The following is a 230686-nucleotide window of genomic DNA, read 5'->3' as shown; positions in this document are numbered from 1 at the left end:
TCAAGATTCATTGATTTTAAAGATGGTAAAGCATTGCACGTTGACAATAAAGAGTGGCTTCGCGATGTAAAGTACCTTGACTTTATGAGAACTATAGGCGTTAACTTCAATGTTTCTAAGATGCTAGCTTATGATTGTTATAAGAACAGAATTTCTTCTGGTTTAACTTTCTTTGAAATGGGTTACATGTTAATGCAAGCTTATGATTTCTTAGAACTATATAGAAAATATGGCTGCGTACTTCAAGTTGGCGGTTCAGACCAATGGGCTAACATGCTTGAAGGAACTGAGCTATTAAATAAACTTGAAGGTAAACAAGCTTATGTAATGACTTTAAAGCTATTAACTAATGCTGATGGTGTTAAGATGGGTAAAACTGTTTCAGGCGCTGTTTGGCTAGATAGAGAAAAAACTACTCCTTACGAATTATTCCAATACTTTAGAAATGTTGATGACAGAGACGTTATTAAATTCTTAAAGCTATTAACTATGCTTCCTATGGAAGAAATAAATGAATTAGCAAAACTAAAAGATAACGAAATTAATAAAGCAAAAGAAATACTTGCATACGAGATCACTAAAGACGTTCACAGTAAAGAAGATGCAGACAAAGCCTTAGAAGCAAGCCGTGCATTATTCAGTGGATCAGCAGATTCAGAAAACATTCCAAGCACTACTATGGATAAAAAGTTATTTGAAGATGGAATTGGCTTATTAAACTTACTTAAAGAACTTAACTTAACAAAGTCAAACTCAGAAGCAAGACAGCTTATTAGTCAAGGAGGTATACTTCTTAATGGCGAAAAAGAAAGTGATGCTTCAAAAGTAATTACACTAGATGACTTTAAAGATGGCGAACTTTTAATAAAGAAAGGTAAAAAAGTATTTCATAAGGTTATTTATTAAATATTAAATAATAAATATTAAATAAATAAATATAAAAAAATAGGGAGCTTCGGCTCCCTATTTTCATCTGTAAGCTAATTTATTTTATTTAAATTTATTATTTTGCCCCTAAAGATTCCATAAGTTTACTATAGATTTCGCTGTCATGATATGTTCCTTCATATAATTCTGCTGTGGCGCCTAATGCGTATATAGGAACTGGAACTGCAGTATGAGCAAATGTTGACCAGCCTATACCAGCTTTGTTATCAATTATATGTGTTAATGTCGCACTAAATGGATCATATCCACCATATAGTAAGTTTGTTTCTATAGATTTAGTTCTCTTATCTTTTTCTTTCATTGATTCAGTAAAAGCTGCTTTTAATTTGCCAAGTTCATAATCATTTAATACGAATAATTCATCTTCCTTCTTAGTGTCTTCATCTTTAACTATTAGACCAAATGATTCCTTAACTAATTTTAGAGCATCTTCAAACTTAAGATTTTTATTGTTTTTCTTTAATTCTTCAAATTTCTTGTCAAATTCAACATAACTTAATTTTTGTTTATCAAATATTTCAAAGTGTGTGTCATATCCAGTTCCTTGATAGCCAAGGCTTAATCCACCTGTTTCGTGATCGGCAGTAACTAGGATTAGTGTTTCGTCTGGATGTTTTTTATAAAATTCTATAGCTTCTTGAACTGCATCGTCAAGCGCAAGTACTTCGTGTATAGATGATAAAGCATCATTTGCATGACATGCCCAATCTATTTTACCAGCTTCAGCCATGATAAAAAAGCCCTTCTCATTATCTAGTACTTCTATTGCTTTTCTAACAGTATCTCTAAGAGTCATATCACCTTTCTTTTGATCAAGTGTATATGGCATAGCTCCCTCATCTTGAATTCTTTCTGTTACAGCAAATACTTTACCAGTATTTTTATTAATTTTTTCAAAATCTTTTTTTGTTTCAGTTACTGTATAGCCGTTTGCTTTTAAAATATCATAAAGATCTTTTTCTTTTTTCTTCTTATCATCACCAGTTCTATGAGCTAGTGATCCACCTGCAAAGTAGTCAAATCCGCTTGTAGCCATTTGTTTACCAATTTCGTAATATTGTTTTCTAGAAGTTACATTAGCATAAAATGCTGCTGGTGTTGCGTGATTTAAGGTAACAGTTGATATGATGCCAATCTTTTTACCTTGTTCTTTCATCTTTTCAGCAACAGTTGTAACATTATTTTGAAGATCACTTGTCTTACCTATAACACCTGAATGAGTCTTAGTTCCTGAGCTGATAGCTGTTGCAGTTGAAGCTGAGTCTGGGCAGAAGCTTGTAGAATCTTCTGTGTTAACAAGACCAACTGTTGGGAATTTATAAAACTCTAATGGCTTTATCTCTACTTTCTTTTTATCTCCAGTGTAGATTTGAGCAGCGTTAACTTGAGCTGCACCCATACCATCACCTATAAATAAAAATACGTACTTAGCCTTTTTGGTATTTTTGCTTTCAGCATAGCTTGTTTCGCTTAAAAATGAAAAACTAGATACGAATATAGCTAGTGCTAAAACTAATACAAAGAATTTAAAATTTTTTTTCATGAAATTCTCCCCTTTCTTTGTATTGATTATAGCTCTTATATGTTAAAAATAAATATAATAGATGTAAACTTTATGTAAAAAAACCTCTCTACTTAATTTAGTAGAGAGGTAAAATAATTTATTTATTATATAATTATTCGGTTAATTTTAAAAACTCATCAATTTCTTTCTTTATAGTTTCTAGTGATGAATCGAAGAATTCTTCTTTAGTAACGTCTATACCAACTGATTTGCAGCAATCTTTAATGCTCATCTTGCCTGTGTTTCTAAGAAGTGTATCATATTTTTCAATGAAAGCGTCTCCTTCTTTCTTGTATATGCTGTATAAGCCTCTTGCAAATAATAGACCAAAGCAATATGGGAAGTTATAGTATCCAAGTCCACTACTATAATAATGTGACTTGCATATCCACATACCTTTATTAAGCTTTTCTGGATCTAGTCCATCTTTAAACGCTTCTTTTTGTGCATTCATCATAATTTCATCGAAATCATCAGCGTCAAGTGCACCATCTTTTCTTCTTCTAAATACTTCATCTTCAAATAAAAATCTTGAATATATGTCAACAACTGTTTGAGCAGCACCAGAAATAATGTTTTCTAGTATAAATATCTTTTCGTCGTCGTTCTTAGCATCTTTTAGTGCAGCGTTATATGTTATTGTCTCTGCAAATATCGATGCTGTCTCAGCTATAGGCATAGTGTAGTCTTGATTAATAGGTTCTTCTTGGAAAATAACTCTTCCGTGATAAGCATGACCAAGCTCATGAGCAAAGGTTATCATTGAATCAAATGTACCACCAAAGTTTGCTAAAACTCTTGATTCTTTTATTGCTGAGCAGCTTGAGCAGAATGCTCCGCCAACCTTGCCTTCTCTTGGCTCTGTATCTAGCCAATTATTTTCAAAAGCGTGTTTAGCAAAATCGCCTAATTTATCTGAGAATGAATAATATTGCTTGATAACAAAGTCTTTTGCTTCATCAAATGTATAAGTGATACTTCCCTTGCCAACTGGAGCAAATGTTTCATAGTATGGAAGCTTATCATATCCAAGTAATTTTGCTTTTCTTTTGAAATATTTAACAAAATCAGGTAAATATTTTCTAACTGATGACCACATAGCATCAAGAATTTCTTTATCAAATCTTGAATCGATTAATGTTTTTGCTAATGGGCTTTCGTATCCTCTTAATTCACATTCATTAATAACTTCGCCCTTAATTGAGCTAAGTGACATCGCGATTGAATCTCTAATTTTGTCATAGCAATCTTCTTCTGCTATAAAACTTTTTCTTCTAAGTTCTTTATCGTCTTCATATTGCAAGTTTCTAATAGCTGGTAAATTTATTTCTTTTACTTCTCCATCAGAAAATTCTACCTTACTAGTAACTCTGCTTGTTAAATTTGAATGAAGTCTGTTCCATTCGTATGAACCTGTTTCTTTTATACGAGCAACAGCTATCTCTACATCGTCACTAAGCGAGTGCTTTGCATTATCACAGCCCTCATTTAAAATAAATCTATATTCTTTTAGAGCGTCCTCTTCATCTATAATCTTATTTATGTCATCAATACTCTTTAAAAATTTATCAAAACTTACTCCAAGTTCGATAAACTCTCTACGAACAGCGATAAGCTTAGATTTTTCAGCAAGTGCTTCTTTATTATTAACGTTTTCGCTTAAATTTAAGGATACGTATCCAAATAGCCTTGCAGCATAATTATCAATGATATTTGCCTTATCTACATATTTAATTAAAACTTTCTTCTTATCATCAAAATTTTCATTTATAAATAAGCTTAAATTCTTTATTTCTTTTAAAATATTGTCATAATCTTCTTTGTACTTAGGATCAGTAAATGATTTGTAGTATGCGGATAAATCCCACTTCATATTGTTCCTCCCCTTTCAAAAAAGAGGGTAGCAAATCGCTACCTTCTTTTAATAATTTTTATTTCCAACATTAATTCTGTTGATTGCCTTCTTAAGTGCAAGCTCTGCCTTGAATGTATCAGTATCTTTGTCTTCAAGTTTTTTACTTGCTCTGTCTTTAGCTCTCTCAGCTCTGTTGATATCTATCTCGTCTTCCCACTCGCAAGCGTCTGAAACAACAGTTATATTATTATTTCTCACGTCAATATAACCGCCAGCGCAGGCAGCAACTTTTCTTTCATCTCCATTTTTAATAACAAGTCTACCAATATCAAGTATTGTTACCAAGGGAGAGTGATTAAGAAGTATTCCTACGTCTCCTTCAATTGTTCTAGCGACAAGCATATCAATTTCGCCTTCGAAAAACAATTTATCAGGTGTAACAACCTTAAGATATAATCTAGTCATTATTTTGCCTCATACTCTCAGCTTTTTTAACAGCATCATCAATTGTTCCAACAAATAAGAATGCTGATTCAGGTAAATCATCATGTTTACCATCGAGAATTTCTTCAAAACCTCTGATAGTTTCAGCTATAGGAACGTATTGACCTTGAATTCCTGTGAATTGTTCAGCAACTGAGAACGGTTGTGACAAGAATCTTTGTATTCTTCTTGCTCTAGCAACAGTTAATTTATCATCTTCTGATAATTCATCCATACCAAGTATTGCGATGATATCTTGAAGCTCTTTATATCTTTGTAGTATTTCTTGAACACGTCTAGCAACTTCATAGTGTTTTTCTCCAACTACTTGTGGATCCAAAATTCTTGATGTTGAATCAAGTGGGTCTACAGCTGGATATATACCTAATTCTGAAATTGAACGTGATAGTACTGTTGTCGCGTCAAGATGTGTAAATGTTGTTGCTGGTGCAGGGTCTGTTAAGTCATCGGCAGGCACGTAAACAGCTTGTACTGATGTGATGGATCCATTCTTTGTAGATGTGATTCTCTCTTGTAATTGACCCATCTCAGTAGCAAGTGTTGGTTGATAACCTACTGCTGATGGCATTCTGCCAAGAAGTGCAGAAACTTCTGAACCTGCTTGAGTAAATCTGAATATATTGTCAATGAATAGCAAAACGTCTTGATGCTTTTCATCTCTAAAGTATTCAGCCATAGTTAATCCTGTTAGAGCAACTCTCATTCTTGCTCCAGGCGGTTCATTCATTTGACCGAATACTAAAGCAGTCTTGTTAATAACGCCAGACTCTTTCATTTCATAATAAAGGTCATTACCTTCTCTTGTTCTTTCTCCAACGCCTGCAAAAACTGAAAGTCCACCATGTTCCTTAGCAATATTGTTGATTAACTCTTGTATTAATACAGTCTTACCAACACCGGCACCACCGAATAGACCTATCTTACCTCCTCTAGCATAAGGCGCTATAAGGTCGATAACTTTTATACCAGTTTCAAAAATTTCTCTACTTGTAACTTGTTCATCATAGCTTGGTGCTTGTCTGTGTATTGGATCGTATCTATCATACTTAGCTTTAGCGTCTTCATCAATGTTTTCACCTAAAACGTTGAATAATCTACCTAAAGTTTTATCCCCAACAGGCACCTTTATTGGGCTTCCAGTATCTATAGCTTCAGCGCCTCTAACTAGTCCGTCAGTTGATGACATCGATATACATCTAACTATATCGTCACCTATGTGTTGACTTACCTCAGCTATAAGAGCTTTACCATTTAAATCAATTTTAATCGCGTTAAGAAGGTTTGGTAGAGAATTTTGTTTAAATCTTATATCAAGAACCGGTCCAATTATTTGTACAACTTTACCAATATTTTGATTTTCCATAATTTCACCCCTTCTAATTTAATGCATTTGCACCTGAGACTATCTCAGTAATTTCTTGTGTGATTTGAGCTTGTCTTGCTCTGTTAAATCTTAGTGACAAGCTCTCAAGCATATCGTTAGCATTATCAGTAGCATTCTTCATAGAATTTCTTCTTGATGCTTGCTCTGAAGCTGCTGATTCAATCATTGCTCCAAATATAGTTATGGATATATAATCTTTAACTAATCTGTTTAATACTTCTTCAGCAGATGGTTCATACTCAATAAGTCTGTTCTCCATATTACCGTCTTTTTCAATAGATTCGGCTGGCAATAGTTTAACCATACTAGGCACTAGGCTTAGTACTGTAGAAAAATGAGTATAAACTAATAGAACTTCATCAATTTCTTTTTTTCTATATAAATCATAACAGATGTTACCAATCTTAGCAGCATTGTTAAATGAAGGTTCTTCTGAAATATATGAAAATTCTTTTACTATGCCATCGTATCTTCTTTTAAAGTACTCTCTTGCTTCAACACCAACAAGTATAAACTTTGTTCCTACTTTATCATCGATATATGATTCAGCTTTTCTTATAACATTTATGTTATATCCGCCAGCTAAGCCTCTATCTGATGTTAAAACAATTATGAGTCTGTTTTTAACTTCTCTTCTTTCAAGCAAATCATACTTAACACCTTTAGTGTTTGCGAGTATTTCTCTAATACTTGATTCAACAGTGTTATAATATGGTCTTGTAAGCTCAAGCTTTTGTCTTGATTTACGAAGTTTTGAAGTAGATACTAATTCCATAGCTCTAGTAATTTGCTTTATATTAGATACACTTTTTATTCTTCTTTTAATTTCTTTACTTTGTTCAGCCATAATAAACCTCTAATTAAAAGTCTTTTTAAACTCTTCTATCTTTAGTTTTAGCTCTTCTTTTATTTCATCAGTTAATTCTTTTTTATCTAAAATCTTCTTAGCTGTACCACTAGAAGTGTTTTCCATGTACTCTAGAAAATCGTTTTCAAAAGCTTTAACTCTGTCTACAGGGATATCATCAAGATATCTGTTTGTGACAGCAAATAAAATCATAACCTCTTCTTCGACTTTTAAAGGTTTATATTGTGCTTGCTTAAGTATTTCCATGATTCTTTGACCATGATTTAGCTTGTCAGCAGTATCTTTATCAAGCTCAGATCCAAATTGAGCAAACGCTAACAATTCTCTGTATTGAGCAAGTTCTAGTTTAATACCGCTTGAAACCTTCTTCATAGCCTTGATTTGTGCAGCTCCACCAACACGTGATACTGATAGACCTGCGTTAACAGCTGGTCTTTGTCCTGAGAAGAATAATTGTCCTTCAAGGAAAATTTGTCCGTCAGTGATTGATATTACGTTAGTTGGTATATAAGCTGAAATGTCTCCAGCTTGTGTTTCTATGATAGGAAGAGCTGTTATTGATCCTCCGCCTAATTTATCAGAAAGTTTTGCTGATCTTTCAAGTAGTCTTGAATGTAGATAGAAAACGTCTCCTGGGTAAGCTTCACGTCCTGGTGGTCTTCTAAGTAGTAAAGACATTGAACGATATGCAACCGCATGTTTTGATAAGTCATCATAGATGATAAGTACATCTTTACCTGCGTACATAAATTCTTCAGCCATAGCTGTTCCAGCGTATGGAGCAATGTATTGTAATGGTGCAAGCTCACTTGCTGATGAACTTACTACTATAGTGTAGTCCATCGCACCATGCTCTTCTAGTACATTAACTAATTGAGCTACAGTTGAGTTCTTTTGACCAATAGCAACATATATACATATTACGTCTTGATCCTTTTGATTTATTATTGTATCTATGGCGATGGCAGTCTTACCTGTTTGTCTATCGCCTATGATTAACTCTCTTTGTCCCCTACCTATAGGGATGATGGAGTCAATAGTCTTAATACCAGTTTGTAGCGGTTCAGAAACAGACTTTCTGTCAATAATGCCTGGCGCATTAGCTTCGATAGGTCTGTACTTATTGCTTTCAATTTTACCTTTGCCATCGATAGCTTGTCCTAGTGAATTAACTACTCTACCAATAAGTGCTTCACCTACTGGAACTTCAACGATTCTACCAGTTCTTTTAACCGGGTCTCCTTCTTTTAAGTTCTTATCACTACCTAAAAGAACACAACCAATATTATCTTGTTCAAGGTTTAGTGCCATAGCGTAAACGCCGCCAGATAGTTCAAGTAGTTCACCAGCCATAGCATTGTCAAGTCCATAAACTCTAGCTATACCGTCTCCAACTTCAATAATAGATCCAACTTCAACCGTATCTAATTTTTTGTCATAATTTTTTATTAAATCTTTTATAACTGAGCTAATTTCTTCTGGTTTTAACCCCATTTAGATACTCACCTCACTATTATTTATTAATTCTTTTCTTAATTCGTTTAATTGACCTTTTAGTGTTGAGTCGATAAGTTTATCACCGATCTTAACAATTGCGCCGCCTATAATAGTATCATCTATAACATTTTTTAGCTTTACATGAGATTTTAAAGACGTAGTCAATTTTTCTTCATATTTACTAATTTCATCATCGCTTAGGATATTTTTAGTAATTATTGTTCCATTCAAAATATTATTATCAATATCATATAAATTATTAAATTCATCTATAATAGATGATATCATGTCAAATCTTTTAGCATCAATTAAAACATATAAAAAGTTCATTGTTAATTTGCTTAAGTTTTTTTCATAGATATCTTTAATTGCATTTTTCTTATCATTGTTTGATAACAATGGATGTTTAAATACTTCCATAAGCCTAGGATTTGAATCGATAGTTTCTTTTACTAAATTTAGCTCTTCATAAACTAATTTAAGACAATCATCTTCTTTAGATGCATCAAACATAGACTTTGCATATAAAGTAGTAGCTAGTTCTTCCATTGTTCTTTACCTACTTCTTCAATAGATTTTTCTATGATTTCTTTGTCTTTCTTTGTGCTAATATTTTCACCAATTAGTTTTTCAGCAGCTAAGATGGCAATATTAACCATATCGCCTTTCATTTCGTCCATTGCCATTGACTTTTTATTAGCAAGTTCTTTATCAGCTTTTTCCATAATTTTTCTTGACTCTTCTTTAGCATCGCTAACAGACTTATTAACGATATCGTCAGCTCTCTTCTTAGCTTGATCAACGATTTCGTTTGCTTCTTTTTTAGCTTCTTTTAATTTAAGCTCGTAGTCTCTTAGTGCTACTTGAGATTTCAAATTATTTTTCTCGCTATCTTCAACATTCTTCATTATATAGTCTTGTCTTTTATTTAATAAATCTTTTATAGGAAAATATAAAAATTTACGTAAAATAAAATACAATACGAGAGTGGCTGTAAGCTGAACAAGCATATTGACTAAGTTAAAGTCAACGCTTACATTTAAGCCTTCCATATAAACTATACTAAAGGTTTAACTAAGATAAGAATTAGGGCAATAACTAGTGAATAAATACCTGTTGTTTCGGCAACAGCTTGTCCTAAAATCATTGTTTGAATGATATCGCCTTTAGCTTCTGGTTGTCTACCAACTGCTTCAGCTCCCTTACTAGCTGCAATACCTTGACCAATACCAGGGCCTAAACCTGCTATCATTGCTATACCAGCTCCTAAAGCTGACATACCTAAAATAAAATCGTGACCTGAAATTCCTTGCATTTAAAATTTCTCCTTTCAAATTTAATTTTCTTCTTGTCCCATACCCATTGCAATGTAGATCATTGTTATCATTGCGAATATGAATGTTTGCAGTACACCTGAGAATACATCGAAGTAGATGTGAAACCATGGTGCAACTATTGGTGTAAGTAAATTACTTACAAAGCCTAGCGCAGCATATACAAGTGCCATGATTAATGAACCACTTACTATATTACCAAATAAACGGAATGAAAGTGATATTGGAAGAGCAATATCGCCTATGATGTTTATTGGGAATAGTATAAAGATTGGTTCAAAATAACCTTTTATGGAATCTTTTAAGCCGTTAACTTTTATCTTATTGTAATGTATCAAGACAAAAGTGATTAGCGCTAATGTGAGTGTAACATTAAGATCTGATGTTGGTGGTTTAAAACCAAATAATCCCATCAGATTCGCTGTCAATAAAAACATCATCAAGCTAAGAATGTATGGTGCAAAGCCTTCTCTGTTCTTGCCCATAGTCTGTTCGATTAGTGAATCAATTGAAGTGACTAAAATTTCTAAAACATTAACTAAGCCACTTGGTCTTGCTTTGTAATCTGTCTTTTTTATCTTACTATAGCAAATAAAGATAAATATGACTAAAGCAAAAACAGCTATAACTGAGTTGATAACACTAGGTGTTAGTGAATACATATTCTTACCTATCTGAAAGCTTATCGACAATTCCATCTTATTACCCCCTTCTTTTATATTCAAATCGATTGATTTGTGAATTTATTTACCTATGCCAAATAATTCAACTATGATTATTGAAAATTTGATCATGGTAAAACCGATTGCAGTAGTATAAAAATTAAAATTCGGATTTTTATATGCCGCATATAGTATTATACCATATAATAATAGTCTTAGATAATAATTATTTGAAGTAAATCTTTTACTAGCGTTGGCATCTTTTTCTACAGCCTTTATAGCATTTCTATACATAAGCCTGAAAAACAAGACACTTACAAGTGTTCCTAAGTACAAGCCTAATAGTAAATCCTTCTTGAATCCGAAAAAAATTACAATAATAAGGCTAGAAAGTATAGCTAAAATTATAGCTACTCTTATATACTTATACGTAAAATCTTTATCTTTTTTCATTTTTATCTATCTCAGACTCTTTATTGTCTTTCTTCTTAAAATAATATTTAACACTTCTGTAAAAATTATAAAAACCTGCCAATACTCCTATGATGATAAAAATTATAGAAAAAACTCCATTTGTCTTAAATAATTTGTCCAATCCATAGCCAACTAGATAGGAAATAACTATACTCGATACTATGTCTATGCCAATTTGACCAACTAAGGCTAAAGGTTTTAGTTTTTCTATCATAATTTCTCCTTATTCGTATGCTTTTAGTGCTCCAACCATGTCTGTGCCTTTTAACTTTTTATGAACTATGATCATAACCATGAATATAAATAAATAAGTTAAAACGGCTGAAACTATATAGTTATACCATTGGATATTCGATACTAACTGTATATTACTTGGTGTAATGTACTTAAGTATAAGATGTGTTAAACCAATACCACCTGCATATCCAAGCAAAATACCTAATGTTGATAAAAGTATCGTCTCTCTATAAATATAACTTGTTAGCTCTCTTGGGTAGAAGCCTAAAACTCTAAGTGTAGCTACCTCTCTAATTCTTTCAGATATGTTAACATTATTTAGATTATATAAAACTACAAAAGCAAGTGTAGCCGATGTTAATATAATCAATATAATTACATAATTTAGATTAGATAGCCAATCGTTTGCAACGCTTATGGTCTTGGATACATCAAAGACATACATAACGCTGTCAATTCTATTTAATTCTTTAATAAAAGTATCTTTCGCCTCTTTACTATCTGAGCTTAATTTTATTATATCTGAGTTATCTTCATATTTTTTATTAAATATTTTTTCATAATAATCTTTGCTCATGTAGGCATAGTGACCTAAATAGTTTTCATTTGTGTCTATAACCTTCATTGAGTAATATTTATTATAAGCATCTCTTAGCTCTATATCATCGCCAGGTTCTTTGTGAACTGATTCTAAAAGCTTTCTATTTATTACTATACCTTCTTTAGGTAGATCAATCTTTTTATTTTTATTTAATAAATGAACATAATTTTCAAATTTCTTTTCATCTTCGATAACCATGACAACTACATTTTGATCTGGCATATCAACTGTATCAGCTACCAAATTTTCAGTTCTAAGTGTCATTCTATCTTTGATATCTTCATTACCATCAATAAAATTTGTATATTCTTTTAGCTGATGCTTAGAAAAATCTTTATCATAGTTAACGATTAGATCATAATTAAATACGCGTCCATATTGTCTATCAATTACTTGAGCAACAGCTCCTTGTATAGCAAAGCCAAAGAACAATAAACTCATGCATCCAGCAACGCCAAGAAGTGTCATGAACATTCTTGACTTGTATCTAAATGTGTTTCTAAATGTAACCTTGTATAAAAAGCTTAGTCTCTTCCAGAAGAACGGGATTTTTTCTAAGAATATCTTTGATCCAGCCTTAGGAGCCTTAGGTCTCATTAATTCGCTTGAGTTTTGTTTTAAATATTTTGATAAAACAATACTAACTGGTACGACTATTGAGAAATATGATATAAAAGCACTTATCAATGGGAATGTCATATTAAAATATGGTATTGGTTTTTTAAGAGTAAATGATGCAGAATAAGTTCTAAACACCATCTTGGTTAAAATATTTTGTCCTAGTGCTATACCAATAATTACTCCAATAGTAGTCGCAACAAAACCATAAAATAAATATTTTTTATAAATATCAAAATTATTGTAGCCAAGTGCTTTGAATGTACCAATTTGTGTTCTTCTTTCTTCAGCCATACGCATAAGTGCTGTTAAAGCAACGATTGATGCGATTAGAAAGAAAAATGCTGGGAAAACTAAGGCAAGTATATCCATTCTATGACCTGAGTCGTAGAATAGTTGTAAACCTTCGATATTTTCTCTGTCTATTATATTAAATGTAGGTCTCTTCATGTTTTTAAGAACTCTTTTAGCTTCATCAAGGTCGCTCTTAGCGTCTTTTATCTTCTTATCAGCTTTAATTTTTTCAGAATCATATTTTTCTACGCCTTCATCATATTCTTTTTGTCCGTCTGAAATTTTCTTCTTAGCGTCTTTTAATTCTTTTAGACCTGACGCTTTTTTATCTTCAAATTCTTTAAGACCTGTATTGTATTTTTCTAGTCCGTCATTATACTTATCATAACCTTCATTTAATTTAATTATGCCTTCATCATATTTGGCTTTATTTTGTATATAAGTAATTTCGAGATTATCTATTGTTTCTTTTAGCTCATCTAATTGAGCTTTTGCTTTTTCAAGCTCTTCTTTGCCCTTCTTGAACTCTTCGGCCTTATCAGCAGGGATGCTAGATTGAGGTAATCCAGACATAGCTTCTAATGCCTTGTCCATCTCTTCTTTTTTAGCTGTATACTCAGCCATAGAGCTTTCATAAGTTTCTTTTAGTTCATCTAATTTAGATTTTAATTCATCTAATTTTATCTTTGCGTCGTCTAAATCAGCTTTATTTTTATCAAGTGTTTCTTTACTCTCATCTAAAGTCTTTTTATTGTCAGATAATGTTTTTTCAGCTTCACTAATGGAGTCATTATATTTCTTTTTGCCATCGTTGTATGATTTTTTTGCGTCAGCAAGTTTTACTTTAGCATCGTCAAGCTCTTTCTTAGCATCAGTAAGTTTTTTCTCAGCATCTGCTATCTTCTCATCAGCGTCATCAATTTTTTCTCTGATGTCAGCCTTAATACTTTCAAATTTTTCTATAGATCTTTCATTAAAGGCGCTTATTAAGCTTCTTCTGTTTTTACTAACAATGTCTTTATATTCTCTATCTGTTGTCTTTAAACCATCTAAGCCATTTAAAATGATTCTTGCTTTGCTCTCATCAGTATCATTAAAAGCATCTTTAAGTACATAAGCAAAAGAGTCGTAGTCACCTAAGCCTTTTTTGCTTGTGCCTTTCATGACAGTTGACATATTCTCAGCAGAAACAACTTTACCAACTACTTTAAATTTATAATTTTTTAGAATTTTTTTGCTTTCAAAATCAAATTTTGACTTTTTGCTATCAAATTCAATTACATCGCCTATATTAAAAGCGTTTTTTATAGGATAGGCATCAACAACTATCTCTTCATTATTTTCTGGCATTCTGCCCTCAATAAGTTTAGGCATAGAAATTTTTTCAGGAAGCGATTCAAGATTTATTATAGCTTCGCTGCCTTTTTCAAGTACGTCCTCACTATAAACATATTCAATGTCTTTAATATCAGCTTCAGACTTTATTATATCCTTATCCTTATCTTCTAGAGAAAATTGTGAATTTAAATAAATATCCGCAAGATTCGACTCGTCTATAAAAGTATCTGCTGTTTTTCTCATAAGGGGTCCAACAGATTTTAAACCAGTATAAACAAAAACGCCTAGAGTTATTAAAAGGACTATAGAAATGAATCTACCAGTAGAATTTTTTATCTCTCTAAATATATCTTTCCATAATGCTTTTTTCTTCATAAAATCACTACCATTCTATCTCATCTATAGATTGAATATTCTCATTCACATACATATTTCTTACTTTTGAGTCATTTATCTCTATAACTCTGTTGGCTATTGGAGTGATGGCTTTATTGTGAGTTATTATAACAACAGTATTGCCGTCTTCCAAGCTTCTTCTTTGTAATAATTTTAATATCTTTTTACCTGTATGATAATCTAGTGCACCAGTAGGCTCATCGCATAACAATAGTTTCGGATTTTTAGCAATAGCTCTTGCTATGGCAACTCTTTGTTGCTCACCGCCTGAAATTTGCGATGGGAAGTTATTTGCTCTATCCTCTAGACCAACATCTTTCAATACTTGCATTGGATCAATGGCATCCTTAACAATTTGGCTAGCTAATTCGACATTTTCAAGACAAGTTAAGTTTTGAACCAAGTTATAAAATTGAAATACAAAGCCTATATCATATCTTCTGTAAGTGGTAAGTTCTTTTTCGTTGTATTTTTGTATGTCTTTGCCATCAATTAAAATTTCGCCCTCGTCAGCTGTATCCATGCCTCCAATAATATTTAATAGAGTTGATTTACCAGCTCCTGATGGACCAACTATAACAACTAATTCGCCCTTATTGAATGAAAAATTGATGTCATTATTAGCAACAATAACGCTATCACCCATCTTATATCTCTTATACATGTGTTTTACATCTACAAACATTTTCTCACCACTACCTTAAATAATTATTTTGAAAGTGCCTCGTCAATAGCTTTAGCAGCTTTTTTACCAGCACCCATGGCTTCAATAACTGTAGCACTACCTGTTACTACGTCTCCGCCAGCATATACATAGTCACGAGAAGTTTTTTCTCCTTCATTAACTATGATGCCGCCTTTTTCGTTAAATTTAATTCCAGTACTTGTTTCTTTAATAAGTGGATTAGGTCTTGTTCCTAACGCCATAATTACAACATCAGCATCTATATCGAATTCTGAACCTTCAATCTTAACTGGCCTTTGTCTACCAGAGGCATCAGGTTCTCCTAGCTCCATCTTAATGCATCTTACTTTATTAACATCACCGTTTTCATCAGCCAAAATTTCTACTGGATTAGTTAAGAACATGAAGTTGATGCCCTCTTCTTTAGCATTTTCAATCTCTTCTCTACGAGCAGGCATGTCTTTATCCTCTCTTCTATAAACAACTGTAACATTTGAGCCAAAACGTCTAGCTGTTCTAGCTGCGTCCATCGCAACGTTACCTGCACCCACTACAACTGTGTTAACACCTACTCTTATAGGTGTAGCTGTATCTTCTAAATACGCCTTCATTAGATTTGTTCTAGTTAAATACTCGTTCGCAGAGAAAACTCCGTTATAGTTTTCACCTGGAATGTTCATAAATACTGGAAGTCCAGCTCCTGTGCCGATAAATACAGCGTCGTATTCATCTAATAATTCATCAACTGTTACTGTTCTTCCAACTATAGTATTTAGTTTAATCTTAACGCCTAAGGACTTAATATTTTCTATCTCTCTCTTAACAACTGCATCTTTAGGTAATCTAAACTCAGGAATTCCATAAGTTAATACTCCTCCTGCTTCATGAAGAGATTCCAGCATAGTTACATCATAGCCAAGTTTAGCTAAATCAGCTGAACAAGTGATTCCAGAAGGACCGCTACCAACTACAGCTACCTTTTTGCCATTATTTTTAGCAGTCTTTGTAAGCCTTACGCCATTTTTCAAAGCATAATCGCCAGCATATCTCTCTAGTTTACCTATAGCAATAGCTTCACCCTTTTTGCCAAGAATACAAGTCATTTCGCATTGGCTCTCTTGAGGACAAACTCTTCCACATACTGCTGGTAATGTAGTGTACTTAAATAACTCATCTACAGCTTCCTTTGGATTGTTATCAGCAAGTTTATGTATAAAGGCTGGTATATTAATATTTACCGGGCACATCTTGACGCATTGAGGATTTTTGCATTGAAGACATCTTTTTGCTTCTATAATGCATTCTTCCTCAGTGTAGCCATAGCATACCTCATTAAAATTATTGATTCTTTCATTAGGATCTTGATATTTTATTTCAGTTCTTTTAAATCTATCCATTATCTCAATCCTCCTATCAAATTACAGAAGTGTTTACCTTCTTTTTCTATCTTAGAATATTGTCTAGATCTTCTTAAGGCTTCGTTCCAATCAATCAAGTGACCGTCAAATTCAGGTCCATCAACACAAGCGAAGACAGTTTTGCCATCTACTGTCAATCTACATGCACCGCACATGCCGCTTCCATCAACCATAATTGTATTCATTGATACAATAGTTTTAATATTATGCTCCTTTGTCTTTAAACAAGCAAACTTCATCATTATCATAGGACCAACAACTATTGCATAAGTATATTTTTTGCCTTTATTTGTAATTAAATCTTCAAGACAATCTGTAATAAGTCCACTAAAGCCATAAGTACCGTCATCTGTTGCAACATAAACGTTCTTAGCAACTTTTTTCATCTCATCTTCAAGTATTATTAAGTCCTTATTTCTTGCAGCGATTATAACGTCTACATCAATACCGTGATCATGCATCCACTTAACTTGTGGATAAACAGCTGCAGTTCCTAAACCGCCTGCTAGGAATATGATTGATTCTTTTTTAAGATCTTCTAGTGGAATATTTATAAAATCACTAGGTCTACCAAGTGGACCAGAAACATCTTTTAGTGTGTCACCTACATTAAGCGCTCCAAGCTTTTGTGTAGTTGAACCAATCATTTGTACAGCTATCATAACTGTGCCTTCTTCTGGATTACTATCACAAATAGTAAGAGGTAACCTTTCTGACTTTTCGTCAATAATAATAATTAAAAATTGTCCAGGTTCTGCTTTTCTAGCAATATCTGGAGCTTTTATGTACATAAGAAATGTATTTAAAGCAATATCTTTTTTTTCAATAATTTCGTACACTTTAAATCCCTCCTAAAAATAAATTTAAGTACTTAAATATAAGTATATAATATCACAAAACAATTAAATTTTCAATATTTAAAAGCAAATAGGCCCATGTTTATGAGCCTAATTTTTTTAATATTTTATTTAGCTTTTTTACTTTTAATATATATATTCCTCTTGAAGTTTAAAAATAATATAAACAATAAAATCAATGCTTCAACCGCTATCATAACTTGAACAAAAAATTTATTTTGTTCAAAACTTCCTCCAAGCAGTCTAAAATAAGATAGTAATAATGGCATCATTAGTATTATTGCAAGTATGAGTTTATTTTCCATCTGTCTTTTATAATAATAAAGATTATCATCCTCGCCTAAAATTTCTTCAATGCTCTCAGCCACCTTTGGTTTCATAAGTACATAGATATGTGTTGCAAATAAGCTTGCCTTATAATTAATATCTTGTGAATTACTGTCAAATGTAGCAGCCATGAAAGAAAATAATGATATTTGAGAAGCACTTATTGGGTACTGAAAAATTTCTATATCATTTTTTCTGGCATAAGTTAAAAATGATCTAACATCTTTTTCAGGTCCTTTAAAATAATAAACTTTATATTCATATTTTGCTTCTGTTTTATCAAATTCAAAAAACGAACCCCTTAGGCTAGTTAATTTATAATTTTCCTCGCCTTGTTTATTAAGCCAATTTTCTAAGGAATATATTGGATCTAAAAATTTTTTAAACTTTTTCACTAAAGAACACCATCTTGATTACTATTGTTAAGAGCCATCTCAAGCACTATAAAGGCAAAACCAAATACTACTGCTGGTATTACCCAAGCAAAACCTTCTGATCCAAGAGGAATTCTGTCAAGAAAGCTTCTGATTTGCTCGAACTTACCAATATTTGCAATTGTATCTAATAAACTTGCCATGAAGGCACCAAGTGTAGCTCCTTTATATATTGCCTTATATTTAATCTTATGGTCAAATATATTTAATAAGATTATTACTATGGCAACTGGATATAAAACTGAAAGTATTGGGCCCGAGAATGTTATAATTGAGTCTACACCATTTGTTGCGACTATTGCGCTGAAAAGGCATGTAAATATAACTATGGACTTATATGTTAATTTACCATGAGTTAAGTCTGAGAAGAATTCTCCTGCTGTTGCAGTTAAGCCTATGGATGTAGTTAAACAAGCTAGTGCTACTGTTAATGCAAGGGCAATAGTTCCGTATTGACCCATGATCTTATCAACCATAAATATTAAATTAGCAACTCTATTTGGATTTTCTACATCTATATTAAGATATTCGCTGCCAGTTCCTCCGATATAAACTAGTCCGCCATAAACAAAAGCTAGGCAGCATGCAGCTATAATACCAGATATGACCGTCATCTTAAACATATCTTTTTGGCTTGTATAACCTCTTTTCTTAACACTGCTGATTACTATAGTCGCCATGATTATAGAGCCGATGGCATCCATTGTTTGATAACCTTCTTTAAAGCCGTTAACAAAATTAAGTGCGACACCTGTATTTTTTGGTGTGCCTATAGGCTTAACTATAGATGATACTATTATAGTAAATAATATAACTAGTAGTATTGGCGTAAGAATTGAACCAATCTTATCAACTACTTTTGATTGATTTAATGTAAAGAATAGCGTGATACCAAAGAAAATTATTGAAACAAGTATCGGGCTAATGTTTCCAAATAATGGTTGAATCGCTATTTCGTATGTAGTGGCACATGTTCTTGGTATAGCTAGTAGTGGTCCTATACATATCATTATTAATGAACCGAATAAAATCGAGAATGTTTTATTTACCTTTCCTGCAACGTCTTCAAGTCTTCCTCCTGCTTTTGCCGCAGCAACAACACCAAGTATTGGCAAGCCTATACCTGTCATCATAAATCCTATCATCGCTAAGTACCATTTATCTCCGGATATGGCTCCTAATGTTGGTGGAAAAATTAAATTTCCAGCACCTAAAAACATTGCGAATAATGCAAAACCTACTACCATAGTGTCAATGATTTGTTTTCTTTTCACGTTTATCCCTCCATTACCATAGATATTATACTATATCTCTTAAGTAAAGTAAATATATTTTTAGCATTTTGTAACGTTGTAAAGTATTATTGTTAGTGCTGTTAGGTGCATTCAAATAACAGTGCTAAAGCAAAATGAAAATTATTTATTTTAACTTTTTAATGTTTTGAAAGTTTGCACATAAAAATAACTCACAGCCAATGCCATGAGTTATTTTATAATTTATTTATTTATTCTACATCATTGGCATTCCGCCAGGCATGCCACCAGCCATTGGTGCATCGTCCTTAGGGATGTCTGCTACTGCTGCTTCAGTAGTTAGTATCATTGATGCTACTGATGCTGCGTTTTGAAGAGCTGATCTAGTTACCTTTGTTGGGTCAACTATACCTGATTTAATCATATCAACGTATTTGTTGTTAAGCGCGTCAAAACCAACGCCAGGTTTTTCGTTCATAACGTTTTCAACTACAACTGATCCTTCTAGACCTGCATTTTCAGCGATTTGTCTTACTGGTTCTTGAAGTGCTCTTAATATAATCTTAACGCCTGTCTTTTCGTCTCCTTCAAAGTCATCAACTATAGCTTCTAGTGCTTTGATTGAGTCTGCAAGTACAGTTCCACCTCCTGGTACTATACCTTCTTCAACAGCTGCTCTTGTAGCTGATAGAGCATCTTCTATTCTTAATTTTCTTTCTTTTAACTCAATTTCGCTAGCTGCACCAACTTGAACAACTGCTACGCCGCCAGTTAATTTAGCTAATCTTTCTTGAAGTTTTTCTCTATCGAAGTCTGAGTCAGATGCTTCGTATTGAGTCTTGATTTGTTTTACTCTTGCTTCGATTTCATCTTTGCTTCCTGCTCCGTTAACAATAACTGTAGTTTCTTTGTCAACTTTAACTTTTTGAGCAGTTCCTAGCATATCGATTGTAGCTTCTTTTAGATCATAACCAAGTTCTTCAGAAATAACTTTAGCTCCTGTTAATATAGCTATATCTTGTAGCATTTCTTTTCTTCTGTCGCCAAAGCCTGGTGCCTTAACTGCAACGCAGTTGAATGTACCTCTAAGCTTGTTAACAACAAGTGTTGCCATTGCATCGCCTTCAATGTCTTCAGCAATTATTAATAATGGTTTTGATTGTTTAACAATTTCTTCAAGTACAGGAAGTACTTCTTGTATATTAGTAATTTTCTTATCTGTGATTAAAATGTAAGGATTGTCAAGTTCAGCTACCATCTTATCTGTATCAGTTACCATGTAGCTTGAAACGTATCCTCTGTCAAATTGCATTCCTTCAACAACTTCAAGTGTTGTGCCCATAGATTTTGATTCTTCAACAGTTATAACGCCATCATTGCCAACTTTATCCATAGCATCTGCAATAAGCTTACCTATTTCCTTGTCTCCAGCTGAAATTGAAGCAACTTGAGCGATAGCATCAGATGATTCAACTTTTCTTGAATATGACTTGATGCTTTCAACAGTTTTTTCAACAGCTTTTCTGATACCATTTTGTAATATCATTGGGTTTGCACCAGCAGCGATATTCTTAAGTCCTTCTCTAATTATTGCTTGAGCAAGAAGTGTTGCTGTTGTAGTACCGTCACCTGCGATATCATTTGTCTTAGTAGCAACTTCTTTTAATAATTGTGCTCCCATGTTTTCAAATTTATCTTCAAGTTCTATTTCTTTAGCGATAGTAACACCATCATTTGTAATTAGTGGTGAGCCGAAAGATTTGTCAAGAACAACGTTTCTTCCTTTTGGTCCAAGTGTTACTTTTACAGTATTAGCAAGAATGTTAATACCTTCTTCCATTTTATGTCTTGCTTCTGCATTGAATTTTATTTCTTTTGCCATATTAATACCTCCTAGTCTTCAACTACTGCTACGATGTCAGCAAATTTTAGTACAGTATATTCTACTCCGTCGATTTTTGCGTTTGTTCCTGCATAAGTTGAGAATATAACCTTATCTCCTACTTTAATTTCTTTAGCTTTTTTCTCGTCATTTGTAATGTCAGCGCCTATAGCTATAACTTCAGCCATAACAGGTGCTTCCTTTGAAGCGCTTGGTAGTACTATGCCTGATTTAGTCTTTTCTTCTGCTTCTAGTTTTTTGATAACTATCCTATCGGATAATGGTCTTAATTTCATAATCTATTCCTCCTTAAATATATATCTATCATTTTCTTGTTAGCACTCGTCACTCTTGAGTGCTAACAATTATATTGTAGTCAATATATAGTAAATATACAAGATAATATAATTTAATTTAAATGCTTTTATTTAATATTTTTATTTATTATCTACGTTTTTCTCTTCTTTTTTCATCTTTTTGAAATTTTCTCTCATATAGTAGAAGAGATATTGCTGAGCATAACCTGATAAATCGCCAAATCTTCTTAAGCCATCTTCTTGTATAAGTTTTTTATTTCTCTCTTCTCCACCGTAGTAAAGCTCTTCCATGACCCTTTTTACCCAAACATCTACTGGGAATGAATCAGTTCTGCCTAAACCAAAGAGCAAAATGCATTGAAAAACTTTTTCGCCTATACCTGGCACTTCTAATAATGTCTTTCTAATATCATCTATACTTTTTTCTTTCAGCTCATCAAAATTAATTATACCCTCTTGAACCATCTTTGAAGCAATTACAATTCTTTCTGATCTAAATCCAGCTCTTGCGTACTCTTTTATGTCTTCAGGTTTAGCGTTAGAAAGTGCAAATGGAGTCGGAAAGGCATAGTACTCTTCATCATCAAAAGGATTATTTAGTCTTTCTCCATACATTTGTGAAAGTTTTTTTATTGTGTTTTTTATATTCTTTATTTGATTGTTAGCACTTATTATGAAGGATATATATGTTTCAAATGGATCTTGTTTAAGAATCCTCATGCCTCCCCCAAAACCTATAGCTTTACAAATCACTTCGTCGTTAATAGAAAGTTTTGCCTTTATCACATCATAATCAGTATTTAAGTCAAAATAGTTTAAAATTTCGTTTTTATCTGAAAAATCGCCCACTATCTCGATACCATCATCTATAGAACGTGCTTCTAAAACCATGTCCCTAAATATAAACCTATATGCCTCGTCATCTAGCTTTTTCCATCTGAATGCTTGGCCGCACTCAAATATATGAGAAGGGACAAAGCTAGTCTGTCCCTTTAATATTATCTTATTCATTATTTTTATTCTTCTTATCCTCTCTTAATGCTATAAACGCTTGCTTTAGTGTCATTCTGTTTCCGTATTGAAGTGTACCTAATCTGTATATGTCACAAGCTAATTTATAAATTAAATATGCTGATATTACAAGTATTGCAAATGATAGAGCTACCTCAGCGATTGATATATTTAGCATACCTGCCCTTATAAACATGACAAATGGTGATGTTAGTGGGAAGTATGATAAGAATGTAACAAAACTAGATTCCGATCCAGTAGTTAATGCAAATATAGCTCCAAAATAAGCAAGTACTATCAAAATAGTCGCCGATGATATTGATTGACTAACTTCTTCTATCTTATTAACTAGTGCTCCAAGTGTTGCAAATATAAACAAGTATAAGAAGAAGCCTGCTATCATAAACAAGATGAATGTTACAACCAATTGTATAGGTGCACTTGTAATGCTAAATATATCAGACCAGTATTCTTTATTAAATAAGTATCCTACAGCAAAACCTATAAATATAGCTGAAACTTGTAGTACAGCGCTAAATACTGTTGCTAAGACCTTACTTAGAATCAAATATCTAGGTTTAGTTGAAGTTATGAGTAGCTCCATAGTTCTGTCATTTTTTTCTTTAGCTACCGATGTTGCTGTTATTTGACCATAAGTTAATATAATCATATATAATAAGAATAACAAAATATATATAATAAAATAGTTTTGCTTAGAATCTTTTCCTAAGATGACTTCATTTATTTGATATTGATTAGCCTCTATTGATTTAAGCTTTGTATAATCAATTCCTTCTGATTCAATAAGTTTTTTATATCTGTATTCATTTAAAGCCCCATCTAAGCTATCGCCCATATCAGTAAGTTTAGAGTTTAATACAAATTTTTGAATTGAGTCAGCATCGATAATTGCCCCTCTATCAAGTTCTTTACTTAATACATCATCTTTTAGCTTTTCTTCATCAGTATATAAATGAACTTCATAATTACTTAAAAATGATTTTAATTCACTTTCATCAATACCATCATCATTTATGATTATTCCTAGCTTTTGAGTCTTATTAAATTCTTCAGTGATGGATTTGAATAAATTACCTTGAATAAGTCTTGGTGCAAAAGCTGCAAGCAAGGCTAAAGCAAAGAATATAGCAGTAGTGATTTTATATGATTTATTTTTTATAAGCTGTTTAAACTCAAATGAACTTATTAGTTTTATCTTATTTAGCATCGTTATCACCTACCGCTTCTATAAATATCTCTTCAAGACTTGGTTCGTATTTAGCTATAGCTCTAAAATTATCTTTATTTATAGCGTAATTAGCTAGTTCACTAGCTTTATCAGATGTTCTTACAATTATGTCATTGTCAGTAATCTTGACATTATCTTGTCCGACCATATCAAAAATATCTTGTAAATAATTTACAGCATCGTTGTAAAAACTTAATCTTAATCTTCCCTCGCCCATATTTTTCTTAATTTCCGTAAGATTACCAGTCAAAACATTGCTTCCATCTTTTATAAGAGCGATATTGTCACAAAAATTTTCAACATGGCTCATTTGATGAGATGAGAATATTAGTAAAGTACCGCTCGAAACAGCTTCTTTGATTAAATCAATAAGTATTTGTGAGTTAACTGGGTCAAGACCAGAAAATGGCTCATCAAGAATAATGATGTCTGGCTTATTAATAAATGTTTGTATGATTTGTATCTTTTGTTGATTACCCTTTGATAAGGTATCAAGATTTTTTGCCTTATATTCACTTAGCTTAACTTTTTCAAGCAGCTCAATAGCATTGTCATGGCTTTCTTTTTTAGAAAGTCCCTTTATTCTTCCAAAATAAATAAGCTGATCAAGTATAGCAGTTTTTGCGTACATACCTCTCTCTTCAGGCAAATATCCAAGTTTAATCTCTTTTCTATCAATTGGTGAGCCGTCAATCAGTATCTCTCCGCTATCAGCTTTAAAAACGTCCATAAGTATCCTTATGGTAGTTGTCTTACCAGCACCGTTCCTTCCTAAAAAAGCAGTTGAGCTACCGGAACTTGTCTCTAAGTTAATTCCGTGTAAAACTTCTTTTCCAGCGAAGGATTTTTTAATATCAATTAATTCTAGTTTCATTAATTATTCTCCTTTCTTGGTCTGCCCCTCTTTTTTGACTCTCTATATAGTCCTAATTTTTTATCATAAACAATATCTTTTGCTCTATTAACATAGTCATCACTTGTAAAAGTACCGTCATTTTTGCATTTAAGTAAATAGTTTAGTGTGAATAAGCTCTCGGATAAAGGTACATTCTCAACTATGATGTCCTTATCTAAATCAAGCACAGTCGGAGCAAAGTTCCATATCGCTTTTATACCAATTTTTTCATAAGTTCTGGCAACGTCCCTCGCACTATTACTAGTAACAGCAATTACACCTATATCAATATTATTGTTTTTAGCAAAATCTTCAAGCTCAGAAATATTTCTAACCTTGATACCATTAAAGCTAAGGCCAATCATATTTGGATTGCTATCAAATAGACCAATAAACTTAAAGCCGCTTGATTCAAACTCACGAGACTGTATTATCGCTTGACCAATGTTACCAACGCCAGTTAAGATTAAATTCTTTTTATAATCAAGACCTAGAACGCCTTTTAAGTCCATGTATATGGTCTCAACTTGATAACCATAACCTTGTCTGCCCTCAGCGCCGAAAGTGTTTAAATCAGCCCTGATTTGAGACGAAGTAAATTTAGTGTACGCTGATAGCTCACTCGAAGAGACCCTATGAACGCCCCTTGCGTATAGATCTTCAAAAATCACATAGTATATGGGTAATCTTTTAATTGCATTAATTGTAATATCACGAGCCATATGTCCACACCTTTCATTATTAGAACAAATATAGTATAACATATAGCGAATTTCTTAGCAATATTTTTTTCTTTTCTGTTATAATATAAACGAGGTGTTTTTATGACTATACTAGCGTGTAATAATATAAAAAAAGTTTTTATAGACAAATTAATTTTCGAAAACGTTTCTATTAATATAAATGAAGGCGAAAAAGTTGCCATTGTTGGTATGAATGGTACTGGCAAGTCAACTTTACTAAACATATTATCTGGTATGCTTAATTATGATGAAGGCGATATATTTATTTCTAAAGACACTAAGATTGCCTATCTTAAGCAAAATACAACTATCAGGAGCTCTCTAAGTATTTACGATGAGATGAAAAAGTCCATGAAGCACTTAACTGATCTTGAAGAGGAGCTTAGGAGTTTTGAGGATATCATTGCAAAGGACCCTAGTCAAGAGAATATGGATAGATACGCCTTTTTACTTGAAGACTTTGAAAAGAAAGGCGGATATACATACGATGCTGAGATAAAAAAGGTTTTAACTGGTCTTGGCTTTGGCGAAGATCAATTTGATCAAGCATTTAACTCTCTAAGCGGTGGACAAAAATCTAAGCTTATGCTTGCTAAGGCTCTTATACAAGAGTCTGACATACTTTTTTTGGATGAGCCGACTAACCATCTTGACATTGACTCAATGGAGTTTCTTCAAGACTACATCAATTCTTTTACAAAGACTGTAGTCATGGTCAGCCACGATAGATATTTTTTAAATGCTACTTGTAATAAGGTAATACTTATAAAGGATCACACTACTCATGAGTATAATATGGGCTATGAACAATATATCAAGCAAAGAAAGATAAATGAAGCGATTCAAGAGAAAGCTTATATCAATCAGCAAAAAGAAATTGAAAGACAAAAAGAAATTATCAGAAGATATAGGTCCTACGCTACTGAAAAGAGCATTATAAAGGCAAAATCGCGTGAAAAGATGCTTGCTAAGATTGAGCTATTAAGTGATGTTAATGATGATAGTGAGATTAATTTCAAGTTTAGAATGAAGGTAGAGTCTGGTAACGATGTTTTGTCTGTTGAAAATATAAATAAAAGCTTTGGCGATTTTAAGCTTTTAAACGATATAAACTTTAATATATATAAGCGTGAACACGTTGGCATCATCGGTGCTAATGGTATTGGTAAATCAACTTTATTTAAAATAATTCTTGGTGAAGAAAGTCATGACTCTGGCGAAATACGCTTTGGAACTAATGTCAATGTCGGCTACTTTGATCAAGAGCTAGAAAAGCTTGATGTGAATAAATCCATTGCCGAAGAGATATGGGATAGCTTCCCTCGCCTTACTTATTTTGAACTAAGAAAGGCTCTTGCAAAATTTTTATTTATTGATGACGATATATATAAGATGATAGATGAGCTATCTGGCGGAGAAAAAGCTAGAGTTTCTCTATGTAAAATAATGCTTTCTGATGTAAACTTCCTTGTTCTAGATGAACCAACAAATCACTTAGATATAGAGTCAAAAGAAGTTTTGGAAGAAGCGCTTAATTCTTATGAAGGAACATTGCTTGTAATTAGCCACGATAGATATTTTTTAAATAAAGTTGTAAATAAAATACTTGAACTTAAAGCTGATGGCATTCACGAATTTTTAGGTAATTATGATTATTATCTAGAAAAGAAAAAGCGTATGCGTGAAGAAGAAGCCTTTCTAGAAGAACCTGAAGAAATCACAAAGACTCAAGCAAAACTTAATAAAAAGCGAGAGAGAGAAGAAAAAGAAAGATTAAAAAAAGAAAAACAAGCTAAGGATGCTATCGAAAAAGAAATTTCTGAACTTGAAAAACATAAAAACGATATTCATAATGAGTTAGCAAACCCTGATATTTACGACGACATAGACAGAGTTAACGATTTGAATTTTAAGCTCACTGAGATTGATGAAAAACTTGACACCTTATACGAGGAGCTTATTTATATGGAGGAATAAGATGTTCGAGCTAAAAAATGTACAATTTAAAAATATTCTTAATATAGATAACTTAATTATTGATGATAGTGGGCTTACTATGATTATAGGGCCGAGCGGCAGCGGTAAATCAACTCTTCTTAAAATGCTTGATGATATAATTAGTCCTGATAGCGGCGAGATTTTATATAAAGGTGATAATATTAGCTCATATAAAGCGCATGAGCTAAGAAGAAAAATTATTATGCAATCGCAATTCCCTGCCATTTTTGAAGGAAATGTAAGAGATAATTTAAATATAGCGAGAAAATTCAGCGGATTATCCCCTCTTGATGACGAAAATCTAAAAGAACTGCTTAATATAGTTTTACTAGATAAAAAACTTGATGACGAGCCAAAAGATTTCTCTGGCGGAGAAAAAACAAGGCTTTCAATTGCAAGAGTTTTAGCGATGGATGCTGAAGTCTATCTATTTGATGAGCCAACATCGTCTCTTGATGATGAAACTGAATTTAATCTTATAAATAAAGTGATTCAATATCTAAAAGAAAAAAATAAAAAGATAGTTATGGTATCGCACTCAGAAAAACTATTTTCCCTTGCTGAGCAAGTTATAGAAATAAATAATAATACAGCATCTATCAAGGAGGCTTAGTATGTTAAGAGATATTTCAACAACGCAATTAATTTTATCCTTTGCCTTTATATTAGTTTTATTAATAATATCAAAGTTAAAAGGTTTGACAAATCAAGTCTTAATCATAGTTGCTTCGCTAAGAATGACAGTGCAGCTACTTATAACAGGCTATCTTCTTCAGTACATACTAAAGAGTGATAGTCCATGGATAACTCTATTGATACTGGTAATAATGGAAGCATTTGCAATATTTAATGTATATAAGAGAAGCAAGGTAAATAAAAATAAGCTTAAACAGATTGTTGCAATTTGTTTTGTCGGCTCGAGCCTTGTCTCAATTTTTTATTACATAATAATTGTACTTGCCGTTAAGCCTTGGTACGATCCGAGATACTTTATCACAATATGCGGAATGCTTATAGGTAATACCATGACTGGAATGAGCCTTGCTATCAATTCATATAAAAATGCACTTCATGATCAAAGAGATAAAATCGAAGCAGCGCTGATGCTTGGTGCTAAACCAAAAGATGCCGTTTCAAAAATTTCTAGAGAAGCCTTTAGTTCTGCCATACTACCAACGCTTAACTCAATGCTTGGCATGGGCATAGTACTATTGCCCGGTATGATGACAGGTCAGATACTATCAGGCACAGATCCGATGTCCGCTATACTTTATCAAATAACGATAATGATAGCCATAGTCGGAACTGTTGGTATAACTACAAGTATATTTACATCGCTTGCTTATAAAGCTTTTTTTAATAAAAGAGAGCAAATGTTATTTTAATATAAAAATAAACTCTACTAAAATTAGTAGAGTTTATTTATATACGAATCTATTACCGACTCTTTCTTCTTTTCACTAAATACGTTCTTCTCTCTCAAAATATCTATAAGCCACAAAGCTTTCGAATGAAATATCGCTTCTTTGTAATCACTTAAGACTATCTCATAAAGCTTACCATTTAAGAACTTTGAATTCGTTTTAACGTAGTATGCGTCAACATTCTCAAAGTCAACTAGCCTTAGTATGCTTATAGTTGTTAAATCTTTTTGATGGTACAAACTTAATCCAGTATTTTTGTATTCAACAAAATACTTTCTGTGTTTATTTGTATTTTTTATCTCATTTGCAAGCATTAAATAATACTTAGCAAGTGAATTGTAATATTGGTAGTTAAACATGCCCTTTTCAAATGAATCAATCTTAATAAAAGGTTTTATGTTTAAGCTAGTAATAAAATTAAAATTTTCTTTAAGAAATTCTTTCTTTGTCAAGTCACCGTTATTGAACTGTATAATCAAAGAATGTCTCTTCTCAAAAAACACCTCAAAAAGATTCTTCCTCTTTACATAAAGCATTAAATACCACTTTCTAATTATTTAACTTCTTCTACGTAGCTCCTTAAGTCACTATCTACATCTTCAGCTAAGTAGTCAACGTTGATAAGTATGTCTACATCATGCTTTTCAGAAATTTCTTCCAAATTCTTTACTAAGCATTTTAAATCTTCTTTCTTAATATCAATAATCTTATAAACACTGTCTATATAGATCTTTTCTAGGTCGAAGTCCATTGATAGCATGCCAAGCAAGAAGCCGTAGAACTTTTCAATAGTATTTATACTATAGTCGCTTAAGTTAATAAGTCTAACATTAGTATCTAAAGAAAATATATGTTCGTCCTCAACATCTAAGAACGTAATGTTGCCGTTACCTGACTTAATGTCATCGTTAGCACCATTGATTAACCACTTAGTTTTTCCTGCGCCTTTTGCTCCTAAGATTAATTTAACCATAAAAATCATCCTCCTTAAAATATTTACCTTGGTAATTTGATTTTCTTTTCATCTGTTCCAATATGGAATCTTTTATTCTCCACCAAGATTCGCCCCAGTTGCAATGAATAGTTCCCTCTTCATCAGATCTGCCGACCAATCTTTGTATAATTATATCATCTTTAATATGAGTTAAGAAAATTTCTACTCTGTCTACATAATCTTCTCTGTTCAATAGTTTAAACTCGCCAGCTTTATACATCTTGGCTATCTTAGTTCCTTCCATAATATATAAACTATGTAGTTTTACCTCGTCAGTCTTTGTCATGTTAATGAGTTTTGCATCATTGTAAATATCATCAAGACTATCCCACGGTAAATCAAGTATCAAGTGAGCTGCCTTCCTTATGCCATACTTAGATAATGTTTCACACGCGTCTATATAGTCCTTAGTTGTGTGACATCTATTTAATATCTTAAGCGTTTCATCGTTCGAGCTTTGTAAGCCTAGCTCAACTGTTATCTCAAGATTATACTCGTCCATAACATCTTTTAAAAATTTCATGTAATCATCAAAAATAAGATCTGGTCTCGTTGATATATTTATACCCACAACATCTTCTTCTATAGCGTTAATTATATTTTCCTTAAATTTATCTAGTGGCATATAAGTATTAGAAAAGTTTTGGAAATACGCTATGAACTTCGTTGCCTTATGATTTTTTGTGATATTTATCTTGTTTTGCTCAATCTGCTCTTTGACAGATAGTTTATTAGATAAATTCTCAAAGCTGCCGCCTTCTGCTGTACAAAAGATGCAGCCGCCATAAGCCTTTGAACCATCTCTATTCGGACAAGTTATATTTAGACTGATAGGTAATTTATAAACTTTAGTGTGAAATTTATTCCTTAAGTATTCTGAGTAGACTCTATAGAGTTTTTTCTCATCCTCAAAGCTAATAATATTACTCATCTACCTCATTTTTCTTGTAAAATTCTTCCATAAGTTCATCTACGATAGCGTCGTCAACTACTTCTAGTTCAACATCTACACCATTTTCATTTTCAATGTACTTATATGGATAAACATACTCTTCTTCCTCTTCCACATCTAGTGGAAATAAGAATATATAGTCGTCTCCTTTGTAATTAAATAGATCAAGTACAGCGCATTCAAGCTCTGTTCCGTCATCTAAAGTTATGATCATTGTGTCTTCACAGTCACAATCATCATGGTCATGTTCGTGGTCATGTCCACATCCGCAGCCTTCATCGTGGCAGCAGCAATCATGTTCATCGATAAAATCTTTATCTTTACTCATCTTTATCTCCTCTTTCTAAAATTTGTTCGGAAAAGTCTTCAAAATTAGATATATTTACCAATTCCAAACTTATATTTTTATTAATTTCATTTATATTTTCATCAGTTATAAAGGAAAGCTGAGGATTTTTCTTAAAATCATAAGAAATTTGATCAAGGTAGTAATTAATCAAAAACTCCTTCTCTTCCTTAGACATATCCTTATTTCTAACGCTTAAAGCAACTGATTCATAGAATTTATATCTTAAGAATATAATAAAACCTTCAAAATCTTCAACATTTGTTCCCTTTTCGATAATAAATATTATTCTAAAAAATAGGTTCCACTTAAAATCTGTATTAATAAGACTAAGTATCTCGTTACCTAAACTTTGTGTAAATGTATCATTAAATATAGGTTTTCTCTCAAACTCAATATAATTAGTTAGTGGTCCAAGATTTTCTTGTATATCAGATAGTCTTCCCACTAAATCAACAAATTCCTGAGATATATCTTTGTCTGATTTTTTTCTTGCCTTCATAAACAAGTATTCGCTTATCATGTCGCAAGAGTCTTTGTAATCGATTATATATCCTAAATCGCTCTTTACTTTAGATTTAAATATATCGTGAATAGTCTTAGATACAAGCTTTACAAGCTGTTTCTTCTTATTTACCTGTATAGTAGAGTCAGTCCTGTTCAAGTGATTGTAAACACTCATAAGCTGTCTATCAACCATAGTTAAGTTATCTTTTATAGTCGCCATGATGTCAATAAAGAAATCTTCTGTAAGAACATAGTTATAATTCTTATACAAGACTTTGTGGTCTATATCTCCCCAGAATACATTAACAAGTGATTTGATTTGAAGTTCAAAATGAATCTTCTTGCCATCATCATCAACATACTTACCGTCAATCTTGTAGATCTCAAAACCATTCTTTTGCAGTTGTGGCTGCTCTTCGGATAACTTTAGAAATATCTTTTTATTGATATGACTAGAGTAGTATCCTCTGTCCTCTTTATAATTGAATAAATTTAATAAATCTCTATATATCTTTTTTTCATCATCAATAAATCTACACTCAATTCTAACACCGATGATATCTGAGATATTTTCCATAAGATTCTCAGGCGTCTTATACATAGTGTAGAGATTGTTTCTAAGTATCTTCTCTCTAAGTGATGTAGCTTCCTTTACTCTGCCTCTTGCGGCAAGAAAGTGGTCCTTAGCACAGAAGGTATTAGCAAAAAAGTTTTCTAAAATCTCTAATATTTCTTCTAGTTTATCGTTATTCTTTTCTAGTAAATCTATAGTGTCATCTATAAAATCAAATAATTCAAGCCTCATCAGCTCTCATACCCTTTCATTAAACAAATATTTCTGGTTTGTATTTATCCTTTAAACTGTCTATAACTTTTTTAAATGCGTTCATTTGTTTAATTTGCATAACATGAGCACGCACTTCATCTTTAACTTCGTCAAATGATTTATTTTTTTCTTCATTAATCTTATTAAGCTTGATTATATGATATCCAAATTGAGTTTTAACTGGTTCAGAAATTTCTCCAATATTCATTGAGAAAACTTTATCGTCAAATTCCTTAACCATTTGTCCTCTATGGAATGTTCCTAAATCGCCGCCATTAGCCTTTGATGGACAAGCTGAGTGTTCTTTAGCAAGACTTGCAAAGTCTTCACCCTTGTCAATCTTAGCCTTGATATCTTTAGCCTTAGCTTCATCATCAACTAAGATGTGGCTTGCTGATCTTGATTCAGGCTCAGAAAATTCATCCTTAAATTCATTGTAATAGTTCTTAAGCTCTTCATCTGTTGCTTCATCGCATTCAAGAGCTTTTTTAAATGCCATATTAGTTAAGATATTTTCTTTAGCCTTGGCAATTTCTCTCTTATACTCTTCGCTCTCATCTAGCTTTTCATCAATAGCTTGATTATATAACATAGCTTGATTAACCATCTCTTCAACAAGTTTTTTAACTCCATCTTTTGATTGGAACTGCATAGTTAGTTGTGGTCCAAGCATATTTGCAAAGTTAACAACATCTTCTTTTTTAATTTCTTTGCCGCAAACTTTAGCGACAATCTCTTTATTTATTTCCAAAATATCCTCCTTAAATTATAATCTTCCACATCTTTATATTATCATATATATTGTTATTTTGCAAGACTATTTTTATTCTTGTAAATGTGTTATAATAGTTATGAGAGGTGATTTTATGAAGTATTTACTAGGTGGAGAAAATGAAAAAGTTTATTTACATTCAAAGATGTTAAATAGACATGGAATTATAGCTGGAGCCACTGGTACTGGCAAGACTATAACTCTAAAGGTAATTAGTGAAATGCTTAATAATGACGGCATAAATACATTTATTACTGATGTTAAGGGCGATATTATGAGTCTTGCTGAAAATGGCGAGAGAAACGACAAAATTAATGAAAGAATCGAAAAACTTGGCTTAGATGATTATCAAGTTGATAGCTTCCCTGTTGAAATTTTTGATATATATAAAAAAGGTGTTCCGCTTAGAGCATCTGTTACGGATATAGGTCCAGTACTTTTATCAAAAATGCTTGGTTTAAACGAAGTACAAAGCGGCGTCATTGATGTTATGTATAAAATCGCCGATGAGAATGGACTTAAGCTTATTGATTTTAAAGATTTGAAGATTATGCTTAAATATATGGCAGACTTCTCTAGTGATATTTCAAATAAATATGGCAATGTGGCTAAGCAAAGTATAAACGCTATACAAAGAACTCTTATTAGATTTGAAAATGAAGGCGCTATAGATTTCTTTGGCGAACCATCTTTTGATGTTGATGATTTACTTCTTAAAAATGGTGAGAAAGGTACAGCAAATATACTTAATTGTACTGAGCTTTACCTTAACTCAAAGATGTATCAATCAGTTGTAATATATCTACTTAGTCAAATATTTACAAGTCTTGATGAGGTTGGCGACCTTGATAAACCTAGATTAGTACTATTTTTAGATGAAGCTCATTTAATTTTTAAAGATTTAAATAAAAAGATGCTTGAAAATATCGTTACCATAATCAAGCTTATAAGATCTAAGGGTGTTGGCATCTTCTTCGTTACACAAAATCCTAAGGATATACCAGAAGAAGTTTTAAGTCAATTATCAAATAGAATTGAACATGCTTTAAGAGCCTACACTCCAAACGAAATTAAAAATGTTAAATACGCTGCAGATAGTTTTAGAAAGAATCCAAATTTTGACAGTGAAAAAGCTATATTAAATCTAAAAACTGGTGAAGCTTTAGTATCAACACTTAATGAAGATGGCGAACCAAGTATGGCTGAGATAACTCTTATAAGACCACCTATGTCAAAGATTGGTATGATAGACGAAGCTATATTTAATGATATAGTAAAAAATTCTGATTTTAACAAAAAATATAAAGAGCCGATAGACAGAGAATCTGCTTATGAAATACTTAGTGAAAGATACATTAAGATTAATGAAGAGATGGAAGCAGAAAAGACAGAAAAAGAAGCTCAAAAAGAATATAGAACAAAGCAAAATCAAAAGAAGAGAAATGAAGGCATCGCTGATAAGGTTATAAAGAGAGTTTTTAGTGCCTTTACTTATCAAATTGGTAGAACTGTTGCTAGAGATATAATGAATACTTTGAAGAAAAAATTATAATTGAAACAAAATTGTAGCCAGAGCATTTGCCCTGGCTTTTTCATGCATAAAATAAGACTAGAGCATCTGCCCTAGTCTTAATATTTATATTTTTTCAACAAATATCTTTATAGTTTTGTCGTTTAAGTCTGTATCTTCAATACCAAGTTTCTTGTACTCAATACTATCAGCAACAGTTTCTTTTAATATAAAGTCTTTAAACTTATCAAAAATTTCTTTTAAATCATCACTTGCTTCAACAGAAATTTTTATCTTATCAAGAACGTCAAAATCATTTTGCTTTCTTAATTGTTGTACCTTTGATATAAATTCTCTTAAATAACCTTCATCAAGAAGCTCTTTATTTAATTTAGTATCAAGTATGATGAATACACCATTTTCCATTTCAACGTTAAAGCCTTCTTTTGATTCGATTCTTACATCAACATAATCTTTCTTGATTTCAGTATCTTCTCCGTTTAGCTCAACATGTTGATCAGCGTGATCAAGTTTGTCTACAAAGTCCATGCTATTAACATTTAATAGATATTTTGTAAATTCTTTTATCTTTGCACCAAGTATTGAACCAGCAACTTTAAAGTTTGGCTTTAAGCTAAAGTTCATATACTTCTTCAAATTATGTTCGTAATAAACGTTCTTAACATTAAGTTCTTCTTTGATTAAGTCAGTTAAGTCCTTAAGGTCTTCTTTGTATTTACCGTCTATAACTATTTCGTTAAGAGGTATTCTTACTTTAATCTTGGCATTTTCTCTTGAAGATCTACCAAGTTTAACAAGTGTACGAACAAGATCCATCTTGAATATAAGTTTTTCATCGATTAAATCTTTATTTGCCTTTGGATAATAGTCTATGTGAACTGATTCCAAATCGCCAAGTCTTTGATAGAACTCTTCAGCTGTATATGGTGCAAATGGTGCTATGATTTTAGAAACGCCAAGAAGTATTTCATAAGTTGTTTGTAGCACTGCTTTTTTATCATCATCAAGCTCTGTAGCCCAGAATCTTCTTCTTGAACGTCTTATATACCAGTTAGATATATCTTCAACTACAAAGTCTTGTATCATTCTAACAACGTTTGTTAGCTCGAACTTATTCATCTCTTCTTCAATTCTTTCAAGAAGCTTGTTGTACTTAGCAAGTATCCACTTATCTATGTCGCTTCTCTTTTCATATGGCACATCTAAAGTTTTTGGATCAATGCCATCAGTTTGTAAATACATATAGAAGAAATTATATACATTTCTTAATGTGTTGAAGAATTTCGAGCTAATATCCTTTAGTCCATCAACGTCGACCTTCTTAGTTGTCCAAGCTGGTGAAACATATAATAGATACCATCTTACAGCATCTGCGCCATATTCTTCGAATAATTCGAATGGGTCAATAGTATTGCCCCTGCTCTTACTCATCTTTTTACCGTACTTATCAAGCACAAGGTTATTAACAAGGACGTTCTTATATGGTGACTTTCCTGTCATATATGTTGATATAGCAAGTAAGCTGTAGAACCAGCCTCTTGTTTGGTCTATACCTTCACAGATGAAATCTGCTGGGAACTTGTGATCGAAGTCTTCTGTGTGTTCGAATGGATAGTGCCATTGGCTAAATGGCATTGCGCCTGAATCGAACCAAACGTCGATAACATCTTTTTCTCTAGTCATCTTGCCATGGCAATGTGGGCACTCTAGATGAACATCGTCAACATATGGTCTGTGAAGCTCGATATTTTCATCGATATCTTCAATTGCTCTTTCTTTAAGCTCTTTTCTTGAGCCAACGCTTTCCATGTGGCCGCATTCTTCGCACTTCCAAATTGGTAGTGGTGTTCCCCAATATCTTGATCTAGATAAAGCCCAATCTTTTAGATTATCAAGCCAGTTACCAAATCTTTTTTCGCCAACATAGTCTGGATACCAGTTAACTGTTTTATTATTTTCAACAATTTTGTCTTTAAACTTAGTTACTTCTATATACCATGATGGTTTTGCGTAATATAGTAATGGTGTGTGGCATCTCCAGCAATGTGGATAATTATGTTCAATTTTTTGTTTTCTATATAATTTATTTTCTTTCTTTAACTCTTCAATGATCAATGGATCAGCATCCATAACCCACATACCCTTCCAAGGTGTATCAGTGTATTTACCTTCTTCATCAACTGGATTAAGAACTGGTAAATCATATCTTCTTGATGTATTGTAGTCGTCTTCACCAAAGGCAGGTGCTGTGTGAACTATACCAGTACCGTCTTCCATAGTAACATAGTCAGCTTCTGTTATATAGAAAGCTTTTTTATCACATGGTAAATATGGTAATAATTGTTCGTATTCTTCACCAACTAAGTCCGAGCCTTTCATTTCTGCTATGATATCATAGTTTTCAGCATCTTTTTCAAGAGCTTGTTTAAGAAGTGACTTAGCTAAGTAAAGTATCTCACCAGTTTCTTTATGTTTTATCTTAATATAATCAAAATCTTTATTAACTGTTAAACTTACATTTGAAGGTAGTGTCCACGGAGTTGTTGTCCATGCAAGATAATATTCATTATCAGTGACTTTCTTTTTAAACTTAACATAAGCTGATTCAGTTTTAATCATCTCATAGCCTTGAGCAACTTCGTGTGAAGCAAGTCCTGTACCGCATCTTGGGCAGTAAGGCATAATCTTATGGCCTTCGTATATAAGTCCATCTTTAAACATCTTATCAAGAATGTGCCAAGTTGATTCAATGTAATCATTGTCAAGAGTTATATATGGATGATCAAGATCAATTAGATAAGCCATCTTTTCAGTCATTTTTCTCCATAATGACTCATATTTAAATACTGATTCTTTACATTTTTCATTAAATTCTTTTACGCCATACTTTTCTATATCTTGTTTGTTATGAAGTCCTAATTGTTTTTCTGCTTCTATTTCTACTGGTAGTCCGTGTGTGTCCCAACCAGCTTTTCTGTTTACATAATAGCCTTGCATAACCTTATATCTGCAGACAGAGTCCTTTAAAGTTCTACCACTGACATGGTGAATACCAGGTTTACCATTAGCTGTTGGTGGTCCTTCAAAGAAAACATATCTATTGTCTTTATCTCTTTTTTCGTTAGTTAGTTTAAGCAAATCAATACTGTTCCAATATTCAGATATTTTGTGTTCTCTATCGGCTACGCGATCATTTGATAAAGCTTTTAAGTCCATAATTACCTCCTTGAAGCTTCGTATTTTGCTTCTATTTCTTTTCTAAGTTTATATACAAGCGTTGTCTCATCAAGTTCTACGCTATCATAATCAATACTTTCGCCTTTTTTTATATCTCTATTAAGGATTGCACCTTCGTTAATTACAGATATAGGCACTAAATTTTTATCTCTTGATTTTTCAAAGTCTATACAGCTTCCATAAAAAGTGTATCCTCCGATATAATCAAGTTTATCGCCCTTCTTCATATCTTTCTTGGCAATTGCTACTACATCTGAATAAGGTAAATCAGACATAGGCTTTATTGCCTCAAGCTTATCGAAGTGCGCTTTTAATACTGTGTTTATAGTCTCTATGCTAGTTAAGTGATATGGTCTATATAAAACATAGTTTGGTCCGTCACCCATCTTTAAAAATCTCATTAGGTGATCAATCTTTTTTAAATCGCTCTTTACTATGACGAAGACGCCTGGAGCAATACCATTGACATAGTCAACAATTCCGTACGAATTAAGCACGCCGCCTTCTGATTTAAGGCAAAGCTTCTTGTCAAGTGTTTTGATATCAGATTTAATCCCATGTCCGCCATCAACATCCACTCTAAATCCAGTTGCGTTACTCATAGTCGCCATCTCAACCATGGTCTTAGTGCCATCTACAAAGCTTGCAAGCATCTCTTTTTTAATGCCCTTCTGTTTTGCAGATTCACTTACTGTATCTGGATTAGCTTCTAAATCGACTTCATTATTCTTTCCCTTGCCAATGGCTAAGACATCAAAGCCCATAATTTTGGCTTCATTATAAAGCTCGAGAACCGTTCCTGGCTCATCTCCATCTATGCCTGTGTATATAAGTCCTTTTTCTTTAGCAATATTTGAAAGTATGGTTCCGACACAAACATCGCTCTCTAAGTTAAATGTAATTACATTTTTGCCATTCATAAGAGCATTGTAACTTATTTCTGTACCGACAATTGGCTCTCCTGTCGCATCAATTACATAATCAATGTGCTCTGATTTGTATAAAAGCTCTTTGTCTTCACAAATATAATATTTATTTAAATCTTTTATTTCATCAGCATTTGTAATTTTAATTATATCTTCTCTAGCAATACCCGCTGCAAGATAAGCATCAATCGCATCTTCGATGTGTCTTGATGATATTAGTAAAGGATTTAAAACTTTGCTTTGTATATATTGACTCACTAGCGCCTTGCCCATGAAGCCTGCTCCTAGTAAGGAAACATTTATCTTTTTACCTTTTTCTTTATATTCATAAAACTTTTTTTGATAATTTATCAAGCCTTACACCTCAATTTTATATCGTCATAAGCTGCCATAGCTGATAGCCAAGCAAAGCTTAGATTATAGCCACCGCATGGTCCATCAATATCAATAACTTCTCCAATAAAGTACAAGCCATTAATTTTCTTTAACTCCATAGTCTTAGCATTTATCTCTTTAGTAGCTACTCCGCCAAGGCTTATCTGACCAATGCCATAGCCCTTATTCTTTATAATATCTAATTCAAAATCTTTTAAAATATTTATTATTTTATGTAAATCCTTATCACTTAAGTTTTTTGCGTTAGTTTCTTTTACAAGTCCAAGTCTATCAAGCACAGGAATTATAAGTCTTTTGTGAATTAAGCCAATGAAAAAATCATCTAGACTTTTATATCCGATATCTTTTCTTCTATCGCTTAAAATTGAAAATAATTCATCTTCATTAAAAGTATAAAAAAAGTCTATACTAAATTTATATGCACTTTCTTTGCCACTAATATATCTGGATAATTGAAAGACTGTTGGACCGGATAGACCATATTTTGTGAATAAAACATCGTCCACATCATCTTTAATAATTTTACCTGCTTTTTTTAAGCTTAATTTTGCATTTACTCTAAGCCCGTCTAGGTGTTTTAAATATTTATAATCACATTCATAAGGCACTAGAGCTGGCTTTGTATCAATTACTGATATACCTAGCTCTTTTATTTGTTTATATAAATTTGCGTCCGAGCCAAATTTTGGCATAGCCGCTCCTCCACATGCAATTACAAGGCTCTTGGATTTATAAATATTTGCGTTTTGATCCTTAATTATAAATATATCACCATCTTTATGAAAACTTTTTACAAAGACATCAGTTTTTATATTGACATTGTTTCTTTCGTTTTCATATCTAAGCACATCAAGTACACTCGATGCTTGCAATGACATTGGATAAACTCTATCGTCTTCTATATAAGGATATATACCCATGACTTGGAATTTATTTTTTATAGCTTCATAACCATACTTTTCTATCATATATAAAGTAAAATCCTTATCATTGTATGGATTTTCATTAAGCTTAGTATTAGTGTAATTGCATCTGCCATTGCCAGTTGTTAGAAGCTTTTTGCCGACTCTATCGTTTCTCTCGAGCATAAGTATATTTAATTTATCCTTATTAAGAGCCCCAAAAAATAGTGCCGCTGCACCTGCTCCTATGACTATAGCATCATATATCAATTCTATCCACCACTTCTTTTAATATCTTTCCAAAGCCTTCATTAAACACAAGCTTTGCATATCTATCATAAGATGTTTTATCTTTATTTATAATTACTAGATTATCCGAATTAAAATATCTAATCAAGCCAGCTGCTGGATATACCTTAAGTGATGTTCCAGCGACTAAAAGTAAATCTGCCTTAGATATTTCATTTATAGCCTCAGCCATAACATTATTATCTAGAGCCTCTCCATATAAAACTACATCAGGCTTAATCAATGCACCGCACTCATCACAAGTACAAGCACCTTTTGAGTGCTTGATATACATTGCATCAAACTCTTTATGGCAATGTGTGCAATAAGATCTATTGATATTGCCATGAAGCTCAATAACTCTCTTACTGCCAGCATCTTGGTGAAGATTGTCTATGTTTTGAGTGATAACTGCTTTAAGTATACCCATCTCTTCAAGTCTTGCAAGCGCCTTGTGGCCTTCGTTCGGCTTAACATTTTCATAAATAACTTTATCCCTAACGAAGTCAAAAAATATATCTGGATGTGCATGATAAAATTTATTGCTTAAAACTACTTCTGGTTCATATCCTTCATAAAGTCTTTCTGTATAAAGTCCACCAGATCCTCTAAAGTCAGGTATACCGCTCTCTGTCGATACGCCTGCACCTCCAAAGAATACCATGTGCTTTGATTTTTTTACCTCTTCTACTAGAAGATCAATATCAAGCATCCCTCTTTACTCCGTTTAAAATTGCGTTTAATAAAATACCAACTATAGCTGCTAAGCTAAGACCATTAAGGCTGATATTAGCTGTTATTGGAAGCTCTATAGAAAAACCAAATAGTTCTTTAAATAAACCACCTGAGAAACCAATAAATAAAATCGAGCCCATAACTATTATATTTTTAATATTAAATTTAACATGATTATCTCTAATATTTCTAATTCCAATGAAACCTATCATTGAGAATAGCATTATAGATATACCACCCATAACTGCTTGTGGTATAGTTCTTAAGAAGCCTCCAAGTTTACCAACAAAACCTAAGATGATTGCAAATACTGCTGCAAGTCTTAATATTGATGGGTCATAATTCTTTGTAATCGCTAATACACCTGTGTTTTCGCCATAAGTTGTATTAGCTGGTCCGCCTATAAGTGAAGCGAATACTGTAGCTAAGCCATCGCCAAGTAAAGTTCTGTTAAGGCCTGGATCTTCTATAAAGTTTTGACCAACTACTGCTCCGTTAGTAGTTATGTCTCCTAAGTGTTCCATAAATACAGCGAATATTATAGGAACTATAATTATAATTGCTTCAATATCAAATAGTGGTAAAGTAAAGTTTGGCACTGCAAAATATTGAGCATTATTTATTGCTGTGAAGTCAACTAGTTTAAAAGCAACTGATAGTACATAGCCAAATATAACTGCAACGAGTATTGATATTTGCTTTAAGAAACCTTTTACTAGATATGGCCAAGCTACAGCAACGGCTAGAGTAAGTCCAGCTACTATATAAGATGTCTTTGCCATATTAAATGCTGTTGGTAATAGATTGAAGCCTATAACTATAATCATAGGTCCAATTACTTGTGGTGGTAGTATCTTTTGTATTTTTTCTATACCTATACCTCTGATAAAGAATGAAAATAATACATATACTAAACCAGCAACCAACATACCGCCTTGAGCGTATCTGAGATCGCCGTACTTTGATGCTACTTGCACTATAACTGGTATAAATGCAAAGGATGATCCTAAAAATACTGGAACTTTTTTCTTTGTGCAATAGTGAAATATAAGTGTACCGCAGCCAGCACTGAAAAGTGCAACTGATGGATCAAGTCCTGTAAGTATAGGAACTAAAACTGTAGCTCCAAACATAGCAATCAAGTGTTGTAAAGCTAAAATCGATTTCTTAATACTAAGAGATGCTTTCATCTTATGCCTCCAATTCTTTTAATTTTTCTGCTTGTTCGTGAGTTAGTAGAGCGTCTATCATCTCATCTAAATCCCCGTTCAAAAAGTCTTCCAATCTATATAAAGTTAAATTGATTCTATGATCAGTTACTCTTCCTTGTGGGAAGTTATATGTTCTAATTCTTTCAGATCTGTCTCCTGAACCTACTTGGCCCTTCTTAAGCTTTGCTAGTTCATCATTTTGTTCTTGTAGCATCTTGTCATATAGTCTTGATTTAAGAACCTTCATTGCTTTTTCTTTGTTCTTTAATTGTGATTTTTCATCCTGACAAGTAACAACAAGTCCTGTAGGTATATGTGTTAGTCTAACTGCCGAGTCTGTAGTGTTAACGCATTGACCGCCGTGTCCACTTGCTCTATAAACATCTGTCTTTATATCATTTTCATTGATTTCGATCTCAACGTCATCTGCTTCTGGCATAACAGCAACGGTTGCTGCTGATGTATGAATACGACCAGATGCTTCTGTTTCAGGCACTCTTTGAACTCTGTGTACACCTGATTCATGCTTTAGTCTTGAGTAAGCACCTTTACCAGTTATCATAAAGATAACTTCTTTAAAGCCGCCTATACCTGTTTCGTTTGTACTCATAATTTCAGTTCTATAGCCTCTCTTGTCAGCGTACATAGAATACATTCTAAATAAGTCACCAGCAAATAGAGCAGCCTCTTCACCGCCAATGCCGCCTCTTATTTCCATAATAACGTTTCTTTCATCGTTAGGGTCCTTCGGTATAAGCATTATCTTAAGGTCTTCTTCAGCCTTTTCAATATTTTCTTGTAAATTCTTTAAATCTTCCTTAGCAAGCTCCCTCATCTCGTCATCAAGGTTTTCGCCAAGCATCTCTTCTGTATCTTTAAGCTCACTTAAGTAAGTTTGATACTCTTTATATCTATCAACGATTGGCTTTAAGTCAGCGTATTCCTTCATAGTCTTTTGATACTCTTTCATGTCCTTCAAAAGATCTGGATCCATAACTTTTTCGCCAAGTTCTTTGTACTTGTCTTCAATAAAATTTAATTTTTCTAACATTTTCTCATCTCCTAAATGCAGGCAGAAACAAATCTATCAAAACCTTCAAGGTCTTTATAGATTTTAATATCTTTATATTTATACTTTTCTAATATTTCTTTTACAATATTTCCTTGATCGTATCCAATCTCAAAAAATATCATGCGTTTAATCTTTTCTCTAGCCTGTTTAATGATTTTTTCGTAGTATTCATACCCTAAATCGCCGCCAACTAAGGCAAGCTTTGGTTCTTTAGATAAATCCTTATCTAGTCCCATATATTCTTCACTTGAAATATATGGTGGATTTGATATAAGTATATCATAAGTTTCATTAATATTCTCAAATAAATCCGATAAAATGAAATTTATTGATAAATTATTTAATTTAGCATTTTCTTTTGCTAAATTTAGTGCATCTTTAGAAACATCTGAGCAAGCTACATGAATTAGAGGATTTTCTTCCTTAATAGCAAGAGCTATGGCTCCTGTTCCAGTGCACATATCTAATACACAATCGTCTGGCTTTATAAATCCATTAACAATGTCAATTAATTCTTCTGTGCAGAATCTTGGTATCAAGGCTCTTTCGTCAGTTTTTATAATAATATCTCTAAAATGCTTCTTGCCTATGATATAAGCCATGGGCGTGTCGTTTAGCCTCTTATTAAGAAGTTCAAAAAACTCTTCTTCGTTCATTTCAAAATCTTTGTTCAAAGTTAAAAATAGCTTATCTTTGCCACTTAGATGCTCTAAAAGCATATATATCTCGCCCATAGAATTAGGAATATTTTTCCCTGATGCTTCAATATCAGCTAAAGCTTTCCTTATAATATCTTTAACTACCAAGCGTCTAAACCTTCTTCACTAGGTATTACCTCTTTAACAGCAGCTATCGCTACTTCGACCATGCTATCATCTGGCTCTTTAACTGTAGCTATCTTTTGTAGCCAAAGTCCTGGTTTAGCAACCAATCTGCAAACGCCAACATTATCGTACCTACCTATGAATCTATTAATTTCATAAGATATAGCTGCAATAATTGGTAGAGCAATAATTCTTGACACTATCCTCATTAGTGGCGATGGCCATCCAAAGAACGATAGAACAATAATTGATACAAGCATAACCATAAATAAGAAGCTTGTTCCGCATCTTGGGTGATACTTATTCATCTTTTGAACATTTTCTACAGTTAAGTCAAGACCATTCTCATAAGCGAAGATAGTTTTGTGCTCAGCGCCGTGGTACATGAATACTCTCTTTAAATCTTTTTGATTCGATATTAAACTTATATATACTAAAAATATAGATATCCTTATCAAGCCTTCAACAAAGTTTAGTAAGAATATATTATTGATTTTATCCTTTAAGAAGTTAGCTATGAATGTTGGAATTACAACAAAAAGTGCTATAGCTATAAAAAAAGAAAAAACAAAAGTAAAAATATTAAACAAAGTATCTTTAAATTTACTAGTTTCTTTTTTATCCTCTTCATCGTCATAAAAAGAAGCAGAATAATAGAGTGCTTTAGTGCCTTCAGACATTGAGTCCACTAGCTTAGATATACCTCTTATGAAGGGTATTTTAAAGATGAGCTTATTATTTTTCTTGCTATCATCTTTAACACTTACTTCTATCTCGCCATTAGGTTTTCTGACTGCAACAGAAGTTTTTTCAGGTCCCTTCATAAGTATACCTTCGATTAAAGCTTGTCCACCTATACTTGTTTTAAAATTCTTTTTCATTTTTTCACCTGTATAATGAAAAATTAGCAGAAAAAAGTCTGCTAATTTTCGTCTTTTTTGTATCTCTTCTTGAATTTCTCTACACGGCCACCACGTTCAGTAAACTTTTGTTTACCTGTAAAGAATGGGTGACATTCAGAGCAAACTTCTACTTTTAACTCGTCTCTTGTTGATCCTGTAACGAATGTGTTGCCACATGCGCATGTAACAGTTACTTCTTTAAATTCTGGATGTATGTCCTTTTTCATTTTTTTCACCTCTCTTATCACATTAACCACTAGATTATATCATATAAGTGTCAATATTTCAAGTATTTTTTATAAATTTTTTATAAATTTTCTTTCAATACATATTGTATATTGCTTCATATCTATTTACTAAGACCAGCATCTCTCATTACTGCTTTTATAATCTTTTGATTTTCTAGATAGCCTGTCTTGTCCTCTTCACTCTCTTGAACAATAATATCAGGCATTGTTTGATCTAATTCATTAATTGAACCAGACTCAGTTAAACCCATATTGTTTGAAAATCTCAAAACAAATGCAGTATTAGGTAAAGCTACTTGCATTGGATCAAAACCAATACCGTCACCAGCAGTTCTGCTTCCAACTAAGGTAGCCAATTTAGTTTCTTTGCAAAATGATGCAAGCATCTCAGCTGAAGAATAAACTCCATTATCTACCAATAAATAAATCTTTCCTTTGTAGTGAATAGAGTCTTCACTCGGCTCTATTATAGAGTCAAAGGCTAAATATCCATCAAAATCTTTAAGAATATCTTTCACATCACGACTAAATGAAGACTTATCTAAAAATGTTTTTACGTCTTTATTAAAATTGAATTGTTCAAAGATTTTTTTATTTAATTCTCCTGACTTTATTAAAAGATAATTTTTTGTTTCATATTTTTTATCTATTATGTTAGGAAGTAAAAAATAAGCCCAATATCTGCTGTCACCACCGCCATTGCCTCTTATATCAATTATTAAGAAAGGATAATCTTTTATTTCATTCAGATAATTAATAACAATGTCTCTATCTTGATTGATGTATTCCATACCTATAAGTGAGCTAATTCTGATATAAGCAAGTTTATCTTTAATTATATTCTCAGTCATAAGATTTTTGGAATAAGTCTTATTTACTTCATCATCACTCTTAATATATTGATTAATTACATTCTCAATAACTTCATTATTAATATTGTACCTTCTTCTGACATCGTCTTTTTCATATATTTTAGCTATATCGTGTCTCCATGTATATTTCGGATTAGAATAATAAGAAATATAATATTCTAACCCCATATAACTTGGAACAAGTTGAGTATGTAAATTGTTAAGATCAGCCAAAATAGTGTTCATTCTACTAAAGAAGTCTGCATCATTTTTTGATTCTGCAATATATGCTTCATACTTCTCTTTATTACTTAGCCAATCAATACCATATAATTTTTTATTAACTTCAAAAAATGGATAATGCTCTTTCAAAATATTATACGCAAAATTAAAATCTTCTATGTAATCCTCTTTGCTTAAATTAAATTCTTTATGCTCCAAGTCTTTTAAATTAATTGCTCTTATGTCATTAGTCTTAGTGTTAATATAGAAATTGTAAGAAAAAATTGACACTATTACTAAAAGCATTATAAGACAAAATGATATGATAGCATTCTTTTTCATGATTTATATCCTCTTCCACGCAACTTATATCTATAATCATTATATCACATACTGATTAATAATCAACTTAGATCATAAAAAAAGACATAGTAATTTAAAATCATTATGTCTTTAGATATATATTATTTAATTAATTCTAATGAGTACTTTGTTGTTTCATAATTAAGCTTTGCTTGAAGTGCCTTCATCTTCTTAAGATTCTCTTCAAGTATCTCTTTTGCCTCTTCAAGTGAATGAAACTTAAGTATATTATTTCCATCTATCTCTTTATTTTCTTTCAAGTCGTCTAAATCATCTTTTATTTGAAAGCTCATTGCGAATAAACGTGAAAAGATTAAAACATTTTTCATTGTATCTTCATCCTTATCAGCTAATATGCATGGAACAAGAAAAGCTATATTAAAAAGTCTTCCTGTCTTATTAAGTATCATCGTTTTATAATCATCGTAAGTATATTCGCCTATATCGCCACTTTCCATGCGAATGTCTTCTGACTGGCCAAGTATCATGCCTTTAACGCCTGATGACCTATACATGTAGCTCATTGCTTTTAATATATTTTTATTATCATTGTCTCTAAGCTTGTGAGCTAAATACTCCATTGACAAGTTCAAAAGTGCATCACCACACAAAATTGCGTTTGCTTCGCCATATTTCTTATGAACTGTAAATTTACCGCGCCTATACTCATCGTTATCCATGGCTGGCAAATCATCATGAACTAAGGAATAATTGTGTATTAGCTCAAGTGCTACTGCAAAGGCGTTTATTAGTTTCTTATCAAGTTCTAGCTCTCTTCCAAGGCTATATAGAATAAATGGCCTAAGCCTCTTGCCTGCATCGTATGAAGCATATTCTATGGCCTCTGAGATGACGTCGTCATTAAGATAAGGCTTTAGCTCTATAGGAAGCTTCTTGTCAAAAGCTTCTTTGAATGTATTAATATTCATCATCGTCGTAGTCCAAATCGTCGTCGTGTGCTTCGCCAAAGTCTTTGAACGAGTCTATAGTCTCAAAGTCATTGTCTTCAACGTCATAATCAATCTCTTTTGATAGATTTAAGTCGTCTATCTCAATCTTTTTGATCTTCATCTTAGCTTCGCTTAATTTTTTATTCAATTCTTTATAAAGTTTAACTGCTTTTTCAAATTCATCTATGCTTTCATCTAAACTTAGTTCTTGACTTTGTAGTTTTTCAAGAATATCATCTAAGTTATCTAATGTTTTTTCATAATTTAATGTCATTATTTACCTCCAACACATGAGCTTTAATACTGCTATTGTACGACTTAATAAATATATCCGAACCTACTTTTATATCATTAGCATCTTTTATGGTTTTATTATCTAAATCACTTACTAAAAAATAACCTCTTCTTAAAGTCTTATAAATATCGTTAATTGTAAGCCTTAGCTTAAACTTTTGTAAATCCTCTGTCATTGCGCTTAGCTTGTTATTCATAGCTTGATTTATGTTGACAATTCTCTTCTCAACAGTGTTATTCGCTTCATCTATCCTTTTGCTAACTGATGAATAAATTAGCCTTGAAGCAAGCATATCAACTTTTTTCTCTTTTGAATAAATGTATTTATCCATCTCTTTTTTAATTAATATCATAAGATTATTTGTCTTTGAATAAAAATTGTCTATTAGAGTCTTGGTATTCAAGCTATTAATCAAATCTCTTTTGTTTTTTAAATTGCTTTCTTCACTTGAAATATAGTGATTCATTAAAAAACTTATCTGTATTATGCTTTGATGTAGTAAATCTGGTAGTTCATAGTAGTACTTTGATATAATTTCAGCTGCTTCTGATGGTGTTGCGCATCTTTTATCTGCGACAAGGTCTGCTATAAAACTATCTATCTGGTGGCCAACAGCTGTCATGACAGGAATTTTTGATGCGAATATCTTTCTTGCCATGCTCTCATCGTTAAAAACTGCTAGCTCTTCGTAACTGCCGCCTCCTCTTGCAATAAGAATGAGATCTACATCATTCTTTTGGTTGAAGTAATCCAGTCCGCTATTTATATTAGATACAGCCATGTCCCCTTGAACGAAGGAGTCATATAGAATTATGTCAATCATATTGGTCCTTCGTCTAAGCACTTTTACTATATCTCTAAAGCCAGCACTAGTTGATGAAGCGATGAGACCAAGCCTTCTTGGATACTTTGGTATTTCTTTTTTATGCTCTTCGTCAAATAGGCCTTCCTTTTCAAGCTTTTCAAGCGTTTTTCTAAACTCTCTTTTAAGTTTACCTATGCCAATCTCTTCCACGTAGTCAACATTGATCTGATAAGTGCTGTTTTGGTCGTAAGTCGAAATCTTTCCCTTGATAAAGACCTTCATGCCATTTTCAAGCGTAATCTCTTCTTCATTTTTATAATAATAGAAAGCGCACTTAATCTTAGAGCTCTCATCTTTAATCAAAAAATATAAGTGTCCCGAATTATTTTTCTTATAATCAGCTACTTCCCCTTCGACATATATCTCATGCAAAAGAAAATCATTTGCTAAAACGTCCTTTATGTAGTCGTTAAGGCCAGTTACAGTGAATTTATTCATTATAATAATTCCTTACGTAGTCGCCTAAAATTGCATTTATAAATTTATATGAGTTATCGTCTGAGAAATTTTTAGCTATTTCAACTATATCGTTAATAATAATTTGATAAGCAATATCTTGTTCTATAATAATTTCAAAGATGGCAAGCCTTAATAAGCTTCTGTCAATGTATGATAGTCTTTCAAGCTTAGCATCTTTTAGAACGCTCTTTAACTCTGTATCGATTTTTTCTTTATTATCAATAAAGCTTTCTACTCTCTTTGCTAATTTGATTTTATTCTCATCACTTATCTCAAGCGTTTCAAAAAATCCATCTAAATCATTAACCGAGCTGTATTTATTAAGATCAAGCTGATATATTGAATTCATTAAGTTTAATCTTGTCTTGTCGTATGACATATTATCCCTCACTTAGTCTTTAAAAAAACTCCAGCGCAATTACTGGAGTTTAATCAAATTATTTATTAGCCTTTGGTGCTTCTTTAACGCCTTTTACATAAACGTTAACTTGTATTACATGTATGTCAGTCATCTCTTCAACAGCTGTTTTTACACTTGATTGAATATCATATCCAACCTTGTCAATCTTTGAGCCGTATTCGATGTCAACATATATGTCAATTATGCATCCTTCTTCACTGCTTTCAATTTTAATTGGTTTATTAAAATTTTTTACTCCTAATAAATCAGTAATGTTCGATCCAATACCTGCTGATAATGAGCAAACATGTTCAACTTCGCAAGTTGCCTTGCTAGCTATAGTTGCTATAACATCATCAGAAATATTAATCTTTCCAATATTGTTATTTTCCATATCTTACTCTACTTAGAGTCTTCCTCCTCATCTTCATCTGGATATTCGAAATAATCATTGTCATCATAATCGAAGTCATAATCATCATCGAAATCGTAGTCATCTTCATCATCATAATCTTCGTAATCATCGCCATATACATCATCTTCTAAGTATGAAAGATCTTCATCAACTTCGAAGATGTAGTCTTCTAGGTCTTCAATTGCAACTTCGTTGTCGCAAACTGTTTCAGCCATCTCATCTAGTATGTCAATGATCTCACTTAAAATCTTTTCTTCTTTGCTTTCTTCATTCAAGCCTAAGCCTTCTGCAAGTCCCTTTAAATAAGAAACTCTCTTTGATAGTTCGTACATTTTTCTACCTCCTTAAACTCTTGATAAATATTCTCCACTTCTTGTGTCAATTTTAATTCTATCACCAATATTAACAAATAGTGGTACATTTAATGTAAAGCCTGTTTCTACAGTAGCTGGTTTAGTTGCTCCAGTAGTAGTGTTGCCTTTAACACCAGGTTCTGTTTGAGTAACTTCTAGTTCAACAAAGTTTGGTGCTTGAACTGAAAATGCTTTTCCCTTGTAGAATCTGATAACTGCTGTATCATTTTCTCTTAAGAATTGAATTGCTTCACTAACTTCGTCCTTGTTTAGTGGAAGTTGCTCATATGTTTCATTGTCCATAAAATAGTAAAGTGCATCATCATTGTAAAGATATTGCATTTCCTTTGTTTCCAATTGTGCGTCGTTAAATTTTTCAGTTGGGTTAAATGTAAGTTCCTTTGTAGCACCACTAAGAACGCTTCTGATAGTTGCTCTAACAAAAGCTGCTCCTTTTCCTGGCTTTACATGTTGGAATTCCAAAACTTGATAAACGTCTCCATCCCATTCGAATGTGGCGCCATTTCTAAAATCACTTGCTGATAACATATATTTCCTCCTATATAATAATCTAAGTCTATTATATCAGTAATTTTGTAATTTAACAAGTATTTTTTTAATAATATTAATATTTTTATATAAAAAAGTCGAAGCATTAATAGTTCGACTTACTTAATTTAATTATTCCTTTGTAATTTTTACACATTGCATACATTGTGTGAAGTGATTTTGTGTAATTTATTTTTGATTTGTTTTTAATATCAATAACAGTTCCATATATATCGCTTGATCCTTCAATCTTTAACTCACCATCTATGATAATTAAACCAGAAAAATCAATTTCACCATGAATAGTAATATCGCCATCTATAATTAATATTCCAGAGCCATTAATATTTGCCTTAATATCATTCATACTAGCATTTTTATTAATTTTGACTATGGCATTGCCAAAATCAAAGGTCTTTTCGACATCATTTGCATCTAAGAAATAATTATTTATCTCTTCTATAGTAAATTCTTGAACTTGATTTTCTTTAATTAAATTTAAAAAATCTTCTTTCTCTTTACTTCCAATCTTGTCTTTTAAAAATATTCTATTTAAAAGCGAAAATTCTGTATCTTTTGTTCTTTCCTTATCGTTATTCATAAGCTCAGCATAATGTATTTTTATTGCGTTCTTTTTTGCTATGCCATTATAATATATTTTTACTTTTTGTCCTTCAAATACTTGGTAATCTTTAGCAGCAATCTCATTGATGTCACCGCCGTTTAAATAAGTTGCCTCTATATCTTTAGTAATTATATTTTCTAGCGATTCGCTATTGTATTCAAATTGCTTCATATTTATTCTATTGACATACATCATTCTTTCAATACTGACGTATTCAAAAAGATAAATTAAAAGAGCTGTAATTAGAAACATTATAGACAAAACTACTAAACTTGCGCTGCCCTTCTTCATTCTATCACCTCTACGTCATTAGTGCTAAATATCTTTTTGTACTCTTTTTCATTGAGCTTTATATTCATAATGATAATTCCATCGTCTTTCTTATACTCAAATGAAAGATCTTTAACATCATTTAAAAAATATGTTATACCTGTTAATTGACCGCCTGCAATTCTTTTTACTCTAGAATCGCTTAAATAATAATCACAAGACTTTAATTTGCTTTTATCTTTATTTTCAAAATGTATTGAGTCACTCTTTACACTTACCCTGCTATATAAAGTAAAATCATTTTCCATAAATGAAAAGAATAGATTGATATCATCTTCGCTCTCAAGATTTTTTTCATATCTTTGAGAAAAACTTGTAAAATTTTTTAAAAGTGAACTTGCCTCAAAAAGCACTAGTGATAAAAGAAATAGTGCCATCACTAGCTCGATTAATGACTCAGCTTTTTTATTTGATAATCTGATATTCTTCATAAGTATTTCCTTCTTTATCATTAATGTATAAAGTAAATGTATATAAGCTGCCTGCGTATGCCTCTTTAACAAGATTAAATTTAGTTTCTTCGCCTAAATTTGTTTTTATCTTCTCACTTATAGCGTAGACATCGTTACTTTCATCTGATCTAAGTATCTCCATAGCATTACTTGCAAAATTATCAGCTTGTCTAAGTTTTTTATTGTCTGCTTCTAGCCCCATAAAATTTTTCAAAAAAATAGACAGAAAAAGTATGAAGCAAGAAAGTATAGCAAAGGAAACCACAATATCTAACATTGTAAGCGCTTTTTTATATTTCTTCATATCTAACCTGTCCTCCAACTGCAGCAAGCACAATCTTATATTGCTTCTTAGATTTATTAGACAATACAATTACATAGTATTTATCCATAAAACTCTTTGTTCCGCCTTCGCTTGTAAAAACAAAATGTTCTTTAGTCTTAAATTTAAGGTGCTTCAGCTTATATTCTTTTTTAATATCATTTGTGTCCAAAATAATTATTTTGTCATCGTCCAAACTTAGATCAATTTCTGACGATTGCATTATTGCACTAAGTCTTGATTTTTTAATGATTTGAACAATACTTTTCATCTCAGCTCGTTCACTATAGTTTGTAAAATGTGAATAAGCGAGTATAAACATCGATATGACTACAGCTGCTACGCATATAGAAATAACTGTATCGATGTATGTAAACCCTTTTTTATACATAATTAATATCACCTATCGATAGATAAAAGGCTTTCTTAGCAGTGCTAATAAATTCAATTGATACAATGCTTGAACCCTTAAGATCATCTCCAATATAAAAATATTTAAAATCTGATGCGCCGCTCAAGTTTATTTCTTTTATTTGCCCATCCTTAATAACTTTTAATTTTGCATCACTGCAGCCATTAAAATCAATTTTAACATATTCTTTATTTATAACAGATGAGCCTTTAGGACTTAAAATTATATTAGAACCGTCATTATTATAATAAATAATATTCTTTTCATCTTCATAATAAAGACTAGCATTGGTGTATGACCACTTATCTTTTAATGAATTTTCCTTACCTGTATCTAGTACTATAGCCTCAGAATCATTTTCATCTATATCATCAGTAAATATGCTACTCTCATCCATTAAATCAAAAGGATCTTCGTCATAATCTTGATAGTTTGGAATAAAGTTAGTGCTTGTAGACATTAAGACCTTATTAATTATTTCATTTTTGCTTATATTATTTAGCGTATCGTCATGCTTTGCAATATTTATTTTTTTAGCTCTTTTAAGATGTGATTCGTTCTTTTCGCTAGCAAGAGTAAATCTCTTCTTAATCTTACTTTTCTTATAATTAGGCTTTTCTTTATTTATAGGTAAAAATAAATTTGCTATTATCAGCAATGTTATAATTATGCCTTTATTTATGTACTTTCTCATCTAATAAACCTCAAAATTAACAATAAAATTAAAGCTAGAATAGTGATGTCTAGCGCAATATTTATAATTAAAGATGAATTAAACTTGCTCGTATATTTTGGGCTGATTAATTCAAATAAATCTCTAAGATATACAAGATTTTCTGATTCTTCTAATTTTTTTGTCTTTAAAAGTACAAGGGCCTTGCCATCTGTATTTTTTGCTTGATTGAATAAATAATTCTCAAGCTGCTCCCTATCTAAATTATATAAATTAATATCAAAACTTGTTCTTTCGTAAGAAGCACTTATCTCATCATACTTGTAAAGAGCCTCATCTGTGATGATTTTCGAAATTTTATAATCTTTCAAATTTAATGCTAATAAATCGATTTTATTTAAGCTGCTAATATATTCAGATAAATCTTCATCATAATCATTGATTTTTAATAAAGATGTGTCCTTGTTCAAATATTTATTGTCTTTAAATTTTTTAAACAAATACTTAAGGCTAGCTTTTTTATCAGTATCATCATAATTAATTTTTTCTGCAATTTTAATTTTAGTATTATTAAGTAAAATATACGATGAATCAATATACATAATATTTTTCATAGAATCTTCTCCTTAAATAAATCAAAGAGCATAATAATTAAAAACGCAAAACTTATATATGGAACAAGTCTAACTGCTCTATCGTTTTTCTTATTGATATAATTTTTAATAAGATTTACAATTATTGCACTTATGGTAGAAATTATTATTAAAATTAAATACTTTTGAAATGAAAATATCATAAAAAGCAAAATATATAGATCAACGTCCCCATCACCAATATAGTCTATATACTTATCCTTAAAAATATGCGAAAGAAATAAAGCTAGGTATATTAGGCCTATCTTTAAATATGACACTTTACTTAATATAGCAATAGCTGAAACTATAATTATTAAAAAATAAAAATAAAAATTTTTGTACTGAGCTTCTTTTATATCTTTATAAGAAATATATAAAAGTATAATTATTAGAATTGTATATAAGGCTAGAAGCATTGATATATCTTATTCAGTAGTTGTATTCTTAGCTTCAACTTTATCTGGGCTAACTGTTATAACGCCTTGCTTATTTTGAGTTACAGTATAGATTCTTTCAGTATTATGGTCTCCTGCAGGTATTGATGAAGGAACTGTAACTTTGCTCTTTAAATAACCTTCGCTAAATAATTGATCCGATGTAACCTTATCTTCTTTAGGAAAATCAGTAAAGTATAATAAAGCAACTGAACTTACTTGATCAACGTTTGCGTTATGCGCAGTTCTTTCAGCACTCGTTTTAATCGCTTTGTAAGCCGGTATTGCAACCGCTATAAGTATGGCAACTATAGCTATAGAGATGATAATCTCAACAAAAGTAAATCCTTTTTTCATTTTACACTTTTTCATAAGAACTTCCTCCCTCTACGATATAATACTTGTCATTGAGTCATACATAGGCTTAAATACCATTAGAAGTATTAGCATTATAACTAGACCCATGATTATGGTCATTATTGGCTCAATTGAGTTTACAAATTTATCAAGTCTTCTCTTTAAATCTCTCTTGTAAAGTGACAAGACATTTTCGATGATTTCAGCTAGATTTTCTGATTCATAACCAGTTATGAGTATTGTCTTTACATCATCTAAGAAAATATGGCTTGAATCAAGCACATTATGAAGCGTCTCTCCTTCGTTTAACATCTTAGTCATTCTTTCAAATTCTTTCCTTAGATATATAAGATCAAAATTTTTTGAAAAGAAATCAAAAATTTCATTTATTTTACTACCTGATCTAAGCATACTAAGCATGTAATATAAAATTCTGTAGTTTATCCTCGTCTTGTACAGGCCATTTTTCGATTCTAGTAAATATCTTTGCTTTATATATAAATAGCCATCATTTTTATTGAGTATTACAAAGACAATAAATAATATGATAATGCCAAGTATATAATATATGTAATTATATTTGATAGAATTACTTACAATAAGTAATAGTTTTAGACTATCTGGCATCAAATTCATATCATTATCAAATAGATATGAAAATTGTGGTACTAAAAATACTATAATCATGATAATAAAAGCGAGTAAAGCCGCCATTAAAAATTTTGGTTTTATCATGATATTGTTTATAGTATTTTTATACTCTTCTTGTTCATAAAGATTTTCACTTATCTCAAGAATTTGCTCTGAGAGGTCTTTTGAGTTTTTGCTTGACTTTATATACTCAGATTTTTCAGCTATTCTTAAACTTAATAATGACAAATTATCGAGTATATCAAGCTTTGCTAGAATATCCGACAAAGTAAAGCCGTGTTCAATAAGCTCCTTTATTAACGGATAATAATTTTTAAGTGGATCGCTAAGTGCTGATGAGTTTTGATGCATTTGCGCTAAAATTTGAGGTAAATTGTTATTTATTTTAAGATTGAAAGCAATTATCCTGAAAAAATTTGCTATATGTTTTTTGCTAACGCTATTTATCTTGAGGATTCTATAAATCTTTGCTGGTCTAAAGTACTTCACATCCATAAAATCTATGTCTTTTTCTTTAGATTTTTGAAAAGCTTCATAAATATTTTTTGCACTAATGCTTTCAGTTTTATTATTTTCAAAGATTATCTCAAATTTCATTAATGTCGCCTTCTTTGAACTCTTCATAAGTCTTTTCATCAATAAACTTATGTTCAAGTAAATAATTTATCGAGTCTTCAAAGCTTACATAATCAGAAAGCTTTTTCATCTCGTTATAAATTTCACTGCTTAGCTTTGTATTATTCTTCAATAACAGGTCGCGTATCTTGTCATTGATAAGCATTATTTCAAAAACAGCTATTCTTCCAAAGTATTTGTCATTATCATCATCAAAATCTATGTCTTCGTACGATGACTTTAATCGTTTAACAAGTCTTTGATTTATTATAGCGTTTAATGAGGTAAATAAATACGAAGCCTCTACATCCATCTCTAATAGTCTGTTAATGCTTGTTACAGGGCTCATACTATGAAGAGTCGTAATTATTTTGTGACCAGTTAGAGAAGCTCTTACAGCTATCTGTGCAGATTCTTCGTCTCTTATTTCGCCAATGGCTATGACATCAGGGTCCTGTCTAAGTATGGCCCTAAGTGTGTTTGCAAATGTTATATCTTTATAATCATGTATTTCAATTTGATCTATATCATTAACTCTATACTCAACAGGGTCCTCAACGCTAACAATACTTAGACGCTTTTTATCTAAGTTATTAAGCATAGTATACATAGTTGAGTTTTTACCCGAACCAGTTGGTCCAGTTATTATAGTCATTTGATATTTATATTTAACAATCTTATTGAATAATTCTTTTGCTTTCTCTGACAAACCTATATTGTCAATAGTAAACATCTCTTTATTGTTTAGAATTCTAATACAAATTATCTCTCCATATATAGCATCGATAAAGGAAACTCTTAGATCAACATCGCCATGGCTAAATCTTCCGTCTTGTGGCGCAAATTTAATCGCAGTATCACACTCAGACTTAATTTTGATTATATTGACAATGTTTTGATAAGCATTTTTATTAATCTTTTTAAAAAACACAAGTTCGCCATCAATTCTAAGTCTAATCAATATATACTTATCATAAGGTTCAAAGTGTATATCGCTAGCTCTGTTATTAATGGCGTAATCAATTGTATTTTTAATAAATTCTTCAGCTTTACTACTTTGTATCTCTAGTATGCCTTTATCGTCATATAAAGAAGATAATTTATTCATTTGCCTTCCTTCTAATCATATAATTATATTCGACTTTTTTATCATACGGTATATAAGCTTCCTTCATAGGTGTGTTTATGTTGTCAACCTCATTCATGTTCTCGTCATAAATTTTATTTATGGTAAATTTATCATAAAATTTTGGTCCAAATATCTCTACTTCGTCTCCGATGGAGAATTTATTTCTCTCTTGAACCTTCATAAACTTTTTATCTTCATCGTAGTCTAAAACTCTTGCAATGAAGTCATACAGCCTAATATATGAAGAGTTGTCATAAGTTAGTGACGCTTCCTTAACATCTCCAAAGAAGAATGCTGTAGTAAAGTCTCTATGACTAACCTTCATTATCTCTTCTAAATAAATGTTATTATCTCTATTGAATTTATATTTTTCAATATCTTCATAGTAGTCATCTATAGCCCTTCTATATTGATTAATAACTGTAGCAACATAGTATTCAGACTTTACTCTACCCTCGATTTTGAATGAATCAACCCCAGCTTCGACTAGCTCTGGAATGTAGTTAATCATGCAAAGATCCTTTGAGTTCATGATGTATGAACCTTTCTCATCTTCTGTTATAGGATAGTACTCTCCAGGTCTTGTCTCTTCCATAAGATAATATTTATATCTGCATGGATGAGCGCAGTCGCCCATGTTAGCGCTTCTACCTGTCATGAAGTTTGATAAAAGGCATCTGCCTGAGTAACTCATGCACATCGCTCCATGAACAAAGGCCTCAATCATGATGCTATCTTTTACTTCGTCCTTTATTTCTTTTATTTCCTCTAAACTTAATTCTCTAGCAAGTATAACTCTATCAGCCCCAAGACTCTTCCAAAACTCAACTGTAGCAGTATTTGTAATATTTGCTTGAGTACTTATATGAATTTCTTTACTTGGTGCAAGTGTTTTAACTTTTTGAAAAATACCTGGGTCTGAGACTATAAAAGCGTCTACACCTGCCTCGTCTAAACTTTGTATATACTCATCTACACCTTCAAGATCTTTGTTGTGTGATATAACATTAAGTGTTAAATAAACTTTTTTATCTAAATCATGAGCAATTTTAGTTGCTTCTTTTATATCATCTAAACTAAAATTTTTAGAAGCAGTTCTTAAACCTAGCTTGTCTCCAGCTAAGTAAACAGCATCAGCTCCATATTGTATAGCAGTTTTAAACTTTTCTAAATCACCTGCTGGTGCTAGTAATTCTACTTTTTTCATCTTACTCCTTCCTTAAAAGCAATAAACCATCATGAACAGTAAGTAAACTTGCTGTGAATCTTTTATCGCTTTTAACATCTTCTATAAATTTTTTTAAATTCTTTATTATAGTTCTATATCTTTTATTGTCTTCATCTTTTGCCACAAAGCCTCTAAATAAAATATTATCTATAAGAATGAGAGCATTGTCTCTTGTTAAATCATATACTAAGTTTAAATACTCTTCATATTGTGATTTATTCGCATCAATAAAGCAAAAATCAAATTTTTCTTCTTTATCCATAGATTTCAATGCGTTTATAGCATCATCATTGATAGCTTTTATTTTATTATCCGTATCATATTTCTTAAGATTTTCTTTTAATACCTTAAAAGTTTCCTCATCTTTTTCTATGGTTAATATATTAGCATCTGATGCTTTGGACATAATTAAAGATGAATAGCCTATAGCTGAACCTATCTCTAAAATATTTTTAGGATTAATAATTTTAAGCAAAAGCTCTATAAATCTTGCCACATCTTGTGAAACAATAGGCACTCTATTAGTTTCAGCATAATCAAGAAGCTCTTTAAAATTCTCTCTTTCAGAGGAAAAATTTTCTATATATTTAAAAACATCCTCATCTATAAATCTGCTAATCATTGTTGCTCTTGTAGTCCTTTTTATCATTTAAGAACTTATTATAATCAGAAGAAAAATTATGTGCGCCGTCTGAGCCAGGTTTAACTACGAAGTATAAGTAGTCAACATCAGCTGGATGAAGACTTGCAACAATCGATGCTTCGCCAGGATTGCATATAGGTGCAGGAGGGAGGCCATCGTGTGTATATGTGTTGTATGGTGAGTCAATCTTTAAGTCTTCATTTGAAAGCTTTGGCTTTCTCTCGCCAAGCGCGTATTGAATTGTAGCGCATGATTGAAGCCTAATATTTTTATCAATTCTATTTAAAAACACTTTTGCTATGATAGGTCTTTCTTCTTCAAGTTTAGCTTCTCTCTCTACAATTGAAGCTAAAGTGATTAGCTTATTTAAATCATCAACTTCAGAACTAATCTTGCTATAAATATTATTAAAAGCATTAAGCATCATAGTGATGATTTCTTCACTGCTTGATCCCATAGCAATATCATAAGTTGCTGGAAATAAAAATCCTTCTAGGGTATCATTATTTATATTTGATAAAAATTCATACTTTTCTTTATATTTATCAACATTTTTGCATTCATTTAAAAATTCTTCACTAGAGACTAATCCTTTTTCCTCAAGTCTTTGTGCAATACGAGTAAGTTCAAAACCTTCTGGTATAGTTACCTTGATAGTTTCGCCCTTTGGAGCTTCTCCTTCACCAGCGATAATATTCGCAATTTCTAGCAAAGTCATAGATTTTTTCACTTTAAAAGTACCGCTCTTTATGTGCTTTTCAAGGTCATTGTCCTTAAGCACATCTTTAAAAGCAGTTCCATTTCTAATTATTTTTTTATCATAAAGCTCTTTTGCCACATAGGATGCACCGCTGCCTTCTGGTATCTCTATAGTATATTCAGTGTCGTCATTAGGGTCATAAGGCTTATACATCCAAGATACACATGAGTTTATCTTCCATATAATCGCAATAAGTATAAGTACTAGTATAGTTATTGTAATTATTCTTCTTTTTTTCATTAAATCACCTTTTTAATTCTTTTATCGTAAATATAATAAATTAATGATCCAAATACTGCAACACTTATTGCTTCTCCGCCCATGATTCCTAAAACTGTAGTGAAATATGGTATATTTGAGAAATATGATACCCAGATTGATACTAAAAATCCATTTAATATAATAGGTGGTAGCATTGCTAAGTATTTAGATTTTGATTTTCTTGTTAAATAAGCTGCAAGTAATGTTACTAAGCTTCCGCATATAATATCTATCATGCCATAACCTGACATAAATGATAAAAATATGTTAGAAATTAAGCATCCTACGAAAAGTCCAGGTACAGCTGCAGCCTCCATTAGAGGAAGAACTGTAAGTCCTTCGGCTAATCTTAATTGTATTGGTCCAAATGTCAATTGTTGAAATGGTAATACTGTTTGTAAAAGTATTAGTATTGTGTAAAGTGTGGCGATTATCGCCGCTTTTGTAATAGTGTTTGTTTTTGTTTTCATTTAATAGCTCCCTTGCTGAAAAATTTATGTAAATGAGTAAACCTATAAGCCGTGTTCTGTATTAGATGGTTATCTATCTAGTTTTAGTGTTACCACTAAAATCAAGCAACTTACCTTACAGGAGGTTACGAGCAATAACCTTTGACCCTTGTTTGTTTTGCTCCGAATGGGGTTTACATGTCACCTTTAGTCGCCTAAAAGTAGGTAGTCTCTTACACTGCCTTTCCACCCTTACCAATAATGGCGGTTTATTTCTGTTGCACTATCCTTGAAGTCGCCTTCACTGGACGTTATCCAGCATTCTGCTCTGTGGAGCACGGACTTTCCTCATGCCTAAGCACGCAACCATCTGGTTTACTCATTACAAATTTAATTATACTACAAAAATTATAAAAATTCTATAATATTTCTATAAAATTTCAATATTGTCAGTAAATGATGAGAAATTTTTAATTATTTCAATGTCTTTAAAATTCTTTTTAAGAATATCTTCCATAATGTTTACAAAAGCAGATTCGCTGCTATTGTGATCTTGCATGATTAGATTGATCTTTGCATTTCTTAGTGCCTGTACATCATGATAGCCTAAATCTGATGTAACAAGTGTATCTGGCATAGACTCAAGAACATTGTCTAAAAAATCTTTGCCGCTACCATTTAAAATCATTATTTTAGTATTTTTATCGTTATTCTTATAAACTTGTATATACTTTGCCTTATTAATATTTTTTATTTTTTCTGCTAATTCTTTTAAAGATAAATCGCTAATTTCTCCTCTTATCCCATAACCTAAATTATCATCTACTTTTATGGCAAATTCTGTATTTTTCATATTTAATTGATTTTCATAAAATTTATAAAAGCCTACTCTTTGTATATCAAAAGAAGTGTGAGCACTATAATAAACTATGTCATTCTTAACCATCTTTTTAATAAGCTTAGAGCTAGCGCTCATGTCAATCTCTTTTATGCCCTTAAAAATTAAAGGATGATGCGTTATGACCATATCCACATCATCCAGTTCATTAATATTATCATATAAGAGATCAACGCTTAAATAAATTTTATTAATATCTTCTTTGTCGGCATCTATAATCAATCCTGAATTATCCCAAGGCTCTGCGTGCTCCTTTGGGAAGATGCGCTCTATTGTATGAATAATTTTATCTTTTTTCATCAATCTTCTCCATGTATTGTATAATTTTATTTAATTCTTCGTTTAGTTCATTATATTTTATTAAGTTTTTATCTTTATTAATATTTTTTAAAATATTCTTAATGTTTTTGACTTCATTGTCATAATAAACTTTTAAAAAATGAACGTCATTAACATCAAAGTTTACAGGAAACTTATAGTCTATAATATTGGTTTCCTTGTTACTTATCTCATAGAGCCTATAGTACTTATCTTTTTCTATAAAAAGACGCTCCTTTTCTATAAAAAAGCCATTTTCTTTAAAATATTTTCTAATATTTGAGCCTTCGCCCATAGCTTGCAAAATGATATTACTAAATAATCTTACTTTTTCAATGCTTGTATTAAGTATAGATATTATAGTTTCTTCACCCATGCCAGCGATTAAAAGAGTGTCGTACTCACTTGTATCAATATTAGCTAGTCCATCGCTTACAATGAATTTAACTTTGTCTTTATACTTTTCTCCTGATAAAAGCATCTGAGCCTTCTCTAGTGATTTTTCACTAATATCGCTCTCTATAACTTTATCAATTGTATTTGAGTCTAAAAGCATCTTAGCAATGTAGCCGTGATCACAGCCAACATCCACTAGTGACGAGCCTTTTTTAACTGATTTTGCAATCTCAATTAATCTATATGAATAATTCATTATAGTTCAAGGAAGTCTCTAAGTTTTTTAGATCTACTTGGATGTTTTAGCTTTCTTAGTGCCTTAGCTTCAATCTGTCTAATTCTTTCTCTTGTGACATCAAAGGCTTGACCAACTTCTTCAAGTGTTCTTGTTCTGCCATCGTCAAGGCCAAATCTTAAAGCTAATACTTTTCTTTCTCTATCCGTAAGAGTATCTAAAACTGTGATTAATTGCTCTCTAAGCATAGTGTTTGTCGCCGCGTCCGATGGCGAAAGTATTTCTTCGTCTGGGATAAAATCGCCTAAGTGAGAATCTTCTTCTTCACCAATAGGTGTTTCAAGCGAAACTGGCTCTTGAGCAATCTTTTGAACTTCTCTTACCTTTTCTACATCCATGTTCATAAGTTCAGCAACTTCTTCTGGAAGTGGATCTCTACCAAGTTCTTGAACCAATTGTCTTTGTGCTCTAACAAGTTTATTTATAGTCTCTACCATGTGAACAGGTATTCTAATTGTTCTTGCTTGGTCAGCTATGGCTCTTGTTATTGCTTGTCTAATCCACCAAGTAGCATAAGTACTAAACTTAAAGCCTTTTTTATGCTCGAATTTATCAACTGCCTTGATTAAACCCATGTTTCCTTCTTGAATTAAATCCAAAAATTGCATGCCTCTACCAACATATCTCTTAGCAATACTTACCACTAGTCTAAGATTTGCTTCTGCCAATTGATCTTTGGCTCTTTCATCGCCTTCTTCAATCCTCTTAGCAAGATCTACTTCCTCTTCAAATGTAAGTAATGGTATACGGCCTATCTCTTTAAGGTATGTCCTTACTGGATCATCAGTTATGATGACTTTATTTTTGCCTTTTTCTTTAATTGCCTCAAGTTTTTCTTCTTTGCTTAATTCTTCTTCAAAAGATCTTATCTCGTCTAAATCAATATTTTCATCATCATCTTCTTCATCTATATCAAAATCTTCATCTATAAGAATGTCTTCGTCCTCATTTTCTTTTGAATCAATAATACTTACTTGAGCCGCATCCAATGCATCATAGAAAGATATTACCTCATCCTCTGTTACATCGAATTTATCAAGGCCATCTTCAATATCTTTGTAGTTGACAAATCCCTTTTGTCTTCCTTCATTAAGAAGGTCATACATTGCCTGCCTTTTTTCTTCACTCACGTTGTCATCAATAATCTTTATTGCCTCATCATTTAGATTTTCTTCTTGAATTTTATTTGCCTTAGTATTCTTCGCTTTTTTCATAAGAACACTTCCCTTCATCATTCATTATCACGGTGCTTTTTTATTAATTTTAAAAGCTCCATGGCATCACCTTTGCCATCACTAATTTGGCTCAATAAATCGCTTACATAGTTCTTTGATTTTAGCTTTTCTCTTTTTTCTAATAATTCTTTGAGATTAGTATAAGTAGATTCTTCAGATTTCTTTCTAATACTATCAATCTCCAAAAGCGCATTTTCTTTATCAGCTATATCAAAGTAATCAAGCTCTATATCGGCATCGCCCTCGTATTTGGACTTTAGTAGTGGCATATTAATTTTAAACACTTTACTATAATTATCTATAGAAATTTCCTTATTTATATATTTAAAATATTTAATATCTGCTAACGCATATATCAAAAGATTCTCATCGATAATTTCTATATCTAATTTTTTAATTTTTGGTACCTCTGGTACAGTATATTTCTCTTTATACTTGTTAACGTATTTTGTTTTTGAGACTTGATTTGTCAAAAGACTTTTATCTATAGAGTAGACTCTTGAAATATAGTCTATGTAAATCTCTCTTTCGATCTTATCACTTATCTTTGACAATAGATTTGAAATTTCATTTATAAGCTGAAGAAGACTTTCTGGGTCGTTGACATCATAAAGCTCCATAAGCTCAGAAACTTCATACTCTACTGAATTTTTTGCTTCATTTAATTTTGCCGTAAATCCTGCAAGGCCATATTTTTTAATAAAATCATCTGGATCAAGGCCCTCTGGTAATGTGACCACATTTGACTTTGCGTCTATGGATCTAAGTATCTCTATCGCCTTGTGAGTCGCATTCTTGCCTGCTTTATCACCATCGTAGCAAATGTAAATCTTTTTTGCATTTCTCTTAAGTAGATTAGCTTGGTTAATGGTAAAGGCTGTACCAAGATTAGCTACAGCATAATTAACACCAGCTTGATAAAGACTCATTACATCGATATTTCCTTCAACTAATAATATCTTGTCTCTATCCGCTTCTTTTTTATATATATTATATCCAAATAATAATTCTCTCTTCTTAAACACAATATTTTCGCTTGTGTTTAAATATTTAGGCATACTATTATCAAGGCTTCTCGCACTAAAGCCAAGAACATGGTTATGTGAATCAACTATAGGAAATACTAGTCTATTTCTAAAAGTGTCATAAGAGCTGTCACTACCTTCTTTTCTCTTAGCAAGGCCAGATCTTATAATAAATTCTTCATTATATCCTTTGCTTAATAAATAATCTTTAAGTGCTGTCCACTCGTTTGGTGCATAGCCTAGTTGATATTTTAAAACAGTATCTTTATTTAATTTTCTCTTCATCAAATAGTCAATAGCAATTTTTGACTTAAGTATTTGATTTTGAAAGAAATCAAGCGCTGTTTTATTAATATCATAAAATTTCTCTATGAGATCATTTTCAGTTTTTTTTTAACTGAAGCTTCTTGAAGAGTTATATTTGCTCTATCTGCAAGATATTCAACTGCTTCTTGAAAAGAAAAATTTTTGTACTTTTCTATGAAAGTAATAACGTCCCCAGCTTCTCCGCAGCCAAAACATTTGTAGTAGCCGTCCTTGCTATTAACATGGAAAGAAGGAGTCTTTTCCTTGTGAAATGGACACAAGCCAGTATAAGATGCACCTTTTTTCTCAAGTTTAATATTTTCTCCGATTACATCTTCTATGTTATTAAATTCTTTAATTTTATCAATGACCGCTGCATTAATTACTTTCATTTTATAACCTCTCTCTTCCAAGTTTGTGGCACATATATCTTATTAAACTCATTAATTGCGTATATATCAGACATTCCTGCGATGTAGTCACAAATTTGTTGATTTACGCTTGCTTGTATCTCTTTAATATTGTCAGGTAATTTATCAGGATGCTCTTCGTAGTAATCATATAGCATTGATATTAAATTTTTTGCTTTATTATGCTCTTTAGTAGTAAGCGGGCTGAAATAAACCTCTTTGAACATAAAAGCTCTTAAGGCTTCCATCGCCTCACCTATCTCCTTAGACATGGCAATATGATTTTGTCCGTAGCTTTCCTTTAGTATATCTGTAATAAGTGTATTTATTCTTTTCGAGTGCGAATCGCCTAAAATTTCTATTAAATCTTTTGGTATATCTTTTTCCGCTAGTATTCCTGCTCTGATAGCATCATCTATATCATGATTGATATAAGCGATTCTGTCTGCAAATTTAACCAATTTTCCTTCAAGTGTAAAAGCTTCATTTTGACCGCTGTGATTAAGTATACCATCTCTTACTTCTTCACAAAGATTTAGTCCAAACTTACCATTTCTCTTCTCAAGCACATCAATTACTCTTAAGCTTTGCTCATAGTGCTTGAATCCTCCAAATTCCTTACATCTTTCATTAAGGGCGCTCTCGCCAGCATGACCAAAGGGTGTATGGCCTAAGTCGTGGCCTAAAGAAATGGCTTCAACAAGGTCTTCGTTTAGTCTTAAAGCTCTCGCTATGGTTCTAGCAATTTGGCTAACTTCTAGCGTATGAGTAAGTCTTGTTCTAAAGTGATCTCCTTGTGGCGCCAAGAATACTTGTGTTTTATGCTTAAGTCTTCTAAATGCTTTTGAGTGAAGTATTCTGTCTCTGTCTCTTTGAAAATCAGTTCTAATATTGCACTTTTCTTCTTTAATTTTTCTTCCCTTTGTGTCTGAACACTTACAAGCATATTCAGAAAGATAAGAATTTTGAAAAGCCTCGTAATTTTCTCTATAATTAATCATCAATCTCACCAAAGTCCCTAGTTAAGCTATCAATAATGATAGAAGCTGTTTCTTCTATAGCTTTATTTGTAACGTCAATAACTTGGCAGCCAAGCTTGCCCATGATTTCCTTAGAATATCTAAGCTCTTCATTAATTCTGTCTGTACAAGCATAGTTTCCTATGTCTTCGATTCCTAAGGACTTCATTCTCTCGATTCTAATTTCATTAATCTTTCTATCAGAAGCTATTAAACCGAAAATTCTTCTTTTGTCCTTATCATATAAAAATTCGCTCGGTTCTATCTCAGGAAGTAGCGGAACATTGGCTACTTTGTAATTTTTATTTGCTAAATACATAGAAAGCGGTGTTTTAGACGTTCTAGATATGCCTAGCAAAACTACATCCGCTAAGATTATACCTCTTGGGTCCTTGCCGTCATCATATTTAACTGCAAATTCTATGGCAGAAACTTTGTCAAAATACTCTTGATCGAGTCTTCTGATTAGTCCTGCTTCTCTAATAGGCGCTTGATGCAATACTGATTCAATAGATTCCAAAACTTTACTCATTACATTAACTGTAGGTATATTGTACTTTTTTCCTAAAGCTTCAATATATTGGGCGTGCTCTTCAAGTACAGTAGTAAAAATAACTACTGAAGGAACAAGTTTTGCCTTTTCAAAAACATTAAATATCTTGTCTTTGCTATCGACATAAGGGAATCTCTTAATCTCGTAAGCATCTGGAGAAAATTGCTTAATACATGATCTTGCAATCTTACCAGCTGTTTCGCCTATAGAGTCTGAAATTACAAATATAGTTATATTGTTCAATTAAATCTCCTCTATTTCTTTAAAATCTAATACAGAGTTAAATTCATTAAGAACTAGTGATATCAATGAAAGTCTGTTGTTTTTTATAAGTTTGTTGTCAACTAAGACCATAGTTGAGTCAAGGAACTTATCTATGCTAGACTTAAATCTTGCAAGCACCTTAATTGCTTCAACTATATCTATCTCGGTTAAATTAATATTTTTAGCCTTTAAATCTGAATATAAATTAAATAATTCTTTTTCGCTTTCTTCCATGATATCTTGATTAGGGTCAACTTTTTCGAATTCTTTACCTTTAGATATTTGATATATTCTTCTAAATGCAGCTACCGCATCAACAAATTCATTGCTATCTTTAATGCTATCAAGTTTAGCAAGACTTTGTTTTATATTTAATAAATTTAAATCTTTATTTTTATTCATAACTGCTTTTATTAAATTTATATCATAATTATTATCTTGTAATATACCTATAAATCTTGTTTCCATATAATCTAGAACGCTCTTTTTAACTTCATCGTAGTCAAATTTAAGCTCATTAACATTAACATAGTTATATAATGTTTCTTCAACTAGTGAATCAATAGATATATCCAAAGATTTTTCTAATACTATATTAATAATACCCAAAGTAGCTCTTCTTATACCAAATGGGTCTTGTGATCCGCTTGGCTTAGTGCCAATTGAGAATAATCCTGATATAGTATCAAGTTTATCAGCCATTGCAAGTACAACACCTGCAGTTGTTGTTGGTAGCGAGTCTTGAGCAAATCTTGGTAAATAATGTTCATAGATTGCTTCTTGAACGCCTACTGGCTCGCCTGATAATTTTGCGTAAATCTTACCCATAACGCCTTGTAATTCAGTAAATTCAACTACTAGCTTTGTAGCAAGGTCTGCTTTAGAAAGATATGCAGCTCTCTTAGTAGTTTCAAGAGTTTCTTCTCCTACGTTTAAGTCATTACAAATCTTTTCAGAAAGTTTCATATTTCTTATAGTCTTATCATAAAGTGTTCCTAATTTATCTTGGAATACTATTGTTTTTAAATCTTCAACATAGTCTTCAATATTTTTCTTTCTATCTTCATTGAAGAAAAATTTAGCATCTTCAAGTCTAGCAGCAAGAACTTTTTCATTGCCCTTTCTAACTATGTCTATATATTTATCATCACCGTTTCTAACTGTAATGAAATGATTCATAAGTCTGTTCTTCGAGTCAACTACTGGGAAATATCTTAAGTGATCTTTCATTGGTGTGATAACTACTTCGTCTGGAAGCTCTAGATATTGATCCTTAATTGTTCCAAGTAGTGGTGTAGGATACTCAACTAGATTATTAACTTGATCAATGATCGCCTCATCATTTTGTATTGATCCACCAACTGATTTTGCTAGTCTTTCTGATTCTAGTCTTATTCTAGCCTTTCTTTCGTTGTTATCAACAATAACAAAGCTATCTTCCATTATCTTCATATAATCATGAGCATCTGGTATTTCAATGTCTTTCCTTGATAAGAATCTATGGCCATTTGTTAAATTTGATACTCTGATATCTTCTAAATTAAATTTAACAACTTTATCATTATAAAGTGAGACTATCCATCTGATTGGTCTAGCAAATCTTAAATCTCTTCCGCCCCATTTCATTGATTTAGGGAAAACTATCTTTCTGATAATGCTTTCTACGTTTGCTTCAATAAGCTCAGTAAAGCTTAAACTCTTGTGCTCAACAGATGCAAATACATATTCTGTTCCGCCTAATTCTTTATAAAAGATGTCATCAAGGCTTAGACCTTTTGATTTTAAAAATCCTTGTAGCGCCTTGCTTGGATTGCCATCTTCGTCAAAACATATAGCTTTAGATGGTCCCTTTATCTCTTCTTTTTCAATGCTTTCATTTTCAATTATATTGTCAATTATAGTTGTAATTCGTCTTGGTGTTGTATAAACATTAACTTCAAAGTCTTTATATGAGTTTTCATTCAATAATTTTTCAAAAGCGTTTTTAAATTGTTCTATGGCTAATTTTGAGTAGCTAGCAGGCAATTCTTCCATGCCTACTTCTAATAAATATCTATTTGTCATTGTTAAAACCTACTTTCTTAGTAAAAGGAAATCCCATCTCTTTCCTTTGCTCTACATATTTACTTGCTATCAGCTTAGCTAAGCTTCTGACCTTAAGTATATAATTTGCTCTTTGTGAAACAGATATTGCTCCAAGCGCGTCAAGCACGTTAAATGTGTGTGAGCACTTAAGAACATAGTCATACGCTGGAAGTATAAGTCCTTTCTCGATAATTCTTTTGCATTCAGCTTCATATCTTTCAAACATTTCTTGTAATAAATCTTTGTCAGCAATTTCAAAACTATACACAGAATGCTCGTACTCAGCCTTTTTGAATATGTCTCCATAAGTAAAGTTTTCGTTCCATTGAATATCATATACATTGTCAACATCTTGTAAATACATAGCTATTCTTTCTAGTCCATAAGTTAATTCTGAGGATTCTAAATCTAGATTAAGTCCACCAACTTGTTGGAAATATGTGAATTGAGTTATTTCCATCCCGTCAAGCCAAACTTCCCAGCCTAGTCCCCACGCTCCAAGTGTAGGTGATTCCCAGTTGTCTTCAACGAATCTTATGTCGTGTTTCAATGGGTCTATACCTATTGCTTTTAAGCTGTCTAGATACAAATCTTGCACATCGTATGGCGATGGCTTAAGAATTACTTGTAATTGATGGTGTTGATAAACTCTGTTTGGGTTTTCACCATATCTTGCATCTGCTGGTCTTCTTGATGGCTCTACATAAACAACTCTCCATGGTTCAGGTCCAAGTGACCTAAGGAATGTGTGTGGATTCATCGTTCCTGCGCCTTTTTCAACGTCATAAGGCTCCATTACTAAGCAGCCTTTGTCCTTCCAATAATTTAGTAGATTCATCATTAAATCTTGAAAATACATTTTTTCCTCCTCAATATTTGACTTTAAGAGTCTTAAATTCATCTTTATCAAATATATATAAAATATAATTTATAAACAATCTTTTTAAATTTAATATATATTTTTCTTCATATTCTATACTTATTAAATCTTTAAATTTGCTATTTAATAAGTAATTCATAAAGTTTATTTCTTTTATCGTTATTGATTTATTTGAGTATTCTTTATCTCTTGCGATAATCATGCCATCTTCATAGTTAAATCTATAAGTATTAATTTCATCCTTTATTTGAATTCTAGGGAAATATCCTAGTATGTATATTAGTTTCAAAATAAAGGCTAATATTATAATTTTTGCTTTTTCTGGATATATGTCCATGACGTTTAGCATTGTAATTATCATAGTGTAGATATAATCGTCGCCTTCTTGTGTATTTAATAAAGTCATAAGCAGTTCTGATAAAAAAGCAAAATCTTGAATCTTTTTTAAATCGCCATCAAGAAGCTTTGGTGCATACAAAACTTTTGAATCGTTTACCATAAAGATGTCTTTGTATTGCGATAGGCTAAATTCAGATTCAGTAAATACAAAGGAGCTTCTCGAAACATTATCTCTTAAATCATAAGCACTTCGCACATAAGCTTTGATACGTCCTAGTTCAACTGTGTAAATATCAAGTATCTTGCCGCTTTTGTGATCACTCTTGCTTGCAATTACAATGCCTCTAAACTTTTCGGACTTATTTGTATCCAAAGAACTTCACCTTATCCTCGTTCTTTCTCCAGTTTTTAGCAACTTTTACATTTAGCTTAAGATTAACCTCTGTATCAAGCATTGCCTTGATATCTTTTTTAGCAGCAAGTCTAATCTTTTTAATCATAGAAGCATCTTTACCAATGACTATGCCCTTGTGACTATCTCTTTCGCAATATATGATAGCATCGATATTAACACTATCTTCAAGCTCTTCATACTTAAGTATCTCAATATTGATACCGTGAGGTATTTCTTCAGATAAGTACAAAAGGCACTTTTGTCTAATTATTTCAGAGACAATAAACTTCATCGGTTTGTCAGTTAAATACTCGCCATCGTAATACATTGGTCCTGGTTTTAGAATATTTTTTATCTCGTCTAATAATTTATCTAAGTTCTCGTCATTGCCAGCACTTATAGGTACTGTGATTGATTTAAGATTTCTTGAGTTAATCTCAGCAATAATTTCATCTATATGTGATTCTTTTTTATCTATCTTGTTTATAGCGATGACTACGTCTTTATTTGCGCTTGTAACTATGTCCATAAGCTCTTTTTCTCCTGCTTTAAATGGTACTGAGCCATCAATAATATAAAGAATCATGTCAGCATCTTCTAAAGCTGATCTCATCGCCTTATCCATGTAGTCTCCAAGCTTATTTCTAGCAATTTGATATCCAGGTGTATCCATAAAGATGATTTGTGCATCATCATCTGTATATATAAAATTAATTATATCTCTTGTAGTTTGCGGTTTATCCGAAATTATCGATATATTAAATTTAACTAGTTTATTTAGTAGCGTTGACTTACCAGCGTTTGGTCTACCAACAACAGCTACATAGCCTGATTTAAATTCCATCGTTTCACCTCTAATTATCATCTAATGAAAAAGATTCAGGTAATAAATCTTTTATATTAAAAACTTTATAATCATCTGAGCTCTTAGCAACAATTATCACTGCGTCTTTTGTAAATTCACTTATAAATTGTCTGCACGCTCCACATGGGAATGGATATGAATCTTTATTAATTATTGCTATCTTCTTTATTGTTCTAGAGTCACCATTTGTAATAGCGTTTGCTATGGCGCTTCTTTCAGCGCATATTGTTAAGCCATACGATGCATTCTCAATATTGACGCCTTTATACACGGTTCCATCAGCCATTTCAACAGCTGCGGCTACTTTATATTTTGAATAAATGGAATATGATCTATCTAAAACGCTTAAAGCAGATTCAATAAGTTTTTTATTATCCATTATATATCCCCCGAATCTTTATTATACAATATTTTGGCTATAATTTCAATACTAACGCATGATTTTAAGCTCATCAAGTATCTCTCTTTGTCTTTGTTCCATAATAAGTCTTTCGTCATCTTCAATATGGTCGTAGCCAAGCAAATGCAAAATGCTATGCGTGAATAAAAACATTATTTCTCTTTCAAGGCTGTGACCATATTCCTTAGCTTGCTCCTGGGCAACTTCGTATGAGATGACAACATCTCCTAAAAGAGTTTCATCTGATGAAAAATCTTCTATCAATGGAAATGATAATACATCTGTAACCTTGTCTATGTCTCTGTAATCTCTATTTAAATCTTTTATCTCTTCCTTTGACACATAAGTAAGACCCACTTCATAATTATCATCAAGGCCTTCTTTTTCTAGTGCAAGCGAGGCAATCTTCTTCATAGTATCTTCATAAGAGGCCTCAATCGGATAATTATTTTCGTTATTTATCACTATGTCCATCTTTTTCTTCTCTTTCTTTACTTTCTTTTTCAAGCTTTTTGCTCTCGTAAATATTATATGCTTCAATAATTCTTTGTACTAGTATGTTTCTAACAACGTCAGTTTGAGTAAGCTCAATAAAACTAATGCCGCTAATATTTCTTAAGATATGGCTAGCCGCAATAAGACCAGATTTTTTGCCTTTTGGTAAATCTCTTTGTGTTATGTCACCAGTAACTATAACCTTAGAGTTAAAGCCCATCCTAGTCAAAAACATCTTCATTTGCTCTTCTGTAGTATTTTGTGCCTCATCAAGAATTATGAATGCTTTGTCCAAGGTTCTACCTCTCATATAAGCAAGTGGAGCAACTTCAATTAAGCCTCTCTCAGCATTTTTTTCATATTGATCCTTGCCCATGATTTCATATAGAGCATCATAAACCGGTCTTAGATATGGGTCTACTTTTTCTTTAAGATCTCCAGGTAAGAAACCAAGATTTTCACCTGCTTCAACGGCCGGTCTCGTTAATATTATTTTAGATACTTCTTTATTTTTAAAAGCATTAACCGCCATAGCTATGGCAAGATAAGTTTTTCCAGTACCTGCAGGGCCTATACCAAAAGTAATGCCAGACTTTCTAATCATGTCTACATATCTTTTTTGGCCAATAGTCTTAGGTCTTATTGTTTTTCCTTCACTTGTTATAGCTATAACATCTTTTTGAATATCATATAAAAGATTTTCTTTAGACTTTTTCACTAGATTGATGGAATAATATATATCCTCTTTGCTAAGTGATTTTTGTGTATCAATAAGTACTGATAAAGCTTTGATGAGTCTTTCTGCCATAGCCTCTTTATCTTCATCGTTTGATGCTATAACTATCTTGTCAGACTTCATATCAAGCTTTACATCAAGTTCTTTTTCAATTATTTTGATATTGGTATCTAAATTTCCAGCTAATGCCTCTTGCTTATTGCTGTCAAAATTAAGTTCTCTACTCATTAATCCTCCTTAGTGCTAGTGGTTTATCTAGTATTTCTTTTATAACAATAGATTTTGCCAAGTTATTTCTAGAAAATTGTATATTTTTTTCTCCAATTTCTTCGCTTTCAATTTGATTATAAGGACAATTTTCTTCTGTGTTTAATAAATCAATTTTTTCTTCTTTTTCTTGATTAAGCTTTATTTCTTTATTTTCCTTATACTCGCGAAGCCTATCTTTAATGTCTCTAGATAGATATTCATCAAGCTTTTTACTCTTTTCAGAAAAATAATCCTCAGCCATCTCTTTATAATCATCTCTTATTGCCTCGTCGTAGTGCTTTTCTAAATTGCCTATCTTTTTAAAATTTTTTTGTGTTTTTTCTTTTATAGAATTTTTATTTATTTTATTTTCTTGCATCATTTTCTTGTAAATATCATCTACTTTTTTATTTAAAAGCTCATTTTGCTTTTTCTTATTGGCTTCTTTTAAAACTGTGGCTATAGATGATATGAACATGAATAAAAATGCTAATACAAATAATCCATCCATATTATCCTACTTATCTAGCTTTTGTGTATCGGATATTGATTTTCTCATGTCTGTATCTGAGTTTATGTTATTCATCTTATAATAATCCATAACTCCTAAGTTGCCATTCTTTAAGGCTTCAGCGATAGCTAGAGGTACTTCTCTTTCTGCTTCGACTACTTTTGATTTCATCTTTTGAACTTCAGCCTTCATTTCTTGTTCGCTAGCAACGGCCATGGCACGTCTTTCTTCTGCCTTAGCTTGAGCTATCTTCTTATCGGCATCTGCTTGGTCCATAAGTAATTTAGCTCCGATGTTTCTACCAACGTCGATATCAGCTATGTCTATAGAAAGTATTTCAAAAGCTGTTCCTGAATCAAGACCTTTTTTAAGAACTGTCTTTGAAATGCTATCAGGATTTTCAAGCACGGCCTTATGTGTATCCGCGCTACCAACTGTAGTTACAATACCTTCACCAACTCTTGCGATAATAGTTTCTTCTCCAGCACCACCGACTAATCTCTCGATATTGGCCCTAACAGTTACTCTTGCTTTTACAACAACTTCGATACCATTCATAGCAACCGCGGATATGGAAGGAGTTTCAATAACTTTAGGGTTTACACTTACTTGAACAGCTTCAAGCACATTACGACCAGCTAGATCTATAGCTGCTGCTCTTGTAAAGTCTAGTGGTATATCTGCTCTTTGTGCTGCTATAAGCGCGTCAACAAGCGTATCTACGTTACCACCAGCTAAGTAGTGTGCTTCTAGTTCGTTAACTTTTATATCAAGTCCAGCCTTTGTAGCCTTAATCATTGGGTTAATGATCTTGCTTGGAGCAACTCTTCTTAATCTCATACCAGTAAGTGTAGCCATGCTAACCTTAACTCCTGAGAAGAATGCTGTTATCCATAAGCCTATTGGCACGAATGAAAAGAAGATACTTAGCACTATTAGACCAAGTATTATAAATATAAATCCTCCTGATAAAATTCCATTAATTAAATTTCCTAATAAAAACATTTTACTTAACCTCCTTGTCAACTATTAAATATCTTCCTTTAACTGCTATAACCTTAAGATCAAGATTATTATCAAGATAGCCATCGTAGCTTATAGCGTTGTATTTTACTTCGTCTACCAAGACAAAACCTGTTGGTCCAAGTGAACTTATTGATTTTGCAGCTTTACCTATTAGTTTTTCTAATTCATCTATTTCTTCTTTATTTTCTTTTAAATTTGACTGTGTACTTAAAACAAAATGTGTTAAACCTTTTAATGTGTAGCCCTTTTTAAACATAAATCTAATAAAAGTTACATTTAAATTAATAGAAATAATTATTGCTAATAAGCCATATTTATAATCACTAAACGCTAAGATTATAGATGTTAGATAGCCTAATATACCAATGACTCCTGTTAATGTGAATCCTGGTATAAATATTTCTAAAACTATAAATATACAGCCAAATATAAATATTGCTAGCGGATAAAAATTATTTGTTTGGTATAATATTCTAGATCCAAACAAAATTAGATGTGTTAAGAAAAATAATGTTATGTAAGCTGTTTGTTTCTTATTGATTAAGGCGAGGCTTAAAAAGAACATGCCTATTAACACTAATAAAAATGCTGCAATATCTGTAAGTAGAAAAACATCTGCATTGGCTAATAAAAATATATTTCGCATTAAATCACCACCTAAGTATATTTACCCAAAACACTCGTATTTAATCAAAAAAATCAAGGCTGACCACTATGACCAGCCTTTGCTTTTTATAAATCTTCTGATTTTTCTACGTTTTTAATCTCTTTTCTTGTTGCTCTATCTCTGAATGCCCATTTAGCAATCTCCATGTTTTGTCCTTGACTTATTTCGATTACATAAACATCTTCTTTGATTTGAACAATCTTACCTAAAATACCGCCAATTGTTACGATTTGATCTCCAACTTTAAGTGAATCTCTTAACTCTTGTAACTTTTGTGCTTGTTTCTTTTGTGGTCTGATTAAAAAGAAGTACGCGAATGCTCCAAATAATACAAAAGGTATTATCATGCTTAGTAATGATCCGCTTGCGTTTGCTTGTGCAGCTCCTGTTAAAAATGTTAATGTCATTATATAACCTCCCTCTAGTGTTAATACTATTATACACTATATTACTTTAAATATCCATATTTTTTATAAAATTCATGCTTATACTCTAAGAAATAATCTCCTAAGATTGACTCTCTAATATTTTTCATCATCTTTAATGAGAAAGTTAAATTATGAATAGTTGCGAGTCTATAAGCAAGAATCTCGTCGACATTAAATAAATGTCTCAAATAAGCTCTTGAGTAATGTCTACAAGTGTAGCAATCGCACTCAGGATCCGGCTTTGTAAAGTCTTCTTTGTATTTAGCGTTCTTTATTACAAGTCTTCCATGTGATGTCATAAGCGTTCCGTTTCTTGATATTCTCGTTGGAAGAACGCAGTCAGCCATATCTATACCTCTTTCGACTGATTCAAATAAGTATAATGGAGTACCAACACCCATATTGTACCTTGGTTTATCTTCAGGCATGTAATCAGTTACATAATCAAGAACCTCGTTCATTAGCTCGACTGGCTCTCCTACTGATAATCCGCCAACAGCGTATCCTGGTAAGTCAATAGAGCAAATTTCTTTGGCATGTTCCTTACGAAGGTCCTTATAAAGTCCTCCTTGGATAATTCCGAATAAATTTTGATTTTCTCTATCAGTCCAAGCTTCCTTGCATCTTTCGAGCCATCTAGTCGTTCTGTGCATTGAGTTTATAATATATTCCCTACTAGCAGGATATGGAGCACACTCGTCAAAGGCCATCATTATATCGCTGCCAAGCTTAGTTTGTATCTCAATTGATTTCTCTGGAGATATAAACAGCTTTGAGCCATCTATATGTGAGCGAAACTCAACGCCTTCTTCAGTAATTTTTCTCATCTTACCTAAGCTGAACACTTGAAAACCACCGCTATCAGTTAATATTGGCTTATCCCAGTTCATAAACTTGTGAAGTCCACCAGCTTTTTGAACTATATCTTCTCCCGGTCTTAAATGCAAGTGATATGTGTTCGAAAGAATGATTTGAGCACCTAAGTCCTTTAGTTCATCAGGTGTCATAGTCTTTACAGTTGCTCTAGTGCCAACTGGCATAAAGATAGGCGTTTCAACCACTCCATGCTTTAATTTCATTAGACCTGCTCTTGCTTTAGTTTTACTATCTTTTTTAATTAATTCAAATTCCATATTATCTATCCAATATAAACATTGCATCGCCAAAGCTGAAGAATCTGTATCTTTCTTTAACAGCTTCTGCGTATGCGTTAAGTATCATCTCTTTTGATGCAAAGGCACTTACAAGCATAATCAGCGTTGACTCTGGTAAGTGGAAATTTGTGATTAGTGCGTCAACTGCCTTGTATTCAAAGCCCGGATATATAAATATATCAGTCCATCCGTGACTAGCTTTTATCTCGCCTTTTGCAGCTATTGTTTCAAGCGTTCTAACTGTAGTAGTTCCAACAGCTATAACTCTTCTTCCTTCTTTTTTTGCTTTATTTATAATCTCGCTTGCCTCTTCAGAAAGATTATAAAACTCGCTATGCATCTTATGTTTCTCAACATCTGTTACCTTCACTGGTCTAAATGTTCCTAAACCCACATGAAGTGTCAAATAAACTATCTTCACTCCCTTTTCTTCAAGCTCTTTTAAAAGCTCCTTAGTAAAGTGAAGCCCAGCTGTTGGTGCAGCTGCCGAGCCAAGATTTTTGGCATAAACAGTTTGATATCTATCCTTGTCTTCTAGCCTTTCCTTGATATATGGTGGAAGAGGCATTTCGCCTAGTTCGTTTAATATTTCTAAAAATATTCCGTCGTATTTAAATTTTATATATCTAACGCCGTCGTCATCGATATCAACAACTTCTGCTCTTAATAGACCGTGACCAAATTCAATTTCACTGCCTATCTTCATTTTCTTGCCTGGCTTAACAAGAGTCTTCCAAGTATCTTCCTCAGTTTGTGAAATCAAAAGTACTTCAATCTTTTCTTCTTTTCCAGGTCTATTACCAAAAAGTCTCGCAGGTATTACCTTGCTATCGTTTGCTACTAGCACATCGCCTTCATGAAGAAGGTTTATTATGTCATGAAAGATCATGTGCTCGACCTTGCCAGTTTTTCTATCCAAGACCATAAGTCTTGATTCATCTCTTTTATCTATTGGGTGCTGAGCAATCAGCTCCTCAGGTAGATCATAGTAAAAATCTTTAGTTTCCATTACTTATTTCAGCTCCGTCATAGTAAAATTTTAGTATTTCATCATATTTTAGTCCAGCTTTTGCCATGTTGTTAGCGCCCCATTGACTTAATCCAACGCCGTGTCCCCAACCGTGACCAGATATTTTAATCTTTGCTTCAGTATTTATTGATGGACTTGGACTAGATTTTTTATTTGTTACATTACTTATAAATATAGCTACACCATCTTCAAAAACGACTGTTACTTCTTCCTCATTATCTTCAGGTGCTACAACAGCATTGCTAGCTCCCTTTATCTCAAGAGTATACATACTGCTCTTAAATTTATTTACGCCTATTGCGTTTTTAAATTTATTATTATCTACAAGAACTTCTTTAGCGCCATCTTTTATAGCAACAGTTTTTACTCTATTGCTAATATTATTTTCTTTAATATATATTTGATTAATTGATTTGATATTTATACCTTGTTTTTTAAGCCCGTTAATCAAATCATTTGCTGAAATTTCAAAATTCCAATTATAATTTGGTTCATTTATAGAATATTTATCTTCTTTAGAAATTAAATATTTAAATTTAGTTCCCCAAACATCATTAGCATCCGCTGTGTATCCGCCATTTGACGACGAATATGTAGCGTTAACTACTTTTCCATCAGATAATAAGATTTGTCCTCTAGTTTCGTCAACTGCTTTTCTCACATTATCCCTTTCGGCATCAAAACCTCCATAAACTTGGCTAGAAACTGTATCATATAAATCAAATGATTTATCTTTGTTTCTTGTGACGCTAGTAACAGCATAAGACCTAGCCGCTACAGCTTGTGCCTTAAGTGCTTCGTAAGAAAAAGTGCTTGGCATCTCTCTTGGAACAACGCCATAAAGATATTCTTCAAGGCCAAGATTGTTTATGATAGACAATTGATTATCTATATAAGCAAATGTTAGATAACCTCTGTATCTTTTATTATTTATCTTGATTGGATTAGCTCCAGGAGATAAAATCTTCATAGTTTTATTTGTTGCCATACTTGATAAATAATTTCCTTGAGCATCATAAATATCATAATTTTGGCCATTTAATTTTAAAACAATATTTTTCTCAAAACTTTGGAATAAACTTAAATTTGAGAACATATCTCTTATTTCAAAACCATCATCACTAGATAATTTTAATTCATTTAAATTTTGTGCGCTTATGCCTAATTTTACATCAACATTAGTTATATGCTCATATCCAGTTTCAGCTTTAGCGCTTCTCATAGAAAACACTAATAAAAATATTGTTATTATAAATAATATTTTATTCTTCATCTGTATCTCCTTTGTCATACTTGTAGCCCATGTGTTCATAAGCTAACTTTGTTGCAATTCTGCCTCTTGGTGTTCTTGCGATAAAACCAAGCTGAATTAGATATGGCTCGTAAACATCTTCAACCGTAGTTCTCTCTTCGTTTGATGATGCTGCAAGTGTATCTAAGCCGACAGGATTGCCTCCATAAGTATTTATCATAACATCAAGTATCTTTCTGTCCGTTTTATCAAGTCCATAGTGATCAATCTCAAGTATATCTAGACCTTTTTTTGCAATTTTGCCTGTAATTGAACCATCTTCAAGAACTAGCGAATAGTCTCTAACTCTCTTAAGAAGCCTGTTTGCAATTCTTGGTGTGCCTCTTGATCTTCTGGCTATCTCTCTTGCGCCTTCTTCATCAATATTTACATCTAAAATGCCAGCAGATCTTGTAACTATCTCACATAAAGACTCTTCGTCGTATAAATCTAAATTTAATATCACACCAAATCTATCTCTTAACGGTGATGACAAAAGTCCTGCTCTTGTAGTTGCACCTATAAGAGTGAATCTTGAAAGATCTATCCTTACTGATCTTGCTGATGGTCCCTTGCCGATGATTAAGTCAAGTGAATAGTCTTCCATTGCTGGATATAAAATTTCTTCAACAGAACGTGAAATTCTGTGTATCTCGTCAATGAATAATACGTCATCATCTTTTAAATTTGTGAGTACTGATGCCAAGTCACCTGGTCTTTCTATTGCAGGACCTGATGTTATCTTGATATTTACACCCATTTCATTTGCGATGATGTTCGCAAGTGTAGTCTTGCCTAGTCCTGGTGGTCCATATAATAGCACGTGGTCAAGTGGCTCGCCTCTCATCTTTGCAGCATTAACGAAAATTTTAAGCTTTTCTTTAACGCTGTCTTGGCCAATGTAGTCGTTAAACCACTTTGGTCTCAATGAATTGTCAAAATTTTCTTCTCCTGATCTTAAATCAGTCGTTATTAATCTATCTTCTTCCACTTAAACACCTACTTTGAAAGCCTTTTCAATAGCTCTTTAATTAAATCTTCTACTTCCATAGTCTCGTCTAAACCTTTTGCAATGCTTGTGATTTCGTATTTATTGTAGCCAAGAGAACATAGCGCTTCTATCGCTTCATTTAGGTTGCTTCCAACGCTTACAGCACTTGCAATGTCTTCAAACTCACTGCCCTTGCTAACTTTATCCTTAAGTTCAAGAATTATTCTTTGAGCAGTTTTTTTGCCTATGCCAGGAGCCTTCATTAAAGCTTTTTCGTCATTTGTTACAATTGCTTTTTGTAAATCTATAACTTTTTGTTCAGATAAAATACCTATGGCTGTCTTTGGCCCAACTCCATTAACAGTTGTAATTAAACTGAAAAAATCAAGCTCATATCTATTAGCAAAGCCATATAGACTCATATCATCTTCCCTAACTACTAAATTCATATAAATTTTTACTTCGCCATCGTAAATATCGCTCTCCATAGTTTCTTTAGATGTAAATACTTTATAAGCAATGTTATTTACTAATAAAACTATGTAATCTTTCTTCTTATCTACGACCTGTCCAATCATATACTCAAACATATTTACCTCAATAAAAATTGATCTTTAAAATTAATACTTGCGCTATGAGTTAGAGCAACCGCTAAAGCATCAGCAACGTCGTCAGGTTTTGGAACCTTTTCTAAATGAAGAAAAGTTTTAACCATCTCTTGCATTTGCTTTTTCTCAGCCCTTCCATAGCCAGTAACAGCCTGTTTAATTTGTAGTGGAGTGTACTCGTATGTAGCTAAACCCTTGTGCTTTAAGCAAAGTAGCGTTACTCCTCTTGCTTCAGCAACTTGTATAACAGTTTTTTGATTTTTAAAATAAAATAGTTCTTCGATTGCCGCCTCATCTGGGTCATACTTATCGATTATAGCTCCAAGCTCAAAATAAATCTTCTCAAGTCTTTTATCTAAGCTAAGGTCTTTATGCGTTGTAATCGCGTCGTAAAATACATCGCGAGCCTTGTTGCCGTCGTAATCAATGATGCCCACACCGACTATAGCGATGCCTGGGTCTATGCCTAAAATTCTCATTTTTCCTCCTACTACTCCATTATAGATTCTATTATACTACAAAAGTCGCATAAATTCAAGCCTTTGAAAATAGTTTTAATTAAAATATTGAATTTATCTATATCTTTATAATTGTTTTATTTAGAATATTGATTCTATCTATATCTTCGCAATTATTTTTTAAACTGTTATGCACATTAAAAAAGCTACCTATCTAGGTAGCTTTAAAATCATTTTAATTTATATTACCATTCACCAACTCTTAAGCCAGCTTCAGACAATACTTTTGTGATGTTTGTATCATCTTCTACTTCTACTCTCAAGATAACTTTAAGTAGTCCCATAACTTTTGCACTAGTTACTACCATACTGATAATGTTGATACCTTGGTCTCTTATAATACCTGCAAGTCTTGAGATTTGTCCTGGCATATCAAATATGTGAACAACAATTCTCTTGCCTTTATTAATACCAAATACTTCACTAAAAGCATCAAATATAGCTTTGTGTGTTAAAATACCAGCAAATTTATCTTGTTCATCGAAAACAGCTAAAAATGGTATAGATAGTTTTCCAAGCGCATAAGATGCTTGTTCTATGTTTTCGCCAATAGATATTTTTTCGTATCTTTGTTCGTTAAAATCAGAAACTAATTTTCCTAAAAATTTGTCTTTGTCTGTACAAGACCATTCATAATAAGATCTAAATATAGTTTCTTTGTGTAAAATACCGATTAGTTTGTCACCATCTACAACTGGTAAACTCAAAAAGTCTCCTTCTTCAAACTTTTTGATAGCCTCAGCTATAGTTTCGCATGATTTTACTGTTGTAAGTTTCTCCTTCGGAATCATATAGTTCCTTACGTACATAATACTACCCCCTATCTGTATCTTTTTAAAACTCTTTCATTTAATCCGTTCCAATAAGCATCTATATACAAATTGGTACATGTATTTAAAATAAATTTAAATGTTTCTTTATATATTATCTTTAAATCTTCTCTAGGAATCATAACGCTTGCAGGATTGATACCGTCTCTGTCAAGCTCTAATTGCCTATCTACATATTTGTTCAAGGAATAAGTCTTGTCTTTAATTATTTTATTTGAAAATTCATAGACAGTTGCTAAAACTTTTTCACTCTTTCTCTCTCTTTTAATTAGTTCACTTCTTAATCTTTTCTTAAATGTTCTTATCTCTCTATTTAAATTTTTAAATTGGAACAAGTATTTCTTATTTGCTAAGTCTTTGCTGTTATAATACTTAAGAGCCTCCTTCTCCAAAGCATTAGCTTGATTAGCGCTGTTAAATCCTTGAATGTATCCGTCTAGGTAGATGTATAGTTCTAACCTGTTGATATCTTCATGTATTTGTAATGATAATGATCTTGATATGCAGTGTGCATCTGTCCTGTAAGCTATAGCTTTAGCAATTTTCTTTCTAAGTATGCCCATCGAAACATACTTTGGAAATATATTTTGAACTCCCATGTTTATATCGTAGAAGCTCATTAAGGACTTAAGCGAATCTATGTCACCTCTATAAAGAAAATTATGTTTTAATCCAACACAGATATGAGATTTTGAAATCTCAACTTGCATTTTCTTACCTCCGTTAATTGTTATTTCAATTATACTACATATTTGAGTGAAAATATATTAAGAAAAAATAATTAAGTTATGTCGAAAACTTAACAATTAATATAGGCTTGATGTAGACTTGATTAAAAAATTTTATTTTCTTTTACTCGTCTAATAATTTTTTATATTCTTCAAAAAATTTATAATTATTAAGGCTGATATAGATTTTCTTTAAATTAGAATTATGATTTTGAAGATATGACTTTATTGCGCTGAAGGCAATTTTGCTCGCATCTTTTATATCCATATCAAAGGCTCCGCATGAAATCGCCGGTATTGCAATACTTTTAATCTCATACTCATCTGCTAAGCTCAAAAGGTTTAAATAAGTTTTTTCTAAAAGCTTATTCTTTTTCTTATTTGAATCCATAGGTCCAACTACATGTATGATGTAGTCGTTCTTAAGCTTATGCGCCTTTGTAATCTTTGCTCCGCTTGTATATATTCCAGCTAGTTTCACTGTATCATCTAAAAGTTCTTCGCCATCGTTTTGATGTATAAGTCCATCTAGTCCGCCTCCTCCTAATAAGGAATTATTCGCAGGATTTACTATGCACTCTACATCTAGATCAAAAATATCTCCATAAATTGCTTCTAATTCGCATGAATTAATTATCATACAAGTTTAACTAGCTCTACAACTGTTTTAAATGCCTTTTCCATTGATTGTATTGATGCGTACTCATATCTTCCGTGGTAGTTCATTCCACCTGTGAATATGTTTGGACAAGGAAGACCCATAAATGAAAGTCTAGCTCCATCTGTTCCGCCTCTAACTTGTGTAACCAATGGCTCAACGCCTGCATTTAGCATGGCTTTCTTTGCAAGTTCAACTATCTCTAGTCTTGGCTCAATCTTTTCATACATATTGTAGTATGAATCTTTTATATCAAGCTCCATTGCGTCATTATATTTATAGTTAATATAGTCTTGAGCATCTTTCATTAGGCACTTCTTTGAAGCAAATCCTTCTTTAGTAAAATCTCTAATGATGTAGTGCATTTGTGTTTCTTCAACTGTACCCTTCATATTTGTAAGCAAAATAAAGCCTTCATAGCCATCTGTATACTCCGGTCTTTCGTTAACTGGAAGCATAGCGTTATACTCCATAGCCACTAATTGTGAGTTAATCATCTTATTCTTAGCTGAGCCTGGATGAACGTTTCTACCCTTTATAGTAATTTTAGCAGAAGCTGCGTTAAAGTTTTCATACTCAATCTCACCAAGTGGTCCGCCATCGATAGTAAAAGCATAATCTGCGCCAAATTTCTTGACATCGAAAAGGTCTGCGCCTCTACCGATTTCTTCATCTGGTGTAAAAGCAATTCTAATCTTACCATGCTTTATATCAGGATTTTTGATAAAATATTCCATGGCTGTGACAATTTCAGCAACTCCAGCCTTATCATCAGCTCCTAATAGTGTTGTACCATCAGTAACTATAAGGTCATCGCCTACATAATCATTTAGCTCAGGAAAATCATTTGGACTTAAAATAATATTTTCTTTTTCATTAAGAACTATGTCTTTGCCGTCATATTTTTCAACGATTCTTGGCTTAACATTCTCACCGCTCATGTCAGGAGATGTATCCATGTGTGCAATTAGTCCTAAAACATCCTTCTTTTCATCTGTATTTGCTGGAAGTGTAGCATATAAATAAGAGTTTTCATCTAATTCAACATCTTCTAAGCCTAATTCAATAAGTTCATCTCTTAATTTTTTAGCAAACTCCATAATCTTAGGACTGCTTGGACAAGTTTGAGACTCCTCATTTGATTTTGTGTCAATCTTTGCGTATTTAATAAAACGATTTACTAAGATATCTTTCATAACATCACTCCTTTACTTGATTAATACCCATTTAAATGAAAAAATAACAAGCATAAAACTTGTTACCTTATTAATATTTAATTATTTGCATACTTTTCTTCTAATTCAAGAAGAGATTTCTTTACTTCATTTCCTCCAGAGTAGTTATAGTAACCTTTTTCATTAAGCATAACAACTCTATGACAAGGTATAATTATAGCTATGGTATTGCCTCTGCAAGTAGCTCCTACGCCACGTGAATATGTCTTATTGCCAAGTTTTTCAGCGATTTCTCCGTATGTACATGTCTCTCCGTATTTTATGTTTTTAATCTGTTCTAAAGCCATGTTTTGAAACTCTTTTGCCTTTACTTTAAGAGGTATGTCAAATTCTTTTCTTTCTCCATTAAAATATTCATTAAGTTGTTTAAGAGTTTTATCTATAATGTGATTAATTTCTTTTTTACTTCCAAATATGTTTTGATGACCAAAGTGTAAATATACTAGCGCGTCATCATCAGCAGCTGCTGTCATTTCGCCAAAAGGTGTTTCGAAATGATGTATGTAATATGTTTTGTTTTTGTCAAAATAATTTGAAATCATTAAATCAACTCCTTATTGCAATTATAGTACATTAGGCGCTTAAAGTCAAGAAGTAATAATATGACTTAGTTCATTTTTAGTTTGCGTAAATAATTTTTAATAAAGGTGTAAAATATAAATAATTAAATAAAACGCATAAAAATAAGGCGAGCAAAGCCCGCCTCATAATGATTTTTATGAAAAATTATATATATTAAATATTATTTATTATATTTATTCTCTATTTCGTCTATTACAAGACTTGTCGTTTCGCAAAACATATCTTCATAATTTTCATACTCTTTGCTACCAACTTTTTTACGCTGTGGTGAATAATGAGGAAGATAGTATACACCTGTATCATCGCCAAACATTTCTTTCAGTTTGTTTAAAATATGTTTTCTTCTTAAAGCGCTATGAAGTAAGATAAATATTGGTTTTGTAACTCCAAGCGTATATAGTTCATCTTTTAGACCAAGGAATTGAGATTTTATATTTTCTTTTTTTAAAAGATTAGTAACTTTTTTATTAGTACTATCAGCTTGAGAAATGCCGCAGCTAATAATCTCTTTATCAGTAGGAGCAAATTTAATAAAATCTGTTATATATGCGCCAGAAAGTAATTCCATAGCTTTTTTATTGTTATTCATTACATTATAATATCCATACGATTTAGTGCCCTTTCCAAAAGGACTGTAAATATTTGCAAAAAGATACTTTTCATCATCTTTAGCAAGATCGGATAGTTCTTTATATCTTTCTTTTTGATCTTCGATGCTTTCATGCATATTCTTTTGAAGATACTTTTCGTTATACTTTGCTAAAATTTGATGCATTTTATTGTTTTTCGCTTTTTCCATACTTTGTGAGCCAGAAAAATTTAAAGCTATAATTATAACATTTTTGTTTAATTTTTCACTAAGTTTCTTTTCTATAAATTCTTTTTCAGTATTTGCAATAATTAATTCTTTCCTTAATGGAAAATCATATTCAGCCTCGGTTTTCTTTAAATTAAGCACCTCATTATTGTACAATGCTCAAGTAGAGACATGCCCATAACGCTTTCTATTCTCACTATATTGTTCCCATGTTATAGGCACAAATATTTTTATTACGATTCATTTTTACTCCTTATTTTTATCTTATTAATAAACGAAATATGAAAATAAATGCCATATAATATCTACATATTAAATTAGGAGTAAATACTATATGGCATAATTTTATTTTAAATATTTAAATAAATATCAAAACTGATATTATTTATTTTTTCTCTTTATAGCTGCTTGTGCTGCTGCAAGTCTTGCGATTGGCACTCTATATGGTGAGCAGCTTACATAATCAAGTCCGATTGCGTCACAGAATTCGATTGATCTAGGATCTCCACCGTGTTCGCCGCATATACCTACATGTATATCTGGTCTTGTTTGTCTGCCAAGCTTAGTTGCCATATCAAGTAATTTGCCTACGCCTTCAGTATCAAGTGAGTCAAATGGACTTCTTTCATAAATACCGTTATCAATATAAGCGTTAACAAATTTACCGTAGTCGTCTCTTGAGTAGCCCCAAGTCATTTGAGTCATATCGTTTGTACCGAAGCTAAAGAATTCTGCTTCTTTTGCTATTTCGTCAGCAAGTAGCGCAGCTCTTGGAACTTCAACCATAGTACCGATTTCATAAGCAAGTTTTTTGTTCTTTTCATCAAAAACTTTATTTATTTCTTCTACTAAATGTCCTTTAACAAATTCAAGTTCTTTTAACTCGCCAATTAATGGAACCATAATCATAGGTTTGATATCTTTTTTGATTTCTTCGCTTACGTTTATAGCTGCTTCCATGATGGCTCTAACTTGCATTTTATAAATTTCCGGCCATGTAACACATAGTCTGCATCCTCTATGACCAAGCATTGGGTTAAACTCTTTCATATCTTCAATTCTGTCTTCAATTACTTGAGTTGTTATACCCATATCTTTAGCAAGGCTTTCGATATCTTCTTTAGTCTTAGGTAGGAACTCATGTAGAGGTGGGTCAAGAAGTCTTATAACTACTCCTTTTTCTTCCATTACTTTAAATATACCTTCAAAGTCTCCTCTTTGATATGGAAGAAGTTTTTCAAGAGCTTTTTCTCTTTCTTCTAATGTCTTTGAAAGAATCATCTTTCTTACTTGGAAAATTCTCTTATCATCAAAGAACATGTGTTCTGTTCTGCATAGACCAACGCCTTGTGCGCCAAAGTCAAGCGCTTGCTTAGCATCTCTTGGATTATCAGCATTAGCTTTTACTTCTAGAGTTCTAAATTCATCGGCCCATTCCATAAACTTAGCAAAATTACCGCTTAATTCAGGTGTAACTTTTTTAATTTCTCCTAAGTATACATAGCCTGTTGAACCATCTATAGAAATCATGTCGCCTTCTTTAATTTCGCCGCCATGGTATCTAATTACTTTATCTTCTTCATCTACTCTTAGTTCAGAACAACCAGCAACACAGCACTTACCCATACCTCTTGCAACAACTGCAGCATGTGATGTCATACCGCCTCTTGCTGTTAATATACCTTCAGCATATACCATGCCGTCTATATCTTCTGGAGAAGTTTCTTCTCTTACTAATATAGTTTTAAGATTATTCTTATGATATTCGATAACTTTATCTGGTGAGAATACTACAACGCCTGATGCAGCTCCTGGTGAAGCTGGAAGACCTTTTGTAATTTCTTCTTTGCTCTTAACATCTTTTTCTTCAAATGTTGGGTGAAGTATTTGATCTATTGACTTAGGTTCGATTCTTAATATCGCTTCTTCTTTAGTGATTAAGCCTTCATTAACTTGATCAACTGCTATGTTTATAGCTGCTTTTGTTGTTCTCTTACCATTTCTACATTGAAGCATGAAAAGCTTACCATTTTCAACTGTAAATTCAATATCTTGCATGTCTTTATAATGTTTTTCTAGCTTTTCAACAGTTTCTTTGAATTCTTTGTAAACGCTCGGTAATTCATTTTCAAGTCTAGCTATTGGTTCTGGTGTTCTAACACCTGCAACTACGTCTTCGCCTTGAGCATCGATTAAGAATTCACCAAATAAAACATTTTCTCCTGTAGCTGGGTTTCTTGTGAAAGCAACACCTGTACCAGAGTTCATGCCCATGTTGCCAAATACCATCTCTTGAACGTTAACAGCTGTGCCAAGTGTATCAGAAATTTCATTTAATTTTCTGTATGTCTTAGCTCTTGGTGTATTCCAAGACATGAATACGGCTCTAACTGCGTTAAATAATTGTACCTTTGGATCTTGTGGGAAGTCTTCTCCGATGTATTTTTTATAAATTGCTTTATACTCTTTAACAATTTCTTTTAAGTCATCAGTATTTAAGTCGATATCGCTTTCAATATTTCTTTTTTCTTTTTGTTTGTTTAAAATTTTATCAAATTCAACTTTTGGGATACCCATGGCAACATCAGAAAACATTTGTATAAATCTTCTGTAACTGTCGTAGGCAAATCTTTCATTATTAGTCTTCTTTGAAAGGCCTTCTACTGTCACATCGTTTAAGCCAAGATTTAATATTGTGTCCATCATGCCTGGCATTGATATTTTAGCACCACTTCTAACTGAGAAAAGTAGCGGATTTTCTTTATCTGAAAAGCCCTTATTTGTGATCTTTTCAACATTTTCAATACCTTTTCTGATCTCTTCCTTTAAATCTTGCCATAATTCTTCATTTTCTTCATAAAACCTGTTGCACGCTTGTGTTGTAATGGTAAAACCGTTAGGTACTGGTAGGCCTAAATTAGTCATCTCTGCTAAGTTAGCTCCCTTGCCTCCTAACAAATCGCGCATATCTTTATTGCCCTCTTTAAAGCTATAAACATACTTTTCCATCTGTATCCTCCTATTGCTTTTTAATTTTGAAGATATCTAACAATGCTATTAGAAACTTCTTCTATTGATTTTCCATACATGGATATAACAAGTATCCCTAATTTACTATACATCTCGCGAGCGTATTCATTTTCAAAAAACACTCTCTCAAGTGATGAGTACTTAGATACGCCTGTTATTCCTAAGTCTTTGTCTCTTTCTCTTCTTATTTTGGATAAATACTCCTCATCTTGTATAAGGCCAATCATTTTTGATCTGTCTAAATCTTTGATCATATCAAATTGATCAACCTCTGGTACAAGCGGTATATTTATCGCGTTTAATCCTAAAGAAGCAAGATAATAACAAAGAGGTGTCTTGCCAGACCTTGATGGTCCTAAGATAATCACATCCGCACTTGAAATATTGTCAAATGTTTTGCCGTCATCATTTTCAATTGCATAAGCAAAAGATTTATTTACATCCATAGAAAATCACCACCTAAATTATACCACATCGGGAAGTATTATTCAATAATTTACGATTTATTAATATTTTATTAATCTTTCTTAAAAAATTCTACGCCTGCTTTGAAAATATTTTGAATCTCAATGTCAGAAACGTTCTTAAATGTGTCTGTTTCAACTCTTTCTGAGTGAGCCATCTTGCCAAGTATCTTTCCATCTGGTGATAACATTGACTCGATATCAAAGTTTGATCCGTTAGGATTATCTATATATTCAAAAGCTAATTGAGCGTTATCGCTTAATTTTTCGTAAAGTTCTTTATTAATTAAAAGTCTTCCTTCGCCATGTGATATAGGCACTCTATAAATTTTATCTTTATCGATGTACTTAAGCCATGGTGATGATGTTGTTAATGCCTTTGTCTTAACGATTCTTGCTACGTGTCTAGCAATATTATTATATGTTAATGTTGGGTCATCTTCGTCTATGTCTTTAATCTTACCACAAGGTAATAATCCAGTCTTGACTAAAGCTTGGAAGCCGTTACAAATACCTAGAATTAAACCGTCATTTTCTTCAAGTAAATATTCTACAGCTTCTTTAACCTTTGTATTTCTTAGTACATTGGCAATGAATTTGCCTGATCCGTCTGGTTCGTCTGATAATGAGAAGCCTCCTGGAATAAATAATATTTGGCTTTCTTTGATCTTCTTTGCTAATTCATCGATTGATTTATCAATGTGATCATTATCTAAGTTATTGAATACAAAGACATCAGCCTTTGCTCCTTCTTTTTCGAAAGCGTATTTTGAATCATATTCTGAGTTTGTTCCAGGGAATACTGGTATGATAACTTTAACTTCATCAACCGGTTTTTTAGATTTGTGTACAAATTCTTTTTCTGTAAATTTGTTTTCTGTTTTAGCCACTCTATTTTCTTGTCCAAATATATCAAGAAGCGGTTTTTCATAAGCTTCTTTATATTCTTCAAGATCTATGCGTCTGCCATTGATAATGATGCTTGCATCTGTATTAGTAGTTCCAAGATATTCAATGCTTGGTAGATCTTCAGTGTATTCAACGATGTATGAACCGTAAAGCTCTTTAAACATGATGTCAGCGTCCATGTTTATGTTAAAGCCGATATCGTTACCAAATGCCATCTTCATAAGAAGAGGAAGTGTTGTATCTCTATTGATAGCAACTGCACTTCTAACTTTCTTTCTTGAAATTAAGCTAACAAGTTCAACGCTATTCTTTTTAAATTCATTTAAATCAAGTGTATTATCATCATTAATAGTAGTTCTTATTAAGCCAAGCTTCATATTGCCCTTTAATTCAGGTGTTACAACATCTTCAATATTCATAGTAGTTACTGCAAATGAAATTAATGTTGGAGGTACGTTTAAATCATTAAATGTACCACTCATTGAGTCTTTTCCACCAATTGAAGGTATTTGTAAATCGTTACAAATCTTGAACGCTCCAAGCAATGCCTCGAATGGTTTTGACCACTTATATGGATCGTCATTTAATTTTTCAAAATACTCTTGGAATGTTAATCTTGCCTTGAATGGACTTGCTCCATGTGAAGCAATTTTAGCAAGTGATTCAACTACTGCATAATAAGCTCCGAAGAATGGACTCTTTTCTGATAGATATGGATCGAATCCATAAGTCATTATGCTTGCTGTTGATGATTCGCCTTTAGTTGTTGGTATTCTAGCTATCATAGCTTGTTCTGGTGATAGTTGATTCTTGCCACCTAGTGGCTGAACAATACTGCCTCTGCCAACTGAAGAGTCAAATCTTTCAATAAGTGATTTTTTAGATGCCACATTGATATCTTCAAGTCTCTTCTTTAATTCTACTGTGAAATCATCTGCCAAATCTTCATTAAATAATTCTGCTTCTTCTGGCTTAAAGATAACATCTTGCTTTCTTGGTGCACCAGTTGAATTTAAAAATTCTCTCTTTAAATTACATACTTCTATATCATTGTACATCATGATAAGTCTTTCAGAATCTGTTACTTCGGCAACTATTGTCGATTCAAGGTTTTCTGCGTTTGCATATTCTTTAAACTTTTCATAATTTTCTTTAGCGATAACTACAGCCATTCTCTCTTGTGATTCTGATATAGCTATCTCCATTGGGCTTAGTCCTTGGTATTTTAGTGGTACCTTTTCTAAGTGTATTAATAATGAATCAGCTAATTCACCTATAGCAACGCTGACACCACCTGCGCCAAAGTCATTACATCTCTTGATCATTTTAGCTAATTCAGGTATTCTAAATAATCTTTGAATCTTTCTCTCTGTTGGTGCATTGCCTTTTTGCACTTCAGCTGCTGAGTCTTCAACTGATTTGTCTGTTTGTATCTTAGAGCTTCCTGTTGCTCCTCCAATACCATCTCTACCAGTCTTGCCACCAAGTAAAATTATGATATCTCCCTTAGCTGGTACACCTCTAAAAACATTTTCCATAGGTGCTGCAGCGATTACCGCGCCTACTTCCATCCTCTTCGCTTTATATCCAGGATGATATACTTCATCAACATAGCCTGTTGCTAAACCGATTTGATTACCATAAGAAGAATATCCTCTAGCTGCGTCTAAAACTATCTTTCTTTGAGGAAGTTTTCCTTCAAGTGTATCTTCAATAGCTTCTCTTGGGTCTGCCGCCCCTGTTATTCTCATTGCTTGATAAACATAGCTTCTTCCTGATAATGGGTCTCTTATTGCCCCACCAAGACAAGTTTGAGCACCGCCAAATGGCTCTATCTCAGTTGGATGGTTATGAGTTTCATTCTTAAACATTAATAAATAATCTCTAAGTCTTCCATCTATGCTGACTTTAATTTTTACTGAGCAAGCGTTTATTTCTTCACTTACTTCTAAGTCATTAAGCTTGCCTAGGCTTCTAAGCTTTTTAGTAACTATAGTTGCTAGGTCCATAAGAGTTAAATCTTTCTTAGAGAATTGATTTCTTGCTTTTAAATACTCATTTAATGTATTTCTAATTACTTCTATGAAATCATTTTCCCCTTCGAAGTTAATATTTGTTAATTGTGTATTAAATGTAGTGTGTCTACAGTGGTCTGACCAATAAGTATCAATTAATTTTAGTTCTGTTTGGCTTGGATCTCTATTTTCTTTGATAAAATAGTCTTGGAACACTTTTAAGTCTTCTATAGACATGGCAAGAGAATTTTTCTCATGGAAATCTTTTAATCCTTCGTCACCAAGCTTTATAAATCCATCATAAACTATTGACTCGATATTCATGTCGAAGCTTTCCTTAAGTGTTGTTGGTATGCCAATCAATACTCCTTCTGCTTGGTCAACAGTATTTATAAGATATTTTTTAATCTTTTTAATATCTTCTTCAGATACATCTCCTTTGATGTCATAAACTTTTTCGCATCTTGCTAAAACATCGTCTTTACCAAGAGTAACCTTGATTGTATCCTTTAGTCCTTGCTCTCTTTGATCAAATTGTCCTTTTTTGTATCTAACAACAAAGGCATTCTTCAAGTTCTTTTCCATTTCTAAAGCATCATCCAATAAATATATATTATCTACTGGTTTTTCGCATAGAATAGTATTTGATATCTTATTAATTTCTTCATCAGAAAGTAATTCAATATCATATCTGTTATAAACTTTGATTGAGTCAATATTTATCTTAAGAAAATCTTTAATCTCTCTTGTTAAACCATTTGACTCAGCATCAAATTCATCTTTTTTACAAACATAAACTCTCTTAACCACTGGACCAATATCCCTCCTATAATGCATTTTATCAAATGAAATCTTTTGGATCTCATCATAAACTTTTTTATACGCTTCTTCAAATGTATCAGCTTTAGAAAGTATATTTAATACTCTGCCGCCATTGGTCAATAGCTTTTTGCTACTTGCCTTAACGCCTGCGTAATTAACTTTAATACCTTCTGATAATTTGTCTAAGCCTTTTATTTCGTAGCCTTTATCATACTTTGCTGGATAGCCACCAGATGCTAGTACTACATTAACTATCTTTTTATCATTTACTTTTAATTTATATTCATTAAGTTTTGCTTCACTTGTCTTAATAAGTGCATCTAATAGCGACGAGTCAATTCTTTCTAGGATAACTTCAGTTTCTGGATCTCCAAATCTTGTGTTAAACTCTAAAACTTTTATTCCATCAGAATTTATCATAAGACCTGCGAATAATACTCCTCTATAGTCAATGCCCTCTGCTTTAAGACCTTTGATGAATGGCTTAACCAGTTCTTCTTCTATATCTTTTAAATATGGTAGTGCCATAAGGTTCGGTGAGTATGAGCCCATGCCACCAGTATTTTCACCTGTTTCACCTTCATAGACTTTTTTATGGTCTTTAGCGCTTGGAAGCATTATATATTCTCCATTTGAAATAAGTACATGAACAGATGTTTCAAAGCCGTCAATATATTCTTCGACTATAATCTTATCATCACCAAATTTTTTATCTAGTAATAATTCATTAAGAGCTTCATCAATATCATCAACGCTTGAAGCTATGATAACTCCTTTACCTTGAGCAAGTCCATCATACTTTAGTACTACTTTATTTACTTTTGATTTATTAATTAGTTCATAAGCATATTTCTTTGCTTCATCAATGCTATCAGTCTCAAGATACTTAGCGGTAGCTATATGATATTTCTCCATAAACCTCTTTGAAAATGCCTTGCTCTTCTCAAACATGGCAGCTTCTTTCTTTGGCCCAAATATCTTAAGTCCTTCTGCCTCGAATTTATCGACTATGCCAAAACATAGTGGATCTTCTGGTCCGACTATAGTATAGTCAATATTATTATCCTTAGCATAATTAATTAGCTTATCAAAATCCATGACTCCTATGTCAATATTTTTAAATTCACTCTCAGTTTTTCCATTTCCTGGAGCAAAAATAATTTCTACAGAATTATCTTCTTCTTTAATTTTTGAAGCGATGGCATACTCTCGTCCGCCGCTGCCTATAATTAATATCTTCATAGCTAACTCCTTATATTTGTACAAAGCCAACTTTTTTCATAACTTTTCTTAAAGTCTTATTAGCAAGGTATCTAGCTTTATCTCTTCCTTGCGCCATAAGCTTTTCAAGACCTTCTTTATCTTGAATAACTTCATTAAAATTATATTGAAAATCTTTTAAATCTTCATAAATAATATCAGCTAAATCTTCTTTGAATTCTTTGTATCCAAGTGAATCATACTTTTTAACAATATCATCAGTGCTCATGCCAGTGAATGAGCTGTAAATATTTATAAGATTATATAAACCGGCTCTGTTTGGGTCATAAGCAAAATTTGCTTCACTATCAGTAACAGCTTTTCTGATTTTTGAGTAAATTTTATCTTTGCTATCCATGATATAAATAAAGCTGTTTGGATCTTCATCTGACTTACTCATCTTTTTAGTCGGATCTTGTAGCGACATAATTCTTTTTCCTGTCTTAGCGATGTAGGCTTCAGGCACTTTGAATGTGTCTGAGTACTTGCTGTTAAATCTAATTGCTAAGTCTCTTGCTAGCTCCATGTGCTGTGTTTGGTCTTCGCCAACTGGTACTAAATCTGTTTGATATAAAAGTATATCGCCCGCCATTAGTACTGGATATGTTAATAATCCTGCGTTACAATTTTCAGGAGACTTCTTGGACTTATCTTTATATTGAGTCATTCTATTAAGCTGACCGATATATGAGATGGTATCAAGTATCCATCCAAGCATAGCGTGTTCAGGTACATGCGATTGAACAAACAAAACGCTTTTTTCTGGATCAACGCCGCTAACTAACATCATCGCAAATATTTCATAAGTCTTCTTCCTAAGTTCTTTTGGAACTTTTGGTACAGTTATACTGTGAAGGTCAGCAACTGCATATAAGCAATTGTAATCATCTTGAAGTTTTGCTAAATTTTTTAAAGCGCCTAAATAATTACCTATAGTTAAATCACCTGATGGCTGTATAGCGCTAAATGCTATTTTTTTATCCATATTAAATCTCCTTTATTTATTAAATTTCTCCGTTAAAAGTATCTCCGTCTTGAATAGTGCCTTTTTCAAAGCCTTTTTTGAACCACTTCATTCTTTGCTCGCTAGTTCCATGTGTAAAACTATCTGGAACTACTCTTCCTTGATATTTCTCTTGAAGTGTGTCATCTCCTATCTTTGATGCGGCGTTTATCGCTTCTTCAAAATCGCCTTCATCTAAGATACCTCTATCTTGTATGTGCTTTGCAAAGACTCCAGCGTAATAATCTGCTTGCAATTCAAGCTTAACAGAGTATTTATTATATTCTTTTTCAGAAATTTTTCCTTGTAATGCATGAACTTTATCAAGAGTACCCAATAATTTTTGTACGTGATGACCAACTTCATGTGCTAATACATAGGCCATGGCGAAATCGCCCTTTGCTCCGAATTCATTTTTAAGCTGATCAAAAAATGAAAGGTCTATGTAGATGTTTTTATCGACAGAGCAATAGAATGGGCCCATCTGTTCAGATGCAAAACCGCATCCAGAGTTAATGCTACCATTAAATAGTGTTAATTGTGGTTCTTCATATTCTAAGCCATTGTCCTTAAATACTTCATGCCAAACATCTTCGGTGTCTTTTAAAACAACTGAGATGAATTCTTTATACTCTTCTTCTTTTTCACTTGTTATCGGCGTGCCTTGACCATTTTGTATGCCAGCTCCAGGACCACTTGGGCCGCCAAAGATACCATCGCCAAATACTAAGTATAGTACCAGTAAAAGTATTACTCCACCTGTACCCATCTTGAATCCGCCAAAGTTTGGCATGCCGCCAGATTGAGCTCTTCTATCGTTAACATTAGTAGATTTCTCTCTGCCTCTCCACTTCATTTCATCAACCCCTAGATATTTTTAATAATTTCTTCAACTTTTCTTACAACTAAATCCTCATCTATGCCTTTAATTTTTTTATTTTCCATAATTATCTTGCCATTGATTATAGTCGTATCAACTTCACTTCCGTTCATCGAATAAACCATAGCACTAATTAAATTATTTTGTGGTTTTAAATTTGTATTGTCAAGATTTATTAGAATTAAATCTGCAAGTGATCCTTCACTTATGTTTACATCTTCATCAAATATATATTTATATGGATTTATAGTTGCTAGCTTAAGTACTTCTCCTGCACTCATTACCTTTGGATCAAGCGAGCGAGCCTTAGCTGCTAGTGAAACCGCTCTCATCTCAGTAAACATATTTTGCATATTATTTGAACTAGCCCCGTCAGTACCTATGGCTAGCTTGTCGCCGCGCACAAACATATTCTTAATATCAGGTATACCGCTTGCAAGCTTCATGTTTGATGATACATTTAAACTTACTAGTGCATTATTTTTTGCAATTATATCCATATCTTCTTCAGACAAGTGAACGCAGTGAGCAAGTATTGTTTTTTGATCAAACATTCCGAGCTCTTTAAATATCTTTATAGGGCTCTTTCTATATTCCTTGTAAGAATTATTTACTTCAGTTAAAGTTTCATTCGCATGAGTATGAATGATTAAATCTAATTCTTTAGCTAGGTCTATGCAGCTCTTTAAATAATCAAGTCCAGTTGTGTATATAGCGTGAGGCGCGATGGCTAATCTTAATAGGCCATCCTTTTGATGATACTTTTCATACATATCCCTGATGTTTGCTTCTCTCTCTTTATTAAAAGCATCATTTGTCATACCTCTTGCGATAAGGCCTCTCATACCTATTTCACTAGCTGCGTCAAAGACTCTTTCGCAGAACATATACATATCATTAAAGGCTGTTGTTCCAGTTTTTACAAGCTCTATGAATGTTAATAGACTTGCCCAATAAATATCTTCAGCAGTAAGTTTTGACTCAAGTGGCCAAATTTTATTTTGTAGCCAATCCATTAGCTCCATATCATCAGCGTAATTTCTAAAAACGCTCATAGCTACGTGGTTATGCGTGTTAAATAGGCCTGGCATTAATAATTTATCAGCGCCGTCTATGACATGAGCGCCCGCTTCTTCAATATTATCAGCAATCTTTTTAACTCTATTGCCATCGATTAAAATATCGCAAGGACCCTTAACAATTGATTCCTCTACGTCAATATACTTGATATTTTTTATTAGTATCATCTTAACCTCCTATAGATATGTGAAATTCTCTTTTGTATAAACAAGCAGCGGCACTATAACTAGACAAGCTGTTATGCTTAAGAGTGATGCTACTAAATTTACTTTTATAATTCTATCTATATTATATATATGAGCTGCGTTTGCAATTATTAGCGCTATGATATAGCTAAGTATCTTTGAAATGACTATAGATACAAGAAGTGAAAATATATATGATATATTAAATTTTTTATGGCTTATATATCCAATAGCAGAGCCAAAAACTACTTCTATAAATATCATAAGCGTTCTCATGTCAAAATTTAAATTTTTTCTAAATAATAAATTTAATATAAATATCAATAAAACGCTCGGCACCGAAAATTTTATATCTAGCGCAAATACAGCTATATATGTAAACAGCAGTATTACAAGATATTCGTTAAAGCCTTTGTTTAGCTTCATTAAGCCAAAATTCATCCCTAGACTTAAAGCTATTAAGACTAAAGCGATAATTATATCTATAGCATTATCTTTAATAAATTTCATCTTTGTTTTTCCTTAATTCTGTAATATTTTTCGTCGTAATATTTTTTCTGTCAATATTAAATTCTTTTATGATTTCTTCAAGTTTTTCATCGTTCTTTACTTCAATTTCAAGATAAGGCACATCAAATGTTTTTTTATCAAGTTCATCAAAATCAAAGCGTGCATCTTTATAAAGGTATGAGTCTCTTGTCTTGTAATTTAATTCAATTACACTTACGCCAAGCATTTCAAGTATCTTAAGCATAGAGTCTTTATCTTTTATCTCGCTTGTAATCTCTTCTGAGTTTCTTAAGCCGCCTGTGTCCTTGCCTTTAATTTTGTATGTTAAATAAAAAGCTTCTTCGCCACTTTTATATACTTCTCTTAATCTAAGAAGTGACTTTAGCTTTGAATTTTCATCTAAATCAACTTTTAGTATGTGATTTATTTGTTTTTCTTCTCCTAAGTGTTCTGCTCCCTTTGATAAAAGTTTCCTTTTAAGAGCATCTAAGTCAAGATTAAAAACTTTTACTTCTTTTTCTCTTTCTATCATTATTTTATAACTAAGCTTGCTAATTTTTCATCTATGATTACAGTAACGTCTGGATGTAAGTTTAGTAGTGACACTGGTACCTTAGATGATATCTTTTTAGAATTTAATAAATAATCTATGGCGAAGCTCTTTTGAGTGCCGCTTGCTATTAAAACTATTTTTTTAGCTTTAAATATAGAGCCAACCCCCATAGTGATGGCAAATTTTGGCACATCATCAATATCATCAAAGAATCTTGAGTTTGCAACCCTTGTGGATTCTGATAGCTCTTGCACATAAGTTACAGAGCTTAGGTCGTCTCCTGGTTCATTAAAACCAATGTGACCGTTTTTACCAACGCCTAAGACTTGTATATCAATTTCATAATGTGATAGACTTTCTTCGTATTCTTTTGCAGTCTTTTCTAAGTCTGTTCCCTCGGCGTGTGGTATATGTGTATTTTTTTTATCGATGTTAATATGATCAAATAAATTCTCATTCATGAAATAATAATAACTTGCTGGGTGATCCTTGTTTAAGCCAACGTATTCATCTAGATTAAATGTAATTACATCTTTAAAATCAATACTGCCTTCTTTATTTGCTTTGATAAGCTCTTTATACATGCCGATAGGGCTTGATCCTGTTGCCAAACCTAATACACTGTCATGTTTTTCTTGAATTTGTTTAATAAATATTTGAGCAGCTTCTTTGCTCATCTCGTCATAATCTTTGCAAACTATAACCTTCATACTAACACCTCTCTATCAATTTAAGTTTAAAATTTAAGTAGTCGCTTGAGACCAATGAGTAATCAATGCCATCTATCAAGCCTTCTCGTCTGTACCTATGTCCCCCCGCGTGCAAGTGGCCATATATACATTTATATACATTATTTTCTTTCATGAGATCATGAAACTGATTTGGCTCTAGATCCATATTAAATGGCGGATAGTGAAGCATCACTATAATTTTTTTATCTTTATCAGCCTTTTCAAGCGATAAAGATAATCTAATTAGCTCCCTATCAGTTATCTTTTTATCATTTTCTTCGTCATACTTGTCATTATCCTCTTGCATCCAGCCTCTTGTAGCGCAGATGGCAAAGTCTTTATAAGTATATGAATCATTTTGCAAAAAGTGAATTGATTTAAATCCAAAGCCATTCATCTTGGATATGCTTGTCCACCAATAATCATGGTTGCCTTTGCTAATAAGTTTCTTGCCCGGCAATTCATCTATAAATTTTAAATCGTCTATAGCTTCACTAAATCTCATTGCCCATGATGTATCGCCTGGTAGCAAAACTAAATCGTCTTCCTTGACGTTCTCAAGCCAACTTGCCTTGATTTTCTTGTCATGATCTTGCCAGTTGCCGCCAAAGATACTCATAGGTTTTAAGTCTGTTGAATCTAAATGTAAATCGCCTATAGCATAAATCATTTTCTCACCTCTATAACTGTATATAATTATAACACAGATTAAGCTCTGAGAGAACACTTTTTTCGTCTTTACTGCTCGTAAATAATAATACTTGCTTTTCTTTTGCTAAAAAGGCAAAAACTTTTAGTGCGGTTCTCATACGCTCTTCATCAAAAAATACTAAATTTTCGTCAAAAATAAGTGATAGATTAATATCAAGCGCTTCAACAAGAGCAAGTCTTAGACTAAGGTATGACATAGATAAGACTTGTCTGCTAAGGTTTTCTTCTTCATATACAAGACTAGTTTTTTTGTCTTTAAGCATAATTTTAAAACTTTCATCGAGCAAGAAAAAATTATATTTATCATTAGAAAACATTTCTAAATATTTATTTGCATAATTAATTATTTTTGGCATGTAACTAGTATTAATTTCATTAATAAGACTAGAAATTATCTCGCTCGCAGCACTTAAGGCGCCTTTTCTTCTGTAAAGCTCCTTCATTCTAGCGTCAAGCTCATCGCGTCTTAAGCCAAGTTCGTAGGCCCTTTGTGAAAGTTTGTCATTATAATTAAGCTTAGTCTCAAGAGAGCTTAGTTCTAAATCAATCCTAGTGATTTCATCTTCACAAGCGCTTATGGAGTAGTTCTTGTACTTATCATAGAGCTCTTTATTGTTTTTTTCTAAATATTCAATAACTTTTTCTTCACTTAGTTCATCAAAATTCTTTTCGCTATATGTTTTTAAAAATTCATCAAAGCTTTGTAAATAGTTTTGATTCATCTCACTTGATCTTTCAATATTATATTCACTGATGAAATCACTATCGCTAGATATATTATATTTATCTAAAATAGCTTTTTTATCAATCATTAATTTTTCTTTAGCCTTATCACTTTTCTTCACTTTATCAAAAATAAAACTTATAAGAAAAATTATTATAAAAGCAGCTCCAATATTAAAAGCAATTTCACTTGACTTAATAAAATAATATATAAAACTAAATACACTTAATAAAAGAAATGCATATGATAGCTTTCTTTGCGCATTTTTTCTAGATTCATTATTATTTATAGCATCAAGCCTATTAGTAATTTCGCTAAATTTTTCATAATCGTCACTTGTAATATTTTTATCATTTTTTAAAAAATCTTTTTTCTTTTCTTTAAGCTCTTCTATCTTTAATAAATTTTCCTTTTTGTAATATTCTTTAGCTTTATTGTATTCAGATAAAAATTCTTTATTTTCTAAAATTAATTCATTTTTCTTTTTATTTAAATCATCTTTTTTATTAAGCATAGTCATAGTGTCTTCAAGTGATGCTTCAAGACCAGATATATCTCTATCTAGGCTTGTAATTTCTTTCTTAAGAGCATATAACTCCTTTGTTTTGGCATTTTCCGTACCAATCATGGCAATTTCATTATCAATATTATTTTTCGCCCCACTTAAGTTGTACTCACCCTCGTCATTTGTCTTTAGCTTGATTAAAAGCTCTTTAATATCGTCAAAATCATCAAAATAAAGATCCTTTGACTGACTAATGTATGTGCTAGCTGTGAATACATTGCGAGAAAAGCCTAAAATTATCTCTCCTATAGATTTATTGCTTATAGAATTTTCTTTTTTTATATCTTCAGTGATGTCAAGACCGTTTTTGCTTACAAAATAAGTATCATTTAAAAAATCTCTGTATATTTCATAATTAAATCCATCTTTTTCGAAAATCATTCTGCCACTATACTCATTTTTGTTTATTGGTTTGTATCTTAGATAATCTTTTATCTTAGTTTTTCTCTTGGTATTTGCCTTATTCACACCAAATAGCATAAAGCTGATAAAGGCATGCATAGTAGACTTACCGCTCTCATTAAGCCCATAAATCAGATTAAATGAATCGTCAAAGTCTAGGTGATAATTATTAAATTTACCAAAATTAATTAAATCTACTCTCTTAATCTTCATAGTAGTGCTCCGTACTTTGCATTGCCTTAAGCGCGATGTTTATCGCATCTTGCCTAATTTCATCTGGATAATTTTTTGCCTTTTCAAGTATTTTTTGATAGATTTCATTAGAAACGCTAACTCTTTCTGATAGATTATTGATAGTTTCTAGATAATAAAATTTATCTTTTACTAGGCTTATAATTTTATTTATATTTAGCTCAGCGCTTATGCTTCCCTTTAATATAATTCTATAGAAATTCTTATCCTTATCTATAAGCTCATCAAATTTTGTGATTATATCAAGAAATTCATCGTCTTCTTTAATTATTATTTCTTTTATAATAAATTCTCTTAATGCAAAGGGCACAAATTTTGCGTCTCCACTAAGTGTGTCAACCTCATAAAAGCCATGTTCCCCAAGCTCACCAAAGTCAAGCGGCTCAAGTGATCCTGCATAAAAAGTCTTATCTGCCACTTGTCCTTTTTTATGTATGTGTCCCAAGGCGATGTAATCAAAACCTGATGCTAAAAGAGGCTCTATATCTATCTTGTACTTACCATCATTAAGGTCGCCATGAAGGCTAGCTATATTAAATTTATCTTTATCAAGATTTATTTTATTAGCATCAAATCCATTATCTTGATCATTTATCCAAGACGCACCATATATAGCAACGTTATCAGCTATATCTATGCGCTCAAAGCTATTTGTTTTAAAAACATGAAGATTCTTAGTAAAATTATTGAATAAATAATCATCGCTATAAAAATCATGATTGCCGCATGATAAAACTATGTTTCCGTAGTAAGTATCAATGATGCTCATCAAGTGCTTTGTCTCGGTATATGTAAGAGCATCTCTTTCAAAAAAATCTCCGCTAATAATTATTAAATCGATTTTATTCTCATTCGCATAATTAATAAGCCTTTCAAATGTTATGAAAAGCTCATTTTTTCTCTCGTCAGACCTTGATCCAAGCGTTTTATTTTTATATTTGAAGCCAAGATGCAAATCTGCTGCGTGAATAAATTTATTAATAAACATAGCTGTACCTAATTAAATCAGTTTCAGACATAATTTTTTTAATGATAGAAAAATCAAAATCAGCACTATCTTTTTTATTAAAAATCGAAAAGCTGCTTGCTATTTTAAGTGATGTATCTAAATCATATTTTCTTTCAAAAGCAATAGCGAGTCCTAGTAGAGCCATATTCTTGTCTATGTGTATAAATGGCTTCTTCTCATAATCATATAAGTAGTAGCAATCCTTAGTAAATATGATTAAATTGTCATTGAATTTAATAAGAATGATTCTGTCCTTGTCTATCGCCATAAATTTAACTACACTGACAATATCGTCAAGTGAATTCAATCTTAGATTAAGTATATCGCTTAAATCTTTATAATCCATGGACATGGCAAAGACGTTTGAGTCAATACATAATTTCATCGTACTCTTTGACGCTGAAGCGAAAAGTTTTTTCATGTATCTATTGGAAACATCTATAAGCCCTTGATAAAAATCAGGGCTAATATTATTATCAAAATCTTCCATAAGTACTGTAACTCTTGTGTCATAAAGAACATCATCAAATTTATCAATAAAATTAAGTTCATCATCTCTTGTAATTCGAGGAGCATTTTCAATAATTCTAGTGGTTCTAGTATTTTCTTTTATATCGATAACTGTTCTTGCCTCATCCTTTATATTAATAAGATAATAATCCAAAAGATAGCTTTCTAAATAATTTCTATACTTCATCGAAGCATAACCGCCTGCAAATGAAATCACTCTGTAATCTTCTTTCAATCTGTGAAAAATTTCACTAGCAAGATAGTTTGAACCATAGAACGAATCATTAAGTATATCCGCTGAGTTTTTAGATGCAAGATAAAGCTTATCTAAACCCAAAGCTTTATATCTAATCAAGTCAGTATTTAATAATAAAATCATCTTTCTGCCTCCTCTTCTATCTATATTATACAACAAATTCATAAATATTTCTTCATAAATTGTAAAAAAAGCTTTATTTATACTATTATTTAGTATATAATATAGCAGAGGTGATTAATTTGTCAAAAAAATTATTCTCTTTTTTATTGCTTTTAACTTTAATCGTTACAAGCCTTAATGTTTATGCGAGCGAAAAGACTAAAGAAAGTGAAGATCCTAATAAAACGGCGAGCTTTGTATTTAATTATGATCTGGCAATAAAAAATGTTAATATAGTTAATCCAGCTAGAAATGAAATTTTATATAAATATAATATTGCCATCAGCGGAGGAAAAATTAAACAGATTACTAAAGGTGAAGTTAAAGCCAACAGAGTGATAGACGGTGAAGGCGCAATGCTTCTAAGAGAGTTTATCGATATAGATAGCACTAACGCATCACGTGATATTGACCTTATGAAATCTGCTGACGGTATAGGTAAAAGCGTTAGAACTAACACAGCTGATATCGACGCTTGGTCAAAGAGCGTTGAGGGCATCTTAACAACTAACGATTACCTATCAATAACAGATTCGGAAAGTATTAAAAAAGCTATACTTGAAGAAAATGAAAACAAATATGACGATAAAGCAATCAAACAAATCGTTGAAGCCATATTAAAGGAAAAAGAAGCAAAATCTGCTGGAGTTAAAATATCTATAGAGGAAGCGAATGATCTTAATCTTTTAATAAATACGATGAAATCTGTTAATGATGATGACTTTGTATATTATATTAAGCTTAGCAAAATCAAACACGAAAACATCATACAAACTGTAAATCAAATTATGGATATTATCAAAGATAGCAAGAATCATTTTATCTTGTGCGATATGAATGAATTTGCTGGTCCAGATAAAATTTCTGCTATTAATAACTTGATAAATAAACATAATGAAGAACATGAAAATCTTTATTACACATTTAATCCGTTCAAATACATTGTTTTAACAAATTATAAAGACAACATCGATGTGGTTAAAAAATATAATAACAATACATCAAAGCTTCAACTTGCAAGCTCAAATATGTTCTACCAAATTCATCAGTACAAAGATATATTAAATACTAAAGAGGATGTCATTATACATGATGCTCTTAATGACTCAGATATATCTACAATGATTAAATCAAAATATTCGCTTATTGCAAGTAACCCAAATCTTGCAAATACATCGACTAAGCTCTACCCTGTCAATGTTAACTCATTTCTAGAGTATATCAGACTAGCAAGAGATTTAGACATAGACAGTATTGAGATAGCGAATAAATTAAGCTACATGCCATACAAAGTACTTAATTTGGATAAATACATGAGTGCATCAACGATTGAAGTGGGTCAAAGCGCCTCATTCTTAACAATTGATGCAAAAAAAATCAGTATCAATTCAAATATTAACAGCATTAAGCCAAGTCTTGGTGTTAAATATCTTGTTCACAATGGCATAGTGACTTTTAATCACGGACAGAACAATCAAAATGGAGCTAAATCTTTTATTATAAATAATTTAGAAAAAACAGACGATATTAAAAAATTTGATATAAGTTATGAAACCGATGTCACAAAGAGCGCCGCTCTTGAAAATGCATATATAATCGATGGAATTAAATATGTAAGTTTAGAAGAAATAATAAAACCACTAAATCTTGTTTATAAAAACGAGGCTAATGGTAAATATACTATTGGTAATTTAATTAATCTTGAGCTAGGCACAAACGAGGCTAGCTTAGGAGCTGAAAAAGTTCACTTAACAAAGGAAGCAATAACTTATAATAATACACTTATAATTCCTTTAGAAGATATAATGAAATTATTTCAAAATTATTTTAAATGTGATGTAAATGAAGATCACATAAGCATTAAGGCTAGCAATAACTCAAAAATGCTAGACACAACAGATTCAGTTGAGAAAAAAGAAAGTACACCGCTAATAATTAAAGCAAGCTACATAATTATGTCATACATATTCTCAGCGTTAATTGTAGCCTTCGTATTAAATACATTAAAGAAGAAAAAGAGGAGAAGAAATGGAAAATTATAATTTAAAATCTATTTTAGGACCAATTATGATAGGTCCTTCAAGCTCACACACAGCTGGAGCAGCAAGATTAGGAAGGATTGCAATGAAGCTAGCACCAAAGGGATTTAAAAAAGTCTCTTTCTACTTACATGGCTCATTTAGAGAAACATATAAAGGACACGGTACTGATAAAGCCTTACTTGCAGGGGTTATGGACTTCTATCCAGATAGTGAAGAAATCAAACACTCATTCGACATAGCAGAAGAAAGAGGTCTTGAGTATGAATTTATCAAGTCAGACCTTGGTTATGTTCATCCAAATACAGTTAAGATGGTCTTTCATTACGATGATCACGATGACTTCTATGTTCAAGGCAGCTCAATCGGCGGTGGAAGCATACTTATAAAAGATATCAATGGCGCTGACGTTGAATTCTCAGGAGAAAAACCTACTCTAGTTGCTAAGTACATTGACAAAAAAGGTATTATATCAAGAATCACAGCTACATTTGCAATATCAGGCATGAACATTGCCGATTTACATGTAGACAGAACTGGTAAAGTCGCTACACTTATATGCGAACTTGACTCTGACTTTGATGAAGCAACTATAAATGATATTAGTAGAATCGATGATTTCTTATTCGTTAAGTATTTAAACCCTGTTAAGGAGGATAATTAATATGTATACAAGCGCTTCAAGCATGATGGACGCATGCAAAGAACAAAATAAAAAAATATATGAATTACAATTACAAGAAGAGATGGAAGCTGAAGAGCTAAGTAAAGAAGACGTTTATGAGTACTTAAGAAAAACTTATGAAATTATGAAAAAATCAGCTACAGCTGGACTTGAAACACCAATCATGTCAATGAGCGGAATGACTGGAAAAAACGCTTTTAAAGTTAATGAATATGCCGAAAGCGGCAATTCAGTATCTGGCTCGTTAATCAATAAGGCTATGGCAAGAGCTTTATCTACATCAGAAATAAATGCTTCCATGGGTAGAATAGTTGCCGCTCCTACAGCAGGTGCATCAGGAATTTTGCCAGCAACACTAGTTACTATGCAAGAAGAATTTGGTCACACAGACGAAGAAATATTTAATGCCCTACTAACAGCTTCAGCAGTTGGTGAGATAATCGCAGTAAACGCAACTATATCAGGCGCTGAAGGCGGATGTCAAGCAGAATGCGGTGCTGCCGCTGCAATGGCTGCTGCAGCCATCGTTGAACTAAAAGGCGGAAGCATAGAACAAATATTTACATCGGCAAGCTTTGCACTTAAAAACATCATGGGACTTATATGTGACCCAGTTTGTGGTCTTGTTGAGTACCCTTGTAATTTAAGAAATGCATCAGGCGTTGTAAACGCAATCATATCAGCAGACCTTGCACTAGCAGGCGTTGAAGCACTAATACCTTTTGATGAAACAGTTGGCGCTATGGGTAATGTTGGTAAAGAACTACCAGTTGCACTAAAAGAAACAGCCATCGGCGGTATAGCTGGTACAGAAACAGCACAAAGATTATATGAAGAATTTTTAGATAAATAATTAAATAGTTTTTAGATACTAGATGAGCTCTCAATAACGAGAGCTCTTTTTTCTTTTAATTATATGAAAATAGATATAATTAACACTCAGTTAAAATTTGCACAAAAAAAACAAGTAGCGCTTAACTACTTGTTTATAGAGTATAATATTGGTGCCGAAAGCGGGGGTCGAACCCGCACGGTATTGCTACCGCAGGATTTTGAGTCCTGTACGTCTGCCAATTCCATCATTTCGGCTTACCTATATATATTAACATACTTTAAAGTAAAAATCAAGAAAAAATATTTTAAATTCTTAATTTAATTAAAATAAATTATATATTATATTCCTCTGCATCTAAAAGTATTTTTCTCGCCTTTTCATACTTAGCAAATCTTTCTCTATCTTTCTTGGTAATTTCTTTAAGTCTTTTTAAATTCATATTATCCTTCAAATCAGATAGCTTAACTTTTCGTGCCAATGGATTCTTTTTAATTTTATCTATTTAATCAAAATAAGGAACAGACTTATCATGAGTTAGAGTTTTAAGCGCCTCTAATTGTTCTTCATCTAAAAAATTAAAATCACTTAGTTTATATTTATCGCTGTCTTCAATCACATCATGAATCAGGCCTATCACCTTTGCTCTTTTGTCTTTTATATTAAGAGATACTCTTAGTGGGTGTAAAAAATATGCCCCTCCTCCTTTATCTTTTTGACCTTTATGTGCTTTAAACATAATTATAAATTCTTTAAACCAATCAATCATATTGTACCCCCTAAAAAATTAAGATATGTAAATAAATAAGGCTCCATAAAGGAGCCTTATTTATATTAGTCTTCTAAGCCTAATTTCTTGAATATTAACTTATAACCGTCAGCACCATAGTTAAGTGATCTGTTGATTCTTGAGATTGTTGCTGTTGAAGCGCCTGTTGCTACTTCGATTTCGTTGTAAGTTTTGTTTTCTTTAAGTTGTTTTGCTACTTCAAGTCTTTGAGCTATTGCTTGAATTTCTTTGATTGTGCAGATGTCTTCAAAGAATCTGTAGCATTCTTCCATTGTTTCCAGCGATAAGATTGCTTCGAAGAAGCCGTCTGTTTGTTCGCTTTTTAATTTTGAACTGTAAGCCATTTCTTTTCCCCCTCTATATTATTATTTAGAATAATCCTACTATTTCTCCTGATGGTAATATGTCAATGTTGTCTGCTGCTGGTACCTTTGGTAGACCTGGCATTGTCATTATGCTGCCTGTAAGTGCTATCAAGAATCCAGCGCCATTTGATACTTTTACTTCTCTAACTACTATGTGGAAGCCTTCAGGTCTTGCAAGTAAGTCTGGGTTATCAGATAATGAATATTGTGTCTTAGCAACGCAGATTGGCATCTTGTCTAAGCCTAATTTTTCTAAGTTCTTGACGTTCTTCATTGCTGGTACAGTAAATTCTACTCCGTCAGCTCCATAAACTTCTTTAGCGATTATTTCAAGTTTTTCTTTGATTGAAAGGTTAACATCGTATAATGGTTTGAAGTTTGCTTTGCCTTCATCGCATACTTTGATAACTTTTTCAGCTAGATCTAATGCTCCGTCTCCGCCTTTTGCGAATACTTCTGTAAGTGAGCATTCAACGCCCATCTTAGCTAATCTGTCTTCAATAAACTTAATTTCATTTTCAGTATCGCTTGGGAATCTGTTTATAGAAACTATAGCTGGTAGTCCGAATTTCTTAATATTTTCTATGTGTTTTTCAAGATTTGCAAAGCCTTTTTCAAGTGCCACTAAATCTTCTTTATCATAATTTTCTTTTGTAGCTCCACCGTGATGTTTTAAAGCTCTTATTGTAGCAACTATAACTGCTGCTGATGGTTTTAAATCACCAAATCTACATTTGATGTCTAAGAACTTTTCTGCTCCAAGGTCAGCGCCGAAACCTGCTTCAGTAACTGTGTAATCAGCTAGCTTCATACCAAGTTTTGTTGCCATAATTGAGTTACAACCGTGAGCGATATTAGCAAATGGTCCACCATGGATTAGTGCTGGTGTATTTTCAAGTGTTTGTACTAAGTTTGGCATGATAGCGTCTTTCATAAGTAATGTTACTGCGCCCTGTGCCTTTATGTCTTTAACATAAACTGGTGATCCGTCACGTCTATAAGCAATAATTACTCTTGATACTCTTTCTTTAAAGTTTTCAAGACTAGTTGATAGACATAGTATAGCCATGATTTCTGAAGCTACTGTTATGTCAAAACCGTCTTCTCTTGGATAACCGTTAGGTTTTCCGCCTAGACCAACTATAACGTTTCTTAAGGCTCTGTCGTTTAAGTCAACGCATCTCTTCCAAACAACTCTTCTTACGTCTATGCCTTGTTCATTACCTTGATGAATGTGGTTATCTAACATAGCTGAGATTAAGTTGTTAGCTGATGTTATTGCGTGGAAGTCTCCTGTGAAGTGTAGGTTTATATCAGCCATAGGAACTACTTGTGCATAGCCGCCGCCTGCTGCTCCGCCTTTAACGCCAAATGATGGTCCTAATGATGGTTCTCTTAGAGCTGAGATAGCTTTTTTACCTAATTTGTTTAAAGCCATTGATAAACCGATATTAACAGTTGTCTTTCCTTCACCTGCTGGTGTTGGGTTGATAGCTGTAACTAAGATAAGTTTACCATCTTTTTTGTCTTTTAGTTTATCAAAAACTCTTAGGTCTACCTTAGCTTTGTAGTGACCATATTGTATTAAGTCCTCGTTGTCAATATTTAAGTGTGCCGCGATTTCTGTTATGTCTTTCATTTTTGCTTCTTGAGCAATTTGTACGTCTGTTTTCATTTGTACCTCCTTTATAATATTATAAATTTATTTTATAATCTACAGTATTATATATACCACATTTATCGATTTAATAAACTAATTTATACTATAAATATATATCTTAATACAAATAGTATTGATAATATCCACATAAGTGGAGAAACTTCTTTATATCTGCCAGCAATTGTCTTTAATAATGTGTAGCTAATCATACCGAAGAAGATACCTTCAGCAATGCTGTATGCAAATGGCATCATAGCTATAGTTAAGAATGCTGGGATTGCTTCTGTATAATCTCTAAAGTCTATGTCCATGATTGGTTCCATCATAAACATACCAACTGTGATAAGAGCTGGTGCTGTTGCTGCTGCTGGTACTAGTGTAAATATTGGTGCAATGAATAATGCTAGTAAGAACATAACTGCTGTTGTTAGTGATGTTAAACCAGTTCTTCCGCCTTCAGCTACACCTGCTGATGATTCAACAAATGTTGTTACTGTTGAAGTACCAAGCATAGATCCAACTACTGTACCTACTGAGTCAGCGAAGAAAGCCTTACTTACTCTAGGTAATTTGCCATCTTTATCAAGCATATTTGATTTTGATGCAACACCTGCTAGTGTACCCACTGTATCGAACATATCTACGAATAAGAATGTTAATACTGCCATAAACATTTGTGTTGAGAAAACTTGTGAAAAATCAAATTTAAACGCTATTGGTTCAACTGATGGTGGTAGTGAGAATATTTTAAATCCTTCAGGTATTGTTGTTATTCCCATAGGAATACCGATAATTGTTGTTAAAATAATTCCAAGTAATAATGCGCCTTTAACTTTTCTAATTACTAGTATAAATGTAATTAATAAACCGATAAGTGCTAGTAATGCTGTGCCTTCTTTAATGTTTCCTAGTCCAACGATTGTTCCTTCAGGGTGAACTATTATACCTGATCCAGATAGACCAATTAGAGAAATGAATAAGCCTATACCTACTGAAACTGCTTTTTTAAGTGTCAATGGTATAGCGTCGAAAATTACTTCTCTTCCTTTGAAAAATGATAGAGCGATAAATATAATACCTTCTATCAATACAGCTGTTAATGCAAATTCCCAAGAAAGTCCTTGGTTAGCTACTACAGAGTATGCAAAATATGCATTTAGTCCCATACCTGGTGCTAAGGCGAATGGATATTTAGCGTATAATGCCATGATTAATGTAGCGATTGCTGCTGATAGTGCTGTCGCTGTAAAAATTGCGTTTTGATCCATGCCTGTTGATCCTAAAATAATTGGGTTTACTACTAAGATATATGCCATAGTCATAAATGTAGTAATACCGGCAACTATCTCGGTTCTTGTGTTTGTTCCGTTTTTCTTTAATTCAAAAAACTTCTCCATTTTTTACCTCCTAATGTCTAAAATGTCTCATATGAGTAAATATCATTGCTATATTGTGTTCGTTGCAGCACTTTATAACGTCTTCGTCTGCTACTGATCCGCCCGGTTGAATTATGGCTGTAACGCCTTGTTTTGCAAGTAATTCAACTGAGTCTGTGAATGGGAAGAAAGCATCTGATGCAAGTACTGCTCCTTTTGCTTTGTCTCCCGCCATCTTAACTGATCTTTCTACAGTGAAGAATCTATTTACGCTGCCAAGACCTATGCCGACTGTAGCTGAGTCTTTTGCAAGTAGTGTTGCGTTTGACTTGCAGTTCTTAACTACTTTCCAGCCAAATTTAAGGTCTTCTATTTCTTTTTCTGTTGGTTTTCTATCAGTAACACATTCAAAGTCTTCAAAAAGTTCTGTATCTCTGTCTTGTAATATCATTCCAGATAATACCTTTTTCATATCCTTTGATGTGTACTCATTATTTGTAATATTTTCAATTGTTAATATTCTTCTGTTTTTCTTTTTGTCTGTTAATATTTTAAAGGCCTCTTCTGTATATGATGGAGCCATGATTACTTCTAAGAAGATGTCTCTCATCTCTTCAGCTGTTTCAGCATCTATCTCTCTATTTGATGCTATGATGCCACCAAAGATTGATTGGTCGTCACAGTCACGAGCCTTTCTAAATGCTTCAGCTAAAGTATCTGCTGAACCAACGCCACATGGGTTTGTGTGCTTAACGGCAACTATTGTTGGTTTTTCTGTAAACATCTTTAATGTTTCTAAAGCGCCATTAGCATCGTTAATATTATTAAATGATAATTCCTTGCCATGAAGCTGTTTAGCTGATACTAAAGAGCCTTCTTCAACTTTTGACTCTTTATAGAAAGCTGCTTTTTGATGTGGGTTTTCGCCATATCTAAGTGAACTAATCTTCTTGTAGCCTTTTGTATAATACTCAGGAAAATCAATTCCTTCTTTTTTATTAAAGTAAGCAGCGATTAGTGAATCATAATAAGCTGTGTAGTTAAATACTTTTCCAGCAAGATACTCTCTTGTCTTAAGAGATGTTTCTTTATTTTCTTTTAGTTCTTTTAATACTAGATCAAAATCGCTTGGATCCATGATAACTGTCACGAATTTATAGTTTTTAGCAGCCGCTCTAATCATAGATGGTCCGCCTATATCTATCTTTTCGATAATTTCTTCGTGAGTTTTGCTTGGGTCATTAACATATTCTTCAAATGGATATAGATTGTTAACTATGATGTCAATATCTGATATATTCATCTTTTTTACAAAATCCTTATCCTCTTCTAAGTCTCTTCTATAAAGTATACCACAGTGGATATATGGATTTAATGTCTTTACTCTGCCATCTAAACATTCTGGAAAATTAGTTACTTCAGTAACTTCTTCTACTTTTAAGCCAGCGTCTATGAGTTTTTTATAAGTTCCACCAGTTGAAATTATACCGTAGCCTAAATTTTCTAGTTCTTTAGCAAATTCAACGATGCCTGTTTTATCATAAACACTAATCAATGCTTTTTTCATCAATTTTGCCTCCTATTATTTTATCTATCGCTTCAATCAAAATTTTATGTTCTATCTCATTTAAAATTCTCTTCTGCAAAGATTCTGCCGTTTCGTCCTCAGCTAGCTTGATTTTTCTTTGTATAATAATTTTGCCCGTATCTGTTCCTTCATCAACAAAATGAACTGTAGCTCCAGAATACTCATCGCCTGACTTTATAACGCTCTCATGAACTTTCATTCCCCAAAAACCATCGCCGCAGTGCTTTGGTATTAGTGATGGATGTATGTTGATGATTTTGCCTCTATACTTTTGTATAAATTCATGTGATAAAATCTTTAAGTATCCTGCAAGTACGATTAAATCTGGCTCGTACTTATCAAGCACTTCTACGATTGCGTGATTAAATTCATCGCTGTCAGCATATTTTTTAATACTAAAGTAGTAGGTATCAATACCATTGTCCTTAGCTCTTTCTTGTGCATAGGCAGCTTTTCTATCGCTTATAAGGCAAACTATCTCAGCATCAAGCTTTTTTTCTTTAACTGCATCGATTATGGCTTGAAAATTAGTGCCAGAACCAGATGCTAGAACGGCTATTTTAAATTTAAACATATTTTTTCCTTAGTTTCTTTTTCTTCAATATGGCCTAGTATTATATAATCTTCGCCATGTTTCTTAAGAAGTTCTTCAGTTTTTGCTAATTCGTCCTTAGATACAGCAAAGACCATGCCTATGCCCATATTGAATGTACCGAACATTTCTTCTATATGAACGTCAGCCCAAGTCATTAAATATTTGAAAATTTGTGGTATTTCATAATCTTTCAGGTCTATAACAGCTGTGTAACCATCTTTTATCATTCTAGGAATGTTTTCGTAGAAGCCGCCGCCTGTTATGTGTGATATCGCCTTAACATTAACGTGCTCGATGATGTCCATCATTGGATCGTAATAAATTCTTGTTGGTGTAAGTAAAACATTTAGTAAGGTATCATCAAGTCCGTCATATTTTTTGTTTACATCAACTTTATCATTATCAAAAATAATTTTTCTAACTAGTGAAAAACCATTTGAGTGAACGCCACTTGATCTAAGACCGATGATAACGTCACCATCTTCAATCTTTGAGCCATCTATAATTTTATCTTCATTTACTACACCTACAGCAAAACCAGCTATATCATACTCGCCTTCTCCGTAGAAGCCTGGCATTTCAGCTGTTTCTCCGCCTATAAGCGCAGCATGACTCATCTTGCATCCCTCAGCAACACCTGATACTATCTCAGCCATCTTTTCAGGGATAAGCTTTGATGAAGCGATGTAGTCTAGAAAGAATAATGGCTCAGCGCCTTGACAAATTATGTCGTTAACACACATTGCCACAGCATCTATACCGATTGTGTCGTGCTTATCTAAGATAAATGCGAGCTTTAATTTTGTTCCTACACCATCTGTACCACTTACTAATACTGGTTTATCATATTTTTTAAGATCTATCTTGAATAAACCTGAAAAATTTCCTATATCGTTTAAAACTCCGTCTCTGTTTGTAGATTTGATAAGGCTCTTGATAAGTTTTACTTCTTCGTAGCCCTTAGTCTTATCTACACCAGCGTCTTTATATGTTAATCCCATAGCTCTACCTACTTATTAAGTTCTGCATCGATTTTAACGATGTCATCTCTCATCTTAACCTTGTAATCTTCAAGTTTCTTAGCAAGTTCATCGTATTTAATGGCTAAGATTTGAACTGCTAGTATTGCTGCGTTTTCTGCGCCATTGACAGCAACTGTAGCAACTGGAACGCCCTTAGGCATTTGAACAATTGAAAGAAGTGAATCAAGTCCATCCATTAAAGAGCTCTTTACAGGAACTCCTATAACTGGTAAAGTACTAAGTCCTGCTATGACTCCTCCTAAGTGTGCAGCCTTACCTGCAAATGTTATAATTGCCTCGATACCATTGTTTTTTGCGTTTTTAGCAAAATCAAATGCTACTTCTGGTGTTCTGTGAGCTGAGATAACTCTTGTCTCATACTCAACCCCAAAATCATCAAGTACTTTTTGTGATTTTTCAACAACCTCTTTATCAGAGATGCTGCCCATTACTAATGCAACCTTCATATAATTACACTCCTTTAATTAAAATATTTTAAATATTCCTCATTTATATAAAATTTTAGGTCCTCACTTCTAACGTAGTGAGATCCTATATTGGAACTTCCAATCGTATCCTTGTAATAATACAAGATTATAGAATTATCAACGATATAATAATTCTTGATATTATTTCTAATGCTGTTCTTTTCTTCTTCAGTCTTAGTTAAATCCTCAAGTATCGTCTCTCTAACATTTTGATCTTTTTTAATTAAATCTTCATATTTAATCTCTTCAGCACTATTGAAGTTAAATGTCTTTGTGTAAAATTCGCTGTTTGTAGAGTCATCATTGTAAACACTGTTGATATAAAAACATAAAGATACTAATCTCTCGTCAGACCTTGCTATATCATAAGTAAAATACATTTTCTTAAGTTTAGCATCATTCTTTGCTTTTTCAACGTGCTCATCAACAAATTTCTTGATTTGTTCATTAATTTTATTTCTATATGCTCTCTTTACATCTTCAGTACTGAAAAATACTGGATAAGCAAGGCTGTACTTAGCCTCATTCACTATACCAGTCTTTATGCCATCAATCGCATTTCTTATATAAATTGTATCAGCGACTACAAATGTATCATAATCAAGTAAATAGTACAAAACATCTATAGGTAGATACATCTTCATATCTACGAGCATAGGTGCATAATCAAGCTCGATCTTGTTATTATTTGATGTAATATAATTTTTCGATCCAAGCTTAACCTTTATATTCTTTATACCTTTTTTGAAAAAGCAAGACTTGTCCTCACCGTTCCAATATATATCAAAGTTTAGCTTTGTAAATACCTCCCTTGCTGGTATGAATAAAGCTTTCGCTGCGTCCTTCTTAGCTCCTTGTAATTCAAACACTTTATCCTCGAAATCAGAGTTAACAAGGCCAGATATTTTATTTATTTTTGACTCATCAATGTTTTTTGCATAAGAATTAAAACCCATGAAAAACATAAGAGCAGATAAAACTATTAATAAAAGTTTTTTCATCATACCACCTCAAAATTATTATACCACAAAAGACCTGCTACATTCAAGTAGTACTTTAATAAATGTAAAAATCCCTATACTTATTCGTATAGGGATTGATTTATTTTATTAAAGTTTTCAATTCGTCTATGCTAATGCTTATATTCTCTTTACTCTTAAGGTCTCTTACCGATAACTTCTTGTTCTCAAGTTCTTCTTGTCCTAGGAAGATGATATAGTCAAAGCTATAGCTTTCAGCAAAGTCAAAAATTTTCTTCATCTTCATCTTGGAGTAAAGCACTTCAGAGTGAGCGCCTAGCTCATGTAATTCATTTAACACGCTTATGGCGTAGCTCATGTCAATATCAAGTGGAGCAACCAAGAAAGATTTTTCTTCACTTTCAAATTTTGGAAGAATGTTCTTTTCACTCAATTGGAAGAATAATCTTGTTAAGCCGATGGATATACCAACGCCTGGAAGCTCTCTCTTTGAGTAGAACTGAGTAAGATTCTCATAGCTGCCGCCGCCAGCAACACTGCCTAGCTCCTTGTAATCATCAAGAACAGTCTCGATTACAGTTGATGTGTAATAATCAAGTCCTCTTTGTAATTTTAAAGTGAATTTATAATTATTTTTATCAACATTAAATAATTTGATATTTTCCAAAACTTCTTTCATCTCAGAAAGACCTTTTAAGAAAATTTCGTTATCAATACCAAGTCCTTCCAAGTGAGCAATAGTCTCTTCATTTGTTCCTTCAAACTCGATTAAATCAATAATCTTTTTAACAGAATCAGCCTTTATACCTTGATTATTAAGAAGCTCCTCAAGGCTATCTCTACCAATCTTGTCATATTTATCAAGCGCGCGAACAGCCTCTACAGTATCTTCAACACCTTGACTCTTTAAGAAACCATTCATGATATTTCTATTGTTAATCATGATAGTGAATTTATCAAAACCAAACTTTCTAAATATAATACTGATGATTTTAACAAGCTCTGCATCGTAGAATTTTGAAAGCTTTTCGTCGCCTATGATATCGCAGTCACATTGGTAAAACTCTCTGTATCTTCCCTTTTGGTTCCTCTCGCCCCTATAAACCTTGGCAATTTGATATCTTTTGAATGGAAATTTAAGCTCATGCTCATGCATACTAACGTATCTTGCAAGAGGCACAGTCAAATCAAAGCGCAAAGATGTCTCAGTCGAAGTATTTGCAATATTATAAATTTGTTTTTCAGTTTCGCCGCCGCCCTTAGCAAGAAGTATCTCAGTCTTCTCTAAAGCAGGCGTATCAATAGGTAAAAAAGAGAAAAGTTCATAAGTTTCTCTAATTATATCCTTCATCCTGTTAAAAATTAATTGCTCATGAGGTAAAAGTTCCATAGTACCCGGCAATATCGATGGTTTTACTAGCATATTATTCCTCCATAATCATCAAAGTTCCTATATCAAATATATCATATTCCGTCAAATAAATCAATTCTTTATTGATTTCTCGTGCAAATTCTTCTAAGCGAATCCTATTAGCCTCATTAATAATTTTACCCGTTAAAAATATCTTATCACGCGCATATCCACTTGCTCCGCCTATAAATCCATAGTCATAATCTTTAATCTTTACAAAACCCTTGTCTAGCAAAATGCATTTTTTGCCCAAAGATTTTATAATTTCATATAAATATTTGTCATCACTTGCAAAATATTCACTTCCTATGTCAATCACAGAGCATTTCACATAGCCTTGAGACGAGTTTATAATCTTGCCCTCATCAAGGCGTTTTATAATGCTTTTAGCACAAACATCTTTTTTGCAAATCAAGTGATCCCCTACACGAAGCGCATTGAACTTAACATCAGATGGATATTTTTCATGAGGATCTTCATCTGCATTGATGATATTTATCTTAGTCCCTTTAAAAATTTCATTATAATAATCAAACGATTCGCGGCTCGCAATTAAAGTCTCCTCATCAAACTTAAACAGCGACATGTCAGGATGCGTTTTCACCGCACCCTTCAAAATTTTGCTCTCAAACGATGGAAAAGCTTTTATATTAAATTCACTAAGCTTATCAGCTAATAAGTCGTAATAAGCTCTATCAACTATAGCAATCAATTATATCACCTAAGATAATTATATCACAAAAAGCAATTTAGGCGCAAAAAAAGAAGCGTGCTTCAAACACGCTTCAAGTTTGTGGAGGCGGCAACCAGATTTGAACTGGTGGTCAAGGTTTTGCAGACCTGTGCCTTACCACTTGGCTATGCCGCCAAAAAAATGGAGCGGAAAACGAGATTCGAACTCGCGACCCTCGCCTTGGCAAGGCGATGCTCTACCACTGAGCCATTTCCGCAAGTGGTGCCCAGAGCCGGGATCGAACCAGCCACACGTAGATTTTCAGTCTACTGCTCTACCGACTGAGCTATCTGGGCACACTAGTCAGCTTGTGCTGACTAGTCTATGATACTATAAATTGATTTAATTGTCAAGACTTTTTTAATATTTATTTAAGTTTTTCTTAATATTATAAGCTTAGATTTTTTATCATGCCTAGTGACATAAGTAGAGGCAATCCTGCCATGATGACCCAAATCAGTATATTAAAGGCTAGTGGCAGGTATGAGAACTTTGCTGGCGCTTCTACATCCAAAGTGCAGTCTACATCTTCTGTCACTTCTTTTGCCTTCATTTTTGATAAAACTCTATATAGGACGAAAATTATCACTATGGCTATGAGTACCATGAAAACTCCTTGTAATAAGCCTATATTTAAATCGGCTTCGCCTAGTGTTAATACGTTCATATCGCTACCTGATGCGCTATCTAGCAAATCTTTTTGGAATATGCTAAGTATGACTGAGCAAGTATTGAATGTGAAGTGGCCAAGCATTGACGAGTAAAGTGAATTTGTTTTTTCGTTTAAAACTGAAAATACATAGCCTAATATGAATGGCGCAACTATGTTGAATGGATTAACATGCATTAGCATAAATAGTAGTGCTGTGTAAAAGTATGTGAATTTCCTTCCCTTTGATTTTTTTGCTGGTGCGCTCAAAAGGCCTCTTACGAAAAATTCTTCGCAAATGGCTGGTAGCACGCCTATAATTAAAACGCTGTATATACTTGATAGTCCGCCTGATTTGACATTGATTTGAGGCACTCTTACCTCGCCAAATAGGCTATAGAACTTGATTAAAAGTGCCGAGCTTATTCCAACTAGTGGATAAACTAAAAGTGTTAAAAGTACTGATGTAAGTGCTTCTTTGCCTGTGATTTTATTTAGTCTAAAATATCTTTTGAAATTAACTTTCTTTTGCTTAACATAAACTAAGACTGGAACTAAAAGTATCAGCACTTCGCCTGCGAATAAACCTAGGTAAAGGTCTACTGTTTGAAGCATTGAGCCTAGGAAGATGTATGCAATAAAAAGTACTGTATATAGCCACGAAGCTTTATTGATGTCTATACCAGTTTTGTTTAATTTATTTTCTTTATACATCTCTCACCTACTTTAGTTCTTCTAGTCTCTTTATAGTTTTATCTAATAAGTCCTTGTAATTTTCTAATTTTTCTTTCTCTTTGTCAACAACATCTTTTGGTGCTTTGCTAACAAATTTTTCATTCGAAAGTTTTTTCTCAAGTCTTTCTACTTCAAAATCTAATTTTTCTTTTTCTTCCTTAAGTCTTTGTTTTTCTTTTTCAAAATCTATTAACTCGTTTAATGGGAAGAAAATTTCCGCATTTGTCATCATTATGGATGTAAAATCTTTATTGATCATGTCTTTATTGTCAAGTATAGTGATTTTGTCAATATTTTCAAGGTCTTTAAAATAATTAGCACTGTCGCTATAAAGTTTTCCTGCTGCTTCGTCATTTGGATAAACTAGCATTGAGAAGTGCTTTGAAGGCTCGATGTTCATATCTGTCTTCATCTTTCTAATTGCCTTGATAGCGTTTTTGATTAGTTCTAAATCATTTAGCTCTTCTTCGTAATATTTTATATCCTTTGGCCAATCGCTGATGATTAGTGGAGTCTTTCTATTTGGTAAATAGCTCCAAATCTCTTCTGTGATAAATGGCATGAACGGATGAAGTATCTTTAATATATTTTCTAAGATATATAAAATAACGTTTTGTGCGTTAATATTGTCTCTATCGTATAATCTTGTCTTAACAAGTTCTATATACCAGTCGCAGAAGTCCTCCCAAATAAAGTCTTGTACTTTAGCAGCTGCTATACCTATCTCGTATTTATCAAGATTATTGTTGATTTCGTCTACAACAGTTTTTAGTCTTGAGATTATCCACTTATCTTCTCTTTCTAATTTGTCGTAGCGGGCGCTATAGTCATCTCTATCATCAAGGTTCATAAGAACAAATCTTGATGCGTTCCATAATTTATTGGCAAAATTCCTTTGTGGCTCAACTTTTTTAACGCTATATTTAATATCATTACCTGGAGCGTTATTAGTAATTAGTGAGTATCTTAGCGCATCGGCACCATATTCACTGATAACTTGTATTGGATCTATACCATTACCAAGCGACTTACTCATCTTTCTTCCTTGTGCGTCTCTGATAAGTCCAGTCAATAAGACGTCTTTAAATGGTACCTCGCCAGTTTGTTCAAGGGATGAGAATATCATTCTACTTACCCAGAAGAAAATAATGTCGTAGCCTGTTACTAATAAGTCTGTCGGGAAGAATCTCTTGTAATCTTCTGAATCTACATCAGGCCAGCCAAGTGTTGAGAACGGCCAAAGAGCTGATGAGAACCAAGTGTCAAGTGTATCTTCATCTTGTCTTAAATGTTCTGAACCGCACTTGTCGCACTTTTCTGGTTTTTCCTTGCTAACAATGTATTCGCCACAATCATCACAATAGTAAACAGGGATTCTGTGTCCCCACCATAGTTGACGGGAAATACACCAGTCTCTGATGTTTTCAAGCCAATTTTCATAAATTTTACCAAATCTTTCAGGAATTATATTTACTTTGTTTTCTCTATATGCTTCGAGCGCTTTTTTAGCCATCTCTTCCATCTTAACGAACCATTGAAGTGAGGCTAGTGGCTCGATGATGGTATTGCATCTTTCGCAGTGACCAACAGAGTTTTCGTGTTTTTCTACCTTTACTAGTAGGCCTTGTTCGTCAAGGTCTTTGATTATTCTCTCTCTTGCTTCGTATCTATCTAGTCCTTTGTAAGCGTAGCCATTTTCATTTATTTTAGCATCTTCATCTATAACGATTAGTTGACCAAGATTGTGTCTAGCACCTACTTCGAAGTCGTTAGGGTCATGTGATGGCGTAATCTTAACGCAGCCTGTACCGAAGGATGAATCAACATATTCATCGGCAATAACTGGTATTTGTCTATCTGTTAATGGTAAATCAAGTGTTTTGCCAACTAAATCAGTATATCTTTCATCGTCTGGATTAACAGCTACTGCTAAGTCACCTAAAAGCGTCTCTGGTCTAGTAGTTGCAATAGTTACAAAGCCAGTCTTATCTGAGTATGGGTACTTTATATACCACATCTTTCCTTCTTGTGGCTCATGAATAACTTCAGTATCTGATACAGCTGTATGACAGTGTGGGCACCAGTTAACTATCCTCATGCCTCTATAAATATAATCTTTTTTATATAATCTTTCAAAAACTTCATAAACAGCTTTTGTTAAGTGCTCATCAAGCGTAAAGCTATCACGAGACCAATCACATGATGAACCTAATTTTTTTAGCTGCTCTTTGATATTTCCGCCGTACTTATGAGTCCAGTCCCAAGCTTCTTCCAAAAATTCTTCTCTTGTTAAATCGCTCTTCTTAACGCCTTCTTTTTTAAGCTTTTCAACTACTTTTGCTTCAGTAGAAATGGATGCGTGGTCAGTTCCCGGTAGCCAAAGTGCGTTGTAGCCTTGCATTCTCTTGTATCTGATAACTATATCTTGAATTGTGCCATTAAGTGCATGACCAAGATGAAGGTTACCTGTTACATTTGGTGGCGGCATGATGATGGTAAAAGATTCTTTACTATCGTCAGTACTTGGCTTGAAATATTCATTGTCCATCCAAAATTTATAAATACTATCTTCAAAATCAGCTGGATTATATGATTTTTCTAAATTCTTCATAGTTCCTCCTAGTGTAAAATTTATATTATACCTCCATAATTACAGGAAGTATCATAGGATTTCTCTTCATAGTTTGATATATATACTTCTTCAAACTGTCTCTAATTGCATTTTTGATGCTTGACCAGTCTGATATATGTCTTTTTTGACAATCTTCGATAGCAAGAACAACCTTGTTCTTTGCTTCTTCCATAAGATCATCTGCTTCTCTAACATAGACAAAGCCTCTGGAGATGATGTCTGGTCCAGCTATAGTTGAACCGTCTTCTTTACTTAGTGTTAAAACAACTATAATTAAACCGTCTTCAGATAAATGTTTTCTATCTCTTAAAACGATGTTACCAACATCACCAACGCCAAGGCCATCGACCAAAACATTGCCAGATGTGACTTCATCAACAATTTCTGCCTTTCTCTTGTCAAGTTCAAGCACTTCGCCGTTTTTCATGATGAAAATATTCTTAGGATTCATGCCCATGCTTTCAGCAAGGGACGCGTGTATCTTAAGATGTCTTTGTTCGCCATGAACTGGAATGAAATATCTTGGCTTGATAAGTGAATGTATAAGCTTAAGCTCTTCTTGACAAGCGTGTCCTGAAACGTGTATCTCTCCAAGTGATTCGTATATAACTTTTGCGTCAAGCTCTATAAGCTTGTTAATTACCTTTGAAATGGCATTTTCATTGCCTGGTATTGGATGAGCTGAAAGAATGATTAAATCATTTGGTGTAAGCTGAATTTTTCTGTGCTCATTATAAGCAATCCTTGTAAGTGCGCTCATTGGCTCGCCTTGAGAACCTGTTGTTATTATACAAAGCTCTCTGTCGTCATACTTATTCATCTTATTTATATCAATTAGACTTGAGTCTTTAACTCTTAAATAGCCTAAATCTTTAGCGACGTTGACGTTATTTATCATGGATCTGCCTGATAAAACTATCTTTCTGCCATGTTTTTCAGCCGCTTCAATAATTTGTTGTATTCTTTGTATATTTGATGCGAATGTCGCAACTATAATTCTATTTTCAGTATACTCGTGAAAAATGGTTCTAAATGTCTCGCCAACTACTCTTTCACTTAGAGTATAGCCCTTCCTTTCAACGTTTGTACTCTCTGCTAATAAGCAAAGAACGCCCTTGTCGCCAAGCTCAGCAAATCTATTTAAATCGTTCACTCCACCCATAATCGGTGTAAAGTCAATCTTAAAGTCACCTGTATGAACTATAACGCCTGCAGGTGTGTGAAATGCTAGTGCCGCTGAATCAGGAATACTATGGCATTGTCTAATAAATTCAACAACAATCTTACCTAATCTAACCTTATCATTAAAGTTCACAACGTGCATCTTTGGCTTTAAGTTGTGCTCCTTCAATTTATTTTCTAATAGTCCTAAAGTTAGTCTAGTACCATAAATAGGTACATTTATCTTCTTTAAGACGTATGGTATAGCTCCTATGTGGTCCTCGTGACCGTGTGTTAGGACTATACCTTTAATTCTCTCTTTATTTTTTTCTAAATATGTGATGTCTGGAATTACGATATCCACGCCCAGCATCTCGTCCTCTGGAAATGTCATACCGCAATCGCATATAACTATATCGTTATCACATTCAATAAGAGTAATGTTCTTTCCGATCTCATTAAGGCCTCCCAGCGGGATAATCCTTAGTTTGTTACTCTTTAACATCTTTTCCTCCTTTATTAATTTGTTTTATCTAATTCTTCATAAGCTTCTTGAGCTTCTCTTAGCTCCTCATCGTCTAAGCCTATGAATACTAAATTTCCTTCTTTATCTTCAGTATACTTCATTATATAGTAGTCTTCATCTTCTTCTGTTTCATACATTACTATATACTTTTCAGTATCTATCTCAAATGTAGCTTCTACGATAAATTCTATCTCTTTTCCGTTATCGTCATGAAGCAATATTTTATTCTCCATTTTTTCCCCTTTGCATATCTAAATATGTTCTCAAAATATAATTCGCAGCGATTGAGTCAACATACTTTTTTCTGTTTTCTCTGCGCACATTCGTATCAATTAAAACTCTTGTCGCACTAACAGTAGTTAGTCTCTCGTCTACATAGACAATTTCAATATTTTCTATGTTTTTTCTCATAAAATCCATGTACTTTTTTACTTTTTTTGCTTGTGGTCCAAGGCTTCCATCCATGTTCTTAGGAAGACCAACAACTAAAGTTTTTACGCCGTACTGATCAATGATTTCCTTTAATTTGTCTCTATCTTCTAATTTTGAAGTTCTAAAAATTGTGTTTAGTGTTGTGACAATGATTTGCAATTCATCTGAAATCGCAAGACCAACTGTTTTATCGCCAACATCTAAAGCTAAAATTCTTTCCATAATTTCACCTAAAAATAATAGGGGTTATAAGCCCCTATTAATCATTTCAAATAATCAACGAGTATTGCCTCCAAAAGCTCATCTCTTTCCATTTGTATAATCATCGATCTCGCATCGTTGTAGCTTGTTATATATGTCGGATCGCCTGATAAGATATATCCTATAATTTGGTTGATAGGATTGTATCCTTTAGCTTCTAGAGCTTCACAAACTTTATTTAATATTTCTTTTGGTGATTGAACTGTTTCCTTTTGAATATTAAATTTCATTGTCTCATCAAATTTCTTATCCATACTATCACCTCTACCTATAGTATATCATAAAAGAGCGAAGTCTTCAATGATTATTTCTTATAATAATTAGCCTAATATCTCTTTTAGTTTTTCTTCAGCCCTTATTTCAAAGTCTTTAAGCTTGTCTGAGTTGCCTCCACCAGCTTGAGCCATGTCATCTCTTCCGCCGCCCTTAGCATCTAGTAATGGAGCGATGTTTTTCATCAAGATGTTTGCTGTAACTACCTTGCTTACAATATCTTTTGTAAGTGTTATGATAAATGATGTTTTACCTCCGATATCAGCAGCTACCATAACTATACCTGATTTAACTTTATCTTTAAGCTTGTCGCCTGCTTGTCTTAATTCGTTCATATTGCCAGCATCAATCACACTAATTATATAATTGATACCGTTAATATTTTTCACTTCACTATCAAGATTTTTAAGCTCTGCATTTTGTATCTTGTTCTTTAAATCTTTTATTTCTTTTTCTCTATCTTTTAAATCTGTAATTGTTTGTTCAGCCTTATTAATAAGGTCTTCTTTATTAGTTTTAAATGTTTCGCTAAGCTTATCTAATTCAGCCTCGTTATCATTTAAGTATTTATATGTGTTTCTGCCTGTTAAAGCTTCGATTCTTCTAACGCCTGCAGCTATACCAGTTTCTTGAACTATCTTAAATATTCCTACTTCAGAAGTATTTTTAACGTGAGTACCACCGCATAATTCCATTGAGAAATCGCCAACTTTAACTACTCTTACAAAATCGCCGTATTTGTCTTCAAATAGACCTGTTGCGCCCATTTTTTTAGATTCTTCTAAGCTAACTACTGATGTATCAACATCTATAGCATCAAAAATGCTTTCATTAACAATATTTTCAACTTGTTTTATTTCTTCAGCAGTCATTGCTTGGAAGTGTGTAAAGTCAAATCTAAGTCTTGTTGGGCTAACTAAGGAACCTGCTTGATTAACGTGAGTGCCTAAAACCATCTTTAAAGCTTTGTGAAGTAAGTGAGTTGCAGTATGGTTCTTGCGTGTATCTTGTCTAAGCTTGTAATCAATCTCAGCGTCTAGCTTATCGCCAGTTTTTAATTCGCCAGATTCTACTTCAACTTCATGAAGCACAAGTCCAGTCTTAGTCTTCTTTGTATCGATTACCCTTAAAGTAGCCTTATCATTTTTAAGCGTACCGACGTCACCAACTTGTCCACCTGATTGACCGTAGAAAGGTGTTTTATCAAGTATAACTATGGCTTTGTCGCCTTCCTTGATTGAGTCAACAAGATTTTTATCCTTAACTATAGCATTTACCTTAGCATCATCATTAACATTGAATTCATAGCCGATAAATTCATTCTTATAATTTTCATAAATGTCAAGATTTAGGTCACTGTTCCAGCCAGAGTCTTCTATATGAGCATTTTCTTTTGCTCTAAGCTTTTGCTCTTGCATGTTCTTATTGAACTCATCTTCATCTACAGAAATTCCATTTTCTTCAAGAATTTCCTTAGTTATATCAAATGGGAAGCCATAAGTATCATATAGAATGAAAGCTTTTTCGCCAGAAAGACTCTTCTTTCCTTCTTTTTTAAGCTCATCAATGTATGAGTTTAGTATGTTCATACCTTGATTGATAGTTTCTTCAAATTTAGCTTCTTCGGCGCTTATAATCTTGATTATAGTGTCTTTATTTTGAGCAAGTTCTGTATAGTGATATGACCAGCCATCGATAACTTTTTGAACAAGATCAGCTAAGAATGGTCTGTCTATGCCAAGAAGCTTGCCGTGTCTGATCGCACGTCTAATTATCTTTCTAAGTACATAACCTCTTGACTCGTTTGATGGTATAATGCCGTCTGAAACCATAAATGTCATGCTTCTTACGTGGTCAGCGATTATTCTTATAGATATGTCGTCTTTTTCATTTTCTTTATATTTTTTATTTGAAAGTCTTTCAATCTCTTCAATAATGCTTCTGATTTCTTTAATATCGAAAATTGAGTGAACACCTTGCATAACACATGCCATTCTTTCAAGGCCCATACCAGTATCTATATTAGGATGGCTTAACGGTTCATATTCATCTTTTGATTTTCTATCAAATTGAGTAAATACTAGGTTCCAAACTTCTATAAGTCTTTCGTTTTCTACACCGTCATCAAAGTCTTTTAATGTGCCGTAGCTTTCTCCTCTATCGTAGAAAATTTCAGTACATGGACCTGATGGACCTGTCTCTAGCTCCCAGAAGTTATCCTCTTTGCCAAGTCTTACTAATCTCTTTGGATCTTGACCTTCTTTTACCCATAAATCAAAGGCTTCGTCGTCATCCTTAAATACTGTGATCCATAGCTTTTCAGGTTCTATTTCAAATTTTTCTGTAAGTAAGGTCCATGCCCAATGAATTGCTTCTTTTTTGAAATAATCTCCAAAAGAGAAGTTTCCAAGCATTTCAAAGAAAGTTCCGTGTCTATCAGTTTTACCAACGTTGTCGATATCGCCAGTTCTGATACACTTTTGGCAAGTAGTCATCCTCTTCGATGGAGCACTTAACTCGCCTGTAAAGAACTTTTTAAGTGGTGCCATACCAGCACCTATTAATAATAATGATTTATCATCCTTTGGTATTAGCGAAAAACTTTTTTCAGCTAAGTGACCTTGATTTTTAAAGAAATTTAAGTATTCATCTCTTATTTGGTCTAAAGATAAATTTTTCATGTATACACCTCTAATTATTTTTATTTACAATATACTCATTATACACCGTTTTTATAACAAGTGCAATAGGTACAGCTAGTATCATACCTAAAAATCCGAATAGTGACGCTCCTAATACTAAAAGGAATAAAACAACTATTGGATGAAAGCCAGTTTCTTCTGATAATATCTTTGGTCCGACTATGTTATTTTCTACCCATTGAAGGAATAAATACATAATAAGTATCCAAAGTGCTTTTATTGGACTTTCTATAAAACCAAAAACAAAGGCTGGCACTAAACCCATAAGTGGTCCGACATAAGGAATTATGTCAGCAACACAAGTAATTATACCTATAACAAAAGAAAATTCAACCCCTAAGATAAGAAGCATTATAAATGTTGCAAATCCAACGAAAATTGCCATCTTAATCTTGCCAATGACATACTTAGTCATATCATCATGAATGTTTGAGAATAGTCTTAGTAGTCTCTCTTTTTTAGATTCTGGTAAAAGTCCTTTGAATCTATTCTTTATTTGCTCTTTGTCTTTTAAAAAGTAAAAAGCAAATATTGGTGTTAGCACCAAAGAAAATACAAAACTCATAACATTCTTAGCAGAAGCAAGTAAAAAATTGCCCGCGTTGGCTGTTTGTGTTTTATAAATTTTTGATAAATTATCAACTATAAGCTTATTATCAAGATTTATTCCTTTAAGAATTTCATATTGACTTAAAAATTCATTGATTGATTTAAGCGTTTGTTCATAATACTCTGGGAATTTAATTATCAGATTTTTGATATCAGAAATAGTCTTAGGAAATACTGTGAATCCTAAGATTAAAAATATAAGAACAACTATTAGAAAAACAGTTAAAATCGCAAGAGTCTCCGAAATCTTAAGTCTTTTACGCACGCTTTTCACCATAGGGTTTAAAAAGTACGCAAGCATTGCCGCAACTAGTATAGATAGTGTTACCGTTCTTACCATAAGGAAGCTCTTGTATATGTATATGAAGAAAAGCACCGCCAAAACTGCTATAATAAATTTTATGATTACAGTTTTAGAAAATATAAGTCTTTCGCCGTCTTCAACGTGTCTGTTACCTATATTAATAAGATAATATATCCCCAAAGCTAATATTATTATTTGCAAACCAAGGAGGATACCATTTAAGGCTCCTCCTTGATTTATCAAACTAATAATGTTCTCGTTACTTGTACTTGTTAATAAGTTCATCTTTTTAGTCTAGTTCTACATGATCGTGGTCATGTAAATCATCTTTTGGTGGTTCGTAATTTTCAAGACCTTTTACCTTGTGACCAGACTTTTCTTGATAGTCATAAAGTGCTGCCTTGATAGCTTCTTCAGCAAGTACTGAGCAGTGCATCTTAATTGGTGGTAGTCCATCCAAATTTTCAGCAACTTCCTTGTTAGATAGGTTTATAGCATCATTTATTGACTTTCCTTTAATAAGTTCTGTAGCCATTGATGATGATGCGATAGCTGTACCGCAGCCATAAGTCTTAAACTTAACATCTGTAATTATATCGTTTTCGTCTATCTTAAGGTACATCCTCATGATGTCGCCGCACTTTGCGTTACCAACTTCGCCAACACCACTTGGGTTTTCCATCTCTCCTACATTTCTTGGATGCATGAAGTGATCCATAACTTTTTCAGAATATAACATTATATTTCTCCTTTCGCAATAGCCTCATCATATAGAGGAGACATTTGTCTTAATCTTTCTATAATCTTTACAAGACTATCTACAACGTAGTCTACATCTTCATCAGTGATTTCTTCTGAGAATGTTAATCTTAAAGAACCGTGAGCAATTTCGTGTGGTAAGCCTATAGCAAGTAGTACATGTGATGGATCAAGTGAACCTGATGCACACGCAGAACCTGTTGAGCCAGCTATGCCAGAAGCGTCAAGCATTAGTAGAAGAGCTTCGCCTTCAACGTACTTAAAGCAGAATGAAGCGTTTCCTGGTAATCTCTTGCTTTCGTCCTTGCTTCCGTTATATAGTGTATATGGAATTTTTTCCATAATTTCTTTAACTAATCTATCTCTTTTATCTCTTAGATAATTATTGTGCTCATCAAAATTATCATATAATAATTCTATAGCTTTTGCAAGACCGATGATTTCAGCAGTGTTTTCAGTTCCTGCTCTTCTCTTTCTTTCTTGTCCACCACCATGAATTAAATTGTCAATATTAACACCTTTTCTGATGTATAAAGCACCTATGCCCTTTGGTCCATAAAGTTTATGTCCTGATAAACTCATCATGTCAACACCTAAGTCTTGAACGTCTATCCTAACATTACCAACTGCTTGAACAGCGTCTGTATGGAAGAAAACATTGTGCTTATGAGCTATAGCAGCTGCTTCTTTGATTGGCTCAATAGTTCCTATCTCATTATTTGCAAACATTATACTAATAAGTATAGTATCTTCTCTTATAGCGTTTTCAAGCTCTTTTAGGTCAATAAAACCGTCTGAATCAACGCTTAGGTATGTTATTTCAAAACCTTCCTTTTCAAGGAATTTGCATGTGTTAAGTATAGCTGGGTGCTCAATCTTTGTTGTAATTATGTGTCTACCTTTATCCTTGTACTTAAAAGCACATCCCTTTAAAGCCCAGTTGTCTGATTCTGAGCCACAGCTTGTAAAATATATTTCATCTGCCTTGCAGTTAAAGTATGATGCAATCTTTTCTCTTGCTTCTACCACATCCTTCTTTACATCAGTTGCTAGTGAGTAAAGACTTGATGCGTTGAAGTACTTTTCTCCATAATATGGTAGCATAGCATCTATAACTTCTTTTCTAACTCTTGTTGTTGCAGCATTATCCAAATAAATAAAGCCCATCATAATCCCCCTTTTATAAAATCATACAAAAATAAAAAATCCCTATTTTATTTTTATATGTATATGTATGTGATAATAAAATTCTTTATGTAATATGATTGGCCCGTAATATGTATATGTTTATATTCAATTGTATTCATATTATATTATATATATAAATATTTGTCAAGCAATCTTAAATTTTTTCTCAGGTATAAGAATTTGTAATACTAAGAGCGTTTGAGATAAAATTCTTTTAATAAACTTAATTATTTTATATGTTCAAATGAAACAATTTACCAAAATTTCTTTTCTTCGACCTATATATACCCAAGAAAATATTTTATAAACACAAAAAAACAGAATGATTTCTCACTCTGTTTTGCATAATTTTTTAACTAAATTGTTTTTAATTAATTATTTTAGTTTTTCTTTTAGCTTTTCAAGCATGTCTTTACTCATTGTGTCAAGGTCATACTCAGGCTTCCAGCCCCATTCTGCTCTTGCACAGCTATCGTCTAATGAGTTTGGCCATGAATCTGCAATTGCTTGTCTTACTGGGTCAACATTGTATGTCATAGTAAATTCTGGCATGAATTTTTGTATTGACTTTTTAATTTCTTCTGGTTCAAAGCTCATTGCAGCGATATTAAATGCGTTTCTGTGTATTAGTTTTGATCCGTCAGCTTCTATAAGTTGAATTACTGCGTTCAAAGCATCTGGCATATACATCATATCCATGTATGTACCTTCTTTGATGAAGCATTCGTATGAACCTTTTTTAATTGCATCATAATAGATATCAACAGCATAGTCAGTTGTTCCTCCGCCTGGAAGTGTATCGTATGAGATGATGCCAGGGAATCTAACTCCTCTTGTGTCAACACCAAATCTTAAGTGATAGTAATCGCAAAGGTTTTCTCCAGCTACCTTAGTTACGCCGTACATAGATGTTGGTCTTTGTAATGTTGTTTGAGGTGTCTTATCCTTTGGTGTTTCTGGTCCAAAGCAAGCGATTGAACTTGGTGTAAATACTTGGCATTCATTTTCTCTAGCAACTTCAAGAACGTTGAATAAACCGCCCATGTTTATTTGCCAGCACTTTTGTGGCACTTTTTCACCAACTGCTGAAAGAAGTGCTGCTAAGTGAACTATAGTGTTTACTTTATATTTATCGGCTACTTCTTTAATTCTATTACCATCAGTAACGTCGATTAATTCGAATGGACCTGCATCGATGATGTCTTTTCTTTCAGGTAATTCTCTAACATCTGATACAATAACATTGTGGTCGCCATATTCTTTTCTAAATCTCTTTACAAGTTCAGAACCGATTTGTCCTAAAGCTCCAGTAACTAATACTTTTCTCATTTCTTCCTCCTATTTGTATGCAATTGCTTCTATTTCGATAAGCCCATTCTTAGGTAGAGTTGATACCTCTACGCAAGATCTTGCAGGTTTATGACTTGAGAAGTATTTTTCATAAACACCATTAACTTTTGAAAAATCTTTCATATCTTTTACAAAGATAGTTGTTTTAACTACATCTTCTAATGTAAAGCCAGCTTCATTTAAAATTGCCTCTACATTTTTAATTGATTGTTCAGTAGCTTTTTCAATATCGTCAGAGATTAATTCTCCTGTTTCAGGATTTATTGGTAATTGTCCTGATGTGAAACAAAATCTTTCAAAAGCAATCGCTTGAGAATATGGTCCTACAGCACCTGGTGCCTTTTTAGTGTCTACAGTTTTTAGACTCATAGTTATTCCTCACTTTCTATTTCTAAATTTTTCCATAATCTTTCAAGATTATAGTACTCTCTGTCATCGCTTAAAAATATGTGAACGATTATGTCTTCATAATCCATAATTATCCAATTGCTTGTCGCCTTTCCTTCAACGCGTCTTGGCAAAATTCCTTGCACAGCAAGTTTTTCGTCTACCTCGTCCATGATTGACTCAGCTTGTGATTTATTATTGGCTGAACAGATTACAAAATAATCAGCAATAGAGCTTTTTTCTCCTATAAATATAGTATCAATATCAAAGCCCTTCTTAGCTTCAATTGCATTTTGAATTATTTCTAATTTCTCTTTAATTTCCAAAAATTATTCTCCTTTCAATTCCAATAATAAAGAATTTCTCGTTTTTAATGATTGTGGATGAACATATAAACCCTCTTCTAATAAATAGCATAGGTTATAGTTCACTGCTTCATATGCCGCTTTTGATAGGCCTTCATATTTAAACTCTCTAAGCTTTTCAGCCATAGCATAAGTCCTTAAAGGCTCTGCAAAATCTGCGTAAAACACAATCTTTTCTAAGTCGCTCATATTTTCTCTTCCAAGAGCGTGATTTTTTATTGCTAAAAGTATTTCCTCATCTTTTATTCCGTACTCATCTCTTGCTATATAGTATCCAAGTAAAGCATGAAGTACTTTTATTGTGTGACTTAAATCACCACTAATTATTATATCAAATTCTTTTGCCTTTTGCAATATCTTATCAGTATCTTTATATTTTGCGCAGTCATGTAAAAGTCCTGCAACCCTTGCTTTTTCTTCATCTGCGCCGTAATATTTTGCAAGTTCAACAGAAAAATTCATAACTGATAAAGAATGCTCATACCTTGACTCTTTTACTTCACTTTTAAGTTTTTCTTTAAACTTTTCAATATCATACATATAAGTTCTCATCCTTTATAAATTTTTCTACATCATCCCTAACAAGATATTTAATAGACTTTCCTTCTTTAATCATCTCGCGTATCATGCTTGATGATATCTCTACTCTTTTGTTATTTAAAACTTTTATGTGGGCTCCATACTTTTCTTTGTACTCATTAATCTTCATCTCAATGGCCTCGTCCTCATCATCTCTTCTTAGTACTAGTATTTTATATTTTTTAAGTATCTCATCTACCTTGTACCACCAATCAAGATTCATAAGACTGTCTGAGCCTATAAGTATAGTGACGTCATCATCACTAAGCTTTGAAATTTTTTCAAGTATTAAATAAAGTTTGCCCTCTAAGTTATATTTTTTCTCTATGCTTGAGTAGGCAAATTTATCATTATCCTTTATCGCCATCTTTAACATTTTAAGTCTTGTATCAAAATCAAGTGTATCCTTATAATATGGATTCATAGTTGGGATAAAAACTACTTTGTCAAAGCCCTCTTCATTGATTGAGTTTTCAGCCAAGATTAAATGTCCATTGTGAATGGGATTAAACGTGCCGCCAAAAATAAGTATCTTATTTTTCATCTTGTAAAAGTCTAGGTCTTTTTAATGACTCTCTATAAATTACAAATATTGAGCCAATTTGTTGAACGAATTCACAGTTTAACTCTTCCATAAGAAAAGCTTGTGCTTCTTTAACATCTTCTGATGAATTATTTAAAACTCTAATTTTAACAATTTCATTCTTTTCTAAATAATCATCGATTTGATTGATAAATTCAGCTGAAATACCATCCTTACCTATTTGAAATGTTGCTTTTAAATTTTGTGCGATTGATTTTAATTTCGCTCTTTCTTTTCCTGTCATAATATCACCTAACTATAATAATCAAACTCAAAGCCGCATACATCGACTGTATCTGAGTCTTCTAGTCCAAGCTCTCTAAGTTCATCCATGATGCCTTCTTTTTCAAGGAATCTTTGGAAATATCTTAGCGAATCTATATTATCTGCATAAACGCCGGCTAAAACGTTTTCTACCTTAGTTCCTTCAACGAAATAAATGCCATTTGATTTATATACATGAACTGGAATGTCTGTATCTTCTTTAATGTATACAGTATCGTCAAATGTTTCGTTAACATTTCTTGGCATGTCTTTAATGATGTCATATAGCTTATACTTAAGCATCTCAACGCCTTCAAGTGTTGCGCTGCTTGTAATAACGCTATCGTAGCCCATCTGTTTAAACTCATTTTGAAGCTTTTCTAACTCTTCTTTTTCATAAACTAAATCAGCCTTATTTAATACGACTAATTGCTTTTTATCTTTTAATTTTTCATTATATGAAAATAATTCTTCATTTATCTTTTTAAAATCTTCAATCGGATTTTCTCTTTCAGATCTTGATGCATCAACGACGTGAGCAAGTACGTTAGTCCTTTCTATATGCTTTAAAAAGCTATGGCCAAGTCCAAGTCCTTCGTGCGCGCCCTCAATAAGCCCTGGTATGTCAGCTGCAACAAAGCTGTTGTTATCCTTTGTTGTAACTACACCAAGGTTTGGCTCAAGTGTTGTAAAGTGATAGTTAGCAATCTTTGGTTTTGCTCTTGAAATCACCGATAAAAGTGATGATTTGCCTACGTTTGGGTAGCCTATGAAGCCAACGTCAGCTATAAGCTTTAACTCAAGTATTACTTTTATCTCTTCACCTTTTTTACCTGGCTCTGCAAATGTTGGTGCCTGCCTTACAGAGTTTTTGAATTTTGCATTACCTCTGCCGCCTCTGCCGCCTTTAGCTATGATGACTTCGTCGCCATCATTTTTTAAGTCCATAATAAGTCCCTTTGAATTAAACTCCTTAACAAGTGTTCCAACAGGAACCTTAAGTATCATGTCCTCGCCATCTTTACCATATTGCAATTTATTCTTGCCGTTTTCGCCATTATCAGCCTTAAATATTCTTTTATGTTTAAAATCTATAAGCGTTCTCATATTTGAGTCAGCTTTTAAAATTATGGATGCTCCCTTGCCTCCATCGCCACCGTAGGGTCCTCCAGCAGGTTCAAACTTTTCTCTTCTCCAGCCAACCATGCCGTCGCCGCCCTTACCAGCTTTTAGTTCTAAAACTACCATGTCTAACACATTATCACCACCTTAAAAAAAGGAACCGTGTACCGGTTCCTTCAAACTATGCTAAAACTTCTTTTGGATATACACTTACTTGTTTTCTTTTCTTGTCTTTTCTTTCGAATTTAACAACGCCATCAATCATAGCAAAAAGTGTATCGTCTTTTCCTCTACCGACATTATTACCGGGATGAATCTTTGTTCCTCTTTGTCTTACTAGAATGTTACCTGATAGAACGAATTGGCCGTCTCCACGCTTTGTTCCAAGCATTTTTGGCTTACTATCTCTACCGTTTTTTGAAGAACCAAGTCCCTTTTTAGAGGAGAATAATTGTAAATTAATTTTTAACATTTCTTTACCTCCTTCACATATAAAGCTACTCTATCAGAGTATTCCTTATATATATTTTTAACGCTTAGTAATAAAGACCTAAGTAGTATTTGACTTATGTAGTCCTTGTCAGGATCATCTGTCTTATACTTAAAATTTAATTTAACCTCGTCTTTATCTTCATCTTCATAAATTTCAACGAAATATTCTTCGTTTTCATTTAATCCTGCTATTTCTTCTAAAGAATTGACTGTTGATATTGAAAGTGCTGAAAGACTCGCACAAACTATGCCATCTTCATGTGCGTAATTTGCATGTCCATCAAATTCAAATTCTAATATCTTGCCATCCTTTTCGAAAAAAGTTACTGTAGTCATAACTAAGCTTCGATCTTAGTTACTTCTAGTCTTGTAAATGGTTGTCTGTGACCTTTTTTCTTTCTTTCGTTCTTTTTAGGTTTATATTTGAAAACGATAATCTTTTTAGATTTACCTTGTTTCAAAACTTTGCAAGTAATCTTAGCACCTTCAACGTAAGGTTTACCTACTTTGTTATCCCCATCATTAGAGACGAAAAGTACATTTTCTAAGCTAATTTCGTCGCCTTCGTTAGCTTCTAACTTTTCTACGTGGATTACATCGTTTTCTTTAACCATGTATTGCTTTCCACCTGTTTCTACTATTGCGTACAAGTCTAATACCTCCTCTAATTTAGTCTCGCCATTATTGGTGATTAACTTAAAACCAATTCTGTGCGGTTTACCTAACTATTATATCAGAAATGATGAAAATGTCAAGCTTTTTTTCAATATTTTTTATATTTTAGCTTTTTTTCTTCTCAATCACTTCTTCGAAGCCACAATTTGGGCACGTAATAACGTTTTCTTTGCTTTTTCTTTTTATTGTTCTATACTTTCCACACTTAGGACATGGTATTGAATAAACTTCATCAAAGGTAGCAAAATCACAATTTGGATAGTTTGAGCAGCCATAAAAAATTCTGCCTGTCTTTGATTTTTTCTTTATAATGTCGTGACCGCACTTAGGGCACACAGCTCCAGTCTTTTCAACGATTGCTTCTGTGTATTTGCACTCAGGAAAACCTGAGCAGCCAAGGAACTTGCCATACCTTGATCTCTTTATAAGCATAGGTCTTCCGCATAATTTACATTTTACGTCACTCACTTCGTCTTTAAGTTCATAATCTTTAGCTTCTTTTTCAGCTTTTTCTACATCTTTGATAAAATCTTTATAAAAACTAGCTATAACGTCCTTCCACTCAAGCTTTCCAACTGATATATCATCAAGTTTGCTCTCAAGATAAGCAGTAAATTTTGCATCGACTATAGACTTGAAGTTATCTTCCAAAAGTTTTGTTACTGATATACCAAGTTCAGTCGGTATAAACATTTTCTTCTCTATCTCGATATAATTACGATTGATTAGCGTAGATATAGTTGGTGAGTAAGTACTTGGTCTACCTATACCAAGCTCTTCAAGCGCTTTAATCAAAGTTGCTTCTGTATAATAACTCTTAGGCTGAGTAAATTTTTTCTCGCCTTCAATTTTTTCTAAATCAACTTTATCATTTGCTTTAAGCTTGACATCTTTTTTCTCGTCAAATTTTTCATAAGAAGATACTTTTAAGAAGCCATCAAATTTTAAGCTCTTGTAATTTGCTCTAAAAATATATTTACCTGAGGCAAAATCTATTGTCAATGTATCAAATTTTGCGCTCGCCATTTGCGTCATTAAAAATCTTTGCCATATTAATCTATAAAGTTTTAATTCATCTTGCGATAAATATTTTGAAATTTCGCTTGGATTTATATTTATATTAACAGGTCTAATCGCTTCATGCGCGTCTTGTGCGTTTTTTGACTGCTTATGTGCATAATTATTCTTCTTGTGATATTCTTTGCCAAATTTATTAATTATATAGCTTTGAGCAGCACCGCATGCCTCGTCAGAAAGCCTTGTTGAGTCTGTTCTCATGTATGTGATAAGACCAGTTTGTGAGCCCTTGCCTATGTTTATACCTTCATAAAGGCTTTGAGCGACCTTCATTGTTTTTGATGAAGAGAAATTTAATATCCTTGATGCATCTTGTTGAAGCGTACTTGTTGTATATGGCGGACTTGGCATTCTTGATGAAAGAGATTTTTTAACGCTTTCACAAATGTGTTCAGAAGCCTTTATCTCTTTAACTATGGCATTCTTTTCTTTTACGTTATGAACATCAAGTTTATTAACTTTGCCCTTGCCATCCATTGTGCCAACAAACTTTGCTTCGTACTCTTCAGAGCCGTGCTTATATAAAGCTTTTAAGTTCCAGTATTCTTCAGGAACAAAGGCATCTATCTCTCTTTTTCTATCAACAATAAGTTTAAGTGCACTCGATTGCACTCTACCTGCTGATAAGCCAGATCTAATCTTCTTCCAAAGGATAGGGCTTATCTTATAACCAACAATTCTATCTAGAACTCTTCTTGCTTGCTGAGCATCAACTAAGTCCATGTCAATGCTTCTAGGCTCAGCTATAGCCTTAGTTACAGCATTTTTTGTTATTTCGTGAAACTCAATTCTATCAAGATCTTTAAGATCTATACCCAATATGTAGGCTAAGTGATAGCTAATTGCCTCTCCCTCTCTATCGGGGTCGGTTGCAAGATAAACTCTATCAGCTTTTTTAGCTAGATCTTTAAGCTCATTAATAACAGGTCCTTTTCCTCTTATATTAATATATTCTGGTTCAAAATTATTTTCTACATCAATCGCAAACCTACTTTTAGGTAGGTCTCTTAAATGTCCCTTCGAAGCTATAATCTTATAAGTCTTTGGCAAAAACTTAGATATGGTCTTTGCCTTCGTTGGGGACTCAACTATAATTAAATCCATCTTTCATCACCTTCTGTTCGCATAGTATGTTCTTTGTCCTTGACTTGTTATTACTCCCTTTAGCTCAAGTATAGTTAGTAGAGCCGATAAGGATGCGCTATCAAGTCCTGCTTTTGCAAGTATTATCTCATAATTTACATCGCCATTTTTTATTATATCATAAACTTTTCTTTCATCTTCACTTAAATCTAAATTTTCTTTGTTCATGCTAATGGAATTGTCCACAAGACCACTAGTTTCAATTAGGTCATCTGCATTTGTGTATATGCCAGCTCCATCCCTAATAAGCATGTTGCAGCCCTCACTATTAGCCGAGAAAATGTTTCCTGGCACAGCATAAACATCTCTTCCTTGTTCAAGAGCAAGTCTCGCTGTAATTAGTGAGCCGCTTCTTTTTTGCGCTTCGACAACTATAACTAATCTTGATAAGGCGCTTATAATTCTATTTCTAACTGGAAAATTAAATTTAAGCGGCTGCTCACCAAGAGGAAACTCAGATATAACTGCTCCGTGGTCAGCAATTTCAGAATAAAGTCTTTCATTTCTCCTTGGATATATCTGGTCAATGCCGTTGCCAATGACGGCTATGGTTCTGTTAGCATTCTCAAGTGCTGTTTGATGAGCGATTGAGTCAATGCCAAGCGCAAGACCTGATATTATACAAATCTTTTTCATAGATAAATCACGAGCAATCTCTTTACAAGCGAGCTGACCATAGCTTGTTGACTTTCTCGCGCCGACTATGGCTACTGAGTTTGAGTCCTCATCGATAATTTTCCCTTTGTAAAACAATAAATATGGTGGATCATCTATAAAAAGCAATCTGCTTGGAAAATATTTATCGAGAAAAGTCATAAAGTCTGCGTCTATCTTATCAAGCTTTTCCTTAATTTTATAAACTATTGCCTCTTTGTCATCATTTATAATTTTATCAATAATTGCATCTGAAAATAAATTTAGCTTTTTTAATGAAGCTCTATCCATATTCATAATATCATTTAGCTCTATGTTTAAGTCAAATAAGCTAAATACAATAGCTCTATCCGCATAAATGCTATTTAAATACAAAAGTACATCTCTATTATCCATCTTATCTCCAATATTTCTTATCTAGTGTTCTGTATTGAATTGCTTCAAGCACATGCTTTTCTAAAACTAAGTCGCTGTCAGCTAAATCGGCTATAGTTCTAGCAAGTTTAAGTATTTTATTATAGCTTCTTGCGCTAAAATTAAATTTCTTAAAAGCAAATTCCATAATTTCTTGAGCTTTTTCATCAAGTTTGATATATTTTTTAATCATTTTATTTGTAAGCTCTGAATTTGAAATGATACCTTCATTTTTATATCTTTCAAGCTGTCTTTTTCTTGCTCTGTTAACTCTATCACGAATAGTTTCGGATGATTCGCACTCAGTCTTTGAGCTTAGTTCATCGTATTTAACAGGTTTTACTTCGATATGAATATCGATTCTATCAAGTAAAGGACTTGAAATTTTTCCTAAGTATCTATCAATTTGGCTTTGAGTGCAAGTGCATTGGTGAGTTTCGTCGCCAAAGTAGCCACATGGACATGGGTTCATTGAAGCAACAAACATAAACTTTGATGGATATTTAAAAGTTGCGTTAACACGTGAAACTGTTACTTCGCCATCTTCAATTGGCTGTCTTAATACTTCTAAAACTTTTCTAGGAAATTCTGGCAACTCATCTAAGAATAAAACGCCGTGATGTGCAAGTGAGACCTCGCCTGGTTTTGGTATTCTTCCTCCGCCTATCAAGGCAACATCTGATGATGTGTGATGAGGCGACCTAAACGGTCTTCTCTTTACAAGGCCTTCATCTTTTAATAAGCCTGATATAGAGTAAATCTTAGTGATCTCTATAGCTTCTTCAAACGTTAAATCAGGCAGTATTGTCGCAAGTCTTCTTGCAGCCATGGTCTTACCTGAGCCTGGTGGTCCTATGATTAGCATATTATGTCCGCCAGCGGCAGCTATTTCCATAGCTCTCTTAAGTCCTTCTTGACCCTTCATATCAGCAAAATCTACACTGTCATCAACTGTATTTATAATTTCTTCTTCATCATTTTTATAAGGCTCTATATTAACTTGACCATTAAGATAGTCAACCACTTCTCTTAAATTTTTTACAGGAATTATCTCTATGTCTTCAACTATTGCGCACTCTTTTTTATTTGCATCTGGTACTATGCATTTTTTAACGTTCAAATCACGCATCGATATAAGCATAGGAAGAGCGCCTTGAACTGAGTTTACTGCGCCATCAAGGGCAAGCTCGCCTATGATGACCATATCATCAGTATCTTGATTGTCAATATCACCATTGGCAAGTAAAATACCTACGGCGATTGCAAGGTCCATCTGAGAACCTTCCTTCTTTTCATTAGCTGGCGCTAAATTGATGGTTATCCTCTTAATTGGAAACTCTATATCTGAGTTTTTTACTGCAGTTCTAACTCTTTCTTTAGACTCTTTTATTGCAGTATCAGCAAGTCCAACGATATTAAATTGTGGTAAGCCACTTGATAAGTCGCTTTCAACATTAATTATCTTTGCGTTCAAGCCTTGTAAAACACAAGTATTTACTTTAGAATACATCTTCAATCTCCTATCCAAAATGCATTTTTAATATGTTTAATTTTATTTGTAGAAAAATTTACTTCAACAACATCAAATCTAGGCTGATAATTTAAATTTTGATGCTCGTATAGATAATACTCGGCTGTTTTTATTATCTTCTTTTGCTTGGATTTAGTAACTGCCTCCATGGGCCTACCATATTCCATCTTGTTTCTTGCCTTAACTTCAACAAAAATTAGATACTCATCGTCTCTTGCAATTATGTCAATCTCGCCATCTCTTACCTGATAGTTTTGATCGAGTATAAAGTATCCTTCATTTTGAAGAAATTCTTTAGCCTCTTCTTCGCCAAATCTCCCTTTTTTTCTATTGTCTTTTCTATTAAAATTATTTTGCATCGCTATTACCCAAAAGCTTTCTCAAAAAAGTTTTTCTATGTAGCGGCGTTGAGCCATATTTTAAAATGGCCTCTCTGTGCTTTTTAGTGCCATAACCCTTATTATTCTCAAGATCATACTCTGGATACTTCTGAGCTAAATAAGTAATATCAGCGTCTCTTAAAACTTTTGCAACAATACTTGCTGCAGCTATAGTAAATACAGTCGCATCGCCATGAACAATGGCTCTTTGTTCTATATCTACCTTAATTTTTTCAGCATCAATTAAAATTATATCAGGTTTAAGCTTATAGTTCATTTCGTCATGAAAGTCTTCCACTGCTCTTTGCATGGCTAGATGAGTTGCCTCTTTTATGTTTATTTCATCGATTTCTTCAGGACTTGCCTTGCCGATGCCTATGCCAATGGCATTTTTAATAAGCTCTTTATAAATTTTTTCTCTCTTCTTTTGACTGAGTTTTTTAGAGTCATTAACTTCTTCCATAAAAAAGTCCTTGTCAAAAGCTATGGCGCAAGCAAGTACATCTCCAAAAAAGGGGCCTCTACCTACTTCGTCTATGCCTACTACAATTTTGTGACCTTCATCAAAAAGTTTGTTTTCATAATCTTTATTCATCTAATGGCTCCTCAAGTGAAATTCTTCCTAAAAGTCCATTTCTAAACTCATCTACTAATATATTTATGGCTTTGTATACATCAAGTTCATTGCCCTTAAGTATAAAGCCTCTGTTTTTCGCTATCTCTTCAAGTATTTCAAGCTCTGTAGCGTCTTCATTCACCTTGTATCTCGCATTAAGCGCACCGCTATAATGCTCTTTTAGAAATTTAATTAAAGCGATGGCTATATCATCTTTATTAAGTATCTCATCTTTGATGGAACCGATGAAGGCAAGGTTCAAGCCTATCTCTTGGCTTTCGAATTTTGGCCATAAAACGCCTGGCGTATCAAGAAGCATAAAGTCGTTATCGACCTTGATCCATTGATTTTTCTTAGTTACACCTGGTTTATTGCCTGTCTTTAGGCTCTTTCTATTGTTCATTAAATTAATAAAAGTAGACTTGCCAACATTTGGTATACCAACAACCATGGCCTTGATAGGTCCGAAGTGCTCTCTTTGCTTGTGCTCTTCATGATACTTATCGACCTCTTTGCGTGATAAGTCAATAATTTTCTTCACGTTTGATTTATTTTTCGCGTTAAACTCAATGCACTTTGCGTCCTTAAAATGAGCTATCCACTTCTTATTCACTTTATCGTCTGCTAAGTCAGCTTTATTTAATAATATTATTTTAGCTTTATTTTCTGTAATTTCTTTAATTATTGGGTTAGTGCTTGACATAGGCGCTCTCGCATCTATTAGCTCTATAACTATATCGACTAACTTTGACATCTCTAGTAAAGACTCTCTGGTTTTTTTCATGTGTCCAGGGTACCAATTTATGTTCATAACATACACCTTCCTAACTATCTTCTATATTATCACAAAAAATAGTCAATGTAAATAAATATTGCAAAGAAAAAAGACACTCTTCATATAGAATGTCTTTAACTTAATTAAAATGATTGTTTTTCTTTAACTTTAGCAGACTTACCAACTCTGTCTCTTAAGTAATAAAGTTTAGCTCTTCTAACTCTACCTTTTCTTACAAGAACGATTTTGTCAATTCTTGGAGAGTGTAGTAAGAATGTTCTTTCAACACCAATACCATAAGACAATCTTCTTACTGTAAATGTTTCTTTAGCTCCGCCGTTTTGTCTCTTAATTACAGTACCTTCGTACACTTGGATTCTTTCACGTGTACCTTCTACAACTTTATAGTGTACTTGAACAGTATCACCTACATGAAATTGAGGAATGTTGTCTTTTAATTGTTGTGCTTCAAGCATCTTTATATAGTCCATCTTAGTCCTCCTTCTTTAGTTTATTTAAAATTTCTCTCAAATTTTTCATTTCCTTTTTATCTAGCTTAGCAAAATCAAGTAAATCTATCCTGTTTTTAACAGTTGCCTTAAATGACTCAATAAGTCTAAAGTCATCGACATCTTGATGGTTTCCGCTAAGTAATACTTCTGGAACCTTGTCCCCATCCAAATCATAAGGTCTGGTATACTGAGGATATTCTAAAAAATTTGACATGTGAGTTTCGTCTGAATACGAATCTTCTTTTATTACTGAATCAACTAACCTCGATATAGTATCTATGATTACCATAGCGGGTAGTTCACCACCAGTCAATACATAATCCCCGATAGATAGCTCTTCATCGACATAGTTTTTGATGATCCTCTCATCTAAACCTTCGTAGTGCCCACAAAGAATTGTTATCTCGTCAAGTTTTGAATATTCTTTAGCCAAGTCTTGATTGAATAATTTGCCCTTTGGTGAAAGATAGATAAGCCTTTTTGGCTTAATGTCTTCTAAGCAGTCCTTAAGAACATCCGCTCTTAAAAGCATTCCGCTGCCTCCGCCATAAGGGTAATCATCAACTTTATTGTGCTTGTCCTTAGAATAATCTCTAAAATTAATAAGATTGATCTCTATAAGTTCATTATCTATAGCTCTTTTGATTATACTAAAATCAGTAAGTGCTGTAAACATCTCAGGAAATAGCGTTAAGACGTTAAACTTTATCATAAGATACCTTCTATGAGTTTGACTTTGATCTTTTTATTTTTCAAGTCAAGTTCTTTGATAAAGGCTTTAACAAAAGGAATAAGTGCTTCCTTTCCGTCATGATCAACAACAAGCACATGATTTGCGCCCGTTTCCATGACATCTTTAACAGTGCCAATAAATTCGTTAGCCTCACTATATACTTCCATAGCTATAAGCTCATGAACATAGTACTCGCCTTCATTTAGTGAAGGCATTTGGGCTTTATCAATAAAAGCATCCTTATCAATAAGTCTTTTGACATCATCAATATAATCAAAGCCCTTTAACTTAAGTACAATAAATCTTGAAGCTATCTTTTGACTTATAATCTCAAGCTCTTCTCCATCGACATAGATTTTTTTATACTCTTTGAAACCATTTAAATCATCTGTGTATGGAAAGATTTTCACCTCTCCACTTAAGCCATGACTAGAGACAATCTTTGCTATCTTAATAAGATCCAAGATTTATTCCCTTATTTCTAAATTAATTCTTCTTGAGTCTTTAAGAGTAGCTCCAGCAATAAGTCTGATTGCTTTAACAACCTTACCGCCTTTACCAATAACTCTGCCTATATCATCTGGATTTACATATAGATCAATGTTGACCTCGTTCGCTGATTCATTAACTGTAACTTTAACATCGTCTTTGTTATCAACAATAGATTTTGCTAAAAATTCAACTAATTCTTTCATATTAACCCCCACATCCTAAGCTTCTACAGCTTCTGTTTCTTCTGTTGCTTCAGCTTTCTTAGCAGTTTTTGCTGTTATATCATATCCTTGAGATTTGAATAATCTTTGAACTGTTTCACTTGCTTTAGCTCCATTTGCTATCCATTGTTCAGCCTTTTCTTGATCAAATTTAATTGTCTTTGGCTCAGTTAATGGGTCATAATAACCAAGTTGTTCGATGAACTTGCCATCTCTAGCTCTTCTTGAATCAGCTACAACGATTCTGTAAAATGGATTCTTTTTTGATCCCATTCTTTTTAAACGAATTTTTACCACAATCTCACCTCCTTAAAATTATATATTAAATGGAAAATTGAATTTTCCTTTTCTTTTCATAGACTTTTCCATGCTACCAAAGCGTTTCATCATCTTCTTTGTATCTTCAAATTGCTTTAGAAGCTTGTTAACATCATTAGTTGTTGTGCCACTTCCTAGTGCAATCCTCTTCTTTCTCGAAGCATTGATTATGTTTGGAGTCATTCTCTCCTTCATAGTCATACTTCTGATGATGGCTTCAACTCTGCCTATATCTTTATCACTTACATTAATGCCCTTTAAGGCTTTTGAATTCATTCCTGGTATCATTTGGAGTATATTTTCAATTGGTCCTAGGTTTCTCATCTGAGCTATTTGATCTAGGAAGTCATCAAGAGTAAATGTTTCTTCCCTTAATTTTTTCTCTAGCTCCATAGCTTTCTTTTGGTCAATATTGCTTTGTGCTTTCTCAATAAGAGTAAGTACGTCTCCCATGCCAAGTATCTTTGAAACTAATCTGTCTGGATGAAACTCTTCAAGCTCATCCATCTTTTCGCCCATACCAACGTATTTGATTGGTTTATCAGTTACGGCTCTAATTGAAAGCGCTGCACCGCCTCTAGCATCGCCATCTAGTTTTGTTAAGATAACACCTGTTATACCAAGCGCATCATCAAATGATTTAGCAACGTTTACTGCGTCTTGTCCTGTCATTGAGTCAAGCACAAGAAGTATTTCTGATGGATCAAGATTTTCTTTTAAACCTTTTAGCTCATCCATAAGCACTTCGTCTATGTGTAAACGTCCTGCTGTATCGACTATAACTATGTCGTTACCGTTCTTCTTAGCGTGCTCTATAGCGCTTTTTGCTATGTCAAGCGGCTTTATTTTATCTCCCATAGAAAATACTGGCACGTCAACTGACTTACCAACTACTTCTAGCTGTTTAATAGCTGCTGGTCTATACACGTCGCAAGCGACTAAAAGTGGTCTTCTGCCTTTCTTTCTAAGGTTTGTGGCAAGTTTACCAGTTGTTGTTGTCTTACCTGCACCTTGAAGGCCACACATCAAGATAATGCTTGGGTTTTTGCTAAGATTTAAGCCCTCCTTGGTCTTGCCCATAAGATTGATTAATTCTTCATTAACTATCTTAATAACTTGTTGACCAGGAGTTAAGCTCTCCATAACTTCTGAACCAATGGCTCTTGTTTTTAAATTATCTATAAATTTTTTAACTACTTTATAATTAACGTCTGCTTCTAGAAGGGCTAGCTTTACTTCTCTAAGTGCTGCGTCAACATCCTTTTCACTAAGTCTACCCTTGCCCCTTAAGCCATCTAATGTTTTTTGTAGTTTTTCTGATAAGCTCTCGAATATCATTCTTGCTCCTTTTACATCTCTTTTATAATCTTTTCAGCTTCTTTAATTCTTCCTTTAATTTCATCTATATCGTCACAGCTTGAAAGACCTTTAAAAATAATTTCTAATTTTTCTTTATCCTCTTTTTTCTTTTCAAACTTTTCTATAAGCTTAAGTGCGTCCTCAAAAGACTTCAATTTGTCTATAGCTCTTTTAATGTTAAGGCTCACCGCTTGTCTAGATATTGAAAGAAGTTCAGCTATCTCTGTTAATGAGTAGTCTTCGTTGTAGTAGTAATCAACTGATTTTGACTCACTTTCTGTTAAGAGGCTTCCATAAAAATCTAATAGCCTTCCGATATATATATAATCATCTAATACTTTCATTTTATCTTTTTCCTTATAAAATTCGTTTCTTTCTTAGTGCTATCACATAAAAAACTGTCAAGCTATTTACTTGACAGTTAATATAATACTATATAGATTGACTTTTGTCAATACTTTTTTTAAAATTATTTAAATATTTTTAAAATAATGCTTCAACGAAGTCATCGACGTTAAACGCTTGAAGGTCTTCTATTTTTTCTCCGACACCTATAATCTTAACTGGCAAGTGTAGTTCGCTCTCAAGTGCGATGATTACGCCTCCCTTTGCAGTTCCGTCAAGTTTAGTAACACAAACGCCTGTTATATCACTTGTTTCTTTAAATGATTTTGCTTGAATGATTGCGTTTTGACCAGTTGTCGCATCAAGAACCAATAGATTTTCTTTAACTGCGTTTGGAAATTCTCTATCGATAACTCTTTTAATCTTATTAAGCTCGTTCATTAAGTTTTGCTTGTTATGAAGCCTGCCTGCTGTGTCGCAGATAAGTATATCAGTCTTTCTCGCCTTAGCCGCCATGATTGCATCAAAAATAACGCTTGCTGGGTCAGCTGACTCTTCATGAGCAATGATATCAACGTTTGCTCTATTGGCCCACTCTTTAAGCTGTTCAATGGCAGCTGCTCTAAATGTATCTGCAGCGGCGATCAAAACACTTTTACCCTCTTGTCTAAATTGGTAGCTAAGCTTGCCTATGGTAGTCGTCTTGCCAACACCATTGACCCCAACAACTAAAAGTATGGCTGGCGATGGCTCAAGCTTTAGATCTCTCGATGTAATATTGTCATTCATTATCTTTTTTATTTCATCTTTAAGTAAAGGAAGAGCATCTTTTCTATCTAGAACATTTTCTCTAACGATTCTTTCTTTTAGATTATCGATAATGTTCATAACAGTTTCAACTCCGATGTCTGATGTGACTAAAACTTCTTCAAGCTCATCATAAAAATCATCATTAATGTCAGTTCCTTTGAATACTGTTTGAAGCTTATAATTTAGATTTTGTCTTGTCTTTTCAAGTCCAGAGAACATTCTTTTAAAGAAAGATGTTTTTTCTTCTTTGACCTCTTCGGGCTTTTCTTGTACTTTTTCTTCATTTTCTGGATTTTGATTAATGCTTTGCGCATCTTGATTGAAATTTGTTTTTTCATTTTCATGTGCATCTTCGTTTATTTGCGCCGCATCAGCATCTTCTCTCACTATATCAATTTTTTCTTCTTGAACTTTTTTATCTTCATCTTTATTTTTCTTTTTAAACCAGTTAAACATATTTCACCTCTTAAGTTAATTTCATCGAAAGTATCGAGCTTATGCCCTTTTCTTTCATAGTAATTCCGTATATAGCGTCCGATATCTCCATAGTTACCTTTCTATGAGTGATAAGGATAAATTGTGTTTCATCCTTAATCCTGTCAAGGTAGGCTGTGTACTTACTTATGTTGGCATCATCAAGAGCCGCGTCTATCTCATCAAGTATACAGAATGGCGATGGTTTTGACTTTAGCACAGCAAATAATAGTGCTATCGCTGTTAATGTCTTCTCTCCACCTGATAGTAAGCTTAGTGATTGCATGCTCTTTCCTGGTGGACGTGCCTCTATCTCAATACCTGAGTTAAGTATATCATTTTCATCGCTTATATATATCTTCGCTTCGCCGCCACCGAATAGATTTTGGAATATTTCTGAGAAATATCCTTGAATAATATTAAAATTATCTTTAAATTTTATCTTGATAGTTTCATCGATATCATCAATTATATTTAGTAGGTCCTCTTTAGAATCTTGCATGTCATCATATTGCTTTCTTAAGAACTCTAATCTTGTTAATGTATCTTCATACTCTTTTATAGATGACAATGATACATCGCCAAGTGCATCAATCTTTTCTTGAAGCTCTTTTAAATCTTTTGTGCTAGCCTTAACAAGACTTTCCTTATCAATATTTTCAACATTTATAAAGTAATCATTTGATAATTTTTCTTTGATGTTATCCTTCATTACTTCGTTACGAGCAAGTAGGACTTCATTTTTGTTAATCTCGTCTTTAATGGCAATTATGCCTTCTTGACATGACTTTATCTCATTTTGCAAATCAAAAATCTTGGATAAAACTTTTTCTTTTTCATCTGTCTTTTGATTGATCTTGTCAATGTATTCTTGCTCGAGCTCTTCATTCTTCTTCAAGAAGTCCATGATGCTAGTATTTTCATTCTCAAGTGCTTCTTTATTTTGGTTTAGTTCTTTAAAATCATTTGCAAGGCTTTCTTTTATATCATTTGATCTAGCAATATATTCTTCAGAAAAAGCGATATCTTCAACCGTTTTTTCAAGCTTTAGCTCTAAAGTAGATTTTTCTACGCTTATTTGAAGAAGCTTTTCATTTCGTCTCTCTTTTTCTTCTTCAAAGCCCTTAATAAGTTCTTTTTCTTGCTCTATCTTCTTCTCGTGCTCTTCTTTTTCTTTATTAAGCGCATCTAAATCATTATTTCCTTGACTGATGTGTTCATCAAACGCTTCAAATGACTTATTTATTTCTTCAACTTGAGTTTTTGCTTCGCTTATATCTCTTTGAGCAAAAGTAATATTTATCTCAAGTGAATTAATTTCTTTTTTAGCTGTATTTATCTTTTCATTGATACTTAATATCTCTTCATTTAGATTGTCATAAGAGATTTTTTCTGATTTAATCTCTTCTTCCTTATTAATAAGAAGCTTTTTGGCATCTTCTAGAGCATTTTTCTTCTCATTTATCTCGTCCATTAGTTTATTAAGCATGTGTTTACGCGAAATAAATGAAGATTTAACCTGACTACCGCCAACTATTGATCCAGATGAATTAATTATCTGTCCATCTAAACTAACGTATCTATATTGCTTATAGGCTTTCGATATTCTAAGTGCAGCGTCAAATGTTGTCGTTACAACTGTTCTTTGAAGAAGACTATTAAATAAATTATCATATTTTTTATCATAGTTAATAAGTTCACTCGCAAAACCTATAGCATCTTTATCGTTAATATTATAATTTTCATTAGATTTAAAATTATATCTATTAAGTGGATAGAAAGTTGCTCTACCATAGTTATTTTTCTTTAAAAAGTCGATGTATTCTTTAGCATCGTCGTCTCTATCTATGACTATAGCTTGCAAATTCGATTGTAGCGCTGATTCTATTGCAAGTGAATACTTTTCATCACAATTAAATATATCAACCACAAGTCTTGAATTTGATTTAAAATAATTTTTCTTTGCTGCTTTAGATATCTCTTTAACGCTTCTGTAGTAGCCATCAAGGTTTTCTTCAAGATTCTTGTGCATCTCATAACTTTTTTGTAAAACTCTAAGGTCATTTTCCATAGCAAAATAATTTTCCTTAGACTTCGCTAAATCATCTACTTTTTCTGTGATATCATCTTTAGCTTTTTTATAAAGCTCTTCTTTTTTGCTAAATAAATTATTTAAATCATTAAGCTCTTCATTATATTTTTTAAATTCATCATTTTGCTTGTTTAAATCATTTTCTTTATCGCAAATCTTTTTTTCTATGTCTTTAAGTTTTTCGTTTTGACTATTTTTATTATTTTTATAATTTTCTATGCTTAATCTTAGCGCCTCAATCTTTTTATCAAGCTCCATACCCATGTTTATAGCGTCATCATAGCTAGTTCTGTCAAAGCTAGCGTTTTCATTTTTAAGCTTTTCAAGCTCATTTGCTAAATTCAAAAGAGTTTCTTCGCTAGATTTTTTAACAATAGATAATGTTTTTATCTTTTCTTCTGATTCTAATAATTTATTCTCATGTTCTTTCTCTTTAAGTTTATTATCAAGCACTTTATCTTCAATTGATCTAAGTTTTTCTTTGTTTATTTCAAGTTTTTGCCTGTTGATATCAAAGTCTCTTAGATCTTTATTTCTTTGCTCTTTAATCTCATCAATAAGTGCCTCATATTTCTTAAGCTCAGCTTGTAGTGGCGCTGCGCTTTCTTCGACTTCTTTATTCTTTATTTCGCTTAATTTTAAATCATCAATGAGTCTATCTTTATCCGCACTAAATTTAATTAAATTCTTCTCAATCTTTTCATAAGCACTATATGATATAGATACATCTACCTTTTTGTACTCTTCCATAAGGCCTTTGTACTCCCTAGCCTTTTCTGATTCGCCCTTAAGTCTCGCTTCATTTTGCTCTATCTCATAAAGAATATCTTTTATTCTGAGTAAATTTGCTTCAGTCTTCTCAAGCTTTCTTAAGGATTCTTCTTTTTTGTATCTATATTTACTAACGCCTGATGCCTCTTCAAAGATGGCTCTTCTGTCTTCTGGTTTATTTGAAAGAATTTCATCTATCCTTCCTTGACCGATGATGGAGTAGCCGTCCTTACCAACGCCCGTATCTAGGAAAAGTTCTCTAACGTCCTTCATCCTAGCTTTTTTATTATTAATCAAAAATTCGCTCTCACCTGAACGATACATGCGTCTTGTAACCTCAACCTCTTGATATTCAACAGGTAGAGCGTTATCGTCATTTGAAAATATTATACTTACTTGAGCGTATCCAAGTGCTTTTTTCTCTTCTGTTCCTTGGAAAATAACGTCGCTCGCCTTATTCGCTCTAAGCGATTTATTGCTTTGCTCTCCTAAGACCCATCTAACAGCATCGGAAATGTTGCTCTTGCCGCTGCCATTAGGACCTACAACCGTTGTAACTCCAGGGGTAAAGACTATTTCAGTTCTATTTGCGAAGGACTTAAAGCCCTTCAATATTAATTTATTTAAACGCAAAATATTTGCCCCTTTCGTACTTGTTCTTTATAAGCTCCTTAAATGAGTAACTTTGTGGGCTTCCGTCGTAAAACATTAGCCTTCCATCCTCATCAAAGATGCCTTTTATCTCATAATTAATTTTATATTTATTATAAATTTTCTTTCTATTCGATTTATTTGAGCCGCTTAAGAAAGAAGCTACTTTTTTAGAAGAAATTATTGTGAAATCATTAGTAATTTTATTTATTTCAATAAATTCTTCTATGATCTCTAGGTAGATAGCCTCATAAGTTAATGAGCGTATCGCTGGGTGGAATGGCCCTGCCACTACGTCCTTACCTAGCTGAATATTATCAGTAGTTTGAAGACCTATCCTTATTATCTCTATATCTTTTGCTTCAAATATTATAACGATGCTCTTAAGCGTATCAATTGCTTCATCAACATCTGATGGCTTGTATGAGCCATCTTCAAGTTTACCAACTAGTTCTGTATCTTTTATAACTAAGGTTGGATATATTCTTACAAAATCCGGCTCAAGCGCAGCTATCGCTTCAGCCGTAGCTATGTCCATATCTTTAGTGGACTTATATAGGCCTGTCATCATCTGTAGTCCAAGAGTAAAGCCTCTATCCTTAATCATTTTAGCGCTGCGAATAGTGTCAGTCGCCTTATGCCCTCTCTTTAGTGCAGCTAAAACCTCATCATTCATCGACTGAGCACCAAGCTCAATTATTTTTACCTTATACTTTTCAAGCTCGTCAAGAATTTCTTCGCTAATAGCGTCCGGTCTTGTCGATATCCTTATGCTATCTATTAAACCGCGCTCGATATATGTATTTGCAAGCTTTAAGTAACTAAGCATAAGCGGATAATCAAGCGCAGTAAAGCTTCCGCCATAAAAAGCAAGCTCTATATCCTTCTTTCCTTCATATAGTGCCAAATATTTTTCTATATCATTTTTTATATTTTCTTCTTTTTGCGCATCATAGTCCTTAGCAATCTTCTTTTGATTGCAGAAAATACAATCGTTTGGGCAACCTAGATGCGGTATAAAAATTGGTATTATATAATTTTTTTTCATTGTATCAAATTCATCTCAATCGCAAGTTTTTTCGCCGCCATTTGTTGAGCAGCTTTCTTTGTCTTCGCTGTGGCAATTGCTTTGTGCCCATCAAGCTCAGCTTTATACTCAAAACTTTTGTCATCATCAGGTCCATATTCATTTAAAAGCGTATATATTAAGTCTAGATTATATTTTTGAGCATGTTCAATTAAAATATTCTTATAGTTTATAAAATCATTCTTTGCATCCAAAACTTTATATGCATGCCTTAAATATTTATCCAAAATAAATTTTTCAGCTGTGTCAATGTCTGAATCTAAGTAAATAGCTGCTATCAAAGCTTCTAAGTGATCAGCAAGTATTGATGTCTTATCAAGATTTGCTCTTAGATTTGCTTCCATATAGATGTACTCATCCAAGTGAAGGTCTTTAGCAACCATATTTTGGTACGAAGCCTTTCCAAGCATAGCAATAAGCTCAGATAAAGTGCCTTCGTCCTTGTCTATGTACTTAGCGAATAAATATTTTGCCAAGACATAAGAAAGTACCTTGTCGCCTAAAAACTCTAGGCTCTGAGCATTATATTGCGCAGTTAAAAATTTTGCCTCCTCCGAGCTCTTATGAACCAAGCTAGTGAAGAGCAAATTTTCATCATTAAAAGTATATCCGATAATCGCCTGCAAGCTATTGAGCTTTTCGCGAGCATCGGATATATCAAAACTTTTCATTATTTAATTGCTTCTTTGGCTAATGCGATTGCTTCTCCAACAGTTTTAACGCTTGTAACCTTGTCATCATCTAAGCTTACATTTAGTTCGTCTTCTAAATTCATTATTAATTCAACTATGGCGATGGAATCTGCCTTTAAATCTTCTTTAAATGTTGTTTCGTCTTTTAAATCTTTTACATCAACTTTAAATTGTTTAGCAATTATCTCTTTAATTTTTTCTTCCACGATAGTTCCTCCTAATTTTCTTTTAAATATTCTATAACTCCAGAATTTACAAAATCAACAGTATTTTTTATAGCTAGATAAAAAGCTCTCTCATCACTGTTGCCATGTGCCTTGATTATCGCTTTATTTACACCTAAAACAGGTGATCCGCCATACTTAGTTAGTCCCATAAGAGACATCAAATCTTTCATAAATGACATCTTCATCTCATCTGATGAGAAATATTTATTATCTTTCATAATAAAGTTTTTAACATTGCCTACAAAAACTTTGCTCATACCCTCAAGCTCTTTTAAGATTACGTTACCAACAAAACCATCTTGAACAATTATGTCTGCTTCAGTAGTAAGTATCTCGTTTGCTTCGATGTTACCAATAAAATTAAGTTCTGAATTTTTAAGAATTTCATGAGCCTTCTTAGTTAATTCATTGCCTTTTTTTGCTTCAGCACCGTTAGATACCAAAGCAACCTTTGGATTTTGAATGCCAAGTAGCTTTTCTACGTACTTTGAGCCTAGTTTTGCAAACTCATAAATAAATTCTGGTTCGCAGTCAACATTTGCTCCTGAGTCCAATAGTAGTGTCGGTCCCTTTAATCCTGGTAAAAATGTTGGTATGCTCGCTCTTTTGAAGCCATCTATCCTCTTTACTATAAGCATAGCCGCTGCAAGTAGCGCGCCAGTTGAACCAGCTGATATAAATGCATCAGCGTCATCATGCTCAACTAAGTACTTTGATGCTAAAACTATTGAAGCTTTATCTTTTTTTCTTATGGATAGAGCTGCTTCGTCCTCATTTGTGATTACATCTTCAGTTTGAATTATCTCATAATTTTTTGCGTCAGCGCCCAAAGCTTCTTCAATTTCTTTTTTATCGCCAAATAAAACAAAATCTAAAGAATTATTTTCTTTCTTTGCCATTTGCACAGCATTTAACATAGCTATAGGAGCTTTGTCTCCGCCTTGTGTATCAATTAATAATTTCATAATTTCCTCCGTTCTAAATCATAATTATTATACATTATTTTGCCTATTAAATCAAGTTTTTTATATTTTAACTTTATGTACATGGAAGTCAGAGATTAAAAAAATTGTCTTTGTCGCTTCTTCTTGTAGAATTTTTATTTCTTCATCTGTTAGTTCTTCTGCATTTTCTATAAGGCTTTCTAAGATTGCTCCTCTTGTTATTAGTCTATGAGTTCTTTCTTTTCTTCTTTTTACTATGTCTTGTTTTAATATTTTCTTTTCTTGATTTTTTAGTTGCCTTAGTCTTTCTTCTGTATCATCAATTTTGTCTTTTATTTCTTTTGACTCTTGTCTTATTTGTTCTAATTTATTCATATATACCTTATTTTTTGTAATAAAAAAGAGATAACACTTATGCTATCTCTTTAAAAGTTTCATTATTAAATTTCTTGTCATCTAACAACACATTAAAATAAATCATCCAGCCTTTTCCAATTTTCATTATTCATTTCTTTTGTGTAGTTTGTATTGTTAATATAAAGTCTTGTATCTTTATCTCTAACAAACCCCCAATTTATTTTACGCCTTTATGCGTAATCCTTAAAAGCATTGAATTTATTTTCGATTTGCTTATCAATATTTTCCAGATGACCTTTCTTTACCATATCCTTAAGTTTCCTTGAATTGGTTTTTCTTTTTTCACTAATATAATCTGCAAGTTGTTGACTTTTTTCATTGGCATCTTCTATAATCTTTTTCATAGCTTTTAAAATAGCCTTTGCTGAATACTGAGCCACTTTTATCTCAATATTTATAGCCTTATTATTAACTTCATCATTTACCATATAGGTGACCTCCTTTCAGGGGAAAATAAAAAAGCGGCCCAGACTTTTACATCTGAACCGCTAAAATTTTAATTATATAGTTTTTTATTATTTTTAATTTTATTACTGTTATGACGTACTTTATAAATTATTTGTCGCAAACTATTTTTTGCTATTTAATGCTTTATTTATGGTTTCTTGAATAAAAGGACTACAGCATTTACCCAAAGGATTGTTAATTTCGCACTTTGCATTTTTCATTGCCCCTGTAAGTCTAATAATATCTTTAATATTCTTTGCACCATCATCTAAAACAGCATTTATAATTTGTTGCTCTGTAACTTGGTTGCAATAGCATATATATTTGGGATTTGCATTCTTTTTAAACCATATAGGAACTTTTACGTCTTCCTTATAAAAAACTCTTTCATTGTTTAAGTTATAATACACGACATCACAATCTTCATTCATACATAAATAGTAAGTTTCTTCATCTACAACCTTTCCCATAAGGTTTTCTGATACCATATGCTTTACAGTTATATTCTTAACCTTTTCTCCTATTTTGTGACATTTGGGGCAATTTGCTTTTTCTTCCACTGTACCAGTGGTTTTTTGTATTGAACCTCAGCAAGATTGATTTATCTTATTTTCTTGACTCACTTTATTTCCTCCTGTCTGAATAAATATTATTACTATAGTTAATCAGGATATCTAATACCTCTTTCAATGGATCTACAGGTTGCAGCTCTTTTTAAGTCTTCTTTGTTCATTTCTCTTTCTATCAATAAGTGCCATAATGGTTTATAAGAAATTGCCATATTATTACCCCTTATCCGTTTTATTGCTAAGGTATATTTTATCATAAATAGGCTGATAAGTCAATTTAACCTATTTTATACTTGTGCTTGCGTTAGTATTTATTGAGATAGTCCTTGTTTTTTTCCTTGTCCCACTTGGAACTGCTCCAAATCCTTTGGACCTAGTAGGAACACCATAAAAATAAAAAAACTCAGGCATTAGCCTGAGTCAGACTATTTATTTGATTAGATAACTCCATAAATTATTAAAATTAAAAATTTAATTATTTATAATAATTTCCGTTAAATGCATGTAGTTATTTGTATTTTCAGTATTTATATATAATTAATCTAAAAAACAATACAAATTAAATAATTACTTAGTTTTTTTATATTTATTAATTAATAACAATACAATTGTTGCAAATAACGGAGGCACCAAATAGCTTAAATCTGTCATAATAATACTAAACCCTAAAAGTGAAATAATTTTAAAGAATATAATATTAATCACAAATAATGAAATAAATAGCAATACAATTTTAAAAACTCTAAGTATTTCTGTTTTCATTTATTCTCCTTTACAAATATGCTGAGCTTTAAAAATAATCAGTACACAGTTTATAAATTGATATTTGCAACAAACTTGCCAATTAAATACCCAAACTTATATAAAAGAAACATGAGTATAAGAATACCTACTATTTTATAATATCTAGGATAAGAATCCATTGATTTTCCTAAAAATTTCATAAAAAAGTCACCTCCAATCTATAACGGTTTATTTTTTTGATCCTTAGTATCTTTATATCCATTATATACTCCTAGACCAAAAAGTGCAATACAAGCGACAACTGCACATCCTATCAAAAATGATCAACCATCAACTTGCATTAAATCTTGCCTTAAATTATAGCATACATCAGTTTAAAAGTCAATTTAATACTTGTGCTTGCGTTAGTATTTATTGAGATAGTCCTAGTTTTTTCATTGTCCCACTTGAAACTGCTCCAAGCTCCTTTGAACCTAGTAGGAACAATAAAAAATAATAAATATCCCCCGGCCTAGCCGGGGGTTTTTCTCATGCGGCCCAAAGGGCCTGTATTACTAGCCACGCCTCAAGGACGTTGGTTAATCTGTCACTTGCAAATTATACTAGCTACCCTTTAAAAGGGTCTATTGTATCAAATGTCAGCTGTTCACTAAGCTGGTCTTGTTTCAATTGATTTTGTATATATTCTTGTATGATTTTTGTATTTTTTCCTGCTGTATCTACATAATAACCTCTACACCAAAATTGACGTCCTCTGTACTTATATTTTAAATTGCCCCATTTTTCATAAATCATTATACTGCTTTTTCCTTTTAAGAATCCCATGAAGCTTGATACTGCTAATTTGGGTGGTATTTCTACCAACATGTGTACATGATCTGGGCAAACTTCTGCTTCTATTATATTAACTTCTTTCCAACTACATAATTCTCTTAAAATTTGTCCTATTTCAAGTCTTTTATCTCCAAAAAATTCTTTCCTTCTATACTTGGGTGCAAACACTATGTGGTATTTGCAATTCCATTTAGTATGTGATAAACTATGTGTGTCATTTAATGACATTTTTAATTCCTCCCTTATTTGATTTTATATTGCAATTGACAGATTACAATTATATTATATCAAATAGGGAGGTTTTTTGTTTGTTTATCACCGCTAAAGCTAAACTGAACCCCCAGTCTAACTGGGGGTTTTCTAATACAAAAAAACTCAGGAATTAACCTGAGTATTTTTTATTCAACATCTAAAACCTTTTCACCATTGTAATAACCACAGCTCATGCAAACTCTGTGTGGTCTTTTCATTTCATGACATTGAGGACATTCAACGAATGTTGCTTTTCTTAATGTATAAGATGAAGCTCTTCTTTTATTACGTCTTTGTTTTGATGTACGTCCTTTAGGTACTGCCATTAAAAACACCTCCTTAACTTACAGTAAATGTATTTGTTTACTAATTCGCTTTTATAACATTACAATTATACTGTTTTTTTATCTATTTGTCAAGACTTTTTATATTTTATTTTAAATTATTTTGAAATAATTTCTTTTGTGTCTCTTGCTATCATTAATTCTTCGTTTGTTGGGCAGATGTAGATCTTAATCTTAGCGCCGTCTTTAGCAATGTCTACTTCTTTTCCTCTAGTTCCGTCGTTCTTCTTGTCATCTAGTTCAATGCCTAGATGTTCTAGTCCGTGAAGAATTTCTCTTCTCATTGTGTCAGAGTTTTCACCGATACCGCCTGTCATAACGATGGCATCAAGTTCTGGCATTTGAGCCATGTAAGCGCCAATGTATTTTTTAACTCTGTTTGTAAACATATCAAGTGCAAGACCTGCTTTTTCATTGCCTTTGTCTCTTGCTTCTTCAAGGTCTCTAAAGTCTGAGCTTAACTTAGAAACGCCAAGTACGCCTGATTTTTTATTTAACCATTGGTTAGCTTCGTGTGGAGTAATATTTTCGTTTTCACAAAGGAATGTTACAACTGTTGGGTCAATATCGCCTGATCTTGTTCCCATTACAAGTCCTTCAAGCGGTGTAACACCCATGGATGTATCATAAACTTTACCATTCTTAATGCAAGCTAAACTTGAGCCGTTACCTAAGTGGCAGTTAATTATGTTTAGTTCTGATAAGTCTTTATTAAGTATTTCAGCCATTCTATGTGCTATATATTTATGAGAAGTTCCGTGGAAACCGTATTTTCTAAGTCTGTACTTTTCGTATAAATCGTAGTCAATAGCGTACATGTAGTTCTTAGCTGGCATTGTTTGATGGAAGGCTGTATCCATAACAACAACGTTTGGTTTGCCCTTTACAAGTTCTTCGCAAGCTTCTATACCCATAAGGTTTGCTGGGTTGTGAAGTGGTCCGAAGCAGATGAACTTTTCGATAGTTTTCTTAACATCTTCAGTTACTAGTGTTGAATCAGTTATTATGTCTCCACCATGTAGTACTCTGTGACCGATACCGTCGATTTCATCAAGTGAAGCAACAACTCCATGTTCTTTGCTAACTAGTGCGTCAAATACGTGTTTCATGGCATCTTTATGGTTTTTCATAGCTTCTTCAACTACAAAGTTTTCTCTTCCTTCAACTTTGTGAGTAAGCTTAGAGCCTTCGATACCTATTCTTTCTACTAAACCTTTACAGATTACGCTTTCATCATCCATATTCATTAATTGATACTTTAATGATGATGATCCGCAATTAATTACTAATATTTTCATTTTTACCTCCCTAAATATTTAACAAATCATATACATATATGATATAATAAAATATAGAAAATTTCAAGTGTTTTTTAAGAAAGAAGGGAAAAAGTTGAAAATAGCTGGAATTATTTGTGAATATAATCCGTTTCACAACGGTCACCTATATCATATAAATAAGACAAAAGAAGCTCTAGGCGCCCATGCTGTAGTTGCTTTAATGAGTGGTAATTTTGTTCAAAGAGGTCTTCCTAGTGCTTTTTCTAAATATGAAAGAGCTAAAATTGCCTGTGAATATGGCTGTGACCTCGTTCTTGAGCTGCCTATTTTCTCTTCGATAGCGCCTGCAGATATATTTTCTAAAAACGCTGTGAATATATTAAATAAATTAAATGTGATAGACTACTTAAGTTTTGGTAGCGAAGATTGCTTAGAAGCACTTAATAAAGCACTATCTTTAATGATAGAAAATAAAAATGTTTTTGATGAAGTACTTAAAAAGCATTTGTCGAGTGGCCTTTCTTATTCAAGAGCTTACGCTTTAAGTTTTAACGAGCTTTCATCGTCAGATATTATGAGTAAATCAAATAATATACTTGCTTATAACTATATAAGTGCTCTTAATGAAACAGAGAGCAAAATAAAAGCTTTTGCCCTTCAAAGACATGGCCCAAGTTATAACGATGCTTATGATGAAAATGATTTTGCAAGTGCGACTCATATAAGAGACTTAATATATAAAGGAAGGGATGTAAATAATTTTGTACCAGCACTGCCCGATGAAAAAATTATTGATTTAGAAAAATATTTTTCCTATATTAAGTCTATTTTTATAAGAGAAAAGAATTTTAAAATGTATTTTGAATACGATGAAGATACTGTAAACTATATTAAAAAGCACATCTATGAAGCGAAGGGCTATAATGAATTTATGGATATGGTCTCAAGAAAAAACTTTTCAAAAAGCAAGATCAATAGATTTATGCTTGCTATGCTATTAAATATATATAAAGATAGTGTTTCAAGGGACAAAGAATATGACTTCATAATTCCTTTATGCGCTAACGATATAGGAAAAAAAGTTTTAAAAGAGATAAAAAAACATAGCGATGTAAATATTATTAGCAAATACAAAGACCTTGATAATTTGAGTCATGAGAGCAAGCTAGACCTTGAGATATTGATAAACAATGATCAAATTTATTATCTGATGAAAGGCATGGATGTAAAAGACGCGTATAAAATAAATTTATTAAGCGTTTAAAATTTTATAAAAATTAGCTAATTATATGATATAATTAAAATGTTAAGAATAATATAATAAATAAAATAAAGGAGGACATAAATGAAATTACTAATTATAGGTGCAGGTCCTGGCGGATACGAAGCCGCTTTCAGAGCTGCTCAACTAGGAAATGATGTAGTTCTTGTTGAAAAGAACTTACTTGGTGGTACTTGCCTAAACATTGGCTGTATACCTACTAAGACTATGGTAAAGATAGCTGATTTTTATAGCGAAGTACAAAATTCGGAAGAATTTGGCGTAAAAGTTGATGGCTATAGCCTTGATACTGAAAAAATTTACCAAAGAAAACAAGATGTCATGAGTAAACTTAGAGACGGAATCGAATATTTAATCTCAACTTATGACAATATCAAGCTTTTAAAGGGTACTGCTTCATTCGTTAGTGAAAATGAAGTAAAAGTAGTTTTAAATGAAGGCGGCGAAGAAAATGTTACATTCGATAAATGTATCATAGCTACTGGATCAAAGGATATCAAGCCACTTGAAGGCTGTGATTTGCCAAAGGTTTTAAACTCAACTACTCTATTAAGCTTAAAAGAAATACCTAAGTCAATGATAGTTATAGGTACAGGTGTTATAGGTCTTGAATTTGCTACTATATATGCAAGTTTTGGTACTGAAGTAACTGTTATTGGTAACAATATGTTCAAAACAGCTGATCTAGAAATACAAAAGAGATTACAATCAATATTAAAGAATCCAAATCTAAAGTTCGCTACAAAGCAACACTCTAAGAAGATTGAACAAGCTGGTGATATGCTTAAGGTAACTACTCAAATGGTTGGCAAAGACACTTTAAAAGAGTATGAAGCTGAATATGTACTAGTTGCACTAGGCAGAGCAAGCAATACTGACGGACTTAACACTGAAGCAGCTAAAGTTGAAACAAAGGACGGCGGCGTTTTAGTTGATGAAAACTTAAAGACATCAAATGACAATATCTACGCTATCGGCGACGTTATATACAAAAACACTCAACTTGCTCACTTCGCTACAGCTCAAGGCTTCCACGTAGTTGAAAAATTATCTGGAATTGAGCCAAAAACTGATCTTTCAATCGTTCCAGCGGTTTTATACACAGTTCCAGAACTTGCTCAAGTTGGTAAAACTGAACAAGATCTTGAAAAAGAAGGTATTGAATATGATAAAGCTAAGTCCATGTACCAAGCAAATGGTAAGGCACTTGCAGTTGGTGGAACTAAAGGCTTTATAAAGATATTATCAACAAAAGACCATAAGAAAATTTTAGGCTGCCACATAATTGGTAAAGACGCCGACCTATTGATTCACTACGCTGTTATAGCTATGGCCAATGGTCTAAGCGTTGAAGACTTATCAAATATGATATATGCTCACCCAACTATTGCCGAAGTATTTAAGGATGCAGTAGAAACACTTGAAGGCAAGTCAACAAACTCACCAATGGCAAAATAATTTTATAAATAAGTAAAAAAATAAATGCGAAGGTAATTTATGTACTTTCGCATTTATTTTTTTACTTTTCTTCTTTGTTTTGTAATTGATTTTCTTGACTAACGCTAGCAGACATCTTTCTAAGCTCTGTTCTGTTTTCATTTAAAGTAGTAATCATGTCCTTTAAATTCTCTTGAGCGTTCATTAGAAGCTTGTCTGAGTATTCAAGTGAAGAGCGTTTTAAGTTTGTTGAAGCAATTTGCGCTTTGTTCATAAGATCCTTTGCTCTTTCGTTTGCTTCTTTTAAAACTTCTTCCTTGCTTACAAGTTCTTCAAGTTTTAATCTTGTTTCTTTAATAATTTGTTCTGCATCTTTATTTGCTTCGCTAATAATTCTTTCTCTTTCTTCTTTAATCCATGCAGCTTGTTTTATTTCATCTGGAAGTTTTATTCTTAACTCGCTGATTATATCTAGTAATTCTTCTTTTTGAACTAAAACCTTACTTGTTAGAGGTAGAGAACCTGCTGATTCAACAATATCCTCAATCTCATCAATAAGACCTAATACATCCATTTTTTAACCCCTTTCGTATTTGTTTTTCAATTTAATTTCAACATTTTTTGGCACCAGTGCCGATATATCTCCATGATAGTAAGCAATTTCCTTAACTATAGAAGAACTTAAAAAGTTAAACTTGTGTGAAGCAACTAAAAATATAGTCTCTAAATTTTTATTAAGTGACTTGTTCGCCATAGCCATCTGAAGTTCATATTCATAATCAGAAACGGCTCTAAGTCCTCTGATGACATAGTTTGTCTTCTCTTCTTCACAAAATGAAGTAAGAAGTCCATCAAAAGTTTTTACTTTAATCTTCTTCTCATCTTTAAAAATTTCTTCTATCATCTTTTTTCTTTCATCAATAGTGAATAAGTGTTTTTTCTGTACATTAGTAGTGATACCTATAATCAATTCATCAAAGATATCCTTAGATCTGTTGATGATGTCGATGTGTCCATTGGTTATAGGATCAAAGCTACCTGGGTAAATCGCTTTCATTTAACACCTCTAATAAAAAATATTTTCTTATCGCCAATCGTTCTTATATCAATATCAAAATCATCTGTGCTAATTATTTCTTCTAAATCATAGTCTTTATTCTCTTCTATGATTATGGTGCCTCTCTCATCGAGTAGATCAAGTGAGATAATTAGCTTAAGTACTTCATTTAGTAGCTCATGCTTTTTATATGGTGGATCTAAGAAGATATAATCGAATTTTTTCTCCTTAAGAGGCCCTTTTAAGGCTCTTATGGCATCCATCTTCATGACATTTATCTCGTCATCAAGCTTTAAGCTTTCTAAATTTTTATTTATCACGCTTATGGCCTCGTGCGATGAATCTACTAGATATACTTCCTTCGCGCCTCTTGAGTAAAACTCAATGCCAATCTGTCCTGTTCCGCTAAAAAGGTCCAAGACTTTTGCGTTTATCGTTATTGGCGATATGATATTAAATATTGTTTCTTTTATATTATCCAAAGTCGGTCTCGTATTAAGGCCCTTTGGCGCAATTAATTTTCTTGATTTGAATTTGCCTGATATAACTCTCATCTCTTGCCTCTTAATTTAAGATGATATCTTGTTTACTGTCATAAAAAACTGAATCCATATTATTTAATAAAGCGTCATATCTGTCTTTTTCGTATTCAATGTCGCCTCTTAATATTGATAAAACCTCTTTGTTAATATCATTAATCATCTCGGTATCTTTATCAAAATCAAAAAATTTAAAATCTATGGCTCCGTGCTGCTTTGTTCCAAAGAAGTCTCCTGGTCCTCTTAGTATCAAGTCTTTTTTCGATATTTCAAAGCCGTCGCCAGTCTCTTGCATCAGTTTTAATCTTTCGTAGCTTATATCATTTAGCTTGTCATAAACAAGGACGCAATACGCTTGATCGGAGCTTCTTCCTACTCTTCCTCTTAACTGGTGAAGTGTGGATAGACCAAATCTTTCTGCGTTTAATATCACCATAAGATTAGCATTAGCAACGTTTACACCGACTTCTATAACAGTAGTTGAAACAAGTATTTGAACTTTGTTCTCTTCATAAGCAGACATTATTTTGTTCTTCTCTTCGTTTGAAGTTTTTCCATGAAGCAGAGCAACATTATAGTTCTTAAAGTGCTCCTTTAGCTCTAAGTATACATCATTTGCGTTTGATAAGTCAAGTGACTCGCTCTCTTCAATCAGAGGTGTAACAACATAGACCTGCTTTGAATTTTTTAATTCTTTTTCTATAAAATTAAAAATTCTTTCCTTATAAGAATAAGGCACAGCGTATGTCTCGACCTTTTTTCTTCCTGGCGGCATAGTCTTGATAGTTGATATATCAAGGTCACCATAGAAAATTAAAGACATAGTCCTTGGTATAGGTGTTGCGCTCATTACAAGGGTGTCTGCGTATACCGATTTATTAGTTAGATTAGCCCTTTGCTTTACGCCAAATCTGTGCTGCTCATCAGTTATTACAAGCCCAAGATTTTTAAAATTTACTTTATCTTGGATTATTGAGTGAGTTCCGACAACTATGTCAATCTCTCCGCTCTCTAATCCATCATAAATCTCATTTTTTTCTTTATTTGATATAGATGATGATAATAAAGCTACTTTTATATCTTTACCTTTGAAAATATCTTTAAGGCTCTCGTAGTGCTGCTTAGCTAAGATTTCAGTCGGAGCCATCATAGCTGCTTGATAGCCATTGAGATACGCCTTATACATGGCATATACAGCGACTATGGTCTTACCGCTACCAACATCTCCCTGAACGAGTCTATTCATCCTCTTATCAGCTTGCATATCAGCATTGATCTCATCTATAACAGTTTTTTGATCAGGTGTTAACTCAAAGCCAAGACCTTTAATAAAGTCATCTTCTTCATCAAAGTGCTTGAATTTTACAAAATTTTCATCTTGTACTTCTTTTCTTAAGATTTTAAAACCATATTCAACGGTAAATATCTCTCTAAAAGCTAAAGTTCTTCTCGCCTTCTCCAAAGTCTCATGAGATGTTGGAAAATGCAGTTCTTTTAGCGCTTCATCTATGCCGTATAAATCATAATCGCGTATTAAAATCTCTGGAATTATCTCTTTAACTAAACCCTTTGTATTAAGTAACTCACTTACAATTGAGACTAGCTTTGAATTGTATAGACCCTTTACAAGATTGTATATTGGACCAATGTAGCCAAGTCTGTCTGTGTTTAAGCTGTTGTAAAACTCAGGATTGGAAAAGCTATAACCAAATTTGTTCTTATTTAATTTGCCAAAGAAGTAGAATGTTTTGCCCGGCTTAAAGATATTTCTATAAAAGTTCATGCCGAAGAAAAAAACTTTCGCATTGTTTTTCTCGTCACAAACATCAAACATCATCATATTTCTCTGCCTCATTATAGGCGAAGATATGATTTTAACCTTAAACAAAGACGCATCAGATAAACTCTCATCAGATATATATCTTAGGTTCTTCCTGTCCTCATATCTTCTGGGTCTATTTAAAAGTGCATCTTCGGCTGTATATAAACCGAGTCTGTTTAAATACTCTTCAGTTTTGCTTCCTACTCCCTTGACTTCTTTTAGCTTCATTATTCCAATGAAATTATATAATAGTATAAAGCTTGTTTAGACTCAATAGCTTCAAAATCTATATCAGGATATTTTTCTTCAAGTTCTTCGATTAATTCCTCTGCTTGAGATTTTTCAGCATCTTCGCCTAGATATAAAGTTACTAAAGATGTATCTTCATCGATAAGTTCATCAAGCATAGCCATAGTAGTTTCATTTAAATTAGCTGAGCTTGCAAGTATCTTAGATGAGCTAATTGCAAGGTAATTACCCTTCTTTATCTCTTTACCATCAATAGTAGTATCTCTTACAGCAAAAGTAACTTCACCAGTTTTTACTTCGCTTATAGCTTCCTTCATGCTATCGAGAATTTCGTCTGCGCTCATTTCTTCATCAAAAGTAATCATAGCCGTGATAGCTTCTGGCATGTTTCTTGTTTCAACAACATGGATATTCTTATCGCTAAGATCAATAGTTTGCTTAGCTGCCATGATGATGTTTTTGTTATTAGGGAAGATGAATATATCGTCTGCGTTGATATTGTCAATAGCTTCCATGAAATCTTCTGTTGAAGGGTTCATAGTTTGACCGCCAGTAACAACTTCATCAACCTTTAAGTCCTTAAATATCTTAGTAAAGCCATCGCCTGAACTTACAGCTATGAAACCATATTTTTTGTGTTCTTTTGCTTTTTCTTCTTTATTGCTGTTTTTATACTCTTCTTCGCTAAATAATATCTCATGGTGTTGAAGACGCATGTTATCAATCTTGATATCTTTTAGATAACCAAGTTTTAAAGCCTCTTCGATAACTTGTCCTGGATTGTTTGAGTGTATATGGCATTTGATTATATCATCTAGAGCAACTACAACCATTGAGTCGCCTATCTTAGATATAGTTTCCTTAAACTCATCAACTTTGCTAGTATCACCAGTTATGATAAATTCAGTGCAATAGCCATATTTAATATTATCTGTAGAAATTTCTTTTCTATTAGCTGTTTGTTTAGTCTTATTTATATCTTGAACTGTAATTTCTAATTTTTCAGTTCTAGCACCTTTAATTGCGCCTTTAACTATAAAGTAAAGACCCTTACCACCAGCGTCAACTACACCAGCTTCTTTTAATACGCTAAGTAATTCTGGTGTTCTGTTAAGTGATTCTTCCAAAGCTATAAGTGCATCATCAGCAAATTTAGAAAGTTCTGTATAATTTCTATAATTTTTTAGTGCAAAACCTGCTAAATCTTTTGAAACTGTTAGTATAGTGCCTTCAGTAGGTCTCATAACAGCCTTATAAGCAACTTCACTTGCTTTAACAAAGGCTTCCATAAGTCCTTCGATGTCGATGTATTCCTTATCTTCTATAGCTTCTTTAAAACCTCTTAGAAGCTGAGATAAAATTACACCAGAGTTTCCTCTTGCTCCAAGAAGAGCTCCCTTGCTTAAAGCGTTTGCTATTTCTTTTATAGTTTTATTTTCTTCTTTAACTGCATTTGTAACTGCTGACTTCATTGTTAGAAGCATGTTTGTACCTGTATCTCCATCTGGAACAGGAAATACATTTAAAGCGTCAACTATCTCTTTATTTTCGCCAAGAGAATTAAGTGCTCCAATCAATGCTTTCTTTAAAACAATAGCGTCAATTCTATTAGTACTCACATTTACCTCCTACTTTTTGTCATTCATTCTTAGTCCTTGGACAAAAACGTTGACATTTTTAACAGACATAGCTGTTTGCTTTTCAACATTGTATTTAACTTTTTCAATAATATTGTCACAAACAACTGAAATTTTTACTCCAAACTCTAATACAACGTATAAAGATATATCAACGTGTTGTCCGTCTGTACTTACCTTTACGCCCTTAGATAAATTTTCCATATTAAGTAAATTGTAAAAACCGTCTTTTGCATCAATTGCACTCATACCTACTATGCCATAGCTTTCCATGGCAGATAGTCCTGCTATCTTAGCGATAACATTGTCAGCAATATTAATAGTTCCTAAATCATTAGTATATTGACAAGGCATAAATCTCCCTCCATTCAATTAATAAATTTATTTTCTCATTTAGTTTTAATTATTTGTGTCCATAATTAATTATATTATATCATTAAATAGCTTTTTTTTAAAGATATATATGCAAATTTTATCTTTTTTTGACATTTTATTTAAAATTTTTTTGTTTTTTATAAAAAAAGCTTGATTTTTGTAATGAACTTTGCTATAATTAAGTAGTTAAAGCTTGAGAGGAGGTAAGAAAATGGGAAAAGTTTGCGATATATGTGGTAAAGGTAAAATTGCCGGTAATAAAGTATCTCACTCTTTAAGACACTCAAGAAGAACTTGGAAGCCAAACTTAAGAAGAGTTAGAGCAAACGTTAACGGAACTGTAAAAAGAATAAATGTTTGTACTAGATGCCTTAGATCAGGCAAGGTGCAAAGAGCCGAATAAAAATTGCAGACTTACTGCAATTTTTTTTGCTCAATACATAAAATACCGATGCATATCAAATTTATGCATCGGTATTTTTTATTTGTGTTTTTTATTTAATTATATGAACAATGTTATGAATAAAAATGCTCTGTTCTTATGTGCTGTGATTAATGCGTGATCACCCATCGCCTTGTTGCTCATAAGTAATGAACTAGATCTTGAAACAGTTTCGTGATCAAGCTCCCACTTAGCTGATTTTATTGATACAGTAAATTCTTCATCAACTGGTACCATTGAGAATGATGTAACATCGATTCTGTTTACAACTTTAATCTCGTCACCTTCGTTAAGTACTTTTACTGCTTGGTCGCCACCATAAACAGTTATATTTAAATCTTTACTATAAGCTAAAACATTATTTAATACTGTCATTGTATGATCTTCTCTTCCGCCCATAGCACAGTAAATATCAACAGTTTTTATCTCGCACTTTTCTTTAACATATTCTAAGGCAAGTTCAAAATCAGTCTTATCCTTATCTTCATTGTAATCTACATGTGTTATATTACTTGTTTCTATATATCCTTTTGCATCGTCATTAACGCTATCATAATCACCTATGAATAAATCTGCATCCATATCATATTTAACTAAATGGTTCAAACCTCCATCAACAGCTATAACAAAGGCATAATTTCTTATGCTTCCTGTTAAAAAACAATCAATTGGTCCATTTAATACTATCGCTACTTTATTTATCATCTCTTAATCCTCCTATATTCTTTTCTATTTCCGAATTTTTAAATGCTGCTGAGCCAGCAACAAATAAATCTACTCCTAAATCTTCTAATTCTTTAATATTATCCTTGTTGACTCCTCCATCGACCTCTAATATAATATCTCTGCCGCTATCATCAATCATCTTTCTCACTCTTTTAATCTTTTCATTAACAGCTTCGATGTATGATTGGCCGCCAAATCCTGGATTAACTGACATAATCAGTATTAAATCAAGGTCATCCATAATGTACTTAAGTGTTTCTTCACTTGTCGATGGGTTTAGTGAAACGCCAGCCTTCATTCCTAATCTTCTGATTTCGGCAAGTGTTCTTTGTAAATGTATAGTCGCCTCTTGATGCACTGTTAATATGTCTGCTCCGGCATTTTTAAAATCTTCCAAATATCTTTCAGGTTTTTCAATCATTAAGTGGCAGTCAAGAATAAAATCTGTATTTTTTCTTACTGATTTAATGATTGGCAGACCAAAAGATATGTTTGGAACGAAGTTTCCATCCATAACATCAAGATGCAAATACTTAATGCCTGATTTCTTAAGTCTTTCTAAATCATCTTGCAAATTATAAAAGTTTGCTGACAATAATGATGGTGCTATCTCTCTCAAGTCAATACCTCCTCTTTGCTTTTATTTCTTCATACATTAGTAGATAATCTTTATACCTAATGTGAGAAATATTTTCTTCTTCTAATTGTTTTTTTATCTCACAATCTGGTTCATTGATATGTGCACACGATGCAAACCTGCATTTGTTCTTATACTTATTAAACTCTCTTATATAATTTTTTAACTCATCTTCCTCTTGCAAAAAGTCAAGTTCAAGTGATGTAAAACCTGGCGTATCTATGATGCTTGTCGCCTCATCGATTGAATATAACTGCACAGACCTTGTTGTTTGCTTGCCCTTATTAAGTTTCATTGATATCTCTTGTGTTTTAATCAGCTTATTTTTATTGAGATAATTCATAATTGATGATTTGCCAACACCAGATGGCCCCGATAAAACAGAAGTTTGTCCTTTTATTTCCTCTAACACCTTGTGGATGGATTCATCATCATATATGCTTGTTTCAAAAACATCGTAGCCAATATTTTTATACATATTATATATAAGCTCATCAATTTTGATATCTTTTTTGTTTATTATAATTATAGGCCTAATGTGATTATACTCAGCCATGACTAAAAATTTATCAAGCAAGAGTAAATTTATACTCGGTGTTGATATAGTCATGACTATTAGTAAATTATCAACGTTTGCTACAATTGGCCTTATAAGCTCATTTTTTCTCTCTTCAATGCTTTCTATTAAATAAGAGCCATCTTTTTCTACAAAGTTTGCAATATCGCCTACAAGTGGCTTCATTTTAAGTTTTTTAAAGCTTCCTAACTGCTTTGCCTCATAGACATTTTCCTCACTTTCGATAAAGAAAACGCCAGAGATAGATTTAATTATCTTACCCTTCATTATTTAGCTTGTTTTGTTGTTATATAAGTGTCGTTCTTATAAATATCGAAGGTATCTCCTTCTTTTGCATTATACTTAAATCTCACTTGACCGTCTTCTCTGCTAACCATTTGATCATAGACAGTTTCTTTAACTCCGTTAGAGTTTTTAATTATAGTGAAGTGTGTTTGATCAAGGTCTGGATCAGCTTGAAGAACTATGTCTATAACAATTACTGCATTTTCTTTTGGCTTTTTATCTTCTTCTTTTGTTTTTTCATTTGTATCATTGTTTTCTGTATTTTCTTCTTCTGCTGGCTTTTCTATTCTGCCTTTAGATACTACAAGCGAAATAACTTCATCTTTTTGTACAGTTGAGCCTGATGTTACTGATTGTTCTGTAACAATGTCTTTATCATAATCTTCGCTGTCTTTGCTTGTTATTTTATATTTTAATCCTAAATCTGTTATTTCTTTTATAACTTCATCTTTATTTCTGCCTACAAAGTCAGGAACTTCGATGGCATTAGAATCGCCTTTACTAACAACAACCTTTATCAAGCTATTCTTATCGGCTACAGAGCCTTCGCTTGGCTCTTGTCTAATTATAGTGCCTTCTTCATGCTCGCTGTCTTCTTCATAGCTTGGTTCTGCTAATTTTAAACCATATTTATAAAGAATGCTTTCTGCATCAAGGATTGTTTCTCCAACTACATTTGGTACTTCAACACTATCTTCTGATTCGGATATAGTTAATGATACCTTAAAGTCTTTTTTAACTTTAAAATCTGCTTCTGGATCTTGTTTTGTAACAATATTTGCCTTGCCATCAGTTTTTTCTTTGGCAACAACTTCATAAGTAAGTCCAAGTTTTTCAAGTTTTGATTTAGCTGTATCTAAATCGTCGCCCACAACATTTGGTACTGCTACTTCATCTGAGCCGCCTCCGCTTAAAGCGCCCTTTAAGTAATTATATCCAAAGAATAGTCCAGCAACTAGTACTAGAGCTGTTATTATTCCTAAGAAAACGCCTACTAAGCCATTTTCTTTTTTTCTTCTGCGGCGATTTCTGTTTGATTGTCTCATTTCAGAAATATTTTCCTCCTTATTTCTTTTAATCTTTTCATTTTTTTCTTCTCTAATTATATCTTCTTGTTTTAAAACGACTGTTTCGTCATTCCAGTTATCATTTTGCTTGTTATAATTAAAGCTGCCTTCATCATCTAAGTATAAAAAGTCCGATAAGATGTCGTCAACGCTTTGATATCTTTCACTTTGTTTTTTTCTTGTACACTTAAGTATTATTTGTTCAAGATTTTTATTCATATTTGGAATATACTCAGACGGCGGAATTATATCATCTTGTATTTGTTTCATCGCTACTGAGATCGGATTGTCCCCATCATAAGGCTTCTTTCCCGTTAGCATCTCATATAAAACTATACCAAATGAATATATATCAGTTTTATTATCAGTATAGCCGCCTCTAGCTTGCTCAGGCGATATATAATGAACTGAGCCAAGAACATCTGATGTTGTTGTAACCGTTGTTGATGTTGATGCCCTCGCTATACCAAAATCAGTTACTTTAACTGTGCCTTGCTTAGTAATCATAATATTATGTGGTTTTATATCTCTATGAACAACATTATGATCATGAGCATCCTTTAAGGCTCTAAGTATTTGTATTGAGTAATCAATTGCATCATCTTCAGAAAGTTTTCCCTTGCTATCGATTATATCCTTTAATGTAGTTCCGTCTATATATTCCATAACTATATAATAAATACTTTCTTCATCGATTTTATCTGTACCTACATCGTAGATGCCAACTATATTTTGACTCGATAATGATGCAGCTGCCTTTGATTCTCTATTAAACTTCTTTATAAATTCTTCGTCGCTTGCATATTCAGGTCTTAAAATTTTTATAGCAACATATCTATCTAAAACTCTACATCTGGCTTTGTAAACAGTTGCCATGCCTCCATCGCCAATTTTTTCTAATATTTCATATCGATCTGATAAAAGTTTTCCTATCATTTTATCCATTTTCTCACCCCTAAGCTTTTATAGTTATTATAGTAACATTATCTCTTCCGCCCATAAGTATAGCTCTATCCTTTAATTCTTCAGCTACCTTTTGCATTGAGATGTTCTTATTCTTCTCTACTATTGCTAGTATTGAATTATCTTCAACCTCTTTATTTAGTCCGTCTGTACATAGAAGCACTATGTCATCACTTCTGTGAATAAACTTGTAAGTGTCAATGACAACAGTCTTCTCTGTTCCTAAAGCTCTGGTCAAAGCGTTTTTGTTATCTATATTTTTAACATTAAAAATCTTGCTTCCAGCCCTTTTTATTAGCTCGTTACCAAAGGTATGATCCTCTGTTAGCTGAGCTATTTCGTGCTCTCTTATAAGATAGGCTCTTGAGTCGCCTACATGAGCTATAAGGCATGTGTTTTTATAATAGGCGCAGACCAAAACTGTTGTGCCCATGCCCTCACACTCTTTATTAAACTTTGAATATTTGTAAATGGAATTGTTTGCGCTTACAATGCTAGTTCTTATAGCGTCTTCAACATCGTCTATACAAACCGCATCATTTTTATTCTTTAAAACATCGGCAATGGTATCGACCGCCATCTTGCTAGCTAATTCACCTGCCTTGTGTCCACCAACTCCATCTGCAATTACAAAGAATGGGAATGGATAATCATCGTAGATAAAAAAGTTATCTTCATTATTGCTTCTAGTTTTGCCTTTATCTGATACATAACCAAGATTCACATAGACCACCTCCTATTGTTCAAGATAATTATTTCTAAGCTGTCCACACGAAGCGTTTATATCCGCTCCTAACTCGCGCCTAATAGTTACGTTAAAACCAAAATCTTCTAAATATTTTTTAAATTTATTAATATTTTCAGAAGTGCTTGGCTCTTCGTCGTACTCTTTAATCTTATTAAGCGGAATTAAATTAATGTGTGACTTAATATCTTTTAATAAATTTTTTATATCTAAAGCAGATTGATAAGAGTCATTAAGTCCATCGATTAAAACGTATTCAAAGGATATCCTTTTATTGATTTTTGCCTGATACTCTTTAAGAGCTGGTATAAGCTCATCAAAAGGATACTTCCTTGTAATCGGCATAATCTTTTTTCTCTCTTCTTCGTCTGCATTATGTAATGATATCGTTAGTGTTATTGGATAATCGTATTCGGCTAATTTTAAAATCTTATCGGCAAGACCACACGTTGATATAGTTATATTTCTCTTCGATAGATTCTTACCCTCTTTAGCACTAATTAGTTCAATAAATCTTATAAGTTCGTCAAAATTATCAAGTGCTTCGCCACTACCCATTAATACAATGTTTGATACATTTATATCGTTTAGTCTTTCTATCTCGTATATCTCGTCAAGCATTTCCGATGCATAAAGGTTTCTTATTAAACCTTTCTTTGTTGAAGCACAAAAAGCGCATCCCATCCTACAGCCAACCTGTGTTGATATGCAGACCGTGTAGCCATATTTATACTTCATCAAAACGCTTTCAATCACATTCTCATCATGAAGTTCAAAAAGATATTTCTTTGTTTCGTCAAGTTTTGATTTTAGTTCTAAAACTTTTTTTACTCCATATATCTCAGAGCTATTATTTATTTTATCTTTTAAATCTTGTGAGAATGTAGTGAGTTTATCTAGATTTTTTATCTTTTGCTTATGAATAGCTTCAAATAGCTGCTTTGCTCTAAATTTTTTCTCGCCAAGATCTAAAAAATATGTCTCAAGCTCTGAAATATACATATTGTTAATAATGTTATTCAAATTATTCCTTCCTTAGATATGAAATGAAAAAGCCATCGTTAATCTTTTCTGTTGGCATGTGTTTAATAAATTTTTCCAAATTAAAATCATTGTTTTCTTCAAGAAATTTTTTCATCATAATTTCGTTCTCTAGCTTAAGTATACTGCAAGTACTGTATACAAGTAGGCCGCCTTTTTTAACATATTCCTTGGAAATATTTAATATTTTCCACTGCTTATCGTTAAGCTCTTTTAACTCTTTTAAATCGATTTGATATTTTATCTCAGGCTTTCTAGATATTATACCACTTCCTGAGCACGGTACATCTAACAATACTTTATCAAATTTATTAATAAATTCTTTATTTAATTTCATGGCATCATTGATCTGAAAATTAATATTATCAAGTCCAAGTCTATTTGCTTCGTTCTTCAGTAGATTTATCTTGTGCTCATATATATCACAGCTTGTGATTGAGCCAATTTCAAGTTTTTCAGCCATGTGCATGGATTTTCCGCCAGGTGCTGCACATAAATCAAGCACTATATCGCCATGATTAAGCTCTATATAATCTTGAAGGCTAGAGCTAGTCGCGTCTTGAAAAGAAACATATCCTTGCTTAAATAAACTTTTTACAACATCGTTCACTTTATCATAAATGATAAGACTATCAATAGATATCTCACTTTCTTCATACTTAATATTAAATTTATCAAGAACTGCTTTGATGCTATCCTTAGTAGTCTTCTTTGTGTTTACTCTAAGATTAAGAAGCCTTTCATCCATGGACCTCTTTAAAAAATTATTTACAGTTTCTTTATCATAGTCATTTTTTAAAAGCTCTAAAAATTCTTCATTAATTGAATATTTTGTAGCTAATCGTTTAAATTCATAATCAATATCAACTTTCATCAAGTCATCTTTATTTCTTAAAAAATTTCTAAGATTAGCGTTAACAAATCCAGAAAGCCTTTTATTAACAATCTTAGCAAGCTTTACTGCCTCATTGACTGCGGCGCTCTCAGGCACTTTGTCCATGTATATGATTTGATATAGAGCCATTTCTAAAATAATGACTATGTCTATATCCATCTTACTTAGTTTTGTCGACGATAGCTTTGAGATGATGTAATCAAGATAGTTTTTTCTCTCAACAACGCCATAAACAAGCTTTGTTACGAAGGATTTAGATACTTCGCTGTCAATCTTATTTAGCTCAGTTCTTAGGCTTATGTTTGAGTATGCTCCGCTTGCAAAAATATCTTTTAATATCAAAAAGCTTCTGTATCTATCGTTAATCTTAGTCATCTCTTCTCCTCATTGAAAGTAGTCTTAGTAGTTCACTTAGTGCCGCAAAAGCTGATGCAACGTATGTTAGAGCCGCTGCCTTTAAAACTTTTTTAGAACCATATATAGTCTCATCGTTTACTCCCGGCATTGATCTTATCTCGTTTAAAGCTCTTCTTGATGCATTAAACTCAACTGGTAGTGTCACTAGTGTAAATAAAACTATGACTGCATATAAAATTATACCTATATCAAATAATCTAGTAAAATCAAAAAATAATCCTGCTAGTATCAAATACATTGCTAAGCTGCTTGAAATTCTTACAGCCGGTGCCATGAAGCTTCTTAAGTTTAGCATTGGATAGCTCTCTTTATCTTGAATTGCATGTCCTACCTCATGAGCTGCAACTGCAATTGAAGCGATGGATGTGCCAGCGGATATATCTCTTGACAAAGAAAGACTTTTATCTCTCGGATCATAAAAATCACTCAAAGTGCCTGGCACTTCTTTTATATTTACATTTCTAAGTCCATGCTTATCAAGTATCGCTCTAGCGACCTCTGAACCGCTTTTACCGAGCGAACTAAGTCTACCCATGTATTCTCTATATACAGCCTGTATCTTATATTGAGCGAATAAGCTTAGTAGCATAGCTGGAATTATATATATAAAATATGAGCTTATATAATTATGATATCTTCCAGTAAGCATTAAAAAATTTATCATTATCTTTCTCCTAACCTTTCACCTATCTCAATCTTATTTCCTCTTATATAATCAGAAACCTTCATTCTCTTTTTATTTGGCATTTGTACTTCACTTATGATGATGGCATCGTCCTTGCACTTAATCAAAATGCCATCTTCATTAACATTTAGTATAGTACCTATCTTTTTATCACTAGTATCTTTAACTATGGCTGCCGAGAATATCTTCATATTCTCACCCTTATAAGTAGTGAAGGCAACTGGCCATGGCTGCATAGCCCTAATTATATGCTCAGTTTTTGAAGCACTTTCACTAAAATCGATAAAAGCGTCCTCTTTTTTAATCATTCTAACATAAGAGCTCTTTGAATCATCTTGTGGAGTGCCTTCATCAAGCGTATCAAGACCAGCTAAATACTCTACTATCATCTCAGCGCCTAAATTAGATAGCTTCATAGTAAGTGTATCTGCTGTATCGTCATCTGCTATAGCTATCTCTCTTGTCATCAGCATGTTTCCTGTATCAAGGCCCTTTGACATCTTCATAAGAGTGATGCCTGTTACTTTGTCTTCGTTAATGATGGCTGCTTGAACAGGCGCCGCTCCTCTATATTTTGGTAAGAGTGATGCGTGTATATTTATTGCATGATACTTCTTCATATAAAGTATTTCTTCTTTAATAATTTGGCCATAAGAAGCAACAACGATGACATCAGCATCAGTATTTTTAATTTTTTCTATTGATTCATGACTATTGACGTCCTCTGGCTGAAAAACTTCTATGTCATTCTCAAGAGCATAAGTTTTTAGCTCTGAGTAAGTGATTTGCATCTTTCTACCGCGTCTTCTGTCTGGCTGAGTTATTAGCAAGGTGATTTCAAAGCCGTGATCTTTTAAAGCCTTTAAGGGAGCTAAGCTAAATAACGGCGTTCCCATGTAGATGAGTTTCATTATTTAGCCTCTGCCATCTTATGTTCTTTATCTAATTTTGCCTTAAGCTCGTCATTTGTGAACATTTCTTTTGCTTTGTCCGTATATAAAATACCCTTCAAATGATCTGTCTCGTGGCATATAACTCTTGTTAAGAATCCTTCAGTCTCAAGCTCATGTTCTTTTCCTTCAAGGTCTTGGTACTTAAGCTTAAGCTTTTCTGGTCTTTCAACCACACCAGAGTAACCTGGAACTGATAGACATCCCTCGTAATCATCGCAGCTACCAGATGTTTCGATTATATCTGGATTTACAAAAACCATCGGTCCTTCGCCTATGTCTATGACTATCATTTGCTTAAGTATACCTACTTGTACTGCAGCAAGACCAACGCCTTCTGCATGATTCATTGTCTCTATCATATCATCTGCTAATTCTTTAAGTTTATCATCAAAAACCTTAACTAGTTTTGATTGTTTTCTAAGTATTTCATCTTGATCGTGTCTAATATTTCTAAGTGCCATCTTTACCTCCTATAAAAAATTTTTTGGATTTATATAAATGTTATAATTTACTTTTTTGTTCTTTGCAAATTTGCTTCTGTATAAAATGAAGCGAATATAATCTTTTATCTCTTTTGAATAAGTGTTCGTGTATTTTAAAATTATTTGATATCTATAGCTAGCGTTAATTTTTTCAATCGCGCATTGCATTAGCTTTGAGACATTGCATCTGATGCCATTATTATTCAAATATCTCTCGATATCGCTTCTTAAGTAATCCATCTCAGCTTGAACGATGTTTTTATCAAGACTAGTACCAACGATGTATATCATATTGATAAATGGCGGATACAAAAATTCTTTTCTTAAAGCAATCTCATTTCTATAAAAAGCCTCATAATTTCCCCTCATCGCATAGCTAATCGTCTCGTTATCGCTAGCGTAGCTTTGAAGAAGCACTCTGCCTTTTTCATCGCGACCAGCTCTGCCAGCAACTTGAGTGATTAAGTTATAAGTGTCTTCACTTGCCGAATAGCTTGGGAAATTTAAATTAGCATCGATTGATACGATGATCGCCGCATCAACATTTTTAAAGTCAAGCCCCTTGCTAATCATCTGAGTGCCAATAAGTATATCGACTGCTCCTGAGTTCATTTTTTTATATAAATTGATGTAGTCATCCTCTGTTTTGATTGTGTCGCTATCTGCTCTAAGTATTTTTGCTTCTGGAAAAGTTTTTCTAAGTAGTTCCTCGACCTTCTCTATACCATAACCAGCAAAGCTTAGGGCCTCTGCCCCGCATCTTGGGCAAGTCTTCGGAATATTTTTCACAAGACCACAGTAGTGACACTTAAGCTTATTTATGCCCTTGTGATAAGTCATACTCACGTCACAATTGTCACAAGTAAAGGTATAGCCGCACTTTTTACAAAATATTTCTTTGTTATAGCCGCGTCTATTTAAAAAAACTATGCTTTGCTTCTTTGCCTTAAGATTCTCATCAATAATTTCATAAAATCTTGATGATATTTGACTGATGTTTCCTCTTTGAAGCTCATCTATCATATTGACTAGCTCTATATCAGCTTCCTTTTGTCCTTTTGCCTTTTTATCAAGCTCAAGTAGCTCATATATGCCATGCTTAGCATTATAGTAAGACGATATCGATGGTGTAGCACTTGCTAGTAATAGCGTTGCTTCCTCGCTCATGCTTCTATAATAAGCTACTTCGTCTGTTTGATACTTTGGATTCATGTCTGATATGTAGCTTTGATCGTGCTCTTCGTCCATAATTATAAGTCCTAAGTTTCTGCACGGAGCAAATATCGCTGACCTTGCGCCTATAACTATGCTTGGTGAATTTGATTTTATATCCTCATACTCATCAAAGCGTTCTGATAAGCTTAGTTTTGAGTGAAGTACATGTACTTTTCTTTGAAAACGACCTATGAAGCGTCTAATAGTTTGTGGTGTAAGACTTATTTCAGGTACTAGTACTATAGCATCTTTACCCATTTGAAGACATTTTTCAACAAGATGTAGGTAAATTTCTGTCTTGCCCGATCCAGTCACGCCTCTTAATAAAAATTTTTCACCTAAATTATGCTCAATGGAGCGTTCCATGCGCATATAAACTTTTTCTTGATCTTTGTTAAGCTTAATCTTTTCATAAGAAGACACATCGTAGCCTCTTTTTCTTGATTCTTGAATAAAATCTTCTCTAACTAAGCCTTTTTTTATAAGAGTTTTTATAGGTGATGAAGATATATTAAGGCTAGTGATTATATTTTTTTCAAGAGCGATGCCATCATTCTCTCTTAAATAATCAAGTACAGCTCTTTGCTTTTCACTCGCTTTCTCATCATAAGTCACTAGGCTAATGTATTTTTCGTAATGCTCCTTAACTTTTTGCTTAATCTTATATTTTTCAATTAAAATATTTTCTTTAACGAGTTTATTAAAATCATTAAGCGTCATGATTTTAAGTAAATCTTCTTTTTTATATGCCTTGTCCTTTTCAAGTCCATGTGCATCGACATTAGCATAATAAAAAAGTTCTAGCTCCTTAATGCCTCCTGGCGGAAAAACAAGTCTAAGTGCATCATTATAAGTCGAGATGTATCTATTTCTAAGCCATAGAGCGAGTTCTATCATCTTCTCATCGATGATTGCCTTCTCATCAAGCACCTTGATTATGGATTTAATCTTTGCTTCATCTATGTCTACTTCATCACAAGTGTTTAAAACCACAGCGATGCTAGGCTTATTGGACCTGCCAAATGGAACTAAAACTCTAGTTCCAACGCTGATGGTTTCGTCAGTCTTATAAGTAAAAACTCTATCTAAAACTCTCGATTTTGTGTCAATAACAACTTGAGCAAACATTAATTTTTCTTTCTATCTTTTAATAGTACAGCTAGATTATCAAGAATTATATCAGCTAGCTCACTTTTTTTCATTAAATCAAATGATGTCGCATTTTTATTTTTATATACAAAACTTACTTTGTTCTCATCGCTCTTAAAGCCTGATCCCTTAAGTGTAATATCGTTAGCGACTATCATGTCAGCACCCTTAGATGAAAGTTTTTTCTTTGCGTTTGCGATAACATTTTCTGATTCAGCCGCAAAGCCTATCACGACTTTGTCATCTTTTTTATCTTTAAGCGACTTGATTATATCATCAGTCTTTTTTATTTTAATATCGTGATTGTCGCTATCATCTTTTTTAATCTTCTCTTCACTGTATTCTGCTGGAGTAAAATCAGCTGGAGCAGCCGCCATGATTAAGGCATCAGCGCTCTCAAACTCTTTGTTAACCGCTTCATACATATCCTTTGATGAGACAACATTAATAATATTGAATGGATCTTTTATATCAAGATCATTTGGTCCGATGATTAAAGTGACATTCGCTCCTCTATTATAAGCTTTTAAAGCGATTTGGTAACCCATCTTGCCTGTTGATCGGTTTGAGATATATCTAACAGGGTCTATCGCTTCTACTGTATGACCAGCTGTTACAAGTATTTTATACCTCTTAAGATCTTTTTCTGATAATAAATAGTCAATTCGATCAATTATTCTATCTGGATCTGGCATTTTGCCCTTGCCTACGTCTCCACAAGCAAGCAGTCCGCTGTCCGAATCAAGTATATCTATGCCTCTATCTTTAAGCGTTTGAATATTATCTTGTGTTGCCAAATTTTCAAGCATAGCTGTGTTCATGGCTGGAACAACAAGTTTTTTTGCCTTGCTTGCTAAAAATGCTAAAGTTACCATATCATCACAGATGCCGTTTGCAAGTTTGGCTATAGTATTAGCTGATGCAGGCGTCACAACAAAGATGTCTGCCCACTTAGCTATTTCTATGTGCATAGGTTTAGCCTCGTCATTAAAGACATCCGTATAAACATTATTTTTTGAAAGTATCTTAAACGTTTCGCTGCCAACAAATTTAACGGCATCCCTCGTCATAAGTACTCTTACGTTGTGTACTTTTGAAAGCTTAGATACAAGATCTGCCGCCTTGTAAGCTGCTATGCCGCCAGTAACACATACTACAATGTTTTTCTTCATCTTAAATATCGTATTCTATCTTGTCTTCAAGATATTCATCCATAGCGATGGATACAGGATTGTGTGACTCAGTGTCAACTTTTGCTTCAGCTCCATCAACTATTTGCCTAGCTCTCTTTGAAAGTATCATAACTAAGGCATATCTTGATAATTTTTCTAAATCTTCCTTATTTTTAATATAAATCATTTGTTTTCCCCCAATACTCTATCTTTTATATATTTGAATCTCTTCGCTCTATGCTTTTCAGCTTTGATTATAGCCTCGATATCTCTAACGGCATCTTCTAAATAATCATTAACTACAAAGAAATCATATTCTTCAACGAAGCTTATCTCTTTAAAACCGTTCGCAATTCTAAGTTCTAAATCTTTCTCGCTCTCAGTCGCTCTGCCAACTAATCTCCTCTTTAGCTCCGACATCGATGGCGGTACTAAAAATATAAAGACTACTTCTTTCATCTTTTGTTTTATTTGAAGTGCACCTTGAACGTCTATATCAAGCAGTACTATCTCTCCCTCTTCTATCTTTTTAGTGATAAAATCTTTTGGAGTTCCATAGTAATGTCCGTGAACGCTAGCATATTCCAAGAACTCATCGTTTTCTACCTTCTTTAAAAACTCTTCTTCGCTTAAGAAGAAGTAGCTCTTGCCATCTACTTCGCCTGGACGAGCTTCTCTAGTTGTTGCTGAGACTGAAAAGACTATGTCGTCGTTGCGTCTAAACAGTTCGTCAGCAACAGTGCCTTTACCGCAGCCAGAAGGTCCGGAAAGAACTATCAAAAAACCTCTTTTCATCTAATTACCTCCATTCAATCTTTCGCTAATAGTTGAAGTTGCTAGCGTTGAAAGAACTATGGACTCGTTATCCATGATGATAACGCTTCTAGTTTTTTTGCCGCAAGTCGCGTCTATGAGTCTGATTGTGTCACGGTTCTCCATAATTAATCTCTTTATAGGAGCAGACTCTGGTCCAACGACAGCTATGACTCTATGTTTATTGATTAAATTACCAAATCCTACGTTAATGTATTCCATAATTCACCTACTCTATATTTTGTATTTGTTCTCTAATCTTTTCGATAAGGTTCTTTTGCTCAACGCCTATCTTAGATATTTCAATGTTTTTAGTCTTGCTAAGTATAGTATTTGACTCTCTGTTCATTTCTTGAATTAAAAAATCCATCTTCTTGCCAATGGCCTCGTCTGAATTAAGCATGGACTTGAACTGAGATATGTGGCTATACATCCTTACTATCTCTTCGTCGATGGCGTATTTATCGACTAATAGTGCAAGCTCAAACTCAAGTCTTTTTTCATCGATGATGCTCTTGTCCTCGATGAGCTCATTATATTTCTTCATAAAATCTTCTTTGTATTCATCTGTATAATCAATGTAGATCTCTTTAATCTTATCAACATTTTCTTCAATTGCGGTAAGATTGTTTAGTATATCGCTCTTAAGATTTTCTCCCTCTCTAATTCTCATGTCGTCAAAATTATCAAGTGCCTTCTCAAGTGTTTCAAGCATTATATCTAAAAATTCATCACTTTCGTAATTATTTTTCACTATGCTTAAAACTTCTTGTTGACTGATTATGTCTTCAAGCTTAATCTCGTCATCAAGGCCAAGCTCTTCCTTAATTAAGCTAAGCGCCTTCATATATTTTCTTAAAAATACTAAATCCACTTCAACATCGTTAGGATCATCCTCTAGAAAGACAACTGTTAGAAAGCAGTCGATCTTTGCTCTGGATACTCTTTTTTTAATTGCAAGCCTAATCTTGTCCTCGTACTCGATAAGCGAGCGCGGGCTTCTTAGGTTTAAATCAAAATATCTGTTGTTTACAGATTTTAGTTCAAATTTTATTTTATATTTTTCACAAACATATTCGCTAGAACCGTATGAGGTCATACTCTTTAACATAGTCTCACTCCTTATGCATATATTATACCATTTATTTATAAAAATATATATAGAATATGACAAATTCTTCATATTTAAACTGAGTAACTTTGTATATAATATAAGTAAGGAGTGATTAAATGTCATTTGACGCAATAGTAACAAGAGCCTTGACTGATGAGTTCAATAATAATTACATCGGTGCAAGGGTCGGCAAGATATATCAAACTGAAAAAGATGAGATAATGATTAATATGAGAAGCAAAGATGGTTCTTTTAAAGTACTTGTTAGTGCTTCGAGTAATAATCCGCGCTTTTATGTGAGCAAGATTAGTAAAGAAAATCCTAGTGAAGCACCTTTATTCTCTATGATACTTAGAAAGAATCTGTCTGGATCAAAGCTCGTTAAGGTCGAGCAATTTGGTTTTGATAGAGCCGCACAATTTGTTTTTAGTGGCTACAATGAATTTCATGAAGAAGCTCTTTATTATCTTGTCGTTGAAATCATGGGCAAGTACTCAAACATAGTTCTTTGCAACGAAAATCACAAGGTTATTGATGCAATTAAAAGAGTTTCTACTGTCATGTCTAGCAAAAGAGAGATAGAGCCAGGTCTTATATATGAAAGGCCTCCTGTCTTTGATAGAGTCTCACCTATAAGCGTTAGTGAAGAAGATCTTAAAAATATGATGACTAATAACGCTGATCTTGAGCTAAGAGACTTTTTAATGAGGTCCTTCCTTGGCCTAAGTACTGAGATTGCGAATAAAATATTATTCGATGCAGCAATAGATGATAAGAATCTTCTTAAAAATCTTGATGAGAATGATGCGAATAAATTTATTTCATCTTTTATAAAAACTTTTGAAGAAGTTAAAGAAAAAAATTATAGCTTCAATATTTATAAGCTAAGCGAAAGAAAGAGTGCCTACAACGCCATCAGCCTAAATCAATACGCTTCGCTTGAGAAAGAAAATTTTTCTAGCATAAGTGAGCTTCTGGATAAATATTATTATGAAAAGGACCAAAAAGACAGAATAGCGCAGCGCTCGCAAAACATGAGACATACTATAAGCGCAAATCTTAAGAGGGCTAAAAATAAATTACAAAAGCAAAAAGAAGAGATGCTTGAAAGTGCTAACAGAGAGGCATACAAGGTATACGCTGACCTTATCTCATCAAATATACACAAAATTTCTAAGGGACTAAAAGAGGTTAAACTTGAGAATTTTTATGACAATATGAATGAAATTTCAGTTCCTCTTGATCAAAAGTTATCGGCCGTGCAAAACGCACAAAAATACTACAAGAGATATCAAAAAATGAAACAAAGAGAGATAGTTTTAGAAAAGCAAATTGAAAATACTGAAGATGAGATAAATTATCTTGAGCTTGTAAGTGACGCTATAGACAGAACTGACGATGTAAAGAACCTTGATGAGATATATTTTGAGTTAATAAAGAATAATTATATTAAAAAAGATAAAAAAATAAAAAATAAGCCAAAAAAAATCGCCATACACTCTGTTGATTATGACGATACAAGTAAAGTTTATTATGGCAAGAACAATTTGCAAAATGAGTATATCACTTTCAAAGTTGCTGACAAAAACGATGTATGGATGCACGTAAAAGGCTTTCCCGGATCACACGTCGTAATCAAGTCAGATGGCTACCCAAACGATGAGCTTTTAGTCTTCGCAGCTAAAATTGCCGCAAAAAATTCAAAAGCCAAAGACTCTAACAAGGTTGATGTTGACTTCACTACGAGAAAGAATGTTAAAAAACATCCAAGCGGTAAGACCGGCCTCGTTAATTATGTGAACTTCAAAACCATCACTGTAGATCTTTAGCTTTATATAAATTCGTTTTGATTAGTGCCTCTTTAAAATATTCTGGCAAATCACTTTCTATTGTTATTAAATTATTTGTAATTGGATGGATAAAACTTACTTTTCTGCAATGTAAGACTTGTCCGTCCATTTTTATTTTTCCTCTATATCCATAAGTTTTGTCGCCAAGAACTGGATGATTAATATAAGCAAGATGAACTCTAATTTGATGCGTTCTTCCTGTTTTAATAACTACACTTAAATAAGCATAATCCTCATTTTGTTTAAGTAAATGGATTTCGGAGTGAGCTTCTTTGCCTTCATCTGAGGCACACATCTTGATCTTTTTAATCGGGTCACGCATAATGCCCTTATCAACTATAGTCACTTCATCCTTAAAAGTACCCACGGCGATGGTAATGTACTCTTTATAAATCTCTCTCGACTTAAATAGCTCTTTCATCTTTTCATGTGCTTCATTGTTTTTTGCTATTATAATAAGGCCGCTAGTATCCTTATCAAGTCTGTGGATTATGCCCGGCCTTGATTCATCAATGCTGCTTAGTGAGTCAAATCTATATAATAAAAAATTCACAAGACTTAGCTCGTCATCATTTGTAGGATGAACTATAAGACCTCTTGGTTTATCGATGACAGCTATATCATCATCTTCATAGAGAACTTTTATATCCATGGACACTTTTTCAAAGCGCCTTGACTCTTTTTCTTTTATTTCAATAATGTCCCCTACATTTATTTTGTATGATGGTTTTGAGAGGCTGTCATTAACACTAACATATCCTTCTTCAATAAGCTTTTTGTACATGGACCTCGTCTTGCTCTCATCAAAATTTGCTAAAAATGCATCTAGCCTTTGACCAGCATCTTGATCATCTATCTTAATTTCTTTTATTTGCATTTTTTATCTTTAATCTTTCTATAAATGTAGTAGCCAATAAATAAAACTATGATCACACACATGTAGCTATCAGCTAGGTTAAAGCATGGATATTGGTATGAGCCAAACTTAAACGAAATAAAATCAATAACGTATCCTCTAAAGGCTCTATCAATAAAATTACCAATGATTCCTGCTAAGAAAAAGGATAGAAATACTTTTTCATATACCATAAGAGTTTTATACTCTGTTATGAAAATATATAAAATTATTGCTATGGCAATGAAGGTAACTATAAAGAAAAATATATGTTTGCCCTGCATAATGCCAAAAGCCGCGCCTCTATTCTCAACGTAATCAAAAGAAAAAAAGTTTGGAATTATTTCATAGGCAGCTTTGCCATCCAAATGAAGTTTAGCAAAATACTTTGTTATTTGATCCAAAGCAATCGCTAGTACCACTATTAAAAAATAAATCATATAACACCTACTTTACAATTTTTATAACAAGTTTAAGTTTATCCTTTTTACTAAGACCCAAGTAATCGCCTACAATAAAGCGTCCGCGTCTACGCATAGATACCATGTCGCCTACATCAAGCGTTTCGCTAATCTTGTATGTCACCTTGTAATTTATTTTCACAAGACCTGCTTCTATGGCGTTTTTTGCATCACTTCTGGATAAATTATAAACATTTGCCAATACCAAATCAAGTCTTGCTGATGCGCACGTCACAAGCTTTTCCTCATAATCTATCGCGCGAGCTAGAGGCGTTTCTAAATCAATCACCTCAAGGTCTACTCCGTAATTTTTTATCTTTTCTAAATTGAGTAAAACATAATCTAAAATTTCGTTTCTAATATAAAAATATATAGCCTCGTCATTAATAATTATGTCACCGACCTTCTCTCTCTTGATGCCAAGTGAAAGAAGCGAGCCTAAAACGTCTTTATGAGCAATATCATAATCCTTCTTGTCTATGCGTATAAGGCTTACAAAATCAGCTGCGTTTACTTCATTCATGTAATCAGGATAAATTAAAATAGCCTTACTCTCAGAATCTTCATTCCCAATAAGGCTAAAACTTATAGTATCATACGTATTGATAAGTGAAGAAAGCTCCTTCACTTCAAAAGGGTTGTAGAAGTCTGTGCACTGTATAGATCTAGTCTTTGCCACGATCTCACAAAGATCTATAACCCTTCTTGCAATTTCTTTGTTCTCAGTACTGATATGATCTAAATTTTTTGACTTATTCATTAAAATGGAAACATGCCTCTGCTTTTAAGTTCATCTTTTAAGCCGTCTATAGCAACGTTCTTTGGTGCTAAAACAAAGATGTCTCTAGTCACTTTTTGAATGCTTCCATCAATAGCATAGATACCGCCGTTGATAAAGTCAAAAATTTGTCTTTTTACACTTGCTTCTAGTTGTTCAAAATTAACAACAACTGCCTTGCCTAATCTTAAATCATCAATAATTAGTGGTGCTTCATCGTAGCCAAGTGGTTCTTGTACTGTGATCACCATAGATCCAGTTTTTCTTTGAATAGGAACAACATTTTCCTTTTCTTTTTTTCTTGAGAAGATAGATGTTTCCTTTTGTGGCTCTTCTTCTACAACTTCATCTTCATCGTCATAGTATTCTTCATCGTAATCGTCATCGCCGAATCCTAAGAAATACTTAACTTTGTCCATAAAACCCATAATAAACCTCCTAATAATTTCTTTCGCCAAATATCTTTGAGCCAATCCTCAAAATATTTGAGCCTTCTTGTATTGCTATTTTATAATCGTGCGTCATACCCATGGATAGATATTTTAAATTGACATTGTCAAATTTTTTGCTAGCCATCTTTTCTTTTAGCTCGTAAAGACCTCTAAATGTGCTTCTAACAACAGCCTCATCCTCTGTGAACGGAGCCATAGTCATAAAGCCTAATATATGTAGGTTCTTGTACTTGTGCATTTTGTCTAAAACTTCTTCTACCTCATCTTTGTAGAAGCCGCTCTTTGACTCCTCTTTAGAGATATTTACTTGCAATAAACCGTCTAATTCCATATTATTACTTGCTAGTCTCTTGTCAAGCGCTTCGATAAGGTTTAGGCTGTCAAGCGAATGAATCAGCTTAATCTTACCAAGTAACTTATTTATCTTATTCTTTTGAAGACTGCCTATCATGTGAAATTCGAAATCATCCTTTAAAGCGTCATACTTTTCTTCTATCTCTTGAACTTTGTTCTCGCCAATCTCGTGTAGACCAAATTCTTTAATCTCTTTGATTCGATTAATATCTACAGTTTTTGTAACTGCAAGTAATTTTACTTCATCTTTTTTTCTGCCAGCAAGATCTATTTCTTTATCAATAGATTCTAAAAGATCTATTAAATTTTCTTTTACACTCATTATAGTATGTCGCCCTCCTTTACAGTCGATGGGAATACCACAACTTCGTCATAATATTTTATACTTCTAAATTTTAGCTTCTTATACTTCATTAGCCCGTTATCGTCAGTTCTCATCACATATATGTTATCTCTGTCACTGCCGACTAAAAGCACTCTTTTATATCTAATGGTATTATCTATGTCTTTAATATATACCCCTTTTTCGCTACCTTTATCAATTAAAGCACTCTTTGGCAATTTAAAAGTTTTGTACTCATCAAAAATTATTTCCATCTTAGAAAATCTATCTTTATAAAGCTCAGATATTCTCTCTCTGATATTTAATAAAAATTTATAAGTCTTATCAACTTTTTCCTTCTTAAGTACTCTAGCATAAGTTTTAGTCCCAGTCAAGTCCCACTCAATTAGGACTACATCATTTACACCTACATCTTCAAGTTTTTCATTGTTAGAAAAAGCTAAGATATTCATAGAAAAATTATCGAATATCTTGAACTTATCATTGCTCTGCGCTTTGTTTATACTGTAGTTCTTGCTATCTTCAAGTAAATCTTTTTCGAATATAGCATCAAAATTCTTGTTCGTGTATTTATCTTCAAGCCCATCGATAAAATAACTAACTATACCCGACATTGACACTCTAATTGATGGTGCATCGCTTCTTTTATTTATAAGTAGTTCATCCTTCATCTCTAAAAGCTTGTCAATGGAGTAATTTTTAATACTTTCATAGTATTTATCCTCATCATCTTCAGTGCTATTTAAAATTTGAGATAAATCTTCGTATCTTTTTTGATTTATACTTATCTGTAAAGCCTTAATTTTTGATGTCATCACTTTGTTATCTAAGCCAATATCATCAGATGTATCATAATCAAGATCCTTAAGTCTTTTATTTATTGCTGCTAACTTTTTATCAATCACATCATTTGCGCTCTTTGTTACGCTTAAATTCTCAAGACCTTTCTTAACTTTTTCGCCTTCTTTGGCTTGAGTTGTGAAATAAGAATTTCTTCCTGCTTGATAAACCTCTTCAGTCTTAATTAATGCAGCATTCATCACAACAGAATTATAAAAAACTTCTTCAACAGGTGTTTCAGTCTTAACATCTTTTTTAAAAAATGATGTGATTATAGTATTAAATGCTACGATTATAAATATGAAGGCTACTAGCGCTCCTAAAAAGCTCGAAAATCCCTTACCGTTTTTCTTATCTATCTTCATATTTTTCCATCTCATGCTTTAGTGGTCTACCCATAAGCTCAGCAACAACGCTGTCTAGAGGATAGTTTTCATATAAAAGCTTGTACATCATATCAACTATAGGCATTTCAACTGAATATTTTTCTTTAAGCATATAAGTTGATTTAGTAGTTTTTATGCCTTCGACAACCATGCCTACTTTGTCAATAGCGCCTTCTGCCGATAATCCCTCGCCTATATATACACCACAAGTTTTGTTTCTTGAGTGCCTACTAGTACAAGTAACAACTAAGTCGCCTATGCCCGCAAGTCCATAGAATGTCGATGCTTTAGCGCCAAGTGCAAGCCCAAGCTTTGTTATTTCATGTATGCCTCTTGTGATTAAAGCCGCCTTAGTATTATCACCGTAGCCTCTCCCCTCACATATACCGCTTCCTAGAGCAATGATGTTCTTAGTTGCACCAGCAAGTTCAACACCTAAAAGGTCATCATTGACATAAACTCTTAGATTGTCATTTGAAAATATATCTTGAATTAGCTCTGCATCAGAAACAGATCTTGATGCGCTGACAATGGTTGTTGGTATGCCAACAGCAACTTCCTCTGCGTGTGATGGACCAGATAGTGAAACAAATCTTGCCTTTGGATTGAAGTCATAAAAAACTTCGCTCATAGTCTTAAGCGTACTTATTTCAATACCTTTGCTAACATTGACAAAAATTTTCTCTTCGTCAATATAATTTTCTATAGTCTTTAAAACATTTCTTAGTTCTTGACTAGGTACCGCAAGTACAACGATATCAGCGTCTTTAACCGCTTCTTCTATGTCATTAATTAAAACTATATTCTCAGGAATTTTAACATCCTTTAAATATTTTTTGTTCATTCGAGTTTCTTTTATTAAATTGTAAGAATCCTTATTTCTAATGTATAGACTTAATTCTTCTTGACTCTTTGCTAGGTGTATAGCTAGAGCTGAACCGAAGCTACCTCCACCTATTACTGAAATTCTCAAAACTCTGCCTCACTTTTTAAATATATATAATTTATTTTCCTCGCCTTTTATTAATCTAGTTATGTTCTTCAAGTGCCTTAATATACCTATTAAAGCAACAGCAAAACTTATTAGAACCGCTAAATTTATCTCTTTAAACTTAAGCCAAGTGTATATGAAAAACGCTAAGAACATAAGTAAAGATGATAATGAAACGTATTTTGTAATTAAAACTATTAAAAACATAGATACCATCACTGCTAGAGCGAATTTGTAGTCTATAAGTAATAAGCCGCCTATAGTCGTTGATACGCCTTTTCCTGCGCTAAAATTTAGATAAAATGGAAAGTCATGTCCAAGTACTACTCCTAATAAAGCGATGTACTGAGCAAAATCCACTTCAAAGTATCTGGATAAAAATACTGCTACTACGCCTTTAGATACATCTAAAAAAAGTGTGATTATGCCAAGCTTTGCGCCAAAAACTCTAATCATGTTTGTTGCGCCGGCATTTTTGCTGCCATAATCTCTAATGTCTTTCATCTTAAATACTTTGCCTAAGATGTATGAATTAGAGATTGATCCAATTAAGTAAGTAATGATAATTAGTACTACGCCCTTCATTACTCGCTCCTGTTCTTATAGTTTATAATTATAGATGTTCCCTCGAAAGGATAAACATTTCTTATTTGATTTTCCAAAAATCTTGTGTATGAAAAATGTGTTAATTCTTTATCATTTACAAAGATGGTAAACTCTGGTGGTCTAGTTCCTGATTGAGTTGCATAAAGTATCTTAAGTCTCTTGCCCTTATCAGATGGCGGTTGATTGATTAGTGTTGCGTTAGAAATTATATCATTTAATAAACCAGTAGAAAGTCTATGGCTGTATGATTCATTAATTTCCATGATCTTGTCAATAAGTTCATCAACTCTCTTACCAGTTAGAGCCGATATAAATAATATTGGCGCATAAGATAAGAATGGCAAGTTATTTCTAAGACTGTCAGTAAATGTTTTCATAGTCTTAGAATCTTTTTCCACTATGTCCCATTTATTTACACAGATAATTATCGCTTTGCCTTGATTGTGAGCATATCCTACTACTTTTGAGTCTTGTTCAGTAAATCCTTCTACAGCATCTATCAAAAATACGCATACATCAGCTCTATCAACACTTGAAAGCGTTCTTACTTGTGAATAAGCTTCTACCGATGAATCTACTCTTGATTTTTTTCTAAGACCGGCTGTGTCGATGAACATAAACTCTTGTCCTTTGATATTGATGTATGAGTCGATAGCATCTCTTGTAGTTCCAGCGATGTCAGTTACTATAACTCTTTCTTCACCTAAAATTCTGTTAGTTAAAGAGGATTTACCAACATTTGGCTTTCCGATAAAGGCTACTTTTAATAAGTTTTCCTTTTCTTCGAAGTCTCTATCCTCAGGGAAATTCTTAATTATCTCATCAAGAAGATCTCCTATGCCAAGTCCTTGCTCTGCAGATATTGACATCGGTTCGCCTAATGCAAGTTCATAAACATTATAAAATTCATCTTTTCTTTTGCCTTCAGTCTTATTTGCAACTAAAATTATCTTTTTATTTGATTTTCTTAATATATTTGCAATCTCATGATCAAGTGCTGTCGCTGGATTTCTTCCGTCAACAATAAATAGTATCACGTCAGAAGCTTCTATAGCAATGTTCGCTTGCTTTCTGATGTTTGACATAATCTTGTCATCATCAAAAGGATCAAGTCCTCCTGTGTCGATGACATCAAAAACATGTTGCTGCCAGCTTGCTTCAGCATAAATCCTGTCTCTTGTTACACCAGGTGTGTCTTCAGTGATAGATATTCTTCTACCAACAATTTTATTAAATAAAGTTGATTTACCAACATTTGGTTTACCTACTATACTAACTACAGCTCTATTCATACAGACACCTCCTTATCCTAACTATTATAACACAAAGATTAACAGTTTTCAACACTTAATAAGTATTAAGAAAGATATTTTCTCATTAAAATATATTTATTAATAATATATCATTCATTAATAATATATCATTCATTAATAATTTTTAATATGCAATAAAAATTTTTACACAAAAAAGAAGCGAAAGATAATCTCTCGCTTCTAATATAATATTTATTCGTTTTTTAGAATATTCCTTCGTACATTGGGAATCTCTTGCAGATATCTGATACTCTTTGTCTAATTTTCTTTCTGTCGATTGATGTATCAAATGTATCTCTGAAGATTTCAGCAACTTCTCTCATTTCGTCTTCTTTAAATCCTCTAGTTGTTAAAGCTGGAGTACCAATTCTGATACCGCTTGTAACGAATGGAGATTCTGTTTCGTTAGGAATTGTGTTTTTGTTAACTGCAATACCAATTTCACCAAGCATTGCTTCAGCTTCTTTACCTGTGAAGCCTTTCTTCTTAATATCGATTAAGATTAGGTGGTTATCTGTACCGCCTGAAATTAATCTAAATCCATATTTATCAAGTTCTTTAGCAAGTACTTGAGCATTTGCTAAAATTTGTTTACAATAATCTGTGAATTCTGGTTTAAGTGCTTCGCCAAATGCAACTGCTTTTGCAGCTATAACGTGCATTAGTGGTCCGCCTTGGATTCCTGGGAATATAGCTTTGTCAAGTTTCTTAGCGTTTTCTTCTCTACAAAGTATAGCTCCTCCTCTAGGTCCTCTTAATGTTTTGTGTGTTGTTGTTGTAACAAAATCAGCATAAGGTACTGGAGATGGATGTAAGCCTGTAGCTACTAATCCAGCGATGTGTGCCATGTCTACCATTAGCATAGCGCCTACTTCATCAGCGATTTCTCTGAATTTCTTGAAATCAATAATTCTTGGATAAGCACTTGCACCTGCTACTATTAGCTTTGGTTTTTCTTTTAGAGCTATCTCTCTAACTGTATCATAATTAATAACTTCTGTCTTAGAGTCAACTCCATAAGCAGCGAAATCAAAGAATGATCCTGAGATGTTAACTGGTGAACCGTGTGTTAAGTGACCACCTTCGCTAAGGTTCATACCTAAAACCTTATCGCCAGGTTTTAATACAGCAAAGTAAACACCAATGTTAGCATTAGCTCCTGAGTGTGGTTGAACGTTTGCATGTTCAGCGTTAAATAGCTTGCAAAGTCTGTCTCTAGCGATGTTTTCAGCGATGTCAACTACTTCGCATCCGCCATAGTATCTCTTTGCTGGATATCCTTCAGCGTACTTGTTAGTTAGTTCACTTCCCATTGCTTCCATAACAGCTTTTGAAACATAGTTTTCAGATGCTATCATTTCAAAGTGATCTTGTTGTCTATTGTGTTCTTTTTCAATGACATCAAAAATCTCTTTGTCTGTCTTTTTTAGATTGTCAAAATCCATCTTAATTTCCTCCCTTTAAATAAAATTAATTTAGCTTATTTATGATTAATAAATCATTGTCTCCTTTAGAATATCTTTTGTCATAAGACTTAACTATGAATAAAGATATTATTAATAGGACTACACCTAATATTATACTATAAAAGTCGGGAACTTTAAAGCTAAATTTTTTAAAAATGTAGTTTGAAGCAAAAATTCCTATCAAAAATGCTAATAAAGGTACTAAATATACCATCATTACCCCTCTAAGCATCTTTCTCGAATCAACTCTTATAGATACTAAGTCGCCTACCTTGTAGTTTGCTCTTGGCTTTGCTTTAACTAGGTGTTCTTTTGAATCGCATCCAGCTGCGCACGATTCGCACGAGCCACATGCTGAGTCTCTCTTCATAGATATAAGCATTTCGCCATCTTCTATCTTAATAATTCTTCCTATGCTTTCATTTTCTTCCATCTAATAGGTCTCTAACAAGCTTTGATGCGATTAATAAACCGCCTGTAGCTGTTACAAAGGATATAGACCCCGTCACCACCTTACCATCATCCTTTAATTTCTTCTCTATAGGTTCTTCTTTTGAATAAACCACGTTAATTTTCTTTTGTACTCTTTTATCTATCTTTTGTCTTAATTTTCTTGCTAATGGACATACGCTCGTCTTGTCAAGCGTTGATATCTCAAGTTTTGTCGGATCAAGCTTATTGCCACATCCCATAGCGCTGATAATTTTAATATTTTTTTCAAGGCAAGTCTCGATTAGCTCAATTTTGTTTTTAAGCATATCTATGGCGTCAACAACATAATCGTATTGCCTGTCAAAAATTTCGTCATTAATCTCTTTAGAATAAATCTTATCTATGCATCTTATATCAAGTTCATCGTTAATCTTAAGAAGTCTTTCTCTCATCACATCAACTTTTTTCTTGCCAATGGTATCATCGAGAGCTAAAATTTGCCTATTAATATTTGATTCGCTAACTGTGTCGAAATCAACTATAGTGATATGCTCTATGCCAAAGCGAACTAAGGACTCTAAGGTAAATGAACCAACACCGCCTATACCAACAATTAAAATGTTAACATCTTTAAAACTATTAAAAATTTCGTCTCCTAAAACAACTCTAGTCCTAATCGTTCTTTGTGGCTTCATTTATATCTACCTTTATAGATACTTCATGTAATTGCTTGTCATCAACTTCGCTTGGTGCGCCTGTCAATAAATCTGTTGCTGATTGTGTCTTAGGGAAGGCGATAACGTCTTTGATGTTGTCATGCTTTGTTAATAATTGAACGAATCTATCTAGACCGTAGGCAATTCCTCCATGTGGTGGAGCTCCGTACTTGAAGGCCTCAATGAAGAAGCCAAATTGTTCTTCAGCTCTTTCTTTAGTAAAGCCAAGTGCCTTAAACATTTTTTCTTGTAAATCGGAGTTATTGATTCTTATACTTCCTCCGCCAATTTCTTCGCCATTGATAACGATGTCGTATGCTTTTGCCTTAACAGTATCTTTTCTTTCTTCGATATATGGTATATCCTCAACTTTTGGATGTGTGAATGGATGGTGCATAGCCATGTATCTTCCTTCCTCTTCACTGTATTCAAATAGTGGGAAATCTGTTATCCAAAGTAGTTCAAACTTATCTGGATCGTTTAAATTTAATTCTTTAGCAATTTCATTTCTTAAGTTGCCAAGAGTTTTCTTAACAACAGATTTTTTATCTGCTACGAATAAAATTAAATCGTTATTTTTTATATCCATCTCTTTAATAAGAGCTTCTTTTTCTTCATCAGTAAAGAATTTTGCTATAGGACCAGTAAATTCTTTATCTACATACTTAACCCAAGCAAGTCCCTTTGCTCCGAATGTCTTAGCAAATTCTTCTAGCTTAGTAATATCTTTTCTTGTAAATTTTTCTTGATAACCGTCTATGTTTATAGCGTTAACCATATTGCCAGCATCAACAGTATCTTTAAATACCTTAAAGCCGCTGTTCTTAAATATGCTGCTCACATCGTGAATTAAAAATCCAAATCTTAAGTCTGGTTTATCAACACCATATTTATCCATCGCTTCGTCAAATGGCATTCTTCTTAAAGGAAGCTTGATGTCTATATCCAAAATTTCTTTAAATATATGTGCTATAAGCTTTTCATTGATTGACATAACGTCGTCTTCGTCAACGAAACTCATTTCAATATCGACTTGAGTAAACTCTGGTTGTCTGTTAGCTCTAAGATCTTCGTCTCTAAAGCACTTAGTAATTTGATAGTATCTATCCATGCCTGAAACCATTAGTAATTGTTTAAATAATTGTGGTGATTGTGGTAGGGCAAAGAACTTTCCAGGATTAACTCTACTTGGAACGATGTAGTCTCTAGCTCCTTCTGGAGTTGATTTGCCAAGCATAGGTGTTTCTATCTCTATAAATCTGTGATCATTTAAAAAGTCTCTGAAAGCTTTGTAAATTTTTGCTCTTGTCATAAGAGTTTTTTGCATAAATGGCTTTCTTAAATCAAGAAATCTGTATTTTAATCTCATTTGCTCGCCAACATTGTCATCATCTTTTACATAGATAGGCGGTGTTTGAGCTATATCAAGTATTTTAAGCTCTTCGGCTAAAATTTCGATATCGCCAGTTGGGATGTGTGGGTTCTTTTGAGATCTCTCTCTAACCTTTCCTCTAACGGCAATAACATACTCGCCCTTAAGTCCCTTAGCTTTTTCAAAGACATCTTTAGTGATAGTCTCATCAAAAACTACTTGAGATATACCACTTATATCTCTTATATCAACAAAGATAAGTTGTCCTAAGTTTCTTTGAGTTTGCACCCAACCCATTAGAATAACTTCCCTTTCTATGTCTTTCATTCTTAGTTCGCCACAGTAGTCACTCCTGCGCAAGTTTCCCATTGTTTCCATAAATATCCTCCCAATAATCTATATATCTTTATTATAAACGTTTTTTATATACAAATCAATGTCTTTATAATTAAATTTTCGCTCTAAATTATCATTGTCAATATATTTTGATACGGCTCCAGCACCAAAAGCGTATATACTACTTAAATCATTCATCGAAATCACATTGTAAATGGACGCCTTACCAGCTAATGAAAAAGCAAGATTCTCAAGATTTGAGTTTGTCATCTTCTGCCTGTACATGTAATATGGCTCATAACCAGCCGCATAAAGCATAGCGTAAATTTCTTTTGATAAATCGATGTTTTCAAGCTTAAAATCTTCCTGAGCAAGAACTGCCCTTCTCTTTATTGCTAAATTGTGTATGGTGATGGACTCAGGCCTCATAGATATAAGCTTTTTAACTGAATTGGTGTAATCAATTTTACTCTCGCCTTCAAGGCCTATGATTAAATCCATATTGATATCAAAATTATAGTTCCTAGAAAGCTCATAAACTTTATAAAGCTCATCAAGGCTCGAATTCCTATGAACTCTCTTAAGTGTCTCTTCATTCATAGTCTGTGGATTGATACAAATCCTCGTAACATTGTATTTATCAAGTATATCTAGTAGCTCCTCGTCCATAGTATCGGCTCTGCAGCACTCAAAAGTTAACTCCTTAAATTTATAATTTTCATTAATGTATTTTAATAATTTTTCTATATTAGCCCTATCAATAGCAGACGGAGTTCCTCCACCTATGTATATACTGTCTGGCTCTGTTATATCTCTAGTTTTGCTCTCAAATTTCATCTCATCAATAACTGTGTCAATGTATTTTGTAAAATCAAAAGTTTTTTTACTAATGTCATTTGTATAAAATGAGCAATAAGAACAAATTCCTTTGCAAAATGGTATGTGTATATATAAGCTATATTTTGGTTCAAAATCAAGACGCTGATTTTTAAAAGTTTTCTCCATAAGCTCAAATTTTTTATCCGAAATAAAAAATTTTTCCTTAAAAGCCTCTTTGTCATCTGACTTGGCATATAGTTTTAATGGTTTAATTCCAGTAAGTATACCCCATGGAAGACTTATGCCTTCTTTAAAAAACTCCTTATATATAAGGGCTTTCATTTCATTATTGCTAAGACCATCAAAACCAGTAAGAGTCCTCTCTTTGCCATCTATAGAAAAACTCACACCATCATCCAAAATTTTATACGCAATACCAGCTCCAATGTTTTGAAATTCCCAAAAGAGCTCTTTTATCCTCTTTATACTAGCTTCTCTTAGCATTGACGTAAGGATTATTTGCCCTTTCCTCTTCTGAACTAGTATTCATGCTGTGTCCTGGATATATTGTGTAATTACCTTCTAAGCCCAAAACTTTATTAACAGAATCCATAAGTTCAGCTTCGTCCCCGCCATAAAGGTCGCTTCTGCCAACTGAGTGGAAGAATATAGTGTCACCAACAAATAAGTTATCACCTATTTGATAAGTTAATCCGCCCTTTGTGTGTCCAGGAGTTTTTATTACATTAAGCTCAATGCTGCCAAATTTCATTGGACCCTCTTTATCAATTGTGTGGTCTATGTTTATAGGTTCATCTATGTAATTTCTCATCTTGTCATTTAGCATAAAATCTGTTCTTTGTGTCATATAATAATCATCTTTTGATATATATGATGGTGCTCCTGTTAATTTTCTTAGCGCATTTACGCCTAAAACGTGATCAAAGTGACCATGTGTAAGTAAAATCGCTTTTAGATTTAGATTATGTTCTTTCATATAAGCATATAAATCATCAGCATTACCGCCAACGTCTATGATTATTGCATCGCCATCATCATTACTAATAATGTATGAATTTGATCCATATACACCAACATTTTTCTTAAAAATATTCATTTAAAACTCCTTCTTCGAATCCAATAATATTGTCACAGGTCCAGAAAGATGCGCATGTATGTGCATATCTGCTCCAAAAACTCCTGATTTAAATTTTATTCCACTTGTTTTTAATTTTTCTTTAAATATTTCATAATAGCTTTCAGCTTTCTCAGCCTTAGCGCTTCTCATGAAATTTGGTCTATTGCCCTTTCTTGCGTCACCATATAATGTGAACTGCGAAACAAGAAGTATTTCGCCATGAACATCTTGAACAGATAAATTCATCTTGTCATCTTCATCAGAAAAAATTCTCATATTAGTGACTTTTTTGAAGATATATTCAAGATCTGCCTCTGTATCATCGTCCTCAACAGCGATATAAACTAAAAGGCCGCCATTTATTTCGCTTACAAGCTTTTCATCAACTTCTAATCGAGTTTCTTCTACTCTTTGTACAATTGCTCTCATATCTATGCCCTGTAAACATCCAAAATTCCATTTATCGTTTTAAGTTTTTGTATCATCTTATCAAGCTCATCCTTTCCTACTACTTCAAACGTCAAATATATAAATATATCGCTAATGGTATTGCTCTTAGCACTCAGTGATTGTATACCAACATTGGCTTCTTTAGCCATGGCGGTTATTTCTGATAGTATACCAGTTCGGTCAACCGCTCTAATTGTAACATTTGCAAGGAATTTATCACTAGCTTCAGTATCCCACTCGGCATCTAAGCATCTGTCTGAGTCTAGATAATTAGCAATATTTGTACAGTCCTTCCTATGAACAGAAACACCGTATCCCCTAGTAACAAAACCAATGATTTCATCACCAGGAACTGGGTTACAACACTTAGCAAACTTAATCTTCATTCCCTCAAGGCCATCTATCCTAACGCCTGTAGCATCTTTTTTCGATGTAGAGCTCTTTAAGTAATCATCCTCATTCTTTGTTAAGCCAATATTTTCAATAGCATTTTTAATATTTAAAATTTTATTTATAACTAATTTTTCTTTGAAATTACCATATCCAATGGACGCAAATAAATCATTAACTGAGTTAATTGAAAGCTCTTTTGCTAATTTTTGATAAATTTTCTCATTATCTAAAATATTTGTGTCAAGTCCAAGTTTTTTAGCCTCTCTATCAAATAGCTCCTTGCCTTTTTCGATGCTGATGTCTTTTTCCTTAGACTTAAACCATTGTTTTATCTTTTGTCTAGCTCTTGGGCTCTTAACAAATTTCAGCCAGTCTCTACTTGGTCCAGATGATGACTTTTGCGTGATAACCTCAACTATATTGCCATTCTTAAGCTTATAGTTTAGTGGAACTATCCTTGAATCAACTTTAGCGCCAACACAAGTGTTACCAACGCCTGTGTGAACTCTGTAAGCAAAGTCAACTGGAGTTGATCCTTCTGGAAGGTCGACAACATCACCATTTGGTGTAAATACAAATACTTCATCATCGAAGAAATCTATCTTAAGTGTATCTATGAATTCTTTTGGATCCTTTAAATCTTTTTGCCACTCAAGTAATTGCCTTAACCAATCAAGCTTGCTATCAACGTCTTTGCCCTGAGTCTTACCGCCCTTGTATTTCCAATGCGCAGCGATACCATACTCGGCCACTTCATGCATTTCATATGTCCTAATCTGTATTTCAAATATCTCGCCAGTATCTGATATAACTGTTGTGTGAAGCGATTGATACATGTTTGGCTTAGGCATGGCTATGTAGTCTTTAAATCTTCCTGGAAGAGGCTTCCACATGGAGTGAACTATACCAAGAACCGCATAGCAATCCTTAACTGTGTCGACCAAAATTCTTACCGCAATCAAATCATATATGGACTCAAAACTTTTGCTCTTGCCCTTCATTTTCTTGTATATGCTGTAAAAATTCTTAGGCCTACCGCTTATGTCGTAGTGAAGCTCTTGCTTATCAAGCTCTGCTGATATCTTCTTAATAATCTCATTAATCTCTTTTTCACGTTCGCTTCTCTTTTTATTGATTTTCTCTACCAAATCATAGTATCCTTCTGGATCAAGATATCTTAGTGATAAATCCTCAAGTTCCCACTTAATCTTGAAAATTCCGAGTCTTCCAGCAAGTGGTGCATATATCTCTATAGTTTCTTGAGCTTTTTGCTTTCTCTTCTCTTCATTCATGTACTCAAGCGTACGAAGATTATGAAGTCTATCCGCAAGCTTAACTATTATGACTCTTATATCATTATTCATAGCAAGAATCATTTTTCTAAGATTTTCTGCTTGGAAAGCCTCAGAGCTCTTATAATTAAGCTTGTTTAACTTAGTTACGCCGTCAACAATTTTCGCAACATCTTCAGAAAACATCTCTTTAATGTCATCGTAAGTTGCTGGAGTGTCCTCAACAACGTCGTGTAATAAAGCAGATACTATGGTTTCAACGTCCATATCAAGGTCAGCTAGTATGATAGCGACATTGACAGGGTGAATAATATAAGGCTCACCAGACTTTCTCTTTTGATCCTTATGCATTAATTTTGCATATTCATAAGCCTTCATCACAAAGGCAACTTCCTCTTCAGTCATATATTTTTCAATAATTTTAATTAAATCTTCTATCATAAGCTCACCTCCTAAATCTAAAGTGCTTTACATTTATTTCAAGATTTTTATTGTTCATATACTCATTTATTCTAAGATTGTAGCAAATATCCATAATTATCTCTTTACCACTTGCTAAATCTCTGTAAATATCCGAATTAAACTCGTCTTCGTAATCTTTTTTAAGCTCATCTTCCTTGTAGAATAGTATTGCAGTCATAATGTTATCAAGCTTAGTTCTAAATTTTAGCTTTATAACGTTTCGATTCTGCCCAAATACACTGATATCCTTTAAAAAAAGGTCTTTATCTGCAAATAATACATCTGGATTCTTCTCCCCAAATGGTTTTAATTTTTCAATCGTATCAAAAATCGAAAACTTTTGAAAATCAATTGGATAAAAAGCATCGATATAAATTTTTTCTATCTTATCTTCGTCCGTTAAATTTGAATTGTTATTTATAAATGTGACGAATTTGTCATAATTATCAAGTTTTAATTCAAGTCCTGCCGCTAATTTGTGTCCACCAAAGCCACTTAAAAAATCCTTTGCCTTGCTTAGCTCATCAAATAAATTGTATTCTTCAATTGATCTAGCTGAACCATACAGAACACCGTCTTCTTCGTATAGAGCTATAGCTGGCCTATAGTACCTTTCCTTGAGTCTTCCAGCTACAATACCCGCGACGCTTCTTTCTATATCTTTTGATTTTACAATTATTACATCTTTATCAAGAAAATTTTCATCTGCCTCTATCTCTTTGATAGCTACTTCATAACCAAGCTCTGTTAAATCTTTTCTCTCTTGATTTAAAGCATATAACTCTTTGCAGATGGTTATAATCTTATCATCGTCATAAGACTCAAAAGCTGCAATCGCGTGATTTGCATTGCTTAGCCTGCCTATAGCATTGACTGATGGCCCTAAAATAAAACCAATATGAAATACATTTATCTCCTTATCAACTTTTAGCTCATTTTTCAAGTGGTAAAATGCCTTGGCTGGTCTTGAATTTATTAGTTCTAAGCCTCTTTTAATCAAATCTCTGTTCTCATCAAGTAGCGGCATAATGTCTGTTATAGTTGCAAATGCAGCATACTGAGTAATCTCATCAATTAAATCCGCATTAAATTCATAGTCCTTGCTAATATATGTGATTAATTTAAAAGCTACAAAGGCACCGCATATATCCTTGAATGGATATGAAGATTTTTCTACTTTTGGGTCAATTATTGCATCCGCTTCAACAGAAATCTCTTTACCATCTTCAATTTTTGGTAAATGGTGGTCTGTCACAATTACCTTGATGCCATTATCTTTCGCATATTTCACAGCTTCAAAGGCTGATACACCATTGTCACAAGTAATTATGACAGAAACGTCGTCTTTTATACAGCCGTCAACAATGCGTTTGTTAATGCCGTAGCCATCTTGCTTTCTATCAGGCACTTCAAAGCTAGTATCTGCTCCAAATGTCTTAAGGCTTCTTAGTAAAAGCGTAGTAGACATGATGCCGTCTGAGTCATAATCGCCAACGATTCTGATTTTTTTGTGATTGTCAATAGCGTCCTTAATAATTTTACGAGCCAGTTCCAAATCCGGAAGACCTTCTGTTCTGTAGATTAAAGAGTAGTCATTATTTAAGTAATCAATTACTTCTTCCTCTTCTACAATACCTCTATTGCAAAGAACTTTTGCTAATAAATCATCTTTTACTATATTTTTAACTGCCGTATAATTTTCAGTATTTCTATTTTTCAAAAACCATTTTTGCATACAATAACCCCATTATCTATATTTAATTATTATATCATAAATTGCTTCATATTAAAAGCATTTTTTATAAAGAAAATCTATATAAAAAAGTAATTTACAAAATCTTAAAGTTTTGATTATAATGCTTCGTATTATATAAGTACTCAATTGTATAATACGAAAAAGGCCTAGATATAACTAGACCCTTCTCATAAATATTGCTGTTTTAAATTTTATATAAACTTTTTTATAATTCATAAACTTCATCAGCTACTTCATTTAAAAATTCTATGTCGTGTGAAACTATAAAAATTATTTTATCCATAGCTTTGTATTTTTTAATCAGTTCAGATATTTTTTCCATATTGGTATAATCCATACCGCTTGTTGGTTCATCATAGTAAACAAAAGTTGAGTCTTTGCACATAACAGATGCTATTGCAAGTCTTTGCTTTTGTCCTCCCGATAAACTCATTGGATGTCTTTCAATAAATTCATCTAAGCCTAAATCTTTTAAAATGATTTTTGCCTTTTCTTCATCAAAATTCTTTACACCTAAACTAAGCTCTTTGAATACTTCATCTGTAAATAATTGATGATTTACATCTTGCATAACAAGTGAAGAGTTTTTAAGTCTTTCTTTTTTAGATAATTTCTCGCCTTTGAAATAAATTTCTTCTTTTGATTTTTTCTCAAGACCAATTAAGCATCTTAATAGCGTTGACTTTCCTCGTCCATTGGATCCTATTATGCCATAAATTTTCCCAAGCTTAAATGAAATGTCTTTTACACTTAAACACTCATCTGCAGTAAATTTGTAGCTAAGATTCTTTATCTGATACTCTCCACCGCCTTTTAGATAAGGAACTTCTAATTTGCTTAATTCCTTATCTCTTAAGCTTAAAGCGTTCAATTCATTTTTGTCTAGCTTTAAAAATTCACTTCTAGTATAAGTTTTTTTAATTTTGCCCTTATCTATTAAAAATACACGGTCAACTATGTCCATCAAATAATAAATTCTATGCTCAGCTACAATTATGCTTATGCCCTTTTCTTTTAGTATCTTTAGCATCTTTGTCAAAACACTTATGCTTTTAATGTCCAAATTTGATGACGGCTCATCCATAACTATGATCTTTGTGCCTGCTATATAAGAAGCAGCAATGCAAAGAATTTGTTTTTCGCCGCCAGATAGATTAAATATATTTCTATTCAATAGATTTTTTATCGGGAAAATTTCTAGCATCTCATTCAGACGTCTGTCCATCTCTTCTCTTGCAAGACCAATATTTTCTAAATAAAACAATAATTCTAATGTCGTATTAACATTAAAGAAATATGTCTTAGGATTTTGAAAAACAGTTGAGACAAGCATTGAGATTTGATAAAGTTCCAAATCTTTTATATTTTTGCCATCAATAATTATTTCGCCCTTTGTCTTTGCGTTATCATACCTTACAGCTAGTCCATTGATTGAATTTATTAAAGATGACTTACCACTTCCACTTTTTCCTGTAAATAGCACACACTCTCCCTCGGCTATTGATAGTGATATATCATCCAATATATGCACTTCGCCATAATCAAGACTTAAATTTTTAATTTCTACCATATTAAGCCTCCCACAATAAGTCCAAGAGCCGCTAAAACATAAACAAAATCAATTAGCTGTATTTTTGCTCGAATATATCTAGTCTTGGCAATTGGATTTTCTATCGCCTTTGTTTCTGCTGCTTTTGCAATGTCATCTGCAATGTTTGAAGATATAATTAGTAGTGGTACTGAAACATATTCAAGATATTTGATTGGGTTTTTAAAATTTATCCCCCTTACTCTCATAGCCATTTTGATGTTTTTCTTCTCCTCTTTAAAAGATGGGAAGAATCTAAACATAACTGCAATAGGTATGGAAAGATTTTTTGGAATTTTAAGCTTATCCATTGATGAAATTATTGCACCTACATCAGAGGTCTTTATCATGAAGCTAGCTGCCATAAATGGCAATAAAAACATTCTGAAGATAATAAATAAGCTTAAAAACATCTTAATTATTGGATTTATATTAGATAGCACCATAAAATTAGGTAAAGCATATAATATTGTGCATAAAATTATCCATTTAAAAAGTGTTTTTTTGTATCCATTTAAATAAAACAAAATACCAATAATACAAGCAATTGCTAGCTCAAAACGGATGTTTAAGCTATGCACAACAGTTAAGCCTGTAAGAAATACGACTAATATCTTACTTATTGGATTGGGATTAAAGGGAACATTTGAAGAAAAGGTAGGCATTATACAATGCCTGCTTTTTCAAAGTGTTTTTTCAATAGAGCCTTGCCTATATATGCTCCAATTATTCCTCCTAGAAAAGCACCTAAGGCTACTAAGGCCATGTGAGGATATGTTATTAGTTTTTCCATTGCATCAACATAATCTTTTCCCATCATTTCAATAGACATTTCCAAATATTTTTCTTTCGCTAAAAGCATTTGCATTAAAGAGCTACATATCCATGTGCTGAAGATTGCATAAGAAAGCATATTGTATTTAAAGGAATTATAATTACCAATCTTTCTAATTAATTCTGCTATTATCATTACTATAAGCGATAAAACTACAAGGACGTAGGTATGACCACATGCAAACATAACAAGTGGTGATATCATACCGAATATAAATAATGCCCATGGTTTTTGAACCTTAGCCATAAATAACATAACTACAGTTCCTGCAACTATGGCTAAAACTGTTGGGTAAACTAAAAACAATATTGGGATCATGCCCATCATGCCAACACCAAACATCAAGACGAAATAAATTACGGCAAAAACACCGATACTTACTGAATCTTTGACTTTTAATTTTTTATTATCCAATTTAAACCTCCTAATAAATAAATTCTTCTGTCATTTTTATTTTTCTTTTTATTTTATTTTTAATCATTTACATTCATATTTGAAAGAGCCTTTGCTTGCATTGCTAAACCTACCATTATCATAGTAAAATCTACAACTGGTTCTGTCCACCAAACAGCCGCTGCTCCAAATACTCTTGGTAATATAAGTAAGGCTGGAACAAGTAGTATTAGCTGTCTTAACATTACAATCATTCCAGCTTTTTTTCCATCCCCTATCGCTTGGAAAAAAGTTATTGTCATAATCATAATTCCATAAAGAATAAATACTGAATAGAACATTCTGAAATTATTAACTCCACTTGAAATTATATCCTGACTTACTTTAAATAAACCAAGTAACTGTTTTGAAAATACTTGTGCTGGTAACCAAAAAATTGCCGCAAGTACTGTTCCTCCTATAGAAAATATCTTCATAGTTTCCTTTACTCTATCGTATTGTTTTGCTCCAAAGTTTGTACCAATAATCGGCTGTAATGCCTGACTCATTCCCCAAATTGGTATAAATGAAAATCCATAAAATCTCAAAGTTGCAGACATTAATATTGCATTTGGATCTCCTCCATATCTAAAAGCTTGTCTATAAAGCAATGTTTGTTGAACCATGAAAAATACTTGCATGATCATAGCTGATACTCCTACTCCAAACATTTCCTTTGATATATCTTTTTCTTTTTTTATTTTCTTTATTTTTACATTTTCACTTTTACTCTTAAAATAATAAAGAGTAATAACCGCTTGAATTATTTGTGCTGTTACAGTTGCTATAGCTGCTCCCTCAATGGCATAATCACCCATTAATTTCATTAGTATTGGATCAAGAGCTATATTGATAAAGGCACCAAGTCCCATGATACTCATTGCTCTTTTCATAAGTCCTTCACCACGCATAACCATATTGGCTGACTGGGTAAAGTTTACAAAATTTGAGCCTAGAAATATTATTCTTAAATACCTTATGCCTAATGCCTTTATTTCTCCTGTTGCTCCAATTAAATCTAAAAAATATGGTCCTAGAAGTATTCCTCCTATTGTTATGATCGTTGAAAAAAATACAATCCAATAGATAAGATTTCCCATAAGCTTGTCTATAGTATCTTTATCACTCTTTCCCATGGCTCTTGATAAAATTGATGCCGAACCTATCCCTATAAGCGTTGCAATCCCATTATTAAAAAATGTAAGTGGCATAGCTATTGAGCAAGCCGCCATAGCATTCTCACCAATTATTTGTCCAGCAAATATTCCATCCATAAGTGGATATAGACCTATAACCACCATGCCAATTACTGCTGGTATAGATAATTGAAACATTAAAGACAATGGCTTCTTGGTCAACAACTGTTCTTTCATGTTTTGTTTCATTTTTAGTTCTTTCAATATATAAATTCTTCTGCCATTTTTGTTTTTTCTATTAAATTCTTGTAAACTTTTGATTTTTGTAAAAGCTCTTCATGTTTGCCTTCGCTTTCTACTTTTCCGTTTTCAAGAACTACTATCTTGTCTGCATTTTCTATGGATTTCATTCTGTGTGAAATGATTACAACTGTCTTATCTTTAACTAAATTATTTAAAGACTCTTGAATTTTTTTCTCGTTGTCAACATCAAGGCTGGCTGCTATCTCATCTAAGATTAATATTGGTGCATCTTTTAAGAAGGCTCTGGCTATTGATAATCTTTGTCTTTCTCCTCCTGATAGTTCAGCTCCGTTCTCACCAATAACTGTATCGAAACCCTTATCCATCTTTTCTATAAAATCTGTACAGTTTGCAAGTTTTGCTGCTCTTTTAACCTCTTCATCACTTGCATCTTGCTTACCAAGTCTAATATTTTCCATAACGCTTTGATTAAAGAGAACCACATCTTGGAAAACTATTGAAACCTTGTCAAATAGAGATTCTGTTGATATTTCTTTTATGTCTTTGCCGTCGATTAAGATTTGTCCCTCATCATAATCATAAAGTCTTGATATAAGTTTCAAGATAGTTGTTTTACCACATCCGCTTGCACCTACCAAAGCAGTAACCTCTCCCTGCTTAGCTTTAAAACTTACACCATTTAAAACTTTTGCGTCTTTATTGTAAGCAAACTCAACATCTTTTAGATCAATATCAAATTTTTTTAAGCTATAGTCATCGCCTTCTTGTAAATCTTGATTTTGAATTTCTTTTAATCTTTCAATTTTTGGCGTTAAATAAAATATTTCCATCAAGCCCGCTTTAGATGCATCTAAAGCGTCTTTTATCTTCATAGCAGCTAGTAAATATCCTATAAGGTAGAGAGAATTTATCTCTTTATTAATAATTAGATTTACGCCGACAAATATCACAACAGCAAGAGATATAAAGCTAAATATTGAAGATATAGACAAAGTTAAAATTGTAGTTACTTCGTACTTTAAGTGTACTCTCTCACTATCTTCCATTTTTTTATATAAATCATCTTTAATATCCTTCGATAAATTATATGCTTTAATCTCCATTTGCATTTCGATATTTTCTTGAAAGCTTTCTGAGTTTTTTCTTAAGACATCATAATGTCTATTCTGTCTATTAACCTGATATTTTTTAGATAAAGGTATAAATATAAAGCTTAAAATAGATGGAATAATTACAGCTAAACCCATCTTCACATTGCCCGCTAGCATCATTACAGACATTAATGGGAAAAACAGTACCATGCCGCCCACCTTTGGTATTGCGTGGCTCATTGCATGCTCTATGCCTGCAATATCAGCCATGATTGTTTGTGAAATGTCGGAAATATCATGCTTAGAAAAGTAAGATAGAGGTAGTTTTGATAAATTCTCCGCTGTCCTTATTCTTAAATCTGCACTTTCTTGATAGGTTGTGTTATATAATTTATCGTATTCGATAGAAAGCAAAATATACATTGCTATCAAAGTCAAAACTGAGAATCCTATATAAAAGCCATTGCTTTTGCCCATATTTTCCAAAACTTCCTGAGCAAAAATCATAAGTAATATGGCAGGAAGCATGTTTATACAATAAACGAAAAATGTAGCCAGTGTTGCTTTACTTAAATTTCTTGCTCCTTTATCTGTAAGAGCAAATCTTTTTTTATAAAACTCTTTCATTTGAAACCCTCCATTCATTCGCACTGTTAAACATCTCTTGCAGGCTCTTATACCTTGTATCTTTTGACATTAATTCTTTGTCAGACCCTCTTTCTATAATTTTTCCACTATCCATAACAATAATTTCATCAAGGTCTTTAATTGTAGATAGTCTGTGTGCAATCATGATAACTGTTTTGTCCTTCATAAGATTTTTGAAAGCTTTTTGCAATTCAAACTCATTATCTGGGTCAATAGATGCTGATGCCTCATCCATAATAATAATTTTTGAATCCTTTAAAATTGCTCTAGCAATTGCAATTCTTTGTTTTTCTCCACCAGATAAATAAACTCCTTTTGAGCCTATGACAGTATTTTCTCTTTCTGGGAATTTGTCTAATATCAAATCGCATCCTGCTAATTTTAAGGCTCTCATAACATCATCTTTTGTCGCTTCTTTATTAGCTAATGCAACATTGTCATAAATACTTCTTTTGAATAATTTTGAATCTTGAAATACAAAGGAAATGGCTTTAATTAAGGCTTCGTCAGAATATTCACTTATTGGAATCCCGCCTATCTTTATGCTTCCTTCATTAACATTGTAAAAACCTGATATAAGTTTTGCTACTGTTGATTTGCCTGATCCAGATGAACCGACTAGTGCATAGGACTTTCCATCTTCTAATTTAAAGGATAAATTTTCAATAACAGCTTTATCGTTATAAGCAAAGCTTACATTCTCAAATTCTATATTATAGTTTTTAAAATTATTGACATTGCCATGGACCAATTTGTCTTTTTGCATATCTTCGTAAAGTGCCTCTAAGGTATCTACTGCATAATTTCCTTGAGAAATATACATGGAGTACCACATTATTCTCGTGAATGAAACAAAGAGAACTCCTGATAAAAATATAATCATGATAAGCTCAAGTAAAATCACCTTTGCGCTACCTAAGCTTGTCATAAAATAAACTATAGGAATAATTAAAATTGCAATCAGTCCAAAAAATAACCATTGATATAAAACATAAGGTTTTTTACAAGATAGGGAATAATCATAAGCATACTTTGAGTAATCTTTTATCGCCTTATAAAAACTTTTAAAAGACTCTACATTTGCTCTAAATATTTTTACAACCTGCATTCCTCTCACATACTCAACAGTTTCAGCACTTAGTTTAGATAGGGCCTCTTGGTATATCTTCATAAATTTTCCCTCGCCCATCATCGCCCCTAAAATTAAGCCGCCAATTATAGTAAGAGCAAGCAAAGTTATACCAACCCTTATACTTACTATAAAGCCAAGTACAAGGACAAGTACGGGTGTAACTATTGCCTGAGAGCTATCTGGAATCATGTGAGCTACAACCTGATGAGTTTGTGCTGCATTATCATCTATGATCTTTCTTATCTGACCAGATGGATTTAAGTCAAAGAACCTAAAACTTGCTTTCTCTAAGCCATCAATCCCCCTCTTTCTTAAATTTGTTTCAAGCCTAAATCCCAATATATGTGAAAACAGTCCTGAGACAAAATAAAATATCGCTCCACTTGTTAGTGTAATAACAGATTTTAATGCTATGCTCTCTGCACCAGATAAATTTGAATTAATTATTAACTTATCTAGAAATTTGTAGATTAAATAATATCCATATACCGTAAGTACAGCAGATATAGCAGAAAAAACTATAGCTAAAAATCCGAGATATTTTTTATCCTGTACATAAGCAAATAGTTTTTTGTAAATTTTCATAATCATCTCCCCTTTCTTTGATATTCCTTTTAGATAAAATTTTCTTTGCTAGTAAATATTATCCTTGCTTTTTTATTATACATCAGCTATAATTAATTATGCAATAGCCGCGGCTAACTAAGTCTATTAGGAATATTGTCTAAAAGGGATAGGTGTATTATGACATATTGTGAATTTGTAAAAGAATGTATGCAAGTTGATGAATGTAAAAACAATAAGAAGTACTCAAGTGCAGGGCACACTTTTTGTTGGAATAAAGATAACTCTACTTATGCGGAAGGCCTTTATTGGGTTTATGAAGGAGACGGCTACATTATTGATATACATGATTTTTATATCAGTGAGGAAGTAGTTAAAAATAGTACCTATAGCATGGAAGATTATGTGTCGATATACACAAGCTACATAGTCAGCGCGAATGGCGAAAAATTTAATCCTTATCAAACACTTACTGCAAACTCATTATGTACTTTTGATTTTGATAATATACGAGATGATTTTCTATTTTTATTACATGAGAATTGTTATTATCTTACCGTTTCCATTGGCTTTAAAAAGGAGCTCTTAGAAAAACATCTAGCAGCTATAAATATAGATACAGAATCATTTTATTCTACTTTACTTCAACCGAATCAAATAATTCTTACAAAGTCCTTAGAAAAAGTGGCTATGGAAATTCTAAATTGTAAGATGGATGCCCCTGCCGCAAATTTTTTCTTTAAAGCTAAGGCAAATGAGTGGATAAGTATAGTTATTGACACATACTTAAATAGAAAAAAATATAAAATTGAAATTGATGATGATAAAGCGCTTGAAGATGTCGCTAGGTTTCTAGAAGATCATTTTGCAACTAATGTAAATCAAGGTACTCTTGAAAAAATATCTAAAATGAGTGGAACTAAACTAAAAAATCTATTCAAAGAAAAATATGGTCAAAGCATTACAGAATATACTCAAAGAAAAAGAATGAATGTAGCTGAAACGCTTCTACTAAACACAGGACTGCCTATAAAAGAGATAGCAGAGTCCGTTGGATACACATCTGCAAGCAAATTCTCAATTTATTACAAAAGATACAAAGGAAAACTTCCTAGTGAGGTACGAAATTCAGTTTGCAATCACCACGAGATAAAATGTGATCACTGCGAATAAAATAGCAAAGAAAGAATAAAATAGCAATGAAAAAATAAAATAGCAAAGAAAAAATAAAATAGCAAAGAAAAAAGGTCTAGATATAACTAGACCTTTCTTATTGAGGCTCATACATGAAAATAATCTCATGCACCCGACATGAAAAAGAGCTCCATAATAGGAGCTCAATATAAATTATTTAATTACTCTTCTAGCTGCGACAAATCTTGGCAAATAATAACCTGAGTCGATGTCTGAAATAACAACACTCATTAGCTGTCCACTTGATGCATGGACCATCTTGCCGCCCCCTATATAAATACCTGCATGTGATATACCAGAACCTGATGTGTTAAATAAAAGTATATCACCAGGAAGTAAATCTTCTCTCTCAACAGAAACCCCACATGAAACAAGAGCTGCTGATGATCTTGGAACAGTTATACCTAAAACACTCTTGTAGCAATAATAAACTAAGCCAGAGCAGTCGAAGCTATCTGGTCCAGCTGATGCGAATACGTATGGCTTACCTATTTGCGATTTAGCAAAATCTATAAGTCCAGCGACATCGTTTCTGCCAGCGTATGCTGATCTGTCTACTTCCACTTTTTCTTCTTTCACTTCTGTTAATGATATATCGTTCTTATGAGCTTTAAATGAATTAGTTCCATCACTTAATGTAAATGTTTGTCCGTCATAAGCAATTACACTAACCTTATCGTTTCTCTTTAATGCAAGAGTTTTATCTCCTGACTTTAAAGTCTTATTAACCTTTGAATATGCTTGTGTTGAATTAGCTTCTTTGATATTTTCCAAATCTTTTATATCAACAAAGCCAACTCTCTTCTTGGAGTCTACAAATATGTATCCATCGTCACTTTTTTGTAATAACTCAATAGTGTCTCCTGGTAGCAAGTAATCAAAAGGAGCAAGTCCCTTAGACGCAGCAATACCTGTAAATGACACTACTTTATACATCTTTGTATCTTTGTGCGTAACTATCAAATAATCTTTAGAAATATCTATAACTTTTCCGCTTTTACTAACTGTATATGAGTCATTATCTTCATTTATTATGTTAACAATTTCTTTATCGCTAAATTTTACATTATCTTTGCTAACGAAAGGTTTAACCATAACGCCATAGTCTTTAAATCCGATCAATGAGATTAGAAATAAAGAAACTAGCAAAACGCATGATCTGTGATTTGAGTTTTTCATTATATTACCTCCCTTAGGTACTAGATATTATATAATAAAATAATAAAAAAATCAAGGAAAATCTTAAATTTCCCTTGATTATCAAATAAATTTTTTAATTTTTTCTTAATTTTAATACTTTAGTAGTACGTTATTTATCTTCTTTCTTTACAATTTCTTTAGTATCGATTTCTTTTTTTATTCTAGTGATAAAGTCATCTAGTGATACTTTTCCTTGATCTCCTAGGTCTCTATGTCTAATAGTAACTGTATTTGTATTAACTTCTTCTTCACCTATTATTAACATATACTCAACTTTTTCAACTTGTGCCTCTCTTATCTTCTTGCCAATCTTTTCATTTCTATCATCAAGAACAACTCTGTATCCTTTTGATTTTAGTTCATCGTAAACAGATTTTGCATAGTCGTTGAACTTTTCTGATATTGATAATATCTTTACTTGTACTGGTGCAAGCCATAGTGGGAACTTACCTATAAATTGTTCGATAAGTATTCCTAAGAATCTTTCTAGTGAGCCAAATAAAGCTCTGTGAAGCATAACTGGTCTCTTCTTTTCGCCATTTTCATCAACGTATGTTAAATCGAAGTTAATTGGCATTTGGAAATCTAGCTGAATAGTTCCGCATTGCCATGTTCTGCCGATAGCATCTTCTAGGTGGAAGTCAATCTTTGGTCCGTAGAAAGCGCCGTCACCTTCGTTTATAGTGTATTTAATACCTCTCTTTTCAAGTGCTGACTTAAGTGCCGCTTCAGCTATATTCCAAGTTTCTATCTCGCCCATGAAATCATCAGGTCTTGTTGATAATTCAACTGAGTATTTGAAACCGAATGTGCTGTATAAATAGTCTGCTAGGTCTATCATCTTAAATACTTCGTCTTCAACTTGTGATGGCAAGCAATATACGTGAGCGTCGTCTTGAGTAAATGTTCTTACTCTGAATAATCCGTGTAATGTACCAGAAAGTTCGTGTCTGTGTACTTGACCAAACTCAGAAAGTCTGATTGGAAGCTCTTTGTATGAGTGTTGGCTGTTTGCGTATACTATAGTTGAGCCTGGGCAGTTCATTGGTTTGATTGCATAATCTTTATCATCTATCTTAGTAAAGTACATATTTTCTTTATAGTGATCCCAGTGACCGCTTCTGTGCCATAGGTCTTCATTTAAGATGATAGGTGTTAAAATTTCGCCATAACCATTCTTAGCTAAAACATCTCTCCACCATGATAAAAGCTCGTTTCTAACGACCATTCCATTTGGATGGAAGAATGGGAAGCCTGGTCCTTCGTCATGCATGCTGAATAAATCCATCTCCTTGCCAATCTTTCTGTGGTCTCTAAGCTTTGCTTCTTCAAGTCTTGCTAAATGCTCATCAAGCATCTTCTTCTTAGGGAAGGATACAGCATAAATTCTTTGAAGCATTTCATTGTGCTCGTCTCCTCTCCAATAAGCGCCTGCAATTGAAAGTAGTTTAAATGCTTTAATCTTTGAGATGTCATAAAGGTGTGGTCCTTTGCATAGGTCAACGAAGTCACCTAATTTGTAGAATGAAATATGAGCATCTTCTGGAAGGTCTTCGATTAATTCAACCTTATACTTTTCTCCAAGTTTCTTGAAGTGTTCAATCGCTTCATTTCTAGGCATTTCATATCTTTCAAGAATACCGCCTTCTTTAACTATGGCAGTCATTTCTTTTTCTATCTTTTCAAAATCTTCTGGAACAAATCTATGTTCTGTATCGAAGTCATAGTAAAAACCATCGTCAATTGATGGACCTATCGCGAATTTAACGTCCTTGTATAATCTTTGTATTGCATAAGCCATAAGATGGGCTGATGTATGCCAAAATATAGCCTTACCTTCTTTGTCTTCAAATTTAACAAATTTTACTTTACTATCTTCTTCTAGCGTTTCTTGTAAACCCATTGTTGTGCCATTAACAACGGCTCCTAATACATCTCTTAATAATACTTCTGATATGTCTTTGCACACATCATAAAGTTTGACTCCTTTTTCATACTCTCTACTTGAGCCATCAGGTAGTGTTACATTAATTTTTGACATTTTTACCTCCTATAATATTAATGGTGAAATAAAAAAGGCCCACCATCCCTCAAGGGACGATGAGACCGTGGTTCCACCCTAATTACTTCTTTTCTAGAGCTATAACGTGCTCAACTCCGTGATTCCTTTCGGATCCGATTCAAGGTTAGTCTTCATATAAATGCTTATAGGAAAATCACAGCCAGCATTCCCTCTCTTGATAAGCTTAAGTATACTACTCTTCCTCTCATTATCTTTAAATATTAATTTATTATATAGTATCACAAAGACTTTGCTTTGTCAATAGTTTTTTGGCGCATCTAAAAGGAGTCGAACCTTTGGCCTGCTGATCCGGAGTCAGCTGCTCTATCCACTGAGCTATAGATGCGAATAGTTTTTAATCATTTATACTTATAACTATGAGATGATTATTCAATGGATTTATAAAAATATAAATTTATGTATAAAAAAAGAAGTGCGAACACTTCTTTTGGTGCGGGAAAGAGGACTTGAACCCCCACGTCGTTGACACTAGATCCTAAGTCTAGCGCGTCTGCCAATTCCGCCACTCCCGCATGTTGGTGATCCATCCGCGACTCGAACGCGGGACACCCTGATTAAAAGTCAGGTGCTCTGGCCGGCTGAGCTAATGGACCAAATTTTAAAAAAATTATGGGGTGGATAATGAGATTCGAACTCATGACCTCCAGAGCCACAATCTGGCGCCCTAACCAACTAGGCTATACCCACCATATCTCTGGAATTAAGATCACTTACTATGTTCAGCCAAACTAGTCAGTTCTCTTAACAAGTACTTTGCTATTATAACAAATAAAAGAAAGCTTGTCAAGTCCTTTTTTAAAAAATCTTTACATTTTATTAATTTCTTTTATTTATTATTTAGTAAGTGCCTAATCTCATCAAGCACTCGTTTATTATACAACTATTATCCATCTTTGTCAATAGTTTTTTTAAATTTTTTTAATTTTTTTGTTTTTTTAAGCGTCCAAGGTTCTTTTGATTATATAAGAATAGTATTACAGCTGAAAGTAAAATTAAAACTATACCTATATATTCTATCGGTTCAATCTTGTCTCTAAAAATTATAAAGCCAAGTATCGCTGAGAATATAACTGATGTGTAGTTATATGTACTTACCTCGCCTGCTGGTGCATATAGATATGCAATTGTTAATAAATATTGACCTAAGCCTCCAAATACGCCTATAAGGACTAACCATAACCAATCAATTGGAAGTGGGTTCTTATATGTTAGTACTAAAGGTACAATTAAGCAAGCACATGTAACTGCGCCAAAAGCAAGCATAATTCTATATGGGTTCTCAGTTTTTCCAAGCGCACCTATTATAGTATAGGCTCCTGCTGCGAAAACTGCTGAGAATATGCCTGATAGTGCTGGAATTAAATTGTAATTACCAGATGGATTTGTTACTAAATAGGCTCCAACAAAAGCAACGACTAGTGACATGATATGAAATCTTGTTAATTTTTCATTTAAGAATATCGCCGCAAATATCATTACAAAGAAAGGTGAACTCTTTTGTAAAATGGCTGCATTTGCTGTTGGCAGATTCTTTGTTGCATAAAAATACATAACTGCGCCGAATAAACCTAAAAAGCCTCTAAAAAATAGAGCAACTCTATGTTCTTTTACAGGAACTAGACTTTCTCCATGTTTTTTAAGCATTACAATGCTAAATATTGATAATAAGAAATTTCTAAAAACAACTTGTAAAAATATGCTTACACCTTCTGATGTAAGTTTAACAGCTATCTGCATTAGTGAAAATGCTAATGCAGACGCTATCATACATAATATACCCTTGGTTTTATCTTTCATTATTTAAATACAACCTCCATTATTTCTTTATCTAAGTCTAAGCTTCCATCTTCTTTAAGCTTCAAGCTAAAGTCCTTAGTCTTATCGCCATTCTTAACAGTAAAAACAAACTTATCAAGATCGCTGTCTGATATAGCTAGCTTTAATCCAAATTTTTTACCTAAAGTAAATGACTCACCATCTCCATCAGAGTCGCTTGATTTAATCACAAGATCAGTCTTGTCATCCTTTGGTATGATTAGATATTCTTTAGCATCGTCATTCTCGCTAAGACGTAATTCTTTTACATTGTATGCGGCAAATAAATCTTCCTTGTCATTGTTATAAGTAACGTTTGCTATAGCAAGGATTTCATCATCTTTAAATTCGTCAAAATACTTGATATTTACCTTGTCCTTCATATCTCCAGCTTCTTTTTTGTCATCTTTTTCTTCAGCCTTATCATCAGCTTTATCTTTTTCTTCTGTTTTTTCTTCACTAGCAGTTTCAGTCTTCTTCTCTGCTTCCTTAGTGCTAGGTACTGAGCAAGCAACGCTTAGTAATGATATTGCTAATAGTAATGAAATTAATATTTTTTTCATAATAACCTCCAAAAAATAATCTCTAATAAATATTATACACTTGATAAATATAATTGTCAACACGATAAAAATCTATAAATAATATAGAAAACTGCTGGCACATGGCTCAGCAGTTAAAATTATATCTCAATTAATCTAAGAACTGTGACTAAAACTTCCTGTCTTGTCATATTCTTTTTTGGGTTAAATTTTTGCTTTGTATCGCCAAGAAGCATACCCTTTTTAATAACGCTATCAATTGCGCTAAGAGCCCATTTGCTCGCATCATCGTATTTAAGTTTATTCTCAAACTTGTCTTCCGCCTTAATTATGCTAGAGAGTTTATCCAAGATTACAGCTACTTCTTCTCTTGTAATTTTTCTATCTGGTCCAAAAGTTTTATCCTTATTATAAGTTAATAAATTTAATTTATATGCTTTCTTCACGGCAATAGATTTTGTGTCATTGACTTCTTCTTTTTCAAAATCCTTAATTGTCTTTTTGTACTCAAGTGCCTTGATTAGTGATTCAATAAATTCAAGTCTAGTCGCACTCGCCATCATATCCTCTCTCATCGACTCAGTTACCAAGCCAAGTATATCTGCTTTATGAATAAAATCAGTCGCCCACGAATCATAATTTTTCGCATTTAGAATATATTTAAAAATAATAACGTTTGAAAAATCACCTTTTTTAGCGTTTATTATAGGTCTTATCCTAATTTCAAGGCTCTTAGAAAATTTTATTTCTTCTTTAAAACTGTGTACATATTTGCGAGTTTTTTCTTTATATTCAAGTGTGATGAGATTGTCAAAATCTTCGCTAAGCCATTTGTGATTATCTATTTTGTAGTCAAGCTCCAAATTTTGATAAGCTTCATTAGTATCGATTTCAATCTCGATTTTATTATTTTCAAATTTAGCTGATTTAATATTTATAGTTTTGATAGCATCCTCAGCTATGAGCCTAGGTGAAGCAAGGCTTATTAGCATAGCTATTACAATAAAAATTATCGTCTTTTTCATTAGAATATTGCTATCGGGTTTTTTGCTATATACATTCTTAAGAAATAAATTAATAATAAATGAACTGGATAGAATGCATAGAAGAAATATTTAAAACCCTTTCCCCTTTCTCCATTATATAAATACATTAGTACGAAGGCTGTCATTTGATAATAAAAGCCATAGAAAAAGCGTGTTGACATACCAACCATGAGATTTTGGAATTTATTAAATCTTACAAAATACATTAAGATTATTAAAATTACACCAAATATATCATAATCAGTTCTTAAAAATTTGGCTGCAAATATACAAAGTAATACGCCAGCTATCCTTATAAATGGCTGATTTGCAAATTTTTCTATGATGATAAGTGCTGCTAAGCCTAAAAATAATGTAAAGAATACGTTTTGATAGTTTGGATCAAAAATTGTGTTTGAACTTACTAGGTCGAATGGCACTTCTGAAATAAAAGCGAATATAAATAATCTTAGTGCATATTTCATTCTATTTCTTGTATGCATAAAGCCTTGAACTATGAAGAAACAGAAGAGTGGAAAGGCAATCCTGCCAATAACTATCCTACCAAAGAAGTGAATTTTATCCATCATATCGCCTGTTACGTATGATCCGCCAATGGTGATGTTTGCAGCGCTGATTATATTTTGATATAAGCCCACTTCAAAAATTCCGTATACTAAATGATCAACGAGCATTGATAGTATCGCTATAAACTTAAGCTGTGTTTGGTTTAATCCCCAAATTTTTTTATTTTCAAATAATTTTGTTTGCGCTTCCATTTTAATCTCCGTAATTTAGTTTATTAATGATAGGAAAGCCGTCTATAACTTCAATCTCGCATATTCTAGCGTTTTCTATCTTAAAATTGTAATAAGTTTCTTTCTTGCCGATAACTATGGACAATATAGTCTTGATAAAACCCTCGTGCGATATAACAACTATGTCCTCATCAAGCTTTGACTTCTCTTCATAAAATTCTTCTGCGCGCTTCCTTAGATCTGTAAATGATTCGCCGCCAGGAAACTTAAATGTATATGGCTCTTCAAAACGCTTCTTTGTCTCTTCTGGATATAATTTTTCAAGCTCATCGAATGAATGTCCTTGAAACTCGCCTAAATCTATCTCCCTAACTCTCTCATCAATCTCGTATGACTTAACACCAAGTAGATCAGCTGTCTCTTGAGCTCTGAGTAAATTTGATACAATGACTTTTTTATCACTTATATCAGCGTACTCATCTCTTAAGGTCTTTACCTGTGCCTTGCCATTAGCCGATAATTTAGTATCGACGCGTGATGTGATCTTTTTTAAATTGTCTTCTGATTCGCCATGTCTTATTAAATAAAATTTCATATTACCCCCACTAAATAATGAATAAATTCACTGTTTCAGATAATTCTATGGCTGCGCCAATAATATCTCCTGTTGCGCCATCTATTTTCTTAAGTGAAATTATATATAATATTATAAAAATTATTGCTTCGACAATTAAATACATTAAAACTTTGTAATCAAATAAAATGCTCGCTACTATAATTACAAAATTCATAAAATTTATTAGAAAAATATTTTTGCTATCTTTAAATGTCTTGAACAAAGTGCTGCTATCAGCGCTTTTAAAGTAGATAAACGCATTCATTGCAAGTGTTTTTGAGTAAATAAATATAAATATGTAGTCCCATTTAAAGCCTTGCACAGCTAGCTCTCTAAAAGCAAAAAATTTCGCAGCAAGTACTATGACTATGCTTATTACGCCAAAAGTACCGACTGTAGAATCTTTCATTATGGCCTTCATTCTGTCCTTGCTTCTATTTGATAAAAAGGCATCGGCTGTATCAGATAGACCATCCATGTGCAGCGCGCCTGTTATAGCCAGATAAAAAATTATATTTAGTAATGCAAGTAAATCCATGGATATTTTATCACGCAAAAATATTGTCGGAACAAATGTGAATAAAGCTATAATTAAGCCAACAAAAGGAAAGAAACATAGCATTTCTCCTATGTTTTTCTTATTAAAATCAATTCCTATATTTATTGGCACTCTAGTTAAGAATTGCAAGGCTAGTATTAGTCCCTTCACTTTATCTTCACTCCTATGGACGCGATAACGTAATAAACCTCGTCCGCATTTTTAGCGATGTATTGATTGATTTTTCCGTGCATGTCTCTAAATAATCTCGATAATTTTGCTTCTGGCACAAGTCCTGCACCAAGCTCTGATGAAACGATAATTAAATCAGCATCCATTTCTTTTATATTTTTAAATAGAGACATAAATTCATCTACAACAAGTTTTTCTACTAAAGATGCGTCTTCGTCAGTAATATCCCTATCTTTAATGTGATCAAAAAGTATGTTTGTGAGCATATTTGTCACGTCATCAAGAAAATAGTATTTAGTCTTCATATCGATGGACGCAAAATTATCATAAGCTTCTATGGTAGTCCACTTGGTATTGCGCCTTTCTTTATGAAGTGCAATTCTATTTGCAAATTCTTTGTCGATGGCTTTGGCAGTGGCTATGTATGTCACGTCATCGACACCTTTATAAATTTCTTCAGCAAATTCACTCTTGCCGCTTCGTGCTCCGCCTAAAACAAGCTTAATCATTGTCTTTATTCATTGCTTTTTCAAGATTTGCGATATATTCTTCTGCCTTTTTTTGATTGTACTCTCTAAACTTTTTTATTATATAATCATAACCCTTTGGTCTATGAGGTAATAAACAGTCAGAGCAGTCCTTAATACCAGCTGCCATCTTGTAATTGCCGCCGCACTCTTCCATTAGATATAAAGGACAGTAACAGAACAAGCAGTTAAAATCCTCAGTGTTATCAACTTTATGGCAAGGCATGTATGCACATTTCTTGTTATTAAAAAATCTATATGAATCTTCCATAATTAGCCTCCACGTAATTAATTAATTCATCTATGCTATGTATAGCATTTTCTTCTTCTCTTGTAATTATAACACAAATAATATTTGTTTGTAAACAAGCATCAAGTTTAGCGTCAGTTCCGCCTACCTTGCCGCTTTCTTTGCTCACTAAATACTTTATATCGTACCTATTGATCAAAGCGACATTTTCTTCAAGTGTGAAGGGACCCATCTGAGCAATGATGTTTTTCATTTCGATATGATTGTCGTCGCAAACCTTTATGCTCTCAGCACTCGGCAAGACTCTATAGATAAATCTATTCTTGCCCTTCACTTTTTCAAAATCTTTTATCCTGTTTGAACCAGTCGTGAATAAAAAATTTTCTTCTTTTTCTTTTAATGTGTCAATATATTTAAAAGCCGCCTCATAAGATGGCACTCTAACTATATTATCTTTTTCTTCGTAATCTAAAACGCTTCTCGCATAACGAAGATATTTTATATTCATCTCTTTCGCTGCCTCTGAAGCGTTCTTAGTTACTTCAACTGCAAATGGATGTGACGCATCTATAATCATGTCGATATTGTTTTTCGAGATAAAATCTTTAAAGCCGTCCTTATTCATCCTGCCCATGATTAAATCCTTCGACGCATAAAGTTTTTTTCCGCTCTCTGTCGCTACCGATAGATATAATTCGTACTTGTCCTTAAGTCTTTCGTATATCTCTTCGCCTTCGCTTGTGCCGCCTATGATCAGTATCATAGCTTGTATCCTCTAGGCGTAATGAACTTGCCATTCTTAATATAGCTTTGGCTATTGCCAATGATGACAGTCGTGTTCATCTCGCAAAAATCATAATCAACGTCATCAAGCGTACTTATCTTATAGTCCATGCCTTCTCTTAGAGCGTTTTTAACCATGGCAATAGGTGTCGATGCACTTCTATATTCTCTAATTATATCAAGCGCTTCTTTTAAGTTATCTACTCTCTTTTTGCTCTTTGGATTATATAGAGCGATAACCATGTCAGCATCAGCGCAGTTCCTAACCCTCTTTAGAATAAGATCCCAATCAGTAAGTAGGTCTGATAAGCTGATTAAAGCTGTGTCATGCATTAAAGGCGCGCCAACAACGCTCGCTGACGAGAACGCAGCGCTCACGCCCGGAACTACCTCGATATTTATACTTGAATCTATTTCATAAACAAGACCAGCCATGCCATATAGACCTGAGTCGCCTGTTGAAATAATGGCAACAGTCTTGCCTTTATTGTACTCATCGATAGCAAGCTGACATCTTTCTTTTTCGCCAGTCATGCCAGTTTTGATAATTTCTTTGCCAGCTATAAAGTCCTCTACATAATCAAGGTACTTTGTATATGCGACTATGGTTTCTGCTTCTTTAATCGCATCCACTGCCTTAAAAGTCATATTTTCTTTTGAACCGGGTCCTATGCCCACAACATATAATTTATTCATTTTATATCTCCTCTGTAATTGAAAATGTTATTGAATCGATAATCTTTTTTGTTAAAATAATTTTGCCGCCAAGTAGTTTCGCCGCCGCCTCACTAACTGAGTAAGCACCTGTAATCTTCTTAACAAAATCAGACTTTTCCGAGACATCTACCTCGTTAAGTTCATCTGCTGTATAAAAAATTAGCTCTCTATCATATTTTTTGCAAAGCTCTAGAAGAGCCTCTTCGTCTTTTTTTATATCGATTGAGCCAAAACGCTTAATTGCCTTTGGATTTATGTCCATCTCTTTAAGAATTTCTTGAAAAGCTTTTTCTAAAACATCAAAATCAGTTCCTCGTCTTAAACCTATGCCCATATTGTATTTTTTCTTGATGATGTAAAGAGTATTTTTATCATCATTTTCATTATAGCTTTCATCTTGGATTATGGCGTAGTCCGCTTCACTTCTATCGTTCGTGAACTTTTCATATTTAAAATCAAAATCATCTGCATCTAGATAAATTTTTTTATTATTTACTATGGCGCCCATAATTATTGTAAGAGCTTCTCTTGAGTTATATGCAAAATCATTGTCTCTTAAATAAATGTCAAGCGCTTCTATGCCTCTATTGTCAGACGCTGTTGTTATGACAGGCTCTGCGCCTATGGTCTTAGCAATATCAATAGCAAGCTCATTTGCCCCGCCTATGTGACCAGAAAGAAGCGATATAACATGCTTTGCCTTGTCGTCAATCACAAGAACTGCTGGATCTGTGTATTTATCCTTGATTAAATGAGCAATTTTACGAACTGCTATGCCAGTAGCGCTAATGAAAATTATTGTTTCAATTGAAGACCATTCTTTTTCTAAAACTTTATCAATATTTTTATCTTTATAAAAAATTTCTGCATCAAAGCTAGCTGCTATGGTTTTTGCTATAGCAAGACCAGCCTCAGTGTAAGTGATAATGATCTTATTCATGTGCTTTTCTATACTCAGTCGAGAAGCCTGGGTCATAAAGTTTACTTCTTTCGTAATGAGCATTAATAAAGTTGCCAACAAGTATCAGTGCGTGCTTAGTAATATTGTGCTCTTTGGCATCTTTTACGAGATTTGCAATGTTTGTATAAATAATTTTTTCGTCAGCCCAAGTCGCCTTATAAGCGATGACAACTGTTGTGTTTGGATCTTCGTAGCCTTCAAGTAAAGCCTCTTGAACCTTTTCTGTTAGTGAAGCCGATAGATAGATTGCCATAGATGTCTTGTGCTTAGCTAGCTCGGCTAGTTTTTCAGTCTCAGGCACCTTAGTCCTTCCCTCCATACGAGTGATGATGAGAGTTTGACTCACTTCAGGTAGAGTGAATTCCTTAGCTATCCTAGCGCAAGCGGCTGTGGCACTTGTAACGCCTGGAATCACTTCGTATTTGTATCCAAGTAAGTCCAGCGTATCTATTTGCTCCTTAATTGCTCCATATATACTTGGGTCGCCTGTATGTAGTCTAACTGTGTTTAAACCAGCCTCCTCTGCTTTTGTAAACTCTTCTATAACTTCTTCCAAAGTCATCTTAGCTGAGTCAAATACCTTTGCGCCCTCTTTTATCCCAGATAATATATCCTTCGATACTAAAGAGCCAGCATATATAATCACGTCCGCTGCATTTAATAATTTTAGTCCCTTAACTGTAATTAAATCACTATCCCCAGGTCCTGCACCTACAAAACTAATCATTCTTTTCACCTCTCACAATAATCACCGGATTTTCAGCTATCATCATCTCAAGCTTCTCCGCCCTAGACACATTTATCATGTATGTATCAATGTTTTTATAATTTCTCTTTTTTAGTAAATCTTTAAATTCATAAGCATTTTCAAAAATAATAAAACTAGCGATTACAGTAAAATTATTTTTTTCATCAAGCTTATCCATAATGCTCTCTAAATTTTTTCCTGAGCCGCCGATGTAAACCTTGTTAAAATCAGCTCCATCCATTCCCTCAGGCGCCTTGCCCTTTATGAGCTTAACATTATTTAGGCCAAACTTTTCAAAATTTTTCTTCGCTACCTCTATAGCCTCGTCATTTCTTTCAATCGTAGTGACCTCTTTACAAATCGCGGCCATCTGACAAGTAACGCTGCCTGTGCCCGTGCCTATCTCCAAAACTTTGTCATCTTCACTCACGTCTAGTAAACTCACTATTGCGTTTCTCTTTATGAACTTCGTCATAGGAACCTCACCTCTGATGAAGTCCTCGTCCTTAAACCACTTCATTTATAATAATCACCACCGATAAACTATTTTCTATATCAATCTCATCGTCCGCATCGTAAGTCTTAATTATTTCTCCATTTTGAGATAAATTTGTGCCAACGATAAAATTTCTTTTAATATTTTTTTCGTCCAAATATTTTTTTATAGCCTTTGGATTATTGTCCTTGTCACATAAAACTATAACCTTATCATTATTCATGACTATGGTCTTGAATCCATCATCAAGCTCTCTTCCGTGAAGAGAATATGTTTTTGCCTCGTTCCAATTGACTTGTGCTTTGCTCATTAGGTACTGAAAAGCTGTTATAGACGGAATTACTTCGTCAATGGCTATGCCCTCACGCTTCAGATAATCAACTGCGCCAAAAAATGATGGGTCGCCAGATAATAGTAAAACGCCTTCTTTAATATTTTTTAGATCTTTAACAGAAATTTCATTTATATGAGTGAATTCATCTTCAAGCTCTTCCTTAACCCTTTTAAACGCATATACCTTAGAAGCATTTTTAATAGTCCTATAGGCTCTAACGCTCATATATTCACTTTTACCTGGTCCTACTCCAACAACTATTAACAATCTAATACCCCTTTTTCAAACGAATATACTTTTACATCCACATCAAGCGAATCATCTTTTAAATATGTTTTGACACGCTTTTCACAGCCTTCTTCCATTGCGCACAAAACATCCTTGTAGCCTGCATCATAAAGATAATTGTAGCATTTTTCTGCTGTGATAAACGCATCCACCTCTTTAATGAGCTCATACGGTTTATTCATCATCGCTAAATAATACACAAAAGCCTCCATACGAGTGTCGGCGTTCTTTGAGTGCGTGTTAAATACACCTATTGAAAGCTTAGCAAACTTACCTATGTGACCAATGAGTGTAATTTTTCTAAAACCAATTTCATAAGCCATCTTTAATGAGTCGCCGATGTAATTACTTGTTAAAACTACATTTTCATTTATGCCAATGCTATTGGCTTCTTTAAGACCGTGACTGCCTGGCGTAAGAACGATTTCTCTCGAACCTTTATCAAGATAAAGCGTTTTTATCTCTAAATTTATAGTTTTAAGTAGAGCATCTTCGCTCATAGGCTTAACTAGCCCAGTAGAGCCGATTATCGAGATGCCTCCTTCAATGCCAATGTTTGGATTAAAAGTCTTTTTGCCAATCTCTACACCCATGGGCGTAAATATAGTAACGTCAGCGCCTTTATCAGTTAAAAGCTCGACTTCTTTTGTAATCATCTCTCTTGGCACCTTGTTTATGGCGTATTCGCCTTTCTTGCCGAAGATTGAATCATTTGTATAAATGCCAACGCCTTCGCCGCCTTTGATAATGACCTTGCCATCGTCCCTTAAAGAAACTTTAGAAAATATCTCTATACCATTGGTTTGGTCTGGGTCATCTCCAGCGTCCTTTATAACTGAGCTTATAGCGTAGCCACCCTCCTTTTCATTAGAGTTGATAGCAACGTTAATAGTCTCATTGCAAGGAAGGTCTATATCATATTCGCTAACTGGAGCATCAAGTAAATTTATAAGCGCTGCATGTGTTGCAACAGCCGCGCATGTGCCTGTTGTGTAGCCATATCTAAGGCTTTTACCATCAACTATATCGTATTTATTCATTTTCTGTATAAAATATATAAAAGCGCGTTAATTATTGATGCTGCTACGTTTGAACCGCCTTTGTTGCCCACTGTCGAGATTTGTGCTATGCCTACTTCTCTAAGCGCTTCCTTTGATTCAGCCGCTCCAACGAAGCCGACTGGCACACCAATAACTGCCTTTGGATGAATTTTTTCTTCTTTAATCAGTTCTATGATTCTATATAGAGCGGTTGGTGCGTTACCAACTGAGTATATGGCTATGTCTTCACCTATAGTCTTCTCTATCGCTTGGTAGCTTCTTGTTGTTCCTTTTTCTTTAGCAAGCTCCCTTACGTCGTCGTCCTTAATGTGATTAATGATCTCGCAGTTTAGCTTCTTTAAGCTAGTTTCATTCACGCCAGCCATAGTCATTCTTGTATCAGTATAAATCTTGGCACCATTTTTAAGCGCATCGAGTGCTTCATCAAGAAAATTATTTCTTATATCAATTATGTTTTTATAATCAAAATCGCCTGTCGAGTGAATCATTCTCTTCACTATAAGCTTTTCAGTATCACTAAATTTTGTTCCTTCAAGCTCCTTATCGATTATGTCCATACTTGTGTTTTCAATATTCATGGGATTGTTGTCGTAATTATACATCATTTTCACCTCTTAAACTATCTATCTTTTTATAAAAATATTCTTCATCTTGAACAAAGGAAATATTTTGCTCAATCGCAACGACTCTTTCGTTTGCAAAAGAGCTCGTCCAAGTGTCTTCTCTATATGGTTTTTCTACCTTAAATAAATTAAATTCGTTATCACTTAAGCTGCTCTTATGAAATTCTTGTGAATGGAAAATTTTGTCTTGATCAAACAAAAAATTCTTTCTAAGTGCTTTTAGATAAGCGTAACCAAAGTTATGAAGCCTTTTTTCACTAACAGCCTTGCCATTCATAAGGCCAAGCATCTTGTGCTCATTAAAGCTTTCTGCTAAAAAGTAAGTCGCTTCACCTTCGGTAAATATTTTTCCGCCATTATCATAATATTTTTTTATGCTTTCTAAGGATTTTGATTTTTCGATTATCTCTAAATAATCTTTTAAATTGCCTCCGCCAATGTAGAGTAAATCAGCTTCAGGAACTTCTTCCTCGTCTAGCACAGAAAAATATTTCACATTAAAATATTTTTCTAGAAAATCAATATTCTCTTTGTAATAGAAATTAAATGCCTTGTCATAGGCTATCGCTACTCTAGTTTTTGATTTTGGAAAATCTTTTTTTGCTTCTGTCTTTGCCGCTTCGAAATATTTTAAAAGTTTTTCAAAATCTATCTCTTTTTCTAATTTTGCAGCTATTCTGTCAAGCTTCTCATCAAAAGCCTTGATATCGCTTGGCAGTTCTAGTCCAAGGTCCTTGTCCTCTATAAGAAAGTCCTCGTCCATTTCGATATTGCCAAAAACTTCTAAGCCAAGTTCTTTTTCTACTAAATCCTTATATATCGTATATAATTTTGCATGTGTTTTATTAAATATGACGCCAACAATATTATCAGCGTAGTCTGTAAAGCCTTTTAGCTTAGCAATTAGTGAAAACATCTCGCCCTTTGGTGTAAGTACTAAAACTGTCTTTAGTCCCAAAGCTTTTGCATTAGCATAAGTTGATGCCTCCATCGTATTATATATGCCGTCTAGGTAGCCCATAACACCTTCTAGAACACAGTAGTCCGC

General features: G+C 32.9%; 239 protein-coding genes, 8 tRNA genes, 1 other RNA gene, 1 pseudogene and 1 other annotated feature (2 of these 250 only partly in view). Of the genes and pseudogenes, 13 read left to right on the top strand and 236 right to left on the bottom strand.

Annotation, left to right across the window (positions count from 1 at the left end; genetic code table 11):
- Positions 1-906: the 3' portion of a tyrosine--tRNA ligase gene (gene tyrS, locus AC2UOP_RS01520; RefSeq protein ID WP_085840193.1), read on the top strand. Its footprint begins 315 nt before the window's first position; 906 of the gene's 1221 nt are visible here — the last part of the coding sequence; the start codon falls outside the window, past its left edge; the stop codon is at positions 904-906.
- A 97-nt stretch (positions 907-1003) separates the two neighbouring features.
- Here tyrS and AC2UOP_RS01515 read toward each other — a convergent pair whose 3' ends face one another.
- From AC2UOP_RS01515 to AC2UOP_RS01400, 24 genes are all read right to left on the bottom strand, one after another.
- Complete coding sequence (locus AC2UOP_RS01515; RefSeq protein ID WP_484832392.1) at positions 1004-2491, bottom strand: alkaline phosphatase; 1488 nt, start codon at positions 2489-2491, stop codon at positions 1004-1006.
- 133 nt (positions 2492-2624) lie between these two features.
- Positions 2625-4385, bottom strand: a complete 1761-nt coding sequence (locus AC2UOP_RS01510) for a M3 family oligoendopeptidase (RefSeq protein WP_484832391.1) — start codon at positions 4383-4385, stop codon at positions 2625-2627.
- Positions 4386-4433: 48 nt separating this feature from the next.
- Entirely contained in the window at positions 4434-4832 is a 399-nt protein-coding gene (locus tag AC2UOP_RS01505) for a F0F1 ATP synthase subunit epsilon (RefSeq protein ID WP_484832390.1), read from the bottom strand.
- Positions 4825-6234 carry a F0F1 ATP synthase subunit beta gene (atpD, locus tag AC2UOP_RS01500; protein ID WP_019213528.1) on the bottom strand — a complete coding sequence of 470 codons (1410 nt, stop codon included), beginning with the start codon at positions 6232-6234 and terminating at the stop codon, positions 4825-4827. Before atpD ends, AC2UOP_RS01505 begins: the two co-directional genes overlap by 8 nt.
- A 13-nt stretch (positions 6235-6247) precedes the next feature.
- Complete coding sequence (gene atpG, locus AC2UOP_RS01495; protein WP_019213527.1) at positions 6248-7102, bottom strand: ATP synthase F1 subunit gamma; 855 nt, start codon at positions 7100-7102, stop codon at positions 6248-6250.
- A gap of 9 nt (positions 7103-7111) precedes the next feature.
- A complete protein-coding gene (gene atpA, locus AC2UOP_RS01490; protein WP_484832389.1) occupies positions 7112-8617 on the bottom strand; it encodes a F0F1 ATP synthase subunit alpha in 1506 nt (501 codons plus the stop codon).
- Entirely contained in the window at positions 8618-9169 is a 552-nt protein-coding gene (atpH, locus tag AC2UOP_RS01485) for an ATP synthase F1 subunit delta (RefSeq protein ID WP_484832388.1), read from the bottom strand. It abuts the gene before it with no gap.
- The gene (gene atpF / locus AC2UOP_RS01480; RefSeq protein WP_019213524.1) at positions 9157-9672 is read right to left on the bottom strand and encodes a F0F1 ATP synthase subunit B; all 516 of its coding nucleotides are present in this window, start codon (positions 9670-9672) and stop codon (positions 9157-9159) included. Before atpF ends, atpH begins: the two co-directional genes overlap by 13 nt.
- A 5-nt stretch (positions 9673-9677) precedes the next feature.
- On the bottom strand, positions 9678-9935 hold the full coding sequence (atpE, locus tag AC2UOP_RS01475) for an ATP synthase F0 subunit C (RefSeq protein WP_019213523.1): 258 nt from the start codon (positions 9933-9935) through the stop codon (positions 9678-9680).
- 21 nt (positions 9936-9956) lie between these two features.
- Entirely contained in the window at positions 9957-10652 is a 696-nt protein-coding gene (gene atpB / locus AC2UOP_RS01470; protein ID WP_484832387.1) for a F0F1 ATP synthase subunit A, read from the bottom strand.
- 45 nt (positions 10653-10697) lie between these two features.
- Positions 10698-11069, bottom strand: a complete 372-nt coding sequence (locus tag AC2UOP_RS01465) for an ATP synthase subunit I (RefSeq protein ID WP_484832386.1) — start codon at positions 11067-11069, stop codon at positions 10698-10700.
- Complete coding sequence (locus AC2UOP_RS01460; RefSeq protein WP_070599748.1) at positions 11056-11304, bottom strand: AtpZ/AtpI family protein; 249 nt, start codon at positions 11302-11304, stop codon at positions 11056-11058. Before AC2UOP_RS01460 ends, AC2UOP_RS01465 begins: the two co-directional genes overlap by 14 nt.
- A 9-nt stretch (positions 11305-11313) precedes the next feature.
- Complete coding sequence (locus AC2UOP_RS01455) at positions 11314-14553, bottom strand: FtsX-like permease family protein (RefSeq protein ID WP_484832385.1); 3240 nt, start codon at positions 14551-14553, stop codon at positions 11314-11316.
- A gap of 7 nt (positions 14554-14560) precedes the next feature.
- Positions 14561-15259, bottom strand: coding sequence for an ABC transporter ATP-binding protein (locus AC2UOP_RS01450; protein WP_484832384.1), 699 nt, complete (start codon positions 15257-15259; stop codon positions 14561-14563).
- 23 nt (positions 15260-15282) lie between these two features.
- Positions 15283-16656, bottom strand: coding sequence for an NADPH-dependent glutamate synthase (gene gltA, locus AC2UOP_RS01445; protein ID WP_484832383.1), 1374 nt, complete (start codon positions 16654-16656; stop codon positions 15283-15285).
- Positions 16656-17516, bottom strand: a complete 861-nt coding sequence (locus tag AC2UOP_RS01440) for a sulfide/dihydroorotate dehydrogenase-like FAD/NAD-binding protein (protein ID WP_484832382.1) — start codon at positions 17514-17516, stop codon at positions 16656-16658. Before AC2UOP_RS01440 ends, gltA begins: the two co-directional genes overlap by 1 nt.
- Positions 17517-17641: 125 nt before the next feature.
- Positions 17642-18256 carry a DUF2812 domain-containing protein gene (locus AC2UOP_RS01435; RefSeq protein WP_106017841.1) on the bottom strand — a complete coding sequence of 205 codons (615 nt, stop codon included), beginning with the start codon at positions 18254-18256 and terminating at the stop codon, positions 17642-17644.
- A complete protein-coding gene (brnQ, locus tag AC2UOP_RS01430) occupies positions 18256-19569 on the bottom strand; it encodes a branched-chain amino acid transport system II carrier protein (protein ID WP_484832381.1) in 1314 nt (437 codons plus the stop codon). Before brnQ ends, AC2UOP_RS01435 begins: the two co-directional genes overlap by 1 nt.
- Positions 19570-19804: 235 nt before the next feature.
- Complete coding sequence (gene groL / locus AC2UOP_RS01425) at positions 19805-21430, bottom strand: chaperonin GroEL (protein ID WP_070599739.1); 1626 nt, start codon at positions 21428-21430, stop codon at positions 19805-19807.
- 11 nt (positions 21431-21441) lie between these two features.
- On the bottom strand, positions 21442-21726 hold the full coding sequence (locus AC2UOP_RS01420; protein WP_019213512.1) for a co-chaperone GroES: 285 nt from the start codon (positions 21724-21726) through the stop codon (positions 21442-21444).
- A 141-nt stretch (positions 21727-21867) separates the two neighbouring features.
- Entirely contained in the window at positions 21868-22758 is an 891-nt protein-coding gene (locus tag AC2UOP_RS01415) for a DNA-3-methyladenine glycosylase family protein (protein ID WP_484832380.1), read from the bottom strand.
- Positions 22751-23986, bottom strand: a complete 1236-nt coding sequence (locus AC2UOP_RS01410; RefSeq protein WP_484832379.1) for an ABC transporter permease — start codon at positions 23984-23986, stop codon at positions 22751-22753. The genes AC2UOP_RS01415 and AC2UOP_RS01410 overlap by 8 nt, the downstream gene beginning before the upstream one ends.
- Positions 23976-24881: an ABC transporter ATP-binding protein gene (locus AC2UOP_RS01405; protein WP_484832378.1), complete on the bottom strand. Its 906-nt coding sequence runs from the start codon at positions 24879-24881 to the stop codon at positions 23976-23978. Before AC2UOP_RS01405 ends, AC2UOP_RS01410 begins: the two co-directional genes overlap by 11 nt.
- Complete coding sequence (locus AC2UOP_RS01400; RefSeq protein ID WP_484832377.1) at positions 24881-25624, bottom strand: redox-sensing transcriptional repressor Rex; 744 nt, start codon at positions 25622-25624, stop codon at positions 24881-24883. The genes AC2UOP_RS01405 and AC2UOP_RS01400 overlap by 1 nt, the downstream gene beginning before the upstream one ends.
- 102 nt (positions 25625-25726) lie before the next feature.
- On the opposite strand from AC2UOP_RS01400, the gene AC2UOP_RS01395 reads away from it, so the two are divergent.
- Genes AC2UOP_RS01395 through AC2UOP_RS01385 form a run of 3 tightly spaced genes read left to right on the top strand, consistent with a single transcriptional unit; the run spans position 25727 to position 29028 of the window.
- Positions 25727-27622: an ABC-F family ATP-binding cassette domain-containing protein gene (locus AC2UOP_RS01395; protein WP_484832376.1), complete on the top strand. Its 1896-nt coding sequence runs from the start codon at positions 25727-25729 to the stop codon at positions 27620-27622.
- Between the two features lies 1 nt (position 27623).
- Positions 27624-28256 carry an ABC transporter ATP-binding protein gene (locus tag AC2UOP_RS01390; protein ID WP_070599716.1) on the top strand — a complete coding sequence of 211 codons (633 nt, stop codon included), beginning with the start codon at positions 27624-27626 and terminating at the stop codon, positions 28254-28256.
- 1 nt (position 28257) lies between these two features.
- Complete coding sequence (locus AC2UOP_RS01385) at positions 28258-29028, top strand: ABC transporter permease (RefSeq protein WP_484832375.1); 771 nt, start codon at positions 28258-28260, stop codon at positions 29026-29028.
- 23 nt (positions 29029-29051) lie between these two features.
- Here the strand turns inward: AC2UOP_RS01385 and AC2UOP_RS01380 are convergent, their stop codons facing one another.
- Genes AC2UOP_RS01380 through AC2UOP_RS01355 form a run of 6 tightly spaced genes read right to left on the bottom strand, consistent with a single transcriptional unit; the run spans position 29052 to position 33443 of the window.
- On the bottom strand, positions 29052-29603 hold the full coding sequence (locus AC2UOP_RS01380) for a DUF6648 family protein (RefSeq protein WP_019213505.1): 552 nt from the start codon (positions 29601-29603) through the stop codon (positions 29052-29054).
- Between the two features lie 17 nt (positions 29604-29620).
- Positions 29621-30040, bottom strand: coding sequence for a hypothetical protein (locus AC2UOP_RS01375; protein ID WP_070598807.1), 420 nt, complete (start codon positions 30038-30040; stop codon positions 29621-29623).
- Positions 30033-30992, bottom strand: coding sequence for a tRNA modification radical SAM protein MnmL/YtqA (gene mnmL / locus AC2UOP_RS01370; protein WP_484832374.1), 960 nt, complete (start codon positions 30990-30992; stop codon positions 30033-30035). The genes AC2UOP_RS01375 and mnmL overlap by 8 nt, the downstream gene beginning before the upstream one ends.
- The gene (locus AC2UOP_RS01365) at positions 30985-31341 is read right to left on the bottom strand and encodes a DUF1292 domain-containing protein (protein WP_085840216.1); all 357 of its coding nucleotides are present in this window, start codon (positions 31339-31341) and stop codon (positions 30985-30987) included. Before AC2UOP_RS01365 ends, mnmL begins: the two co-directional genes overlap by 8 nt.
- Positions 31334-32671: a GTP pyrophosphokinase gene (locus AC2UOP_RS01360; RefSeq protein ID WP_484832373.1), complete on the bottom strand. Its 1338-nt coding sequence runs from the start codon at positions 32669-32671 to the stop codon at positions 31334-31336. The genes AC2UOP_RS01365 and AC2UOP_RS01360 overlap by 8 nt, the downstream gene beginning before the upstream one ends.
- A gap of 19 nt (positions 32672-32690) precedes the next feature.
- The gene (locus tag AC2UOP_RS01355) at positions 32691-33443 is read right to left on the bottom strand and encodes a peptidylprolyl isomerase (RefSeq protein ID WP_484832372.1); all 753 of its coding nucleotides are present in this window, start codon (positions 33441-33443) and stop codon (positions 32691-32693) included.
- Positions 33444-33558: 115 nt separating this feature from the next.
- Here AC2UOP_RS01355 and AC2UOP_RS01350 point away from each other — a divergent pair, with 115 nt between their 5' ends.
- Positions 33559-35016 carry a helicase HerA-like domain-containing protein gene (locus AC2UOP_RS01350; RefSeq protein WP_484832371.1) on the top strand — a complete coding sequence of 486 codons (1458 nt, stop codon included), beginning with the start codon at positions 33559-33561 and terminating at the stop codon, positions 35014-35016.
- A gap of 84 nt (positions 35017-35100) precedes the next feature.
- On the opposite strand, the gene ileS is transcribed toward AC2UOP_RS01350, so the two are convergent.
- The 76 genes and pseudogenes from ileS to AC2UOP_RS00970 form a co-directional block, all read right to left on the bottom strand.
- On the bottom strand, positions 35101-38211 hold the full coding sequence (ileS, locus tag AC2UOP_RS01345) for an isoleucine--tRNA ligase (protein WP_484832370.1): 3111 nt from the start codon (positions 38209-38211) through the stop codon (positions 35101-35103).
- 2 nt (positions 38212-38213) lie between these two features.
- Complete coding sequence (locus tag AC2UOP_RS01340) at positions 38214-39512, bottom strand: NAD(P)H-dependent oxidoreductase (protein ID WP_484832369.1); 1299 nt, start codon at positions 39510-39512, stop codon at positions 38214-38216.
- Positions 39509-40726 (bottom strand): aminoacetone oxidase family FAD-binding enzyme, encoded by a 1218-nt coding sequence (locus tag AC2UOP_RS01335; protein ID WP_484832368.1) that lies wholly within the window; start codon positions 40724-40726, stop codon positions 39509-39511. The genes AC2UOP_RS01340 and AC2UOP_RS01335 overlap by 4 nt, the downstream gene beginning before the upstream one ends.
- The gene (locus AC2UOP_RS01330; protein ID WP_484832367.1) at positions 40716-41456 is read right to left on the bottom strand and encodes an NAD-dependent protein deacylase; all 741 of its coding nucleotides are present in this window, start codon (positions 41454-41456) and stop codon (positions 40716-40718) included. The genes AC2UOP_RS01335 and AC2UOP_RS01330 overlap by 11 nt, the downstream gene beginning before the upstream one ends.
- Positions 41449-42669 (bottom strand): uracil-xanthine permease family protein, encoded by a 1221-nt coding sequence (locus tag AC2UOP_RS01325; protein ID WP_484832366.1) that lies wholly within the window; start codon positions 42667-42669, stop codon positions 41449-41451. Before AC2UOP_RS01325 ends, AC2UOP_RS01330 begins: the two co-directional genes overlap by 8 nt.
- Before the next feature lies 1 nt (position 42670).
- Entirely contained in the window at positions 42671-43741 is a 1071-nt protein-coding gene (prfA, locus tag AC2UOP_RS01320; protein WP_019213488.1) for a peptide chain release factor 1, read from the bottom strand.
- 11 nt (positions 43742-43752) lie between these two features.
- Complete coding sequence (gene prmC, locus AC2UOP_RS01315) at positions 43753-44568, bottom strand: peptide chain release factor N(5)-glutamine methyltransferase (protein WP_484832365.1); 816 nt, start codon at positions 44566-44568, stop codon at positions 43753-43755.
- Positions 44562-45467: a DUF1385 domain-containing protein gene (locus tag AC2UOP_RS01310; RefSeq protein ID WP_484832364.1), complete on the bottom strand. Its 906-nt coding sequence runs from the start codon at positions 45465-45467 to the stop codon at positions 44562-44564. Before AC2UOP_RS01310 ends, prmC begins: the two co-directional genes overlap by 7 nt.
- Positions 45468-45508: 41 nt before the next feature.
- Positions 45509-45715 (bottom strand): 50S ribosomal protein L31, encoded by a 207-nt coding sequence (gene rpmE / locus AC2UOP_RS01305; protein WP_019213484.1) that lies wholly within the window; start codon positions 45713-45715, stop codon positions 45509-45511.
- 122 nt (positions 45716-45837) lie between these two features.
- Positions 45838-47151, bottom strand: coding sequence for a S41 family peptidase (locus AC2UOP_RS01300; protein WP_484832363.1), 1314 nt, complete (start codon positions 47149-47151; stop codon positions 45838-45840).
- 122 nt (positions 47152-47273) lie between these two features.
- Positions 47274-48104, bottom strand: a complete 831-nt coding sequence (locus AC2UOP_RS01295) for a polyprenyl synthetase family protein (RefSeq protein WP_484832362.1) — start codon at positions 48102-48104, stop codon at positions 47274-47276.
- Positions 48091-48396, bottom strand: coding sequence for an exodeoxyribonuclease VII small subunit (gene xseB / locus AC2UOP_RS01290; protein ID WP_249243126.1), 306 nt, complete (start codon positions 48394-48396; stop codon positions 48091-48093). The genes AC2UOP_RS01295 and xseB overlap by 14 nt, the downstream gene beginning before the upstream one ends.
- A complete protein-coding gene (gene xseA, locus AC2UOP_RS01285; protein ID WP_484832361.1) occupies positions 48380-49720 on the bottom strand; it encodes an exodeoxyribonuclease VII large subunit in 1341 nt (446 codons plus the stop codon). The genes xseB and xseA overlap by 17 nt, the downstream gene beginning before the upstream one ends.
- Positions 49713-50120 (bottom strand): transcription antitermination factor NusB, encoded by a 408-nt coding sequence (gene nusB, locus AC2UOP_RS01280; RefSeq protein ID WP_019213479.1) that lies wholly within the window; start codon positions 50118-50120, stop codon positions 49713-49715. Before nusB ends, xseA begins: the two co-directional genes overlap by 8 nt.
- A gap of 58 nt (positions 50121-50178) precedes the next feature.
- Complete coding sequence (locus tag AC2UOP_RS01275; protein ID WP_019213478.1) at positions 50179-50535, bottom strand: Asp23/Gls24 family envelope stress response protein; 357 nt, start codon at positions 50533-50535, stop codon at positions 50179-50181.
- 8 nt (positions 50536-50543) lie between these two features.
- Entirely contained in the window at positions 50544-50888 is a 345-nt protein-coding gene (locus AC2UOP_RS01270; protein WP_019213477.1) for a CD1247 N-terminal domain-containing protein, read from the bottom strand.
- Positions 50889-50900: 12 nt separating this feature from the next.
- Positions 50901-51458 (bottom strand): elongation factor P, encoded by a 558-nt coding sequence (gene efp, locus AC2UOP_RS01265; RefSeq protein WP_019213476.1) that lies wholly within the window; start codon positions 51456-51458, stop codon positions 50901-50903.
- 106 nt (positions 51459-51564) lie between these two features.
- The gene (locus AC2UOP_RS01260; RefSeq protein ID WP_484832360.1) at positions 51565-52374 is read right to left on the bottom strand and encodes a hypothetical protein; all 810 of its coding nucleotides are present in this window, start codon (positions 52372-52374) and stop codon (positions 51565-51567) included.
- Positions 52371-52844: a hypothetical protein gene (locus AC2UOP_RS01255; RefSeq protein WP_106017867.1), complete on the bottom strand. Its 474-nt coding sequence runs from the start codon at positions 52842-52844 to the stop codon at positions 52371-52373. Before AC2UOP_RS01255 ends, AC2UOP_RS01260 begins: the two co-directional genes overlap by 4 nt.
- Positions 52819-53169 carry a hypothetical protein gene (locus tag AC2UOP_RS01250; RefSeq protein WP_484832359.1) on the bottom strand — a complete coding sequence of 117 codons (351 nt, stop codon included), beginning with the start codon at positions 53167-53169 and terminating at the stop codon, positions 52819-52821. Before AC2UOP_RS01250 ends, AC2UOP_RS01255 begins: the two co-directional genes overlap by 26 nt.
- Entirely contained in the window at positions 53156-53578 is a 423-nt protein-coding gene (locus tag AC2UOP_RS01245; protein WP_484832358.1) for a hypothetical protein, read from the bottom strand. The genes AC2UOP_RS01250 and AC2UOP_RS01245 overlap by 14 nt, the downstream gene beginning before the upstream one ends.
- Complete coding sequence (locus AC2UOP_RS01240) at positions 53571-54293, bottom strand: hypothetical protein (protein ID WP_484832357.1); 723 nt, start codon at positions 54291-54293, stop codon at positions 53571-53573. Before AC2UOP_RS01240 ends, AC2UOP_RS01245 begins: the two co-directional genes overlap by 8 nt.
- Positions 54290-54886 carry a hypothetical protein gene (locus AC2UOP_RS01235; RefSeq protein WP_480019371.1) on the bottom strand — a complete coding sequence of 199 codons (597 nt, stop codon included), beginning with the start codon at positions 54884-54886 and terminating at the stop codon, positions 54290-54292. The genes AC2UOP_RS01240 and AC2UOP_RS01235 overlap by 4 nt, the downstream gene beginning before the upstream one ends.
- Positions 54883-55068: a hypothetical protein gene (locus tag AC2UOP_RS01230; protein ID WP_484832356.1), complete on the bottom strand. Its 186-nt coding sequence runs from the start codon at positions 55066-55068 to the stop codon at positions 54883-54885. Before AC2UOP_RS01230 ends, AC2UOP_RS01235 begins: the two co-directional genes overlap by 4 nt.
- A 264-nt stretch (positions 55069-55332) precedes the next feature.
- Positions 55333-55713, bottom strand: a complete 381-nt coding sequence (locus AC2UOP_RS01225; protein WP_480019370.1) for a prepilin-type N-terminal cleavage/methylation domain-containing protein — start codon at positions 55711-55713, stop codon at positions 55333-55335.
- A 15-nt stretch (positions 55714-55728) separates the two neighbouring features.
- Complete coding sequence (locus AC2UOP_RS01220; RefSeq protein ID WP_480019369.1) at positions 55729-56946, bottom strand: type II secretion system F family protein; 1218 nt, start codon at positions 56944-56946, stop codon at positions 55729-55731.
- Complete coding sequence (locus tag AC2UOP_RS01215; protein WP_480019368.1) at positions 56936-58072, bottom strand: GspE/PulE family protein; 1137 nt, start codon at positions 58070-58072, stop codon at positions 56936-56938. Before AC2UOP_RS01215 ends, AC2UOP_RS01220 begins: the two co-directional genes overlap by 11 nt.
- Positions 58065-59300: a peptidase U32 family protein gene (locus AC2UOP_RS01210; RefSeq protein ID WP_070598780.1), complete on the bottom strand. Its 1236-nt coding sequence runs from the start codon at positions 59298-59300 to the stop codon at positions 58065-58067. The genes AC2UOP_RS01215 and AC2UOP_RS01210 overlap by 8 nt, the downstream gene beginning before the upstream one ends.
- A 1-nt stretch (position 59301) precedes the next feature.
- A complete protein-coding gene (locus AC2UOP_RS01205) occupies positions 59302-59943 on the bottom strand; it encodes an O-methyltransferase (protein ID WP_484832355.1) in 642 nt (213 codons plus the stop codon).
- Entirely contained in the window at positions 59936-60964 is a 1029-nt protein-coding gene (mltG, locus tag AC2UOP_RS01200; RefSeq protein ID WP_480021064.1) for an endolytic transglycosylase MltG, read from the bottom strand. The genes AC2UOP_RS01205 and mltG overlap by 8 nt, the downstream gene beginning before the upstream one ends.
- Positions 60964-61455 carry a QueT transporter family protein gene (locus AC2UOP_RS01195; protein ID WP_019214781.1) on the bottom strand — a complete coding sequence of 164 codons (492 nt, stop codon included), beginning with the start codon at positions 61453-61455 and terminating at the stop codon, positions 60964-60966. The genes mltG and AC2UOP_RS01195 overlap by 1 nt, the downstream gene beginning before the upstream one ends.
- 29 nt (positions 61456-61484) lie before the next feature.
- Positions 61485-61816: RNase P RNA component class A (rnpB, locus tag AC2UOP_RS01190), an RNA gene on the bottom strand.
- Between the two features lie 48 nt (positions 61817-61864).
- Positions 61865-62632: a Nif3-like dinuclear metal center hexameric protein gene (locus AC2UOP_RS01185; RefSeq protein ID WP_484832354.1), complete on the bottom strand. Its 768-nt coding sequence runs from the start codon at positions 62630-62632 to the stop codon at positions 61865-61867.
- Positions 62619-63302, bottom strand: coding sequence for a class I SAM-dependent methyltransferase (locus AC2UOP_RS01180; protein WP_484832353.1), 684 nt, complete (start codon positions 63300-63302; stop codon positions 62619-62621). The genes AC2UOP_RS01185 and AC2UOP_RS01180 overlap by 14 nt, the downstream gene beginning before the upstream one ends.
- Positions 63302-64555 (bottom strand): RNA polymerase sigma factor RpoD, encoded by a 1254-nt coding sequence (rpoD, locus tag AC2UOP_RS01175; RefSeq protein ID WP_484832352.1) that lies wholly within the window; start codon positions 64553-64555, stop codon positions 63302-63304. The genes AC2UOP_RS01180 and rpoD overlap by 1 nt, the downstream gene beginning before the upstream one ends.
- A 17-nt stretch (positions 64556-64572) precedes the next feature.
- A complete protein-coding gene (dnaG, locus tag AC2UOP_RS01170) occupies positions 64573-65955 on the bottom strand; it encodes a DNA primase (RefSeq protein WP_484832569.1) in 1383 nt (460 codons plus the stop codon).
- Between the two features lie 14 nt (positions 65956-65969).
- Positions 65970-66299, bottom strand: coding sequence for a CHC2 zinc finger domain-containing protein (locus AC2UOP_RS01165; protein WP_484832351.1), 330 nt, complete (start codon positions 66297-66299; stop codon positions 65970-65972).
- Positions 66296-67315: a deoxyguanosinetriphosphate triphosphohydrolase gene (locus AC2UOP_RS01160; protein WP_484832568.1), complete on the bottom strand. Its 1020-nt coding sequence runs from the start codon at positions 67313-67315 to the stop codon at positions 66296-66298. Before AC2UOP_RS01160 ends, AC2UOP_RS01165 begins: the two co-directional genes overlap by 4 nt.
- Positions 67311-68132, bottom strand: a complete 822-nt coding sequence (locus tag AC2UOP_RS01155; RefSeq protein ID WP_484832350.1) for a pyruvate, water dikinase regulatory protein — start codon at positions 68130-68132, stop codon at positions 67311-67313. The genes AC2UOP_RS01160 and AC2UOP_RS01155 overlap by 5 nt, the downstream gene beginning before the upstream one ends.
- Positions 68133-70217: a glycine--tRNA ligase subunit beta gene (gene glyS / locus AC2UOP_RS01150; RefSeq protein ID WP_484832349.1), complete on the bottom strand. Its 2085-nt coding sequence runs from the start codon at positions 70215-70217 to the stop codon at positions 68133-68135.
- Entirely contained in the window at positions 70207-71097 is an 891-nt protein-coding gene (gene glyQ / locus AC2UOP_RS01145) for a glycine--tRNA ligase subunit alpha (RefSeq protein ID WP_484832348.1), read from the bottom strand. Before glyQ ends, glyS begins: the two co-directional genes overlap by 11 nt.
- Positions 71098-71107: 10 nt before the next feature.
- On the bottom strand, positions 71108-71830 hold the full coding sequence (gene recO / locus AC2UOP_RS01140) for a DNA repair protein RecO (RefSeq protein ID WP_484832347.1): 723 nt from the start codon (positions 71828-71830) through the stop codon (positions 71108-71110).
- Complete coding sequence (era, locus tag AC2UOP_RS01135) at positions 71817-72695, bottom strand: GTPase Era (RefSeq protein ID WP_070598770.1); 879 nt, start codon at positions 72693-72695, stop codon at positions 71817-71819. The genes recO and era overlap by 14 nt, the downstream gene beginning before the upstream one ends.
- 10 nt (positions 72696-72705) lie before the next feature.
- The gene (gene cdd, locus AC2UOP_RS01130; protein WP_480021071.1) at positions 72706-73095 is read right to left on the bottom strand and encodes a cytidine deaminase; all 390 of its coding nucleotides are present in this window, start codon (positions 73093-73095) and stop codon (positions 72706-72708) included.
- Between the two features lie 51 nt (positions 73096-73146).
- Positions 73147-73623: an rRNA maturation RNase YbeY gene (gene ybeY, locus AC2UOP_RS01125; RefSeq protein ID WP_480020246.1), complete on the bottom strand. Its 477-nt coding sequence runs from the start codon at positions 73621-73623 to the stop codon at positions 73147-73149.
- Positions 73571-74575 (bottom strand): PhoH family protein, encoded by a 1005-nt coding sequence (locus AC2UOP_RS01120; protein ID WP_019214767.1) that lies wholly within the window; start codon positions 74573-74575, stop codon positions 73571-73573. Before AC2UOP_RS01120 ends, ybeY begins: the two co-directional genes overlap by 53 nt.
- Positions 74568-75107 carry a hypothetical protein gene (locus AC2UOP_RS01115; RefSeq protein ID WP_484832346.1) on the bottom strand — a complete coding sequence of 180 codons (540 nt, stop codon included), beginning with the start codon at positions 75105-75107 and terminating at the stop codon, positions 74568-74570. Before AC2UOP_RS01115 ends, AC2UOP_RS01120 begins: the two co-directional genes overlap by 8 nt.
- A gap of 6 nt (positions 75108-75113) precedes the next feature.
- On the bottom strand, positions 75114-76112 hold the full coding sequence (gene floA, locus AC2UOP_RS01110) for a flotillin-like protein FloA (RefSeq protein WP_484832345.1): 999 nt from the start codon (positions 76110-76112) through the stop codon (positions 75114-75116).
- A 1-nt stretch (position 76113) separates the two neighbouring features.
- Entirely contained in the window at positions 76114-76779 is a 666-nt protein-coding gene (locus AC2UOP_RS01105) for an NfeD family protein (RefSeq protein WP_484832344.1), read from the bottom strand.
- Between the two features lie 86 nt (positions 76780-76865).
- Positions 76866-77207 carry a preprotein translocase subunit YajC gene (gene yajC, locus AC2UOP_RS01100; protein WP_019214763.1) on the bottom strand — a complete coding sequence of 114 codons (342 nt, stop codon included), beginning with the start codon at positions 77205-77207 and terminating at the stop codon, positions 76866-76868.
- Positions 77208-77248: 41 nt separating this feature from the next.
- The gene (gene tgt, locus AC2UOP_RS01095; RefSeq protein WP_484832343.1) at positions 77249-78361 is read right to left on the bottom strand and encodes a tRNA guanosine(34) transglycosylase Tgt; all 1113 of its coding nucleotides are present in this window, start codon (positions 78359-78361) and stop codon (positions 77249-77251) included.
- Between the two features lies 1 nt (position 78362).
- Complete coding sequence (gene queA, locus AC2UOP_RS01090; RefSeq protein WP_019214761.1) at positions 78363-79391, bottom strand: tRNA preQ1(34) S-adenosylmethionine ribosyltransferase-isomerase QueA; 1029 nt, start codon at positions 79389-79391, stop codon at positions 78363-78365.
- Positions 79381-80685: a SpoIID/LytB domain-containing protein gene (locus tag AC2UOP_RS01085; protein ID WP_484832342.1), complete on the bottom strand. Its 1305-nt coding sequence runs from the start codon at positions 80683-80685 to the stop codon at positions 79381-79383. Before AC2UOP_RS01085 ends, queA begins: the two co-directional genes overlap by 11 nt.
- Positions 80675-81694, bottom strand: coding sequence for a Holliday junction branch migration DNA helicase RuvB (ruvB, locus tag AC2UOP_RS01080; protein ID WP_070598764.1), 1020 nt, complete (start codon positions 81692-81694; stop codon positions 80675-80677). Before ruvB ends, AC2UOP_RS01085 begins: the two co-directional genes overlap by 11 nt.
- A gap of 8 nt (positions 81695-81702) precedes the next feature.
- Complete coding sequence (ruvA, locus tag AC2UOP_RS01075; protein ID WP_085840262.1) at positions 81703-82284, bottom strand: Holliday junction branch migration protein RuvA; 582 nt, start codon at positions 82282-82284, stop codon at positions 81703-81705.
- A 2-nt stretch (positions 82285-82286) separates the two neighbouring features.
- Positions 82287-82781, bottom strand: coding sequence for a crossover junction endodeoxyribonuclease RuvC (gene ruvC, locus AC2UOP_RS01070; RefSeq protein ID WP_019214757.1), 495 nt, complete (start codon positions 82779-82781; stop codon positions 82287-82289).
- Positions 82782-83005: 224 nt separating this feature from the next.
- A complete protein-coding gene (locus AC2UOP_RS01065; RefSeq protein WP_019214756.1) occupies positions 83006-83629 on the bottom strand; it encodes a CBS domain-containing protein in 624 nt (207 codons plus the stop codon).
- 11 nt (positions 83630-83640) lie between these two features.
- Positions 83641-84360, bottom strand: coding sequence for a hypothetical protein (locus tag AC2UOP_RS01060; protein WP_019214755.1), 720 nt, complete (start codon positions 84358-84360; stop codon positions 83641-83643).
- A 142-nt stretch (positions 84361-84502) separates the two neighbouring features.
- The gene (locus AC2UOP_RS01055) at positions 84503-85018 is read right to left on the bottom strand and encodes a macro domain-containing protein (protein ID WP_484832341.1); all 516 of its coding nucleotides are present in this window, start codon (positions 85016-85018) and stop codon (positions 84503-84505) included.
- Positions 85015-86232: a peptidase T gene (gene pepT / locus AC2UOP_RS01050; protein ID WP_484832340.1), complete on the bottom strand. Its 1218-nt coding sequence runs from the start codon at positions 86230-86232 to the stop codon at positions 85015-85017. The genes AC2UOP_RS01055 and pepT overlap by 4 nt, the downstream gene beginning before the upstream one ends.
- 77 nt (positions 86233-86309) lie before the next feature.
- Positions 86310-86813 carry a methylated-DNA--[protein]-cysteine S-methyltransferase gene (locus AC2UOP_RS01045; protein WP_484832339.1) on the bottom strand — a complete coding sequence of 168 codons (504 nt, stop codon included), beginning with the start codon at positions 86811-86813 and terminating at the stop codon, positions 86310-86312.
- Positions 86814-87013: 200 nt separating this feature from the next.
- Entirely contained in the window at positions 87014-87826 is an 813-nt protein-coding gene (locus AC2UOP_RS01040; RefSeq protein WP_484832338.1) for a hypothetical protein, read from the bottom strand.
- Between the two features lie 225 nt (positions 87827-88051).
- Positions 88052-90685, bottom strand: a complete 2634-nt coding sequence (gene ppdK / locus AC2UOP_RS01035) for a pyruvate, phosphate dikinase (protein ID WP_484832567.1) — start codon at positions 90683-90685, stop codon at positions 88052-88054.
- Positions 90686-90699: 14 nt separating this feature from the next.
- Positions 90700-91146 (bottom strand): kinase/pyrophosphorylase, encoded by a 447-nt coding sequence (locus tag AC2UOP_RS01030; protein ID WP_019214750.1) that lies wholly within the window; start codon positions 91144-91146, stop codon positions 90700-90702.
- A 71-nt stretch (positions 91147-91217) separates the two neighbouring features.
- The gene (locus AC2UOP_RS01025) at positions 91218-94925 is read right to left on the bottom strand and encodes a phosphoribosylformylglycinamidine synthase (RefSeq protein WP_484832566.1); all 3708 of its coding nucleotides are present in this window, start codon (positions 94923-94925) and stop codon (positions 91218-91220) included.
- Positions 94914-96152 (bottom strand): annotated as a pseudogene (gene purD, locus AC2UOP_RS01020) (phosphoribosylamine--glycine ligase); the annotation flags it as partial. The gene AC2UOP_RS01025 and the pseudogene purD, both read right to left, overlap by 12 nt.
- A gap of 10 nt (positions 96153-96162) precedes the next feature.
- Positions 96163-97155, bottom strand: a complete 993-nt coding sequence (gene trpS, locus AC2UOP_RS01015; RefSeq protein ID WP_019214748.1) for a tryptophan--tRNA ligase — start codon at positions 97153-97155, stop codon at positions 96163-96165.
- A gap of 19 nt (positions 97156-97174) precedes the next feature.
- Complete coding sequence (gene ypfJ, locus AC2UOP_RS01010; protein WP_484832337.1) at positions 97175-98029, bottom strand: KPN_02809 family neutral zinc metallopeptidase; 855 nt, start codon at positions 98027-98029, stop codon at positions 97175-97177.
- Positions 98030-98040: 11 nt separating this feature from the next.
- On the bottom strand, positions 98041-99300 hold the full coding sequence (locus AC2UOP_RS01005) for an amidohydrolase (RefSeq protein WP_484832336.1): 1260 nt from the start codon (positions 99298-99300) through the stop codon (positions 98041-98043).
- Between the two features lie 9 nt (positions 99301-99309).
- Positions 99310-99828 (bottom strand): hypothetical protein, encoded by a 519-nt coding sequence (locus AC2UOP_RS01000; RefSeq protein ID WP_484832335.1) that lies wholly within the window; start codon positions 99826-99828, stop codon positions 99310-99312.
- Positions 99815-100360: a class IV adenylate cyclase gene (locus tag AC2UOP_RS00995; protein ID WP_484832334.1), complete on the bottom strand. Its 546-nt coding sequence runs from the start codon at positions 100358-100360 to the stop codon at positions 99815-99817. The genes AC2UOP_RS01000 and AC2UOP_RS00995 overlap by 14 nt, the downstream gene beginning before the upstream one ends.
- Positions 100360-101091 (bottom strand): glucosamine-6-phosphate deaminase, encoded by a 732-nt coding sequence (gene nagB, locus AC2UOP_RS00990; RefSeq protein ID WP_484832333.1) that lies wholly within the window; start codon positions 101089-101091, stop codon positions 100360-100362. Before nagB ends, AC2UOP_RS00995 begins: the two co-directional genes overlap by 1 nt.
- Before the next feature lies 1 nt (position 101092).
- Positions 101093-101782: a metallophosphoesterase gene (locus tag AC2UOP_RS00985; protein WP_019214743.1), complete on the bottom strand. Its 690-nt coding sequence runs from the start codon at positions 101780-101782 to the stop codon at positions 101093-101095.
- A gap of 10 nt (positions 101783-101792) precedes the next feature.
- Positions 101793-103727, bottom strand: coding sequence for an ATP-binding protein (locus AC2UOP_RS00980; protein ID WP_484832332.1), 1935 nt, complete (start codon positions 103725-103727; stop codon positions 101793-101795).
- On the bottom strand, positions 103717-104754 hold the full coding sequence (locus tag AC2UOP_RS00975; protein WP_484832331.1) for a metallophosphoesterase family protein: 1038 nt from the start codon (positions 104752-104754) through the stop codon (positions 103717-103719). Before AC2UOP_RS00975 ends, AC2UOP_RS00980 begins: the two co-directional genes overlap by 11 nt.
- On the bottom strand, positions 104744-105664 hold the full coding sequence (locus tag AC2UOP_RS00970) for a carbohydrate kinase family protein (RefSeq protein ID WP_484832330.1): 921 nt from the start codon (positions 105662-105664) through the stop codon (positions 104744-104746). The genes AC2UOP_RS00975 and AC2UOP_RS00970 overlap by 11 nt, the downstream gene beginning before the upstream one ends.
- Positions 105665-105783: 119 nt before the next feature.
- Between AC2UOP_RS00970 and AC2UOP_RS00965 the strand changes: the two genes are divergently transcribed.
- The 3 genes from AC2UOP_RS00965 to sdaAA are packed head-to-tail and all read left to right on the top strand — an operon-like array spanning position 105784 to position 109280.
- Positions 105784-107745, top strand: coding sequence for a hypothetical protein (locus tag AC2UOP_RS00965; RefSeq protein ID WP_484832329.1), 1962 nt, complete (start codon positions 105784-105786; stop codon positions 107743-107745).
- Entirely contained in the window at positions 107732-108406 is a 675-nt protein-coding gene (gene sdaAB, locus AC2UOP_RS00960) for an L-serine ammonia-lyase, iron-sulfur-dependent subunit beta (RefSeq protein ID WP_019214738.1), read from the top strand. The genes AC2UOP_RS00965 and sdaAB overlap by 14 nt, the downstream gene beginning before the upstream one ends.
- Before the next feature lies 1 nt (position 108407).
- Positions 108408-109280 carry an L-serine ammonia-lyase, iron-sulfur-dependent, subunit alpha gene (sdaAA, locus tag AC2UOP_RS00955; RefSeq protein WP_106017904.1) on the top strand — a complete coding sequence of 291 codons (873 nt, stop codon included), beginning with the start codon at positions 108408-108410 and terminating at the stop codon, positions 109278-109280.
- 149 nt (positions 109281-109429) lie between these two features.
- On the opposite strand, the gene AC2UOP_RS00950 is transcribed toward sdaAA, so the two are convergent.
- From AC2UOP_RS00950 to AC2UOP_RS00650, 61 genes are all read right to left on the bottom strand, one after another.
- Positions 109430-109516, bottom strand: a tRNA-Leu gene (locus AC2UOP_RS00950).
- Positions 109517-109764: 248 nt separating this feature from the next.
- On the bottom strand, positions 109765-110028 hold the full coding sequence (locus AC2UOP_RS00945; RefSeq protein ID WP_484832328.1) for a hypothetical protein: 264 nt from the start codon (positions 110026-110028) through the stop codon (positions 109765-109767).
- A gap of 65 nt (positions 110029-110093) precedes the next feature.
- Positions 110094-110393 carry a YerC/YecD family TrpR-related protein gene (locus AC2UOP_RS00940; RefSeq protein WP_019214736.1) on the bottom strand — a complete coding sequence of 100 codons (300 nt, stop codon included), beginning with the start codon at positions 110391-110393 and terminating at the stop codon, positions 110094-110096.
- 25 nt (positions 110394-110418) lie between these two features.
- Positions 110419-112089, bottom strand: coding sequence for a formate--tetrahydrofolate ligase (locus AC2UOP_RS00935; RefSeq protein WP_484832327.1), 1671 nt, complete (start codon positions 112087-112089; stop codon positions 110419-110421).
- A gap of 83 nt (positions 112090-112172) precedes the next feature.
- Positions 112173-113471, bottom strand: a complete 1299-nt coding sequence (locus AC2UOP_RS00930; RefSeq protein WP_484832326.1) for an NCS2 family permease — start codon at positions 113469-113471, stop codon at positions 112173-112175.
- 10 nt (positions 113472-113481) lie between these two features.
- Positions 113482-115017 (bottom strand): bifunctional phosphoribosylaminoimidazolecarboxamide formyltransferase/IMP cyclohydrolase, encoded by a 1536-nt coding sequence (purH, locus tag AC2UOP_RS00925; RefSeq protein WP_070598742.1) that lies wholly within the window; start codon positions 115015-115017, stop codon positions 113482-113484.
- The gene (purN, locus tag AC2UOP_RS00920) at positions 114998-115612 is read right to left on the bottom strand and encodes a phosphoribosylglycinamide formyltransferase (protein WP_484832325.1); all 615 of its coding nucleotides are present in this window, start codon (positions 115610-115612) and stop codon (positions 114998-115000) included. Before purN ends, purH begins: the two co-directional genes overlap by 20 nt.
- Positions 115594-116634: a phosphoribosylformylglycinamidine cyclo-ligase gene (purM, locus tag AC2UOP_RS00915; RefSeq protein ID WP_070598740.1), complete on the bottom strand. Its 1041-nt coding sequence runs from the start codon at positions 116632-116634 to the stop codon at positions 115594-115596. Before purM ends, purN begins: the two co-directional genes overlap by 19 nt.
- Before the next feature lie 8 nt (positions 116635-116642).
- Positions 116643-117122, bottom strand: coding sequence for a 5-(carboxyamino)imidazole ribonucleotide mutase (purE, locus tag AC2UOP_RS00910; protein ID WP_070598739.1), 480 nt, complete (start codon positions 117120-117122; stop codon positions 116643-116645).
- Between the two features lie 14 nt (positions 117123-117136).
- Entirely contained in the window at positions 117137-118144 is a 1008-nt protein-coding gene (locus tag AC2UOP_RS00905; protein WP_484832324.1) for a stalk domain-containing protein, read from the bottom strand.
- 100 nt (positions 118145-118244) lie between these two features.
- Entirely contained in the window at positions 118245-119546 is a 1302-nt protein-coding gene (gene hisS / locus AC2UOP_RS00900) for a histidine--tRNA ligase (protein ID WP_484832323.1), read from the bottom strand.
- A gap of 1 nt (position 119547) precedes the next feature.
- Complete coding sequence (locus tag AC2UOP_RS00895) at positions 119548-120246, bottom strand: DUF6873 family GME fold protein (protein ID WP_484832322.1); 699 nt, start codon at positions 120244-120246, stop codon at positions 119548-119550.
- A gap of 82 nt (positions 120247-120328) precedes the next feature.
- Positions 120329-120402: transfer RNA gene (locus AC2UOP_RS00890), tRNA-Cys, on the bottom strand.
- A 7-nt stretch (positions 120403-120409) separates the two neighbouring features.
- Positions 120410-120484 (bottom strand) — tRNA-Gly (locus tag AC2UOP_RS00885).
- A 3-nt stretch (positions 120485-120487) separates the two neighbouring features.
- Positions 120488-120563 (bottom strand) — tRNA-Phe (locus AC2UOP_RS00880).
- 92 nt (positions 120564-120655) lie between these two features.
- Entirely contained in the window at positions 120656-121630 is a 975-nt protein-coding gene (locus tag AC2UOP_RS00875; protein ID WP_484832321.1) for a CPBP family intramembrane glutamic endopeptidase, read from the bottom strand.
- Between the two features lie 7 nt (positions 121631-121637).
- On the bottom strand, positions 121638-124262 hold the full coding sequence (locus tag AC2UOP_RS00870) for a valine--tRNA ligase (protein WP_484832320.1): 2625 nt from the start codon (positions 124260-124262) through the stop codon (positions 121638-121640).
- A gap of 25 nt (positions 124263-124287) precedes the next feature.
- Positions 124288-125949, bottom strand: coding sequence for a ribonuclease J (locus AC2UOP_RS00865; protein ID WP_070598732.1), 1662 nt, complete (start codon positions 125947-125949; stop codon positions 124288-124290).
- Between the two features lie 14 nt (positions 125950-125963).
- Positions 125964-126203 carry a DUF1292 domain-containing protein gene (locus tag AC2UOP_RS00860; RefSeq protein ID WP_106017915.1) on the bottom strand — a complete coding sequence of 80 codons (240 nt, stop codon included), beginning with the start codon at positions 126201-126203 and terminating at the stop codon, positions 125964-125966.
- Entirely contained in the window at positions 126193-126624 is a 432-nt protein-coding gene (gene ruvX, locus AC2UOP_RS00855) for a Holliday junction resolvase RuvX (RefSeq protein WP_249243066.1), read from the bottom strand. Before ruvX ends, AC2UOP_RS00860 begins: the two co-directional genes overlap by 11 nt.
- 41 nt (positions 126625-126665) lie before the next feature.
- A complete protein-coding gene (locus AC2UOP_RS00850; protein WP_019214720.1) occupies positions 126666-126917 on the bottom strand; it encodes an IreB family regulatory phosphoprotein in 252 nt (83 codons plus the stop codon).
- A 66-nt stretch (positions 126918-126983) separates the two neighbouring features.
- A complete protein-coding gene (gene alaS, locus AC2UOP_RS00845; RefSeq protein ID WP_484832319.1) occupies positions 126984-129617 on the bottom strand; it encodes an alanine--tRNA ligase in 2634 nt (877 codons plus the stop codon).
- A 10-nt stretch (positions 129618-129627) separates the two neighbouring features.
- Positions 129628-130836 carry an AI-2E family transporter gene (locus AC2UOP_RS00840; protein WP_083304633.1) on the bottom strand — a complete coding sequence of 403 codons (1209 nt, stop codon included), beginning with the start codon at positions 130834-130836 and terminating at the stop codon, positions 129628-129630.
- 4 nt (positions 130837-130840) lie between these two features.
- Positions 130841-131290 carry a Fe-S cluster assembly scaffold protein NifU gene (gene nifU, locus AC2UOP_RS00835; protein WP_070598727.1) on the bottom strand — a complete coding sequence of 150 codons (450 nt, stop codon included), beginning with the start codon at positions 131288-131290 and terminating at the stop codon, positions 130841-130843.
- Positions 131290-132477 (bottom strand): cysteine desulfurase NifS, encoded by a 1188-nt coding sequence (gene nifS / locus AC2UOP_RS00830; protein ID WP_484832318.1) that lies wholly within the window; start codon positions 132475-132477, stop codon positions 131290-131292. The genes nifU and nifS overlap by 1 nt, the downstream gene beginning before the upstream one ends.
- A 396-nt stretch (positions 132478-132873) precedes the next feature.
- Entirely contained in the window at positions 132874-133827 is a 954-nt protein-coding gene (locus AC2UOP_RS00825) for an L-threonine 3-dehydrogenase (protein WP_070598726.1), read from the bottom strand.
- Between the two features lie 9 nt (positions 133828-133836).
- Positions 133837-134217 (bottom strand): RidA family protein, encoded by a 381-nt coding sequence (locus tag AC2UOP_RS00820; RefSeq protein ID WP_019214714.1) that lies wholly within the window; start codon positions 134215-134217, stop codon positions 133837-133839.
- Positions 134218-134219: 2 nt separating this feature from the next.
- Complete coding sequence (rsfS, locus tag AC2UOP_RS00815) at positions 134220-134561, bottom strand: ribosome silencing factor (RefSeq protein WP_019214713.1); 342 nt, start codon at positions 134559-134561, stop codon at positions 134220-134222.
- A gap of 3 nt (positions 134562-134564) precedes the next feature.
- Positions 134565-135140, bottom strand: a complete 576-nt coding sequence (yqeK, locus tag AC2UOP_RS00810; RefSeq protein WP_484832317.1) for a bis(5'-nucleosyl)-tetraphosphatase (symmetrical) YqeK — start codon at positions 135138-135140, stop codon at positions 134565-134567.
- Entirely contained in the window at positions 135133-135723 is a 591-nt protein-coding gene (nadD, locus tag AC2UOP_RS00805) for a nicotinate (nicotinamide) nucleotide adenylyltransferase (RefSeq protein ID WP_484832316.1), read from the bottom strand. Before nadD ends, yqeK begins: the two co-directional genes overlap by 8 nt.
- Positions 135713-136006, bottom strand: a complete 294-nt coding sequence (locus tag AC2UOP_RS00800; protein ID WP_083304631.1) for a YhbY family RNA-binding protein — start codon at positions 136004-136006, stop codon at positions 135713-135715. Before AC2UOP_RS00800 ends, nadD begins: the two co-directional genes overlap by 11 nt.
- An 8-nt stretch (positions 136007-136014) precedes the next feature.
- The gene (obgE, locus tag AC2UOP_RS00795) at positions 136015-137274 is read right to left on the bottom strand and encodes a GTPase ObgE (RefSeq protein ID WP_249243192.1); all 1260 of its coding nucleotides are present in this window, start codon (positions 137272-137274) and stop codon (positions 136015-136017) included.
- A 55-nt stretch (positions 137275-137329) separates the two neighbouring features.
- The gene (gene rpmA / locus AC2UOP_RS00790) at positions 137330-137620 is read right to left on the bottom strand and encodes a 50S ribosomal protein L27 (RefSeq protein WP_019214708.1); all 291 of its coding nucleotides are present in this window, start codon (positions 137618-137620) and stop codon (positions 137330-137332) included.
- Complete coding sequence (locus tag AC2UOP_RS00785; RefSeq protein ID WP_019214707.1) at positions 137614-137976, bottom strand: ribosomal-processing cysteine protease Prp; 363 nt, start codon at positions 137974-137976, stop codon at positions 137614-137616. Before AC2UOP_RS00785 ends, rpmA begins: the two co-directional genes overlap by 7 nt.
- A gap of 2 nt (positions 137977-137978) precedes the next feature.
- Positions 137979-138290, bottom strand: a complete 312-nt coding sequence (rplU, locus tag AC2UOP_RS00780) for a 50S ribosomal protein L21 (RefSeq protein ID WP_484832315.1) — start codon at positions 138288-138290, stop codon at positions 137979-137981.
- An 11-nt stretch (positions 138291-138301) separates the two neighbouring features.
- Positions 138302-138367, bottom strand: a sequence feature (ribosomal protein L21 leader region).
- 53 nt (positions 138368-138420) lie between these two features.
- Positions 138421-140496: a type I DNA topoisomerase gene (topA, locus tag AC2UOP_RS00775; protein WP_484832314.1), complete on the bottom strand. Its 2076-nt coding sequence runs from the start codon at positions 140494-140496 to the stop codon at positions 138421-138423.
- 6 nt (positions 140497-140502) lie between these two features.
- Complete coding sequence (dprA, locus tag AC2UOP_RS00770; RefSeq protein WP_484832313.1) at positions 140503-141585, bottom strand: DNA-processing protein DprA; 1083 nt, start codon at positions 141583-141585, stop codon at positions 140503-140505.
- Position 141586: 1 nt separating this feature from the next.
- Complete coding sequence (locus tag AC2UOP_RS00765) at positions 141587-143113, bottom strand: YifB family Mg chelatase-like AAA ATPase (protein WP_484832312.1); 1527 nt, start codon at positions 143111-143113, stop codon at positions 141587-141589.
- A gap of 2 nt (positions 143114-143115) precedes the next feature.
- Complete coding sequence (locus tag AC2UOP_RS00760) at positions 143116-143493, bottom strand: YraN family protein (RefSeq protein ID WP_480021107.1); 378 nt, start codon at positions 143491-143493, stop codon at positions 143116-143118.
- On the bottom strand, positions 143483-144109 hold the full coding sequence (locus AC2UOP_RS00755; protein ID WP_484832311.1) for a ribonuclease HII: 627 nt from the start codon (positions 144107-144109) through the stop codon (positions 143483-143485). The genes AC2UOP_RS00760 and AC2UOP_RS00755 overlap by 11 nt, the downstream gene beginning before the upstream one ends.
- Positions 144102-144941: a ribosome biogenesis GTPase YlqF gene (gene ylqF / locus AC2UOP_RS00750; protein ID WP_106017927.1), complete on the bottom strand. Its 840-nt coding sequence runs from the start codon at positions 144939-144941 to the stop codon at positions 144102-144104. The genes AC2UOP_RS00755 and ylqF overlap by 8 nt, the downstream gene beginning before the upstream one ends.
- A gap of 107 nt (positions 144942-145048) precedes the next feature.
- Positions 145049-145396, bottom strand: a complete 348-nt coding sequence (rplS, locus tag AC2UOP_RS00745) for a 50S ribosomal protein L19 (protein WP_019214700.1) — start codon at positions 145394-145396, stop codon at positions 145049-145051.
- A 1-nt stretch (position 145397) separates the two neighbouring features.
- Positions 145398-146126: a tRNA (guanosine(37)-N1)-methyltransferase TrmD gene (trmD, locus tag AC2UOP_RS00740; RefSeq protein ID WP_085840626.1), complete on the bottom strand. Its 729-nt coding sequence runs from the start codon at positions 146124-146126 to the stop codon at positions 145398-145400.
- Complete coding sequence (gene rimM, locus AC2UOP_RS00735; RefSeq protein ID WP_484832310.1) at positions 146126-146614, bottom strand: ribosome maturation factor RimM; 489 nt, start codon at positions 146612-146614, stop codon at positions 146126-146128. The genes trmD and rimM overlap by 1 nt, the downstream gene beginning before the upstream one ends.
- 3 nt (positions 146615-146617) lie before the next feature.
- Positions 146618-146845 carry a KH domain-containing protein gene (locus AC2UOP_RS00730; RefSeq protein WP_019214697.1) on the bottom strand — a complete coding sequence of 76 codons (228 nt, stop codon included), beginning with the start codon at positions 146843-146845 and terminating at the stop codon, positions 146618-146620.
- A 15-nt stretch (positions 146846-146860) separates the two neighbouring features.
- Positions 146861-147163 carry a 30S ribosomal protein S16 gene (gene rpsP / locus AC2UOP_RS00725; protein WP_026880687.1) on the bottom strand — a complete coding sequence of 101 codons (303 nt, stop codon included), beginning with the start codon at positions 147161-147163 and terminating at the stop codon, positions 146861-146863.
- A 15-nt stretch (positions 147164-147178) separates the two neighbouring features.
- Positions 147179-148519, bottom strand: a complete 1341-nt coding sequence (ffh, locus tag AC2UOP_RS00720) for a signal recognition particle protein (protein WP_484832309.1) — start codon at positions 148517-148519, stop codon at positions 147179-147181.
- Positions 148520-148530: 11 nt separating this feature from the next.
- Positions 148531-148884, bottom strand: a complete 354-nt coding sequence (locus AC2UOP_RS00715) for a sigma factor-like helix-turn-helix DNA-binding protein (RefSeq protein ID WP_484832308.1) — start codon at positions 148882-148884, stop codon at positions 148531-148533.
- A gap of 139 nt (positions 148885-149023) precedes the next feature.
- Positions 149024-149914 carry a signal recognition particle-docking protein FtsY gene (gene ftsY / locus AC2UOP_RS00710; protein WP_341348926.1) on the bottom strand — a complete coding sequence of 297 codons (891 nt, stop codon included), beginning with the start codon at positions 149912-149914 and terminating at the stop codon, positions 149024-149026.
- A gap of 247 nt (positions 149915-150161) precedes the next feature.
- Positions 150162-153644 carry a chromosome segregation protein SMC gene (gene smc, locus AC2UOP_RS00705; RefSeq protein ID WP_484832307.1) on the bottom strand — a complete coding sequence of 1161 codons (3483 nt, stop codon included), beginning with the start codon at positions 153642-153644 and terminating at the stop codon, positions 150162-150164.
- A gap of 7 nt (positions 153645-153651) precedes the next feature.
- Entirely contained in the window at positions 153652-154731 is a 1080-nt protein-coding gene (locus AC2UOP_RS00700; RefSeq protein ID WP_484832306.1) for an elongator complex protein 3, read from the bottom strand.
- Positions 154728-155441 carry a ribonuclease III family protein gene (locus AC2UOP_RS00695; protein ID WP_484832305.1) on the bottom strand — a complete coding sequence of 238 codons (714 nt, stop codon included), beginning with the start codon at positions 155439-155441 and terminating at the stop codon, positions 154728-154730. Before AC2UOP_RS00695 ends, AC2UOP_RS00700 begins: the two co-directional genes overlap by 4 nt.
- Entirely contained in the window at positions 155441-155668 is a 228-nt protein-coding gene (locus AC2UOP_RS00690) for an acyl carrier protein (RefSeq protein ID WP_019214689.1), read from the bottom strand. Before AC2UOP_RS00690 ends, AC2UOP_RS00695 begins: the two co-directional genes overlap by 1 nt.
- Before the next feature lie 11 nt (positions 155669-155679).
- Positions 155680-156654 (bottom strand): phosphate acyltransferase PlsX, encoded by a 975-nt coding sequence (plsX, locus tag AC2UOP_RS00685; RefSeq protein WP_484832304.1) that lies wholly within the window; start codon positions 156652-156654, stop codon positions 155680-155682.
- Between the two features lie 60 nt (positions 156655-156714).
- The gene (locus AC2UOP_RS00680; protein ID WP_484832303.1) at positions 156715-157008 is read right to left on the bottom strand and encodes a DUF3847 domain-containing protein; all 294 of its coding nucleotides are present in this window, start codon (positions 157006-157008) and stop codon (positions 156715-156717) included.
- 212 nt (positions 157009-157220) lie between these two features.
- Complete coding sequence (locus AC2UOP_RS00675; RefSeq protein ID WP_019214686.1) at positions 157221-157478, bottom strand: hypothetical protein; 258 nt, start codon at positions 157476-157478, stop codon at positions 157221-157223.
- Between the two features lie 141 nt (positions 157479-157619).
- Complete coding sequence (locus AC2UOP_RS00670) at positions 157620-158078, bottom strand: Csac_0668 family 2Fe-2S cluster-binding (seleno)protein (RefSeq protein ID WP_484832565.1); 459 nt, start codon at positions 158076-158078, stop codon at positions 157620-157622.
- A gap of 555 nt (positions 158079-158633) precedes the next feature.
- A complete protein-coding gene (locus AC2UOP_RS00665) occupies positions 158634-158828 on the bottom strand; it encodes a hypothetical protein (protein WP_106017934.1) in 195 nt (64 codons plus the stop codon).
- A 588-nt stretch (positions 158829-159416) separates the two neighbouring features.
- Positions 159417-159872 (bottom strand): IS200/IS605 family transposase, encoded by a 456-nt coding sequence (tnpA, locus tag AC2UOP_RS00660; protein WP_019214255.1) that lies wholly within the window; start codon positions 159870-159872, stop codon positions 159417-159419.
- A 170-nt stretch (positions 159873-160042) separates the two neighbouring features.
- Positions 160043-160222 carry a 50S ribosomal protein L32 gene (gene rpmF / locus AC2UOP_RS00655; protein WP_019214681.1) on the bottom strand — a complete coding sequence of 60 codons (180 nt, stop codon included), beginning with the start codon at positions 160220-160222 and terminating at the stop codon, positions 160043-160045.
- Between the two features lie 116 nt (positions 160223-160338).
- Entirely contained in the window at positions 160339-161538 is a 1200-nt protein-coding gene (locus tag AC2UOP_RS00650) for an acetate kinase (protein ID WP_484832302.1), read from the bottom strand.
- Positions 161539-161632: 94 nt separating this feature from the next.
- Between AC2UOP_RS00650 and AC2UOP_RS00645 the strand changes: the two genes are divergently transcribed.
- Complete coding sequence (locus AC2UOP_RS00645) at positions 161633-162784, top strand: tRNA(Met) cytidine acetate ligase (RefSeq protein WP_484832301.1); 1152 nt, start codon at positions 161633-161635, stop codon at positions 162782-162784.
- Positions 162785-162865: 81 nt separating this feature from the next.
- The gene (gene lpdA / locus AC2UOP_RS00640; RefSeq protein ID WP_484832300.1) at positions 162866-164260 is read left to right on the top strand and encodes a dihydrolipoyl dehydrogenase; all 1395 of its coding nucleotides are present in this window, start codon (positions 162866-162868) and stop codon (positions 164258-164260) included.
- A 61-nt stretch (positions 164261-164321) separates the two neighbouring features.
- Here the strand turns inward: lpdA and AC2UOP_RS00635 are convergent, their stop codons facing one another.
- From AC2UOP_RS00635 to AC2UOP_RS00610, 6 genes are read right to left on the bottom strand one after another with little or no spacing between them, the layout of a single operon-like run.
- The gene (locus AC2UOP_RS00635) at positions 164322-164813 is read right to left on the bottom strand and encodes an ATPase (protein WP_070598704.1); all 492 of its coding nucleotides are present in this window, start codon (positions 164811-164813) and stop codon (positions 164322-164324) included.
- 3 nt (positions 164814-164816) lie between these two features.
- Positions 164817-165296 carry a pantetheine-phosphate adenylyltransferase gene (coaD, locus tag AC2UOP_RS00630; protein WP_019214677.1) on the bottom strand — a complete coding sequence of 160 codons (480 nt, stop codon included), beginning with the start codon at positions 165294-165296 and terminating at the stop codon, positions 164817-164819.
- Positions 165293-165850 carry a 16S rRNA (guanine(966)-N(2))-methyltransferase RsmD gene (gene rsmD, locus AC2UOP_RS00625; protein ID WP_484832299.1) on the bottom strand — a complete coding sequence of 186 codons (558 nt, stop codon included), beginning with the start codon at positions 165848-165850 and terminating at the stop codon, positions 165293-165295. The genes coaD and rsmD overlap by 4 nt, the downstream gene beginning before the upstream one ends.
- A gap of 10 nt (positions 165851-165860) precedes the next feature.
- A complete protein-coding gene (gene recG / locus AC2UOP_RS00620) occupies positions 165861-167885 on the bottom strand; it encodes an ATP-dependent DNA helicase RecG (RefSeq protein WP_484832298.1) in 2025 nt (674 codons plus the stop codon).
- Positions 167885-169525 (bottom strand): DAK2 domain-containing protein, encoded by a 1641-nt coding sequence (locus AC2UOP_RS00615; RefSeq protein ID WP_484832297.1) that lies wholly within the window; start codon positions 169523-169525, stop codon positions 167885-167887. Before AC2UOP_RS00615 ends, recG begins: the two co-directional genes overlap by 1 nt.
- Positions 169526-169534: 9 nt before the next feature.
- On the bottom strand, positions 169535-169897 hold the full coding sequence (locus tag AC2UOP_RS00610) for an Asp23/Gls24 family envelope stress response protein (protein ID WP_019214673.1): 363 nt from the start codon (positions 169895-169897) through the stop codon (positions 169535-169537).
- Positions 169898-170129: 232 nt separating this feature from the next.
- Between AC2UOP_RS00610 and rpmB the strand changes: the two genes are divergently transcribed.
- Positions 170130-170321, top strand: a complete 192-nt coding sequence (gene rpmB / locus AC2UOP_RS00605; protein WP_019214672.1) for a 50S ribosomal protein L28 — start codon at positions 170130-170132, stop codon at positions 170319-170321.
- Positions 170322-170420: 99 nt separating this feature from the next.
- Here the strand turns inward: rpmB and AC2UOP_RS00600 are convergent, their stop codons facing one another.
- Genes AC2UOP_RS00600 through AC2UOP_RS00525 form a run of 16 tightly spaced genes read right to left on the bottom strand, consistent with a single transcriptional unit; the run spans position 170421 to position 185293 of the window.
- On the bottom strand, positions 170421-171065 hold the full coding sequence (locus tag AC2UOP_RS00600; protein ID WP_484832296.1) for a thiamine diphosphokinase: 645 nt from the start codon (positions 171063-171065) through the stop codon (positions 170421-170423).
- On the bottom strand, positions 171055-171705 hold the full coding sequence (rpe, locus tag AC2UOP_RS00595) for a ribulose-phosphate 3-epimerase (RefSeq protein WP_480019310.1): 651 nt from the start codon (positions 171703-171705) through the stop codon (positions 171055-171057). Before rpe ends, AC2UOP_RS00600 begins: the two co-directional genes overlap by 11 nt.
- A gap of 1 nt (position 171706) precedes the next feature.
- Entirely contained in the window at positions 171707-172567 is an 861-nt protein-coding gene (gene rsgA / locus AC2UOP_RS00590) for a ribosome small subunit-dependent GTPase A (RefSeq protein ID WP_484832295.1), read from the bottom strand.
- The gene (pknB, locus tag AC2UOP_RS00585) at positions 172567-174597 is read right to left on the bottom strand and encodes a Stk1 family PASTA domain-containing Ser/Thr kinase (RefSeq protein ID WP_484832294.1); all 2031 of its coding nucleotides are present in this window, start codon (positions 174595-174597) and stop codon (positions 172567-172569) included. Before pknB ends, rsgA begins: the two co-directional genes overlap by 1 nt.
- Before the next feature lie 10 nt (positions 174598-174607).
- A complete protein-coding gene (locus AC2UOP_RS00580) occupies positions 174608-175339 on the bottom strand; it encodes a Stp1/IreP family PP2C-type Ser/Thr phosphatase (RefSeq protein ID WP_070598697.1) in 732 nt (243 codons plus the stop codon).
- Positions 175340-175351: 12 nt separating this feature from the next.
- A complete protein-coding gene (gene rlmN / locus AC2UOP_RS00575) occupies positions 175352-176383 on the bottom strand; it encodes a dual-specificity RNA methyltransferase RlmN (protein WP_484832293.1) in 1032 nt (343 codons plus the stop codon).
- Between the two features lies 1 nt (position 176384).
- Positions 176385-177671 (bottom strand): 16S rRNA (cytosine(967)-C(5))-methyltransferase RsmB, encoded by a 1287-nt coding sequence (gene rsmB, locus AC2UOP_RS00570; RefSeq protein ID WP_484832292.1) that lies wholly within the window; start codon positions 177669-177671, stop codon positions 176385-176387.
- Positions 177664-178377 carry a zinc metallopeptidase gene (locus AC2UOP_RS00565; protein WP_484832291.1) on the bottom strand — a complete coding sequence of 238 codons (714 nt, stop codon included), beginning with the start codon at positions 178375-178377 and terminating at the stop codon, positions 177664-177666. The genes rsmB and AC2UOP_RS00565 overlap by 8 nt, the downstream gene beginning before the upstream one ends.
- Positions 178377-179309 (bottom strand): methionyl-tRNA formyltransferase, encoded by a 933-nt coding sequence (gene fmt / locus AC2UOP_RS00560; protein WP_484832290.1) that lies wholly within the window; start codon positions 179307-179309, stop codon positions 178377-178379. The genes AC2UOP_RS00565 and fmt overlap by 1 nt, the downstream gene beginning before the upstream one ends.
- Complete coding sequence (def, locus tag AC2UOP_RS00555) at positions 179309-179812, bottom strand: peptide deformylase (RefSeq protein WP_484832289.1); 504 nt, start codon at positions 179810-179812, stop codon at positions 179309-179311. Before def ends, fmt begins: the two co-directional genes overlap by 1 nt.
- Positions 179813-179821: 9 nt before the next feature.
- Entirely contained in the window at positions 179822-182176 is a 2355-nt protein-coding gene (priA, locus tag AC2UOP_RS00550; protein ID WP_484832288.1) for a replication restart helicase PriA, read from the bottom strand.
- Positions 182176-183369: a bifunctional phosphopantothenoylcysteine decarboxylase/phosphopantothenate--cysteine ligase CoaBC gene (coaBC, locus tag AC2UOP_RS00545; protein WP_484832287.1), complete on the bottom strand. Its 1194-nt coding sequence runs from the start codon at positions 183367-183369 to the stop codon at positions 182176-182178. Before coaBC ends, priA begins: the two co-directional genes overlap by 1 nt.
- A gap of 1 nt (position 183370) precedes the next feature.
- Positions 183371-183556 carry a DNA-directed RNA polymerase subunit omega gene (gene rpoZ / locus AC2UOP_RS00540; RefSeq protein ID WP_019214659.1) on the bottom strand — a complete coding sequence of 62 codons (186 nt, stop codon included), beginning with the start codon at positions 183554-183556 and terminating at the stop codon, positions 183371-183373.
- A complete protein-coding gene (gene gmk, locus AC2UOP_RS00535) occupies positions 183553-184164 on the bottom strand; it encodes a guanylate kinase (RefSeq protein ID WP_019214658.1) in 612 nt (203 codons plus the stop codon). The genes rpoZ and gmk overlap by 4 nt, the downstream gene beginning before the upstream one ends.
- A complete protein-coding gene (locus AC2UOP_RS00530) occupies positions 184165-184404 on the bottom strand; it encodes an extracellular matrix/biofilm biosynthesis regulator RemA family protein (RefSeq protein WP_019214657.1) in 240 nt (79 codons plus the stop codon).
- A 7-nt stretch (positions 184405-184411) separates the two neighbouring features.
- On the bottom strand, positions 184412-185293 hold the full coding sequence (locus AC2UOP_RS00525; RefSeq protein WP_484832286.1) for a YicC/YloC family endoribonuclease: 882 nt from the start codon (positions 185291-185293) through the stop codon (positions 184412-184414).
- A 119-nt stretch (positions 185294-185412) separates the two neighbouring features.
- Here AC2UOP_RS00525 and AC2UOP_RS00520 point away from each other — a divergent pair, with 119 nt between their 5' ends.
- Positions 185413-187125 carry an Rqc2 family fibronectin-binding protein gene (locus AC2UOP_RS00520; protein ID WP_484832285.1) on the top strand — a complete coding sequence of 571 codons (1713 nt, stop codon included), beginning with the start codon at positions 185413-185415 and terminating at the stop codon, positions 187123-187125.
- Here AC2UOP_RS00520 and AC2UOP_RS00515 read toward each other — a convergent pair.
- From AC2UOP_RS00515 to AC2UOP_RS00400, 24 genes are all read right to left on the bottom strand, one after another.
- Positions 187109-188023 carry an RluA family pseudouridine synthase gene (locus AC2UOP_RS00515; RefSeq protein WP_484832284.1) on the bottom strand — a complete coding sequence of 305 codons (915 nt, stop codon included), beginning with the start codon at positions 188021-188023 and terminating at the stop codon, positions 187109-187111. The two genes, AC2UOP_RS00520 and AC2UOP_RS00515, sit on opposite strands and share 17 nt — an antisense overlap.
- The gene (lspA, locus tag AC2UOP_RS00510) at positions 188014-188481 is read right to left on the bottom strand and encodes a signal peptidase II (protein WP_019214653.1); all 468 of its coding nucleotides are present in this window, start codon (positions 188479-188481) and stop codon (positions 188014-188016) included. Before lspA ends, AC2UOP_RS00515 begins: the two co-directional genes overlap by 10 nt.
- A gap of 7 nt (positions 188482-188488) precedes the next feature.
- The gene (locus tag AC2UOP_RS00505; protein ID WP_070598688.1) at positions 188489-189262 is read right to left on the bottom strand and encodes a YlmH family RNA-binding protein; all 774 of its coding nucleotides are present in this window, start codon (positions 189260-189262) and stop codon (positions 188489-188491) included.
- Complete coding sequence (locus tag AC2UOP_RS00500; RefSeq protein WP_070598687.1) at positions 189262-189708, bottom strand: cell division protein SepF; 447 nt, start codon at positions 189706-189708, stop codon at positions 189262-189264. The genes AC2UOP_RS00505 and AC2UOP_RS00500 overlap by 1 nt, the downstream gene beginning before the upstream one ends.
- A 10-nt stretch (positions 189709-189718) precedes the next feature.
- On the bottom strand, positions 189719-190408 hold the full coding sequence (locus AC2UOP_RS00495; RefSeq protein WP_480019298.1) for a YggS family pyridoxal phosphate-dependent enzyme: 690 nt from the start codon (positions 190406-190408) through the stop codon (positions 189719-189721).
- Positions 190408-191634 (bottom strand): biotin/lipoyl attachment domain-containing protein, encoded by a 1227-nt coding sequence (locus AC2UOP_RS00490; protein ID WP_070598685.1) that lies wholly within the window; start codon positions 191632-191634, stop codon positions 190408-190410. The genes AC2UOP_RS00495 and AC2UOP_RS00490 overlap by 1 nt, the downstream gene beginning before the upstream one ends.
- Entirely contained in the window at positions 191621-192628 is a 1008-nt protein-coding gene (locus AC2UOP_RS00485) for an NAD(P)H-dependent glycerol-3-phosphate dehydrogenase (RefSeq protein ID WP_070598684.1), read from the bottom strand. The genes AC2UOP_RS00490 and AC2UOP_RS00485 overlap by 14 nt, the downstream gene beginning before the upstream one ends.
- 9 nt (positions 192629-192637) lie before the next feature.
- Positions 192638-193231, bottom strand: a complete 594-nt coding sequence (plsY, locus tag AC2UOP_RS00480) for a glycerol-3-phosphate 1-O-acyltransferase PlsY (protein WP_480019297.1) — start codon at positions 193229-193231, stop codon at positions 192638-192640.
- Positions 193231-194544: a ribosome biogenesis GTPase Der gene (der, locus tag AC2UOP_RS00475; protein WP_019214645.1), complete on the bottom strand. Its 1314-nt coding sequence runs from the start codon at positions 194542-194544 to the stop codon at positions 193231-193233. The genes plsY and der overlap by 1 nt, the downstream gene beginning before the upstream one ends.
- 224 nt (positions 194545-194768) lie before the next feature.
- Entirely contained in the window at positions 194769-196010 is a 1242-nt protein-coding gene (gene glyA, locus AC2UOP_RS00470) for a serine hydroxymethyltransferase (protein WP_106017957.1), read from the bottom strand.
- Between the two features lie 25 nt (positions 196011-196035).
- Positions 196036-196464 carry a SoxR reducing system RseC family protein gene (locus AC2UOP_RS00465; RefSeq protein ID WP_106017958.1) on the bottom strand — a complete coding sequence of 143 codons (429 nt, stop codon included), beginning with the start codon at positions 196462-196464 and terminating at the stop codon, positions 196036-196038.
- Complete coding sequence (locus AC2UOP_RS00460) at positions 196451-197158, bottom strand: tRNA threonylcarbamoyladenosine dehydratase (protein WP_019214642.1); 708 nt, start codon at positions 197156-197158, stop codon at positions 196451-196453. The genes AC2UOP_RS00465 and AC2UOP_RS00460 overlap by 14 nt, the downstream gene beginning before the upstream one ends.
- Positions 197136-198929, bottom strand: a complete 1794-nt coding sequence (gene aspS, locus AC2UOP_RS00455) for an aspartate--tRNA ligase (RefSeq protein WP_484832283.1) — start codon at positions 198927-198929, stop codon at positions 197136-197138. The genes AC2UOP_RS00460 and aspS overlap by 23 nt, the downstream gene beginning before the upstream one ends.
- Positions 198930-198947: 18 nt before the next feature.
- A complete protein-coding gene (gene hemZ / locus AC2UOP_RS00450; protein ID WP_484832282.1) occupies positions 198948-200210 on the bottom strand; it encodes a coproporphyrinogen dehydrogenase HemZ in 1263 nt (420 codons plus the stop codon).
- The gene (locus tag AC2UOP_RS00445; RefSeq protein ID WP_484832281.1) at positions 200194-200823 is read right to left on the bottom strand and encodes an MBL fold metallo-hydrolase; all 630 of its coding nucleotides are present in this window, start codon (positions 200821-200823) and stop codon (positions 200194-200196) included. The genes hemZ and AC2UOP_RS00445 overlap by 17 nt, the downstream gene beginning before the upstream one ends.
- On the bottom strand, positions 200824-201273 hold the full coding sequence (gene dtd, locus AC2UOP_RS00440; protein WP_480019290.1) for a D-aminoacyl-tRNA deacylase: 450 nt from the start codon (positions 201271-201273) through the stop codon (positions 200824-200826).
- Between the two features lie 2 nt (positions 201274-201275).
- Positions 201276-203420, bottom strand: coding sequence for a RelA/SpoT family protein (locus tag AC2UOP_RS00435; protein ID WP_484832280.1), 2145 nt, complete (start codon positions 203418-203420; stop codon positions 201276-201278).
- Positions 203421-203424: 4 nt separating this feature from the next.
- Positions 203425-205176 (bottom strand): single-stranded-DNA-specific exonuclease RecJ, encoded by a 1752-nt coding sequence (recJ, locus tag AC2UOP_RS00430; RefSeq protein WP_484832279.1) that lies wholly within the window; start codon positions 205174-205176, stop codon positions 203425-203427.
- A 226-nt stretch (positions 205177-205402) separates the two neighbouring features.
- Positions 205403-206767 carry an ABC transporter ATP-binding protein gene (locus AC2UOP_RS00425; protein WP_484832278.1) on the bottom strand — a complete coding sequence of 455 codons (1365 nt, stop codon included), beginning with the start codon at positions 206765-206767 and terminating at the stop codon, positions 205403-205405.
- Entirely contained in the window at positions 206761-207450 is a 690-nt protein-coding gene (locus AC2UOP_RS00420) for an energy-coupling factor transporter transmembrane component T family protein (RefSeq protein WP_484832277.1), read from the bottom strand. Before AC2UOP_RS00420 ends, AC2UOP_RS00425 begins: the two co-directional genes overlap by 7 nt.
- Entirely contained in the window at positions 207450-208034 is a 585-nt protein-coding gene (locus tag AC2UOP_RS00415; RefSeq protein ID WP_484832276.1) for an MptD family putative ECF transporter S component, read from the bottom strand. The genes AC2UOP_RS00420 and AC2UOP_RS00415 overlap by 1 nt, the downstream gene beginning before the upstream one ends.
- 59 nt (positions 208035-208093) lie before the next feature.
- Complete coding sequence (locus tag AC2UOP_RS00410) at positions 208094-209452, bottom strand: MATE family efflux transporter (RefSeq protein ID WP_484832275.1); 1359 nt, start codon at positions 209450-209452, stop codon at positions 208094-208096.
- Positions 209449-211170 (bottom strand): ABC transporter ATP-binding protein, encoded by a 1722-nt coding sequence (locus tag AC2UOP_RS00405; protein WP_049690827.1) that lies wholly within the window; start codon positions 211168-211170, stop codon positions 209449-209451. Before AC2UOP_RS00405 ends, AC2UOP_RS00410 begins: the two co-directional genes overlap by 4 nt.
- Positions 211154-212908 carry an ABC transporter ATP-binding protein gene (locus AC2UOP_RS00400; protein ID WP_484832274.1) on the bottom strand — a complete coding sequence of 585 codons (1755 nt, stop codon included), beginning with the start codon at positions 212906-212908 and terminating at the stop codon, positions 211154-211156. The genes AC2UOP_RS00405 and AC2UOP_RS00400 overlap by 17 nt, the downstream gene beginning before the upstream one ends.
- 189 nt (positions 212909-213097) lie before the next feature.
- On the opposite strand from AC2UOP_RS00400, the gene AC2UOP_RS00395 reads away from it, so the two are divergent.
- The gene (locus tag AC2UOP_RS00395; protein WP_484832273.1) at positions 213098-214060 is read left to right on the top strand and encodes a helix-turn-helix domain-containing protein; all 963 of its coding nucleotides are present in this window, start codon (positions 213098-213100) and stop codon (positions 214058-214060) included.
- Positions 214061-214234: 174 nt separating this feature from the next.
- Here the strand turns inward: AC2UOP_RS00395 and AC2UOP_RS00390 are convergent, their stop codons facing one another.
- From AC2UOP_RS00390 to AC2UOP_RS00280, 23 genes are all read right to left on the bottom strand, one after another.
- Positions 214235-215260, bottom strand: coding sequence for a C40 family peptidase (locus AC2UOP_RS00390; protein WP_484832272.1), 1026 nt, complete (start codon positions 215258-215260; stop codon positions 214235-214237).
- A 130-nt stretch (positions 215261-215390) separates the two neighbouring features.
- Positions 215391-217322, bottom strand: a complete 1932-nt coding sequence (gene thrS, locus AC2UOP_RS00385) for a threonine--tRNA ligase (protein ID WP_484832271.1) — start codon at positions 217320-217322, stop codon at positions 215391-215393.
- Positions 217323-217613: 291 nt separating this feature from the next.
- Positions 217614-217689, bottom strand: a tRNA-Arg gene (locus AC2UOP_RS00380).
- A 103-nt stretch (positions 217690-217792) separates the two neighbouring features.
- Positions 217793-217876 (bottom strand) — tRNA-Leu (locus AC2UOP_RS00375).
- A 4-nt stretch (positions 217877-217880) separates the two neighbouring features.
- Positions 217881-217957: transfer RNA gene (locus tag AC2UOP_RS00370), tRNA-Lys, on the bottom strand.
- A gap of 17 nt (positions 217958-217974) precedes the next feature.
- Positions 217975-218051: transfer RNA gene (locus AC2UOP_RS00365), tRNA-His, on the bottom strand.
- A gap of 231 nt (positions 218052-218282) precedes the next feature.
- Positions 218283-219161 (bottom strand): DMT family transporter, encoded by an 879-nt coding sequence (locus tag AC2UOP_RS00360; RefSeq protein ID WP_484832270.1) that lies wholly within the window; start codon positions 219159-219161, stop codon positions 218283-218285.
- Positions 219161-219742, bottom strand: a complete 582-nt coding sequence (locus tag AC2UOP_RS00355; RefSeq protein ID WP_484832269.1) for a hypothetical protein — start codon at positions 219740-219742, stop codon at positions 219161-219163. The genes AC2UOP_RS00360 and AC2UOP_RS00355 overlap by 1 nt, the downstream gene beginning before the upstream one ends.
- 119 nt (positions 219743-219861) lie before the next feature.
- Positions 219862-220746, bottom strand: coding sequence for an S-layer homology domain-containing protein (locus AC2UOP_RS00350; RefSeq protein WP_484832268.1), 885 nt, complete (start codon positions 220744-220746; stop codon positions 219862-219864).
- Positions 220746-221525, bottom strand: a complete 780-nt coding sequence (locus AC2UOP_RS00345) for a TraX family protein (protein WP_484832267.1) — start codon at positions 221523-221525, stop codon at positions 220746-220748. The genes AC2UOP_RS00350 and AC2UOP_RS00345 overlap by 1 nt, the downstream gene beginning before the upstream one ends.
- Before the next feature lies 1 nt (position 221526).
- Positions 221527-222099: a histidine phosphatase family protein gene (locus AC2UOP_RS00340; protein ID WP_484832266.1), complete on the bottom strand. Its 573-nt coding sequence runs from the start codon at positions 222097-222099 to the stop codon at positions 221527-221529.
- Between the two features lie 10 nt (positions 222100-222109).
- Positions 222110-222829, bottom strand: coding sequence for an adenosylcobinamide-GDP ribazoletransferase (gene cobS / locus AC2UOP_RS00335; protein ID WP_484832265.1), 720 nt, complete (start codon positions 222827-222829; stop codon positions 222110-222112).
- Positions 222826-223359: a bifunctional adenosylcobinamide kinase/adenosylcobinamide-phosphate guanylyltransferase gene (gene cobU / locus AC2UOP_RS00330; protein WP_484832264.1), complete on the bottom strand. Its 534-nt coding sequence runs from the start codon at positions 223357-223359 to the stop codon at positions 222826-222828. The genes cobS and cobU overlap by 4 nt, the downstream gene beginning before the upstream one ends.
- Positions 223352-223648, bottom strand: a complete 297-nt coding sequence (locus tag AC2UOP_RS00325; RefSeq protein ID WP_249242999.1) for a cysteine-rich small domain-containing protein — start codon at positions 223646-223648, stop codon at positions 223352-223354. The genes cobU and AC2UOP_RS00325 overlap by 8 nt, the downstream gene beginning before the upstream one ends.
- The gene (cobK, locus tag AC2UOP_RS00320; RefSeq protein ID WP_484832263.1) at positions 223632-224390 is read right to left on the bottom strand and encodes a precorrin-6A reductase; all 759 of its coding nucleotides are present in this window, start codon (positions 224388-224390) and stop codon (positions 223632-223634) included. Before cobK ends, AC2UOP_RS00325 begins: the two co-directional genes overlap by 17 nt.
- The gene (cobJ, locus tag AC2UOP_RS00315; protein ID WP_480020170.1) at positions 224387-225106 is read right to left on the bottom strand and encodes a precorrin-3B C(17)-methyltransferase; all 720 of its coding nucleotides are present in this window, start codon (positions 225104-225106) and stop codon (positions 224387-224389) included. The genes cobK and cobJ overlap by 4 nt, the downstream gene beginning before the upstream one ends.
- 1 nt (position 225107) lies before the next feature.
- Complete coding sequence (locus tag AC2UOP_RS00310) at positions 225108-226067, bottom strand: cobalt-precorrin 5A hydrolase (protein ID WP_480020171.1); 960 nt, start codon at positions 226065-226067, stop codon at positions 225108-225110.
- Positions 226060-226815, bottom strand: a complete 756-nt coding sequence (gene cobM / locus AC2UOP_RS00305) for a precorrin-4 C(11)-methyltransferase (RefSeq protein WP_484832262.1) — start codon at positions 226813-226815, stop codon at positions 226060-226062. Before cobM ends, AC2UOP_RS00310 begins: the two co-directional genes overlap by 8 nt.
- Entirely contained in the window at positions 226808-227356 is a 549-nt protein-coding gene (locus AC2UOP_RS00300; RefSeq protein ID WP_484832261.1) for a bifunctional cobalt-precorrin-7 (C(5))-methyltransferase/cobalt-precorrin-6B (C(15))-methyltransferase, read from the bottom strand. Before AC2UOP_RS00300 ends, cobM begins: the two co-directional genes overlap by 8 nt.
- On the bottom strand, positions 227343-227933 hold the full coding sequence (cbiE, locus tag AC2UOP_RS00295) for a precorrin-6y C5,15-methyltransferase (decarboxylating) subunit CbiE (RefSeq protein WP_484832260.1): 591 nt from the start codon (positions 227931-227933) through the stop codon (positions 227343-227345). The genes AC2UOP_RS00300 and cbiE overlap by 14 nt, the downstream gene beginning before the upstream one ends.
- On the bottom strand, positions 227927-228994 hold the full coding sequence (gene cbiD, locus AC2UOP_RS00290) for a cobalt-precorrin-5B (C(1))-methyltransferase CbiD (RefSeq protein ID WP_484832259.1): 1068 nt from the start codon (positions 228992-228994) through the stop codon (positions 227927-227929). Before cbiD ends, cbiE begins: the two co-directional genes overlap by 7 nt.
- Entirely contained in the window at positions 228991-229620 is a 630-nt protein-coding gene (locus tag AC2UOP_RS00285; protein WP_484832258.1) for a precorrin-8X methylmutase, read from the bottom strand. The genes cbiD and AC2UOP_RS00285 overlap by 4 nt, the downstream gene beginning before the upstream one ends.
- A protein-coding gene (locus tag AC2UOP_RS00280) for a cobyrinic acid a,c-diamide synthase CobB (RefSeq protein ID WP_484832257.1) crosses the window boundary here: on the bottom strand, positions 229610-230686 show its 3' portion. It continues 225 nt past the right edge of the window; 1077 of the gene's 1302 nt are visible here — the last part of the coding sequence; the start codon falls outside the window, past its right edge; the stop codon is at positions 229610-229612. The genes AC2UOP_RS00285 and AC2UOP_RS00280 overlap by 11 nt, the downstream gene beginning before the upstream one ends.

Source organism: Fenollaria sp. (genome assembly GCF_057222035.1).
Note: the sequence above shows the minus strand (reverse complement) of the source record. Positions and strands in the feature narration are given on the sequence as shown.

Coding starts and splice junctions, on each gene's coding strand:
- AC2UOP_RS01515 (WP_484832392.1), bottom strand. CDS start 2,491: ATGAAAAAAAATTTTAAATTCTTTGTATTAGTTTTAGCACTAGCTATA.
- AC2UOP_RS01510 (WP_484832391.1), bottom strand. CDS start 4,385: ATGAAGTGGGATTTATCCGCATACTACAAATCATTTACTGATCCTAAG.
- AC2UOP_RS01505 (WP_484832390.1), bottom strand. CDS start 4,832: ATGACTAGATTATATCTTAAGGTTGTTACACCTGATAAATTGTTTTTC.
- atpD (WP_019213528.1), bottom strand. CDS start 6,234: ATGGAAAATCAAAATATTGGTAAAGTTGTACAAATAATTGGACCGGTT.
- atpG (WP_019213527.1), bottom strand. CDS start 7,102: ATGGCTGAACAAAGTAAAGAAATTAAAAGAAGAATAAAAAGTGTATCT.
- atpA (WP_484832389.1), bottom strand. CDS start 8,617: ATGGGGTTAAAACCAGAAGAAATTAGCTCAGTTATAAAAGATTTAATA.
- atpH (WP_484832388.1), bottom strand. CDS start 9,169: ATGGAAGAACTAGCTACTACTTTATATGCAAAGTCTATGTTTGATGCA.
- atpF (WP_019213524.1), bottom strand. CDS start 9,672: ATGGAAGGCTTAAATGTAAGCGTTGACTTTAACTTAGTCAATATGCTT.
- atpE (WP_019213523.1), bottom strand. CDS start 9,935: ATGCAAGGAATTTCAGGTCACGATTTTATTTTAGGTATGTCAGCTTTA.
- atpB (WP_484832387.1), bottom strand. CDS start 10,652: ATGGAATTGTCGATAAGCTTTCAGATAGGTAAGAATATGTATTCACTA.
- AC2UOP_RS01465 (WP_484832386.1), bottom strand. CDS start 11,069: ATGAAAAAAGATAAAGATTTTACGTATAAGTATATAAGAGTAGCTATA.
- AC2UOP_RS01460 (WP_070599748.1), bottom strand. CDS start 11,304: ATGATAGAAAAACTAAAACCTTTAGCCTTAGTTGGTCAAATTGGCATA.
- AC2UOP_RS01455 (WP_484832385.1), bottom strand. CDS start 14,553: ATGAAGAAAAAAGCATTATGGAAAGATATATTTAGAGAGATAAAAAAT.
- AC2UOP_RS01450 (WP_484832384.1), bottom strand. CDS start 15,259: ATGTTTGTAGATGTAAAACACATGTATAAGAGATATAAGATGGGTGAT.
- gltA (WP_484832383.1), bottom strand. CDS start 16,656: ATGGATAGATTTAAAAGAACTGAAATAAAATATCAAGATCCTAATGAA.
- groL (WP_070599739.1), bottom strand. CDS start 21,430: ATGGCAAAAGAAATAAAATTCAATGCAGAAGCAAGACATAAAATGGAA.
- AC2UOP_RS01420 (WP_019213512.1), bottom strand. CDS start 21,726: ATGAAATTAAGACCATTATCCGATAGGATAGTTATCAAAAAACTAGAA.
- AC2UOP_RS01415 (WP_484832380.1), bottom strand. CDS start 22,758: ATGAATAAGATAATATTAAAGGGACAGACTAGCTTTGTCCCTTCTCAT.
- AC2UOP_RS01410 (WP_484832379.1), bottom strand. CDS start 23,986: ATGCTAAATAAGATAAAACTAATAAGTTCATTTGAGTTTAAACAGCTT.
- AC2UOP_RS01405 (WP_484832378.1), bottom strand. CDS start 24,881: ATGAAACTAGAATTAATTGATATTAAAAAATCCTTCGCTGGAAAAGAA.
- AC2UOP_RS01400 (WP_484832377.1), bottom strand. CDS start 25,624: ATGGCTCGTGATATTACAATTAATGCAATTAAAAGATTACCCATATAC.
- AC2UOP_RS01395 (WP_484832376.1), top strand. CDS start 25,727: ATGACTATACTAGCGTGTAATAATATAAAAAAAGTTTTTATAGACAAA.
- AC2UOP_RS01390 (WP_070599716.1), top strand. CDS start 27,624: ATGTTCGAGCTAAAAAATGTACAATTTAAAAATATTCTTAATATAGAT.
- AC2UOP_RS01385 (WP_484832375.1), top strand. CDS start 28,258: ATGTTAAGAGATATTTCAACAACGCAATTAATTTTATCCTTTGCCTTT.
- AC2UOP_RS01380 (WP_019213505.1), bottom strand. CDS start 29,603: ATGCTTTATGTAAAGAGGAAGAATCTTTTTGAGGTGTTTTTTGAGAAG.
- AC2UOP_RS01375 (WP_070598807.1), bottom strand. CDS start 30,040: ATGGTTAAATTAATCTTAGGAGCAAAAGGCGCAGGAAAAACTAAGTGG.
- mnmL (WP_484832374.1), bottom strand. CDS start 30,992: ATGAGTAATATTATTAGCTTTGAGGATGAGAAAAAACTCTATAGAGTC.
- AC2UOP_RS01365 (WP_085840216.1), bottom strand. CDS start 31,341: ATGAGTAAAGATAAAGATTTTATCGATGAACATGATTGCTGCTGCCAC.
- AC2UOP_RS01360 (WP_484832373.1), bottom strand. CDS start 32,671: ATGAGGCTTGAATTATTTGATTTTATAGATGACACTATAGATTTACTA.
- AC2UOP_RS01350 (WP_484832371.1), top strand. CDS start 33,559: ATGAAGTATTTACTAGGTGGAGAAAATGAAAAAGTTTATTTACATTCA.
- ileS (WP_484832370.1), bottom strand. CDS start 38,211: ATGGACTTAAAAGCTTTATCAAATGATCGCGTAGCCGATAGAGAACAC.
- AC2UOP_RS01330 (WP_484832367.1), bottom strand. CDS start 41,456: ATGCTTGATATTGATCTTCTAGTAGAAGAGGTAAAAAAATCAAAGCAC.
- AC2UOP_RS01325 (WP_484832366.1), bottom strand. CDS start 42,669: ATGAAAGCATCTCTTAGTATTAAGAAATCGATTTTAGCTTTACAACAC.
- prfA (WP_019213488.1), bottom strand. CDS start 43,741: ATGTTAGAAAAATTAAATTTTATTGAAGACAAGTACAAAGAACTTGGC.
- AC2UOP_RS01310 (WP_484832364.1), bottom strand. CDS start 45,467: ATGAAAAAGAATTTTAAAACAAGTATAGGTGGACAAGCTTTAATCGAA.
- rpmE (WP_019213484.1), bottom strand. CDS start 45,715: ATGAAAAAGGACATACATCCAGAATTTAAAGAAGTAACTGTTACATGC.
- AC2UOP_RS01300 (WP_484832363.1), bottom strand. CDS start 47,151: ATGAAAAAGAATGCTATCATATCATTTTGTCTTATAATGCTTTTAGTA.
- AC2UOP_RS01295 (WP_484832362.1), bottom strand. CDS start 48,104: ATGATGAATATTAATACATTCAAAGAAGCTTTTGACAAGAAGCTTCCT.
- xseB (WP_249243126.1), bottom strand. CDS start 48,396: ATGACATTAAATTATGAAAAAACATTAGATAACTTAGATGATATTCTT.
- xseA (WP_484832361.1), bottom strand. CDS start 49,720: ATGAATAAATTCACTGTAACTGGCCTTAACGACTACATAAAGGACGTT.
- nusB (WP_019213479.1), bottom strand. CDS start 50,120: ATGTCATACGACAAGACAAGATTAAACTTAATGAATTCAATATATCAG.
- AC2UOP_RS01275 (WP_019213478.1), bottom strand. CDS start 50,535: ATGGAAAATAACAATATTGGAAAGATTAATATTTCTGATGATGTTATA.
- AC2UOP_RS01270 (WP_019213477.1), bottom strand. CDS start 50,888: ATGTACGAACTATCAAAGAGAGTTTCTTATTTAAAGGGACTTGCAGAA.
- efp (WP_019213476.1), bottom strand. CDS start 51,458: ATGTTATCAGCAAGTGATTTTAGAAATGGCGCCACATTCGAATGGGAT.
- AC2UOP_RS01260 (WP_484832360.1), bottom strand. CDS start 52,374: ATGAAGAAGGGCAGCGCAAGTTTAGTAGTTTTGTCTATAATGTTTCTA.
- AC2UOP_RS01255 (WP_106017867.1), bottom strand. CDS start 52,844: ATGAAGAATATCAGATTATCAAATAAAAAAGCTGAGTCATTAATCGAG.
- AC2UOP_RS01250 (WP_484832359.1), bottom strand. CDS start 53,169: ATGAAGAAATATAAAAAAGCGCTTACAATGTTAGATATTGTGGTTTCC.
- AC2UOP_RS01245 (WP_484832358.1), bottom strand. CDS start 53,578: ATGTATAAAAAAGGGTTTACATACATCGATACAGTTATTTCTATATGC.
- AC2UOP_RS01240 (WP_484832357.1), bottom strand. CDS start 54,293: ATGAGAAAGTACATAAATAAAGGCATAATTATAACATTGCTGATAATA.
- AC2UOP_RS01235 (WP_480019371.1), bottom strand. CDS start 54,886: ATGAAAAATATTATGTATATTGATTCATCGTATATTTTACTTAATAAT.
- AC2UOP_RS01230 (WP_484832356.1), bottom strand. CDS start 55,068: ATGATATTTTCATTTCAAAAGTATTTAATTTTAATAATAATTTCTACC.
- AC2UOP_RS01225 (WP_480019370.1), bottom strand. CDS start 55,713: ATGAAAAAGTGTAAAATGAAAAAAGGATTTACTTTTGTTGAGATTATC.
- AC2UOP_RS01220 (WP_480019369.1), bottom strand. CDS start 56,946: ATGAAATTTGAGATAATCTTTGAAAATAATAAAACTGAAAGCATTAGT.
- AC2UOP_RS01215 (WP_480019368.1), bottom strand. CDS start 58,072: ATGAATAAATTATCTTCTTTATATGACGATAAAGGCATACTAGAGATA.
- AC2UOP_RS01210 (WP_070598780.1), bottom strand. CDS start 59,300: ATGAAAAAAGTAGAATTACTAGCACCAGCAGGTGATTTAGAAAAGTTT.
- AC2UOP_RS01205 (WP_484832355.1), bottom strand. CDS start 59,943: ATGATTAGCAGATTTATAGATGAGGATGTTTTTAAATATATAGAAAAT.
- mltG (WP_480021064.1), bottom strand. CDS start 60,964: ATGAAAAAAAGAAGAATAATTACAATAACTATACTAGTACTTATACTT.
- AC2UOP_RS01195 (WP_019214781.1), bottom strand. CDS start 61,455: ATGAAAACAAAAACAAACACTATTACAAAAGCGGCGATAATCGCCACA.
- AC2UOP_RS01185 (WP_484832354.1), bottom strand. CDS start 62,632: ATGAAAAAAGATAAAATTATTCATACAATAGAGCGCATCTTCCCAAAG.
- AC2UOP_RS01180 (WP_484832353.1), bottom strand. CDS start 63,302: ATGAATTATTCATATAGATTAATTGAGATTGCAAAATCAGTTAAAAAA.
- rpoD (WP_484832352.1), bottom strand. CDS start 64,555: ATGAAAAAAGCGAAGAATACTAAGGCAAATAAAATTCAAGAAGAAAAT.
- AC2UOP_RS01165 (WP_484832351.1), bottom strand. CDS start 66,299: ATGAAAGTAATTAATGCAGCGGTCATTGATAAAATTAAAGAATTTAAT.
- glyS (WP_484832349.1), bottom strand. CDS start 70,217: ATGACAAATAGATATTTATTAGAAGTAGGCATGGAAGAATTGCCTGCT.
- glyQ (WP_484832348.1), bottom strand. CDS start 71,097: ATGTATTTTCAAGATTTAATGATGAATCTACTAAATTATTGGAAGGAC.
- era (WP_070598770.1), bottom strand. CDS start 72,695: ATGGAATTTAAATCAGGCTATGTAGCTGTTGTTGGTAGACCAAACGCT.
- cdd (WP_480021071.1), bottom strand. CDS start 73,095: ATGGATAATAAAAAACTTATTGAATCTGCTTTAAGCGTTTTAGATAGA.
- AC2UOP_RS01120 (WP_019214767.1), bottom strand. CDS start 74,575: ATGAGTAGAGAACTTAATTTTGACAGCAATAAGCAAGAGGCATTAGCT.
- AC2UOP_RS01115 (WP_484832346.1), bottom strand. CDS start 75,107: ATGGATGGATTATTTGTATTAGCATTTTTATTCATGTTCATATCATCT.
- floA (WP_484832345.1), bottom strand. CDS start 76,112: ATGTTTTTATTAGGAAATTTAATTAATGGAATTTTATCAGGAGGATTT.
- AC2UOP_RS01105 (WP_484832344.1), bottom strand. CDS start 76,779: ATGCGAAATATATTTTTATTAGCCAATGCAGATGTTTTTCTACTTACA.
- yajC (WP_019214763.1), bottom strand. CDS start 77,207: ATGACATTAACATTTTTAACAGGAGCTGCACAAGCAAACGCAAGCGGA.
- tgt (WP_484832343.1), bottom strand. CDS start 78,361: ATGGAATTTGAATTAATTAAAAAAGATAGTAAAACTAAAGCAAGAGCA.
- queA (WP_019214761.1), bottom strand. CDS start 79,391: ATGGAAACTAAAGATTTTTACTATGATCTACCTGAGGAGCTGATTGCT.
- AC2UOP_RS01085 (WP_484832342.1), bottom strand. CDS start 80,685: ATGAAGAATAAAATATTATTTATAATAACAATATTTTTATTAGTGTTT.
- ruvA (WP_085840262.1), bottom strand. CDS start 82,284: ATGTTTGAGTATATGATTGGACAGGTCGTAGATAAGAAGAAAGATTAC.
- ruvC (WP_019214757.1), bottom strand. CDS start 82,781: ATGAGAATTTTAGGCATAGACCCAGGCATCGCTATAGTCGGTGTGGGC.
- AC2UOP_RS01065 (WP_019214756.1), bottom strand. CDS start 83,629: ATGTACGTAAGGAACTATATGATTCCGAAGGAGAAACTTACAACAGTA.
- AC2UOP_RS01060 (WP_019214755.1), bottom strand. CDS start 84,360: ATGCAAGTTGAGATTTCAAAATCTCATATCTGTGTTGGATTAAAACAT.
- AC2UOP_RS01055 (WP_484832341.1), bottom strand. CDS start 85,018: ATGATAATTAATTCATGCGAATTAGAAGCAATTTATGGAGATATTTTT.
- pepT (WP_484832340.1), bottom strand. CDS start 86,232: ATGAAAGATATCTTAGTAAATCGTTTTATTAAATACGCAAAGATTGAC.
- AC2UOP_RS01045 (WP_484832339.1), bottom strand. CDS start 86,813: ATGATTTCAAATTATTTTGACAAAAACAAAACATATTACATACATCAT.
- AC2UOP_RS01030 (WP_019214750.1), bottom strand. CDS start 91,146: ATGGATGTAAATAAATCTTTTGCTTATGCAATTGAAAATGATGACGGC.
- AC2UOP_RS01025 (WP_484832566.1), bottom strand. CDS start 94,925: ATGCATTATAGGAGGGATATTGGTCCAGTGGTTAAGAGAGTTTATGTT.
- trpS (WP_019214748.1), bottom strand. CDS start 97,155: ATGGATAAAAAAATAGCATTTAGCGCTATACAGCCATCAGGTGATTTA.
- ypfJ (WP_484832337.1), bottom strand. CDS start 98,029: ATGAAGTGGAGAGGCAGAGAGAAATCTACTAATGTTAACGATAGAAGA.
- AC2UOP_RS01005 (WP_484832336.1), bottom strand. CDS start 99,300: ATGATACTAATAAAAAATATCAAGTATATTGACGTAGAGGAATCAATT.
- AC2UOP_RS01000 (WP_484832335.1), bottom strand. CDS start 99,828: ATGAAATTTATTAAAGATAATGCTATAGATATAATTATCGCTTTAGTC.
- AC2UOP_RS00995 (WP_484832334.1), bottom strand. CDS start 100,360: ATGATAGAAAGAGAAAAAGAAGTAAAAGTTTTTAATCTTGACTTAGAT.
- nagB (WP_484832333.1), bottom strand. CDS start 101,091: ATGAAGGTTATAGTTTGCAAAGATTATGACGAGATGAGCAAAGAAGCT.
- AC2UOP_RS00985 (WP_019214743.1), bottom strand. CDS start 101,782: ATGATTTATGCTATAGGCGATTTACATTTAGATTCAACAGACTTAAAA.
- AC2UOP_RS00980 (WP_484832332.1), bottom strand. CDS start 103,727: ATGAAGATTAAGAGAGTAGATTTAATTAATTTTGGTAAATTTAATAAT.
- AC2UOP_RS00975 (WP_484832331.1), bottom strand. CDS start 104,754: ATGTTTATTAATAAATTTATTCACGCAGCAGATTTGCATCTTGGCTTC.
- AC2UOP_RS00970 (WP_484832330.1), bottom strand. CDS start 105,664: ATGATTTTATTATTAAATACTGACTTGATTAGATATAAAGCTTTGGGT.
- sdaAB (WP_019214738.1), top strand. CDS start 107,732: ATGGAAAATTATAATTTAAAATCTATTTTAGGACCAATTATGATAGGT.
- sdaAA (WP_106017904.1), top strand. CDS start 108,408: ATGTATACAAGCGCTTCAAGCATGATGGACGCATGCAAAGAACAAAAT.
- AC2UOP_RS00945 (WP_484832328.1), bottom strand. CDS start 110,028: ATGATTGATTGGTTTAAAGAATTTATAATTATGTTTAAAGCACATAAA.
- AC2UOP_RS00940 (WP_019214736.1), bottom strand. CDS start 110,393: ATGGCTTACAGTTCAAAATTAAAAAGCGAACAAACAGACGGCTTCTTC.
- AC2UOP_RS00935 (WP_484832327.1), bottom strand. CDS start 112,089: ATGAAAACAGACGTACAAATTGCTCAAGAAGCAAAAATGAAAGACATA.
- AC2UOP_RS00930 (WP_484832326.1), bottom strand. CDS start 113,471: ATGGAGAAGTTTTTTGAATTAAAGAAAAACGGAACAAACACAAGAACC.
- purH (WP_070598742.1), bottom strand. CDS start 115,017: ATGAAAAAAGCATTGATTAGTGTTTATGATAAAACAGGCATCGTTGAA.
- purN (WP_484832325.1), bottom strand. CDS start 115,612: ATGTTTAAATTTAAAATAGCCGTTCTAGCATCTGGTTCTGGCACTAAT.
- purM (WP_070598740.1), bottom strand. CDS start 116,634: ATGGGATTAACATATAAAGACGCTGGTGTAGATAAGACTAAGGGCTAC.
- purE (WP_070598739.1), bottom strand. CDS start 117,122: ATGAAGGTTGCATTAGTAATGGGCAGCATCTCTGATAAAGAGGTTGTT.
- AC2UOP_RS00905 (WP_484832324.1), bottom strand. CDS start 118,144: ATGAAAAAACTTTTATTAATAGTTTTATCTGCTCTTATGTTTTTCATG.
- hisS (WP_484832323.1), bottom strand. CDS start 119,546: ATGCTAGTAAAACCATCGATATTGCCGGGTACTATGGAACTTTTACCT.
- AC2UOP_RS00875 (WP_484832321.1), bottom strand. CDS start 121,630: ATGTATAAAGAAAATAAATTAAACAAAACTGGTATAGACATCAATAAA.
- AC2UOP_RS00870 (WP_484832320.1), bottom strand. CDS start 124,262: ATGAAGAATTTAGAAAAATCATATAATCCAGCTGATTTTGAAGATAGT.
- AC2UOP_RS00865 (WP_070598732.1), bottom strand. CDS start 125,949: ATGTTAAAGAGTAACAAACTAAGGATTATCCCGCTGGGAGGCCTTAAT.
- AC2UOP_RS00860 (WP_106017915.1), bottom strand. CDS start 126,203: ATGGAGAATAAAATATTGCTTCATGACGATAACGGAAAAGAGATAGAA.
- ruvX (WP_249243066.1), bottom strand. CDS start 126,624: ATGGAAAGAATTTTAGCTTTAGATGTTGGCGATAAAACAGTTGGTCTT.
- AC2UOP_RS00850 (WP_019214720.1), bottom strand. CDS start 126,917: ATGGATAAGAAATTTGATGAGACAATGAAATTTAATATTCAAAAGGAA.
- alaS (WP_484832319.1), bottom strand. CDS start 129,617: ATGAAAAATTTATCTTTAGACCAAATAAGAGATGAATACTTAAATTTC.
- AC2UOP_RS00840 (WP_083304633.1), bottom strand. CDS start 130,836: ATGAACTTATTAACAAGTACAAGTAACGAGAACATTATTAGTTTGATA.
- nifU (WP_070598727.1), bottom strand. CDS start 131,290: ATGTTATATTCTGAAAAAGTTATGGATCACTTCATGCATCCAAGAAAT.
- nifS (WP_484832318.1), bottom strand. CDS start 132,477: ATGGGCTTTATTTATTTGGATAATGCTGCAACAACAAGAGTTAGAAAA.
- AC2UOP_RS00825 (WP_070598726.1), bottom strand. CDS start 133,827: ATGAGAAAAGTATTAGTTACTGGAGCTTTAGGACAAATCGGTTCTGAA.
- AC2UOP_RS00820 (WP_019214714.1), bottom strand. CDS start 134,217: ATGAGTCTAAAAACTGTAGACACTAAAAAGGCACCAGGTGCTGTAGGA.
- yqeK (WP_484832317.1), bottom strand. CDS start 135,140: ATGTATGATATTGAAAAGTTTAAAGAAAAACTTAAAAGTGAAGTAAAA.
- nadD (WP_484832316.1), bottom strand. CDS start 135,723: ATGAAAAATAAGATACTTATTTTTGGCGGCACGTTTAATCCCATTCAC.
- AC2UOP_RS00800 (WP_083304631.1), bottom strand. CDS start 136,006: ATGACAGGAAAAGAAAGAGCGAAATTAAAATCAATCGCACAAAATTTA.
- obgE (WP_249243192.1), bottom strand. CDS start 137,274: ATGGTAGTTTTAGAACTAAAAGCTGGTAAGGGCGGCGACGGCATGGTT.
- rpmA (WP_019214708.1), bottom strand. CDS start 137,620: ATGTTAAAAATTAATTTACAATTATTCTCCTCTAAAAAGGGACTTGGT.
- AC2UOP_RS00785 (WP_019214707.1), bottom strand. CDS start 137,976: ATGACTACAGTAACTTTTTTCGAAAAGGATGGCAAGATATTAGAATTT.
- topA (WP_484832314.1), bottom strand. CDS start 140,496: ATGGATTTAATTATAGTTGAGTCCCCAACGAAGGCAAAGACCATATCT.
- dprA (WP_484832313.1), bottom strand. CDS start 141,585: ATGGATAATAGAGATGTACTTTTGTATTTAAATAGCATTTATGCGGAT.
- AC2UOP_RS00765 (WP_484832312.1), bottom strand. CDS start 143,113: ATGTATTCTAAAGTAAATACTTGTGTTTTACAAGGCTTGAACGCAAAG.
- AC2UOP_RS00760 (WP_480021107.1), bottom strand. CDS start 143,493: ATGCAAAATAATTTTAATAGAAAAGACAATAGAAAAAAAGGGAGATTT.
- AC2UOP_RS00755 (WP_484832311.1), bottom strand. CDS start 144,109: ATGAATAAAGATTATGAAAACAAACTTTTTGATGAAGGTCACAAAATT.
- ylqF (WP_106017927.1), bottom strand. CDS start 144,941: ATGAACATAAATTGGTACCCTGGACACATGAAAAAAACCAGAGAGTCT.
- rplS (WP_019214700.1), bottom strand. CDS start 145,396: ATGGACTATATAAAGATGCTTGAAGCACAACAATTAAAAGACAACATT.
- AC2UOP_RS00730 (WP_019214697.1), bottom strand. CDS start 146,845: ATGAAAGAATTAGTTGAATTTTTAGCAAAATCTATTGTTGATAACAAA.
- ffh (WP_484832309.1), bottom strand. CDS start 148,519: ATGATATTCGAGAGCTTATCAGAAAAACTACAAAAAACATTAGATGGC.
- AC2UOP_RS00715 (WP_484832308.1), bottom strand. CDS start 148,884: ATGAAAGTATTAGATGATTATATATATATCGGAAGGCTATTAGATTTT.
- ftsY (WP_341348926.1), bottom strand. CDS start 149,914: ATGTTCTCTGGACTTGAAAAGACAAGACAAAATCTAAATTATAAGCTT.
- AC2UOP_RS00700 (WP_484832306.1), bottom strand. CDS start 154,731: ATGAAAAAAAATTATATAATACCAATTTTTATACCGCATCTAGGTTGC.
- AC2UOP_RS00695 (WP_484832305.1), bottom strand. CDS start 155,441: ATGAAAAGTTTTGATATATCCGATGCTCGCGAAAAGCTCAATAGCTTG.
- plsX (WP_484832304.1), bottom strand. CDS start 156,654: ATGAAATTATTAATTGATACACAAGGCGGAGACAAAGCTCCTATAGCT.
- AC2UOP_RS00680 (WP_484832303.1), bottom strand. CDS start 157,008: ATGAATAAATTAGAACAAATAAGACAAGAGTCAAAAGAAATAAAAGAC.
- AC2UOP_RS00675 (WP_019214686.1), bottom strand. CDS start 157,478: ATGGTAAATGATGAAGTTAATAATAAGGCTATAAATATTGAGATAAAA.
- AC2UOP_RS00665 (WP_106017934.1), bottom strand. CDS start 158,828: ATGAAAACAGAAATACTTAGAGTTTTTAAAATTGTATTGCTATTTATT.
- tnpA (WP_019214255.1), bottom strand. CDS start 159,872: ATGTCATTAAATGACACACATAGTTTATCACATACTAAATGGAATTGC.
- rpmF (WP_019214681.1), bottom strand. CDS start 160,222: ATGGCAGTACCTAAAGGACGTACATCAAAACAAAGACGTAATAAAAGA.
- AC2UOP_RS00650 (WP_484832302.1), bottom strand. CDS start 161,538: ATGAAAATATTAGTAATTAATTGCGGATCATCATCATTAAAGTATCAA.
- lpdA (WP_484832300.1), top strand. CDS start 162,866: ATGAAATTACTAATTATAGGTGCAGGTCCTGGCGGATACGAAGCCGCT.
- AC2UOP_RS00635 (WP_070598704.1), bottom strand. CDS start 164,813: ATGGATGTATTAGGTCTTATTGATGAGATTGAGGATATTGTTGAATCA.
- coaD (WP_019214677.1), bottom strand. CDS start 165,296: ATGAAAGCGATTTACCCAGGTAGCTTTGATCCTATAACCAATGGACAC.
- rsmD (WP_484832299.1), bottom strand. CDS start 165,850: ATGAGAGTTATATCAGGCAAATTCAAATCAAGAAAATTAATTGCGCCA.
- recG (WP_484832298.1), bottom strand. CDS start 167,885: ATGAAGCTAAAAGAAGTCAAGGGAGTAGGAAGCAAAACTGAAGAGTAT.
- AC2UOP_RS00610 (WP_019214673.1), bottom strand. CDS start 169,897: ATGCCTTGTCAATATACTAATGATTTAGGAACTATTAATATTGCTGAC.
- rpmB (WP_019214672.1), top strand. CDS start 170,130: ATGGGAAAAGTTTGCGATATATGTGGTAAAGGTAAAATTGCCGGTAAT.
- AC2UOP_RS00600 (WP_484832296.1), bottom strand. CDS start 171,065: ATGATAAATAAAGTAGCGATAGTATTAAATGGACCAATTGATTGTTTT.
- rsgA (WP_484832295.1), bottom strand. CDS start 172,567: ATGAAGGGTAAGATAATTAAATCTATCTCTGGCGTTTTCTTTATCGAA.
- pknB (WP_484832294.1), bottom strand. CDS start 174,597: ATGGATAAAATGATAGGAAAACTTTTATCAGATCGATATGAAATATTA.
- rsmB (WP_484832292.1), bottom strand. CDS start 177,671: ATGACTAAGATTAACGATAGATACAGAAGCTTTTTGATATTAAAAGAT.
- AC2UOP_RS00565 (WP_484832291.1), bottom strand. CDS start 178,377: ATGATAAATTTTTTAATGCTTACTGGAAGATATCATAATTATATAAGC.
- fmt (WP_484832290.1), bottom strand. CDS start 179,309: ATGAAACTCATCTACATGGGAACGCCGTTATTTAGCTTAGCTCCCTTA.
- def (WP_484832289.1), bottom strand. CDS start 179,812: ATGGCACTTAGAAATATTAGACACGATCAAGATGAAATACTTAGAAAA.
- priA (WP_484832288.1), bottom strand. CDS start 182,176: ATGTTTGCTCAAGTTGTTATTGACACAAAATCGAGAGTTTTAGATAGA.
- coaBC (WP_484832287.1), bottom strand. CDS start 183,369: ATGAAGAAAAACATTGTAGTATGTGTTACTGGCGGCATAGCAGCTTAC.
- rpoZ (WP_019214659.1), bottom strand. CDS start 183,556: ATGATTTATATTAAAAATAAGGAAGATTTAGAAAAATTATCAAGATAT.
- gmk (WP_019214658.1), bottom strand. CDS start 184,164: ATGAAAAGAGGTTTTTTGATAGTTCTTTCCGGACCTTCTGGCTGCGGT.
- AC2UOP_RS00530 (WP_019214657.1), bottom strand. CDS start 184,404: ATGGAATACATTAACGTAGGATTTGGTAATTTAATCAATAAACATAGA.
- AC2UOP_RS00525 (WP_484832286.1), bottom strand. CDS start 185,293: ATGTTAAAGAGTATGACCTCATACGGTTCTAGCGAATATGTTTGTGAA.
- AC2UOP_RS00520 (WP_484832285.1), top strand. CDS start 185,413: ATGTCATTTGACGCAATAGTAACAAGAGCCTTGACTGATGAGTTCAAT.
- AC2UOP_RS00515 (WP_484832284.1), bottom strand. CDS start 188,023: ATGCAAATAAAAGAAATTAAGATAGATGATCAAGATGCTGGTCAAAGG.
- lspA (WP_019214653.1), bottom strand. CDS start 188,481: ATGATTTATTTTTTAATAGTGGTACTAGCGATTGCTTTGGATCAAATA.
- AC2UOP_RS00505 (WP_070598688.1), bottom strand. CDS start 189,262: ATGAATAAGTCAAAAAATTTAGATCATATCAGTACTGAGAACAAAGAA.
- AC2UOP_RS00500 (WP_070598687.1), bottom strand. CDS start 189,708: ATGGGTTTTATGGACAAAGTTAAGTATTTCTTAGGATTCGGCGATGAC.
- AC2UOP_RS00495 (WP_480019298.1), bottom strand. CDS start 190,408: ATGAGTGTAAAAGAAAATTTAATAGATCTTTTAGAATCTATTGATAAA.
- AC2UOP_RS00490 (WP_070598685.1), bottom strand. CDS start 191,634: ATGAAGATAGATAAGAAAAACGGTAAGGGATTTTCGAGCTTTTTAGGA.
- plsY (WP_480019297.1), bottom strand. CDS start 193,231: ATGAAGGGCGTAGTACTAATTATCATTACTTACTTAATTGGATCAATC.
- der (WP_019214645.1), bottom strand. CDS start 194,544: ATGAATAGAGCTGTAGTTAGTATAGTAGGTAAACCAAATGTTGGTAAA.
- glyA (WP_106017957.1), bottom strand. CDS start 196,010: ATGGATTTTGACAATCTAAAAAAGACAGACAAAGAGATTTTTGATGTC.
- AC2UOP_RS00465 (WP_106017958.1), bottom strand. CDS start 196,464: ATGGAAGAAAATGAAAGCATAGGAAGAATTATTAAGATAGAAGATGGC.
- AC2UOP_RS00460 (WP_019214642.1), bottom strand. CDS start 197,158: ATGAAGCCACAAAGAACGATTAGGACTAGAGTTGTTTTAGGAGACGAA.
- aspS (WP_484832283.1), bottom strand. CDS start 198,929: ATGGAAACAATGGGAAACTTGCGCAGGAGTGACTACTGTGGCGAACTA.
- hemZ (WP_484832282.1), bottom strand. CDS start 200,210: ATGCTAAGAGAAGCTAGTATAAAGAGGATAAAAGAGCTCTTTTGGGAA.
- AC2UOP_RS00445 (WP_484832281.1), bottom strand. CDS start 200,823: ATGAATATTTTTAAGAAAAATGTTGGTGTATATGGATCAAATTCATAC.
- dtd (WP_480019290.1), bottom strand. CDS start 201,273: ATGAGAGCAATTGTACAAAGAGTAGAAGAAACTCGATTAGAAGTTGAT.
- AC2UOP_RS00435 (WP_484832280.1), bottom strand. CDS start 203,420: ATGATAGAAGATTTAATTAAAATTATTGAAAAATATATGACTGAAGAG.
- recJ (WP_484832279.1), bottom strand. CDS start 205,176: ATGCAAAAATGGTTTTTGAAAAATAGAAATACTGAAAATTATACGGCA.
- AC2UOP_RS00425 (WP_484832278.1), bottom strand. CDS start 206,767: ATGGTAGAAATTAAAAATTTAAGTCTTGATTATGGCGAAGTGCATATA.
- AC2UOP_RS00420 (WP_484832277.1), bottom strand. CDS start 207,450: ATGCCTACCTTTTCTTCAAATGTTCCCTTTAATCCCAATCCAATAAGT.
- AC2UOP_RS00405 (WP_049690827.1), bottom strand. CDS start 211,170: ATGAAAGAGTTTTATAAAAAAAGATTTGCTCTTACAGATAAAGGAGCA.
- AC2UOP_RS00400 (WP_484832274.1), bottom strand. CDS start 212,908: ATGAAAATTTACAAAAAACTATTTGCTTATGTACAGGATAAAAAATAT.
- AC2UOP_RS00395 (WP_484832273.1), top strand. CDS start 213,098: ATGCAAGTTGATGAATGTAAAAACAATAAGAAGTACTCAAGTGCAGGG.
- AC2UOP_RS00390 (WP_484832272.1), bottom strand. CDS start 215,260: ATGAAAAACTCAAATCACAGATCATGCGTTTTGCTAGTTTCTTTATTT.
- thrS (WP_484832271.1), bottom strand. CDS start 217,322: ATGTCAAAAATTAATGTAACACTACCTGATGGCTCAAGTAGAGAGTAT.
- AC2UOP_RS00360 (WP_484832270.1), bottom strand. CDS start 219,161: ATGAAAGATAAAACCAAGGGTATATTATGTATGATAGCGTCTGCATTA.
- AC2UOP_RS00355 (WP_484832269.1), bottom strand. CDS start 219,742: ATGAAAAAAATATTAATTTCATTACTATTAGCAATATCATTACTAAGC.
- AC2UOP_RS00350 (WP_484832268.1), bottom strand. CDS start 220,746: ATGAAAAAGACGATAATTTTTATTGTAATAGCTATGCTAATAAGCCTT.
- AC2UOP_RS00345 (WP_484832267.1), bottom strand. CDS start 221,525: ATGGAAGCGCAAACAAAATTATTTGAAAATAAAAAAATTTGGGGATTA.
- AC2UOP_RS00340 (WP_484832266.1), bottom strand. CDS start 222,099: ATGAAATTTTATTTAATAAGACATGGCGAATCAGAAGACAATTTAAAA.
- cobU (WP_484832264.1), bottom strand. CDS start 223,359: ATGATTAAGCTTGTTTTAGGCGGAGCACGAAGCGGCAAGAGTGAATTT.
- AC2UOP_RS00325 (WP_249242999.1), bottom strand. CDS start 223,648: ATGGAAGATTCATATAGATTTTTTAATAACAAGAAATGTGCATACATG.
- cobK (WP_484832263.1), bottom strand. CDS start 224,390: ATGATACTGATCATAGGCGGCACAAGCGAAGGCGAAGAGATATACGAA.
- cobJ (WP_480020170.1), bottom strand. CDS start 225,106: ATGAATAAATTATATGTTGTGGGCATAGGACCCGGTTCAAAAGAAAAT.
- AC2UOP_RS00310 (WP_480020171.1), bottom strand. CDS start 226,067: ATGAATAAGATCATTATCACTTACACTGAGGCTGGTCTTGCTATAGCA.
- cobM (WP_484832262.1), bottom strand. CDS start 226,815: ATGATTAGTTTTGTAGGTGCAGGACCTGGGGATAGTGATTTAATTACA.
- AC2UOP_RS00300 (WP_484832261.1), bottom strand. CDS start 227,356: ATGAAGTGGTTTAAGGACGAGGACTTCATCAGAGGTGAGGTTCCTATG.
- cbiD (WP_484832259.1), bottom strand. CDS start 228,994: ATGAATAAATACGATATAGTTGATGGTAAAAGCCTTAGATATGGCTAC.
- AC2UOP_RS00285 (WP_484832258.1), bottom strand. CDS start 229,620: ATGATGTATAATTACGACAACAATCCCATGAATATTGAAAACACAAGT.